A 225,937-nucleotide genomic window follows, 5' to 3' on the forward strand; every position below is an offset into this window, starting at 1 on the left:
AGTACCCGACCCGGTTTGCCAGACGACCAAGGGGAAGTTGTCATCAAACTTACCCTCGAATACTTCTCCTGCGGCCTGAATAATCGCGTCAGCGATCTTATCATCCAACTTGCCCGTTGCCTTGTTTTCCATTGCGCAGGCCTGCTTGATCACGCCCAGCGCCCGTACGATTGCGACGGGTTGCTTTTCCCAGCCAATTGGGAAGTTCATGATCGAGCGTTGTGTTTGTGCGCCCCAGTATTTGTCGGCGGGCACCTCAAGAGGGCCAAAGCTGTCGGATTCGGTACGGGTTTGAGACATCGGTCGCTCCGGTCTGGTATGCAGTCGTATGCCGTTTAACCGCAGCGGGGCTGAGGCGCAATCGGCCAGTTGAGCGCACCATAAACCTAGGCCAGACAAAGGTATAGACGAAGCGCCGCACCAATTAATTTCTGTTAGCGAAAACAGTGCCATTGTGCGCAGACGGACTAAAGTTAGAATGAAGTTTCATAGAGGACGGAGTCAGCCATGCGAGTATCACTTATGAACAGACCCCTGCATGCGGTTGCGTTGGCGTTTGCCGCATGTATCTGGCTGGCCGCATCTTTACAGCAAGCCAACGCGACCAACATTGAGCCTTTTGTCGGCGATTATACTGGATCCGCCGAAGTTGTTGACGCCGATGGTACTTCGACGCCTCGGGATATGAGTGTTTCAATCCATGAGATTAAAGGTGGTTTCAATGTAAGTTGGACCACCACGACCTACAAAGCAGATGGGCGCATCAAGGATGAGAAATATTCGGTTGATTTTCAAAGCTCGGATCGTGCGGATGTTTATTCTGCCGCGATGAAACGCAACGTTTTCGGGCACGAGGTGCCGCTTGACCCGATGAAAGGTGAGCCATTTGTCTGGGGTAGGATTGAAGGCGACACTCTGACCGTATTTTCGTTGTTCATCGCAGAAAATGGGGGCTACGAGTTGCAACAGTTTGACCGGACCTTGGCAGATGGCGGTCTGGATCTGTCATTTTCGAGGTTCCGGGACGGAGTCAAATCACGCTCGGTCGAGACATTTTTGAAAAAGAAGTAAGCCCCACATAAAGCGGGGTTTTATCTGATCACTTGCGGAAGCTATCCAGCGAAACAACATCCGCATCATGATGCTGTGGTTCCGGTTCTTCTGCTTCCAGTTCGATTGGGGCTTCATCCGCCACAAAGACTTCGTCGTCCTCATCCTCGGGGCTTTCAAAGCGCAAGCCAAACTCGACCGAAGGGTCAACGAAGGTTTTTATTGCCATATACGGTATGTACAGCGGCTCAGGCGCATCGCCGAAATTCAAGGTGATCGAAAATCCTTCATCGCCGACTTGGAGATTCTCGAACCAATGCTGCATGACGATCGTCATTTCACCGGGATACCGCTCTCGTAGCCAGTCAGCCAGTTCAACGCCTTCATATCGTGTATCAAAGGTGATGAAGAAATGATGTGCTCCGGGCAGGCCAGTCTTGGACACATCCGTCAGGACGGTCTTGATCAGGCCCCGCATGGCCGTGTGCATCAGATTCCCGTAGTCGATGTCTTGCGACATGTTTGATCCTCGAAAGTGGTTAATACCAGCATAGTTCATTCGGACGGAAACGAAAGGCCGTGCTGGGCTGTATTGGTCACAAAAACTGCAACCCGATTCCGGCCAGAACCATAATTCCTAATGTGGTCGCTAAACCGGATTTCATACGGAAAATCAACAGGCCAGCTAGCACCGTAAGAACAAGCGCCCAGATATCGAGCGTAGCAGGATCGGGCAGGGGGATTGACACAGGTCCGAATGACCAACCGGGGAGAGAGCCAAACAGAACGTTCAACCCAAACCACACGGAGAGGTTGAGAATCACTCCGACAACCGCAGCCGTGATGCCGTGCATAGCGGCCCCAAGCCGAGGGCGTGCTGCAATTCTGTCCAGTTGTGGCGCCGCGAGGAAGATCCAGAGGAAGCAAGGAACAAATGTCGCCCATAAAGCGACAACTCCGGCCGCTAGTGCAAGTGATGGCCCTCCGGCAACCTGTCCAGTCAGCATCGCCACAAATTGCGTCACAAGGATTAGAGGTCCCGGCGTGGTTTCGGCTAGGCCAAGCGCGTCGATCATCTGATCCGTACTGATCCATTGGTATGTGTCCACAACGGTCTGGGTCATATAGGCCAGCACCGCATAAGCTCCTCCAAAGGTGACGACGGCAAGACGGGCAAAAAACCAACCCAAGTCGCCGAGCAGTTCCTGCCCTGACAATTGCAGTAAAAACAAAGGTCCCAGCCACAATATGAGCCAGAATACTGCCGTTTGAACGGGTTTACCTAATGCCGGGCTTGCCTGGACGGCTGTAGGAGCTTGGCCTTTGGACGTGGCAAAGCCCCAAAGGGCCGCGCAGAAAATGATCAGAGGGAAGGGCAGGTTGAACAGAAATATTCCAAGAAACGCGAGCCCGGCGATCATCTGATGTTCGGTATCGGTCAACGCCTTTTTCGACAGATTACGCAAGGCTTGAAGAACGATGATAATGACGGTGGCCTTGATGCCCAAAAACCCCGCCTGAACCAGTGACAATGTACCATACGCTGCATACAGCGCTACAAGTATTGCAATGACCAGCGCCCCGGGCAGGACAAACAAGCCACCTGCAATCAAGCCCCCGGTCACACCACGCAATCGCCAACCCGAGTATGTTGCCAGCTGCATGGCCTCGGGCCCCGGCAATAACATGCACAACGAAAGCGCACGCAGATAGGTTTGCTCGTCCAGCCAGGGGCGTTTCTCGACGAGTTCCTGATGCATCAGTGAAATCTGCGCCGCTGGCCCACCAAAGGACAAAAGCCCGATACGCCCGAAAACGCTGAACAACTCACGGTACGATGGTGTCATTTCCCGTGACCTGCTGGCCAGTCATGTGTTTCACCAGATCCATCCCGCGCCCATCGATAAAGCGCATCGTAGATATGCAGACCAGCCTCCAGTTGTTGCTGATCGTCCCGATATTGGCGCGACAGTCCGACCGATATTGCCAATAATCCAGCAGCTTCTGGCGCTAAATTATGCCTGTTGGTGTCAGCCGCGCGTATTATGGTGGCCAATCGGTCCATTGGTTCGGAATGCAGGTTGAACACGTCCAGCATGGTATCGAAGGTGCATTTCTCACCGCGATGGCTCCAGTCGACACCTTCAACGTCAAAGGGAGTGGCGCCGAAATGCTCCGCCACTCCCTGTATTTCGCCGGGCGCCACAAAAAGGAAGCGCGCTTGAGCGTCGACAAACCTTCGGATTAACCAAGGGCACGCAATGCGATCAATCTTGGGGCGATGTCGTGTCACCCAAATCGTACCGCCCTGGGCAATCTCAGGCAGGGCAGAAACAGGCACGGAGGGTGCCCCTGGCAGATCGCGCCAGGCAAACATGCCTCCCTCAAGATATTCGGACATTACGCCTTCGGATTGCAACCAAGAGACGACACCCTGGCTTAGTTTCTTGCCTTTTTGGCAAATCACAACAGAAAAGCGATCTCCGATCCTTTCTCTGATTTTGTCAACATCTTTGAAGGAACGACGAATAGCGCTCGGAACAAGCACAGGGTCGTCCGCAAAATCCGCCTCGGTTCGCACGTCGATAAGGACAGGCGCCCTGGGCGTACCGATTAAGCGAAGCAGTTGTCGGGGTGTTATTGCATTGGGGGCAGCCATTGCATGTTTCCTTGTGGCTTTGGATACATGCGAACTTGGGCTGCCGCCTCACGGGGTGTTCGCAAGCTTACCCCTTGAACCTCTGCTATCGCGTGGATGCGGTAGGGGTCAAGCTTGCGGTTGTGGTTTAACCGACCCAGTCCAACCTTTGCCCAGTCATGCAAACCGGAAGCGTATCCTGCGGGAACTGCCCAAGCTGTTCGAAGAGTGAAATGAAATCGAACTGATTATACGCCTCGACCATTTTATCCCCTTTGAATCGGGCCATGACTTGCCCGGTAACCTCTAATGGTGCGCCGTTGTCAGCCCGAAATGTGCGGACGTGAAGAACTCCGGACACCCAATCACCGTTTTCAATGATTTTGGGGAGGTCGACCTTGATTTCGCCCAGCACATGTCGGAAGGCCATGACCAGATCGCGAAAATCATCGGCCCCAACTTGCATTTCGGGGATCAACCCCTCGGCCATCGTGTCTGGAGCAAAAAACTGATCGATTGCTTCGGTATTGCCCTGTTCCCAAACCTCAGAATACCAAGCCCTAAGCCTGTCAGAATTCGTCATCTTAACCCTCCTGTCGCCTGGACAGAAATGTGGGACAAACAAGTGAATAAATCCTGAATCTCTAATGAGCTATGAGCAATAAACAGACATAACAGGGAAAATGCAGGTTTCTGTTGCCAGGTACCTGCGAACCCCGCCTTACGCGGCTAGGCGCAAGGGCTTAAGTTTCGGTCTTGCTACTGCTTACGCAGCAACTGCAACCGGAGCACGATTGTCGTTTGCAATTGTACTATTTTCGCCGGTAACGGTGGCAGACAGCCGAGACAAAGCTAACCCCTTTAGACGTTCGTCGATCCTGTTTCGGCCCCAAAATCCCCAAACGAAGGATGGTTGGTGGAGCCGCCGGGTACCGCCCCCGGGTCCGATCCGCGTATTACGAGCGCGTTTATGTCCATAGTCCCGAGGGACCTCTCTTATATAGGTGAGGTGACGATGGGATGCAAACTCGGAATGTGGGCTATGGGGTGGTTTTGTTTCAATGGGTTACGATGCTCTGTTCATGTTTGCCAGAATAAGCCAGATGGCGAGAACAAGTTCGATTCCACCAAAAATCAATGCTTTCGCCAAAGGTGGATGATCGAGAGCAACAGAAACGAATCTGCCAAGTGCTGCTCCAGAATAGACTATCCCTAGCATCACATAAGCCATTGGATTGTTAAGCCACAGCACCGCAGCGCCGGTGACTACAAACAGCCCACCAACCGAGGCGCGCATTTCACTGAGACCCATGGTGCTTTTGGTCGGGACCAGATCCAATGCGTTAGCAGTATGCGCAGGTGCCAGGAAACCAAATAACCCGAAAGCAATTGTCAGCAAGGCGGCAACTACATTGAGGACAGTGATCATTTTCACCTCATGTTTCTATTTCAAACCTCTGATATAAAGCTATTTAGATCAGGCCGGTTTGCGTTTTTTCTCGGCGACATCTTGCGCCAGTTGCCGAGTATAGCTCTCAAGCTGAACCAGCACTGCATCAACCTTTTCAACGTCACGCGCCTCTAAGGCATTGGCGATTTTGGTGTGCAACGCGATGATTTCTTCCCGCGAACGAGCGGTGAAGGTGATCATGTTCATTAATGGCTGCATCGCCTCGACAGCGCCAGCCAGCTGGTAGGACAAGACCGGATTGCCAGCGCCATCGACCAGCGCTCGATGGAAGGCAACATCTGAGGCGCAGAATGCTTCGTCGGTCAGACCGGGCTGTGCCTGCCGAAAGATCTCGGCCCGCATTGTAGCAAGCTGATCCGCCGTCCGACGCTGCGCAGACAGGGACGCACAGGCTCGTTCCAACGCGTACCGTGCCTCGCACGCAGTGTCGAAACTGACCGCGTTCATCGACAGTAATAGCGTTGAGGTCGTAACCTGTTGAGAATAAGCGCCTTCAAAGCTTAGTCGATTTACAAACGCGCCCCCTGTGGCCCCACGTTGTGTACGGATCAGAGATTGTGCCGCCAAGCGTTTCAAAGCTTCGCGAACAGTCGGGCGCGAGACATTGAATTGCTCGGCAAGTTCAGATTCGGAGGGCAAGCGTTCATCGACGATGAGTTGCCCCGATATGATGGCATCCCGGATAGCTTGGGCAATTTGAGCCGATAGATCGGCAGAGCTTTGGGGGTCAATCTTCATCGTCGCTTGCTTCAAAAGTAAATTTTTATTTGTCTGACATTTAAAAGTCTGACATTTGAAAAGCAAGAGAGTTGAGTCGGGAGAGGCAAGTGAGTCGCTCAGTTTTCCGCAGCGCGCTTTGGTTGGGCTTCTACATCGCGATCATTTGGGCGTGGTGGATGATGGTCTCGATGAGCCGCGATATGGATTTGGACTGGATCGGGCGGCCCGGCCCGATGGGACAGGCCATGGCGGCGATGGACCCGCGCATGGATATGTATATGCCCATGGCCGAGTTTGGCCCGCTGTTCTGGATGTGGGCGATCATGATGGCGGCAATGATGCTGCCAACACTAGTCCCCACATTGCGCAGTTACGATGATCTGATCCGCAGCGCGAATGGCACGCGGGCAGGGTGGCTGGGCGTTCTATCCGGGTACTTCATAGTTTGGGTGGGTTTTGCTGCGTTGATCACCGGCCTGCAGCTGGCACTGCTGTTCGGAGGTGCGGTTGATATGTTGGGCATCGCCAAATCGCCCTACTTGGCTGCAGGCCTGCTTTTGGCAGTGGGCGCGTTCCAATTCACCCGTGCAAAAGAGGTCTGCCATGGCGTTTGTCATGCGCCCATGATGTACTTTCTGGGACATTGGAAAACGGGTTTCTCAGGCGGCCTGCGCATGGGCTTAGGGTTGGGTGCATTTTGCGTAGGCTGTTGCTGGGGCTTCATGGCTCTGGGCTTTGTGGGCGGCGTCATGAGCCTGCTGTGGATGGGGCTGGCGACGCTGTTCATGGTTTTGGAAAAACTACCCCAAATCGGACACGTAGTGACCCGGCCGATGGGGTTCATCTTAATAGCGGGCGGTCTGGCACTGCTCGTACATCACATTACTTACGGAGGATAGGTCTATGGCTAAGAACAGAAAACCGGATGCGGATAAGCTGCCGGTCAGTCAGAGAATTGACAGCCGAATGCCCAATCCCAAGCGCCGGGAGATGAGCCCGACCGACTGGGCAGTCAAGGGTGAACTGATCCTGAACTGCTCCTGCGATGTGTTTTGTCCTTGCGTCGTCTCGCTAGGCGCACACCCTCCGACCGAAGGACATTGCCATGCGTGGATGGGAATCGTGATCGACGAAGGGCACTATGAAGGCGAGGACCTGTCAGGCCTCAACGTCGGGCTGTTGGTTGATATCCCCGGGCGCATGGGCGAGGGCCAGTGGAAAGTCGCGGCTTATGTCGACGAACGCGCCAGTGGGAAGGCCTATAACGGATTGTTGCAAATCTTCAGCGGGCAGGCCGGCGGCACTACCGGTCTGTTCACCATGTTGGTTAGTGAAATCATCGGGGCAGAGCGTGCACCGGTTCAAATCGAGCGAGATGGGACAAAGCGCCGGATCATGATCGGGCGGAAAATTCAGGGCGAGATCGAGATGCTGGCTGGTAAAGACCCTGAGCATCCAGTGATGGTTTCAAACTCGAAATACTGGATGGGCCCGGACATCATCGTGGCCAGAGGAACGAAATCCAAGGTACGTGATTATGGTCGCGTCTGGGACTTTGGCGGGAAATCAGCCGAGATTTGCCCCATCGACTGGCACGGGCCAAAGTAATGATCACCGGTGCCTATGCCCGTGAGATGGCGCGTTATAGTCGATGGGAGAACAGTCAGTTAAAGGGTTTTCTTAAGGCTCTTTCCGACGAAGAACTGACGCGGAAACGGGGCGCCTTTTTCGGTTCAATCATGGGAACAGCCAATCACCTGCTTTGGGGGGACTGGATCTGGATCTCACGGTTCGACAAAGGCCCTGGACCAGGCGGTGGCATCCCAGAGAGCGTGTCAATCTGCGCTGGTTTGTCCGACTGGTTGCCGCTGCGGGATACCATTGACGATCGGATTACTAGGTGGAGCGAAACGTTGGGAGACGACGAACTTAAGGGCCCGTTCACATGGTATTCCGCTGCAAAAGAAGAAGATGTAACAAAGCCTTATGCGCAATGCATCATTCACATGTTCAATCACCAGACGCATCATCGCGGACAATTGCACCAAATGCTGACCGAGGCAGGCTCTGATGCGCCCGTCAGCGATCTTGTCTTTCTGCCAAAGGATTTCTGACATGGCAGTCATTACGCCGAACCGACGCGTGCGCAAAACCCCGTTTACTCCGGGTGTCGAAGCCGAAGGGGTTAAGGAATACACTGTCTATAATCACATGCTTCTGCCTACAGTCTTCGAAAGTGTCGAGGCTGATGCTGCGCATCTGAAAAAGCATGTGCAGGTGTGGGATGTCTCGTGCGAGAGACAGGTTCTGATCAAAGGCCCGGACGCGCTGCGACTGATGAAAATGCTCAGCCCGCGCGATATGGACAAGATGCAGACGGATCAGTGTTATTATGTGCCGATCGTTGACCAAAATGGAGGTATGCTGAATGACCCGGTGGCGATCAAACTGGCAGATGACCATTACTGGCTTTCCGTCGCTGATGGCGATCTTTGGCAATTTGCTCTGGGCATCGTGCTTGCCCTGGAGCTGGATGTCGAAGTTTCCGAACCAGACGTGTCTCCGCTAGCCGTTCAAGGCCCTAGGGCAGATGATCTGATGGCACGGGTATTTGGAGAAGATGTCAGGGACATAAAATTCTTCCGATACAATAGGTTGCCCTTCGAAGATACATCGTTTGTCATCGCCCGATCCGGCTGGTCGAAACAAGGTGGGTTCGAGATCTATGTCGAAGGGGCGGATTACGGAATGCCGCTTTGGGACACGTTGTTCTCAAATGGTCGCGACCTGAACGTACGTGCGGGTTGCCCCAACGGGATTGAACGGATCGAAAGCGGCCTATTGAGTTTTGGGTCGGATATGCGACGCGAGAACACTCCCTATGAATGCGGGCTTGAGCGCTTTTGCAATTCTCCGCTGGATTACATCGGTAAGGCCGCTTTGGCTGATCACGCGGAAAACGGGCCGCCCAGACAAATCCGTCCGCTGTCTATCGAGGGCGAGATCGGACCGTGCACCGAATCCTGGCCTTTGATGGCTGAGGGTCGTCAGGTGGGGCAAGTCGCCTCTGCTGCATATTCGCCCGAGTTCGAAGTGAACGTCGCCATAGGGATGGTGGACCGGTCGCATTGGGCACCCGGCACGCGGATCGAGTTGATGACTGAACACGGTATGCGATGGGCCGTCGTACAAGAGAAATTCTGGCGCTGAGCCCTGTATCTGAGGACATGCCCATACGGGCTACTAAAGGAGTAAGGTTATGTTTAATTCACTCGTCGTTGAAAAAGATGAAGAAAGTGGCCTCGCAAGCGCCTCGGTAAAACAGATATCTCTGGATGATTTGCCGGATGGAGAAGTGACTGTTGCTGTCGAATATTCAACGGTTAACTACAAAGACGGGCTGTGTATGTCGCCAAAGGGTGGCGGCTTGGTGCGGAGTTATCCGCATATCCCGGGTATCGATTATGCGGGCACGGTCGAGCAATCCTCTGATGATCGCTATAAACCCGGTGACAAAGTCGTTTTGACGGGCTGGCGCGTGGGTGAGGCGCATTGGGGCGGGTATTCTCAGAAAGCCAATGCCCGTGCAGATTGGCTGGTTCCTTTACCGCAGGGTTTGGATACGCGACAGGCTATGGCGGTTGGTACCGCAGGATTTACGGCCATGTTAGCCGTCATGGCGTTGGAAGATCATGGAATGCAGCCGGGCCATGGCCCGGTGCTAGTCACGGGTGCCGCAGGCGGCGTGGGTTCGGTCGCCACTGCCATTCTGGCTCATCTGGGATATGAGGTCGCAGCAGTAACCGGTCGCCCGGATACCGCTGACTACCTAAAGTCTTTGGGTGCAACCACAATTGTTCCGCGCGACGAGTTGAATGAAACCACCAAGCGTCCGCTGGAAAGTGAAACCTGGTCCGGGTGTGTTGACGCAGTGGGTGGCGCCATGCTCGCCCGCGTATTGGGTCAGATGAAATATGGGGCATCAGTTGCTGCCGTTGGACTTGCCGGAGGTGCGGGTTTGCCTGCGACTGTGATCCCATTCCTACTGCGTGGCGTGAATCTGTTGGGTATCGACAGCGTCATGCAGCCCTATGACAACCGTGTTCGCGCTTGGCAGCGTATCGCTACCGATCTGCCCATGGAAAAGCTTGAGGCCATGATTCACCCAGCAACACTGTCTGATCTGCCGCAATTGGGCGCGGATATTCTGCAGGGACAAGTCAAAGGTCGCGTCGTAGTCGATGTGAACACCTGATATTGATTGTACCAAGAAGAATCCGACCGAATTCAGTGTTCGGTCGGTCCCTTGGTCGCGATTGGGGCCGGAATGCCAGAAACAGTTCTGGTCATTGCCACAATTCATCCGCATGATTGCTATACATCCCAATTGTGATGGCTTAAGACCCATCCAAACATCACCTGAAGACGGGGAGTGAGCAGCATGTCTGATGATTTCATACTCGACACCGATGATCTGAAACGCCGTATGGACGGCGCAATGGCCAACCTCAGAACCGAATTCGCTTCATTGCGGACCGGGCGCGCTTCGGCCTCGATGCTTGAGCCCGTGATGGTTGACGCGTATGGCTCGATGACTCCGATCAATCAGGTCGGCACCGTAAACGTCCCCGAACCACGTATGGTTACCGTAAATGTCTGGGACAAAGGTCTTGTGGGCAAAGTTGAAAAAGCAATTCGTGAAAGCGGGCTTGGTATCAATCCACAGCTGAATGGCACGATCATCATGCTGCCGATTCCCGAGTTGAACGAGGAACGCCGACGTGAATTGGGCAAGGTTGCAGGCCAATACGCCGAAAGCGCGCGTGTTTCGATCCGGAACGTGCGCCGCGACGGTATGGACCAGATCAAGAAAGCCAAAGCCGATGGCATGTCCGAGGATGATCAGAAATTCTGGGAGGTAGAAGTGCAGGAGCTGACCGACACGATGATCAAATCCGTCGATGAGGCACTTGAGACCAAGCAAGCCGAGATTATGCAGGTCTGAGACTCGGTCATGCCAAAGGATCCCGATAACGCTTTGCAAGCCGGTCCGCGCCATGTGGCAATTATCATGGACGGTAATGGTCGATGGGCTCAGGCACGGGGACGGCCTCGGTTGTTTGGCCATCACGCAGGCGCGCGGCGTGTTCGTGAGGTGGTCGAGGCCTGCCCAGGGCTCGGGATCAAATATCTGACGATCTTTGCGTTTTCGACCGAAAACTGGAAGCGTACGCAGGTGGAGGTTGCAGGCCTCATGAGCCTGTTCCGACGCTATATTGTCAAAGAAACCAATACGCTAAAGAACAACGGTATCCGGGTGCGATTTATCGGTGACCGCGTACGTTTGGATGCCAAACTTACCGAGCTGATGGATACGCTTGAACGTGAAACGCAGGATAATGATCTGGTCCATCTGACAGTCGCCTTGAACTATGGCGGTCGAGATGAGGTTGCTCGCGCAACCAAACGTTTGGCACGTGACGTGGCCGAAGGTGTTTTGCGTCCCGAAGATGTGGACGAAGAAACTCTGCCCAAATATCTGGACACGCGGGTTCTGCCGGACCCTGATCTGGTAATCCGTACCAGTGGTGAAGCACGAATTTCGAATTTCTTGCTCTGGCAATCTGCCTACTCAGAGTATGAATTCATAGATACATTGTGGCCCGACTTTACTGCTGCCGAGTTGGAACGTTTATGCCTGAACTATGGATCGCGTGAACGGCGATTTGGGGCGGTTCCGGCATGAGTGATGGCCGATGGTCTGATCTGACCGCTCGGGTTTTGTCAGCGTCCGTGTTGGTCCTCATAGCGGCCATCATGGTGTGGCTGGGTGGACTTTGGTTCGAGGCATTTATTGCCACTGCGTGCGGGCTCATGACGTGGGAGCTGGTGCGGATTGTGGACCCTCAGCAACGAGGTGTCGCGATTCAGCTTGCGATATTGACCGGTGTCGCCGTTGTTCTGAGTTACCATTTGCCGCCGCTGTATAAAATTCCATTTTTGTTGGCACCTGCTTTGGTTGGCGCGGGTCAAATCAAGTGCGCGCGTGGTACCTACGCGCTTTTTGCGATCTGGATAGCAACTTCGGGGCTGGGGTTTATCTCGATACGCGAAAGCTTGGGGTTTGGATGGATGGTGTGGCTGATCCTTGTTGTCATAGCGACGGATGTTGCCGGGTATTTTGTGGGCAAAACGCTTGGTGGACCTAAGTTTTGGCCAAAGGTCAGCCCCAAGAAAACATGGTCCGGAACGATAGGGGGATGGGTCGCCGCAGGAATAGTTGGTACATTATTTGCGTTCTACGCGGGTTTTGGTTTGGCTTTCGTAGTTGTATCGGTTCTCGCCTCTATGGCGAGCCAGATCGGCGATATCGTCGAAAGCTCAACAAAACGCAGGTTTGGAGTTAAGGACAGTTCGAACTTGTTACCTGGTCATGGTGGCTTTCTGGACCGGTTCGACGGGATGATGGGGGCCTCGGTCTTTGTCCTGTTGGCAGGGTTGCTTTATGCACCCGGAGGCATGTGATGCGAAAGGTATCGATATTCGGCGCGACGGGATCGATCGGGCAGAACACGCTTGATCTGATTTCGAGGAATCCGAATGCCTATGATGTCGTCGCGCTGACCGGTGGCGGCAATATTTCGAAATTGGCGCAAGATGCGGTCCGTCTGGGCGCAGATGTTGCTGTCACCGCGTTTGATGACAGGTTGGATGACCTGCGTTCAGCCTTAGCCGGAAGCGGTGTTCAAGCGGCTGCGGGGCAGGCGGCTTTGATCGAGGCAGGTGCGCGCCCTGCAGATTGGGTTATGTCAGCGATTGTCGGCGCTGCGGGACTTGCTCCGGGGATCGAAGCCCTTAAGCAAGGCGCGACGCTTGCGCTGGCGAACAAGGAAACGCTGGTATGTGCAGGACCTTTGGTTCTGGAGACTGCGCAGAACTACGGCGCAAGGCTACTTCCTGTCGATAGTGAACATTCGGCAGTCTTTCAGGCCCTTGTTGGCGAAGACATGACAAGCGTCGAGCGGATTATTATCACGGCAAGCGGTGGCGCATTTCGGGATTGGCCGCTGAGTGATCTGGCGAACGCAACTGTCGAACAAGCGTCAAGCCATCCGAATTGGAACATGGGGCAGCGAATTACAATCGACAGTGCTTCTATGTTCAATAAAGCACTGGAAGTCATAGAAACAAAAGAATACTTCGGCATACAGCCCTCTGAAATCGAAGTTCTGGTGCACCCCGAATCTATTGTTCACGCGATGGTTGGGTATCGGGATGGTGCCGTGATGGCACACATGGGTGCGCCCGATATGCGCCATGCCATCGGATACGCATTGCACTGGCCCGAGCGGCTTGATCTACCTGTCGCAAGGCTTGATCTGGCTCAATTGGGGCAATTGAGCTTCAGCGCTCCAGATGAGGCCCGGTATCCTGCGTTGCGTCTCGCACGCGAAGTGATGCAACGCGGCGGATTGTCGGGTGCGATCTTCAATGCCGCAAAAGAGCGCGCGCTGGACCACTTTATCGCCCGTAGAATTCGGTTTCTGGATATGGCTGACGCAGTTTCGTCGGTGTTGGAGCGATTTGAGGCGACAGATGGCCTTATTGATGCTCAGTTGACTCTTGATAATGTACAGCAAACGGACCATCTCGCACGTCAGTGGGTCGATGAAACCGTATTGGAACGAGCAGGATAATACCTTTGGACATACTCTCTTTGATCCCGCAATTCGGCAATCTTCTCTATACGATAGTTGCCTTTGTTATTGCGCTTTCAGTGATTGTCGCTGTGCATGAATACGGTCATTACATTGTCGGGCGCTGGTCGGGCATTCATGCCGAAGTGTTTTCGATCGGCTTCGGTCCGGTTCTGTGGAGCCGGGTAGATAAGCGCGGCACACGATGGCAGGTCGCGTTGCTTCCATTTGGCGGATACGTCAAGTTTTTGGGGGATGCCAACGCTGCGTCTGGCAAAGATACGGATGCGATGAACGAAATAGTCGAGCAGAGCCCGGAAGAATTGCGTCGAACGATGCATGGGGCACCGCTGTGGGCACGTACCGCCACTGTGGCGGCTGGGCCTATATTCAACTTCGCGATGTCGATCCTGGTTTTTGGATTTGTGTACTGGTCGCAAGGCGTATCACGAGAACCTTTGACAGTCGGTTCCTTGCAGCCGCTCCCCGGAGTCGAGCAGGGGTTGCTTGAAGGGGACGAAATTGTTGCGATTGCAGGCGTGCCGACACCGGATTTTGATAATGCAGGCAGTTGGTCGGATTTCGTTGATGCTCTGCCCGTACAGCCTGAACTGGACTATACTGTAATCCGGGACGGTGAGACCATCGATGTTTCTGCCCCGTGGCTGTTTCCAGCGTTGATCCAGCAGGTTACACCACGCAGCGCTGCAATGGACATACAATTGCAGCAGGGCGACGTAATTACAGCGGTCGATGGCGACCCGATTTTCAATTTCGAACAATTGAAAGAACGTGTCGAAAGCTCGGACGGGCGCGTGTTGCTTCTGGACGTTTGGCGCAATGGAACCGAGCTTGAATTTGCGCTGGCCCCCAGACGTACTGACGAGCCGAAAGCAGATGGTGGTTTTGTGACCCATTGGCGGATCGGGATCGTTCGGGGAATGATGTTCGAACCTCAGACTGTTCCCGCCGGTATCTGGGATTCCGTAAAAACCGGTTTTGCTCAGACCGGACGCATTATCGAAGGGTCATTGTCAGGTATGTGGCACATGATCACGGGGGCGATCAGCACGTGCAATATTTCCGGCCCGATCGGGATTGCGGAAACCTCTGGCGCGATGGCCAGTCAAGGCGCACAGAATTTCATCTTCTTTATCGCGGTACTTTCTACGGCGGTTGGGCTGCTGAACTTGTTCCCGATCCCAGCGCTTGATGGCGGACACTTGTTGTTTTACGCCTACGAAGCCGTCTCGGGCAAACCACCCAGTGACAATGCCCTGCGGATTTTGATGGGAATTGGGATAACGCTGATCCTTTCGTTGATGATCTTCTCTGTCAGCAATGACCTGTTCTGCTGAATAAGGCGTGACAGGCACCGTTTGGACGCAATATTGCCGCAATTGAAGCTTATCTTCATTAGTGTAATTCGATGAGCGGGCTAGAGAGCGATGACCGAAGCGTTGCAGAGATCTTACAAAAGCGTCAGCGTCCTTTTTCAGTTGAACTGGGATGTATTACTTAGCTTTGGCGTAACCGCCCTGGCATTGGCTGTAGGTGGATATATCGTCGGTTTGTGATTCTTCAGACCAAGGCAATGAAAATGTAACGGCCCACCGGGCCGTTTTTTTGTGTTTGCTCTTTTGACATGGCTTCTCAATCCGGCTACTCAGCAACTACAGGCTGAGATTTCTGGGTAGTGATAAAAATGACTGATTGCAGGGGCACGAGCACATTCTGCGGCGCTCGAGGGCAGAAGACCAACATTTTGTGGCAGGCACTAACGCTCTTTTTTCTATTTGCTACACCGGGTTTGCTGGTATTGCCGGATCCTGCTCAGGCGCAATCTTACACGATTAACCGCTTCGAGGTTGAAGGCAATCGACGGATCGAAACCTCGACAATCATCGCACGAACGGGAATCGAGCCGGGGCAAACTGTCAGTGCCGGACAGATAAATGATGCTTTTCAGCGTTTGCTTGACAGTGGTGTTTTTGAAACAGTCGAACTGACTCCTCGCGGAAACACACTGGTTATCGCGGTTGAAGAGTACCCGACGATTAATCAAATCAGCATTGAGGGGAACCGTCGCGTTAAGGATGACGTACTGCTCGAGGCGATCTCGTCTCAGACCCGCCGAGTCTTTACCCCGCAATTGGCAGAAGCTGACGCAGATTTGATCGCCGAGATCTATTCTGCGCAGGGCCGGGTGTCAGCAACGGTGATTCCACGCATCATCCGCCGAAATGACAATCGTGTGGATTTGGTTTTTGAGGTGGCCGAAGGCACCACCATCGAAGTTGAGCGCGTTAGTTTTGTTGGCAACCGTGCTTACTCGGACCGCCGCCTGCGTCGTGTGCTCGAGACCAAACAGGCAAATATTCTGCGGACTTTCCTGCGGGGCGACACGTTTATTGCTGATCGTATCGAATTCGATAAGCAGGTCATCCGCGATTTCTACCTTTCGCGCGGTTATATCGATTTCCGAGTAAACAGTGCCAATGTGGAATTCACGCGTGAACGGGATGCGTTTTTCCTGGTTATGAATATCACCGAAGGTCAGAGATTCGCCTTTGGTCAGATTTCAACTGTAAGCGAAATTCCTGGCGTCGATCCGGCACCCTATCAGGCAGCACTAAAGGTCAAGCCTGGTGTTATCTACTCGCCGACTTTGATTGAAAACTCGATTGCTCGACTTGAACGTCTGGGCCTGAAACAGGGCGTCGATTTCTTGAGGGTTGAACCTCGGGTGACGCGCAACCCGCGTGATCTGACGCTGGATGTTCAGTTTGTCCTAACCCGCGGCCCGCGTATTTTTGTCGAACGCATCGACATCGAAGGCAATACCACAACTCTTGACCGGGTGATCCGGCGGCAATTCGATACCGTGGAAGGTGACCCCTTCAATCCCCGAGAAATCCGTCAGAGCGCCGAACGTATTCGTGCGCTGGGCTTCTTCTCAGCCGCTGATGTTGAAACCCGCGAAGGTACATCTCCAAGTCAGGTCATCGTTGATGTCGATGTTGAAGAACAACCAACCGGATCGCTTAGCCTGGGTGGTAGCTACTCGGTCTCGGACGGTTTCGGGATCGCCATTGGCCTGAACGAATCCAATTTCCTTGGCCGTGGCCAGAATCTTGGGATCACGCTATCGACGGCTCAAGATTCTGAGCAGTATACAATTAACTTTACCGAACCTTATCTGTTGGGGCGGAAATTACGCTTTGATCTTGGGGTGGGTCTCGCAAGCACCAACTCAAGCTTTGCGAGCTACGACACCAAAACCGTCTTCTTTAATCCTCAGGTCAGCTATGCCATCGGCGAACTTTCAGCGCTGCGCTTGCGTTACGGCTGGAACCAAAGCGAAATGACCCAGCAGAGCAATGAGACCAATGGGGCGGTCATCGCTTCTGAAATTGCTCAGGGCAAAAGAACCAGCAGTTCGATTGGTGTTTCTTATGTCTACGACAGTCGATTGGGTGGCTTGAATCCCAATGCAGGCGTCTTGTTTGAGCTTGGCGTAGATGCAGCTGGATTGGGCGGCGACAACGAGTATATCAAGACCACAGCCCGCGCGATCGCTCAGAAGCGCGTGCTCAACGAGGAGGTTGTGCTTAGGGCATCTCTGGAACTTGGCGCGCTCAACTGGACCGGGGATGATTTTAGCCGGACCATTGATCGATTTGTGCTTGGCCCGAACACGTTCCGTGGTTTCGAACCTGCCGGTCTTGGGCCGCGCGACCTTTCCAACGGTCAGGACGATGCCATCGGTGGTAACTATTATTGGGTTGCCCGGTTCGAGTCTGATTTCCCCTTGGGCTTGCCTGAAGAACTAGGATTGCGAGGTGGTCTGTTCTACGATGTAGGCAACCTGTACAACATCAACAACGTGGATACGTCGGGTGCCGATATCGTCGGAGCCAGCGGATCCATCCGCCATGTGGTAGGTGTCTCGGTTCTGTGGACAACGCCATTTGGTCCTCTGCGCTTCAACTTCTCACAAGCGCTGAAGAAAGAAGAGTTCGACAAGGAACAGAGCTTTGACCTGACCATTCAGGCACAGTTCTGAACCCAGATGTTGACCAAAGTCATGAACATTCTGCAGGGCCCGCTAAGGGCCCTGTGTGTTTGGGCGGCCCTGATGGCGCCAAGTCCATTGTTGGCGCAACAATTGGGCGTCCCGCAATCTGACGTACTTACCATTTCAAGTGAACGGCTGTTTGCTGATTCTCGTTTCGGTCAGCGCATATTTCGCGAGATAGAAGCTGAGAGCGCTCTGCTGTCGGATGAAAATGAGTTGATCGTGGCACAGCTCAGCAAAGAAGAGAAAGACCTGACGGACAAACGCTCTGAAATGTCCGCCAGTGAATTTCGACCTTTGGCCGAGGCGTTTGATGAGAAAGTCCAGTCGCATCGGGATGGCCAACGCGCCAAACTGGATGCTTTGGCACGGCACGGAGAAGAAGCACGCAATCAGTTCTTTGAGATGGCTCAACCTGTATTGATCGAACTTCTACGCGAATATGGGGCGTCGATTGTCATCGAGCGTTCAAATGTTGTTCTCAGCTCGGATGCGTCGGATATTACCGATACCGCAATTGCCCGGATTGACGCGGCAATTGGCGACGGGTCTGCACTTGAAGACGCTAATGACGAATAGGCTGGCTTGCCCTTAAGTACGCGTATTGCTAACCACGCTTGAAAGAGACATCCAAAACAGGACATCCGCACCATGACCACGGAAACCCAGAGCGCCGACATTCAGCTGATTCAGCGTATATTGCCGCATCGCTATCCGTTTTTGCTGGTCGACAAGGTCGTGGATATTGACGGCTATCAATCTGCAGTTGGCATCAAGAATGTCACTATGAACGAGCCGCATTTTCAGGGTCATTTTCCCGGCACGCCGATCATGCCCGGTGTGACCATTGTCGAAGCGATGGCGCAGACTGCAGGTGTCATGCTGGGTGTTGGCATGGACGTGATCGACAGTGAATTGCTGATCTATTTCATGAACATCGACAAATGCAAATTCCGCCGCAAAGTCGTGCCCGGTGACGTGCTTGAGATGCATGTTGAAACTGTGCGTGGCAAGAAAGGCGGCAAGATCTTCAAGTTCAGTGGTCGCGCGACTGTTGAAGGTGAGGTCGCCGCCGAAGCCGAATTTTCGGCCTATGTCGACTGGGACATGGAAAAGACAACATGAGCGGCATTCATCCCAGCGCCATTATCGAAGACGGTGCGCAGATCGGGCAGGGCTGTACGATTGGTCCGTTCTGCCATATCGGGCCGTCCGTCCGTCTAGGCGATCGGGTTGAGCTCAAGTCCCATGTGGTCGTCACCGGCGATACTTCAATTGGTGACGACACAGTGATCTTCAGCTTTGCCGTTGTCGGCGAAATCCCACAAGACAAAAAGTTTGGCGGCGAAAATACACGGCTTGAAATCGGTGAACGCAATCGGATTCGCGAGCACGTCACCATCAACACCGGCACGGATGGCGGCGGTGGCGTCACGCGGATTGGCGATGACTGCCTGCTGATGGCTGGCGTCCACGTTGCGCATGATGTGCAGATCGGTAACCGGGTCATTTTGGTGAACCACGCAGGCGCAGCAGGTCATTGTATAATCGAGGATGACGTCATCGTTGGCGGTATCTCGGGTCTGCATCAGTTCGTGCGCGTTGGTCGCGGGGCCATCATCGGTGCGCTGACTATGGTTCCGAACGATGTGATTCCATATGGTCTGGTTCAGGCACCACGCGGTGAGCTTGATGGATTGAATCTGGTTGGGTTGAAACGGCGCGGTGTCACGCGCGAGGATATATCGGCGCTGCGCGCGGCATTCAAAGAGTTGTCGGAAGGTGATGGTACGTTCATGGATCGCGCCAATCGCTTGGGCGAGGAAGCCGACAACGAATATGTGCGCCAGATTGTCGAGTTTGTGACGGGGCAAACGGACCGTTCCTTTCTGACGCCGAGGAAATAAGATATGTTGGCGCTGATCGCGGGAACTGGGGCATTACCGGACGAGGTGGTTGCATGTTTGCCGAACCGACCTTTGATTTGCGCGCTGGAAGGGTTTGAGCCTGAAAGGCTGAATGTTGACGTGGTCTTTCCGCTTGAGGAATTGGGCAGCTTTATCGCCGATCTGAAAGCGCGCGGCGTGACCGAGATTTGCATGGCCGGGGCTGTGCGCCGGCCCACCGTAAATCCTGCGCGCATTGATGCTGCGACGATGCCATTGGTTCCGATCTTACAAAAGGCCATTATGGCCGGTGATGACGGTGCCCTGCGCGCGGTTATCGGGATTTTTGAAGATTCTGATTTGACGGTCCGTGCCGCGCACGAGATCGCACCGGATTTGCTACCGCCGCTCGGCGCGCTGACTGAGGCACAACCCTCGGATACTGATCACGCAGATGCTGACCGTGCGGCAGGTATCCTGCGAAGCATGGGGACTGCAGATGTCGGTCAGGCATGTGTAGTGCTGAAAGGGCAAGCGCTAGCAATTGAGGGCATCTATGGTACTGCTTGGATGTTGCAGTCGCTGACCCAACGCCCTGACGCGGGTGGGGGTATTCTGTACAAAGGCCCCAAACCCGATCAGGACCGGCGCGCGGATATGCCTGCTATCGGACCCGGCACCGTATCGGGCGCGGTTGCGGCGGGCTTGTCAGGTATTGTCATCGAAAAGGGCGGTGTCATTGTCCTGCAACGGGACCGAGTGATTGAAGAGTGCAATCGCCTCGGTCTATTTCTCTACGTTCGCGAGCGCACCGTCTGATGCGCGTATTCTTGGTCGCCGGTGAACCGTCGGGCGACCGATTGGGCGCCGCTTTGATGGAGGGACTTAAAACCCTTTCGCCAGAGGTGCAGTTTGATGGGGTCGGCGGTCCACTGATGCAGGCGCAAGGACTGAGCAGCCGCTTTCCCATGTCCGAACTCAGCGTCATGGGATTGGTCGAGGTTCTGCCCAAGTTCTTTCACTTGAAGCGCCGGATCGCCGAGACCGCTCAGGCGGTTCTGGACACGCAGCCGGATGTGTTGATCACCATCGACAGTCCGGACTTCTCGCTGCGGGTCGCTAAACTGGTGAAGGCGTCCAGCAATATTCGAACCGTCCACTACGTTGCACCCAGCGTTTGGGCCTGGAGGCCCGGGCGCGCCGACAAAATGGCGAAGGTGATCGACCATGTTCTGGCGCTGCTGCCGTTTGAACCGCCCTATATGGAGCGGGTAGGGATGGAGTGTGATTTTGTCGGTCACCCCGTCGTCAACGAGCCGATTGCGTCTGAACCAGATATCAAGATATTCCGTGCGGATCATGACTTGGGCGACGCTCCAATTGTGCTCGCATTACCCGGCTCTCGGCGGGGAGAGGTCGAACGATTGGCCCCGATATTTGGCGCTGCTCTGCAAGAATTCCTGACAGATCGACCCGATACCCGTGTCGTTGTTCCAACCGTTGCGCATATGGTTGATGTGGTTGCCGAACAAGTTCGGGATTGGCCGGGCAATCCGATTGTTGTCGATCCGCGAAAGTTGCCATCGGACGAGGCACAGGCGCAGAAGAGGGCGGCCTTCGCGTCAGCCGATCTGGCATTGGCGGCATCGGGCACCGTGTCATTGGAACTGGCTGCACAGTCAACGCCGATGGTGATCGCTTATAATCTGAATTGGCTGACCACATTGATCGCGAAGCGCATGGTCAAGCTCGATACGGTGACGCTTGTCAATCTGGTCTCGGACACGCGTGCTGTACCTGAATGTCTGTTGGACGACTGCCAGCCGCTAAAGATCGCGGCAGCACTGGAAGAGGTTGCAGCTACGCCGGACGCCCAACATGAGGCTATGGCGATGACGATGGAGCGTCTTGGGCGGGATGGAGAGGCGCCGGGTCTGCGCGCGGCAAAAGCCGTTTTGGACAGAATGAACACGTGATGCTGGATCACGTGATCTTTGCCGCCTCTGCCTACATGGCACAGGTTCTGACTAACCTCGACAACCTCGCAGCGCTTGTTGCGCTGATGATGGTTTCCGGTCCGCGACGGACCGTTGCGGGGTTCCTGCTTGCGCAGATATTGATCATCGCCGCCGCCTTGTTGCTGGCTTTGGGTGTCGATGACGTGGTGCCACATTGGGCTGGCTATCTGGGTGTGATCCCGCTTGGCCTCGGCGTGATTGGGGTTATCCGGCAGTTTCGGGGATCAGAGACCGAGGAGGCTCCGCAAGTATCCTCAGGTGCCTCAACCGTTGTAACGATGTTGCTGTTCATAAGCCTGTCGATGGATACGTTCGCTGTGCTCGCACCGCTTTTGGCAGACTCGGCCCCAAGCTACCGTATTGCAGGCGTTACAGGTGCGGTTGCTGCGGCCCTGACGCTAACCATGCTTGGTCTGCTAGGCGCGCGATCTCCGATCATGACCGGCGGGTTTGCGCGGCGACTTGAGAAACTGGTTCCTTACGTAATGATCTGTGCCGGTATCTATATCCTCAGCAATTCCTGGACCGACGCGATTTAATAACCGCGCCAGATCCAGCCGCCGCCAAAGATGCGGCTTCCACCAGTTTCATAAAACACACAAGCCTGACCCGGAGAGATACCTTCTTCGGGCGTAAACAGCTCAACCTCGGCCGTCGTGTCGGACAGAGGCCGAATGATCGCCTCACGCGGCGGGCGGGTCGAGCGGACCTTGACCGACACATGCCATTCGTCTCGCGACGTAAAGGGTTCGTCTCCAAGCCAATTGATTTCACGCACCGGAACGGTTCGGGTGGCCAACATCTCTTTGGGGCCAACAACAACCTGTTTCTTGTCCACATCCAGCTTGACCACATACAACGGCTCACTCAGGCCACCGATACCAAGCCCCCGGCGCTGACCGATTGTATAGTGAATCACTCCATCATGCTGTGCCAGAGCACGGCCATCGGCATGTACGATTTCACCCGGCTCTGCAGCACCTGGGCGCAACTTTTCGATTACGCTGGCGTAGTTGCCGTTCGGTACAAAGCAGATGTCCTGGCTGTCAGGTTTGTCCGCAACCGCCAACCCGTATTGCGCCGCCATCTCGCGCGTGGCGTCCTTGGAGGGCAGGTGCCCCAAAGGAAAGCGCAGGAAATCCAACTGCTCGGGCGTTGTCGAGAAAAGGAAATAAGACTGGTCGCGGTTGGCATCCTCAGCACTATGCAACTCGGCCCCATTGGTTCCCATCTTGCGCTGGATATAATGACCGGTGGCCATACAGTCGGCCTCTAGGTCCTTGGCGGTTTCCAACAGGTCCTTGAACTTCACCCGCTCATTGCAGCGGATACAAGGCACCGGAGTCGCTCCTGCCAGATAGCTGTCAGCGAATTCGTCGATTACCGCGTCTTTAAAGATGTTCTCATAATCCAGAACATAATGAGGGAAGCCGCGCTCTTCGGCCACGCGGCGCGCGTCGTGGATATCGATCCCAGCACAACACGCGCCTTTCTTGGCAAGCGCCGCGCCGTGGTCGTAAAGCTGCAGCGTAACCCCTACAACGTCATAGCCCTGATCAGCCAGATAGGCCGCGACAACAGAGCTGTCCACGCCGCCAGACATAGCCACAACCACCCGCGTTTCCGAGGGCGGTTTGGCAAAGCCGAGCGAGTTTAGCGGGGTCTCGGTATCGAGGGCCATTGGCGGTTCCAGTCCGGGTTAAGAAAGACCGGCAGAATATAGGAAAATTCTATACACTCTCAAGGGGCGGTTTCACACCGTTTTAAGTAGATTGGATGCAGCTTTGTCGCAGCAGAAGAAGGTGGAACAGATGTATTTGCACAAAGTGGAAGGTCCAAGATCGGTCACCTTGCCGGATGGAAGCGTGCTAACACGCGCCGATCTACCCCCGGCAGACACGCGGCGATGGGTAGCTTCGCGCAAAGTAATTGTCGTGCGTGGAGTGCTTTACGGGCTGATTTCCCTGTCTGAAGCAAAGAAACGCTATGGCATTAGCGATGAGGAATTCAATTCCTGGGTGTCAGCCGTCGCAGAGCACGGAATCGATGCGCTGAAGGTGACTGCATTAAAAAAATATCGACAACCTAAAGGTGAAGATGAATAAATGATTCAACGGTAACGTCAGATTAACCATTTTTATTCAGGCTCAGATCAGTTGAAGAATTTGACCTAATTGGAGCAGTGAAAAATGCGCATACTTCTTGTCGAGGATGATCCAACCACGTCCAAGAGCATTGAATTGATGCTGACGCACGCAAATCTCAACGTATATGCGACGGACCTTGGCGAAGAAGGAATCGATCTGGCCAAGCTGTATGATTATGACCTCATTCTGCTTGACCTGAATTTGCCTGATATGAACGGCCACGAAGTGCTGCGCCAACTGCGGATCGCACGCGTGGAAACACCGATCCTGATCCTGTCGGGCGCGGACGACACCGAAAGCAAGATCAAAGGCTTCGGGTTTGGTGCAGACGATTACCTGACCAAACCCTTCCATCGCGAAGAGCTGGTGGCGCGTATTCATGCGATCATCCGGCGTTCCAAGGGGCATTCCCAGTCCGTGATCCACACAGGGCAGGTGGCCGTCAATCTGGATGCCAAGACCGTCGAGGTCGAAGGAAAGACCGTACACCTGACAGGCAAAGAATATCAGATGCTTGAGCTTCAAAGCCTGCGTAAAGGTACAACTCTGACCAAAGAGATGTTCCTGAATCATCTCTACGGTGGCATGGATGAGCCAGAATTGAAAATTATCGATGTGTTCATCTGCAAGTTACGTAAGAAGCTCAGCAATGCCACTGGTGGTGAGAATTATATCGAAACAGTCTGGGGTCGCGGTTATGTTCTGCGCGATCCACAATCCAGCAATATGGGTGAAGCCCGCCTTGCCGTTGGCGCCTGAATTGATCTGACTGCTACCGTCGATGGTCCAGGACGGTAATTTCACTCGCGTCTCAGCACAACACTGGACCTGATCATGGCCTCGTCCTATCACTGGATTCTAATATGACGTGACAGGGCGGGGCCATGAGCGATACCACTGCAATCGCAGAATTGACGGAAGACGAAGCACGTGCAGAACTGGCTCGGCTTGCCAAGGAGTTGCAGAGGGCCAACCAGCTTTATCACACTGAAGATGCGCCGGAAATATCAGACGCCGATTATGATGACCTCAAACGTCGCAACGCCGATATTGAGGCGCGCTTTCCGGAACTAAAACGTGCAGACAGCCCTTCGGATCAAGTAGGGGCACAAGTTTCAGACGGGTTTTCCAAAGTCACGCATGCGGTGCGGATGATGTCACTTGGCAATGCCTTTGACGATGAGGATGTTGCCGATTTTGACCGCTCAATCCGCAAGTATCTCGGGTTAGGGGAAGACGCACCGCTTGAATATACAGCCGAGCCAAAGATCGATGGCCTCTCGTTATCCTTGAGGTATGAACACGGCGAGCTGATTCAGGCGGCGACCCGAGGGGATGGTGAGACCGGGGAAAACGTGACCGCCAATGCGCGCACCGTGTCGGATATTCCGCCTCGAATTGAAGGTGCTCCAGATATATTCGAGGTTCGCGGCGAGGTTTACATGTCTCATCATGATTTCGAAGCGCTGAACGCACGGCAAACTGAAACAGGTGGAAAGACTTTCGCAAATCCGCGTAACGCAGCGGCTGGTTCGCTGCGTCAACTGGACTCGGAAATAACTCGATCACGTCCACTAAAGTTTTTTGCCTATGCCTGGGGCGAACTGTCGAAACCTCTGGCTGAAACGCAAATGGGGGCAATCGAACGACTCAAAGCATTGGGCTTCCAAGTCAACGCGCTTACGCGTCTCTGTTCCACGACAGGTCAGATGCTGGATCATTACCGCGCGATCGAAGAACAGCGCGCGATTTTGGGATATGACATCGACGGGGTGGTCTACAAAGTTGATGATCTGAGTCTGCAATCCCGGTTGGGATTCCGCTCGACAACGCCCCGCTGGGCGATCGCGCATAAATTTCCGGCCGAACTGGCCTGGACCCGGCTTGAAGCGATCGACATTCAGGTGGGTCGGACCGGAGCGCTTAGCCCGGTTGCACGTTTGCATCCTGTGACTGTCGGTGGGGTCGTTGTGTCGAACGCGACGCTGCACAATGAGGACTATATCGCGGGGCGGGACGCCAAAGGCGGGGTTATCCGCGATGGCAAAGACATACGCATCGGCGATTGGGTGCAGGTTTATCGGGCAGGGGATGTGATCCCAAAGATTTCGGATGTTGATCTGTCGAAACGACCGGATGATGCGAAACCTTATTCCTTTCCAACGACATGCCCGGAATGTGACAGTGAGGCAATCCGCGAAGAAGGTGATGCGGTACGCCGATGCACCGGGGGTTTAATTTGCCCTGCGCAGGCGGTGGAGAAACTTAAACATTTCGTGTCGCGCAAAGCCTTCGATATCGAAGGGCTCGGTGCCAAACAGATCGAGATGTTCCACAACGACCCCGTTCTGCCTATCAACACACCTGCCGATATCTTCACCTTGAAAGAACGGGACGCTGAAAATCTTGCCCGTTTGAAAAACCGTGACGGTTGGGGAGAGACCTCGGCCAGCAATCTGTTCGCCGCGATTGATGACAAACGAACCATTCCCTTCGCTCGATTGTTGTTTGCACTCGGAATTCGCCATGTGGGCGAAGTCGGCGCCCGTGATTTGGCCTTGTTCTATCGGGAGTGGGATCAAATGACCGCGTCGATCGATACGGTGCGACCCGCAGCACTTGCGCAGCGTGCCGCTGACGAAGCGGAAGATGCAGAGAGGATCACAGCTATAGAAGAAGGTCGGCGCGCCAGAGTCAAAGAGGCGCGGGATGCTACGGTTGCTAAGCTAAATGTACCAGCGGACGCTGCCAGCGCTTGGACGGATATGATTGGAATTGATGGCATTGGAACCACGCTGGGGCTGTCGCTGTCTGACGCCTTTGCCAACCCGGACGAACGCAAGGCGTTTGATGAACTACGCAGTCACTTAACCATTGTTCCGCCGGATGCGCCTGCATCGGATAGCCCGGTTGCAGGAAAAACGGTCGTCTTTACAGGAACGCTTGAGAAGATGACCCGCGCCGAGGCCAAGGCGCGTGCCGAGGCGTTGGGCGCCAAGGTGTCGGGTTCGGTCAGCCAAAAAACCGATTTGTTGGTGGCGGGTCCGGGTGCGGGTTCCAAGGCAAAGAAGGCGGCCGATCTGGGTATAGAAACCCTGGATGAAGACGGCTGGCTTCAACTGATCGGCGATCTATGAGCGGCAGGCCAGAGCAACTCTTTCCGCTGTTCGCGGGGCTTGAAACGCTGGATGGTGTGGGACCGAAAACAGCGCAACTTTTCGGCCAATTAGACATCGAGTCGCCGCGAGATGTCTTGTTTTCATTGCCATATGCGGTGATCGACCGACGCCGACGCGATAGCATACAAGGGGCCGATCTTCCGACCACCTTGACGGTAGAGGTCACAATCGGAACCCATCGGCCCCCGCGTAACAAAGGTGGTGCATACCGCGTTCATGTCGAGGACAGCCAAGCGGATTTTCAACTGGTGTTCTTTCACGCGCGCGGGGATTATCTGAAGAAACTGCTGCCGCAGGGTGCGCGCCGCGTGGTTTCGGGAAAGCTGGAACTGTTTGATGGAATGGCCCAGATGGTGCATCCCGATCACATGGTCGCGCCAGAAAACGCAGGTGAATTACCAGAGTTTGAACCAGTTTATCATCTGACCCAGGGCGTTACGCAGAAAACGGCGTACAAGGCGGCGCAAAGCGCACTCAAACGGGTGCCTGCTCTGGCTGAATGGGCAGACCCAGCTCAGGTGGCTCAGCAAAACTGGCCCGACTGGTCGGCTGCAATTCGTGCTGCTCATCATCCGCATGGGGCAGATGACGTAGCCCCTTTTGCACCTGCAAGGGAGCGTCTGGCATATGATGAATTGCTCGCCCATCAACTGACTTTGGCTCTGGCACGACAGCGTGAGCGGAAGGCGCGTGGCATCGTCAGTCTTGGAACAGGGGCGCTGCAATCTAAGTTGCTTGCAAGCTTGCCGTATCGACCAACCGATGCTCAATCCCGTGCAATCGAAGAAATTTCGGCGGATATGGCCTCTAGTTCCCGCATGAATCGATTGCTGCAAGGCGATGTCGGCGCGGGAAAGACGCTTGTGGCGTTTATAGCGCTTTTGATCGCGGTTGAAGCAGGCGGGCAGGGGGTGATGATGGCTCCCACCGAGATCCTTGCCCGACAACATCTTGAAGGATTGCGACCCTTAGCCGAAGAGGCCGGAGTTGTGCTGGAAATCCTGACCGGGCGCGACAAAGGGGCCGAACGTCGGGCGAAGTTGGCCGCACTGAAACAAGGTGACATTCAAATACTGGTCGGCACCCATGCGGTATTTCAGGACGATGTCGAGTTTAAGGCCTTAAGGCTGGCCATCGTTGATGAACAACATCGTTTTGGTGTCCGCCAGCGGATGGAATTGTCCGAAAAAGGTCAACGCGCGGATGTTCTGGTGATGACCGCAACGCCCATCCCGCGCAGTTTGGCGTTGGCGCAGTATGGTGACATGGATGTCTCGGTTCTTGATGAAAAGCCACCTGGCCGAAAGCCAATCAAGACCGCGATCGTCAGCACGCAGCGCATGGACGAGGTTGTGGCCCACCTGCGCGGCGCGATTGATGCGGGCAAACAATGCTATTGGGTATGTCCTCTGGTCGATGAATCCGAAGTCTCAGACCTGACCGCCGCCGAGGAGCGTTTCAAGCGGCTGCGCGCGCTTTTGGGGGATGATGTGGTGGGGCTGGTGCATGGCCAGATGCCACCCACCGAAAAAGATGCTGCAATGGCGGCGTTTCAGACCGGCCAAACCAAGGTTCTAGTCGCGACCACGGTGATTGAAGTTGGGGTCAATGTTCCCAATGCGACAATCATGGTGATTGAACGGGCAGAGATTTTCGGATTGGCGCAATTGCACCAGTTGCGGGGGCGGGTTGGACGCGGAGAGGATGCTTCGACCTGTTTGCTGATGTATCAACCGCCACTTAGCGAAGGTGGCCGCAAGCGTCTGGAAGTTCTGCGTGAAACCGAGGACGGGTTCCGCATTGCCGAGACAGATTTGCAGATGCGCGGCGCGGGTGACTTGATCGGTACAGCGCAATCTGGCCTGCCCAAGTTCCGGATTGCCGATCTCGAACGCCAGGCAGGATTGATGGCAGTGGCGCAATCAGATGCGCGTGCGTTGCTCTCCTCAGACCCCAAGTTGACATCAGACCGAGGCCAGGCGGCGCGTGTTCTTCTGTGGCTCATGAAACAGGACAAGGCGATCCGTTTGATATCAGTGGGTTAGACTGTAAATCCCATAAAGTTCACAAATGTTCTTAAAAAGTTCTTTACCGACTCGTCAAAATATGAGAACAAAAGGTCAACAAATGATTAAACCTGACCGGAGGTGAGACCATGCTGAGCCAGATCAAAACTGCCTTTACCCGTTCGCAATCCACGATCTTACAGGATGCGGCAGGCGCGGTTTCTCTGGTTGTGATGCTGGTGGTTGCCCTTCACCTGCCAAGCGGGTTCTAAGCCTTTCTGCCTGCGATCTCGTGCCGATCATACCGCGCTTGTTTCCCCGTCCTGATCAAGGGTGACCTGCCTGTCCCATTTCCCTTGTAGGGGCCAGCCTCGGCCCCGTGCGGTAATCCGGACCCTACATGAGAAACGCATGACTTGCCGCCGCCCTTTCCGCCCGGAAGGTGCGGCGGTTCTTTTTTCAAAGCTGACCAGTTTTGATAATCTCAATCGTCGCCGACAGGACAGAGTTGACCGCGACTGAGGCCAGGATCATTCCCATTACGCGGCTGATGATGGCTGCACCTGAATGACCGATTAACCGGATGATCGGTTCTGCCAATAGCATCAGCACAAATGCGATGGCGATCACAGCTAGCATAACCAATGCAGTGATACTTTGGTCAGCGACGCTGTATCGGTTGTTGTCGGTCAAAACAACGATAGCGAGCATCGCGCCAGGGGAGGCGAGGGATGGAACGGCGAGCGGGAAAATGGCCGGGTTGGTCTTGTGCATTTTATCGTCCAGGTCCTCTTCGGCCTGACGTTGTTCAATCTCTTGCTTGCTCTCGCCAAAGATCATGGTCAACGCGAAGAGGAACAGGATTATCCCGCCGGCTACTTGAAACGAGTTTAGGCCGATGTCCAATGCCTCGATTACAAGTTGTCCGAAGATGAGAAAGAACATTAGTATTCCCGCGCTCACCAATGCCGCCAATAGGGCGGTCTTGCGACGGGCCCCAGCGGCAATACCCGCAGTGACGGCGATAAAGACGGGGATCGTGCCGATAGGGTCGATCACAACCCAGAGCGTCACGAAATGTTCCAGCAAATTGTTCACGTTAACCCCCAAATCAATTGAGGGCACACTATACGTCTTTGTTTGGAAAGGCCACGATCAGGCGCAATTGGCTTGTTCTACCTGCTCCATCGCTTCCGCAGTTGCGTCCAGTGCCAACAAGATCGACGCATGCCGGTTCTTATAGTCCCGTGCGGGCATTAAAACCTCGAGCCCGTCAAATGGAGAGTCGGGGGCCGGGCCGTCTTTCTTCAGCATTGCCGAAAGCTGATCGCGCGCGGTTTCTACCTGAGCCCGTGTCGCACCGATCACCGCGCTGCCGACAACCGAAGCCGAAGCCTGACCCAAAGCACAAGCCTTAACATCCTGCCCGAAGTTTGTAATCCGCCCATCCTCTACTTTGACGTCAACAGTTACTGTCGAGCCGCATAAAGGTGCACGTTTTTTCACTGTTGCATCGGGATTTTCCAAGCGGTCCAGATGCGGAATATCCGCCGCCAGCGCCAGAATGCGTCCGGAATAGAGCTTGATTAGATCGGTTTCGCCGCTCATGGCTTTCCCTCGTTTTCTATTCCCCATACATAATGGCGAGATTCTGGGATGCAAAAGGTTTTTGCGATGGCTGACACAGTCTTGTTCGACCCGTCGACACTGAAATTCAACGAGGCTAGTTTGATCCCTGCGATTGCGCAGGATGAAGAAACCGGTGAGGTTCTTATGATGGCGTGGATGAACGTCCAGTCCATCGAGCGTACGCTGGTTACTGGGCGCGTCACCTATTGGTCGCGGTCGCGACAGGCGTTCTGGGTCAAAGGCGAAAGTTCGGGCCATGTGCAGGAGTTGGTTGATTTTCGCGTCGATTGTGACCGGGATTGCCTTCTGGTCGTAGTGAAACAAACCGGTCCGGCCTGTCACACAAATCGGCGGAGTTGTTTCTATACAGCGGTTCGCGATGGCACTGAAGTCGAGCTTATGTCACCGATGGAATGAAGCGTTAGGCGATCTGGTTGGTTCTCAGATCAAAGCCCGACAATCGCTCTGATTTCGGCCGGTGTAGCGCCTTGATCGCGATAGAGAGAAATCGCGCGCGCATCATCTCGTTTTGCAAGCCGTTTGCCAGCCTCGTCCCGGATTAGACGATGGTGGTGATATACCGGCGTTGGCAGCCCAAGCAAGCCCTGCAGCAAGACGTGTATCTGCGTAGCGTCGAACAGATCTTCACCTCGGACCACATGCGTTATGTCCTGATCTGCGTCGTCAACGACTACGGACAAATGATAAGAACTGCCCATATTGCGCCGAACGAGGATGATATCGCCGACTGCGTTGAGAAGCGTATCGGCACTAAGTGAGTGCGTTCCCGCATGTTTCGCTCCGGTTTCACGAAAAGGGCGAAGCTCTGACGCCTCTAGCGCTTTTTCCATATTGATGCGAAGAACATCCTCGGGGCCCGCATCGAGCAGGAGCCGCTGACGGCATGTACCCGGATAGATGCGCCCATCTGGTCCAAACTGGGGCGCTCCTTCCTGTGGGGCCCCAGCCGCGGCCTCGATATCGGCACGCTTACATTGGCAAGGGTAGACCAACTTCAGATCGATCAAGGTTTCGAGCGCGTGTCGATATTTTTGGATTCGATCTGATTGGCGCATCACCGGCAGAGGCCATGTCAGGCCAAGCCAGTGCAGATCGTCATAGATTTGGTTTTCCCAATGAAGGCGAGAACGCGACTGATCTATATCTTCGATCCGCAAGTGGAATTCTCCACCTGCAGCCTGCGCTTGATCATTGGCCAGAAGTGCAGAATATGCATGGCCCAGATGTAATGGACCTGTCGGAGAAGGCGCAAAGCGCGTTATGAATCTCACGCTTTTTCAACAACGTAGACGTTAGATTTCATGTCCATTCCGGGGAGGTGAGGGCCATATTCACGAAATAACAACCGTGCGCGCCCCATGTCCAGCCAATCGTTGAGACGCGCGGTATAGGCGTGATCGGCCAAGGTATGGTCATTGAAAGAAAAGGCCAGATACCCACCGCGTGGTAACGCATTCATAAGAAGATCAAATGTTTCAGGCGGAGCCGCGCCGGCTCCAATAACCCCTATAGATGTGATGGCAGAGTAAGCACCCGCCTCAATCGGTTCGGGGTTGGTGACGTCAAAGCCTATCAGATTGCGATAGACACCCTTGGCCGCTGCCCCTTTCAGCATATTCGGCGATGGGTCCATGCCGTCGATCACGCGGAAACCGGCCTTGCTCAGCGCAACACCCGAAAGCCCTGTGCCACAGCCATAGTCCAGAACCGGCACTTCGGCATCTGCGATAAATGACCACAATGCGGCGGCAACACGATCCGGGGTGACGTAGCCATGCTCATCGACTTCATCATCATACGAAGCCGCCCAATTCTGATAGTGTTCCTGCGTTTCCTGGGCAGAGTTCAGATTGTATGTGTTTTTCAGAAACTTGTCGCTCATACCTTACATGTTAGGCGCAGGGTAGGCGTGCCGTCCAGTCAACACTGGTTTAACCAGTCTCTCCAGACAGCTTTTGCCCGGTCTGTATACGCCTTGTAGCGATCTTTACGGCCCCGACGACCACCTTTCAGACCATCGACCGGGCGGAATAATCCGAAATTCACGTTCATGGGCTGGAACGTTTTGGCCTCAGCACCGCCGGTAATATGGTGGATCAACGCGCCCATCGCGCTGTCTTGAGGCACTTCGGGCAAGGTCTTGCCCAAAATCTCGGCGGCAGCAAGACGACCAGCCAGCAAGCCCATCGCGGCACTTTCAACATAGCCTTCAACCCCAGTGATCTGGCCCGCAAATCGAATATTGGGCCGGGATTTCAGCCGCATCTGCGCATCTAGCAATGTCGGGGAATTGATGAAGGTATTACGATGAATGCCACCCAACCGCGCAAAGCTGGCGTTTTCCAGCCCTGGGATTTTACGAAAAACATCCGTTTGTGCGCCGTATTTCATCTTGGTCTGAAAACCAACGACGTTGAATAAGGTGCCCAAGGCATTGTCACGCCGCAATTGAACAACAGCGTGTGGCTTTACATCCGGTTGGTGCGGATTGGTCAGACCAACGGGTTTCATCGGTCCGTGACGCAAGGTTTCACGGCCGCGCTCGGCCATTACTTCGATCGGCAGGCAGCCGTCGAAATAACCAGCGGTTTCGCCCTCGTGGAACTCGGTCTTGTCAGCCGCCAGCAGCGCATCAATGAAGGCTTCGTACTGTTCACGATCCATCGGACAATTGAGATAGGCCGTCCGTTCTTCTTCGGTCTCGCCCTTGTCATAGCGCGACTGCATCCATGCTTTGCTCATATCAATGCTGTCGGCGTAGACGATAGGCGCTATGGCGTCGAAAAAGGCTAGTGCTTCGGCACCTGTCTCTGACCGTATGGACTCACTCAAACCGGGTGACGTCAGCGGGCCTGTGGCGAATATCCAGTGGCCCTCACTGGGCAGGCTGATGACCTCCTCGTCAGTGACTGATACGTGTGAATGTGCCTTCAACTTGGCGGTCACAGATTCAGCAAAAGAATCACGGTCAACCGCCAGGGCACCACCTGCTGGTAGGCGGTGGCTATCAGCCGTGGTCATAATCAACCCGTTTGCTGCGCGCATTTCCCAATGCAGCAATCCGACAGCGTTCTGTTCATCATCATCCGAGCGGAAAGAGTTCGAACATACCATCTCGGCCAGATTGCCGGTCTGGTGCGCAAAGGTGCCTACATTAGGTCGCATTTCGTGGATCACAACATCCACGCCCATTTCCGCCGCCTGCCAGGCGGCCTCGGACCCGGCCATGCCGCCGCCCACGATGTGCAACTTATCTGTCATGCGCTGCCAAATAGGGTACTGCAACGTCATACGCAATGCACAGATATCAGCAACTTTAAACGGAGGAGTTTTTGGGGTCGCCGCTGCGGGAATGTCTGCGCCGGTGAGAGAAACCAGCTGGAGGGACCTTCCGCCCACGGCGACCCAAAAGCATATTCAGGCCTTGGCCTTGTCCCAGCATTGCCACAGTGTCGCCCTTTTGAAAAGTGAAAAAATGCGAACAGTGCTGAAAAATGTATGAAATAACAGCGTCACTGATGCCAATTGGGCGGACGTTTCTCTATAAATGCGCTTATGCCTTCCTCGGTATTCCGGTCCATCATATTCTGAGCCATTACTTCGGCAGTGTACGCGTAGGCCTGGTCAACGGGCATGTTAACTTGTTGATAAAAAGCTGTTTTACCGATTTTTACCGCACTGCTAAGCTTTGCCGCCAACTTCTCTGCAAGCGTATCAGTTTCTTCCGCCAGCAGGTTTTCAGGGACAACCCGATTGACCAGACCAAGCTCTGCTGCGCGCTCGGCTGAAATAAAATCACCGGTCGTCAGCATCTCAAACGCCTGTTTACGCGGAATATTCCGGCTGAGTGCCACCATCGGTGTCGAGCAAAACAGGCCGATATTAACGCCATTTACGCCAAACCGTGTACCCTCGGCCGCAATTGCCATGTCACAGGTTGCTACCAACTGACAGCCTGCCGCCGTAGCGATTCCGTGCGTCTGGGCAATAACAGGCTGGGGCAGGGACTGGATAGACAGCATCATCTTTGCGCAGCGGTCGAACAGATCCTGAAAGTAGGAAAGCCCTCGGTCGCTGGCCTGTCGTCCTTGCGTCATCTGTTTCAGATCGTGCCCGGCACAAAACGCTTTTCCTGCCCCTGAAAGAACAACGACACGAATCGAATTATCATCACGCAGTGCATCGAGCTCGGCCTGCAACGCGGCGAGCATTTCGTCACTCAGTGCATTCAAACGCTCAGGCGCATTCATCTTGAGCCGCGCAATAGCGCCTGTGTCGTTACGTTCCAGAATTGCCATCTTGCCCTCCCACTGGCGTTTGGGCCAACTCTAGGCGGGCAGAGCCATGAGGGGAAGCATGTCGTTAGCACTGAGCAAACAAGATTTGACAGAGTATCTGGAAGAAGTATTTCCACAGGTCCACAGCGATTTTGTTGTGGAAGAACTGACCGAGACGTCCATCACGATGCGACTAAGGGTCGAGGACCGACATCTGCGCCCTGGCGGCACCGTATCTGGGCCGTCCATGTTCGGGCTGGCAGATGTTAGCGTTTATGCGATGGTTTTGGCGCGAAAGGGTCGGCAATCGCTGGCGGTAACCACAAACAGTTCGCTGGATTTTCTTCGCAAGCCGGAAGGTGGTGCTGACTTAATTGCCGAATGCAAGTTGCTGAAATTAGGTCGAACATTGGCAGTAGGGGATGTGCTGATTTACTCGGAAGGCTCAGACAAACCGGTTGCACGGGCGAGTATGACGTATTCCATTCCTCCAGAAGGCTCAGCCGCCGCCGCGTTTGGATAAAAAAGGGCCGGGGACAAACCCCGGCCAGGAAGGGGTCCCTTAGATGGGACTGGGGATAATTATTTCATCCAGAAGTAGCGGCTTACTTCTTCATCGGCGCGATGGCGGGTCAGTCCTACATCGCGAAGCAGCCTGTCATCCAGCTTGCCTAAATTGACGCGGCTGCGGCGGCGTTGCTCCCACTGTGTGACAATCGCCGCAAACCGCACGGCCAGCGCGGCGATCAGCGGCAGCCGAGGGCTGTCGTTCAGCAGCAAGAGGGCGGGGTTGTGCATTGCGCGTGTCATCTTGGGTATCCTTTCAAATTGTATTGACACAAAGCTAAGATGTTCGGTACAGTGCGTTGATACATTCAACATTGTATCGAAATCAAAGGAAGAATTGTAATGGATACAATTTGGCCAGAGGCATTACCTAAATCCAAAGGTCCAAAGTACACTCTGGTCGCCGACACGATCCGAAAAGCAATAGATAACAAGACACTGGAGGTTGGAAAGAAACTGCCTCCGGTGCGGGAACTGGCGTATCGATTAAAGATCACACCAGGCACTGTCGCGCGTGCCTATACGATCCTGACCGATGAAGGCTTGCTACAAGCCGAGGTCGGGCGTGGTACATTTGTCGCCCCGCCGCGATCGCCCATTTTGGATGATGTCTGGTCGCGGCAGTTACACCTGAGGGACGATAAATATGAGTCCAACGTTAGCCTGTTCAGCCCACGCCTGCCAGATGTAGGGCAGGTGACCTTAATCCGCGAATGCCTTGAAAAGGTTGCGAAAGGCGATCCGCGGATGTTCATGAACTATCCGACCCGCGATGCTTATCTACCGGTGCGCCAAGTTGTGGCTGACTGGTTATCGGATCTTCCACTTGGTTCATTGAACGCAGATGACATTGTACTGACGCATGGCGGACAAAGTGGTATTTGTGTCGTTTTTCAAACCGTACTGAGGGATCCTAGACCCGTCGTGCTGGTCGAGGATCTGTCGTATGCCGGTTTCCGGCGGGCCGGCGAGTTGATGCGCGCCGAGATTGTTGGGGTAAAGATGGACAAATGGGGAATAAGCCCCGACGCGCTGGATCACATCCTCAGGCAAACCAAGGCGCAGGCGATCTGCGTCTCACCCGAGGTGCAGAACCCTACGGGCGGGCATTCTCCGCTGGAGAGACGCAAAGAGGTGGTCGAGATTGCGCGAAAGTATGAATTGCAGATCATCGAAGATGATTGCTATCGCATGGGTGAGGCACGCGCGCCCAGCTATCGTGCGTTGGCACCTGAGCGGGGCTGGCATGTCTCTTCAATTTCAAAAACGCTGACGCCAGCGCTACGTGTTGGATTCGCGATTGCCCCACGGGAGCGAAGTGTAGATTTGCGCCGATCTGCCGAGTACGGGTACTTTGGGTTGGCCCAACCCTTAGCCGAATTGACGCGGCTATTGTTGGGGCACCCAGAGGCGAGGCAACTGGCACGAGATGTTCGCTCCAAGATGGGAGAATATGTGCGGGTCGCAGTAAACGCCTTGGGCGGCTTTGACCTCAATTGGGATTCAGAGATTCCCTTTGTGTGGCTGCATCTGCCTTCGGGTTGGCGCTCTGCTGCCTTCAGTCGCGCAGCCGAACGTGAAGGTATTCAATTGCGATCTGCCGACGAATTCGCGCTTAGGGACGGCAGGGCACCAAATGCTGTCCGTATTGCAGTGAACGGGCATGTCTCGTTAGCTAAATTCGAAGATGCAATGCTGCGCCTGCGCGCGTTGTTGGATAACCCACCCGAACAAATAAGCGTCTAAGCCTTAATTCAACGGGGTGGGGTCCCCAAAAAAACCGGCCAAATGCCCGATCTTGCCGTCGGCATCGAGGCGGATGAAATCATGCCCCGCGACCATGATCGAACCATTGGGTGAAACCATATGCCAGGTGAAGTGGACGACGTCATGATGTGAGGTGGGGGCGCTTGTCAGTTCAACGCGGCCTTGCGTATCTTTCAAGACTTCTCCGATATGTTCGGATAGCTGATCTCTTCCAGTTACCGCAGCGGTAGGATCGACATAGCGGCCATTGCCAGCAAAACACTGATCAAGCAGTTCCAGTCGTCTATTCGGGTTCGTTTCCTGCCAGGCCGCACCATAAGCGGCAATTACATTGTTTAGTTCTTGCATTGTAGCCTCCGGGGACTGGTTGGTTCTAATAAGCGGGTTACCGTTGCGCATCTTATAGATTTAGATAGTTTGGCAGATGAATCATTGGGGGTAAAATAATACCTATTTTGTAAGTAGTTGTTATTGCTTAGTTTATTCTACCTTGCGTGTATTGACCTGCATCACGAGTAGGTCTAAACCCCATCCATCGAATTCGGGCCGCTCCGCTTGGGGCGGTCTTTCACATCAAACAGGACTATCCTGCCATGAAAACCTTTTCTGCAACACCTGCAGACATCGACAAGAAATGGATCCTGATCGACGCAGAAGGCGTTGTTCTGGGCCGTCTTGCCTCGATCGTCGCCATGCGCCTGCGTGGCAAGCACAAAGCGTCGTTCACACCCAACATGGACATGGGCGACAATGTCATCGTGATCAACGCTGACAAAATCCAGATGACCGGCAAGAAGCGCGAAGAGAACTTCTACTGGCACACTGGCCACCCGGGCGGCATCAAATCGCGCACCAAGCAGCAGATCCTAGAGGGTGCACACCCCGAGCGCGTCGTGACCCAGGCGGTCAAGCGCATGCTGCCGGGCAACCGCCTGGCTCGCCAGCAGATGACCAACCTGCGCGTTTACGCAGGCGCCGAGCATCCCCATGAGGCGCAAGCGCCCGAAGTTCTGGATGTTGCATCCATGAACAAGAAAAACACCCGGAGCTAATGACCGATGGCTGATCAGATCAATACTCTCGAAGAGCTGAGCGCCGTCGCAGGCGTTGAAACCGTGGCCGAAGAAGTCATCGTGCGTGAACCCGTACGTGACGAACTGGGCCGCTCCTATGCCACCGGCAAGCGTAAAGACGCCGTTGCCCGCGTTTGGATCAAGCCGGGTTCCGGCAAGGTCACCGTGAACGGCAAAGATCAGGACAAGTATTTTGCGCGTCCCGTTCTGCAGCTGATCCTGCGCCAACCGTTCCAGGTTGCCGGTGTTGAAGGTGAGTTCGACGTTGTTGCAACCGTCAAAGGCGGTGGCCTGACGGGGCAGGCCGGTGCGGTCAAGCACGGCATCTCGAAAGCGCTGCAACTGTACGATCCGAACCTGCGTGGCGCTCTGAAAGCTGCTGGCTTCCTGACCCGCGACAGCCGCGTTGTGGAACGTAAGAAATACGGTAAGCGCAAAGCGCGTCGTTCGTTCCAGTTCTCCAAGCGCTAACACAGAACGAGCTATAATCTCAATTAAATCAAACGCTCGCATTGATTTGCGGGCGTTTTTTTGTGTTAGCAGGTAGTTAGCATTGTACTGAAGTCATTGACGTTTAAAGTTAGCGAAATTAGCATATTTGCAGCGTATAAAGCATGTATGAAATGGAGTGATTTTGGCGTTTTACGAGAATAGGCAAGAGCATTACGGTGGTGCTTTAGTGCTGTTCCAACGCAATCTCGCTGTTGCCGTTCCCAATTCCAAATCCCATCGTCAACCAACCTGGTACATGCGTCTGAAAATTGCAGGGCGTAAAGGCTATGTGACACGCAGTACAAAATTGACAAAGTATGAAGATGCTTACGCGTTTGCGCACGACGAGTATTTGCGTTTGCAGCAGGCGGCACGATTGGGGCACAGCTTAGACGAATACACCTTTGAACAACACTGGAACGATTGGTACGAGCGGAACGTGCGCAATGGAACTTGGGCAAATGAGCGCGCGCGCTGGCACAAGATGTATTTCAATCGCTACTTCAAAGACTATTTTTCTAACGCAGACAAAAGCCCAAAGTTTCTTAACGAGATAACACCACAGTTTGCACACGGCTACTGGGACTGGCGGAAGGCTTACTGGCAAAGTGAGAAGGCTGAAAAGCTTCGTGACTACAATCCAAAGCGTCGCGGTAGCAAAACGCGAGGAACAGCGAACGCAAAGGCTTCGCCTGCACTAAAGACTTTGCAGATGGAGCAAAGTGCGCTGAATCAAATCTTCTACGACGCGTTTGAACGCGGGCGCATGCAGCAGGTGTTTAAGATGCGTGTTGCAGACAAGGGCAGGGCACCAAACAGAAGAGCGGGTTTTGATACAGGGCGAGAGCATTTGGTTTTGGTGCGCAACTTACGCAGTTACAGAGATTGTGTGGGTAGATTTGCAAGCGAAGGGCTGAATGCATGGCATAAACTGCACCGTTCTCAGCTGTCACACTTCATCATGTTTTTGCTGCACAGCGGATTGCGCGTTGGTGAAGCGCGAGAAATGAAGTGGAGCGATGTGAAGCTTGATGAAGTGGTAGAAGGCGATGAAGAACGCATTGCAGAAGTGCGGGTGAGCAAAGCGACGAAGAAGGGGCAAGCGCGCTTTGTGCAGACACAGCCAAGTGCAAACACAGCGCTTGTGGAGTGGAAAAAAATCTCACCGCATACAAACGCAAACGACTGGATTTGGTTTGGGCAGAAGCACGATGTAGACGGCAAGGTTACGCAAATTGGCGACCTTAACAAAAGCTTTCAGCAATACTTACGCGCAATTGACTTTGATGGCAGGCAAGATGGCTTGCTTTACGATAGGGACGGTGACAGGCGCAGCTTGTATAGCTTGAGACACACATACGCGACGCTGCGCTTGGAGAAGGGCGATGTGAACATATACGACTTGGCGCTGAACATGGGCTGCAAGGTGAAACAGATTGAAACACACTATAGCCATGTAGTTTCAAAGCAGCGCAGGCAGCAGATCACGCGCACTGTAAGAAAAAAGAAAAGCGGCGCTAAGGAAGGCGCTGCTATGCAAGATGATGCATTTTTTTCTGAGGCAATGCGTCGTTACAAAGCAGGTGAGCTGAGTGACGACGTTTTTTTGGCGATAGCGAAGGGAAAAGCTAGTTAGCTGTGCATTTCTTCCAGCAAGTCTTCCCAGTATTTTAGCACAGCGTTTGCTGTGTTCTCAAAATCTACCTTTGTCCCACCGTCATCAATCACTACCACCCCGCGTCCATACTTGCTTACGCCATACACACCTTCACCATACCTACTCTCAATCGCAGTGGTGTCCGTTATGTGTGTTGCTTGCGTTGACGGCGATGAGAGACACACATGCTTAGAAGCGTTTGCTAGGTCGCGCACGTGCTTGAATGCAGGGCACGCGCTTTGAACGTGGCTGTTGAAATCGCGTGCGTTGCTTAAGTCTGCACCCAGCGCGTTCCCATATGTGTGCCACATCCATTCGTGCATGCTAAAGAGTGAGCTAGCTAAGTTGAACGCTGCGGGCAAGCTGGTTGGCTGCGATTTGTACTGCTGCAAGTTGTAAGCAACGACTTGGTCAAAGAACTCTCTTGCTGTTGCTACAGTTGCCATTCTCGCTCCCTGCTTCAAACAAGCTCAATCGCGTTGCGCAGCTTGCTTTCGTTATAGTCAATGTAGCGCTGCGTGGTGCTAATGTCTTTGTGTCGCGCAAGTGCCTGTATCACCCGCACATTGACGCCCTTGTCTGCAAGCTCAGTTAAAAACTGTCTGCGTCCGCTGTGGGAGCTAGCACCTTTAATGCCAGCAAGCGCGTAAAAGCGCCCAAACAAGTTCACAATCGTCTGCGCACTGAATCCGCCACGCTTTGCGCTGAAGAACAATGCTGCGTCTGGTTCGCTGACATGACTAGGGTAGGTTGCTGCATATGAAGCAAGTGCCTTGTTCAACCGTTTGCTCACAAGCACAGTGCCAGCTTCATTGCCCTTTGTCTGCATCGCTGCCAAGTAAACCGTGTCGCGTACGTTACCGCTCTCGTCAAAAACGTCGCCAACTTTCAGTGCTGCAATCTCACATGCACGTAGCCCAGCAAAAAAACTGAATGCAAAAATTGTGCGGTTACGGGTTTTGTAGCGATGAGCGTCAATGACTGCGTAAACGCGCTTCTGTTCTGCAGTTGTCAGTAGTTTTGCTTGTTTCATGTCTCACCTAAATGTGTGCTTATGTCGTAAAACATTGTAATGTCGCACATTTTGCTAAGCGATGAAAAAAGGCAAAGAAGCTAAGTCTTTGTTGTCAAATGCACTTCAGTTAAAATGTTAAACTCTACACGAAAGCTAACATTTTGCTCAAAGCACAATTTCTGCAATCCTGTGTTTGTGCATCAAATAATCGCTCAGCAACCGCTCCACCTCTTCCAGCCCACGCTTGCCTTGCCTGTCGTTGCGCTCGCTTAACCTGGCCCGCGTGTGTGCAAGGCAGTTGATTGCAGCGTCTACACTAAAGTCCTGTCCTGCATGCTTCTGCCAAGCAAACCAGTTCCTGTTTTTCTTGCACCAAGTCTTGCTTAACTCCTCTGCCGTCTCAATCTCGTCAATCTCAACTAGCTTCATGTATGTGTAGTTCATCAATTTCATGTCTGTTTACCTTTGTTCGAAAACTTCGTTTGTTTGTTTATTCGTATTGGAATTTGGCAAAAGTTCAGGATTAGCTGCAAACAGCGTTTACAACTTCCAGCGTCTCCGCCAGCACACATCAGTCCGCATCGCAGTTTTTCAGTGTGGTGCAGTTTGTCCTGCTATTTTTGTTCTGCGCGTTGCAAGCGCGGCTCGCATCAACGCAGTTTCTTTTGTCAGCTCGTTTGTCGCTTGTCGTTTTATTAGACGACGGAATTTGTGCATGGGCTTTGGGTTTGGGGGGAGGAGAGAGAGGTGTGTAGCTGGTAGATACAAAGTATCAGCGCCTAGCTTTTTAAACTCGTGCAAGCCGTAACGTGCAGTGTGTTCTCCGTTCCTAGCTTCTTCAATTACCGTGTGCTCGTAGCCCATCGTAAAGCTGCTTGCTTCATCCCAAACACATCGCGCTGTCTCGCAAAATTGCCCAATATTTGCGCTTGGCTTGGCAACGAAATGATAATGTAAGTTACTACCACTAGTGCCTAGTTGCCTAAAAACAGCGCGCTCAATTCTGTGTCCGTCGTCCACCAAATTGCGCCCTAAGTACGCTCTGTCCAAGCTACTAAAAAACTTCCGCACAATAGCCTCTGCATTGTGCGCACTAATACTGTGCCCGTCCGTAAACTTCAGCGTACCAAAAACTGTAAATTGTTTTGTTGCCAGCCAGCTTGCCAAAGCTTGCTTCTGTTTTTCATTTTTTGCGTAGTTCATTTTTCTTTGTCGTTTGCACAGGTTTTATTGGTGTTTTGGGACTGGCTTCGTTTGATTTGCGCACAAGCCTGCCGCGCTCTTTTTCAGCGTTTGACTGTTTGCCGTTTCTTCTCGCTGTGCGTTTTGCGTCAGTTCCCAGCTCTGTCAGCTTCTGCCGCTTTCCGCTCTTGTCGCGTAGCATTTGACGCAACAGCAGCACCGTCATGTCCATCGCAGTGTCTTGCTCGTCGTCATCAAGCTCTAAGTAGCCAGCAAACAGCAGCTCCAGCTGCCTTCCTATGTTTTCAAGTTGTCCCATGTGTAAAGCCTTCAAGTTATTTATGCTTTGGGGGCAAAGGTTTGAGCGGTGTTGGGGCGCTTTGGAGAAAATTATGTTGAAGCAAGGTGATTTGCTTGCAGGGAAAGGAAGCGAAGGAGAAACAAAGCTGTGGCGCGATGCGTGCTTGAGGGATACTGTGATGAAAAACAGCAACTTAGTGGCGAGCAGCGAATTTTATGTCAGCTTTAGACCGTATCCTTCAATCTTATCGTAACGAAGCAGTAACAGAGCGTGAGAAAGGCACATATTTTGAACGCCTTGCGCTTGCTTACTTGCGCAATGACCCAGTGCAAACGCAGCAGTTTAGCGACGTTTGGACATACAGCGAATGGGCGAAGGAACACGGATGGAGTGGAAAAGACACTGGCATTGACTTGGTAGCAAAACTTGCTGACGAAGACGGTTATGCGGCTGTGCAGTGCAAGTTCTACTCACCCAAGCATCGCGTGCAAAAAGGTGACGTAGACAAGTTTTTAAGCGCTTCATCCAAGTCACCTTTCCTGCGCCGTGTGTTTATTGACACGACGGAAGTTGATTGGAGCGAAAACGCAGAAGACACAATACGCGGTCAAAGCATTCCAGTTGTGCGTATTGGCTTGGATGCGTTGCGTGACAGTGCGATTGACTGGAGTGTTTTTGAAGCAAGCGAAGACATCAAGCTACATGACAAAAAGCAGCTGAGATCACATCAGCAGCAGGCACTTGATGCGGTAAGAAGCGGTTTTGAAGAACACGACAGAGGCAAGCTGATTATGGCTTGCGGTACTGGCAAGACGTTTACGGCTTTGAAAATTGCGGAATCGTTGGCTGGCGAAGGCAAGCGTGTTCTGTTTCTCGTTCCATCACTTGCACTGATTGCGCAGACGGTGCGTGAGTGGACTTTTGACACTGAAACTGAGTTGCGATCGTTTGCCGTGTGTAGTGATGCGCAAGTTGGCAAGCGTAGAAAAGACAACAACGATATAGCTGAAATTGAAGTGCACGAGCTGGAATTTCCAGCCACAACGCAACCAGCGAAACTAGTTGAAAAAGCTGGCGCTGATGATGCTGAACGCATGACGGTTGTCTTTAGCACGTATCAAAGCATTCCCGTTCTCACCGCTGCACAAGAACAAGGTTTGCAGCCGTTTGACCTCATCATTTGCGATGAAGCCCACAGAACAACGGGCGCAACGATTGACGGTGAAGAAGCAAGCAACTTTGTCAAAATACATGACAACGCATACGTGAAAGGCGCCAAGCGCCTTTACATGACCGCAACGCCGCGCATTTTTGGTGAAAATGCACGAACAAAGGCGGCTGATGCTGCTGTTGAGCTTTGCGACATGGACGACGAAGCGCTTTACGGACCAACGTTTTTTACGCGCGGTTTCAGCTGGGCTGTAGAGAACGGGATGCTGACAGATTACAAAGTTATCGTGCTGGCAATGGACGAGACAGTTGTAAGCAGGTCAGTGCAAAGCAGGTTGGCTGAAGATAACGAGCTAAAGCTGGACGACGCGACTAAAATCATTGGTTGTTACAAGGCGCTGCAAAAGCACGGCGATAACCAGGAATTTGCTGTAGATGCTGACCCAATGCGGCGTGCTATCGCGTTTTGCAAAGACATTCGTTCCAGCAAGCTGATTTCACGCGAGTTTGCAGCCGTTGTGGACGAGTACAATGGTGAGAGTGTGCTGGAAGACACGGACAGTGACACACTGACCTGCGAAGTTGAGCATGTTGACGGCACATTTAATGCGAAAACACGTGGCGAGCTTTTGCACTGGCTTGGCGACGATGTTGAACAAAACAATTGCAAAATTCTTAGTAATGCACGCTGCTTGAGTGAGGGAGTTGACGTTCCGTCGCTAGACGCAATTCTATTCCTGCATCCACGCAAATCACAAATTGACGTTGTTCAAAGTGTTGGACGCGTGATGCGCAGGGCGGAAGGTAAAAGGCTAGGCTACGTAATCTTGCCAGTAGTCATTCCAGCTGGCGTAGCTCCAGAAGATGCACTGAATGACAACGAACGTTACAGGGTCGTTTGGCAGATTTTGAACGCGTTGCGTGCACACGACGACAGGTTTGATGCGACGATCAACAAACTTGAACTGAACAACGATACAGGTGGGCAGATAGAAGTGATCGCTGTTGCTGACCAGTTGCCTCAAAAGCAAACAAGCGACGAAGGTGCTGGCATAGGCGAAGGCGGTAGTGAAGACGATGGCGACACAAGTGGAACAACACGCACAGAAGAACAGCTGAACTTTATTTTTGATGAATTTCCAGCAGCTATACGTGCAAAAATCGTGCAGAAATGCGGGCGGCGCACATATTGGGAAAACTGGGCGAAGGACATTGGCAAGATTGCGCAACAGCACATTGAGCGCATCAAGGCAATACTTGAGACGGGCGAAGCAGAGCGCGAGATTTTTGACGAATTTCTTGCTGAGATACGCGATGACTTGAACAGCGCGGTCACAGATGAAGAAGCGATTGAGATGCTTGCGCAGCATCTTATCACCAAACCAGTGTTTGATGCTTTGTTTGAAGACTATGACTTTGCCAGCCTAAATCCTGTTTCCCAAGCCATGCAAAACGTCATTTCTGTGCTTGAGCCACAAAATTTGCAGAAGGAAGCGGAAGAACTTGAAGGCTTTTACGCAAGCGTGAAGCGGCGCGCGAGTGGCATTGATAATGCGGAAGGCAAGCAGAAGATTATTGTTGAGCTGTATGACAAGTTCTTCAAAACTGCATTCCCAAAACTCACAGAGAAACTGGGCATTGTGTACACGCCCGTTGAAGTCGTTGATTTTATCATCAACAGCGTCAATGACATTCTGAAACAAGAGTTTGGGCAAACGCTTGGTAGCAAAGGCGTACACATCATAGATCCGTTTACAGGCACAGGCACGTTTATCACGCGCTTGCTGCAAAGCGGGCTGATTGATGCGGATGAGCTAGAGCACAAGTTTAAGAACGAGATACACGCCAACGAAATTGTACTGCTTGCCTACTACATAGCCGCCGTAAACATTGAGGCCGCATATCACAGTTTGAGCGGCAACGACTACGCGCCGTTTGAGGGCATTTGTCTGACTGACACGTTTGAAATGTACGAAAGCGACGACATGGTTGCTGCGCTGATGGCGGACAATAGTGAGCGGCGTAACAGGCAAAAATCACTTGATATTAAAGTGATAATTGGAAATCCGCCGTACAGTGCGGGTCAAAAAAGCGAAGGCGACAACGCTAAGAACGTTTCGTACGAAGAGCTTGATGCAAGTATAAGAGACAGTTACGCAGCTAGGTCAAAGGCAAAGCTGCAACGCTTTCTGTATGACAGCTACATTAGGGCAATTCGATGGGCGAGTAACAGGCTTGGCGAAGATGGAGGTATTGTTGGATTTATTACGGGCAACGGGTGGTTGGATAAAGCATATGCTGACGGAATGCGTAAGTGCTTAGAGGAAGAATGTAGCAGCATTTATGTTGTTAATTTACGCGGCGACATACGCAAGAACATGTTGAGCAAGGGTGTGGCTAAGGAAGGCGAAAACATTTTTGCACAAGGTAGCATGACTGGCGCAGCAATAACTTTCTTAGTGAAAAATCCATCGCGTGTAACGCCTGCAAGTGTGCACTATTTTGATATTGGGGATGACTTAAAAAGGTCACAAAAGCTTTCGCTACTTAAGTCTTTTGGGAGTGCAAGAAGACTATCAGTTGATGGACACTTTGAGGAAACGCAAACGGATGATGATTTTGACTGGATTAACAAAAGGGACAAAAGTTTTGAAAACCACATAAAAATTGGAAGTAAGGAAAAGGGCGAAACGGAGAAGCTGTTTGAAAATTTTTCGCTAGGTGTTGTTACAAACAGGGATGCATGGTGTTTGAATTCAAGCAAAACAAAGCTTCAATATAACGTCAAAAATCTAATCAACACATACAACAATTGCCTTGTTGATGTTGAAGGTGGAAGCGATGCAGATAAGGAGCACGCAGTAGCATCAAGTGATCCCAGTGAGATTGCTTGGACGCACAATCTAAAAATGGAGCTTAGGAGGGGGCGCGAGCTAAACGAGAGCGATGGTCAATATATTACTTCTGCCTATCGTCCGTTCACAAAGCAATGGCTGTACTACAGCAGAAAGCTAAATGAACGTGTTTATCAAATGCCTCGCATCTTTCCTTCAAGCGATGTGTTGAATCGCACGATAGCAGTAAGCGGAGTAGGTGCGCGTAGCGGTGTGAGTGTTCTTATGTACGGCAGTTTGGCTGACTTGCAGGCAATGGACAATGGTCAAAATTTTCCGCTGCGGCTTTTTGAGGAAGTTGAAGTTGAGACTGATGACCTATTTGCACGTGGTGAAGACGAAACTGGGTACAGAGAAAAGGACGGCATAACTGACTATGGTTTGAAGCACTTTCAAACTGCTTACGGCAACAACACAATAACAAAAGAAGACTTGTTTTACTACGTCTACGGATTGCTTCACAGCGCGGACTACAGAGTGAGATTTGCTGACAACCTAAGCAAGCAGTTGCCGCGCATTCCACCAGTTAACAACGAGGAAGATTTTTGGACGTTTGCTCAGGCTGGGCGCAAGCTAGGCGACTTGCATGTGAGCTATGAGCAAGTTGAAGCATACCCTGTGACTATAGCGGAAGGTGATTTGAGGCTTGCGCAGTATGACGACGCAAAGGATTTTTACCGCGTTGAAAAAATGAAATTTTCAGGGAAGCGACCCAATTTGGACAAATCGAAAGTGCACTATAACGCCAACATCACAATGACAGATATTCCGCTTGAAGCTTACGACTACGTTGTAAACGGTAAGAGCGCACTTGAATGGGTGATGGAGCGGCAGTGCGTGAAGACTGACAAGAAGAGCGGCATTGTGAACGACGCGAACGACTACGCGAACGAAACAATGAACAATCCAGCTTATCCGCTTGAGCTTTTCCAGCGCGTTATCAATGTAAGCTTGGAAACGATGAAGATTGTGAACAGCTTGCCAAAGCTAGACATTGACTAGTTGCGGGTATGGCTGCTGGCGACAAGCGCGTAGCAAAGCTGAATGCTGTTTTGGAGCGGCTTAGAGGCGGCAAAAACGTACAAAATCGTCAGCTGCGTGCATTGCTTGGTGAGCAAGTATTTGCAGAGTTTGAAGACGGGTGGCGTATGGCACGTGAGAAGATAGGAATGAGGAACTAAAAAATGCTGGTTTTCATTGATACAAATATCTTCTTAGACCTCTACCGCATGGGTAGTGGGCAGGGAGCGTTGAGGCAGTTGGAGCTTCTCAAACAAGTTAAGGACCACGTCATCACAACCTATCAGGTTGAAATGGAATATAAGAAGCACCGTCAACAAATGGTTATTGATACGCATAATCAGCTGAGGGGAGTTTCCTCTGATCAAAAACAGTTCTCACCGCTTTTGTTGGAGTCGCAGCCAGTTAAAATGATCAAGAAGAACATCAAAGAGATTGAGACCCAGCAAAAGAAGATCAAAGACCGCATGGATAAGATACTTCTCAATCCCACCAACAACGACCCTATTTATCAGCACCTACAGAGAATGTTCAAAGCTAAGTCCAAGCTGAACCTCAACAGGGACAAAGATGTGCGATATACGGTCAGGCGACGAGCGCAAAAACGTTTTTTTCTTGGTTACCCACCACGTAAGCCAGGCGACAATTCAATTGGCGATGCTGTGAATTGGGAATGGATTGTTGAGTGCGCCATGAATGAAAAAACTGATGTGACCATTGTCAGTAGGGACAACGATTTTGGCGTTTCCCACAACAAGAAACGCTACATCAACGACTGGCTCAAACAAGAGTTTAAGGAACGAGTGGGGCGGAAGGATGTCATTCTCACAGATAGAATGATGGATGCACTTGCGCAGCTGAAGGTTAAGGTTTCAGCGAAAGATCGTGAGGACGAGGACGCTTTGGTAGAGTCAGTCAGCTAATGCATGCTAGGCTGGCTCAGTAAGGCTTATTGCCGTGTTCAGCGAAGCTCAATCAGCGCCCACGCACAATTTTCATGTAGTTCTGCTGCCTTTGCCCGCAAAGTTGCGCTGCCTGCTCCGCTGACGCGCTAGATTTCTTCCATCAGTTTTTTGTATGGCGCAAAACTACCGCCCATTCTGCACATCACGTCTAACTGATCTAGTTCGTCAACCAGCGTCTTAATTTGATCTGCAATGTTTTGCTGCACATGCAAATCTATTCTCCTTTTTGCAGTAATTACATCATTGAATGCGAGGCTCGCTCCAAACCAAAACTCTGTATGCTCATCATCACGTTCAACGGGCACTTGGAAAGTTGCAAATAGGTAGTGAGACTTGACTAAGAACTCCGCAAGTTTTGGACCGCTTTCAACGGTTGGCATCAAACACAAATGTATTTCCAGCAAGTCATCTTCTTCATTATGCAGTTGTGGATACGGGGAAAATTGAAATCCAAATAGCTTTTGAGTTAGCGGTTTGAGGTTGCGGTGCAGCGCTATGCTTGTCCAACTTGGCGAGCTTAAGTCGCCAATAAATTGAATGCTCTCTTCTTCAATTTGAATAATTTCATCGTTGCCATTTTCAACAAGCTGCTCATAGTCTTCCCAGCTCACAAAACGTTCTTGTTCATGCAGAGAGTCGAATAGTATAGCTGTGTGGATCAGCTGTTTTGCGACTTTGTTTATCGCTACGGTCGCATTTTCATAAGAACCCAATTTGCTACCCTTCCTGCTCTTCCAAAGTTCTGCCTCACTTACACACACTATCTCAATAAGACCGTAATGCTATGATTTTAGATCGTAAAACGAGATTGAAGGCTGCAGACTTGTGCTGACAACACAAGGAGCAAAACATGACCAATTTGTCCAAACTCACCGTCAAATCCGTTACCCGTGCTAGCAAGCAAGATCCTGTGCAACAACGCAGGCAAAAGCTTGTTGCGGGTATTGAGGAGCAGATGAAAGTTGCTGCGGCTGCGTTGAAGGGTGAAAGCTACGAAACGATGCGCAAGACTTGGGGGACGAACGAGCAGGGCGAAAAGGTGCTTGTAGAAAAACTGCGCAAGGTGCGGGCGTGGTTTTTTGAACAAGACGGTTGCTGGTATGTGCAGTGCAAGTATGGGAACAAAGTGCTGGCGCTGGGGAAGGGCAATGCGGTGTTTGTGAAGACGCTGAAAGATGTGGGCACTGTACTGGAAACTTTGAAGGCAGCTGTTGAGACTGGTGAGCTTGACGAAGCTATTGAAAACATGGTGAAAAACAGGGGTAAGAAGGCGGCGTAGGCGGAATGCTGTAGTTAGCAGTTTGTTAGCAGATTATTTTGGGTACTCGTAATGTATTGATATATAATGTATAAGTAGAACTTACGAATAGCGAAGCGTTAATCGCTACGGATACCGAATTGGAAAGGGCTCGCAACCGCGAGCCCTTTTTCTTTGGTGGGTTTATTCTTCGTAAACCAGTTTCCAAGCACCATTCTCAACGACGCTGACAAAGACAGTATCAGCACCCTGATGGTCATCCGGCCCATAGGTGATCTGGTTGCCGACCAGTTCATCCATGTAATCCAGCGATTCCATTGCGGCGATGAAACTTTCGTGGGTCAGATCAGGCCCTGCGGCCTCAAGCGCTTTGACCATCATTTCGGCGGCTGAATAGCCAAGCATTGAGAAACCGACAGGATCTTCACCTGTGGCCGCTTTGTATTCCGCGATAAACGCCGCCGGGGCAGGTTCTTCCGCGCGTGCCCAGAGGTCCAGCCAAGACGCCGCGGCATAAAATCCGTCCGTGACGCCACCGGGCACCTGTGCGACCACGGTCAAGAAGCTGGCCGAGGTTCCGAGGAATTTCATGTCGGTCAGGCCCATCTTTTTGGCCGTTCCAACAACGGTGATCGCCTGACGTACGCCGAGGGCCATCGTGACGATATCGCAACCCTCTTCCTTAAGCTTGCTTAGGGAACCGACGAAGTCCGTCTCGTCAGGCTTATGGGTGGTCTCTGCACCAAACGAAATACCAGCTTCTTCAGCTCCGGCTTTGCTGCCTTCCAGGATTTCCTCGCCGAAATCCGTGGGTAGATACATTGTGCAGACGGTTTGCGATCCGAATTCACCGTTTAGATATTTCACTCCAATCCGCGCCTGGTCGTAATAGGTCGAGAACGAGGTGAACTTGTTCTTCATTGGCTCTTGCAGCATCTGCCGCGCGGCGGTCAGAGGAGCGACGTTGGGAATACCTTTCGGGTCCAGCAGTTTGAACCCGGCAACATTCATCGGTGTGCCCAGCGACTGCAACATAGCAAACACCTTGTCGCGGTTCAGAAGCTTGTTATAGCCCTGCATCGCGCGTGGCATCTGATAGCCATTATCCTCGACCACAAAGCGAATCTTGCGCCCGTGAACGCCGCCCTCGGCGTTGACCCGATCAAAGACTACATTCGCGCCCTTGGTGGCCGGCACTCCCACGGCAGCGAAGATGCCACTGAGGTCGTTAACAGAGCCAATGACGATCTCATCATCGCTCACACCCTGGGTTTGCGCCCAGCCTATTGTGGCGGATGCAGTTAATGCCGTGGCTGCAGCAAACCCCTTAATCAGTTGTTTCATATTTCTCCTCCCTGTTGGGTCGTCCCTTAACTAATTGTACATATCTTCAATGAGATGTGCGTGTTTCTTTTCCACAAGACCACGCTTGAGTTTCATCGTCGCAGTCAGCTCTTCATCCTCTGCAGTCAGCAACACATCGATCAAACGAAAATCCTTGATCTGTTCGACCCTTGCAAACTCTTTGTTTACGGCTTTGATCTCTGCACCAATCAGTTCGGTGACTTCCGATGCCGCACAGAGGGATGCAAAATTCGAGAAGGGGATCTTACGCTCTTGCGCGAATTTCTCGACATTCTCCTGATCGATCATGATCAGCGCAGTTAAATACTTACGCCTGTCCCCGATGATTACCGCGTCCGAGATGTACTGACTGAACTTCAATCCACTCTCGATCTCGGCGGGCGTGATGTTCTTGCCGCCTGCAGTGATGATGATGTCCTTGAGGCGACCTGTGATGGTGACAAAGCCATCCTCGTCGATATGCCCCATATCCCCGGTGCGCAGCCAGCCGTCGCAGGTGAAGCTTTCAGCTGTCTTGGCATTATTGCGCCAGTAGCCCTGAAAAATGTTCAGACCTTTAACCTGAATTTCCCCATCATCCGAAATACGCATATCGTTGCCGGGCACTGGCATTCCAATGGTGCCGATCTTGTTGACCCCAAGCGTGTTCAACGCCGCTATGCCGGCAGTCTCGGTCATCCCGAACCCTTCGACAATTGGTACGCCGATGGCCCAATACCATTTAAGCAGATCGGGAGAGATCGGCGCTGCGCCGGAGCCACCCCGACGAAGCCGGTCTAGGCCCAGCATCCGTCGGAGGTTGCGCAATACCAGCCGATCCCAGAACCAGAACCGCATGGCGACCGGCGAGGGCACAGGCTTGCCCGTAAGGATGTAATCAGCCCGTGCCGTGCCCGCCTTGAGCGCCTGCACAAAGGCGAAACGCCCGGTCGGCGTGGCTTCTTTCGCCATGAACATGACCTGCGAGTAGATTTTCTCCCACACGCGTGGAACGGCGGTAAAGGTGGCGGGAGAGACTTCTTGCAGGTTGGCGAATACCGTTTCGGGGCTTTCGGCGAAATTCACGGTGCTTTTCATCGCCAGTGGGTAATAGATCGACACATCGCGCTCGAGGATATGACAGAGCGGTAGAAAACACAGCTGTTCGTCGGTCGACTGAGAAGGCAGGGAATGGGCGCCAGCTTCGATCGCCGCCATGATGTTTTCATGGCTTAGCATGGCGCCCTTAGGATTGCCGGTGGTGCCCGAAGTATAGATGAGCAAGGCAGTGTCTTGTGGCGTGGCCGCAGCGATCTCCGATTCGAATGCGCCAGGTTCTTCGGCCTCAGCCTGCCGCCCGAGAGCGTACAAGTCCCCAATCATCATACAACGCGGATGGTCGAGATCGTGCAGGCCTTCGTCTTCAAGGATAATGACCTTGAGCAAATCAGGAAGTTGCTCTTCTACCTCGAGGAACTTGTCCAACTGCTCTTCATCTTCAACGATCAGAAACCGGCTGCCACTGTCGTTGATCAGATATTTCAGCTGAGCAGCTGAATCCGTGGTGTAGACGCCAGAGGCGATCCCTCCGACGCATTGGATGCCCATATCGAACCATGCCCACTCCTTACGGTCTTCGGACAGGATTGACACAACTTCGCCACGTTGCAGGCCCAACTTGCGCAGGGCCAGCCCGATCCATCTGGCGTGCTGCCAGTAGTCGGCCCATGAATAGGATTTCCAGATGCCGAAATCCTTTTCACGATGCGCTGTGCGTGATCCCAACTCGGCACAACGTTTTTGGAACAGCTCGCAAATCGTCACGCAACCATCGACCCGCAGCGGGCGCTGCCCGGGCGTCGCGTTGAACTGCACGCCGTTGATCGTGATCTGAGGGGGCAGGGGGCTTGCGTCCATCCGGCTCACCTCCACGTCTTCTTGCGTTTCCAACGGCGGTTCTCCCGCGCGCCTTCTTCCTGAACGCCCAAATAGAAGTTCTGGATGTCTTCGGATTGCAGCAATACATCGGCGGCACCATCCATGACGATCCGCCCGATCTCCATAACATAGCCATGATGGGCAAGTTCCAAGGCGGCATTGGCGTTCTGTTCAACCAGCATCATCGTCATTTTCTGCTCGTCATTGAGGCGCTTGAGGATGCCAAAAATCTCTTGAACAAGCAGCGGCGAAAGGCCCAGCGAGGGCTCGTCCAGCAGCATGATACGGGGGTTGGCCATCAAACCGCGCCCGATTGCCAGCATCTGCTGTTGCCCGCCAGACAAGGTGCCGGCCTCTTGACCCCGGCGTTCTTTCAGAACGGGAAAGTAGGAAAAGACCAGATCGCGATCGTGATCGATCTGACCTTTGTCTGACAGGGTATACGCGCCAAGGCTCAGATTCTCATCGACGGTCAGTAGCGGAAAAACCTCACGTCCTTCAGGCACATGTACGATGCCTTTTTGAACAACCTTGTGAGGTTCGGAGCCTTGTATTTGCTGGCCGTCAAATGTGATCGTGCCTTTTTCGGGGTCCATCACGCCCGAGACGGTTTTCATTAGTGTCGTCTTGCCTGCACCATTCGCGCCAAGGATCGAGACGATCTGCCCTGCATGCACGTCGAGCGAAACGCCGCGAATGGCCATGATCGGGCCATAGAAGCTTTCGATATTGCGGATTCTGAGAATTGGCTCATTCATGAGGTTTTCCCCAGATAAGCCTCGACCACGGCTGGATGCGATTGAACCTCAGCAGGGGTCCCTAGCGCAAGTTTCGCTCCGTCCGCCATCGCCAGCACCCGGTCGGAAACGCCCGAGACCAGTCCCATGTCATGTTCCACCATCAGCACGGTGATCCCCATCTGCCGCCGGATATCATCGATCCACCAGCGCATATCGGTGGTCTCTTCAACCGACAGGCCCGAGGCGGGTTCGTCCAGTAGTAGGAGTTTTGGATCGGTGGCCAGCGCGCGCGCGACCTCTACCACCTTGCGTACACCGTAGGGCAGGCCCGAAATCATCTTGTCGCGGAATGCCTGAAGGTCGAGGAAGTCGATGATCTCTTCTACCTTTTCACGGTTTTCAATCTCTTGTTTGCGCGCAGCGGGCGTAAACAAAATTTCCGAAAACAGGTTGGTTTTGCGGTGCCGGTGGCGCCCGACCAGAAGGTTCTGTAGAACGGTCGCGTGTTCGAACAGTTCAATGTTCTGGAATGTACGTGCCACACCATAGGCCGCTACGGCCGAAGGTTTCACGCGCAGCAAGTCGTGCCCATCGAACCGGATCGCCCCCGCATAAGGATCGTAAAATCGTGAGATCAGATTGAAGACAGTAGATTTTCCAGCCCCGTTCGGACCAACGATTGCAAAAACCTCGCCCTCCTGAACATCAAATGACAAATTATCGACTGCAGTCAGACCGCCGAATTTCAGGGTGACGCTTTCAAACTCCAGCAAGCTCATCTCAGACGCTCCGTCTTGAGATACGATTTTTGCCGTTTGAACATGTCCTTGCGGTAGAAGGGGAACAGCTCGAACCAAGTGCGGATTTTCAGCCATCGGCCATAGAGGCCCATTGGTTCAAACAGGATGAAGGCGATCAAGATCATGCCGAATACGCCGAACTCCAAGCCCGGAATGGCAACGGTGTTGCCGCCAAATAAGGCTGCTACATATTCTTTCGAGATCGATAGGAACTGCGGCAGGAAACCGATCACGATTGCACCCAGAAACGCGCCATGGATAGAACCCAATCCGCCGATCACGATCATCATCAGCAATTGGATCGAAATGACGACACTGAAAGTCTCGTTATTGAACGCTCCCGCAAACATTCCCATCAGTGCGCCTGCCAGCCCGGTGACCGCACAGGAGAGGGCAAATGAGATCGATTTGGTGCGCGCGATATCCACGCCCATCGCCTGCGCTGAGACCTCCGAGTCTCGTACGGCGATGAAGCTGCGACCCAAGGGCGCGCGCAATAGGTTGATATAGCCCAGTGTCACGACAACCGCGACGGCCAGCACCAGCCAGAAGAACGGGGCCGGGGTGGCCCAACGATCAACCAGATGACCAAAGATTTCCACACCACCCAAATATTTGCCCGCGACACCTCCGGTGATGGGCTCGGCCAGAACGATGATATCGTCCATGAGGACGGACAAGGCTAGAGTGAAGATCGCGAGATAGATGCCGTGCAAGCGCAGGGCAGGGATGGCAACCGTTGCACCAACGATACCGGTCAACAAGCCCGCCACAGGGAAAGCCAGTAGAAAAGGTACGCCCGCTTCTATGAGCACAACATTTGCATAGCATCCGACGGCCAGAAAGGCGGCGTGGCCGAGGCTGGCTTGTCCAGTATGACCTGTCAGGATCATCAGGCCGAGCCCGGCTATTGCCCAGATCAGCACATTGGTCAGTTCACCCAGATAGAAATCATCCAGCCACCAGGGCGCAGCGGTAACGATCGCCAAAAGGATAAGATAGAGGCTAAGCTGATAGCCATCCTTCCAAGGGCGAATGTCCTGCATATAGCTTGTTTTGAAAACAACCCGCATAGCGCTCAGACCTTCTTGACCCGCACCTGGCTGAACAGCCCGTGCGGTCGAAAGATCAGCACCGCCAGCAAGAGCGCATATGGTGCGATCTGGCTGTATCCGGCGGCGACATAACGGCTGGCAAAAGGTTCGATCACTCCGACAATCAGCCCTCCGGCCAATGCACCCGGAAGGCTGCCGAACCCTCCGATCACTGCGGCCGCAAAGGCTTTGATTCCCAGCAATCCGGTCGTGGGATCAACCGAGCTTTTGGCGGCGAATAATATTCCGGCGATTCCGGCAACGACTCCTGCCAAGGCCCAGATAAACCCCTGAACGCGCTTGACCGGGATGCCCATGTAATAGGCCGCCAACTGGTTCTGAGACGCACCTTGCATGGCAAGCCCCAACTTGGTCTTGCTGAAAAACACATAAAGGCCCCAGGTGAGTAGGATAGTGACGACGATAACGGCCACATCTTCCATGCCTAGAACCAGTCCACCAAACCGGATTTCCTTCCCGGCCAGAGGATTCTGCAGCGTTTGTGGCTCGTGCCCCCAGATCAGACCGGCGGCAAACCGGATCACAAAGCCCAAAGCGATGGTCAGGATCACGACCGCGGTTTGGCTTTCGCCAAACAGGCGACGGATGATCAGCCGATCAATCAGATATCCCAACGCCCCCATAATCATCAGTGAGATTGGCAATGCCAGCCAGAAGGGCAGACCCATATATTCAGTATTCGTAAGGCCGATAGTGACAAACGCACCCAGCATCATGAAATCGCCCTGCGCGAAATTCACCGCCTCGGTCGCTTTGTAAATCAGAACAAAGCCCAGAGCGATCAGGCCGTAAACGCAGCCATTCGCCAGCCCGCTGATCAGCAGCTGTGCGTTATCCAATCTCACCCTCCCTCAGCCGGTTATGTCCGGCGCTTTGTTCTACTATGGCGTGATAATCACCTTGCCGTCACTCTTTTTTAGAGCGTCTGCCAGATTTGGCAGCACTTCTCGCAACGAAAGCCTTGCGGTAACATCTGTGTGCCAGCGTCCGTCCGCAAATCGTGCCTGTACTTCGCCGACAACGCGCATTTGATCAGCCGGGGGCGTGTCCATCATCCAGCGGGTCAACCAAAACCCTTCGATCCGTTTGCTCATAAAGATCAACTGTCCCATCTGGGTCAGCTTTGGCAATTCAGAGCTGAGCTTGCCGTAACACACCCAGCGTGCGCCATTGGGCATGGCACAAAACACTTGCTCGGACAGTTGGTCTGCAACGGCATCAAGGAACACACGAGGTTTTAGGTTTTTGCTGATAGTCGCGAACTGCGTGGCTGCATCAGCGCCACCAGTTACCACCACCTCTGCAGCGCCGAGGGCCTTTAGCGGGTCAACCGTCTCAGCTCGTCGCACCAATGCGATTGGTTTCAACCCAAGGTCCCGCCCAAGGCTGCACATCAATTTTCCGAGTTGGCTGGTCGCAGCGGATACCACAAAGGCCTCACCTGCATTCTTCGCGATATCCACCATCGCCATAGCTGTCAGAGGGTTAACAATCTGCGCAGCACCGTCTTCGTCTGAGATATCGGGCCGCAAAGGGATGCACATCTGAGATTGCGTGACGACATATTCGGCCCATGCACCTGAGCCTGCTGCAACAAACGCCACCCGCTGATCCTGCAGGGCTTCAGCGCCGGCTCCTGTGGCGACAACGTCCCCGCATCCTTCGAAACCTGCAGCAGCACCTTTGACCCGAGGCTGACCGTATTCGCCTTTGATAAAATGGATATCAGATGGGTTAACCGAGGCAGTTCGCAATCTGATCAACACCTGACCCGGCCCGGGAACGGGCAAGGGCAGATTAGCTTCGGCCAACCAATCCGATGCCTTTTCCAAAGTGGGTCCGGTGGCAGTACCGGAATAGCCGTCATGTGTTTGAACAATGGCAATCATGGAGTCGGGCAGAGCGGTCATTTTACAATCCTTTTGGAAAGGAAGTTCAACACAATGTGGAAACTACTTCAACGTAACACTCTGACAAACATCTAAAATTGTATTTCCCAGTGTTGCAGAACTAAGCGTTCTTGGGTTTGCTGCATTACTTTGCACGATCGCAACACTAAGGAATCAAAGTACCCAAGCTTAGCTGAACCAGCCCCAACCGGGCTGGTTCAAAGAGCCGTACTACTGCGTCAGCAAGTTGCGCAGGTCTTGTATTTTGGCGACGATCAGCTCGGGCGATGCTTTAATTTCGTCGAGAATCGTAAGAGCTTTGGATTTAACATCCTCAGTTAGAGTGCTGTCCTGGATCGATGTGACCATGGCGTCATAGTCAAAATTCTGTGCAGTCAGCATCCCCTGTTGAACCCAGGAATTAAACAGCTCTTGCCCCTGCGCCGTGAGCGCAGCAACTTGCTCTCCGGCGTCGGAAGCTGCATCGCTGGCTTGTTCTGCGACAGATGACGCCGCTTCACTTGCCTGATCTGCAACCGAAGACGCTTGCTCGGTCGCCGCTTCAACCGCATCGCTCGCAGCCTCTTGAATGGCTGTGGCTGCCTCGCCAACAGCGTCGGATGCGTCCTCGGCAGCCGATTGAAGCTGTTCGGCCGGTGTTGGTTCAGGTTTTGTGGCGAAATAGTATGCCCCTCCGCCAATGATGGCGATGGCAACAATTAACAATAGACGCGACATAGGGGGTCTCCTTCAAATAATGTGTCGCCGACATGGGTTGAATTTACCCTAGCGCCAAGGGGAAAACCCGTGAATCTGCAGCACATTCCGGGTTTGAGCTACACTGTGCTGATAGGCATGGTATCCGGTGGCAACATCATGCCGTATTCGGTCGATTGATCAGATAAAAACATGTTTCGGAAGTTTGTGGTGGAAACTCAAGCGTCCAACTAGGCTCAGGACTCATAGCCAATAAATAACGAGCGCGGCGAGCGCGATTGCGGACAGAAAGACCTTCGGGCATCTGTCGCATCTTGTTGCAACTCGCCGCCAGTCCTTCAGCCTGCCGAACATGATCTCGATCCGGTTACGTCGTTTGTATCGTCGCTTGTCGTATCGAACTGCCGTCTTGCGTGGCTTTCGACCGGGGATACAGCCGCGTATCCCTTTGTCTTTCAATGCTTCTTTGAACCAATCAGCGTCATAGCCTCGATCACCCAGCAGCCAATCGACCTTTGGTAGACTGGAAACGAGAGCTCAAGCGCCGATGTAATCAACTGACCTGACCGGCGGTTATGAAGAAGTTCAACGGTCATCCAGTGCTGTCACAGATCGCGTGAAGCTAGGTGTTCATCCCGCCCCTTGTCCGCCCGATCAGACGGCTACGTCCCCTTTTTTCACCGCAAGGCTCGACGCCGTGCGATGGGCTTTGAGATAGGTTGCGTCGATCATGACTGTATTCTTTTCACCTTGATCTGCGGCCAAACCAATCAACATCTCAGCAAAGATACCCTTATCGCTCCATCGCTTCCAACGATTGTACAATGTCTTGTGCGGCCCGTATTCTTTGGGTGCGTCGCGCCACCTTAACCCATTGCGATTGATGAAGATAATCCCGCTCAGCACACGCTTATCGTCAACACGGGGCTTGCCATGGGACTTCGGAAAGAAAGGTGCAAGCCGCGCCATCTGCGCGTCGCTCAACCAGAATAGACCACATATGTTCACCGCTCGTTTTTCGACCCGTGAATCACGCAACCAAACGGAATTCAATGGCTCCTGAGCCTAACAATTTCAGTTGGCGAAATAATCTGTCCAAGTAGGTTAATATACTGACATCGGGCTTGTCGTTCCTCTAACGACACATTCGAGTTCGCAACAGATTTTAAAAGGCTCTGGATGTTCTGAGGTAATGTAGTCGGTGAACCTCTCGCCAGCGAGTTTGCCGATGTTTTCTGCCGGGATGCGAATGGTTGTGAGGCCCGGCTCAACATCCGCTGATCCTTTGAAATCTCCGATGCCGATGATCGACAGGTCATCGGGGACCTTCAATCCAAGACTTTGGGCTGCAAACAATGCGCCTTGCGCAATGACGTCATTGCCGCAAAGCAGAGCCGTAGGACGAGAGTGCTTCGTCAAGAGGGTCAGGGCTGCTTGCTTAGCTTGCGACACACTATATGGGGCTTCAGACTCATGTTCACTCGGAACGGAAATACCCATTTCGTTAAGCGCTGTATGCACGGCAGATATCCGATGTTGGGCGCGGTCATTACCATTGGTTTGGGGAAATATCAGCCCAATGTCACGGTGCCCCAAGCCCAGTAGATGTTCCGTCGCAAGACGCCCGGCCAGCCGATTGTCGGCCCCCACACACGGAAGGATGGATTCTTCCGAAAAATTCCATAGAGCGAGCGCGGGTATTTTCTGCTGTTCGATCAGTCGGGCGGTGGCGTCAGAATGTTCCAATCCAACCAGCGCTACTCCGTCGACACGATGTTCAAGAAATTTTCGGACCATCGCGTATTCCCGATCGAGGTCATATCCATGCGACGCCAGCAACAGGCTGAATCCGGCATTGTCGATTGAGTCCGAGAAGGCCTGAATCACTTCGGCAAAAATGGCGTGGTTGATCGTGGGGACGACCAGGCCGATGGTGCCGGAACGTTTGCCATGCATCGTCTGCGCCGCACGGTTTCGGATATACCCCAACTTTTTCACCGCCCGATTGATCTTTTTCCGAGTCGCGGGGTTGACCAAATTCGGGTGATTGAACGTGCGCGACACTGTTGACGGTGACACTTTTGCGGCCTTTGCGACCGCTACAATATCCACCTTACCCTTTTGAAAGTTAGACATAATATTCTCTCACTTGATCGAATTTATGAAAACATTTGCAATACTATTTTCATCGCCTACCCTGATTTGTCAACAAAAGTAAAAGTGTGAACCGATGGGTTGGGAGGCCCTGAATGGACTTCATTTATTACTTCGGAGACGTATTCACGCCGCTGTCCTTTATGCTGCTGTTGGGCGGCACGATTGGGGGGCTTATCCTGGGCGCGACGCCGGGCTTGTCGCCAACAATGGCAGTCGCACTATTGATCCCTTTCACCTTTCAGCTGGAGGCTGCGCAGGGCCTGATCCTGCTGGGTGCCGCCTACACTTCAACAGTCGCAGGTGGTGCAGTCAGCGCCATCTTGCTCAAGATTCCCGGTGCGCCAGCAAATATCGCAACGACCTTGGACGGGCATACCATGGCCAAACAGGGTCAGGGTGCGCGGGCGCTGCAATTGTCGTTTCTAGCCTCGGCCGTGGGCGGTATTTTTGGCGTGCTTTTACTGATCTTTCTGACCCCGGTGTTGGCGAAGTGGGCTTTGGCTTTCGGGCCGTCACATCTGTTCTGGCTGGCTATTTTGGGCGTAACAGTAATCGGGACGCTGGATTCCGCCTCGGTGGTCAAAGGTCTGCTCTCAGGCTGTATCGGGTTGTGGCTGGCCACAATTGGCTTTGACGATATCATGGGTGCGCAGCGCTTCATCTTTCACCCTGCGTTGGGCGGCGGCATCAATATCATCGCTGCGCTGATTGGCCTGTTCGCGATACCGCAGGTGCTGACAATGTTCGCCAAGGGTCGCCACAACACCGGTGCTGAAGTCATCGAGGTGCAACGGCATTCTATCCTCGAAGCCTTCCGCGAACTCTTTAGCCGCACACGCGCGTTGAGCATCGGAACGATGACCGGCTCGATCATCGGCCTGATCCCCGGCGTCGGAGGGCAGATCGCCGGGCTCGTCGCTTATGACCAGACCAAAAAGTTCTCGTCTGAAAAAGACAAGTTCGGCACAGGACATTCCGAAGGCGTAATCGCCGCAGAGTCTGCCAATAACGCGATGGTGGGCCCGTCTCTGGTGCCGCTGCTGACCCTGTCGATCCCAGGTAGCCCAACGGCTGCTGTTTTGCTGGGCGGATTGCTGATCCATGGGATTTTCCCAGGTTCGGATCTGTTTGACAACCATCCCGACGTGGCTTGGACTTTCATTAACTCGATGCTGATCGGGCAGGTCTTGATGTGCATCTTTGGCCTCTATGTCGCCGGTCTCGCAGCGCGTGTAGCCCAAGTCCCGCAATCGGTTATGGCAGCCATCGTTCTGGCACTGTCTGTATTCGGGGCCTATTCGGTGCAGGGGTCGATGGGCGATGTTTATGTCATGGCCTGTCTTGGCATCGGCATGTTCTTTCTGGAACGTTTCGGATTCTCTGCCGCACCGCTGGTGCTGGGTCTGATCCTTGGCCCCATCGCCGAAGCCAACTTTATTCAAGGCGGGATGATCGCCGACGCGACCGTCGGCAAGGCTTCGTATTTCCTGACCGGTGGACTGAACCTGTTGCTGATTGCAGTGGTGCTGGCCTCAATCGCTTACTCAGTCTGGATGGAACTGCGCCACCGTCGCTACACCACGAAAGAGGAGGCGCAGGCATGAACCGCTCGCAACACGTATTCGGGTCGGGTCTGGTCTTTGCCGTGGGTCTATGGGTGACCTGGGTCAGCTATACCCAGCAACCGGCCGAGGCATTCCTATTCCCGCGTCTTATCGCATCAGTTTTCGTGGTTCTGGCCGGATGGACATTTGGCAAAGCGGTAATGGGCTTGTCCAAGGTCGGGAATGGCGTAACACGCACGATGTTCCTGAACATGTTGCCGGGTTTGATCATTACACTGATCTACGTGTTCTGGGCGGCCAAGTCGTTGGGCTTCTACACAGCGACGGCCATCGCATTTTTCGTTCTGCTGTCGATTTATGATCCAGCCCCACATTCCGAAACCAAAACCTGGGTTAAGCGCGGCGTCATCACGGCAGTCTTTTTGGCGGTGATGTACGGGCTCTTCGCCATGCTTCTGAACGTCTACACACCAAGAGAGATTCTGTTCTAACCGCGCAGGGCGCGGGGAACTAAATTAGGGAGGAAACGCAAATGAGACGAATGATTGCAGGGGCCGCATTGGCCTTCATGAGCCTGACAGGAGCCGCAGTGGCAGAGGAGTACCCCGAACGGCCGATCATGATGATGGTCAGTTACGGCGCGGGAGGCGCGACCGACTTTCAGGCGCGCATTGTCACCATGACATCCGGTAATGAAGACGCGCTTGGAATGCCCATTGCCATTATCAACAAACCCGGGGCAGGTGGCCGTGTGGGCTGGAACTGGTTTGCCACCCAGGCTGATCCGGATGGCTACACTCTGGCAGCCTACAACGTCCCCCATTTTATCGCTCAGTCGATCAAAGGCGGGGTGGAATATTCGACCGACAGCTTTGAACCCATCGCGAACTGGGGCGCTGATCCGGCTGTATTTGTCGTTGGCGCGGACAGTGAGTTTAACTCGATGGAGGATGTTGTCGCCTTTGCCAAGGAAAACCCAGGCAAGCTGACCGTTTCCGGCGCGGGTCTTTTTGTGGGTCACCACATTGCAGCCTTGCAGATCGACAAGGCAGCGGGAACCAAGATGGCCTACATCCCGACCAAAGGTGGCGGGGCCGCGGCCATGAAAGCCGTGATCGCCGGTGAAGTGTTGGGTGGTATCAACAACCTGTCGGATGCGTTCCGCGCGCAGGAAGCGGGCAACGTCAAAATTCTGGGTGTTGCTGACCTCGAGCGTAACGCATTCCTGCCCGACGTGCCGACGATGATGGAACAGGGATTGGACGTCGACAACTCGTCGGTCAATTTCCGAGGCGTGATGGTGCCCAAAGGCACTCCACCCGAGGTTATCGAGAAACTCTCGGCAACAGTGCCCGAGATGTTTGCCAATTCCCGCGTTGCCAAAAAGATGGAGGCCGGCGGTTCACCTATGCACATCATGACACGTGATGAAGTGATCGAGATGTGGGCTCAGCGTCAGCAGACACTGAACGAGTTGCTTGCCGGCCTCTAAGCCGGACGGACGCAGCGGGGCGGAGCTGGTCCGCCCCGAACAATATATCGAGGACCAAGATGAACGCTCAGGACGGGATTTCGCCGGAAATAGCCGAAGTAGATCGTATCGTAGCTCAAGCGCGCAAGGCGCAGAGGGATTTCGAAGCTGGTGGAAGTCAGTCGCTATACGACAAAGCGGCACTGGCAGCGGGATGGGCCATAATGGAACCAACGCGCAATCGGACGCTGGCGGAAACTGCGGTTGAAACCACCGGTCTGGGCAACGTGTCGGACAAGATCACCAAGAACCATCGGAAGACACTCGGCCTGCTGCGCGATATTGCCGACGTGAAAACCCACGGCGTCATCAGTGACGACCCGAAAACAGGTATTACCGAAATTGCGCGTCCAATCGGCGTGATCGGCGCGGTTGTACCCTCGACCAACCCTGCCGCAACGCCCGCGAACAACATCATCAATGCTCTCAAAGGCGGTAATTCTATCGTGGTGGCTCCGTCGCCAAAAGGCGTCGCGTCCTGCGAAATGTTGGTTGACTACATCCATTCCGAATTCCACAAGCTGGGGCTGGATCGCGATCTGGTTCAGATGATCCCCGCGCCCGGATCCAAGGCCAAGACACAACGGTTGATGGAAACTGTTGATCGCGTGATTTGCACTGGCAGCCAGAACAATGTCCACCGCGCGCAATCCTGTGGAACGCCAGCCGTGGCGGTTGGCGCCGGCAATGTGACCGTGATTGTGGACGAGACCGCTGATTTGCAGGCAGCGGCAGCTAAAATCACGGCTTCAAAATGTTTCGACAACGCGACGTCCTGCTCTTCTGAAAACGCACTGGTCGTGGTGGACGCAGTCTATGACGCGTTCGTGGCTGCAATGGCTGCCGAGGGCGGTGCCTTGGTGCCGTCCTCTAAGGCAAGTGACATCGTGGCGCGACTTTGGCCCGATGGCCATCTCAACCGATCGGCTATAGCGCAGGACGCCGACAAAATGCTCGAAGCCTTGGGGATGGCGGGCAAAGTACCTGAGGGGACTAGATATCTGGCGGTGGAGACTGATGGAATCGGCCCGGATCATCCTTTGTCAGGCGAAAAGCTCAGTCGGGTCCTAGCTCTCTATCATGCTGCAGATTTTGAGGCGGCCAAGGCCATAGCGTCGAGCATTTTGGTGCATCAGGGGGCCGGGCATTCGGTTGGCATACATACTGGCGACGACGAGCGTGCGATTGGATTGGGTAATGATTTGCCAACCTGTCGGGTCATCGTAAATCAGCCGCACACCTTTGCCACTGGCGGCAGTTTCACCAATGGAATGCCTTTTTCCCTTTCGATGGGCTGCGGTAGCTGGGGCGGCAATTCAATCGACACCAACCTGCATTGGCGGCATTTCGTGCAGACCACCAAGATCGTTCGAGAAACATCCCCGCGTGAACCCGAGCTGGAAGAGATCTTCGGTGACTACTGGTCGGAGGCCGGACAATGATGGAACCGCCCAAGGGAACTGTTCGCGAATGGTTAGACTACAGGGCAAGCCAGGGAGGAACCGGTTTTGTTTTCCCGGATGGGGCACCGGAGCTGAGTTGGAGTGAGTTGCGCGAAACGGCCCACCGCATCGCAGTTATGTTAACCGGCATGGGTGTGGAGAAAGGAGAAAGCGTGGCGATCCTGTACCCTAACTGCCGTGAAGCGCTAGAGATCCTTTTCGGCGTCCTGTATGGCGGGTTCCGGGCGACGATGATTAACCTTGTCGCTGGTGACAGCGCCGTGGCCTATGCGCTGGAACACAGCGGCGCGCGTTATGGCTTCGTCCATCCCGGACAGATGGATTTGTTCGCGCGCACGGCCAATCCTGATGAGGTCACCGCGATGCGGGTTGAAGATGCCCAGAGTTCCGATGGCAACTTGCATGACCTCTCATCCGGCGACCACGCGCTTTTGATGTACACATCCGGCACGACCGGGCGTCCAAAGGGCGTGGTCCACACGCATTCCAGCCTGCTCGCCGGAGGCTGGACAACCACCGTGGCGCATGATTTGACCGAAGCCGACCGTGGGTTCTGCGTTCTGCCGATCTATCACATCAACGGTCTTTGTGTGACGGTCATGGGAACACTGGTCTCGGGCGGATCGCTGGCCATGTGCGATCGGTTTTCGGCCAGTCGATTCTGGGGCAATGTTGGAAAGTCCCAAGCGACATGGTTCTCTGTGGTTCCAACCATCATTTCCCACCTGCTGCACTCGGATACCTGCCCGGACACCCAAACGCGCCAGAATGTGCGTTTCGGTCGTTCTGCGTCGTCAGCGTTGGCTCCGGATGTGCAGCGCGCCTTTGAGGACCGGTTCAAAATCCCCATCGTGGAAACTATGGGTCTCACGGAAACAGCAGCGCAAATTCTGTCCAACCCATTGCCTCCAGCCGTTCGCAAGATCGGCTCTCCCGGCATCCCATACGGGAACGAGGCGGCAATCGTTGATGCCGACCTGCGACCTGTTCCACACGGATCAGAGGGCGAACTGGTTATTCGCGGACCAAATGTAATGCTGGAGTACCTCAACGACCAAGACGCAACCAGGGGCACGTTTACGTCTGACGGATGGTTGCGAACCGGTGATCTCGCCCGCATGGATAAGGATGGTTACGTTTTTGTGACTGGCCGGCTTAAGGAGCTGATCATCAAGGGTGGCGAAAACATTGCACCGCGCGAGATTGACGAAGCACTTTATTCGCATCCCGATGTTGTTGAAGCCGCCGCATTTGCGCGTCCCTGCAAAAGCTATGGCGAAACCGTCGAGGCAGCGGTCAAAATTCGTGAAGGGTCCCAGGTGACGTCGCTGGGCCTTTCGAAACTTTGTGAAGCTCAATTGGGTCGTTTTAAGTCCCCCGACGAAGTTCATATCTTGCCGGAACTTCCAAAAGGGCCGTCGGGAAAGATTCAAAGAAACAGAATACTCGAGATCGTTGGCGAGAAGGCCAACGACTTGAAGAAATAAACATCTGTGATGCTGTGTGTTTGAAAATCCAATGTTCGCACTTCATATGCTGCGCAGCGGCACCGTCAGAGTCGCTTAGGGTCTTATTTGAGCTTGGCTACCGTCAATCGAGGTGCTGAAATGCTGCGCGCCACACCAAAGGCGGCTTTGGACGACTGCACCGCGGCATCATATTTGGAACGTTGAAGTCCACTTTGGGCCGCCAACAGTTTTTGCAGAAACCCGCAACGATCTCCTTATTCGTGCGTTCGTAGCTTCGTTGGATCGTAGATGGGGTAGTTTGCGATCTTTGCTTTTGTGTTTAGACCCTCGCCTGCGACGGAGAGCGTCGTTCCAACAGCCAGTTCTGGAACAACATGCGCAAGTGCAAGGGACTTTTCCATCCGGTGTGAGTAGCAGGGACTGTTGATCACGCCGACGGATTTGCCATCCAACAAAAGCGTTTCACCGCCAACAACCATGTTGGTGTGGTCAATTTCCAGGCAAACATTGCTTATTTTTTCGGCCCCCTTTGCTGCCGAGACGGCAGCTTTTCCGCGATAGTCGGCCTTGTTTGTGCTTACGGTAAAGCCTAAGCCAACCTCCCATGGGGTGTTTTCCTCGGTCATGTCATAGCCGTAAAACAGCAGCCCGGCTTCGATACGCACCTTGTCCAAAGCGGTAAAGGAACAGGGCATGACACCCTGTTGCGCGAGCTTGTCCCAGATATCCGTAATCACTGCCCCATCTGCAAAAATCTCGTAACCGCGTTCGCCGGAATAGCCTGTGCGTGAGATGCGGCACGGATAACCAAAAAGCGTCGCCAGTGCGTGTTCGAAATAGTCCAACTCTGCCAAGTCGATATCTGTGTGGGCGTTCAGGATCTCCAAGGAGGCAGGGCCCTGCACCGAAAGGTCATGCAGATCGTCAGTAAAGTCGATCTGAACGTCACGCCCTGCCGCCGACGCTTTCAGCAGCGCCATGGTGTCGCCGGAGCCGTGCACGATCATCCATTCATTGCCACCATTGTTCGACACGATCGCATCGTCAGCGATCCCGCCTCCATCGGTCAGAACACAGAGGTAGGCAGCCTTACCCGGTCCAACTTTGGTCAGATCGCGCGTGGTCAGATGGTCCAGTACCGCTTGGGCTTCGGGGCCGCGCACGAACACTTTCTTCAGGGGAGACATGTCGAACATACCAGCCCGTTCACGGACCGCATCGTGCTCATCATTGGGATCGGAGTTATAGGTCCAAGCCGTACCCATGCCGTTCCAGTCCTCCAACCCAGAGCCAAGCGCGGTATGGCGCGATGCAAGGGCGGATGTGCGGCTAAGCTCTTCGGTCATGGGGCTTCCTTTCTAGTACCATTCGTCCGGCATGCTTGCCTTGCGTTCAGACACGAAGTCATCAAGCGCGGCTTTTGTACCGGGGTTCATTTCGGGCTGTTGATAGTCGTCCAGCATTTGGCGCCACCGCGCCGTGGCGCGTTGGTCTGACGTGAGCGCGCCGTTCTCCGTCCAGGTCTCGAAAGGGCCGGCATCCGGGATTTGCGGTTCAAAATTCGCCGATTTGTAGTGACGCAGCGTGTGGCTGGTGGAGAGGAAATTCTCACCCGGTCCGGTTTCGAGATAGGCATCTCGACCGAAAGCCTCGTCGTCGACGTAAAAACCCTGCAAAAGTTTCAGCATCGCGCCGCAGTGATCTACGTCCATGATGAACTTCTCGTAGGACATGACCAACCCACCTTCGAGCCAGCCCGCCGCATGCCAGACCTGATGTGCGCCGGATAGAAGTGTGGACCACATGGCCCCCGTACTGTCCTGCATCGCTTGCCCGTCCGGGGCGCTGGACGCGGTGATTTGTCCGCCGCCCGAGCGCACCGGGACACCAAGTCTGCGCCCCAGTTGCGACAACGCCATGGTGACCATGTTCGCCTCTGCCGATCCGAAGGTCAGAGCGCCTGTGCGGAGATTCATGCTGGAGTGAAAGGACCCCATGACAACCGGGCAACCGGGCCGGACAAGCTGCGCCAAGGCGATGCCGACCATTGCTTCAGCCAGTGTCTGCGCGGCAACGGCTGCGGGCGAAAGTGGCCCCATGGCACCTGCAAAGATCGCCGGAGAGATACACACACATTGGTTTGCTTCAGCATAGATGCGCAGCGCGGACGACATGGTGTCATCGAAAACCAGTGGAGAGTTGACGTTGATATTGGCCTGCATCACGGCGTTGTATTCCATAACGTCGCCCCCAAAGACCAATCGCGCCATGTCGATGCTGTCCTGTGCGCGGTCTGGCGCGGTGACAGACCCCATGAAGGGTTTGGTGGACAGGGTGAGGTGCGCCAGCAACATGTCCAGATGCCGCTTGTTCACGGGTATGTCTGTCGGCTCAACTACGGTTCCACCGGAATGATGCAGGGCTGGGGAGCTGTATGCGAGTTTGATAAAGTTGCGGAAGTCTTCGAGCGTCGCGTACCGACGACCATTGGTCAGATCGCTGACAAAGGGTGACCCGTATCCCGGCATCAGAACAATATTGTCGCCGCCGAGGGTAACGGTTCTGGTCGGGTCCCGACCGTGCAGTTTGAACTCGGACGGTGCTGTAGCGCAAAGGTCGCGTGCATGCCCCGGGTCAAACCGAACGCGTTCACCTTCGACGTGGGCACCTGACGTGGCAAACATCTCTAACGCTGCTTGGTCGCCTCGAAAATCGATCCCGATCTTGCCCAGAATCCAGTCCGACTGTTCTTCGATCCGCGTCAAAGCCGCATCGCTCAGCAACGCGTATGCAGGTATCTTTCGCTTCGCAAACGGAGCGCTGGCCGCAAGTGTGCCTCGACACGACGACCGACTGCGACGGGATCGGCTGCGGCGCTCTGCTGGTTGCGGTGTATCCGTTGTTGCGTTCAAGGAACCCAAACGCGTTACTCCTGCTCTTCAGTATCGGATTTAGAATGGCCAATGGTGCGTGATTGGAAATCGAAATTTTCTGGTCTCAGCGTTCAAATTTCTTATACAACGAGGGTATGCCCCGTCACTTTCATCATCATGACCTTCTGCGGCTGTTTGCCGAGATTGCCCGCTATTCCAGTTTCTCGGATGCTGCCACGGCCCTGAACATGACCAAAGGCGCGATCAGCTATCAGATAAAGACGCTTGAGACTGACTTGGGAATGGCCTTGTTTCGGCGCACGACGCGCGGCGTCACGCTTACGAATGAAGGGCTAAAGCTGCTGGTGACTTGCCAATCCAGGTATGAAGAAATTGAATCCGGTATTTTGGCATTGAAGGGGAAAATCTCACGGTCTCTGACGGTTGGCGTGTCCACCTATTTCGCGGCGCGCTGGCTTTCTCCTCGCCTGATGACGTTCATGCAACGCCACCCGGATGTGCAGTTGCGCATTCAGCCGATGATCGAATTCTCTGATCACGAGATGCAGGATGTTGATCTGGCGATCAGATGGGGAAACGGTAAGTTCAGTCACGGCAATGTAACCCGCTTCATGCCGATGTCGCCCTATCCCGTTGGGAATGCCTCAGCGGCCCGAATGGTTGCAGAATCGGGAATAGATGCCTCCATATCACAACTCATCTTGCTCAGAGATCGTGATGACAGCAACGCTTGGTCCAATTGGCTGGCCGCGGCACATCTGCCCCAGCAATCGCGGCAGGATGTATTGATCGTTCCTGACCCCAATGTCCGGGTGCAAGCCGTCATCGACGGGCAGGGCATCGCCTTGATGGATGACCTCGTGTCGGCTGATTTGGAGGCGCAACGGCTGTTCCGGTTGTCCGATATTGAACTGCCCGACTACGGATACTTTCTTATTCAGCCACATAACACCGTTGCGACGGAGGCCGTGGCCGCCTTCTCGGAATGGGTGACCAACCAATCCTGACCACGTTTGGCTTGAACATCATCGGCTTGAAATTTATACGCCGTATAAATTAAGGCTTACGGAGGCACCGATATGACAACTGGGCACATCATGATGGCCATGAGCCTCGATGGTTTTGTTGCAAGACCCGACCACGCGCTTGACTGGCTGAACAAGCAAGCGACGCATAACGAAGATCACGGCTTTGCAAAGTTTCAGGGCCGGATGGATGTGATCGTCATGGGGTCGGGATCGTTTCGCACGGTTGTGGGATTCGGGGAGTGGCCATACTCCATCCCCTGCATCGTGATGAGCCGCACTATGACTGTCGAAGACGTTCCCATGGAGCTGCGCAGCAGGGTTGAGGTTTCAACGCTTGAGCCGAATGTCCTATTCGCCTCTTTGCAGAAGCGCGGATTGCAACGGGCCTATGTCGATGGTGGCGCGGTTATTCGATCGTTTATCGAGGCGGGTCTTATCGAAGACATGAAGATTACCATCGTCCCAATCCTTCTTGGTGATGGCATCCGGATTTTTGGTTCCAACGACAGGGACATTGATCTGGAACTGGTGTCCTCAACACCTTTCCCTTCGGGGCTGGTGGACCTTGAATACAAGGTGAAACGGTGACCAAGGTCGTTTCAGTCGGACGGCCGGTAAAGTCGTCGCAAAAGCTCTCAAAGCAACTGATCCTCAGAACGGCGCTGCCGATCGTTCAGAAAGGCGGCGTTGAAGGGCTGTCATTTCGTGTGTTGGCTGAACAACTGGGCGTCACCCCGATGGCAGTCACGTATCACGCAGGTAGCAAGAAGCAGCTTTTGAGCGATCTGGTTGAGCTTGCATTCGAGGGTGTCCTGGATGACATTGAAGGCGACCCTCCGATCAAACGGGCCCGCAGCATACTGGCGACCTACTACGGGTATGCGTTGAAGAACGCTAAACTTCTGCGCGCGATCCTCAACGACGTGACACTCATGAGCGAGGATCTTGTCCGTGTCGCGGTAGAATTGAAGACCAGCACGGACCAGCTGAAGAATAGCGATGGCGGAGATGTCCTTGTTCACCTTCTGATCGACTATGCGCATGGCTTTGTGCTCTCCGCATCCAGCGGAGAAAACAATCCGCTCACAATCGACGACTTTCTGCGCGGTGTTGACTGGATTCTGAATCAAGCAGCCGGAATGAACGAGGCGATCTAAGATGAAGAACATCTGTGCGGTGCGCCAGAACACCTTTGAAGACGTAGACATCAGTATCTACGCAATAAGATCTCGGTACTTGCGGGTGTTCCAGGTTCGGGAAATTATTCGCTGGTTGAATTCACTGTGGGGGATGTTCTGCACCGGAGGCGAATGTCTAGAAAGCAGAATACCACCACAGCATCTCAGCTTGCTGTTGGATGTCACCTTAGGACCGTTTTCGGTACTTGCGAGCGTGGGCATAGTGCGGAATTTGTCGCGTTTCCGCGAGGCACATTCCTGAACACAGATCAAACATTCGATAAAGTTAGGACATTGATTGATCTACAGTCAGAGCGTGAGAATTCGGCAAGAAACCAATTTTAGTTCCGATCAATCCTTGAATTTTGCATCCACAATCGCAGCGAGAACAAATCGCGTTGCTGGATCAATTTCGTCGCCTTGGAGAAGGCTTTCGAATTGATGGTTTAATGCCTTTGAATGCCAGTTTTGCATGGTCGTTGCGATGCGGGCAGCCAAAGACGCGTTATTAGTCATGGCCTCCGAATACAAACCAATGATGTATGGTCTATATTCCGGATGAACGGTGCCGCCATCAGCCAATGCCCGAACAAGTTCCTTGATGCTTGCATGTTGCACATGGAATTGCCCGAGTGCCTCTCCGATTGCGCGGATTGCTTTCATGCCATCGACTTCGATCCCGGCAAGTGCCCATTCATACACATTTGATCTTTTTGATCGTAAAACCTCCGCAAAGTTGGACCTAACAACCGCAGCGGCCTTTTCGTCAGTCTGCAGGCCCAGTAGCCGGATGGAAACCGGTATGTAACTGACGCGATCAATTCTGCCGAATTCTTCCAAAAGCTGGCTTGTCTGAACAGAGGTTTTTAGGGGGTGCACGAGTTGATACGGTGCCCGATGTATCTCGATCAATGCGACGTTACGCAAGACCGGGTCTGGGTGTGACAGGTAGTTGGCCAAAAAGGCTATTCGTTCCTGTTTAACGGATTTTGTGGAAGGCCAGAACGCTGCGGCCTCTCGCAAGCGATTCACAAATTCGGCTCTTTCAGGCGTCATCAGAAAAATTCGCGTCCAACGCCGGGAAATAGCGCGGCCAGCGCTATCCCGGTCAATAGAGCCGTAAGTGAATAGCACAGTCTTGTCGGGATCGGATTGCAGCGCGCGCCTTGTCACGCTGTCGATCAGGAACGGGATCTCAGGTAGTCTACCAATTTTCCGATCACTTTCTTTCCACACTTGAATTGGTGCGAACTTGAAAGGATTGTCTGGTTGAGGTCTCGCGAGGACGATGAAATCTGCCGAAAGAATATGGTCCGCAACAGAAGCTTCCGGTAGTTCGATGCAAACCGAACATGCGTGCAGCGACCGGGGCCAAGCCACGACACAGAAAATCAGATAGAGAATGGCCATCAACAGCGGAAGATGTGGCATCCAATTGATTTGCTTCTCCGCACTCGACATAAGAAACCGTTCTACCCCCAAAATCCCTCAACACGTTCAACCAGCCAAAACTGAGCCTATCAGATAAATGGTCGCCGTGTTTAGAAATTGCCGTTTCTCTGCTTTGATCCGTTCGAATGCCGGAGAAAGCTTCGTGATCAACTCGCCAGTGAAAGGATCCCGGCAACAGACATGATTTGACCGATTTCTACACCAAGGTTGAACCCCAAACGAGCAACAAATTTGTCTCCCTCTGGTAACCCGATTTCATTCAGAGCACTGGCAGAACCCAGGCCGTGTAGAAGGCCATAAGAAAATGAGACAATCCACGGCCATCTCTCTGACATACGCAAGTGCTCGCTATCGCATTTTTGCAATTTCAACTACAAGAATGACGATTGACAAAACGATGACAGCTTCCATCGGCGGGGAAGGGACATGGATCAAATTCAATTAAGCCAAGGCCAGCGTAATACTATTCGCGAAGGTAAAGGCGGTGATAGCACCAAGTATGGTCCGTTTCACCCCGCGCTCTGCTAGTTCGCGCAGCGCTACATTTTATACTTGTAGCGAATGGCGATAACGGGGGCTACCACAGCAGAATAAGAGCACCACACTGAATGCCTCTTATGGGCCGGGAATAGATCGTGGAATACGAGACAGGGTTCTATGCTTCAGGAGTTCCGAGGCTGCTACGAGCCCATCCCAGTCTTTGTATTTTTGTGCGGCGCGGACTTATGCAGACATGTTTGCTTAAACTCTAAAACTATTTTGAGATATCTGGTTACTGACCCAGTTGTTGTCTAACGGATAGTACACCAATAGCGAGTGACGCTTCGCGCCGCTGACAAAGGCATGTACTAGTCTTAGCAAAGTGGCGGAGAGACAGGGATTCGAACCCTGGGTGGGCTTGCACCCACAACGGTTTTCGAGACCGCCCCGTTCGACCACTCCGGCACCTCTCCGCGGGGGTCTGTGAAGGGGGGATTTAGTGGTGAACGGGCAGGGGCGCAAGTGGAAAATTCCGGAATTTAATGATCCTTGGATTTTCCATTGCCTGAGACAAGAAAACTCCTAGGCTGATGGGTATGACCTACCATCTACGCCAGTTTACCATCAGTGTTATAATTCTGCTTCTTTCGCTAGGTGCCATGACGGTGCAGTCCCTTGCCGCCAGCCGAGACCAGATTGAGGCATTTCTGACCACAACAGGGTTTGACGTTGCGTTGGAAAGTATCGCGCATGCGTCTGCCTCGGCCCCGCAAATGCTGGGAATTGACCCCGACGGTTTCGGTTCAGATTGGACGCGACTGACTGAAGAAGTATTCGATACAGAACTCATGTACGATACCGCTGTTTCAATCCTTGAGCAGACGCTCAGCGACGAGGCGTTGGACCATGCTGTGACATTTTATGCATCCGCGCTGGGGCAAAGACTTGTCGTTGCCGAAAACGCAGCTCATTCGGATGAAGATGACGATGCCAAGCAGCTTGCTGGGCAGGAAATTGTGTCCGAGCTCATCAAAAATGGATCTTCCCGCGTCGAAAGCCTGAAACGAATGAACCGAGCGGTAGATGCAAGCGGCACTTCCTTACGTGCACTGCAGGAGATTCAGGTTCGGTTTTTGATGGCGGCCAGTGCGTCTGGCATTATCGACTTGCAACTCAATGGGGATGAGCTGCGTGAAATGATGCGCCGCAACGAAGGCGATATGCGTCGATCGCTGCAACTGTCTGCATTGGCCGGTGCGGCTTACACCTACCAGGAATTCTCGGATGATGATGTCGACGCCTATGTCGAGGCTCTGGAACAGCCTTTGATGCAAGAGGTGTATGAGCTGTTGAACGCAATCCAATACGAGATCATGGCAATGCGATTCGAGGTCTTGGCGGCCCGCATGGCCGAGCTTCGTCCAGCGCAGGATATCTGATGCGCGTTCTCGCTGCCGCGATCTTGTTGGTCGTATGGGCAGTGCCCTTGGCAGCCAATCAGCAGGCTGAACGGTTGATGCGGGCCATGCATTTGTCGGATTTCCTGGAAATTCTAAGCGAAGAGGGCTTGGCCCAAGGGCTCTCGATTGACGAGTCGATGCTGGGCGGAGCGGGAGGGTCCTATTTTCAGGCTCAGGTTGCTGAATTGTATGATCCTTCATCCATGTACGAACGCCTTTCGCAATCGGTTGGGCGCATAATGACCAATGCACAATTGGAACAGTCTTCGATCTTTTTCGAAAGCGATCTTGGGCAGAGCATTGTTTCTCTTGAAAATTCAGCTCGGAAGGCTCTGGCGGATGATACGATCGATCAGATGGCGCGAACGGCCTATTTTGAGAGTGATCGTGAAGACATGTTTTTTCGTCTGGTGGACGAGTACGTGCAGGTTAACGACTTAATCGAACAGAATGTCCGGGGAACCATAAGTGCAGACTTCAGTTTCTTCCGTGGGCTCGCCTCGGAGCAGAACGGGTCATTGGATGAGGCATCCGTGTTGGATGAATTGCTGTCCCAACATGAGCAGACCAAGGCAGAAACGACGGAATGGATGTACTCATTTCTTCTTTTAGCCTATCGGCCTTTGAGTGAAACGCAATTGCGCGAGAACATTGCCTTTTCGCGCACGGATGCCGGACGCGCCCTAAACGCGGCTTTGTTCAAGAGTTTTGACGAGATGCTCAACAGCATCTCATACCAGCTTGGCCAGGCCGTTGCGCAGGCAATGAGCGCCTCAGATCTTTGATCCCGGTTTTGGGTTGACTTTAGCGGGCAATGCTTGGATAAGCGCGCATCCCGGCCGGTTTTCCGCGCCGGGTATCGTTATTCTTTGACCCGATAGCAACGCGCTAAGGGTCATCCACTCTGCCCGAAAAGGGCGCGCTGTTCGAGGTGGCGAAAGCCAGAAACACCCAACCGGGGACCACAGAACGCGGTTAGACAAAGGAAAGACGCATGTTTGCGGTCCTCAAGACTGGCGGCAAGCAGTACAAGGTTCAGGCGGGTGATATCCTCCGCGTTGAAAAGCTGGCTGCCGACGCAGGTGAAAAAGTTCAATTCAACGATGTTCTGATGCTGGGCGGTGACGCTCCGGTTGTTGGTGCACCTTTCGTTGAAGGCGCAGGCGTACAGGCCGAAGTGATCGAACAGATCAAAGGTGACAAGGTCATCAAGTTCGTCAAGCGCCGTCGTAAGCACAGCTCAAAGCGTACCGTTGGCCACCGTCAGAAGCTGACTCTGGTCAAGATCACCGACATCCTGTCGTCGGGCGCTGACAAGTCGGGCATCAAAGCTGCAACCGGATCTGCTCCGGATGGCGAAGCGGCACCTGCTGCAAAGCCTGCCAAGAAAGCAGAAGCCAAGGCAGAGGCACCCGCCGCTGCTGCTGCTGACGATCTGACCAAGCTGAACGGTGTCGGCCCTGCCGCTGCCAAAAAGCTGGTTGAGGCCGGTATCGAGAGCTTTGCCGCTCTGGCCGCCTTGTCGGATGAGCAGATTGCTGCTATCGACACCATCAAAGTGAAACCCGAATGGGTTGAGCAAGCCAAAGAGCTGGCTCAAGGCTAAGGAGAGAGAGAATGGCACATAAAAAAGCTGGCGGTTCCTCCCGTAACGGTCGCGACTCAGCAGGTCGCCGCCTTGGCGTGAAACTGTATGGTGGCCAGGCCGCCATCGCAGGCAACATCATCGTACGTCAGCGCGGCACCAAGTTCTGGCCGGGCGAAGGCGTAGGTATGGGCAAAGATCACACAATCTTTGCAACTGTCGATGGCGCCGTGAAGTTCCATAAGGGACTTAAAAACCGCACCTTTATTTCGGTCCTGCCAGTGGCGGAGGCCGCAGAGTAAGCCGAAACCCAGAAGGTTTAAGAAAAATTCATGGGGGACCGGCACAAAGTGCCGGTCCCTTTTTCGTTTTAACGCAGTCGTGATCACCAGAGCCGATGACAGTCGCAACCACCAGTTTCCTGATTTTTGCCGCCTCGCAGGTTGGCACACCGGGACCAGCCAACATGGTCCTGCTGGGAACAGGTGCGCGCTATGGGTTTCGGTCGGCGCTGCCGTTTGTAGGCGGGGTCATTCTGGGCAAGCAGTTGATCATCTGGCCGGTTGGTTTCGGACTGATGCAGGTGGCCGATCAGGCGCCGCTGGTGTTTGAGGCGCTCAAATATGCTTCGGCTGCCTATATTTGCTGGCTTGCGTGGAAAATCGCCAATCTGCGGCTTTCTCGCGGTCAAACGGATAAGCAAGTGCCCGGATTTCTGGCGGGGTTAATTGTACACCCGCTTAATCCTAAGGCCTGGGCGATGATTATTGCGGGCTTCACTGGATTTGTGGCCGCAGGGACACCGAGTTTTGAGGCGACCCTCACGATCGCTCTCTGTTTGTTGATCTGCCAGATCGTGTTGCACCCGATTTGGACATTTGCAGGAGATCGGATCGCCCATGCGGTTGAAGGTCGGCCTGCTGAAAAATATCTGATGTGGACGTTAGCCAGTTTGACAGTAGCGTCCGTACTTTTTGTGTTGTTCGGAGGAGGAACGCACTCATGAAACTTGAGGCAATAATAAATCAGCCGGTCATTGAAACCGAGCGGTTCGACCTGCGCCCCCTGCGCCGGTCGGATATGGGACTAATTGAGCACTACGCCGGCGATGAACGTGTCGCGCGCATGACCACGCGGATCGCCCATCCGCTGCCGCCCGGAGCTGTCGAGGCGTTCGTAACGCGCGCCATGTCGGACGAGCGGGACGAGGACGTTTGGGCGATGGATGCGACCAAAGATGGCGGGCCCGAGCTGATTGGCTTGATTTCGCTTGAAAAGCTGGATCGCAATCAATCCGAAATCGGCTATTGGGTCGCGCCGGTTTATTGGAACACAGGCATTGCATCTTTGGCTGTTGAAACGCTGGTCAAAGCCAATCCGCTGGAAAATGCAACAATGTTTGCCAGCGTGTTTCAGGACAATCCGGCCTCAGCGCGGGTGCTGACTCATTGCGGGTTCCAGTATCTTGGCGATGCGGAAACATATTCAGTGGCGCGCGATGCGAATGTGCCCACCTGGACGTATACAAAGAAACTCTGACTTGTGGCCGATGGGGCCTTTGCAGTAGGGGACAGCTATGAAATTTCTCGATCTTGCAAAGGTCTACATCCGGTCCGGGGCCGGAGGTGGCGGCTGCGTCAGCTTTCGACGCGAAAAGTACATCGAATACGGCGGACCCGATGGCGGGGACGGCGGTAAGGGCGGTTCGGTATGGGCCGAGGTCGTAGACGGACTAAACACCCTGATCGACTTCCGTTACCAGCAGCACTTCTTCGCCAAGAACGGTCAACCCGGGCGCGGTCAGCAGCGTACTGGCAAGGATGGTGATGACATCATCCTACGTGTGCCTGTCGGAACCGAGATTCTCGATGAAGACGAAGAGACCGTAATCTGCGACCTGACGGAAGTTGGTCAGCGGGTCCTGTTAGCCAAAGGTGGCAACGGCGGGTTCGGTAACCTGCATTTCAAATCAGCCACCAATCAGGCTCCACGCCGTGCCAATCCAGGGCAGGCGGGGATTGATCGCACGATTTGGTTACGGCTGAAGCTGATCGCGGATGTGGGTCTGCTTGGGATGCCCAATGCGGGCAAGTCAACCTTTCTGGCCGCAACATCAAACGCTCGGCCCAAAATCGCTGACTATCCCTTTACTACGCTGCACCCAAATCTGGGCGTTGTCGGCGTAGATAACGTGGAATTCGTCGTCGCAGACATCCCCGGCCTGATCGAAGGCGCGCACGAAGGGCGTGGGATTGGGGATCGCTTCCTCGGCCATGTCGAACGCTGCGCCGTTCTGCTGCATCTGGTCGATGGCACGTCCGAAACCGTCGCCGAAGATTACCGCACCATCATTCACGAACTTGAGGCCTATGGCGGCGAGCTTGCGAACAAGCCGCGTATCACCGTTCTGAACAAGGTTGACGCTCTGGATGAGGAAGAACTTGAGCTTACCAAGGAAGAGCTCGAGCAATCCGTGGGCGGCCCGGTTATGACGATGTCTGGTGTTGCACATCTGGGTGTAACAGAAGTGCTGCGCGCTTTGCGGACACAGATTGATAAAAACCGCCTGCGGCAAAAACCCACCGAGGAGGCAGAGCCTTGGCAACCCTGACCGCCGCAAACCGCATGGTGGTCAAGATTGGGTCCGCCTTGCTGGTGGATCGGAATACCGGCCAGTTGCGATTGGAGTGGTTGCAATCGCTCGCACAGGATGTGGCATGGCTAAAAGGGCAGGGGGCAGATGTCATCCTGGTATCTTCAGGCTCGATCGCGCTTGGGCGTGGAGTTCTTGGATTGCCAATGCAGACGCTGCCGTTAGAGCAATCTCAGGCCGCGGCTGCTGTCGGTCAAATCCGATTGGCGCGCGCGTATGAGGAAGTATTAACGCCACATGACATCAAGACCGCGCAGGTTTTGGTGACGCTAGAGGACAGTGCAGATCGGCGGCGATACCTGAACTCTCGTGCGACGCTTGAGACATTACTTGGGTTAGGTGTTGTGCCTATCGTTAACGAAAATGACACAGTGGCGACCGATGAAATTCGGTATGGCGACAATGACCGGTTGGCTGCACAGATCGCCGTGACGGTCGGCGCAGATCAATTGATTTTGTTGTCAGACGTTGACGGGTTCTATACTGGCAACCCGATCGAAGATACCACCGCAACTCGATACGATGTGATCGACCAGATCACGCCCGAGATCGAGGCCATGGCCGGTGATGCGGGATCGGGGCTGTCTAAAGGCGGAATGAAAACCAAGCTTCTCGCCGCCAAGATGGCAACGGCTGCCGGCTGCACCATGGCAATAACTGAAGGGTCAACATTGAACCCGCTGAAAGCGCTGGAAAACGGCGCGAATTGCACTTGGTTTACAGCAACACTTGATCCGCATGCTGCCCGGAAACGCTGGATATCGGCCATGAAACCGCGTGGTGAGATCATGATCGATGATGGTGCAGTTACAGCTCTGACAAACGGTAAAAGCCTTCTTCCTGTTGGAATTGTTGAAGTGACCGGCGAATTTGGACGCGGTGACCCAGTTACGATCCTAGACCCAGCAGCGCGACCACTGGCGCAAGGCCTCAGCCGCTATACCGCGCAAGAGGCCGACGCGATCAAAGGGCGCAAGTCCTCTGAAATCGAAACCACACTAGGCTATCCGGGCCGCGCAGTGTTAATCCATCGCGATGATCTGGCGCTTTGATAGAATAGAGAGAACCACCTGAAAGGCTTACGAGATGAAAGACTTCGACAGTATTCCCAGCCTGATGGAAGACCTCGGCAAACGCGCGAAATTGGCTTCGCGCGAACTGACATTTGCCAGCGCCGAACGAAAGCACGCGGCGTTGATCGCGGCTGCAGATGCCGTATGGAACAATCGCAATGATATCATTGAGGCCAACAAGAAAGATTTGGAGTTTGGTCGCGAGAAGGGCCTAAGCCCCGCGATGATGGACCGCCTGATGCTGGATGAGGCGCGCGTTCAAGGTATGGTTGACGGCTTGCGAACCGTGGCTGAACAGGCCGATCCGGTGGGTGAGGTTCTGGCCGAATGGGACATGGCCTCGGGTCTGAACATTCAGCGTGTACGCACGCCTTTGGGTGTGATCGGAGTGATCTATGAAAGCCGCCCCAATGTGACGGCGGATGCGGGTGCGCTATGCCTGAAGTCGGGCAATGCAGTAATCCTGCGCGGCGGGTCCGAGAGTTTTCATTCGTCAACCGCTATTCATGCCTGTTTGGTCGAAGGACTGAAGGCCGCCAACCTGCCCGAAGATGCAATCCAACTGATACCGACCCGTGATCGTTCCGCAGTGCAAGAGCTGCTAACGATGACAGATTACGTTGACGTCATTGTCCCGCGCGGCGGCAAAGGTTTGGTCGGTCTTGTGCAGCGCGAGGCGCGCGTGCCGGTCTTTGCCCATCTTGAAGGCATTGTTCATATCTATGTCGATAAGGCTGCAGACCCTCAGAAGACGCTGGATGTGGTATTGAATGCCAAGACGCGGCGCACTGGCATCTGTGGTGCTGCGGAGTGTTTGTTGGTGCATCAGGACGTGGCGGAAACGCTTGGGCGTGACGTCATTGCGGCGCTTCAAGCGGCGGGTGTCGAGGTTCATGCACAAGGCATCTTGGCCAATGATCGCACTATTGCCGCAACTGATGAGGATTGGGGCAAGGAGTTTTTGGATAGCATCATCGCAGCCAAGCCTGTTGCTGACATCAATGCTGCGATCGATCATATCAATACGTATGGTTCCAGCCATACAGATTGCATCATGACCGAGAACACTGCTGCTGCAGCGCATTTCTTTGAACGCCTCGATAGCGCTATTCTGATGCACAACGCCTCAACCCAGTTTGCCGACGGTGGCGAGTTCGGAATGGGCGCCGAGATCGGCATCGCCACGGGCAAGATGCATGCGCGCGGACCTGTCGGGGCAGCTCAGTTGACCAGCTTTAAATATCTTGTGCGTGGAAACGGAACGACGAGGGCTTAGAATCGCAGTTTCACCTGGGTTGTGGTCGTTTCTACCGCAACCCGACGCCCTATCGCAGCGGCGGTATCGGGCAACAGTGCAAATTGAACATGTGCCGGACTGACTTTGCTGGCAAAACAGCCGGTTGAAACCCCTTTCCACAAATCGGGGTCGAGGTTCAGTTTGTCGGCTGTTCCTGTCACAGTCCACGCATCACCCCGAGTTTCGATCTCCACCTCACCACCAAACGGCATCGCGCTTTCGCAGCACATCACGGCGAGGAAGGCGAGTTTAACCTGATTGCGCGGCGCGGGTTCGGTCAGGTTCCATGTGATCCGAACCCGGCTCGCCTTTTCCAGATCCTTCAGCAGTTCAATTACCTCAGTTCTTCCCAGCGGTTGATCACTGGCTGCCCCAAAGGCCACGCGAAAGAACCGGATGCGCGCGCCCGCACTTCCGACGCTGCCGGAAATCAGCTCCATCTCGGGACCCTGGACTGCGCCAACCATCTCCAACAGTTCAAGCCCGTTGGTGATTGCCCCAATTGGGCTGATCAGATCATGACAGATCCGAGAGCCGATCAATTCGGCCAGGTTGACGTCTAAACCGCGCATGCGTACCTCCTGCTGCATCTGCCTCAGGACCCGGAGCCCAATATGACAGATCTGAATGCCATTCTTGCACCGGGCATGTATGTCCGCCACCCCGATTTCCCCGATTGGGGCGTTGGACAGGTGCAGTCCAATATCGGGGGCAAGATCACCGTAAACTTTCGCGAGCAGGGGAAAGTGGTAATCGACGGGACACGCATAGCCCTGATGCCGGTCTTTGATCCGTGAAACTGGTTTAGGAAAGGTTAACAACTCAGGCGAAACGCGGGCTTGTTGCCTTTCGCAATGCAATCGCGCTATCAGCGCGCAATCACAAATAGCGGACCAATCATTGATGCCGGATAAAGGCCCCTCATTCACCGTAAAACTTGCTGAAACCGAGGCTGAACAACGCGCAGCCCAGCGTCTGCGTTACGACGTCTTTGTGCGTGAACTCGGCGGCGGTGGTGAGATGGTGGACCATGAGTCCAGGCTCGAGAAAGACCGGTTCGACCCGCATTTCGATCATATGCTGGCCATTGATGATTCAACGGGCGAGGTTATCGGCGTCTATCGATTGCTTCCCGGTGAGCGAGCGGCCGAATTGGGGCAGTTCTATTCCGAGGATGAATATGACCTCACCGTTTTAAAGCAAAGCGGTCGCAAATTGTTGGAACTTGGGCGCTCGTGCGTGCATCCGGATTACCGCGGTGGCACCGCGATGTATCACCTGTGGAATGGGCTGGCGGCCTACGTCACGGCGCGCAAAATCGAAGTTCTGTTCGGCGTCGCAAGCTTTCATGGCACCGATGTCCAGAAACTGTCACAGCCGCTATCGATGCTGCATCACAATCATCTAGCCCCACCGGATCTACGGGTCCGGGCACAGCCGGGCGTGTTTCAGCCCATGGACCTACTGCCGGCCGATGCCCTGGATCGTCGTGCTGCCATAGTTCAGGTACCATCCCTGATCAAGGCCTACCTCCGTCTGGGTGGTTTCGTCGGTGAGGGAGCTTTTATCGATCATGCCTTCAATACAACCGATGTGTGCTTGATACTCGACACCACCCGCATGAACGCGCGTCAGCGGCGCATTTACAGTGGAGCGTAACGAGGTGAGCGATCCCTCATGGCAGAGCGAAGACGAACCTGATCCGATCGAACTTGGTGTTCTTGGCTGGATATTGGTGTTCTTGCGCGGCGTCCCTCTGGCGGTGCTAGTTTTTGGGGGCCTGATCGTTCTGCTGTCGATACGCTTGATCGAACGTCCATTATGTGGCGTTCAGCGACCAGTTACACCTTTCATCAGTCAATTTGTCTGCCGCAACGCGTTCAGGATCCTCGGGATAGGATTTCATAGCTCTGGTGAGTTGATGCGGAAACGTGGCGCTGTGGTCGCAAATCACACGTCGTGGCTGGACATTTTTGCGCTGAATGCCCGCAAACGCGTGTACTTTGTCTCGAAAGCCGAGGTGGCGAAATGGCCGGGGATCGGATGGTTGGCACAAGCAACCGGTACGGTATTCATTGAGCGAAATCGCCAAAAAGCTCGCGAACAGACCCGCATATTCGAAGAGCGCCTTAAAGCCGGGCATAAGCTATTGTTCTTCCCAGAGGGCACTTCGACAGATGGTTTGCGAGTTTTGCCATTCAAAACAACGCTTTTCGCTGCGTTCTTTACGGATGAGCTGCGTGAATTCATGTATGTCCAACCCGTCTCGGCCATTTTTCATGCGCCCAAAGGGCAGCCTGCGCGTTTTTACGGTTGGTGGGGTGACATGGATTTCGGGCCGCATCTGCTCAAGACGTTGGGCGCGCGACGACAAGGTTGGGTGGAATTAATATATCATGAGCCCGCCAAGGTCAGCGATTTTGAAAACCGTAAAGCTCTGGCAGCACATTGCGAACAGGCCGTGCGGCACGCTCACAGCTTGGCGCGGCTTGAAAAATAAGGGCATTTGGCCCTTGCACTGTCTCAAATCCTGTCATATACGCGCGCCATTCAAACCCGCAGGCGGGGTTTGGGTCATTTGAGGGAGACATCCTTATCTGGCCCGCCGGTTGGAGCATCCGCTTCTTTCACCCCCGCCGAGGCGTAAACCGGAAAAGGAAAATAGCATGGCTCTTCCCGAGTTCTCCATGCGTCAGCTGTTGGAAGCTGGCGTTCACTTTGGTCACCAGACACAGCGTTGGAATCCCCGCATGGGCCCGTTCATCTACGGCTCGCGCAATGGTATCCACATCATGGACCTGACCCAGACTGTTCCGATGCTGGATCAGGCTCTGCAGGCAGTTCGTGACACCGTCGCAAAAGGTGGCCGCGTTCTGTTCGTAGGCACCAAGCGTCAGGCCGCTGGCCCGATCGCGGAAGCCGCTGAAAAGTCGGCTCAGTACTACATGAACCACCGCTGGCTGGGCGGCACACTGACCAACTGGAAAACTGTTTCCCAGTCGATCAACCGTCTGAACCAGATCGACGAAGCGATGGAAGCGGGTGCCGAAGGCCTGACCAAGAAAGAGCGTCTGGGCATGGAACGTGACCAGGGCAAACTGCAGGCATCGCTGGGCGGTATCCGCGAGATGGGCGGCGTTCCTGATCTGCTGTTCGTCATCGACGTCAAGAAAGAAGCGCTGGCAATCGCCGAAGCCAACAAACTGGGTATCCCGGTTGTGGCTGTTGTCGACACCAACTGCTCGCCCGACGGTGTTGACTACATCATCCCCGGCAACGACGACGCAGCGCGCGCAATTGCTCTGTACTGCGACCTGGCCGCACGCGCCGCTCTGGACGGCATGACCGCTCAGATGGGTGCTGCAGGTGTTGATCTGGGTGCATTCGAAGAAGCTCCGGTTGAAGAAGCCGTTGCCGAAGAAGCACCCGCAGAAGAAGCCGCGCCGGAAGCCAAAGCCGAAGCGTAAGCTGCCCGTCACGTAAATGACATATGGGGCAGGGTAGACCTGCCCCAATTCCGTTTGAATTGAGGAGAGCCAAAAGATGGCAATCACAGCAGCAATGGTAAAAGAACTGCGCGACTCGACCGGCGCAGGCATGATGGACGCAAAAAAAGCACTGACCGAAACCGGCGGCAACATGGACGAAGCCGTTGACTGGCTGCGCACCAAGGGCTTGGCCAAAGCAGCCAAAAAATCGGGCCGTACCGCCGCCGAAGGTCTGGTGGCCGTTCACGTCAACGGCGGCAACGGTGTTGCAGTCGAAGTGAACTCGGAAACCGACTTCGTTGCGAAAAATGGCGAGTTTCAGGAAATGGTCGGCAAGATCACCTATGCAGCCGAAGGCGTCGACGATGTCGAAGCTCTGCTGGCTGCCGATCTGGGCGGCAAATCTGTTGCAGACACTCTAACCGACAAGATCGCCACCATCGGTGAGAACATGTCGGTACGCCGCATGTCCAAGCTGAGCGGTGACACTGTCGTGTCCTATGTCCACAATGCTGCAACCAGCGGCATGGGCAAAATCGGCGTTCTTGTTGCTCTGTCTGGCGGCGATGAAGCCTTCGGCAAGCAGGTTGCAATGCACATTGCAGCAGTGAACCCGGCGGCCTTGTCTGAGGCGGACATGGACCCGGAAGTTGTCGAGAAAGAGAAGCAGGTCCAGATGGACATCGCCCGCGAATCCGGCAAGCCGGAGCAGGTGATCGAAAAGATGATCGTCGGTCGTATGAAAAAATTCGTTGCCGAGTCGACTCTGCTGAACCAGGACTTCGTTGTGAATCCTGACCTGACCGTCGAAGCTGCGGCTAAAGAAGCGGGTGCAACCATCACCGGATTTGTCCGCATGGAAGTAGGCGAAGGCATCGTTGTCGAAAAAGAAGACTTCGCAGCCGAAGTTGCGAAGGCAGCTCAAGGCTAAAGATAAAATGCAGCCTCACCGAGGGGCTGCAATCCATAAAAGACCCGGTTGCGATGCAGCCGGGTTTTTTTGTGCTAGGCAGCTTTTCAATGCGCAGTAAACAACATCAAGGAAAAGAGGAGATTGAGGGGCCCTGCATGATGGGGATGGAAGGGCCCCTCAAAAATTCCGACAAAGCGACGCGGACGAATAGACGCCTCTATGTCAGAGCGATCAGAGAGCTTTGGTATTACAAAGATCCAATCAAAACGTTCCCTGGCTAAAGCCACCACTCACGGAACAATACCAATTTGCAATTTATGGGGGAGATTCGGAAAGTCATGTATTCCTTACCCTAGGTCAATTTGACGCAATGTAGCGTCAAGTCAGGGTCAAGCTTCCATTACAAACATCTGGTTATGCAAAGTCGCCTTAAGCACTGCCTGCGCTGTGGTTTCAACCGAAAGCGCCTCGCGCGCCAGCCTTAGGTGCTTTTCCACCGTCGCGGCCGTCAAACCCATAAGCAACGCGATGTCCTGAGTGGTCTTTCCATCCCCCACCCATTGAAGCGCCTCTCGTTGACGCTTAGTCAGAGCGCGGTTCGGAGCGTTGTACGGTAAGGTCAGAATTTTGAGATGAGCTACATTGTTCATCAGCAAAATATCCTCGCCGTGTTCCTGCCAGATCTCGTCCACTTCATCCTGATCATGCATTCGGGCCGCAAGTGAGATCGCGCCTTTGGTTCGCATCGAAACCGAGTTGAAGCTAACCGTATAACCCGATGTAAGACCCAAAGATTTGTTAAACTCATAAACCCTAAGTTCTTCGGGCGTCATAACACCGCTGGACATCATGTCATTGATCATGCTCCAGCTTGCCGCGCCCTCATGATCCAACGCCCATTTCAACATCGGAGCGTGAAAATACAATCCCGAGCGGAGGAACCCATCAAGGTAGTCTTTGCAGTGGTTGGACAGGATGACGAAATCTTCGGGGTCCCCCAACGAGGTCGCCGTGCGATACTGGGTGTAACCATACAGCAACCGATCAAATCCGAACTTTGCCATCTGGCGGCAGTGGGCATCCCACAGCTCTTCCAATGTCTTGGTATAGCTCAGAAAGTTCAGATAATCGTTGAGGTTCATCCAGTGCCCCCCTCAGCCAAATGGGCAGCAAGTGCATTCAGCGCAAGCACATAGCTATGTGCGCCGAATCCGCAAATCTGACCAATGGCAACTGGGGCGACGTATGATTTGTGTCGAAACACTTCGCGTGCGTGAATATTCGACAGATGAACCTCTACAACCGGAACTTCGGCGGAAGAAATCGCATCCATCAGCGCGACCGACGTATGGGTGTATCCACCCGCGTTCAAGACGATTCCATCCTGTTCGCCGCGTGCTGCGTGAATCGCATCAATCAATGCGCCTTCGTGGTTGGTTTGAATATGCGTGATCGTCTGATTCAGTGCCTGACCATGAGCAACACACAGGTCCTCAATCATCTTCAAGGTCGTTGATCCATAAACCTCGGGCTGCCGGGTCCCCAGCAGATTCAGGTTCGGACCATTCAGAACCAATATTTTTTGCATATTCAAACTGTCCCCATCTTCTTCTTTTTCATAAACCCGAAAATTTGAGGCGTCCAGCGACCATCGCCCCTTTGGCGCGAGTGGTTGTGTCGCATATTGGTAAGAATCTAAAGTTCTGAATGAATATCAGCTCATTTAGTTCCCATTGTGACCACAACTTTACCGAGAGTTTTGCGTTGATCCATCTTGGCGATCGCTTCCGCCGCACTTTCAAGTGGAAAGCGGGCGCTGATACGAGGGCAGATGGCACCGCTTCGATACATTTTGAACAGTTCACCCACATTCTGAGAATGCCCTTTCGGATCCCGAAACACTGACGCGCCCCAAAACACGCCGACGATTTGACATCCTTTGAGTAGCGTCAGGTTCAACGGAATGCTGGGAATGCCTGCTGGAAAACCGACGACCAGATATCGGCCTCCCCACGCCAAGCTGCGCAAGGCAGGTTCGGCGTAGTCCCCGCCAACGGCGTCATAGACCAAATCCACACCTTCGCCACCGGCCAGCGATTTGATTTCAGCAGACAGCGCCTTCTGCGCCGCTCGGTCCAGATCACGTGGATAAATCAGTGTTTTATCTGCACCGACTTTTTTGCAAAACTGTGCTTTTTCTTCGGACGAAACTGCCGCGATCACATGCGCGCCCATGGCTTTGGCAAGCTCTATCGCGGCAGAGCCAACGCCACCCGATGCGCCCAGCACAAGTACGGTTTCCCCCGAGAGCAGCTGTGCTCGATCTTTGAGCGCATGGTAAGACGTACCGTACGTGAAAATGAAACACGCAGCGTCTTCATATGGCATATCATCCGGGATTTTGATCGCCGTCGCTGGTCTGAGCGTCAGGTGCGTGGCGAACCCTCCATGTCCTGTCAGCGCCAGAACACGATCTCCTGGCAAGAATTCAACGACATCTTTGCCGACGCTGGTGATCTCACCTGCAATCTCGCCACCTGGGGCAAATGGACGAGGAGGCTTCATCTGGTAAAGGTCCCGGATCATCAGTGTATCCGGAAAGTTCACTCCGGCCGCGTGAATTCGCACCAATATCTCACCAGCCTTTGGCACGGGATCGGGCAGGGTGGTCAACTCCAATGTTTCTGGTCCGCCCGGTTTGACGCTGAGTAATGTTTGCATATGCCCCACTTGCCCCTTGCTTCGTTTGAATTGAAATCGTTGGATTACACGAACGTATTGTCAAGATGACCGCCGCTCTGGTTCTCAAACGATAGGCGCAAAGAGCAGATCACCTGAAAGGAGATTTCATGACGCCCGAGACATTGTTTTCACTCAACGGAAAAACTGCGCTGGTGACAGGTGGGGCCACGGGTATTGGCCGGATGGCAGCCGAGGCGCTTGTTCGTGCCGGTGCTCATGTTCTGATTGCCTCGCGCAAGGGTGATGCATGTGAACAGGTTGCGGCAGAGTTGAACGCGTTAGGCACCGCCGGATCTGCAGAAGGTTTCGCAGGCGATATCGGCAGCGAAGTGGGTATTGATGCATTAGTTGGTGAGGTCAACAAACGAACGCAATCTCTTGAAATATTAATGAATAATGCTGGTGTTACCTGGGGCGCACCGATGGGTCAGTTTCCCCACTCGGCGTGGGACAAAGTGATGTCCGTCAATGTCGCAGGTATATTCGATCTGACCCAAAAGCTACTACCGCTTTTAATGAAATCAGCCAGCGACGATGATCCAGCACGGGTCGTAAATATTGGATCGGTTATGGGCGAGGTCCCGATGGGTGACGGGGCCTACAGCTATTCCGCGTCAAAAGCCGCGGTGATTCACCTGTCAAAAATCATGGCCAAGGAACTTGCGCCGTATCGTGTCACAGTAAATGCTCTGGCGCCTGGGCCGTTCGTATCGCGCATGACCGCGTTTGCAACCGAAGATGAAAGTAAGCGTGAGCGTGTCGGCAAGGCGGTACCGTTGGGTCGCGTGGGTCGTGACGAAGATATCGCGGGCTGTATGTTGTTCCTGTGTGGCCGTGGTGGCAGCTACATCACGGGTGCGGTGTTGCCGGTATCCGGCGGTATCAACGTCCAGACAGGCGGTAACATCTTTGCCGACGCTCTTTAGCCCCAGATCCACCGCAGGTTTGGTAGATGAAAGAAACCGATAGTACATTAGATATCAACGCAGTTGAGACCTATCTTAACTCACATCTTGATGGGTTTTACGGCCCATTGAAGGCGACAAAGTTCACCGTAGGCCAATCCAACCCGACATATTTGCTCAGCACACCGCGTGAGGCATATGTTTTAAGGCGCAAGCCGCCCGGGGTTTTGCTGAAATCAGCCCATGCAGTGGATCGCGAGTTTCGCGTCATGAGCGCGCTTGCTGGCAGCAATGTGCCCGTGCCGAAAGTTCACCTGCTATGCGAAGATGACCGGGTGATAGGGTCGGCTTTTTACGTAATGGAATATCTGCAAGGGCGTACGTTTGTAGATCCGGTCATGAAGGGTGAAGACAACGACACACGTACGGGCGTGATTGATGAAATGAACCGCGTTCTGGCTGAGTTACACATGGTCGATATCGATGCAGTTGGTCTTTCGGATTATGGGCCACCTGGCAACTATTTCGAACGGCAAATTGCCCGCTGGACCAAGCAATATCGTGCTTCTGAGACCGAAACTATCCCAGACATGAACCAGTTGATTGCCGCGCTCGAGCATCAAGTTCCAGAGGATGACAACCAAAGGACGTTGGTGCACGGGGATTATCGCATCGACAATCTGATGTTTGAAACGAATGGCACGGGCTGCATCGGGGTCCTGGATTGGGAATTGTCGACCATCGGCCACCCATATGCGGATCTCGCGGCAGTTATCATGCAATGGCAGTTGCCTCCGGGAAAAGAGGGGCGCGGATTGGCGGGCGTAGACCGAGAAAACCTTGGCTTACCAACAGATCGCGCCTTTGTCGCAAACTATTGCGCACGTCGCGGCATTCCAGCGATCGAGAACTTTGGGTTTTACCTTGCTTTCAATTTCTTTCGAATGGCTGGAATTCTGCAAGGTGTTTACAAGCGCGCACTTGATGGAAATGCATCTGATCCGAAGCGGGCACAGGCATTTGGTGCCTATGTCCCAATCTTTGCCCAACATGGCTTGTCTGCTTTACGCAGCGAGGCGTAAGCGGGTTGACCCAAACGGAGTTGCCTCATGGGATTTAATCCGACCTCATTGGCCAATATTCGCAAATGGATGAACAAGTATGTGGACCAGCGCAAATATGCGGGCTGCGCGCTTCTGATCCGCCAGCACGGGAAAGAGGCGTTCTTTCATACTTGCGGGCGGCGTTGCATAGAGAACGACCTTCCCTTCCAACGTGATAGTTTGGTTCGGATATATTCGATGACAAAACCGGTGACCTCGGTTGCCCTTATGACTCTGGTCGAACAGGGATTGTTTCATCTCGGCGCTCCAGTTTCCGAGTTTCTGCCTGAATTTTCGTCCATGAGGGCCCTTATTCCGGACGCAACTAGTCTTGATCAGACTGAGGATGCGCCGTCACCGAGCTTGCATCAACTTTTGACCCATACCAGCGGGATGAGTTACCCGTTCAATCCCGGCCTGCTGCCCAAGGCGATGGACGATCTTGATCTGATCTTTTCACCACAACAGGGCCCTCTGTCAGAAAGGGTTATGCTGTTGGCGCAACTCCCGCTGGCCTTTCAACCGGGTGCGCGATGGGAATACTCGGTCGGGATAGATGTAATTGGGCGCGTGATCGAAGTGGTATCAGGCAAATCGCTCGACGTATTTCTGACTGAACATATCTTCGAGCCTTTGGGTATGAATGAAACCGCGTTCTCAGTGCCTAATGGGGCAGGGGACAGGTTTGCCTCACTCTACACCCCATTGGAAGGTGACGCGATGGCGCTGAACGCCGCAAAATCAGGCGGCGAAACACTCCGATTGGTGGATAATTTCGGGCAATCTCCATTCGAGGCGGCGACTACATTTTCCGGAGGCGGCGGGCTGATCAGTACGATCGACGACTTCAGTAAATTCGCCGAAATGTTGCGGAGCAAAGGAACAGGAAATGGCGCCAGAATCCTGGGGCCAAAGACGATGGAGTTTATGTTTCGCAATCACTTACCGGGCGACATTGCATCAATGGGGCCGCAAAGTTTCGCGGAACAACCCATGGACGGGACAGGTTTCGGTATCGGAGGAGCGGTGGTTCTGAATCCGGCACTTGCCAAATGCCCTGGTTCGGTTGGTGACTTCGGCTGGGGTGGTATGGCATCGACGTATTTCTGGGCCGATCCAGTCAATGATCTGACGACCGTATTCTTCACTCAGCTTTCGCCGTCCAGCTCCTGTCCATCGCGCGCCGAATTGAAGGCGCTTGTGCATGCAACGCTCGTTGAATGATCGGTTGTCGAATGATACCGGAAAAGTCTGGATGCAGGAGACCCCAAGATGACCGAAGCCGAACGTGTACTGCTTGATCTGCTGAATATCGAGAGGCTCGAAGTCGATCTATTCCGCGGCACCGGATCAGGTGGTGAAACGCCAACGCGCATCTTTGGCGGTCAAGTGATTGCACAGGCGCTTGCGGCAGCCTACCGGACGGTCGAAGATCGCCTGTGTCATTCGCTACATGCTTATTTCATCCGCCCCGGCGATCCATCCATTCCCGTTATATATCAAGTGGATCGCGCACGAGATGGAGGTTCATTTACGACCCGTCGCGTGGTTGCGATCCAGCATGGCAAACAGATCCTGAACATGTCCGCCTCATTCCACAAACAGGATGATGGGTGGGATCATCAGCATCCGATTCCCAATGTTGATGGTCCAGAACACCATCCATCGCGTGACGATCTGCGGCAAAAGTATCTTGGCCGTGTGCCGGACAAGCTAAAGTCAGAGTTTCTGCGCGAACGTCCCATCGAAGTGCGCGAAGTTGATCCTCTGGACCTGTTCACGCCCTCAAAGGCAGATGATAAGAACTATCTCTGGTTTCGCATGGGTGCGGCGAATGATGCAGACACGATTACGCAACATCTTCTCTTGGCCTATGCCTCGGATATGGGGCTGCTCACTTCCGGGATGAGGCCCCATGGGCTGAGTTGGTTTACTGGCGAAATCGATGGTGCCAGTCTGGACCATGCCATTTGGTTTCATGCACCCGTTATGTTTCAGAACTGGCATCTTTATTCCATGGAATCACCATGGACGGGGCAGGGGCGTAGCTTCAATCGCGGATCAATCTTTTCTCAGGATGGAAAGCTGGTTGCGTCAGTCGCGCAGGAAGGCCTGCTCAGGCGGCGTCGGTTACGTTAGATATCACCGATAAAGCGTTGATTAATCTTATTCATATTACTTAACCAGCCATCATAGTCTTCGATCTTCATGCGCATGTAATCAAAGACTTGCGGATGCGGAAGAACCAGAAAACGCTCGTCGGAAATTGCCTCAATACAGGATTGTGCAACCTCAGCAGGCTCAATTATTCCGTCGAACGCGGCAACAGAATCTTCGTATCCACGCATCATCTCTGACCGCACAGCTTGCGGACACAAAACAGAAACTCGGATGCCACGGTCGCGATATGTCAGAGCAATCCACTCAGCAAATCCTACGGCCGCGTGCTTGGTAACTCCATACGGCGCAGCGCCGGGTATGTTGAGCAGTCCAGCGGCAGATGCAGTAAACATCATGTAACCGCCACCACGCGCGACCATCCTTGGGATCAGATGCCGCGCAGCCCAGACATGCGACATTACGTTGATTTGCCAAATACGCTCCCAATCCGTGTCAGGTACGTCAAGCCCACCAAACGTTAGAATGCCAGCGTTGGCACAGAACAAATCAATCGGAGCAATGGTATCCTCGACCACATCGATCAGCTCTCGAATGTCGCTTTCTTTGGAAACATCACATCTGATTGCATCGCCACCGATTTTCTTGGCCACAACCTGCGCGCCAGTAAGATCGATATCCGCACAGACCACATGTGCGCCTTCCTTTGAAAACCGTTCTGCAAGACCTTGGCCGATGCCACTTGCTGCACCGGTGATGACAACGGTTTTTCCATTCAGATCCATCACGATATCCGTGTTCTACATTTCAAACACAGCGTAACATCTTGGGAAACCACAGCCAATGCGGATTAGCCAGCTATGGTTTATCCATCTTATTATTTACATAATACCGATTATACGATTAATCGATAAAGCTTTAATAAAAAGCCTGCAGACCTGTTTGCGCCCGTCCCAGGATCAATGCATGGACGTCATGTGTCCCCTCATAGGTATTGACGGTCTCCAGATTGATCATGTGGCGCACGACTTGGAATTCGAGCGATATCCCATTGCCGCCGTGCATATCACGCGCCATTCGAGCGATGTCCAACGCCTTACCGCAATTGTTGCGTTTGATAATCGAGATCATTTCAGGTGCAGCCTCGGCCTGATCCATCAAACGTCCGACACGCAAGCTTGCCTGCAAGCCGAGTGAGATTTCGGTTTGCATCTCTGCTAGTTTGCGCTGAAACAGTTGGGTCTGTGCCAGAGGGCGATTGAACTGCTTGCGATCTAATCCGTATTGGCGAGCTCCGTGCCAACAACATTCCGCCGCACCCATCGCACCCCAACTGATACCAAAGCGTGCGCGGTTCAAGCAGCCGAACGGGCCCTTTAGGCCTTGAACATGAGGCAGCAAGGCACCCTCGTCCACTTCAACACCATCCATGACGATTTCACCGGTGATCGAGGTTCGCAGACTCAACTTGTTTTCGATCTTCGGAGCGCTCAATCCCTTGGCACCTTTGTCCAACACAAATCCGCGGATCTTACCGTCATGCGCATCGGATTTGGCCCAGACCACAAAAACGTCGGCAATCGGCGCATTTGAGATCCACATCTTACTGCCGGTCAAGCGATAGCCACCATCAATCTTCTCGGCGCGGGTTTTCATTGCCGCCGGATCAGAACCCGCATCCGGTTCCGTCAGGCCAAAGCAGCCGATCCATTCTCCGCTGGCCAGTTTCGGCAGGTATTTGCGCCGCTGTTCCTCGCTGCCATAGGCATAGATTGGATACATCACCAACGAGCTTTGCACCGACATCATCGAACGATAGCCAGAATCCACACGTTCGACTTCGCGCGCTACCAGGCCATAGGTGACATAACCGGCACCAATTCCACCGTATTCCTCAGGAATTGTCGTGCCGAGTAGACCCATTTCACCCATCTCACGAAAGATTTCGGGGTCCGTTTCTTCGTTTTGGAAAGCCTGAGTAACGCGCGGCTGTAGTTTTTCTTGAGCATAAGCACGCGCGCTGTCGGCGATCAGGCGTTCATCCTCTTCCAACTGGTCAGACAGGCGGAATGGATCATCCCAGTTGAAACTGCCAAGTTCGGGCGCATCCTTCGCGCGCAGGACCGGTTTTGTATCTGGAGCATTCATTTTGTTTCTCCGGCAGGAATTGGTTTGTACAATCATAACCTGAGCTATTGTCAAAAAACAGCGAGACATTTGCATGGTTTCATGATCAAAACGCATAGATGAGACCGAACCGCCCTACTCTACCGCCCATATCTGCACTGCGCGCGCTTGAAGCTTTGGATCGACTTGGGTCAGCATCGGCAGTCGCTGATGAAATGGCTCTGACGCAAAGCGCTGTCAGCCGACAACTTCAGACACTAGAGGCGCATTTGGGCGCCGAGTTGGTTAGTCGTGATCGAAAGCGGCTATCACTCACAAAGGCGGGGCAAGACTACGTCCGGGAAATTCGGCCAGCCTTGTCGCAGATCGCACAGGCTGCATTGAAATTGCATGTTGCTCCGGCCGGTGGAACACTAAACTTGGCGATCCTGCCAACGTTCGGAATGCGTTGGCTGGTGCCGCGTCTTCCCGACTTTGCGCGGCTCCACCCTGATATTACGATCAACATGACCACGCGACTGAGGCCATTCAGCTTTGCATCCGAACCCTTTGATGCGGCATTACATTTTGGGGAGCCGGATTGGCCTGGAACCGATCGCTTGTTGTTGAGTATGGAGCGTGTTCTACCTGTTTGCGCGCCCGGTCTCTTACCGCAAGGCGCGCCAACCTCACCTCGAGACTTACTCAAACTGCCTTTGTTGCACATCCAGACCCGACCCCGTGCATGGCAAGACTGGTTTCGCCAAATGGGAATCGAACATCAGCACCCTCTACCCGGCACGGTCCACGACCAGTTCAACACGATCAATCAAGCTGCGTTGCATGGATTGGGTGTGGCGCTACTGCCGAACTATCTGGTCGAACAGGACCTGGCGACCGGCAAACTGATTGCGGCTTTCCCAAACGCAATTGAGGCTATGGGTGCCTATTATCTGGTTTGGCCGCGCGAAAAGTCCGACGACGACGCCCTGCGGCAGTTCAGACATTGGTTGGCGTCTCAAGCACAAACCGAAGAAGCGCTACCGCGTTAGCCCAACGCGTACCCTGCCCCACGAACCGTACGCACCGGATCTTCACCGCCGTGCTGTGTCAATGCTTTGCGCAAGCGACCAATATGGACATCAACGGTGCGTGTATCGACATAGATATCGCGCCCCCAAACACGGTCAAGCAATTGCTCGCGGCTCCAGACGCGGCCGGGTTTTTCCATGAATGTGCTCAGCAGCCGGAATTCAGTTGGTCCCAATTTCAAAGGCTTATCGTCTCGGCTGACCTTGTGGGTCTCGGAATCCAGAATGATATCATCGAACTCCAGTCGGATACCTACTGTCGCTGGCCTCACTCGCCGCAGTTGCGTCCGGACACGCGCCATCAATTCCACGATCGAGTACGGTTTGACCACATAATCATCCGCGCCCGTCTCAAGGCCGCGCACCTTGTCGACCTCCTCGGACCGGGCTGACAGCATGATGATCGGTATCGAGCGCGTGTCAGACCGCGATTTCAATCGACGACAGACCTCGATACCACTGAGATTGGGCATCATCCAATCGAGAACGATTATGTCAGGGCGATCTTCTTCGACCAGCAGTAAAGCTTCTTCCCCATTGGCAGCGCGTGATACGCGAAACCCTTCGGCATCCAGATTATAGGCCAGCACCTCTCGCTGAGCCAGCTCATCCTCAACCACCAGTACCGTCGGTTGATCAGCGGACATGTCGAAAGTCTCCTAGATCGTTTGAGACGTGTTATCAGCTTTGGGCCGGGCTTCGCTGGGCCGCTCACCCGTAACGAGATAGACAACCTGCTCGGCGATCGCTGTCACGTGGTCGCCCATCCGTTCGATGTTCTTTGCGATGAAATGCAGGTGCATGCAGGATGATATGTTGCGCGGGTCCTCAGCCATGAAGGTCAGGAACTCGCGGAACAAGCCGTTATACATTTGGTCCACTTCCTGATCGCGTTCGATTACGTCGGTGGCCAATTCTGCGTCTCGCTGGATGTAAGCATCCAGCGCATCTCGCAACATCAGTTCAACTTCGCGCGCCATGCGACGCAGCGCGGCGGCGCTGCCATTGATCTCGCCCGCATTGACCAGAACGGTGGTTCGCTTAGCGATGTTCTTGGAGTAATCGCCGATCCGTTCGAGGTTGGCTGAAACCTTGAGTACCGACAGAACCAATCGAAGATCACCTGCCGTGGGGGCACGCAACGCAATCAGCCGTGCGGTTTCTTCGTTGATCAATTCTTCCAGCGCATCGATGGCCTTATCGCCCTGTCGCACTTCCTGCGCCAATTCCTCGTCGCGGGTTTCCAGCGAACGGGCGGCGCCCATGATGGCGGCTTCGACCAAGCCACCCATCTTCATAATATGGGCTTGAATGGCCTCGAGATCCCGGTCGAACGCGGATGCAATATGTTGTTCGGTCATGTCTGAATACCTGTTCTCAGCCGATCCGGCCAGTAATGTAGCTTTCGGTCCGGGGGTCTTCGGGATTTGTAAATATCTGGCCGGTCTCACCAAATTCGACCAGATTGCCCAGGTGGAAAAACGCGGTCTTTTGGCTGACACGCGCGGCCTGCTGCATTGAGTGGGTAACAATCACCACCGAATACCGCTTACGCAGATCATCTATCAGTTCTTCGACCTGTGCCGTCGCAATCGGGTCTAGCGCCGAGCATGGCTCGTCCATCAGCAAAACCTCTGGTTCGGTCGCGACGGCGCGGGCGATACATAGGCGCTGCTGCTGGCCACCGGACAGGCCTGTTCCGGGCGCGTCCAGACGATCCTTCACCTCGTCCCAGATAGCACCGCGGCGCAGGGATTTCTCAACGATCTCATCCAGTTCCGCTTTGTTTTTCGCAAGGCCGTGGATGCGAGGACCATAAGCGACGTTGTCATAGATCGACTTTGGAAACGGGTTGGGCTTCTGGAACACCATGCCCACTTTGGCGCGCAGCTGCACAGGGTCGACCCGTTTGTCATAGATATCTTCACCATCCAACAGAATATCCCCGGTGACGCGGCAGATATCGATGGTGTCATTCATCCGGTTCAGGCAGCGCAGGAACGTGGACTTGCCGCAGCCCGAGGGGCCGATGAAGGCGGTAACCGTCTTGTCTTCGATCTCGACATTCACGTCCTTGATGGCATGGGTATCGCCATAGTGGACCTGAACATTATTCGCGGCGATCTTGATTGCTTTGGAGTCCACGGTTCTCTCCACTCGAGTCATATCGTTCATCATAGCCCCCTCTTACCAGCGGCGTTCAAAGCGGCGGCGCAAGATGACCGCAATGGTGTTCATTGTCACGAGGAAGATCAACAGAATGATGATGCCCCCCCATGCGCGTTCGTAAAAGGCCGGGTCAGCGCGTTTGGACCATTCATAGATCTGCGCAGGCATGGCCGAGTTCGGAGACAGGAACCCCGCAACGATTCCGTCCGGCGGGTTTGAAGCGATAAAGCCTACCATCCCGATCAGCAGCAACGGAGCCGTTTCCCCCAGCGCTTGTGCCAGGCCGATGATAGTACCTGTCAGGATGCCCGGCGCTGCCAGTGGCAGGACATGGTGGAACACTGCCTGCATTTTCGAGGCCCCTACCCCAAGCGCCGCATCTCGGATCGAAGGCGGCACCGCCTTAAGTGAAGCGCGGGTTGAGATGATGATCGTGGGCAGCGTCATCAGCGTTAGCACCAATCCACCCACCAGCGGGGCTGAGGTCGGCAAGTGCATGTAGTTGATGAACACCGCCAGTCCGAGGATACCAAACACGATGGACGGTACGGCTGCGAGGTTCGAGATGTTCACCTCGATGATATCGGTCAGCCGGTTTTGCGGCGCAAATTCCTCAAGATAGATTGAAGCGGCCACACCAATGGGCAATGCCAGCGCCAGCACCACGAACATCATGAACAGTGAGCCGAGCATGGATACACCGATCCCGGCCGCTTCGGGCCGTTGGTCAGAGGCGTCCGAGCCAAAGATGAAATCCGGGTTGAAGGCTTTGTACAAGATGCCCGCATCTCTCAGCTGGTCAACAAAGTCCAACTGCGCGACCGAGATGCTCTTGTCATTGGCAATAGACTCGCGCGTCACGCGACCTTTCATGTAACCATCGACACGGCTGTTGACCAGAAAGCGGAAGCTTACGGTTTTTCCAATCTCATCCGGATTGGCGATAACATAGTTCCTCAGTTCTGCTTGTGCGGCCTTCGACAGAATCTTACCCATTTCTTTGGGCTTCAGATCTGTTTGAATGCCAAGCTTTTGTACTTCGGATTCCAACGCCGAAGCGATCAATGGGGCGTAACCAAAGGTTGAGACCTTTTTGATATCCTCGATATTTCGATTACCCTTTTTGTCCAGCTTGTCTTCCTTCAGCTCGACATTCAGCTCTAGAAAGCTTTGTTGGAAAGCGCCAGTACCGGCGGTCACGATATTGGTCACCAGAACGATCAACATCAGCAGACCGATACCAATGGCGGCGATGCCATACAGTTTGAACCGCCCCTCAGCGGCATTGCGACGTTTAGTGCGTGCATCCTTATCAAACAGCGAACCTTTGGGTTTCGCAGCAGAAGAAGCGCCAGGGGATTGGGAAATATCGGTCATTCGTACTGCTCCCGGTATTTGCGTACGATGTAGAGGGCGAAGATATTCAGCCCCAGCGTGATGACGAACAGCGTGAGACCCAGTGCGAAGGCCACCAGCGTTTCAGGGCTTGCAAAGTCGGTATCGCCGGTCAGTTGGCTGACGATCCGGGTGGTGATGGTCGTCATCGCCTCAAAGGGATTGCCCGAGAATTTCGCAATCGCACCGGCCGCCATCACCACGATCATGGTCTCGCCAATGGCCCGACTGGCAGCCAATAGGATCGCACCGACGATCCCCGGCAGCGCTGCCGGCAAGACCACCTGACGCACAGTCTCGGACTTGGTTGCCCCCAACCCAAGCGAGCCGTCGCGCATCGACTGAGGCACCGCGTTAATGATGTCATCCGACAACGACGAGACGAACGGGATCAGCATGATGCCCATAACCAGACCTGCAGTCAGAACGGCGTTGGAACTTGCCATCCAGCCAAGCCCCAGTGCCCCGCCGTCCCCGAACAGGGACACCAGCGCCGGACCAACGGTCAACAAAGCAAATAAGCCGTAAACGATGGTTGGGATACCGGCGAGAATTTCAAGCAGCGGCTTGGCAATCGAACGGGTCGCTCCGGTCGCGTATTCCGACAGATATATCGCCGCAAAAAGGCCAATCGGCACCGCCACCAGCAGCGCGATAACCGAAATGTATAGCGTGCCCCACAGCAACGGCAGGATCGACAGCTCACTACCTCCACGGAAGTTCGGGGCCCATGTGCTGCCAAAGAAAAAGTCTTTCCATGAATGCAGTTGGAAGAAATTCATCGTCTCGAAAAGCATTGAAAGAACGATGCCTACGGTTGTCAGAATGGCGATAGAAGCGGCCAGAAGAAGCAGCGCCAGAATACCTTGCTCGACAACATTGCGGGCGCGGAATTCCCTGTGCGTGCGGATATATGCAAAGGCGGCTCCCAAAAACGCAACGACCAGCACCATGATCTGCATTGCGGTTGAACCGGTTGACGTCATGCTACGGTATTTTTGAGCGGCCAAAAGAATGGGCTTTGAGATGTCTTGGGTTAACACCTGACCTGCATCTTTCAGCGATTGTGTCAGTGCTTCGATATCTGCATCGGCGTTGCGCGCCTGCACCTCGGACAGCAGTCCAGACGCAATCGCGCCGTCTAACCCATAGGCGACGCGGCGAACTTCGCTCATGACCAGACCACGATCAGAGCCTTCGGCGATCGCAGTGTCCGGGATCATACCTGACACCGTGTTGTTCACAATCAATGGCTGCACCAGAAGCCACAGGATCAGCAATCCCAGCGCGGGGACAAGCGCGGTCAGCGCGACATTGTACCCATAATAGGATGGCAGGGAATGCAATGCGCGCGCATCACCCTCGGCGCTTGCCAAGGCGCGGGACCGGCCCGCGAAGTACCCAAGCACCGCCAAAGCAAGCAGGGTGAGCAAAATCCAGGATAACGCCATGTGAACTCCGTGGGTATGGCAGAGTTGGAGTCAAAAAGAACCGGGGCGTGTTTGCATCGCCCCGGTTCATAAGTTCTATGGTTTAAGAACCGCCGCCCAGAACGGTTTCATTGGCAACAGCTTCCTGAACCTTGATCAGTTCCGGGTCCGATACCAGACCGTATTCTGCCAGCGGGCCATCAGGGCCAGCAATCTCGTCCGCGACGAAGAATTCAGCATATTCCTTCAGACCGGGGATCACACCGATATGCGCTTTCTTTACGTAAAAGAACAGCGGACGAGAGACCGGGTATTCGCCGGTTGCAATCGATTCGGTCGAAGGAACCACGTCGGACATGGTGGCAACCTGCAGCTTGTCTGTGTTGTTTTCGTAGAACGCCAGACCAAAGACGCCGATGCCGTCTTTGTTGCTGTCGATGCGGGCCAGAGTTTCAGTGTAGTCGCCGTCGATGTCTACTGAAACGCCATCAGTACGCAGCGCGATACAAGCTTTTTCAGCCGCTTTTTTCTTGGCTTTGTCGCTATCACCTTCGGCAGCAGCCAGATAGGCGTCAAAATCGCCGGTGTGCTCGCAACCTGCCAGGATCACTTTGTCTTCGAACACTTCACGGGTGCCGTGTTTGGTACCAGGAACGAAGGCAGCAATCGGCTGAGCAGGGAAGTTCGGGTTCACCTGATCCCAAGTTTTGTAGGGGTTGTCGACCAGCTGGCCGTCAACAACAACTTGAGCGGAAAGGGCTTTGTACCAGTCATCCGGTGTGAACGCGAACGAGTTGCCGTTAATGTCGGATGCAAACACGATGCCGTCATAGCCGATCTGAACTTCGATGATGTCGGTAACACCAGCGTCTGCGCAGGCTTTGATCTCTTTTTCGCGAATCTTGCGCGAGGCGTTGGCGACGTCGATGGTGTTTTCACCCACGCCTTCGCAGAAACGCTTGAGACCAGCAGAAGAGCCACCGGATTCAACAACAGGTGTCGGAAAATCAAAGTTCTCACCGAAGGCTTCAGCAACAATCGAAGCGTAAGGCAGAACGGTTGACGAGCCAGCAACCTGAACCTGATCACGAGCGGCCGCAGTGGTCGCCGATACGGCAGCGATGGCCAGAGCCGAAGCCGACAGTTTTACAAAGGACATCCCAGTCTCCTTGAGAAATATACGTTCTGATCACCCCTATGATGATCTGGGCGAAGCACTATGACGCTCGCGTAAGTCTTTTGTGACAGGCATGTAACAGTTTCATGACAACTCACGAATTTCTCAGAAATTCTTAACTTGACGAGGCGTCATGACTGGATGCCAACCGTCCGCGCAATTTCAACGCGGCAAGATCACCGTGAAAACGGCACCTTGTCCCAACTCGCTATCCACTTTCAGTCGTCCGCGATGGCGATTGACGATGTGTTTTACGATCGCCAAACCCAGCCCCGTTCCGCCCAATTCGCGTGAGCGGTGGCTGTCTGCCCGATAGAATCGCTCGGTCAGCCTGGGAAGATGCTTCGCATCGATGCCGGGACCCTGATCTATGATCTTGATCCGCACGGCTGGCCCGCGCATTGCGGTATCTCGCTCGGACAGATTCACGATCACATCGACTCGGCCACCACTCCCGCCGTATTTGATCGCGTTTTCAACAAGGTTAGTGAAAACCTGACGTAACTGATCGCTGTCCCCAACCATCGTGATTGGCTCGTTCGGGGCATCCAGTGATAGCTCGACACCTGCATCATCTGCCAATGGCCGAAGCGTGTTCAACGTCGACTGAATTAACCCGGTCAGCTCCAATGGTTCCTTGGGCCTGACCCGCTCTTCACTTTCGACCCGATTAAGCGAGAGCAGATCCCCCACCAGCCGGTTCATTCGATTGGCCTCATCCGCCATGATCTGCAGAAACCGATCACGTGCTGCTGTGTCATCGCGGGCTGGGCCTTGCAGGGTTTCGATAAACCCCATCAGCGCCGTTAGAGGTGTCCGCAGTTCATGACTGACATTGGCTACAAAATCGCGGCGCATCTGGCCTGCCTGTTCCAGATGCGTGACATCCTGAAACACGACCAGTACGGCATCGGTCCCATTGACGGGCCTGCACTGCACTTCAAAAGTGGTATCCTGCGCACCGTCATTTGACAGATGTCGCGCCCGACCCGGTTCTTTCGACCGGAGGCTCTGCTCAACCGCATCTATGATCTGCGGTTGCCGCAGGATCGTTGCAAAGTGCCGGCCTTCAATGGCTTGACCCAGCAGAGACAAGGCCTCAGTATTCGCAGCAACGATCCGCTCGGTTTGCCCGACCAGAAGCGCTGGTGCGGGAATGGCAGAGACAAGATCAGCGAGCAAAGTGTCAGTCATGCAAACTCAGACCGGTCGCAGAGAATCGCGAAAATTACGCATGTTTTCCTGATAATGCAGCGCACTCAAAGTCAGCTTTTGTGCAGTTGCATCATCAATCTGTCGCACGACCTTACCGGGTGATCCCATGACAAGTGAGTTATCGGGGATTTCCTTGCCTTCCGTAACAAGCGCCCCTGCCCCGATCAAACAGTTTTTGCCGATCTTTGCGCCGTTCAATATGATGGCGCCCATACCGATCAGAGAATTATCTCCGATTGTGCAGCCGTGCAGCATGACCTTGTGACCAATGGTGCAATTCTGACCAATCGTCAGCGGATATCCGGCATCGATATGCATCACGCAGTTTTCCTGCACGTTGCTGCCAGCCCCCACACGTATTTCCTCGTGATCCGCGCGGATGGTGCAACCGAACCAAACCGAAGACCCCTGTTCCAATACCACCTTGCCAATCAGGTTGGCATCAGGTGCAACCCAGGTGTCTTCGTGTATCTTTGGTGTGTGTTTGCCTAAGGCGTAAATCGTCATGATAGACCATCGAATTCGGTTTGCAGGGCGCGGATGTGGTTTTGCAGGCTGGGCTGCTGAATACGGCGCATCCGCTCGGCACTGACAATGGTTTTCAGTTTTTCCTCGGTTGCATCCAGATCATCGTTGATCAGGACGTAATCGTAATAACCCCAATGGCTGATCTCATCCCAACTTTTTAGCATCCGTTTGGCGATCACATCATCGCTGTCCTGACCGCGCCCTTCCAGTCTGCGCCGAAGCTCGCGGATCGAAGGAGGAAGGATGAAAATTGACAATGCGTGTTTGCCAAGATCAGAATTGCGGATCTGCACCTCACCTTGCCAATCAACATCAAATAGCACATCGCGCCCTTGCGTGATGGATTCACGCACCGGCCCCGCAGGTGAACCATAGAAGTTACCAAAAACATGAGCGTGTTCCAGCATCTGGCCATCCGCGACCTGCTGCTTGAACTCATCTTCCGAGAGGAAATAATACTCTCGCCCATGTTCCTCACCTGGGCGCGGCGCGCGGGTAGTGGCCGAGATTGAAAACTCAAGGCCGACATCCCACCGCATCAGGCGACGGGCCAGAGTAGATTTGCCTGCGCCCGACGGCGACGACAGAATGATTAGTAGACCGCGGCGATCCGCCATGTGATGTATCCGTCCTTATTCCACGTTCTGTACTTGCTCGCGCATCTGATCGATCACGGCCTTCAGCTCTAAACCGACTGCTGTCAGTTCGGCATTTTGCGATTTCGAGCAAAGCGTATTCGCTTCACGATTGAACTCCTGCATCAGGAAGTCCAGCTTGCGCCCGACCGGTCCGTCTTGCGACAACAGCGCGCGTGCCGCTGCAACATGCGCGATTAACCTGTCGATCTCTTCGGTAATGTCAGCCTTCACCGCAATAAGCGCAAGCTCCTGCGCAACTCGTTCAGGATCGGCACCTTGGGTGTTGTCGAGAACCCGCGCGAGATTGTCTCGCAATGCCTGTTCCATTTGCAACCGACGACCTTCGGCCAGTTTGACAGCCTGGTTTGTCAATTCAGCGATCTGGTCTAATTGCCCGCCAAGTATACCTGCGAGCGCTTTTCCTTCAGCACTTCGCATTTCAATAAATTCCAAAAGCAGCCCGCCAAACTCCGCTTTCAGCTTCTCAACAAGTGGCTCCGGATCATCACTATCACCGCCTACTTCCATCATCCACTTCAGGGAAAGCAGATCGCTGGCCTTCGACGGCGCCAATAGCACGCCGCGCGTGCCAGCCATGGCCTCAGTCTGAGCCAGCGCATCCAGTGCAGCCTCCATCGCAGAAGTGTTCAGTTGGATATCTGCGGCGGCTTCCTCACGACTCAGCCGCAGGGACAGCGTGACATTGCCACGATTGACTTGCTTTGACAGGTCGCTTCTCAGCGCGGCCTCAAGCCCTGTCAGCCAATCCGGCATTCGCAGACGCAGGTCCAACCCTTTGCCATTGACGCTGCGCAACTCCCAAGTCCAGCTATGGGGCCCGAACGCGCCCTTACCCGAGGCGAACCCGGTCATGGATTTGATCATGACTGCCCTTTCCGTCAAATTCACTGGTCGCACCTAATGCCATTGACCAGCAGGGGGCAAGTCCTTGCTCAAATCCGGATCAATTCCGAGAGGTTAACCATTCGTTAAAGAATTGCTCCAAAATTGTATTAACCCCTGTCAATCTTGCAGCGGAAAAGGCTGGTGGGTCGCAGCATTGCCCATTAGGTGGCATTTTAGAAAAATCGTGATCGATTGACGTTGGGGTGATGAAATGAAGAGGTTTTTCAGTACTAAATCCGGTTCTGAATTTGGAAAAATCATCGCGATGGACCGATTTGACATTGGACGCAGCCTGTCCCCTATTCGTCAGGCCGAAGCCTATTGGACAGCATTGCTGACAGCAGATGGCGTTCCAATGCGGTCACAAATCGATCCGCGCGGGCTTGAGAATATACTGGAATACACCTTCATTCTTGAACGCATCGCACCCGGTCTTGCCCGATTTCGTCTGGCCGGGAGTCATCTGAATAAACTGGCGGGAATGGAAGTTCGCGGGATGCCGCTCACTTCGTTCTTCGAGCCCGATGCCCGAGATGACACCAAGCAGCTTCTAGATCAGGTGTTCTCTGCACCTGCAGTTGCCGAACTTGGGCTCGTCTCAAAGGGGAAGTTTGGTCGGGTCAGCTTACAAGCGCGCATGATCTTGCTGCCACTCAAGAGCGATCTGGGAGATATCAGCAGAGTCCTGGGTGTCATGGTCAGTGATGGGATGATCGGTGTCACGCCGCGCCGGTTCACAATATCCGATCACCGGGTACATAAGGTTTCCGATCTACAGACCCCGCCAAAACACGCGCCGAACATGGCAGAAGGATTTGCCGAAAGTCCGAGCGGGTTCAAAGGCGCACCGCACCTAAAGCTGGTTTCGTCGCGGGATGAATAAAAAAACGGCGGGCAAGTTGCCCGCCGTTTTCGTCTTTGATCCATCGCTACTTTAGCTCGCGGCGCGCTTGCCCCGATCCCGGCGCAGATTGGTCAGTTCTTCCGCAACAAGGAAGGCCAGTTCTAGCGACTGCGACGCATTCAGGCGCGGGTCGCACGCTGTGTGATAGCGATCGGAAAGATCCTCTTCGGTCACCGCGCGGACACCGCCGGTGCATTCGGTGACGTCCAGACCGGTCATCTCGAAATGCACCCCACCCGGAACGGTGCCCTCGGCCTGATGCACTCCAAAGAAGTCGCGTACTTCACGCAGCACGGAATCGAACGGTCGTGTCTTGTACCCGGTCGCCGATTTGATCGTGTTGCCATGCATCGGGTCACAAACCCAAGTGACCTTGGCACCTTCTTCTTTCACAGCCTGGACCAGACGCGGCAGATGCTCACCCGCTTTGCCTGCGCCGAAACGCGCAATCAAAGTCAGACGACCCTCTTCGTTTTCCGGGTTCAGTTTCGACATCAGAACCTTGAGGTCTTCGGCGCTGGTTGTCGGACCGCATTTCAAACCGATCGGGTTCAGGACACCGCGGCAAAATTCGACATGCGCACCGTCGGGCTGGCGGGTACGGTCGCCGATCCAGATCATGTGGCCCGAGCCAGCCAACCAATTGCCCGAGGTCGAATCCAGACGGGTCAGCGCCTCTTCGTACTCAAGCAGCAGGCCTTCGTGACTGGTGTAGAACTCTACCGACGAAAACTCATGCGTCGTATCCGCAGTGATGCCCGCCGCCCCCATGAAATCAATCGAATCCTGAATGCGGTCGGCGATCTCAGAGTATTTCTGAACGTCTTGCCCATCGGCAAAGCCCAGTGTCCAGGAGTGGACATGGCTCATATCCGCGAAACCACCTGTCGAAAACGCGCGCAGCAGGTTTAGCGTGGCGGCAGCCTGAGTGTAGGCCTGCAGCATCTTGCTCGGATCAGGAATTCGGGCCTCGGGCGTGAAGTCCAGTTCGTTGATAATATCACCACGGTAGCTGGGCAGTTCTACACCATCCACAATTTCCGTTGGCGCGCTGCGTGGCTTGGCGAATTGACCCGCCATGCGGCCAACTTTCACCACAGGCACCTTGGCGCCATAGGTTAGCACCATCGCCATTTGCAGCATCACCTTGAACGTGTCACGGATAGCGTCCGCACTGAACTGTTCAAAGCTTTCAGCACAATCACCGCCTTGCAGCAGGAATGCCTCACCACGGCCTGCAGCACCCAAATGCTGCTTGAGCCGCCGCGCTTCGCCGGCAAAAACCAGCGGGGGATACTTTGAAAGCTGCGCCTCGACTTTTCCCAACGCAGCCGCGTCGGTATAGTCGGGCATCTGAACTCGGGGCTTGTTGCGCCAGTTCGTTTTTTGCCACTCGGTCATAGCTTGGATCTCCGCTGAGGTAATTCAGATCGTCTCTATACAAAAAGCATTGAAGAGAGGCCATATGCGATTTGCACCTCTTGACGGCGCAAACAAGCTTTGAGCATGTTGACGGGCATATCTGCCGTCTCCAAGAAGCTGACGTGTACCGAATCAAGGACAGTTCGCCATGCAAGAGCAACGCCAAGTTGTCACCGTGGAAAATGACGCGGGCAAACCGCTTAATTTTGTGTTTGTCCTTTTGGACAAGTTTTCACTGCTGTCCTTTGCATCGGCCCTCGACAGTCTGCGCATCGCCAATCGTATGGCAAATCGCGATTTGTATACTTGGACGCTGGCGGGTGAAGGCGGAGAGCTGGTGCATTGTTCAGCCGGAACCACCTTCAAATTGGATGCAGATCTCGAAGAATTGCAGCGCGATGAAGTGATCCTGATCTGCGGTGGGGTCGACGTTCAGGCGGCCACCACAAAACGGGTGTTGAACTGGCTGCGCCGCGAAGCCCGCAAGGGGCTGAAGATTGGTGGTCTCTGCACTGCTGCTTATACGCTTGCGAAAGCGGGATTGCTGGAAGGTAAACGCGCCACAATCCACTGGGAAAACTCTGATAGCTTTGCCGAGGAATTCGATACGGTCGAACTGACCAAATCCGTATTTCTGGTGGACGGAAATCGAATGACCACTGCAGGTGGAACATCGTCGATTGATCTGATGCTTAAACTGATTGCCGATGACTATGGTGAAGATCTGGCAAATGCAGTCGCGGATCAGATGATATATTCCTCAATCCGCACGGATCAGGACACTCAGCGTCTGTCGACACCGACGCGGATTGGCGTTCGCCATCCCAAGCTCAGCCAAGTCATCCTGATGATGGAAAAGAACATAGAAGAGCCGATCTCGCCTTCGATTCTGGCCAAGGACGTGGGCATGTCCACGCGTCAGCTTGAACGCCTGTTCCGCCGCTATCTTAGCCGTTCCCCCAAGCGCTACTACATGGAACTGCGCCTGCACAAAGCGCGCAACTTGCTGATGCAGACAGATATGAGTGTCATCAACGTGGCGCTGGCCTGTGGCTTTGCCAGCCCATCGCATTTCTCAAAATGCTACCGGGCACACTATAATACGACGCCTTATCGTGAACGTGGAGCGCAGAGCGGGCGATTGTCTGTTTGATCCAAGGACGCTGCCAGACCTACAGCTCTTTTTCGAAGTAATGCAGGTGCGGCCGAAGCATTGGTTGATCCAGATAGGTTGTGGTTTCGATCGGTTCTTCGAGCTCAACGAATCCGAGCTTGGGATACAAGCTTCGCATTTCGACATTTGGCGTCAGTGTGTCAGCGATCAGGCGCTTAAGACCCATATCGCGTGCAGCTTGTTCACGGGCCATGATCAGGGCACGCCCCGCGCCGGTTCCTCTTGCTCCCTCAATCACAAAGACACGCTTTAGCTCACCTGTACGGGAATCAAACCGTTTCAGCATTCCGCATCCAATGATGTCTCGGGTTTGATTTCTGGCCACGACCAAACATCCATTCGGAGGCAAATAGTCATCCGTATTTGCCCAGAACTCGGCCAGCGCGCTTTCAGGGGCAGCTGGATCTATCTCAAATCCCATTGCCTGCATTCTGACAACGATAAGCGCGTAATACTCTTTCAAGATCGAATTCAGTTCGCTCTTCGGCGGTATAGTGCTGCACAGTTCAATTACGAAGCCACTCATTTGGCACCTCAAAACAACTGGCCACCGGGTTACTCAAACGCTTCGATGACTTGGAAAATTCAATAACTTCGTTGCAGGTTATCAGAGGCGCGACATCCTATAAACCGCGCCCTGCCCGACCGAAATGAACCAGATCGACCCATCGGACGCCTCTACGATATCACGGACACGTTCTGTTTCAGGACCCTTGATCCGTTCCACCTCGCGCAGCGGATTGCCCGAAAGCCGTGCGATATAGTCGAATTTCAAAGAGCCTACGAACAGATCCCCCTTCCACTTTGGCCAGAGCTTACCTGAATACACAAGCAATCCCGAGGGTGCGATAGACGGGTCCCAATAGTGTTTAGGCTGCTCCATCCCCGGTTTCGACGTTCCTTCGCCAATCTTCTGACCCGAGTAATGCACCCCATAAGAGATCACGGGCCATCCATAGTTAGCTCCGGGCCGGATCAGATTGACCTCATCGCCCCCTTTGGCCCCGTGTTCAGATACCCAAAGCCGACCCTGCTGATCCAAGTTGGCTCCTTGAGGGTTCCTGTGACCGAACGACCAGATTTCGGGCCGGACATCGGGATTGTCCACAAACGGATTGCCACGAGGAACTGTTCCATCTCGATTTAATCGAATAACCGACCCCAAATGATTTGACCGGTCTTGAGCAGCCGGACGATCCCCACGATCTCCAATCGTGACAAACAACGAACCATCCTCGGCCTCGACGACACGCGAGCCAAAATGCCTACCCCCGGAACCGCCGGGCACGGCCTCAAAAATTATGCGCAGGTTGGTCAGGCGATCCCCGCTTTCGGAGAACCGCGCGACTGCAACTGCAGTACCCGCACCACCTCTTTGCGGCTTTGAAAACGTTAGAAAAAGCTCTCGGGTTTGACTGAAATTCCGAGCAATCGTGACATCAAGCAAACCACCCTGCCCGTTCGCGACCACTCTTGGCACCCCTTTGACGCGCTTTGCCTCGCCTTCAGCGACGTAAAGAAGCTCTCCGTCGCGTTCGGTTACGACGAAACTGTTGTCCGGAAGAATGCCAATGGCCCACGGCGTGTCCAGGCCTTTCACGACTTGGTTGAGTTGAATTCTCCCGACCGAAGTCTCGATAACATCGGACCAGCCGGACACCGACCAACAGGACAGAATCAGAATCGCTAAAAGTCTATGCATCTCTACCCTCTTCTCAACAATACTTCGGTATTAAGGCTCAATTCCCATCAAAGCAGATAGATTGTCTGCGGACAAAAGCACTTTTTTGTTAGGACTTTTCTTTTCCGAACAGCTTGCCTAGGGTCGTGCCCAGAACGACAACGTTCAAACAATAAATAGGGAGTAACCTAATGAAAAAGCTGCTTACCGCTACCGCAGCAACCGCCCTGCTGGCGGGAACCGCAATGGCCGACGACGTTAAGCTGGGCGTGCTGTTTGGCTTTACGGGTCCGATTGAATCGCTGGCACCTGCCATGGGTTCGGGCGCTGAACTGGCAATGGCCGAAGTTACCGAATCCGGGAAGCTGCTGGATGGCTCAACCGTTACCGGAACGCGTGCTGACACCGGCTGCATCGACAACGGCCTGGCGACATCGAACGGCGAACGCATGATCGCGGATGGCGTCGCTGGCATCATCGGCGGTGACTGCTCGGGCGTAACTGGCGCCATCCTGCAGAACGTTGCGATTCCGAACGGCATGGTCATGATCTCACCCTCGGCAACATCGCCTGGCCTGTCGACCATGGAGGATAACGGCCTGTTCTTCCGCACCGCCCCGTCGGATGCGCGTGAAGGTCAGGTGATGGCAGATATCCTGAACGATCGCGGCATCAGTTCGATCGCTCTGACATACACCAACAACGACTACGGCAAAGGTCTGGCAGACGCGATCCAGTCTTCATTCGAAGCTTCGGGTGGTGAAGTCACCATCGTCGCTGCACATGAAGACGGCAAGGCTGACTACTCGGCAGAAGTCGGCGCGCTGGCCTCCGCCGGTGGCGACATACTGGTGGTTGCGGGTTATCTGGACCAAGGCGGTCTGGGCATCATCCAGTCAGCACTGGACAGCGGCGCGTTTGACACGTTCGGTCTGCCTGGCGGCATGATCGGTGACTCGCTGCCCGCAAACGTCGGGCCCGATCTGAACGGCTCGTTCGGACAGATCGCCGGTTCGGGTGGAGAAGGTGCCGAGAAATACTTTGCCATGGCCGAAGCCGCTGGTTTTGACGGCTCGTCGCCCTATTCACCTGAAGCATACGACGCCGCCGCACTGTTCATGCTGGCCATGCAGGCCGCAGGCTCGACCGCTCCGGCAGAATACGGTGCAAAGATCATGGAGGTTGCCAACGCTCCGGGTGAGAAAATCTATCCCGGTGAACTGGCCAAAGGTCTGGAACTGTTGGCTGCTGGTCAAGACATCGACTATGTCGGCGCATCTGGTGTTGAACTGATCGGACCCGGTGAAAGCGCAGGTTCCTATCGCGAGATCGAAGTGACCGACGGCGAGAACAAGACCGTCAACTTCCGTTGATCCGAACTTCATAGTCATAAAATCAAGCAGCCCGGGCCTTGTGTCCGGGCTGTTTCAATGACAAAAGGCCGCACCTCCCTTAAGGGGATGTGACAACAAGAACGCCGAACAGGGCGGCAAGGGGAAAAGATGATCGTCGTCGAAGACGTGCACAAGCATTTCGGCGGGTTTCATGCGGTGGACGGGGCATCGCTGGAAATCCAAAAAGGGTCCATCACCGGCCTGATCGGTCCGAACGGGGCCGGAAAAACCACTCTGTTCAACGTGATCGCGGGTGTTCTTCCACCGACCAGCGGCAAGGTCCACATGGATGGTGAGGATATCACTGGCCTGCCTCCGCATGAGCTGTTTCACAAAGGCCTGCTGCGTACCTTCCAAATCGCGCATGAGTTTTCCTCGATGTCCTGCCGCGAGAACCTGATGATGGTACCCGGTGCGCAATCGGGTGAATCGCTGTGGAACACATGGTTCGGGCGTAAACGTATCGCCGATGAGGAACGCGCGCTGAAAGCCAAGGCCGATGAGGTACTGGAGTTCCTGACCATCGAGCATCTGGCAGATCACAAGGCAGGTCAGGTCTCTGGTGGTCAGAAAAAGCTGCTTGAGCTTGGCCGCACCATGATGGTCGATGCGAAGATCGTGTTTCTGGACGAGGTCGGCGCGGGCGTGAACCGCACCCTGCTGATGACCATTGCTGACACGATTCTGCGCCTGAACAAGGAACGCGGCTATACCTTCGTCGTCATCGAGCACGACATGGATTTCATCGGCAAGATCTGCGACCCGGTCATCTGTATGGCCGAGGGTAAGGTGCTGGCCGAGGGTACTCTGGACGAGATCAAAGCCAATGAACACGTGATCGAAGCTTACCTAGGCACCGGCCTGAAGAACAAAGACAAGCTGGAGGCGGGCGCATGAGCGACAACCCCTACCAGGACGATAAGGGCAACAAGGACGCCTCGATCACCAATACGCATGGTGTCGGCACAATGACCCCAGCGCATCGCAAAAGCGGTGAGACTCACCGAGTCGAGGGCGGCCCTTTCCTGATTGGTGACACCATGACCGGCGGCTATGGCAAAGGGCCGGACATCCTGCATGATTGCACCATTGCCGTTGACAAGGGTGAGATTGCGGTGATCGTGGGACCCAACGGTGCGGGTAAATCGACTGCAATGAAGGCCGTTTTTGGCATGCTAGACGTGCGCCAAGGGTCTGTGCGCCTGGATGGCGAAGACATCACCAATCTCAGCCCGCAGGATCGTGTGCAGCGTGGCATGGGCTTTGTGCCACAGACCTCGAATATTTTCACGTCGATGACGGTTGAAGAGAACCTTGAGATGGGCGCTTTCATCCGTCGTGACGATTTCTCGGATACGATGGAGCAGGTCTATGACCTCTTCCCCATTCTCCGCGACAAACGCAATCAGGCCGCCGGAGAGCTGTCAGGTGGTCAACGCCAACAGGTCGCTGTGGGCCGCGCGCTGATGACGCAGCCGAAGGTGCTGATGTTGGACGAACCCACCGCTGGTGTCTCGCCCATCGTGATGGATGAGCTGTTTGATCGGATCATCGAGGTCTCGCGCACCGGCCTGCCGATCCTGATGGTCGAACAGAATGCCCGCCAGGCGCTAGAGATTGCGGACAAGGGATATGTGCTGGTCCAGGGGCGCAATGCCTATACTGGCACGGGCAAGGAACTGCTGGCCGATCCCGAAGTTCGCAAGAGTTTCTTGGGGGGATGAGGCCAGTGACAGCTACTCTCGTGTTTGATCACTCTGAAATCAGGTCGAAAAGACGAACGAACTTGGAAAATGAGGTAACGAACTAATGGACTTCCTCAACGCCCTTGTGGCGCTCTCCAACTTCGTTCTTGTTCCAGCAATCGCTTATGGCAGCCAGTTGGCGCTGGGCGCGTTGGGGGTGACGCTGATCTACGGCATCCTGCGGTTTTCGAACTTTGCCCATGGCGACACCATGGCCTTTGGTGCGATGATTGCCGTGCTGGTCACGTGGGGCTTGCAGGCCGCCGGTGTCAGTTTTGGGCCGTTGCCGACCGCTCTGCTCGCCCTGCCCTTTGCCGTTCTGGGCTGTATTGTTCTGGTGCTGATCACCGACCGGCTGGTTTATCGGTTCTACCGGGAACAAAAGGCCAAACCGGTTATTCTGGTGATCGTATCCATGGGCGTGATGTTCATCATGAACGGGCTGGTACGGTTCATCATCGGGCCGGATGACCAGAGGTTCTCAGACGGTGCGCGGTTCCTGATCAAAGCGCGGGATTTCAAGGCTTGGACAGGGCTGAACGAGGGGCTTGCGATCAAGACCTCGCAAGCCATCACGGTTGTTGTCGCTGTGGTAGCCGTTGCCGCCTTGTTCTGGTTCCTCAACAAGACCCGCACCGGCAAATCGATGCGCGCCTACTCGGATAACGAGGATCTGGCGTTGCTGTCCGGTATCAACCCCGAACGCGTGGTGATGATCACTTGGATCATCGTCGCCGCCCTGGCGACCACAGCAGGTGTGCTTTACGGGCTCGACAAAAGCTTCAAGCCTTTCGTCTATTTCCAGCTTTTGCTGCCGATCTTCGCATCGGCCATTGTGGGCGGCCTCGGAAACCCTCTGGGCGCCATTGCTGGCGGGTTCATCATCGCGTTTTCCGAAGTAACTGTCACCTATGCGTGGAAGAAGGTGCTGACCTATCTGGCACCGGAAAGTCTGGAACCGTCAGGGTTGGTTCAGTTTCTTTCCACCGACTACAAATTCGCTGTCAGCTTCGCCATCTTGCTGATCGTGCTGCTGTTTAAGCCGACAGGCTTGTTCAAAGGAAAAGTAATATGAGCGAGCCCGTCAAAAACACGCTGCTATTTGTTGTCGTTGGCGGCCTGATCCTGTTGACCGGGTTTACGCAAAGCTGGAACGCGGCGATCCTGATCCTGAACATGGGCCTGATCTCAGCCATCATGTCGATCGGAGTGAACCTGCAATGGGGCTTTGCGGGCCTCTTCAACGTCGGTGTCATGGGCTTTGTCGCGCTGGGCGGGCTTGCGGTTGTTCTGGTCTCAACCCCACCGACGCCCGGCGCATGGTCAAGTGGAGGATACGGTGTCATCCTTTCGCTATTGCTGGGCGCGGCAACGGTGGTCGCGGCCGTTATGGTCGCGCAGAAGATGCCGAAAGGGCGCACACGGACGTTTGCGATCATCGGCATTCTGGTCGTTGGCTTTTTTGTTTACCGAGCAATCTTTGATCCCAATGTTGCTTCGATCGAAGCGATTGATCCTGCTGTAGCAGGCAATATCGGCGGGCTGAACCTGCCGGTCCTATTCGCTTGGCCGGCTGGAGGGCTGCTGGCCGCAGGCGCGGCCTGGCTGATCGGTAAAACCGCTCTGGGTTTGCGTTCGGACTATCTGGCGATTGCTACGCTTGGGATCGCCGAAATCATCATCGCGGTTATGAAAAACGAAGACTGGTTGGCCCGAGGGGTCAAGAATGTCTACGGCATACCACGCCCCGCACCAGTGGTGGGCTATGAGGTTGAGCTGCAGCAAGACCCCTCTTTCATCGCGCGGGCCGAATGGATCGGGCTGGACCCCGTCACCGCCTCGACCCTATCCGTGAAGCTTGGGTATTCGTTGCTGTTCCTCATCGTGTTGCTGATACTGCTCTGGATGGCTCAGATGGCATTAAAAAGTCCTTGGGGCCGCATGATGCGTGCCATTCGTGACAATGAAGTTGCAGCTGAGGCGATGGGCAAGGACGTCACCCGCCGGCACCTGCAGATCTTTGTTCTGGGTTCGGCCATCTGCGGCATTGCCGGTGCAATGATGACCACGCTCGACGGGCAGCTGACACCAGGTACCTACAACCCCTTGCGCTTTACCTTCCTTGTTTGGGTCATGGTCATCGTCGGTGGATCGGGCAACAACTTCGGAGCCGTACTGGGAGCGTTCCTAATCTGGTTCTTGTGGGTGCAGGTTGAACCCATTGGCCTGTGGCTGATGAACCTGATTACCGCGGGAATGCCCGATGGCAGCGCTTTGAAGTCGCATCTGATAGACAGCGCAGCACATATGCGGTTGTTTACGATGGGACTTATTCTGCTGATTGTTCTCAGATTCAGCCCAAGAGGGTTGATCCCCGAGAAATAAGCAAAATTTCGTGAGATTTTCCCCTAACGCGCCGTGAACCGGCGCGTTTTATTGTGCGGAAGATCAGAAAGGGCTAAACCTGCACACTGCGAACCACCACATCGCTGCTGTGCCGAGCTCTGTGCGAGATTGGCGCAGGGTTGTTAATGATCTGAAGTTTACCAGGATGAGAGCATCGACCTCGCTATGAACAAACCACTCAAAACATTCGCTATGGCCGTTCCGACAATGGCAGTGTTGTCGGCCTGCGTACCCACGCCAGAGGAATTGGAAACCACCCCGGTCAAGGTGCAGACACCCAAAGGGGTCGTGACCTGCCAGCTTTACCGGCATGACAGGGTCAGCTGGGATCGTGCGATCGATTTCCCCGCCACCAAGATGTCGGTGCCCGAGGCAGACAACTACTGCAAACAAGAAGGCCTGCGGCGATTGAAGCGCTGATCAGGCGGCGTGCGACCTGTTGATCGCGCGCCTGATCCTACGTTTCAGCGATTGCGAAACAATCCGCCCAGGATGCCGCGAACGATACGGCGACCTGTCGTTCCTTTCAGCTCTTTGATCACGGCCTCGCTCATGGCCGTGGCGAAAGTATCCTTCTTTCGCGAGACACGCGAAGAAGAGCGCCCGACACGACTGCCCGAATATCTGCGGGCCGAGGCATATTCCCGTTCCATCGGGCTCTGCTGCTCCAAAACTTCGTCAGATTCGGCCTGTTCAGCCGCGTTGGCCGCCGCATTGGCTCGGGCCTGCAGGATTTCAAAGGCAGATTTGCGATCGATCCGGGTGCCGTATTTGGCACCCATTGGAGACGCTTCGATGAACGATTGACGCTCAGCCTTGGTTATCGGACCAAGTTGAGAACCCGGCGGTCGGATCAGGGTGCGTTCGACGACACCCGGGACTCCTTTTTTTTGCAGCATCGAGGTTACCGCCTCACCCACGCCGACTTCGCGAATGGCGGCCTCGGTATCGAAGGCGGGATTCTCGCGATAGGTCTCTGCCGCCAGACGCAGGTTTTTTCGGTCTCGTGCGGTAAATGCCCGAAGCGCATGCTGAATCCGATTGCCCAACTGGCCGAGGATATCTTCGGGAATGTCGGCCGGGTTCTGCGAGATAAAGTATACACCCACACCTTTCGATCGGATAAGCCGTGCCACTTGTTCGACCTTATCCACCAGTACTTTTGGAGCGTCCTCGAATAGCAAATGCGCCTCGTCAAAGAAGAACACCAGCTTGGGTTTTTCCGGATCACCAACTTCGGGCAATTCCTCGAAGAGTTCACTGAGCAACCATAACAAGAAAGTCGCATATAGACGCGGAGAACCCATCAATTTGTCCGAGGCCAGGATGTTCACCATACCTTGCCCGCTTTCGTCAGTTTGCATCAGATCTGCAAGTTCCAGCGCAGGCTCACCGAACAGGTTCGTGCCGCCCTGATTTTCAAGCACCAGCAAACGCCGCTGAATGGCACCAATCGATGCCGTGGAAACGTTGCCATATCGTAGCGACAGCTGGGCTCGGTTTTCGCCAATCCAGACCAGCAATGCCTGCAGGTCTTTCAAGTCCAGCAGCGGCATGCCCTCTTCATCCGCGACCCTAAAGGCGATATTCAGAATACCTTCCTGCGCCTCGCTAAGCTCCATCAGTCTGGATAACAACAGCGGGCCCATCTCTGTCACGGTCGTTCGGACGGGATGGCCTTGTTCACCGAACAGGTCCCAAAAAGTAACCGGGCACGCGGTGTACGAGAATGTATCGAACCCGATCTTTGCAGCGCGGTCCTGAAAGGCTTGATGCAGCTTGTGACTTTCGCTTCCGGGCAGCGCCAATCCCGACAAGTCACCTTTGACATCGGACAGAAACACCGGAACACCGGCTTGCGAAAACCCTTCGGCCAGAATTTGCAGCGTTACCGTCTTACCTGTTCCGGTCGCGCCGGCGATAAGACCGTGTCGGTTCGCGTATTTCAATGACAACCCCTGTGCCACTGAGTATCCATCACCGCCGCCGCCTACGAATATTTTGTTGTCCATTAAGAAACTGCCCTGAATTCTACCGATCTGCTGCAAGCATACAAAGTTAACCTTTCGCTGCGAGAGTAAATGTTGCTCATCGTGGTCTGACTGCGGTGACAAACTTCCTCCCTGTCGACTGGCCGTGCCTTCGGGCACGGCTTTTTTATGAATTCTGACCAAATCCAACGATATCGGTTCTTTTTTTGGGGTTAGCAGTTGACCGATGGGTTTCGCTTTCGTAACGTCTGCGCATAACTAAGTCGGCCAGTCCGACGGGGAGAAAAATTCAAGAAGGGAGCCGCTCCACCGGCTCCCTTTTTCATTGCCTGTTCACTGCTTAATTTGCTGTGTTTGGCGCGTATCGGCAAAAAATTGAGTAATTTGCAGACCGTCGTTCGGATTGTTCCTGACACCGCCCTACAACAATGTTAGACGAGGCAAAAAGCTGGATCATCAAGATGAGGCATTTATGATCAGGAAATTGGCACCCCTTAGCATCGTGGCGGCAGGACTTTTCTGCACCACGGCCCTGGCGCAGGAAAGCACCGACGCTCCGGAAACCGGGGCCGAGGTCGGTTCTGATCTGGATTTGGGCCAGACCGGTCCCCGGATTGGCGAGCAATATGAGAAAGAGCAATCGGGCGATTGGAAAATTTCTTGCATCAAATCCGATGCTAGCCAGGATCCGTGCGCCATGGTTCAGATTCTGAACAATCAGCAAGGCGATCCAATCGCCGAGGTGTCGATCGGCAAGTTGCCGCAAGGAGGTGCCGCTGTCGCTTGGGCAAATGTCGTGGTTCCGCTTGAAACACTTCTGCAGGCTCAGTTGGCGGTTTCAATCGATGGTGCGCCGCGCAAGTTGTATAACTATCACCACTGTGTCCCGGTAGGATGTCTTGCGCAACTGGGACTGACACAGGGCGATATCGATGCCATGAGATCGGGATCCACTGCAGTGCTCTCGCTGGTCCCTGCCCGCCTGCCGGATCAGGTGCTGAACATGGAGATGTCGCTAAGCGGTTTCACCGCAGCATTTGATGGCCTGACTGAGTCAGCAAACTGATACCGAATTTAGCTAAAACCCCGGCCGTTGCTTAACAGCGACGGCTTTTTCATATCCGCTTTAGCGCGAGAACGGCATTCAATCCGCCAAAGGCAAACGCGTTGCTAAGTGCGACATCGACCTTCGCCTCACGCGCTTCGTTCGGCACCACATCGAGTGCACATTCGGGGTCAGGCTCTTCATAGCCGATAGTCGGGGCGACAATTCCGTCGCGTAAGGCCATGATACAGGCCAGCAACTCGACCGCGCCAGTTCCACCAATCAAATGACCATGCATTGATTTAGTAGATGAGATCATGAGGTCATCTGCATGAGGGCCAAATACATCAGCAACCGCAGCGCATTCGGTTTTGTCATTGGCAGCCGTGCCAGTGCCATGCGCGTTGATATACCCCACGTCACTGGCGTTTAATTTTGCATCAGCCAAGGCACCGGCCATCGCACGAGAAGCCCCTTGTTTGCTTGGCATAACGATGTCAGCCGCATCTGAAGACATGGCAAAGCCCACGACTTCGCACAAGATTTCAGCGCCACGCGCACGCGCATGTTCATATTCTTCGAAGACAAAGACACCCGCTCCTTCGCCTTGTACCATCCCGTTTCGGTTCGCACTGAATGGGCGGCAGGCATCTTTGGACATGACACGGAGCCCTTCCCACGCCTTAACACCGCCAAAGCACAGCATCGATTCCGACCCGCCAGTTACCATGGCTGGTGCAGCCCCACTGCGCACCATCTGAAATGCCTGTGCCATGGCATGATTCGATGATGCACAAGCGGTCGACACCGTGAAGCTGGGGCCTTTTAGGTTGTGTTCCATCGAAACGTGGCTGGCTGCTGCGTTGTTCATCAATTTGGGGACAACAAATGGATGCACCCTGTTTTTACCGTCCTCGTAGACCGAACGATAGTTGTCATCCCAGGTTGAAACACCGCCCCCGGCGGTTCCCAAAACAACGCCTGACCGTGCCGCAGTATCACCCGAGAACACAATACCTGACTGGTCAATCGCCTCTTTGGCAGCGGTCAGCGTGAACTGTGTGAACCGATCATACAGCGTCATCTGCTGACGATTGAACCGCCCCTCAGCCTCAAAACCGCGCACTTGACCGCCGATTTTGATCGACAACCGGTCTACATCACGGAACTCAAGATCTGAGATACCGCATCGGCCTTCACGCATGGCTTCCAGCGTATCGGGGACAGAATGACCCAGAGAATTGATGGTGCCCGCACCCGTAATGACGACGCGTTTCATACCGGAGGTCAGACCTTTTCCGATACAAGTTTTTCTATGCCCGCAATAATCGCGGCCACGTTTGAAATATCGAAATCACTTGCAGTGGGTTCGTTCGCGTTGAAGGGCACCGTGATATCAAACTCTTCTTCGATGGCAAAGATGCTCTCGACCAGACCCAGGCTATCGATGCCCAAATCCTCGAGCGTGCTGTCGGGCGTCACATCCGAAGGCTCAAGCACGGCCTGCTCGGCAATGATTGCAATGACGCGGTCGCTGATGCTCATCTCGATCCCCTGGTTATCGTGTTGGGGTTGATTTAATCGCTTGGAGCCTGTTTGGAAACAGCCTTTTTCAACGCCTCAACGTCACGGGCCAAACGGGGCAATCGGCGTTGGGCTTTGTAAATCTCTGTGTGGCTTTCCATTTTGATCCCTGGATAACCCATAATCACGCGGCCAGCAGGCACATTCGACAAGATCTTGGTGCCTCCACCGGATATTACCCCATCACCGATAAAGATGTTGTCGACAACGCCAGTCTGACCACCCAATACAACGTTATTTCCGATCTCAACCGAACCGGAAACTCCAGTCTGACCGCAGAGCAAGCAATCCTGCCCCACGCGCGTGTTGTGACCCACATGTACAAGGTTATCCAACTTGGACCCGCTTCCGATCACAGTGTTGCGGATAGTGCCGTTGTCGACGGTACAGTTCGACCCAACTTCAACATCGTCGCCAATCTCGACCGCCCCAAGTGAGTGAATGCGCAACCAGCTCTGCGCTTTTGCATCCCCTTGATCGCCAAGTGTTTTCCGCGCGTTTTCAGCGCCTGATACCTCAGGCGTGACGTAGCTGAACCCGTCACCTCCGATACGCGCGCCCGGCTGAGCAATAAAACGATCACCAATCTGCGCCCGCGCCCCAATGCTTACCATCTCGCGAAGCAGAGCGCCTTCACCCAGCGAAGCATCCATCCCAATCACGCAATGCGCGCCTATAACCGAACCCTTACCGATCTTTGCCCGCGCTCCGATCACGGCAAGCGGACCGACCGATACGTCCTCTCCAATCTCAGCAGTTTCATCGATAACAGCCGATGGGTGGATCCCCGGTGCAATGCCCTGCCCGCGATCCAGCATCGACGTTATTCCGGCCATCGCCATACGCGGGCGCTGAACAAAGATGGCGGCCTCAAGACCCAAAGCCTGCCAATCTGCCCCATCCCAAAGTACAGCGGCCCGCGCCGCGCCATTCGCCAAGGCTTCGGCGTATTTGGGCGACATTGCCATCGCCAGATCGGTCGGTCCCGCATCGCCTGGCTCGGCTGCGCGAAGGATCGTCAAACTCGTCTGACCCTCGGCCACAGCACCAAGAGCGTCGGCGATTTGCTGAACTGTGAATTGCATGCGGGCTTCCTCGTGGCGCGTAGTTGCCCCGTGATTACCCCTGAACGTCCGGCAGGGCTACCCCTGCCTTTTGCAATGCCTCCCAGATCTTGCGATCACGGTCATATACATCACGGCGATATTGAACCTCACCCTTCGGTCCGACATAGGCCGTTCTGTAGATCAGATGCACCGGCACCGGGTTTTCAAGGTTCACCTTCGTCTCTTTTCCAGTGTTCAACACACGATGGAAGAAAGATTTTGGATCCTCTTCCTGTTTGGCCAGCAATGCATATGCAAATTCAAATGGCTGCGCCAATCGAATACATCCGTGTGAGAAAGCCCGCACCTCGCGCGCGAACAAAGACTTCTGTGGCGTATCGTGGAGATAGATGTTGTGCTTGTTCGGGAACATGAACTTCACCAGACCCAGCGCGTTGCTTCTGCTTGGTGGTTGACGCATCGAGAACGGGAAGTTCCTTGCGGTGAACTGGGTGAAATCAACAGCGCCCCGGTTAACTTGCCGCCCCCCACGATCAGTAATCTGGATATGCCCCACTGCGTTCGGGTTAGCTTGTAATTTCGGCAGGTACTCTTTGGTGATGATCGAGCGCGGAACATACCAGCTGGGGTTGATCACCATATGCTCCATCTCGTCCGAAAATTCTGGACTACGGCGATCATGTGTATTTTTGCCAATGACTGCGCGTGTCTCGAACGTGACCTGACCGTCATCAACGATCTTTGCCGAAAAGTCTGCCTGATTCACCAGAATATGGCGCTCACCACGTTCTTCGGGCAGCCAACGCTCACGTTCCAAAGCAACGTAAACCGCTTTCAGACGGTCGGATACTGGCCGATTGATCTCGGTGATTGTTCCATTACCTGCAACGCCATCCGGTTCAAGCCCATGTGCGGTTTGAAACGCCTGAACGGCAGCAAGCAACACGTCATCATAGTTGGGGCTTGCAGTGGGCTTCAAATAACCCATAGCGACCAACCGATTGCGCAATTTGATGACATTCGCGCCTGTGTCTCCGCGCTCAAGCTTTGTGACAGGAACGGTCTCACCCCACCCGCCCTCTTCGATCAGCGTTTCGAGCGCAATTTTCTGCTTCATCAACGCTCGATACTGGCGTGATTGAGGCATAATCTCATTGAAGTACTCATCACCATCGCCGGCAACAAGACGCTTCAGGTGTTCTTGCGTGTTGCGCTGTTCAACATCCCGTACAAGGCCAGCATCAATTTGCGAAGGTGAAGTAACACCGGACTGTATATCATTGGCATATTTAGCAAAAACTTGACTTAGCTCAGCCTCGATCAAACCTAAATCACGGGTTGTTCTGGCGTCCTGCATCTTCGCAATCAATGCCGAGACATCATAGCGCGCGCGCGGAAGCCCATGCATGTCGATTGTTGACAAAGCCTTTATCAAGGCAGCGCGCCGCGCTTCATGTTCAGGAGTGCTGCCTACCCACACCGGATCAAACGCATTTTTCCGGTAGAACTCAGCGATCGCAGTGTTTGAAACCGTGCTTTCAGCCACCGCCATCTGGAAGGCGGTGTCAGACGTTCCCGCCAAGGCGACGGAAGCTGAAACTGCCACAAAGGTAGCTGCAAATACACTAGAACGAGCACGAGAAACAAACGACATCAGATAGCCTTGGTTATTCAATGATTTGCCGCAAAATTTCTACGGCGTTTAGAAATAATGTTTGGAGGTGCAGTTAATGTCTATTCACAAATATATCAATTAGCCTCTTCTTTTTACCGTGATGCGTGTTTGCATCGTCGGAACCTGGGATGCAGAATTATCATGCATGTTTGCATCAGTTGCGCAAAAAACTGCCGAAAATTCCCCCTTGATTAAAGCGCAAGCAAAGACTCCTTGGCGGATGATTCCGACTGTGCAATAAATCCCGCATCTGGGATGGGATAAAAATTAAGACAGCGCGCGTAACATCGTGTGCAGGCAGGAACAGTACGGGACGAAACTGAAATGACCGAGAGCAGTACATCGGGCTTGACCCGGCGTGCCCTATTGGGCGCATTCGCCGCAACGGCGGTTGTCGCGGCACCAACCTATTCCAAAGCAGCGGGTTTTCTTCGTGGCGGTGGCGACATTCGCCGCATTCGTATGTATTCGGGCCGCACCGGTGAGCGGATCGACATGGTATATTGGGTTGACGGAAAATATATCAAGGACGCGGTGAAAGAGGTTAATCACTTCATGCGTGATTGGCGCAGCGATCAGGTCAAGGACATGGACCTGCGCACGATCGACATCATGGCTGCGGCGCATAATATGCTGGATGTAAGCGAACCCTATATGCTGCTGTCTGGTTACCGCTCACCGCAAACCAATGCCATGCTGCGCCGTCGCTCTCGCGGTGTCGCCAAGAATTCCCTGCATATGAAAGGCCAGGCTGCCGACTTGCGTTTATCCTCGCGCTCGGTCTCGCAAATGGCAAAAGCTGCAATTTCCTGCCGCGCCGGAGGCGTTGGCCAGTACTATCGGTCGAATTTCGTGCATATGGATTGCGGTGTCATCCGTTCCTGGCGCGGCTGATTTAACTCATTATCCCGTACCATAATGTGAACCCCCTCAGTTATCTCTGATGGGGGTTTTGTTTTGTCGGCAGCTAGATTGCATACCAATCGCTACTGTGCAGAGCAAAAACAAACACAAGAGAAGTGGCGCACCTGAGAGGATTCGAACCTCTGGCCTCTGCCTTCGGAGGGCAGCGCTCTATCCAGCTGAGCTACAGGTGCCTTGGCCGTTAGCTACCCTCGTTCCAATCCGGGTGCAACTGCAAATGCGACCACATCAGGCAAACAGATCGTGGGCCAATTCCAAAGCATCGATCAGCGTGTCGACCTCTTCGGTCGTGTTGTAGAGGCCGAAGCTGGCGCGGCAGGTGGCGGTGACACCCAGATGGTCCATCAATGGCCCCGCGCAGTGATGGCCCGCACGCACTGCGACACCTTTTTTGTCAAGTATCGTCGAAACATCGTGGGCATGCCCTGCCCCGTCCAGCGTAAAGCTGAAGATTGCGGCCTTGTCAGGTGTGGTTCCCTGAACCTGCAGCCAGTTCAGCCCGTTCAGTCGTTGCATCGCATAGTCGCGCAGGCCCGCCTCATGTGATGCAATGTTCTCCATGCCCAAGTCCATCATGTAATCCAGCGCAACGCCCATACCGATGGTCTGCACGATGCCCGGCGTTCCGGCTTCGAACTTCATCGGTGGATCATTGTAGATCACCTGATCTTTTGACACCTCTTTGATCATGTCGCCGCCCCCGATAAAAGGGCGCATTTCGGCCATGCGTTCCGATTTAATGAATATCGCACCTGAACCGGACGGGCCGTACAACTTGTGGCCCGTTATCGCGTAAAAGTCGCAGCCGATATCCTCGACATTCACGGGCATATGGACAGCGCCTTGGCTACCGTCCACCAGTACCGGAACACCTTTGGCGTGGGCCGCTTGTGTGATCGATTTGACGTCGACCAGTGTGCCTAAAACGTTTGAACACTGTGTCACCGCCACCAGCTTTGTCTTCGGCCCGATTGCGTCGATGACGGCTTGTGGATCAAGATGACCGGTTGTGTCCACATCAACCCACTTCAGAACGACGCCCTGCCGTTCGCGCAAGAAGTGCCAGGGTACGATGTTTGCGTGATGTTCCATCACGCTGAGCACGATCTCGTCCCCCGCCTGCAGATGCGGCATCGCCCAACCGTAAGCGACGAGATTGATCCCCTCGGTCGTACCCGAGTTCAATACAATCTCTTCCTCGTTCGAAACGCCCAGAAAACGCGCGACAGTGCCCCGGACGGACTCGTACTTTTCGGTCGCAAGATTGGACAGGTAGTGAAGCCCGCGATGAACGTTCGAATACTCATGGGCATAGGCCTGCGTGACTGCGTCAATAACAGCCTGAGGCTTTTGCGCGGATGCGCCATTGTCGAGATAGGTCAGAGGCTTTCCGTTGACCTGCCGCGACAGGATCGGAAAGTCGGCGCGAATTTTCTGTACGTCATACATGGACAAAGGTTCCCTATACAGGCGACAGCCAGAGGACAAACGGGATAGCCACGAGGCCAGACAATAGGATCACCAGAAACGATTTACCCAGCGATTGAAATCGATGCGCTTCGTTGAGGAAATGTAAGGTGATGTAGAGGCTCAGCACCAACATCGCGAGGCTTGCCGGTAAGAACAAAAACGGCAGCACCGAGACCAATGTCAGTATGATCGCCTGCCCGATAATCTGCAGGATCTGCAGCCAGACGACCAGAGTCATGAGGTCGTTGAACGACCCCTCTCCGCCCAGTACCCGCCCTACCAAGAGGAAAGCAACGACGCTGATCAGAATCGCGGCAACTGATACAAACAAGGTCCGCGATAAAGGCTCGGCAAATTGTTGAACCTCTGGGTTAATAAAAGGCATCACAAAGCCGGACAAAGTTTGAACCAACGCATTCAGGATCACGGCAAGAAAGAATGCAATCCACAGCACGTCTGGACCAAAGCGCATCGCCAGCAATCGCTTGGCAGCCTCGGCCGGGTTTGTCAGGGTCAGGACGACCATATTCAGCAGCACGGCAGAGTTCATTTAATGGCCTTTTGCGATTGTCTGAGACCGGACAACCAGAACCAGGTAAAAATCGCAACCCATAACATTCCGGCTAGCGTTTGTTCCGGGCCCGGACCGATAAAGCCCGCGACCAACCCGTTCAACAACACCAATGGGGCCGATGCCAACAACGCCCAGAACAACGCCAGCCTTGCGCCATAGCCGTTTCCACGACCTCCAAAAACCCGTGCCACCAACTGTGAGAGCCACGCCAGAAGATAGAAGAACAGAGGAAGTATGAAGACCGAGCCCAACAAGGCGCCGCCCATGAGCATGTTCAGTTCCAGCCCCTCAATGTGGGCACGGCGTGCAAGGCTTGGCAATTGGGCGATGAAACCAACTACACAGAAGGCCATCACAAATGCCAGCGCACGATCTTCACGCGGGCCCATATCCAACAGGCGACGCACAACACGCCCCGGTCCGCGATACGTGGCAACGATATCTGTTGTGACGGACATCAGCGGCGGCGTGCCAGCCAATCTTGCAATCGTGTGACAATCACCTCGGCCAGAGCTTCATCTTCGATCTCCTGAACCGCTTCCGCGAGGAAAGCCAAAGTCAGCATATCCGTCGCCTCTTTGGTCGGGACACCACGCGATCGCAGGTAGAACAACGCCGTTTCGTCTATCGCACCAGAGGTCGAGCCGTGCGAACAGGCGACGTCATCCGCGTAGATTTCCAACTCGGGCTTGGCGAGAAACTGGCTGTCCTCATCCAGCAGCAACGATTGGCTGATTTGATATCCGTCGGTTTTCTGCGCCCCCGCTTTGACGAGGATCTTTCCCTGAAAGACGCCTGTCGCCCCATTGCGCAACACCTTTTTAAACACCTGACGGCTTTCGCAATTCACCGCATCGTGGGTCACAAATACCGTGTCGTCATGATGGAATTCACCATCTCCAACGCAAGCACCCGCAACATGGACCACGGCATCGTCGCCGGTAAGTTCAACCACCTGCTCGTTCCGCGTCAGAACACCGTTCACGGTAAGTGTGAAGGATTTGTACACAGACTCCGTTCCCATTCGAGTGAACATATGCGTCGCTGCTCGCCGCTGATGATCGCGACCCTGTGCGCGAACATGGTGCAGCGTACCGCCATCGGCGATATCGATCTCCATACATTTGTTGAAACGCGATGCGGCCGGGCCATTTTCAAGGATGGTCACCTCGGCGCCGCTTTCAACACGAACTACATGGTGCAGGATCGCATCCGAGGTTTCCGAAGCATGGCGATAGATCAGGCTGATCGGTTTGGCAGGTTTTCCGGTCACATGGATGGCAACACCATCTGACGCAAATGCAGTGTTCAATGCCGCCAGAGGGCGATGCACCGGGGTCTGACCATTTGCTTCAAGAACACCGTATAACTCTTTGGCCCAATGGATATCTTTGCAGCAAATATCTTCCAACCTGTCGATAGTGACACCTTCCATCGACAGTTGGTCTGACTCTTCAGGGCTAAATACACCATCGATGAAGACAATCTTCAGCCTGTCAAATTCGTTGAACATCGGCGCTTCGTCGTTCTGAAACAATGCCGCCGCGGGTGCTTGTGCCGAGATCAATGTATCGGGCTGGGTATACTTCCAGTATTCATCCCGACGTCCGGGCAGACCCATTTCGTGCACCCGCGCCAGAGCAGCCTCTCGCGCCTTACGCGTGCAACCCGCATCTGGCATGCTCAGAGCTGCAAGCCGCTCTTCCGTTGCCGTCTGTTTTGCTTGAGCGAGAGCCATCAGTTTACCTCGGCCAGAATGTCAGCATACCCATTGTGCTCAACTTCCAGAGCCAACTCGGGTCCGCCGGATTTGACGATACGGCCATCGGCCATAATGTGCACGACGTCTGGTTTAATGTGATCCAGCAAACGCTGATAATGCGTGATAACAAGGAAACCGCGCCCTTCGTCGCGCAACGCATTCACGCCTTCCGAAACCAGCTTCATCGCATCCACATCGAGCCCCGAGTCAGTCTCGTCAAGGATGCATAACTTGGGCTCAAGCATTGCCATCTGTAGGATTTCGTTGCGCTTTTTCTCACCACCCGAGAATCCAACATTAACTGGGCGTTTCAACATATCCGCGTCGATCTTCAGCGCCTTTGCCTTGGCGCGGATTTCTTTCAGGAAATCCGCCGCAGACAGTTCTTCCTGACCACGTGCCTTACGCTGAGCATTCACCGCTGTGCGTAAGAACGTCATGTTGCCGACACCGGGAATCTCAACCGGATATTGGAATGCGAGAAATACACCAGCAGCCGCGCGTTCTTCCGGCTCCATCTCAAGCAGATCTTCACCCTCAAGTGTGGCGGTACCATCTGTCACTTCATATCCGTCACGACCGGACAAGACATAGCTAAGCGTAGACTTGCCAGAGCCATTCGGCCCCATGATCGCATGCACCTTGCCGGCCTCAACAGTGAGATCGACACCTTTGAGGATTTGTTTGTCTTCTTCCTCAAGTTTTACGTGCAGGTTTTTGATTTCCAGCATTTTTTGTCCTTTTGCATCTCGCAAGGGGCGCAGATTGACCCCAGATAATTATCTATCCCAGCACCTTGCGGATCACACGAGCGATGATCCAACCCAGCAGCGCGCCTCCGCCCACTGCCCAGACCGGGTTGATGAAGTCCATGTATTTCGTGTTGACGTAAGCCACCCCCAACAAGCCGCCGATCACCGGCAGCGCGTAGCCAAGCGCTGTCAGCACATCATCCTTGCGGATACGTTGTTGTGGCTTTGGCGTCATCAGCCGACCGATCCCTCTAGGCTGATTGCAACCAATTGCTGAGCCTCCATCGCAAATTCCATCGGCAGTGCCTGCAGCACGTCCTTGCAGAACCCGTTGACAACAAGCGCCACGGCCTCTTCCTCGTCCATGCCGCGCTGACGGCAATAGAACAACTGATCCTCGTCGACCTTCGAAGTCGTCGCCTCATGCTCCACACGAGATGAGTTGTTCTTCACCTCGATATACGGAACCGTGTGCGCCCCACACTTGTCACCAATCAGCAAGCTGTCACACTGGGTGTAATTGCGACTATCCTTGGCCTTTGGATGCATCGAGACCAGTCCGCGATAGGTATTCTGCGCCTTACCCGCACTGATCCCTTTCGACACGATCCGCGACTTGGTGTTCTTGCCCAGATGAACCATCTTCGTGCCAGTATCGGCCTGCTGCATGTTGTTCGTGATCGCGATCGAGTAGAACTCACCCTGGCTGTCATCGCCTCGCAGGATGCAGGACGGATACTTCCAAGTCACAGCCGAGCCGGTTTCAACCTGCGTCCACATCACCTTGGAGCGATCCCCACGGCAATCGGCGCGCTTGGTCACGAAGTTGTAGATACCACCTTTGCCGTTCTCATCACCGGGGAACCAGTTCTGAACCGTCGAATACTTCACCTCAGCATCTTCTTCGATGATGATTTCCACCACGGCCGCGTGCAGCTGTGCAGTGTCGCGCTGTGGTGCAGTACAACCTTCCAAGTAACTGACATAACTGCCCTTGTCGGCAATGATCAGCGTCCGTTCGAACTGCCCCGTATTTTCCGCGTTGATGCGGAAATAGGTGCTCAATTCCATTGGACAGCGGACACCCGGTGGCACATAGACAAACGAACCATCCGAAAACACAGCGGAGTTCAGAGTGGCATAGAAATTGTCGGATACCGGAACCACGGTTCCGAGATATTTCTTCACCAGTTCCGGATGCTCTCGGATCGCCTCGGAAATCGAGCAGAAGATAACACCCGCTTTTTTCAGCTCTTCCTGGAAAGTCGTACCAACCGAAACCGAGTCAAACACCGCATCGACGGCGACCTTGCGCCCCTCGGCTGGCGCATCTTCGGCACCTTCAACTCCGGCAAGAATCATCTGTTCTTTCAGAGGGATACCCAGTTTCTCGTATGTCGCAAGCAGCTTGGGGTCGACCTCATCCAAGGATTTTGGCTTCTCTTCCATCGATTTCGGACGGGCATAATAATACTGGTCCTGAAAATCGATTTTAGGATAGCTGACCATGGCCCAGTTCGGTTCATCCATCTTGGTCCAGCGTTCGAACGCGGCGAGACGCCACTCGGTCATCCATTCGGGCTCATCATTCTTGCCTGAAATCAGCTTGACGATATCGGGGTTTACACCCTTCGGGGCGTACTCCATCTCGATTTCAGTTTCCCAGCCGTATTTGTAGGTTCCGACCTCGCGTACCGCATCCACGGTTTCCTGATCGACACCTTCTTTTACCTGGGTCTGGTCCAAAGCGGCCATAAGACACCCTCCGTCAGATCACGCGGCGCGCGCGCGATGCTTTTTCTCTTTCTCAAGCCACGTTTCCGCAAAACGCAGCACATTCTCTTCCGTCGTCTCGGGACCAAGCGATACGCGTATCGCACTGGCCGCCGCGTATTCATCAAATCCCATGGCCGTCAGCACAGCACTGGCGCGCACTTTGCCACTGGAGCAGGCTGAGCCTGCACTGATCGCAAATCCTGACAAATCCATCTGCATGACCTGGGTTTCTCCCTTCCAGCCCGGAGTGGCAAAGCACAACGTGTTGGGGAGTCGCTCCTGATCTTTCCCGACAAAAATAGTAGATTTCGATCCGGCCTCAAGAGCGTTTTCTAGAATATTTCTAAGTTCACGAACTTTTTCCCAGACACCATTTGCAAGATCGCAGGATGCAGCTTCAGCAGCCGCACCGAAGCCCGCGATTCCGATAACATTCTCAGTGCCCGAGCGACGACCCATCTCCTGCCCGCCACCTTTGATTTGCGCGGCCAAATCCGTGCCGCGTTTCATCACCAACGCACCGATCCCTTTGGGACCGCCCAGTTTATGTGCAGAAATCAAGGCCATTTCCGCGCCCAGCCAGTTGAACGCGACTGGCAGCTTTCCAAACGCCTGAGTGGCGTCAGTTACAGCCAGATCAGACGGGAGAGATTGAATGATGCCCGTCTCGGAGTTTGCAAGTTGCAATGCAGTTAAGGCGGGATCTGAAACCGTAACTTGCCCGTCATTCGACACTGGTAAAACTTCATTGGCCCAAGCACGTACCGCATCATGCTCGATCGCGGACCCCTGCAGACCACGTCCTGACATTGCCAACGCCGCCGCTTCGGTAGCGCCCGAGGTAAACACGATGTCAGCGCCATCCGCCCCAAATGCGGTGGCAATCTGTGCGCGTGCTCTCTCGACCACCGCCTTTGCGGCACGGCCCTCGGCGTGAACGGATGACGGATTGCCGGCCAGATCCATCGCCGCAATCATTGCAGCGCGGGCTTCGGGCCTTAATGGAGCCGTCGCATTATGATCGAGATAAACCCGTTTCATAGATACATCTTTTCCAACATGGATTCCTGTGGAACGAAAATCTGTTTCATCAGCTCAGTCGTCCACGACCGCAAACAAGTTTGGAACTGCCGGGCACGGTGCCAGATCATTTCGGATCACATCCGACAACCGCGTTTGATGCAGGAACACATATACATGTGCGCTCAGGCTTTCCCACAAGCGATTGGTCAGGGATTGCGCCCGACTGCCGGACGAAGCACCCGATGCCCCCGCCCCTTTGTGCATCGCATCGACGGTTTCATCGACCGCAGCCAAAATCTCAACCACTCGAATTTCGGATGCAGGGCGCGCAAGACGATAACCTCCACCCGGACCCCGAACCGAGCTGACCAACTCAGCACGACGCAGTTTTACAAAAAGCTGTTCCAGATAAGGAAGAGAAATATCCTGGCGCTCGGAAATCTCACCAAGTGTAACAAGCTTGTCAGAGGATTGCAGAGCAATATCCGCCAGAGCAACCATCGCATAGCGTCCTTTGGTCGACAGCTTCATTTGAATTCCTTAAGGCAAGAACCGCGAAAACATTGACGCCGCCGCAGCCAGTGCGTATCTCCCACTGACAGCGTTTTCACGCGACACAATGTAATTAGAACCGTTCTAAGGTGCCTGACGATTACCGTCAAGATAATCTCGGGGCCGAGGCGTCAAAAAACAGGACTAAAGCACACATGCCCGAGGTGATTTTTCCCGGACCCGAAGGCCGCCTGGAAGGCCGCTACCACCCGCAAAAGGAAAAAGACGCACCGATCGCAATCGTGCTGCATCCGCACCCTCAATTTGGCGGGACCATGAATAACAAGGTGGTCTACAACCTGCACTATGCCTTCTACAACATGGGCTTCACAGTTCTGCGCTTTAACTTCCGTGGCGTAGGCCGCAGCCAAGGCGAATATGATCAGGGTGTTGGCGAGCTTAGCGATGCCGCGTCGGCGCTGGATTATCTTCAGTCCATGAACAACAACTCCAAGCATTGCTGGGTTGCAGGATTCTCATTCGGCGCCTGGATCGGAATGCAACTGCTGATGCGTCGTCCCGAGATCACCGGCTTTATTAGCGTGTCACCCCCGGCGAACATGTATGATTTTTCTTTCCTAGCCCCCTGCCCGTCTTCCGGCCTGATCATCAACGGGTCGTCAGACCGCGTTGCACCCCCTGCGGATACCACTTCGCTGGTTAGCAAATTGCACGAGCAAAAAGGGATCACAATCACGCATCACGAGGTTGAAGGCGCGGATCACTTCTTCCAGGATCGCCACATGGACACGCTGATGACCGACGTGACGGATTATGTGAAGCGTCGCCTGACCGAGAATACGCGCTGATGTCTGATACCATCACCACCCTTGCCTCGAGATTGGCAGAGGATACGATGAAGGTCATGGACGAAACCGGTGAGGATCGGTTTTATGTGGAGGTCGGCGAGCTTTTGGGCGCGTCATCTCAGACGCTGGAAGAAGCGTTTTTGACCGAAGTTCGGGTACGGCTCGCAGAACGCAAGGCCCGTAAGTTTGTGGTCAAGAAATTGTCCGATCATCGCTCAAAACTCAAAGCGATCGAGAAGCAGTAAGAATTGAATCAATCTTGTTGCGAACAAAAGAAAAGGAGCCCGAAAGCTCCTTTTCGTCAGATCGTTCGGTGGTCGCCTAAACTGGAATACCCTTTAACCGCTCAACATTCTGGGCTGCATCAATGTCGACGGACCCCCCGTCTGCAAGCCACCCTAGCGCTACGATCAACACCGAAACGATAATGACTGATTTTGCAAATGTCGTCATTCAATCAAACTCGTTAAAAACTAACTAAAACACCCAACCCACTATCATGCCTCAGGAATATCGAATAGTCAGGTTTACCTGACCCTTGGTAAAGTCACTCTTTATTCTACGCCGTCAGAATCCTCTTGCCCGGCAATAGCCAACTATGGTCAACCTTCCGCGACACTTCGGAAAGGCATCAATCTTGCCCAAAACATATTTCATTCTGTTGCTGGCGGTCATTGCGGAAACCATCGGGACCACTGCACTGCAAGCCAGCCATCAGTTTACCCGCTTTTGGCCCTCTGCCCTGGTGGTCGTTGGCTATGGCAGCGCATTCTATCTTATGGCGCTCACTCTGAAAGTGATGCCTGTCGGGATTGTCTATGCAATCTGGTCGGGACTTGGGATTTTCCTAATAGCACTGATTGGTTTTCTGGTATTTGGTCAGAAACTCGACTGGCCGGCGATCCTGGGGCTTGTTCTGATACTGTCTGGAATTCTGATCATTCACCTGTTTTCTTCGACCGCGGGTCACTGAACGCCGGTTAGGGCTGGTATATTTTGTCGCGCCGCGTTATGCGCCGGGCCAACTTCCCGTTCAAAGGTTGACCTCTCATGGACCTGCGCAATATCGCAATCATCGCTCACGTGGACCACGGTAAAACGACCCTGGTGGATGAGCTTCTTAAACAATCCGGCGCTTTCCGCGAGAATCAGGCCGTTGCCGAGCGCGCAATGGACAGCAATGATCTGGAACGGGAACGTGGCATCACCATTCTGGCCAAGGCGACTTCGGTCGAATGGAAAGACACTCGTATCAACATCGTCGATACCCCCGGCCACGCCGATTTCGGAGGCGAGGTCGAACGCATCCTCAGCATGGTGGACGGAGTTGTTCTTCTGGTCGACGCCGCCGAAGGTCCCATGCCGCAAACCAAGTTCGTGACCTCCAAGGCGCTGGCATTGGGACTGCGTCCCATCGTTGTATTGAATAAGGTCGACAAACCGGATGCCGAACCAGATCGCGCGCTGGACGAATGTTTTGACCTGTTCGCCAACCTTGGTGCTGACGACGATCAGCTTGATTTTCCCGCCATGTATGCCTCGGGCCGTTCAGGTTGGGCAGATATGGAACTGGACGGACCGCGCAAGGATTTGACTGCCCTTTTCGATCTGATCGTCGATCACGTCCCCGCCCCCAAGCAAATTGAGAAAAAAGACGAGCCGTTCCGAATGCTTGCCACCACGCTTGGCAGCGATCCTTTCATCGGCCGCATCCTGACCGGTCGTGTCGAGAGCGGAACGTTGAAAGCGGGTGACAGCCTCAGGGCTCTCAGCCGTGACGGAACATTGATCGAGAATTTCCGTGCGACAAAGATTCTCGCGTTCCGTGGTCTCGCACAACAGCCTATCGATGTGGCCGAAGCCGGGGACATCGTCACTATTGCGGGAATGAGCAAAGCCACGGTTGCGGATTCTTTAGTTTCTCCGCAGGTAAATGAGGCTTTGCCCGCTCAGCCGATAGATCCACCAACGATCACCGTCACCTTCGGCATCAATGATTCTCCGCTTGCAGGCCGAGACGGTAAAAAGGTTCAGTCCCGCGTCATTCGTGATCGTCTAATGAAGGAGGCTGAATCAAATGTCGCGATCCGCATTAGCGATACACCCGGTGGTGAAGCCTTTGAGGTCGCTGGCCGTGGCGAACTCCAGATGGGCGTTCTGATCGAGAATATGCGCCGCGAAGGGTTCGAACTCAGCATCTCGCGCCCGCAGGTTTTGTTCCGCGACGAAGACGGTCAACGCCTTGAGCCCATCGAAGAAGTCACCATCGATGTCGATGACGAATTCTCGGGCTCGGTGATCGAGAAGATCACCGGAGCACGCAAAGGTGAACTGGTCGAGATGCGCCCCGCAGGAGTTGGCAAAACCCGCATCATTGCCCATGTCCCATCACGCGGCCTGATCGGATATCACGGCGAGTTTCTGACCGACACGCGCGGGACCGGTGTTCTGAACCGCGTTTTCCATGGATGGGCTGCCCACAAGGGATCGATCCCCGGTCGTCGTGCAGGCGTCTTGATCTCAATGGAAAAAGGCCAGGCCGTCGCCTACGCCTTGTGGAACCTGGAGGAACGTGGACGCATGTTCGTGGGGCCGCAAACCGATGTCTATCAAGGCATGGTGATCGGTGAACATTCTCGTGACAACGATCTGGAAGTGAACCCGCTTAAAGGCAAGAAGCTGACCAACGTACGCGCCAGCGGATCGGATGACGCGGTGCGCCTGACGCCTCACATAAAATTCTCTTTGGAAGAGGCGATCGCGTATATCGACGATGACGAACTGGTTGAGGTGACGCCAAATGCGATCCGGCTTCGTAAACGCTATCTGGATCCACATGAGCGGAAGAGAATGGCACGATCTGCGTAGGTCCTGCAGTAACTCAGTTCACACATACGCAACAATGGCCCATTCGTGGCAAATTTGCGTCAATATGGAAATAGTCCAGAAATCTAGAGCCCGCCAATTTGGCGGGCTTTCTATTTGTTTTTAAACGCCTTTCCCTGGCGTAAGCCAATATTGATCCTTGTGCACTCATCATTGGCCGCTTGAAAATAAGGCCTAAAAAGGAGATTTTGTGTTCAAAGTGTGGCGCCGCACGAGTATACGGCGAGTTAGTTAATGAGTATCTAAGGAGAAATGCTATGCGCATTAATTCCAAACTATTTTCGATAGTATTTGTTGCTTCTACATTCCCGTTTACATCTGCTGGTACTGCGCAGGCATCTGAGATGTGTACTGTAAAGACGGCAAAGCAATCCGTGTCCTCAAATACCCTTTGCGCCTGCGACGTCGTAAGTTCTCGGATGATAAAATACATCCAACGTCGGGCGGATTTTGAATCCGTTCTGGAGCAGACGCTGCTGGATTGCCCTGCATTTGCATCCCTGCTGACCGACCTTCCGACAGCATCGCTTGGCCTGGCGGATCGACGTTCCGGCGATGGTCCTGATGATGAAAACCCTCGCGGTGGCAACGAGCCAGACGGTGAGCGGACTTCTGACGACGACGATAGTCCCAAGGGCGGTGACAATCCCAGGGGCGACAATAATCCCAAAGGTGGCGACAATCCCAAAGGTGGCGACAATCCCAAAGGTGGCGACAATCCCAAAGGTGGCGAGCCCAAAGATTCGACTAACGATACCGATCCGCGCGATATACAAGACATCCTAAGAGAAAAGCGGCAAGCAGCCTCAGATTTGCACGCTCAGGCGGATTCGTACGAATCAAAAGCTCAGTGGCACGAGAACAAAGCTGAAATTCGTGACCAAGAACAAAACCCGGAAGGTGCTGCAGAGCAAAGAAGCGAGGCCGAGAAATATCGGCAGCTGGCTCTTGAATATCGGAACGCGGCCCGTGGAATGAGCGATGGTGCGCAGGAAATGGAGGAAGCACATCAGCGGGCAGAAGAGTTTACCCGTTAGACCCTGCGAGTACAGGCCACCAGTCTGAAGATTGGTGGCAAAGTCTAGTTAAGACGAAATAAACGGGCGCTGTGCAGATTCACGCGCCCGTATCTTTTGATCTCATTTCCACCATTTGGATTTCAAGGCCGATACTCCTAACTGCGCGTTAGCTCCGCCCATAAACCCCAACCCATTTGCGTGGCTGCTTCGGATCCTGCATGCGCAGGAACAGATAGCGCGTCTCTGACCAGGGCTTGATCCGGTTTGTGAGGTTATCCAGAACCAGATCACCCTGGCTCGAACGGTAGACCAGCACGGCATGAGAGTTTCTGCGGGTATCCAAAACAGTCGCGATCAATAGTTTGCGGGGATCGATTCCTGCATTGATCAAATCACGCTTTTTAAGCAGGGCAAAATCTTCACAATCCCCGCCAAGAGATGTCGGTAGGGCCCACATCTCGCGGGTCTTGTACTGACTTTGGTCGGTGACCTCTCGCGTCGACGCATTTACGCGACGGTTGATCTGCTTTACGAGCTTCAGTTCTTGTGCGCTGGAAAGCGAAGCGGCTCCCTTTTGAGCACAAGCCCATGTGTATTGACGACACAACTGCTGTGCCCCTGTCGGCGGAGGCGAGGCAACAACGCTTTGAATGAATGCGGCATCACGGGCCGAGGCTTCTGAGGCGATCATTGTCGAACTTGCGATCAACACGGCCAAACTGATGCGTCCACAGAACTTTGCTGTGTATTCGCAAAATGCATTCAGGGTAGTGCCTCTGGTCGTCATGTCTGTCCCTCAGATTAGATTTAATCCAGACGATTGGCGCTTCGTGAAGTTCATTGAGTTCGAACAGAAAATATCCGGCAAACTCGGCACTTACGCAATCTTTGAATAATTTGAGGGGGGAAAACGGCGGAAAATCGTCAATTTCCATGACCATTTTTGCACAAGATCATGGCAGTCGCCGCCACATTCGTATTCTCGCTGTGGAGGGATTGTTAGAATTCTCAGATTATAATATTGTTATTATTGTATTTTTGCAATTCGAAGGACGCGCGCCCCCGCATCCCGAGGCCACACGTAAAACTAAGCCGTCGGAACTTCCGTTCCGCTGGTCCAAAGAATCAGGGTGATTCTCACTCAGTGGTTTCGACTACAACCAGCTCACGTTCGCTGGCGCCTCGGGCATGATCCAGTGCTTGTTGGTAAGCGGGCGAATTATAGCACTCAACAGCAGCTTCAACCGAGGGGAAGCGGGCGACCACATTACGCGGACGTTCTTTGCCTTCCAACTGCACGTACCGCGCGGCACGGGCTATGAACTCACCGCCATGGGCGGCGATCGCGGGACCTGCCAGCTCGGCGTATTTTCCGTATGCATCGGCATCAGTCACAGTGACATGAGCAATCCAGAGTGCAGGCATCTTATCCTCCCAAAACCTGTTCTGCGGCTTTTATGGCTGCTTCAACGTTCGAGGCATCTTTGCCTCCGCCTTGTGCCATGTCAGCCCGACCACCACCACCCTTGCCGCCAAGTTCGGCAACGGCAGCGCGAACCAGATCAACGGCCGAAACTTTGTCAGTCAGATCCGGTGTAACACCGGCGGCAACGGCAGCTTTTCCACCTGTATCTGCGATTAACAACACAGCACCTGAACCCAACCGGTTCTTGTGCTCATCGATCAGCGTTGGCAGGTCCTTTCCGGACACGCCGGTCAGTGATTGGGCGAGGAAGGCCATACCATTGACCTCTTTTGCTTCAGAGCCACCCTGCCCTGCGCCACCAGCCATCGCCAGATCACGGCGCAGTTGAGCAACTTCGTTTTGAAGCGATTTACGCTCATCCATCAGCGATTTCACACGCGCAACAACGTCATCAGGCTGTGCTTTCAACTCCAAAGCAATAGCGCCGAGACGCTGATCCTGAGCCGACAGGTGATTGAAAGCTTCGTCCCCAGTAAGAGCCTCAATCCTGCGCACACCTGCGCTGCTGGCGCTGTCGCCGAGAAGGACAAACGTACCTATGTCCCCCGTCTGGCGCACATGGGTGCCGCCACACAATTCGATCGACCAGGTCTCACCATCCTGCCCTTTGCCGGTAGGTGCCTTACCCATCGACACGACACGGACCTCATCACCGTATTTCTCGCCAAACAGCGCCTGTGCACCCAGCGCACGGGCATCGTCTGGCGTCATGATACGCGTCTCGACAGCCGAGTTCTGGCGAATAAAGGCATTCACCTCACGCTCGACCTTTTGAATCTCTTCCCGCGACAAAGCCTTTGAGTGGCTGAAATCAAACCGCAAACGGTCGGATGCATTTAATGAGCCGCGCTGAGCCACATGATCACCCAGCGTTTCACGAAGGGCTTCGTGCAACAGGTGCGTCGCTGAATGGTTTGCGCGAATGGCCGTACGTCTTGCGTGATCGACTTCAAGCTCAACAGCGTCACCTGTCGAGATCGATCCATGATCAACTGTCACCTTGTGTGCATAGACCTTGCCGTCGGCAAATTTTCTGGTGTCTACAACACGGGAAATGTCATTTCGTTCATCGAGCCTGCGGATTTCACCTGTATCGCCAACCTGACCACCGGCTTCACCATAAAACGGCGTCTGGTTAACCACGACCCAGCCACTGCCGCCTTTCTCAATACTATCGACCAAGGCACCGTCGACTACCAGTGCAGCCACCTGACCTTCGGCTTTTTCCGTGTCGTAACCAAGGAAATCGGTAGCACCGGCGGAGTCTAACACATCGAACCATACGACCTGATCAGCTGCTTCGCCAGAACCAGCCCAGGCAGCGCGCGCCTTTGCTTTTTGTTCGGCCATAGCGGCATCAAACCCGTCAGTGTCTACTGTACGTCCTTTCTCGCGCAGCGCATCCTGGGTAAGATCCAGCGGGAAACCGTATGTGTCATAAAGCTTGAATGCCGCATCACCCGGCAGCGGATCACCTTCCGACAAACCAGAGACCTCGTCATCAAGCAATTTCAAGCCGCGATCCAATGTTTGTTTGAACCGCGTTTCCTCCAGCAACAATGTCTCTTCGATCAGAGGCTGCGCCTGACCAAGCTCGGTGTATTGCGCGCCCATCAGTTGAACCAGAGTTGGCACCAAACGGTGCATCACCGGATCTTTCGCGCCCAACAAATGTGCATGGCGCATCGCACGACGCATGATACGACGGAGAACATATCCACGCCCATCATTTGACGGCATCACCCCATCAGCGATCAGGAAAGATGTCGAACGCAGGTGATCCGCAATCACACGGTGATGCACATTCTGATCCCCATAAGGATCAACTCCGGTGGCCTCTGCGGAAGCCTCGATCAGTGTTTTGAACAGATCTGTGTCGTAGTTGTCATGACTGCCTTGCAGCAGTGCACCGATCCGCTCAAGCCCCATGCCAGTATCGATCGACTGCATATCGAGCTCGACCATCGAGCCGTCTTCGAGTTGCTCGTTTTGCATGAAAACGATGTTCCAGATTTCGATGAAACGGTCGCCATCTTCTTCGGCGGAACCCGGAGGGCCACCCCAGATGTGATCGCCGTGATCGTAGAATATCTCGGTACACGGGCCACATGGCCCGGTTGGACCCATCTGCCAGAAGTTGTCATTGGTGGCGATGCGAATGATCCGGTCTTCGGGAACTCCTACCTTCTTCCAAATTTCAAAGGCTTCGTCGTCGGTATGGTATACTGTCGCCAGCAGGCGGTTCTTGTCGATCCCAAATTCTTTGGTGATCAGCTCCCAGGCGAATGGGATTGCTTCCGGCTTGAAGTAATCTCCGAACGAGAAATTTCCCAACATTTCAAAGAACGTATGATGGCGCGCGGTATAGCCCACGTTATCCAGATCATTATGCTTGCCACCTGCGCGCACACATTTCTGTGCTGTAGTCGCGCGATGATAATCACGGGTTTCTACGCCGGTAAACAGGTTCTTGAATTGAACCATACCTGAGTTCACGAACATCAACGTCGGATCATTGCGCGGCACCAATGGGCTGGACGCAACCACTTCGTGGCCTTGCTTGGCAAAGTAGTTCAGAAAGGTCGAGCGGATATCATTCAGCGTGGGCATTTGGGCTCTCTCAACGCGCATTCATAATGGTCTGCGAAGGTTTAGCCCTCTGTCAGAGGAGTGTCCACAGCATTGGACGGCCCAAACGAAACAAGGCGGCCCCCTTGAGCCGCCCCGTTCCAGGTATTCTCAGCACGATCGGAGTGCCGGGGGATTTCTGCTGATGCCGTCAGAGTGCATTACGCTTCGAGGATATCATCCTCTTCCGCCTCCGGGGGCATTTCAAAATCCAGACCGTGGGCCGCGCGAATCTTGTCTTCGATCTCCAACGCGGCGCGGGAATTGTCACGCAGATATTGCTTGGCGTTTTCACGCCCCTGCCCGATCCGCTCGTCGCCATAGCTGAACCATGAACCTGACTTTTCAACCACTCCGGCTTTAACGCCCAGGTCTAGCAATTCGCCCATCTTGCTGATGCCTTCGCCATACATGATGTCAAATTCCACCTGCTTGAACGGCGGCGCCACCTTGTTCTTCACAACCTTGACGCGGGTCTGGTTGCCGACCACCTCGTCGCGATCCTTGATCGCGCCGATGCGGCGGATATCCAGACGAACCGAGCTGTAGAACTTCAGTGCGTTGCCACCGGTCGTGGTTTCGGGGCTACCGAACATCACGCCGATCTTCATCCTGATCTGGTTGATGAAGATCACCATGCAGTTCGAGCGATTGATCGAGCCGGTCAGTTTGCGCATTGCCTGGCTCATCAGCCGGGCCTGAACGCCCACGCTGCTATCGCCCATGTCGCCTTCCAACTCGGATTTCGGCGTCAGGGCCGCAACCGAGTCGACCACAACCATGTTCACCGCACCAGAGCGCACCAACGTATCAGTGATCTCAAGCGCCTGTTCACCGGTATCGGGCTGCGAAATCAGCAGTTCATCCAGATCAACACCCAACTTGCGGGCATATTGCGGGTCAAGTGCATGTTCTGCGTCTACAAAAGCGCAAACACCGCCACGTTTTTGCTGTTCAGCAATGCAATGCAATGTCAGCGTGGTTTTACCCGAACTTTCAGGCCCGTAGATTTCAACAATCCGCCCCATCGGTAGACCACCGATACCCAAAGCAATATCCAGGCCCAGTGAGCCGGTCGAGCTTGCCTCGATATCCTGCTTGGAATCCTCGCCCAACTTCATGATCGAGCCCTTGCCGAACTGCCGTTCGATCTGAGCCAATGCGCTGTCGAGCGCCTTTTGCTTGTCTGCGTTTTTCTTGTCGCTCATCGTCAGAAGATCCGCCATTGTCCTGTCACTATCCCTTTTGTCACACCCTTTGACGGGCGGCAATCGCTGCTTTGTTCGCCTCTTGTTCCTTATGGGACCAAAAAGAGAACATTTCAACTAAAACTTATGAAATTCAGTCTTAGGCAATTGTGTTAAAGAGTCGTTTACGACAATCTGCCAATCGAAAAGCGTTGTAGAGAAAAGATAAATGCTTGTTTTTTATGAAGAGCGTCTCGCGTTTTTGTCCGTCCCCAAAACCGGCAGCACAGCCTACCAATCTGCTCTGAAAGACCGTGCCGATATCGTTGTCTCAGGTCCAACTGAATTAAAACACGCAAACATGCGCCGCTTTGACCGGTTCTATCAAACCATGTTCAAGAAGCTGTTTGACACTGAAATGGAGGTTATGGCCGTCGTCCGAGAACCCATCGACTGGTTAGGGAGTTGGTATCGATATCGCACGCGGCAAGAATTGAGAAATCATCCACACTCTACCCTGGGCCTTGATTTTGAGGCATTTGTAGTTGCCCATATGCAGAAATCCCCTCCGGCCTGTGCGGATGTCGGACGCCAGAGCGAATTCCTAATGCCACGCAGCAATGGTGCCGGAGTGAGCCACGTGTTTAAGTACGAAAACCAAGGCACGATACTCGATTTCCTACGAAATCGCCTGAACTGCGACATACAGCTTCCGCAAGAGAATGTTTCGCCCAAGCTCAAGCTTGAACTCTCGAAAGACACAGACCAGCAATTTCGCAGCTTATTCGCAGCGGAATTTGCTCTGCATCAATCTGCTGAGTAACGGCGTCAGTTGAGTTGCTGAAACACCGCTTCGGTCAGCTGCGTCAATGAAAATGGTTTTGGCAGAAAGGTCGAGTTTTCAATCTCGGGACCGGATTCACCAAATGCGCCTTCCGTATAGCCGGACATAAAGACCACCCGGACCTCAGGGCGCGTTTTCATTGCCTCGCGCACCCAGGTCGGACCATCCATGCCAGGCATCACCACATCTGTGACAAAAACGTCGACCGTGAGATTTGGGTCCTCCAACATATGCAGCGCATCCTCGGCTGATTCCGCCTCAAGCACTGTGTACCCCTTCAGACGCAGCGCACGCGTGGCAAAAGCGCGGACGGGGGCTTCGTCCTCGACTAACAGAACAACACCTTCACCTTGCCGCGGCTTTTGCTCTTCGGGGGCCTCTGGTGTGATCGGTTCAGATGTCTGCGCCGCAGCACTGACAGGAAGAAGAACGGTAAATTCGGTACCCGTACCGGGTACGCTGTCCACGAAAATGAATCCTCCGGTCTGTTTTACAATGCCGTATACCGTCGAAAGACCCAGACCTGTCCCTTCTCCGGTGCGCTTGGTGGTGTAGAAAGGTTCGAATACCTTTTGCAGCTTGTCCGGAGGGATACCTATGCCGCTGTCTATGACCTTGACCATCACATACTCGCCCGGCAGCACTGTCGCCCTGTCGCGCGAATAGGCCCGCTCTAGATTCAGAACTTCGGTTTCGATCCGAATCTCACCGCCGTCGGGCATCGCATCGCGCGCGTTTACAACCAGATTCATCAACACCTGTTCAAGCTGTCGTTTGTCGGCACAAACCGGCTTGAGCACGGGATCATGGCTGAGCGTCAAGCGGACCTTCTCGCCCACAAGGCGATTCAAAAGGTGGATCAGATCGGAAATCGTGTCTCGCAAATCCAACACCTCGGGCCTGAGGGTTTGCTTTCGCGAAAATGCAAGCAACTGACTGACCAGAGCGGCAGCGCGGTTGGCATTCTGGTTGATCTGTACAAGGTCACCATAATTCGGATCATTTTGGTCGTGGCGCAGCAACAGAAGATCGCAATGCCCTGATATTGCAGTCAGAAGATTGTTAAAATCATGTGCAACCCCACCTGCCAACTGGCCCACGGCCTGCATTTTTTGCCCCTGAACGAACTGCGCCTCAAGCGTTTTTAACTCGGTTGCGTCATTCAGAACTGCGATCAGATTTACCTGACCGTCACTCACAATACGAGACAGCGTGACCTGAACGAACACTTCTTTGTCTTTACGGGTAAGGCGCAGAAACTCTGACTTTGGAGCAGAAGTCTGTTCAACCGTACGAGCGAGCCAATCACGAATGGAATAGCCAAGCCCGTGCATAACCTCGTCAATTCTGGAATTGCCCAGCCGAACCTCGCCCACCAGTTCGATTGCAAGGTGGTTGGCTTCGATGATCTCACCATCGGGCGCCAATCTCATGATCGGAACCGGCAAATCAGCGAACGAAGTTGCCTCGTGTTTTGCACCGCTACCAGTGATCGGGGTCAAAATCAGTTCGCGTGCAATTCCGCTTCGGCGTAACTGAGAAACCAGGACAGTTTTACACCCTCGGGCGTCACTACTCGAATTGCACTGCCAAGCCCGCCGGGATCGCCCAGCACAGCATTCTCTGGTGATAACTCTGCAAACGTGGCGGGCGTGCGGCCAAAAAATTTTGCAGCTGCATCATTGGTGTTTAGAATAACTTCATTCCGACCAATGGTGATGACCGGTAACCCGACATTTCGCCAGGCTTGCTCAGCCTCTAATGCGAAGCGCCAGCAATACCAATCTTGATCCAGTTTCGATACCGTCACCGGTATGGTTTGACCACGTGTAACTACATCCTCTTCAGCTTTCACCCGTGACCGGAGCTGAGTTTGAAGACGCAGCAGAATCGCCGCCGGATTGGCGAATACAGATCGCAAGGCGTCATCCAGTTGTTTCTCTGGTATGGCATCAAGGCCGAGGCTGGCCTGCGAATTGACCAGGACTATTCGGCCATTTTGATCCGTAACGATACAGGCTGCGGTATCTTGTTCCAAAAGCGCTGCAATCACGCCTTTTGTACGCTGCTCAATCTGCTTGGCGATCCAATTGCCTAAGATTGCAAACCCAACAACCGCAAGAAAAGACAGACCAACGGTTGCAACACCAGTGTTCCATTGTTTTGGAAGGACACCCGAGGCAGCAAGCAGGCAGAGAAGAAGGGCAATCAAACCCAAAGACACATGGCGCCCGCGATCAGATACGACCCGATCTGACAAACGGGGAAACGCTTGGGGAACACTGGGCATAAAGCAGCTCTTATTAAGACATATTTGACCAATATCGGCCCGCAATCGTTAATTGCCGCTTAATAAATCAGCGGTGAAAACTCCTTTAAGTTGTTTGATCGGATCTAGGTTCTAGTCAAGTGGGCCGAATAAAATCCATCCGCCCCGTGTGAAACCAGCCACGTACCCCGAAACCCAGACCGCCAATCCGAATGCTCTTGCAGAAAACTGTCCACTATCGCGTCGTTTTCGACAGACAGCATTGAACATGTGGCATAAGCAATCGTACCTGCGTCTGCGGTCAATGGAGCGACGCTCTTCAAAATCATTGCCTGAATGCGGGTAAGTTCAAGCAAGCGCTCAGGCGTCAGCGCCCATTTCCCCGCGGGCGAACGGCGCCATGATCCGCTTCCAGAACAGGGCGCATCCACCAGAACGATGTCAAAGGGTGCCTGTCCTGATACCTGATCCGACGTCAGCAATGAAATTTCTGCGCGCGCCCGCTTTGCACGTGCAGGCAAATCTGCCATGCGACCTGGATTGATATCGTGCGCAAATACCTGAACGCCTTCGGCCCTTGCCGCCAAGGCCAAGGCTTTGCCACCACCACCGGCGCAATAGTCCAGAACCCTCATTCCAGGTCGCAAATCCATCGCTGCGGTAACGGCCTGACTGGCGGCGTCCTGCAGCTCGACTAATCCCTCAATATATGGATTGCATTGTGAAATTTTTCGTGCACCAGCGGTGACTTCCAAAGCAGTGTCACACGCTGGATGAGGTTGCGCCACTATGCCTTCATCCGAGAGGCGTTGGATGATTTCAACCAGATCAGCCCGCGACCGGTTTACCCTCAAATGCACCGGGGCCCGCCCCTGCAATGCAGATGCGGCTGCGTTGGCCTCATCTTTCAACGACGCCTTGAATTCGGGCCACAACCATTCAGGGATGTCGAGGGCTTCGGCCTCGGTCTGGAAACCTCGGTCTTTCTCGGCATCTGTTACCGAAGTTGGCGCATATCGCGCGCCCGAGAAGTACTGAGCAAGATCCTGACCCGATGATCGCATCGCGCCGATCATCAAGCCCCGCCCTGTTTCAGCCCCACCACGCGCGGCAAAGGATCGTTTGCAGCGTAACGCATCAAATACGTGATCGCGGATTGCCGCACGATCTTTCGAGCCCGCAAACCGACTGCGCCGCGCCCAACCTGTCAACGCTTTCTCGACTGGCGCTCCGGCCAATATCTCATCGAGGATGTCGATCGAGGCCTGAACTCGGGCTGCGGGTGTCATAGCTGGGTCCGTTTGACTTTGTCATAAACTTCGATGCCCAGATACGAGCACCATAGCGATTACATGATCCGATAGTTCGGGCTTTCGCGCGTAATCTGCACGTCATGCACATGGCTTTCCTTCAGGCCTGCACCGGTGATTTTGACAAAGTTGCAGTTGCGACGCATTTCATCCACCGTTGCACATCCGGTATAGCCCATCGCTGCGCGCAAGCCGCCAACCAGTTGATGCACAACCGCACTGGCGGACCCTTTGTAGGGCACCTGACCCTCGATCCCCTCGGGTACCAACTTATCGTTGGCTGCATCCTTCTGAAAATACCGATCCGCCGAGCCGCGCGCCATCGCGCCCAAACTTCCCATGCCGCGATAGGATTTGAACGAACGGCCCTGATACAAGATGACCTCACCCGGACTTTCGTCTGTGCCAGCGATCATCGAACCAACCATGGCACAAGATGCCCCCGCCGCGATCGCCTTGGCGAAGTCACCCGAGAATTTGATGCCACCATCAGCAATGACTGGCACGTCACCCGCTGCTGCCGCACAATCCATGATCGCAGTTAGTTGGGGAACCCCAACACCAGCGACCATCCGCGTTGTACAGATCGAGCCGGGCCCGATGCCCACCTTGATTGCATCAGCGCCTGCATCAATCAGTGCTTTGGTGGCCTCGGCGGTGGCCACGTTGCCAGCGATGATCTGAACCTCGTTCGACAGCGTTTTGGCGCGTTTCACTGCGTCCAGAACCCCTTGCGAATGACCATGCGCGGTATCTACAACGATGATATCAACCCCGGAATCGACCAGCTGCTCGGACCGTTCAAAACCCGCGTCCCCGACAGAGGTCGCTGCAGCTACGCGCAGACGGCCCAACCGGTCCTTGCAAGCTGTAGGGTTTAGCACAGCCTGTTCTGTGTCTTTCAGCGTCAGTAAGCCGGTCAGCTTGCCCTCGCCATCGACGACCAGCAGCTTTTCGATCCGACGGGCACGCATCAGGCTTTTGGCTTCTTCCAGATCGGCGGGCTCTTGCAGCATCGCCAGGTTGTCCGAAGTCATCATCGCTTTGATTGGCGTATCGTCTGAGGTCGCAAAGCGCATGTCGCGGTTGGTCACGATCCCCACGACCCGGCCACTTTCATCAACTACAGGAAAGCCGGTGAAATTATAGCGTTCGACCAGCGCCTGTGCATCAGCCAGCGTCTGATCCGCGCGCAACGTCACAGGATTGTAGACGATCCCGGATTCGAACCGTTTCACGCGCCGCACCTCTCGGGCCTGCTCTTCGACCGACAGGTTCTTGTGCACAACGCCGATGCCCCCGGCCTGTGCCATGGCAATGGCCATACGCGCCTCGGTTACCGTGTCCATTGCCGAGCTAAGCAGCGGAATGTTCATAGTGATCTCGCGCGTTACACGCGTGGTTGTATCCGCCGTCGCCGGAAGCACAGAAGATGCGCCCGGAACAAGAAGTACGTCGTCAAAGGTGAGTGCCTCACGAATCTGCATCTGAAAACCCCATGCAAAAGCCCGTTTGACGGTGACCCTATTACATGGATTTCACCCGAGGGAAAGCCCCGAACCCAAGTTGTTTTCCCCTGCGGGCTTCTGCCACGCCCGAAAACGACGCAAGCAATGCAAAACGTGCCGCTGAATGCCCTTTCCCTTTGCGTTCAAACCCATATGTTCGCCGGCATACGCGCGAATACAAAGGCAGGCCATTCATGACCACCGATCCTCTTGTCGTTTTCACTCCGTCCGGCAAACGTGGGCACTTTCCCGTTGGCACGCCAATCCTGACTGCTGCGCGCCAATTGGGCGTCGATCTGGATTCGGTCTGCGGCGGGCGTGGCATCTGTTCGAAATGTCAGATCACCCCCAGCTATGGCGAGTTCCCCAAGCACGGTGTGACGGTTTCCGAGGATGCCCTGAGCGAATGGAACGCCGTCGAGCAGCGCTATGATGACAAGCGCGGCCTGAAACCGGGTCGGCGTCTGGGCTGTCAGGCATCAGTTCAGGGCGATGTAGTGATTGATGTTCCGCCCGAAAGCCAGGTGCACCGTCAAGTCGTCCGCAAGGCCGCAGCGGCCCGGGCGATTACAATGGACCCAGCCACGCGCCTCTATTTCGTAGTGGTGGAAGAGCCGGACATGCATTCGCCCACCGGAGATCTGGAACGGTTGGAGCGCGCTTTGCGCGAGCAATGGAAGATCGATGCGATCACCGCCGATCTGTCCCTTATGTCCAAGCTGCAGCCAGTTCTACGCAAAGGGAAATGGGAGGTCACGGTCGCCGTTCACAAGGGCCACAAGGATGAAGTGGCGCGCATCGTCGAAATCTGGCCCGGTCTGCACGAACACGGACTCTATGGTTTGGCCATTGACCTCGGCTCGACAACCATTGCGGCACATTTGACCGATCTGGAGACGGGTGAGGTCAAGGCCTCATCGGGTCTGATGAATCCACAAATCCGGTTCGGTGAAGACCTGATGAGTCGCGTCTCATACGCCATGATGAATCCCGGCGGCGACAAAGAAATGACCAAAGCCGTGCGCGAGGCGATTAATGATTTGACAAACTCAATCGCAGATGAGGCCGAGATTGACGCAGCGCTGATTGTTGAAACAGTATTTGTCTGCAACCCAGTGATGCACCACCTACTGCTCGGGCTTGATCCGGTTGAACTCGGCCAGGCCCCGTTTGCGTTGGCAACTTCGGAAAGCATGTCCCTGCCCGCGCGAGAAATGGACCTGACTAATATGAACCCGCGTGCGCAGGTCTATATCTTGCCGTGCATCGCAGGCCATGTGGGCGCAGACTGTGCCGCCGTTGCCCTTTCTGAAGAACCCGGCAAATCCGAAGACCTCGTGCTGATCGTGGATGTGGGCACCAATGCGGAAATCCTGTTGGGCAACACTCAGCGCGTTTTAGCCTGTTCCTCACCCACTGGCCCCGCCTTCGAAGGTGCGCAGATCAGCTCGGGCCAGCGCGCGGCCCCCGGCGCGATTGAACGCATAGAAATCGATCCCGTCACCAAAGAACCGCGTTTCCGCGTGATCGGGTCCGAGAATTGGTCGGATGAAGATGGCTTTGATCAGGACATCGCGACAACCGGTATCACAGGCATCTGCGGCTCGGGTATTATCGAGGCTGTCGCTGAGATGCGTATCGCTGGCCTGCTGGACGAAAGTGGCCTGATCGGCTCGGCTGAACAGACGGGTACTCCCCGTTGCGTTCCTGAAGGCCGCACCAACTCCTATCTGATCCACGATGCCAGCTCTGAAGGCGGCCCGCGTATCACGGTAACTCAGGGCGATATCCGTGCCATCCAACTGGCCAAATCCGCGCTTTATGCCGGTGCGCGATTGTTGATGGACGAGATGGAGGTCGACCACGTGGACCGCGTGGTACTGGCCGGGGCGTTCGGCGCGCATATCTCGACCAAACACGCGATGGTTCTAGGCATGATTCCCGACGCGCCTCTGGACAAGGTTTCCAGCGCGGGCAATGCCGCGGGTACGGGCGCGCGAATTGCATTGTGCAACATCGGATCGCGGGCCGAGATCGAGCGCGTCGTGCGCGAGATAACCAAGGTCGAAACCGCGATCGAACCCAAGTTCCAAGACCATTTCGTCGCCGCCAACGCGATCCCGCACAAAACCGATCCGTTCCCTGAATTGGCGCAAGTCGTCACCCTGCCCGCTCCGTCCTTCAACACCGGCGGCGGAGACGATGAAAAGTCTGGTCGTCGCCGCCGCAGGAGGTCATAGTCCCTTCAAAACCTGGAGGGCGCGATGCTGACAATCAACGGTGATCAGGAAGAATTCTGGGGCAAGTCCGAAATGGGCACGCGCTGGCTGACCTTCGAGGATCAGTTGGACCATCTGTTCGCGCCCGTACTGGATCTGGTCCTCGATCACGCCGCGCTGGTTGGTGGAATGCGCGTCATCGATATCGGCTGCGGTACCGGTGCAAGTGCACTTCGGGCGGCGCAGCAGGTTGGACCCAAGGGGCATGTTCTGGGCATCGATATTTCGGAACAATTTCTCGAACGAGCGCGGATGCGCGCAGACGAGGCCAAGCTCGACAATCTCGAGTTCACATATGCCGACGCTCAGATCGCTGAGCTTTCGTCAGGCGGTTTTGATGCAATGATCTCGCGGTTTGGAGTGATGTTCTTCACCGATCCCGTAGTAGCCTTCGCCAATATGGCTCGGGCCTTGAAATCAGGCGGTCAGATAACCTTTGCAGCCTGGGGTGGTCTGTCAGAGAACCCTTGGTTCAAGATCCCGCATGTCGCCGCCGTCAAACGGTTGGGCCAACCACCCAAGGTGGACCGGAATGCACCCGGCCCTTTAGCATTCCATGACCGCGACAGGGTTTCAAACCTGATGGCGCAGGCTGGTTTAAAAGATATCCATATTGAAGCGGTCCCCCTTGCGCTGACCGCCCCTGCATCCGTCGGAGATGCTGCGCTTTTGTGTACCCGGGTCGGCCCCGCCGCGCGGGTGATCGCCCATTTCGAAGGTACACAGGAGGATGTTGACGCCATCGTGCGTGGAGTCGCCGAAGAATTTCGCGCATTCCAAACACCAAAAGGCGTACAGGTTCCAGCGGTCATCAACCTGCTGCAGGCGCGTGTATCGAGTTGATCGATAGTATTGGAGCGGGTAGCGGGAATCGAACCCGCGCGTTCAGCTTGGGAAGCTGACAGGCTACCATTACATCATACCCGCCGCTAAGAATTGACTACCACTTGTCCTGACCGGGGTTCAAGCCAAACCAGTACCGACAAAAACGAAAGAGCCGGGTCAAAGACCCGGCTCAATCTGTTGTTTTCCATAGATTAAGCGCGACGACGACGTCCACCGCCCCGACGCCCACCAGCGCCACCGGCGGCACCGGCTTCCTCAGGCGCTTTGTTGGACCTGATCCATTCACCACCATGCGGGTCATTGTTTGTGAGCAGATTTGCGGCGCGGATGGCCTCCATCTCTTTACCAGCGCGCGGTTTGGTCGAACCCAGGCCGAACATCTGAACGAAGGTTTCGTCATCCATGCCTTCTGGCAGGATGATGCCAGCGGCGGCAACCTGTTCCTTCTTCTCGGCAATCTTCTTCTGGGTTACCGGGAGAGCAACCGGGTTCATGATCGCCGACGTCATGCCAGCGCCCATTGCCATCGGCAGGAAAGCGTTGTTGATACCGTGACGGTTGGGCAGACCAAACGAGATGTTGGACGCACCGCAGGTGGTGTTTACACCCAGCTCTTCACGCAAACGACGGACCAGAGCAAATACCTGCTGGCCTGCAGTTGCCATCGCACCGATGGGCATAACAAGCGGGTCCACAACGATGTCATGCGCCGGGATGCCGTGATCCGCTGCACGCTCAACGATGGTCTTGGCGACGGCAAATCGCACATCGGGGTCTTCCGAAATACCGGTGTCATCGTTCGAGATCGCCACAACCGGTACGTTGTATTTCTTTACCAGCGGCAGAACCAGTTCCAGACGCTCTTCTTCGCCCGTGACCGAGTTTAGCAGCGGACGGCCCTCTGCGGCTGCCAGACCGGCTTCTAGCGCACCCGGAACCGAGCTGTCGATGCACAGCGGTACGTCAACCAGACCCTGCACCAGTTCGACAATCTTGCGCATCAGCGGCGGCTCGGTCTCGTTTGGGTTGGGGTTCGAGTTGTAAACAACGCCCGCGTTGATATCCAAAACGGTCGCGCCCGCCATAACCTGCGCCAATGCGTCTTTCTCAACGGTTGAGAAATCGCCCGCTTCCAATTCGGCGGCCAGTTTCTTGCGGCCTGTCGGGTTGATCCGCTCTCCGATCACGCAGAACGGTTCATCAAAGCCCAGAACGGCTGTTTTTGTTTTTGATTCGACGACTGTACGGGTCATGTCCGTTCCTTAGGAGTTTGCTGGCTTTGCCGAAGCGCCGCCGTTGTTGATCGCCCAGTTGGCGTTGGTTTTGATGCCGCCAAGCGGGAAGAAGTGGACGTTGGTGATGTTGAAATCCGGGTTGGCCGCTTTGTGGTTGGCGAGTTCGGTGATCACGTCAGTCGGCTCGTAAGGCAGCAGCAGTTTGGACACATCCATTGCGCGCTTTTGCAGAACTTTCAGCGACGGGCCTACACCGCAGGCAATGGCGAATTTAATCAGAGTCTGCAGCTTGGCAGGGCCCGCGATACCGATATGGACTGGGATATCAATGCCGGCCTCTTTAAGGCTTTCCGCCCAGGCAATGATCGGCTTGGCATCAAACGCAAACTGAGTGGCCAGCGCCATTTCCGCATCTGTTGTTTCGCTGAATTTTTGCTTCCAACGCAGCGCATCATCGACATTCTTGGTCGAACCGTCTGGGTCGATGTCCTTGTTCCCCTCGGGGTGACCGGCAACGTGCAGACGCTTGAATCCAGCCTTGTCGAACAAGCCAGTTTCCAGCAATTGCATCGAGCTGTCGAAGTCGCCGTGAGGGGTCGCGACACCACCGGCGAGCAGCAGCGCTTGTTCAACGCCCGCCTCGCCCTGGTACATCGAAATCCAGTTTTCCAGAGTCGCCGCATCCTTGATGATCCGCGCAGGGAAGTGCGGCATGACAGGGTAACCTTCAGCCGCAATGCGCTTGGCCGTTTTGACCATGTCTTCGATTGGCGTGCCCTCGATATGGGCGATGTAAACGCGTGTGCCTTCGGGCAGCAGCGCGCGGAAGTCTTCGACTTTTTCGGCGGTGCGCGGCATTACCTCGATCGAATAGCCCTGCAGAAAGGCCTCGACGGTCGGGTTCACAGGGCCGTTTTCGACCGCATCACGTTTCTTGAAGTTCAGCAAAGCCATAGCGGCCTCCCATAAAGATCTGGGGCTCATGCCCAACCGTCATTGGCGATCAGGGACTTGATACGGTCCTGATCGTATTCCGTTTCCAGGCGCGTGGCCTCGGCCTCGGCAATCTCGGACGGGTCGCCCTCAACCGCGAAAGGTTCGGCTTTGCGCCACTCCGCCAGATAGGCATCACTATCCTTGGCGTTCACCTTCATTGCGGCCCGGTCGATGGCTTGTTCAAACCGCTCTTCCAATTGCCGCTTGGCGCCACGACGGCCTTTGCCGACGATGACCTGAGCGGGAATGTCGCGCCAGTATACGATGGTGACGTCAGGCATAACTGTGATTCCTCCTAACCCGATGGGCCGGTTCTAAACTTCAATATGGGCGCAGGTCGGTCGATTTTCGACACACGGCGTATTTGCAGCGACCTTTTTGCCCAGGATCGGATATCGCTGCTTTTAAAGACCCCTGCCTCGAAACCGAACATCAAAATCCTCATGACTTTAATGAGTGTCTTGCGTGATTGAAAAGCGCGACCTATGGTCGGGGTAACTCGAAAATCGGAGGGCGTTTCAGATGGCGCCCAAGCGTCCCAAAGGTGCGGGCGCGTTCCCGAAAGCGGTCGAAAGCCCCGCGCCGGCAAGACCCGATCCAGATGCGTTGTATGCGGCGCTGGATTTGGGGACAAATAGCTGCCGCATGTTGATCGCCCAGCCCAAGGGCAGTGGCTTCCATGTGGTAGACAGCTTCTCCAAATCAGTGCAACTCGGCGCTGGTCTGGAACGCACCGGACGATTGTCGCGGGCGTCTATGGCGCGCACGGTGCAAGCCCTTCGGATTTGTCAGCAAAAGCTGAAACGGAACAAGGTCAAGCGCATGCGCTTGATCGCGACCGAGGCCTGTCGTCGTGCCAAGAACTCACGCGACTTCATCCGTCAGGTCAAACGTGAAACTGGCCTGACGCTTGACATCATTCAGCCCGAGGAAGAAGCGCGCCTGGCCGTCATTTCCTGCGCGCCGCTGGTATCAACCAAAACCGAGCAATTGTTGGTCGTGGATATTGGCGGCGGCTCGACCGAGTTGGTCTGGATCGACATATCCTCGGTTCCGCGCCGCGACCGACCTGCCTCGATCATGCGGCTGCATAACGGATTTCATACCGCCGACAGCCCATTTCCTGCGGCTAAAGTCGTGGATTGGATCAGTGTACCGTTGGGAGTGGCCACTTTGCGGGACCAGTTCAACGACGTCGAAGACGATGCAGCGCGATTTGCGCTGATGAGCTGGTACTTTGAAGAAAACCTTGCTGATTTTGCACCTTACAAAGATGAACAGGCTCGCGAGGGGTTCCAGATCGTGGGCACAAGCGGAACCGTCACCACGGTGGCTGCTTCGCATCTGGGTCTAAAACGCTATGACCGAACCAAGGTGGACGGATTGCGAATGACCAGCGATCAGATTGACAAGGTCATACGAGGCTATCTAGAACTCGGCCCTCGTGGGCGCCGCCGTGATCCCCGGATCGGAGAAGATCGGCAGGCCCTGATCATGTCCGGCTCGGCCATTTTGCAGGCATTGTTGCGCTGCTGGCCCACTGATCGCCTTTCTGTGGCGGATCGGGGGCTACGCGAAGGTTTGCTCTATGCGCAGATGAGCGCGGACGGTGTATTGGAAGACGGACCGTTCTGATGGCGAAGACACCAACCGGCAAAGGCAACTCGGGTCGCGGGCAACGTGACCTGAAGGTTAAAGTTAAGACAGCGCGCGGGCGTAAGCTCAGCTCGACCCGCTGGCTTGAGCGGCAATTGAACGACCCTTATGTCAAGCGGGCGCAGGTCGAAGGGTATCGCGGACGCGCAGCGTTCAAGATACTGGAGCTAGACGATAAATTCCGGTTCCTTGTGCCCGGCGCGCGCGTGGTTGATCTGGGTTGTGCGCCCGGTGGTTGGCTGCAAGTTGCAGTGCAACGTGTTAACGCATTAGGCGAGAAGAGCGGTAAGCGTATTGGCACGGTTCTAGGTGTCGATTTGCAAGAGGTCGAACCCGTAGCGGGGGCTTCTGCGCATGTGCTTGATTTCATGGAAGATGATGCCGACCAGAAGGTCAAAGACTGGCTGGGCGGTAAAGCGGATGTGGTCATGTCCGACATGGCGGCTGCATCCTCAGGCCACAAGCAGACCGATCACCTTAGGATTATGGCCTTGTGCGAAACGGCAGCCTATTTTGCGTTTGATGTGCTGGAAGAGGGTGGCACCTTCGTCGCAAAGGTTCTTGCGGGCGGTGCCGAGGGAGACCTTCAGAAGCTGCTCAAGCAGAAATTCAACAAGGTGGCCAATGTAAAGCCACCCGCGTCACGCTCGGACAGCTCGGAAAAATTCGTTGTCGCCACCGGTTTCCGTGGCTAAGCGACTGTAAGGTTGAATCTTTTAACCAACTGTAATTCTCGGGTGGCGATTAAGTCCTCTTGCACGACACGTTGCGGTTTACCGTGATTGCCTGCATTTCGCGCTGCGCTACACGGTCATAGATTGGCCGCATTGTCGTTTTATCCGCCGATCACATGAGAAAAACTGTCCTAGCACTTATTGTTGCCCTGATTGCGTTGGCCGCCTGGCAGTACAAGCTGCAGAAAACTGCAAACCAACAACTACTGATAGCCGAGCAGCGGGTTAAAGATGTCGTTTCTGCGGGAACGAACGATCTTGATTTTAAAGATCTTACTGAACTTCGAAAGCTGCCGGCCAACATCCCGGATATTCCGAATCTCAAATCTCTGAATGCACGGGGAACCAATCTAAGTGATCTGACCGGGCTGGAACGGAACGCAACACTCGAGCGGCTTGACGTGAACATGACGCGGGTCTCCGATCTTAGCCCACTTAACGGTTTACCGAACCTAAAGCTGGTTTACCTCCATGATACCTGGGTTTCTGATGTTTCTCCTCTCGCGACACTGCCATCGCTTGAACGCCTTGATATTGGCAATACCCAAATTGAAACGCTGGTGCCTGTTTTACAAATCGAGAACCTGAATTGGCTGAATCTTCACGACAGTCATGCGCTTGACGGGTCTGGTGAACAATTTGCGATCTTGCAGGAACGTCCATTTCTTCAGTTGTCAGGCGGTTCTGGCTTCCGACAAAATTATCAACCGGGCTGGCAGTACAACATGATGCAGCACCTATCGCGTTTGCGAGAAAGGCTTGGGCTTTAGGGTTCGTACGGTCGCCGTCCTAGTCCAGATCGATCTTACCCTGAGCGATCCGCTGTTTCTTGAGTGACGCCGTAGCAATCCCCTGAAACAAGATTGCCTCTCCATGATTTATATCGACAGGCTCGCGCGCGCGAAGTTCTTCAATGCGCTGATCCAACGTTGTTTTCCGATCAGCAGAAATCGGCTTTATGATAGTAGCTGTTCGATCCGGCATACATCACCTGTTGACAGTCCAAGTGCTGACATCGGTGTCTAGCCAACAAATGGGCCCGTATCGTGGCGTAAATCTGCCGGATTGGTGCCTGCTACCGCCCCATATCGCGCGCCAACTGCATTAGGTTCGGATCATCTGGAAGGATGGATAAAGCCTCGTCCAATGTCGCAATCGCTGCCTGTGGACCACGATTTATGTGGGCCAGCTGAACCAGCATCGGCCAGGCCTCAGACCGCTGTGGATCTAGTGTAACAACCTCTCGGAATGCCTTTTCCGCGGCTTGGGCATTTCTCAGCGTCAGTGCCCAGCCTCCCAAAACTAAGTGGGTTTCAGGAAAATCCAGACGATGCGAGATACTGCGCTGCCAGTCGGCCATACCCTGCTGAGCGGCCGCCCGTTGATCCTGCGTCATGGCTTGTGCAGGGATGGCAAGAAACTCCTTGGCTGCCGAATTTCGGACATTGCGCAAGGGGTCGGACAATAGCGGCTCAAGCCGCGCAACACGTTCCGGCATCGGCGCTTGGCGTTGCAAAACCGGCCCGTTGGCGCGAACCAGCGGATCCGGATCGGATAAGAGCGGCGCTACCCGCTGCGCAAGTACAGACGTCGCAAAGGGTTGCAGCAGATAGAGTGCAGTCGCGCGGACAATTCCTGCCTGCTCTATGTCCAAAGCGATCGCGATTAACGCTTCGGGATCGTCCAATTGACCAATGCCCGCCGCAGCAAACGCTGTACCATAATGAACGGTTCGATGGGCAGAGTTTGGGAACCAGTCAGAAATCTGTTGCGCAGCCCAGGGCTGCCCCTCTTCCGCATGACAATCGGTGCAAGCGTCAACTCCAAGCCCCAAATCCGGTCGGGGGATTCGGAAACTGTGATCGTGCCTGCCGTCCACGCCCATATAGACTCGCTCGATCATGTGGCAGTTCTTGCATTGGGAGCCATCAGAGTTTTCTGCATGGTGATGGTGTTCGGGCGTGTCATAACTGGCCAATCGAAGGGTTGGGAATTCCGAGTTTCCAGCGGGCGAATGACACTGCGTGCACAAGCCATTCCCTTCGGCTTTTACCTCGGCCCGGTGAGGATCATGGCAATCCATGCACCCTACCCCCTCAGCATACATGCGCGATTGAAGGAACGAGCCATATACGTAGACCTCGTCCAAAATCTGCCCATCCGGGTGGTAAGCGCCCGGTCGCAGGACAGCCAAATTATATGCGTCATGAAAAGGCGTACCGGGGACCGGATTACCATCCTCCAGCGCCTCGCGCCGGGAATGGCACCCGGCGCATTGCTGGATGTCTGCCTCGGTCTGCCCCCTGCCCAAATTGATTGGAAACCCAAACGCGCCCAACCCGTCATCAAGCGCTTTCCCAGTCGTCCACTCAAGATGCGCTGATCCCGGCCCGTGACAAGCCTCACAACCGACGCCGATTTCAACTTGTGTCGACGCATAGCGCCTTGTCTCGGCATCGTAATTCTTCACGTAACCGGTCGCATGGCACTCGGCACAGCGCGCGTTCCAGTTCTTGTAGGGCCCTGTCCAATGCAGCCCGTCATTGGGTGGTAAATCCTGTTCTGGATAGAGGTGATACCAGCGGCTTTCTTCCGTGTCCCAGACGACATCGAAACTCTGCAATCTGCCTGGTTCAGTTTCAAAGAGGTATTGCTGCAACGGCGCAATGCCGACCACCGAATGCACCGGATAGTCGGTGATAACGCCATCTTTTTCGGTGACTTGCGCTGAAAGAACGCCGTTTTTATCCACGAAAGAAACGATCATCCCATCATGGGAAAAGCTGGTCCCATCGAAATCAGCCAGAACTCGGCCATCTTCTACCTCGGTCCAAGCGAGATCGTGATGTGACCCTTTCCAGGCTTCAGTTTCGTCTCGATGGCAATCTGCGCACAGCTCGGATCCGACATATTCCTGTGCCCAGCCGGGCGGCGTGGTTGCCCACAAGATCGCAATCAGAATGAGCTTGCGGAAGTACATCAAGTGGTTTCCGCATTTTTTAAGTCTATCAAGGCCCCGTTATACTCGGCACCCAGGATCAGCATGGCGGAACACAGGTACAGGAAAATCAGCGCTGCCATTGCCCCTGCGAGGCCCGCATAGGTCGCGCTATAGGTGGCAAACTGGGCGATATAGATCGAAAACCCCCATCCACCTGCAGCCCATAATGCCAAGGTCAGGATGACCCCCGGAAGTATTTGCGAAAGCCTATGCCGCCGTGTGGGTAAGATCAGATGAGCCAGAATAACTGTGCCTGCCGGTACTGCAACGGTGAACGTCCATCGCAGGCGGTCAACGGACAGCCAGTTATCAACATCAACAGCCGTCTTTTCCGAGACCAGACGCGTGTAGACAGGCAAAACCACCTCAACCGCTGCGATGGCCAAAATTGCGGCCCCACCGATAATAACAAGCGCAAAACACAACAGCCGGGTTTTCCAGAACGGCCAGATATCTTTGTCATGATAGGCTTGCGTCATGGCGCGACGTACGGCAGCAACACCATTGGATGCGAAGTAGATCGCTAACAAACCGCCCAATGTGATCACGCCCGACCCTGCCCCTGCCAGCACAGCCCGCAACTCAGAAACAATCGGATCGGCGACGTCTTTGGGCCAGGCACCAAAAATCAGCTCTATCAACTCGTCCGTCACATATCCCTGTGACAAAGCCCCCGCCAACGCCACTGTGAATAGCACAAACGGAAACAGCGCCATCATCAATGACATCGCCACATGGCTGCTCATGACAAAACCGTCTTTGTCGTTGAACCGACGAAAAGCAAGCCAGAGCGCGCGCAGAAACTGATTGGATGAGAGAATCGATACACGTGACATCGCAACAGCCTAACGCGCCTTTTGCGCTGGCAGAACCGCCAATTCGCCATTTGCAAGGAATTCCAGCGCTTAACCTTCTGTATGGATTGCATAAACTGGTAAGCCTGTGCAGGATCGTGCAAGATGTCCCAAATCACGCACCAGCGGCAAGCAGACCCAGGCCAACTCATGACCTCTGATCCCGAAAATAGCCCATCCAGAGCGCGCCTGCAGCTGGGCGTTTTGAGGGATGTTGTGATCGTGGCCACTCTTGTGGTGCTTGGCCTTTATGCAGGGGCGAATTTTCTGGTGCCGTTGACCATGGCACTGCTGATCAATGTACTGATCCTGGCCCTCAGTGACCGGGTCATCGCGGTGACACGTGTACCAATCTGGATCGCGAACTTAGCCGGAGTTACTGTCGTTTTGGCAGGCTTGTTCATGATCATGTATATTCTCGGCAGTCAGGCCACGCAATTTGCGCGTTCGATCAACACCTATGAAAGCCAGTTTGATGGTGCGGTGCACAGAATTACCGGATTGGTCGGAAATGACGTCACCAGTTTCATTCGGGACAATCTGGTCAGCATCGACATGTCCTATGTTGCACGGCTTTTGCTGGGCAGTGCCACATCACTACTGAACCAGTTTTTCCTGATCAGCCTGTATGTCGCATTTCTGATGGCCGAGCGCCTGGCATTTCGCAAGAAAATCCAACTTGCAGCAGGCAACCCGCAGCTTGGCGCTGATCTGGCTTCGGTTTTGGATGCTATCTCGTACAGTCTGCAGCGCTATGTCGGGGTGAAGACTTTGATCAGCCTGATCACGGCCCTCATAAGCTATTCCATATTCAAAGCACTGGGGCTGGAATATGCCGAGACATGGGCCGTTCTAACATTCGCGTTGAATTTCATCCCGTCTATCGGCTCGATCATTGCAGTGATCTTTCCGTCCATGATCGCATTGGTGCAATTTGAAACCATTGGACCATTCCTTATCATTGTCTTGGGCTGCGGCACGCTGCAATTTGTGATCGGCAATTTCCTGGACCCAGCCATGCTTGGCCGGTCTCTTAATATGTCGACCTTTCTTGTCATATTGGCACTAACATTCTGGACCACAGTCTGGGGTCTGATCGGAGCGTTTCTAAGCGTGCCCTTAACGGTGTGTATCCTGATTATTTTCAGTCATATTCCAGCACTCAGGCCTGTTGCCGTTCTGATGTCGCTGGATGGTCAATTGGACGATGACAGCCATGCGAGTGTTGAAGACAAACAATAAACCTCGACCCATCTTCATAGGCTCGGAAATCTATCGCACCTCGAGCTATGGCGCAAAACACCCACTTGCAATCCCGCGCGTTTCCACTGTGATTGACCTCTGCAGATCGATGGGTTGGCTGAACTCGCAGAACTATCGGACCAGCCCGTGTGCCAAACCTAAGGCACTGCAGCGATTTCATTCACCTGCTTACATTTCAGCATTGCTAAACGCCGAAAAAACACAGTCGGTCTCCGACGAGGTAAAACGCAGGTTTGGTCTGGGCACATTGTCCAATCCGGTATTTGGAGAAATGTATCGACGGCCAGCCACTGCCGCCGGAGGATCGATGCTGGGAGCCGAGTTAATTTGGAACGGTGGTATTGTGTTCAACCCAGCAGGAGGTACGCATCATGGATTGGAAAGTCGAGCCAACGGCTTCTGTTACCTAAACGATCCAGTTCTCGCGATCCTCAGACTGCTTGATCTTGGGCTTGAACGAATTGTCTACATAGACATCGACGCCCATCATTGCGATGGCGTCGAGGCTGCGTTTCACGGTTCGTCAATGGTGCGCATAATTTCGATTCATGAGGCGCGCAGATGGCCCTTTACCGGACTACTGGAAGATGACGCAGGTGGCGCCGCATGGAATTTACCTGTTGATCGAGGTCTAAATGACGATGAATTCCAAGCCATTCTGGAGGGGATGATTCTTCCTGTAACTAACGCTTTCCACCCACAAGCCATTATCCTGCAATGCGGTGCCGACGCCGTCACCGAAGACCCGCTATCGCGCCTCGCATTGTCAAACAATGCGCACTGGCGTGCCGTTTCCAGCCTCCAACACTTAACACCTCGGTTTTTGATCTTGGGTGGCGGGGGTTATAATCCTTGGTCTGTCGGCCGTCTGTGGAGCGGTGTTTGGGCAACCCTGAACGGATATGAAATCCCTTCTCATCTGACAGAAGAACAGCAATCTATCCTAAACGCGCTGAGTTGGAACCGAAAGACCGGTCGCGACCGACCAACCCACTGGACAACCACACTACGTGATCCCAGTAATCCCGGGCCCATCCGCGCGGAGTTAAAGAGTGATATTCAAAAACTCAGAACTCGGAATTCAATGTAGTCTGAGCAACTTCGCCCTGCTAACGTTCTATCATTACTTCAAGATCCCGACTCTCGGCCATCGCAGACGATAGAACGCGAGACCGGTATTTCGGGCTATTACGGGACAATTGTTATGAGCGCACTCAACCAGATTATGGATCTCAGATCCCGTATGGGCCAATCGATCATTGGCCAGATCGAGGTGATTGATCGCCTGCTGATCGGTCTCTTGGCCAATGGTAACCTTTTGATCGAGGGCCTGCCTGGTCTGGCCAAGACACGCGCGGTCAAGGCAATGGCGAAGAATATGGATGCAAGCTTTAGCCGCATTCAGTTTACGCCGGACCTACTGCCTTCGGATGTGACTGGGACCGAGATTTTCCAGCAGACCGATGCAGGGGGTAAGTTCAAGTTCGAACCGGGACCGATTTTTGCGAACATCGTACTAGCCGATGAAATCAACCGTGCGCCCGCCAAGGTGCAGGCGGCGTTGCTGGAAGCTATGGAAGAACGGCAGGTCACTGTTTCAGGAACCACGCATAAAATGGATTCTCTGTTTATCGTCATGGCCACCCAGAACCCCATCGAACAGGAAGGTACCTATCCACTGCCCGAAGCACAGATGGATCGATTTCTGATGCATGTTCAAATCACTTACCCCCCCGTCGAAGACGAGGTTGAAGTTATCCGCCTGGTCCGGGGCGAAGATATCGCAGCCAACAAAGGTGGGGCGCGTGAAACTCCAGCCGCGATACCACAGGAAGCCATCTTTGCGGCAAGGTCAGAGATCGGTCAAATCCATGTGTCTGACGCGATGGATCGTTATATGGCCGACCTCGTGCAGGCGACGCGTACGCCCGAAGCTTTGAGCCCCGAACTCGCGAGTTGGATTGAGATCGGCGCCAGTCCACGCGCGTCACTGGCGTTGGACAAATGCGGGCGCGCCCATGCCTGGATGAACGAACGCGATTATGTTGATCCTGCAGACATCCGCGCCATTGCGCATGACGTATTTCGTCATCGCGTTACACTCAGTTTCGAAGCGCAGGGATCAGGCAAATCCTCAGATGACGTGATCGCAGAACTCCTTCGCCTGGTGGCGCTTCCCTAATCGCTAAGGAAAACGGCTGCATGACCCTGACTGCGCCATATCCGAACGACCCACGCATCCGTGTCGACACGGACCATCTATTGCAATTGGGCCCCAGATCGCGGGCACTCAGCCTGTTACCGCGTCAACCCGCGCGCTCGATCCTGAATGGTCGTCACGCCTCGCGTCTGCGTGGTCGCGGCCTGAATTTTGAAGAATTGCGTGGCTATTTGCCGGGCGACGATATCCGAACCATCGACTGGAAGGTCACTGCACGCACCGGAAAGCCCCATGTTAGGGTCTACACCGAAGAACGTGATCGCCCTGCCCTGCTGTTGGTCGATCAGCGCATATCGATGTTCTTCGGAACAGAAGTCTACATGAAATCTGTAATCGCTGCCGAAGCCGCAGCAATTTCTGCGCATCGAATTCTTGGTCAAGGCGATCGTGTTGGAGGTCTCGTATTCAGCGACACAGACGTTGCCGAGCACAGACCACAGCGCCGCGTGGCAGCCCTTACGCGGTTCTTGTCCTCCATCGGAACAGCAAACTCCAGCTTGCATCCAGGCTTGACCCCACAGCCAACCGTGTTTCTGAATGACATGCTTTTCGAGGCTACCCGCATCACCCAAACCAGCGGACTAATATGTCTGTTCTCAGACTGCGACGGGCTCGATGAAAGATCGGAGAATTTGTTGCGTCAACTGGCGTTCTCAAACGATTTGATCGTTTTCAATGTCGCGGATCCAACTGCAACGGCCCTCGCGCCGAACCTGAAGATGACGGTCTCTGATGGTAGCAAGCAGATTGAAATCGACAGTTCCGACCCTGAGTTGTCAGACAAAATTCGAAAATCCATGGAGGATAGATTAGTACAACTGCACACTTGGTCCCGACGATATGGTTTTCCGGTAGTTCCTTTGACGACCTCGGAACCGGCTTTAGATCAGCTATTGCGCTTATTCGGGCACCGCGGGGGTCGGCGATGAGCATCGATACCACAGGAAAATCTCTGGTTGATCTGTTAGATATGCTCGAACCAGCGCCAGAACCTGAAGCTATTTCAATGATGCCCCAGACGTGGGGATGGATCGTGGTCGTGGTCATCCTGCTGGCATTTGTTTCGGTCGCTACAGTCCTGATACTGCGGCACAGGCGTGCGAACGCCTACAGACGGTACGCGCTGGCAGAGCTCGCAGCGCCTGGCATCTCTGTGGCCAAGGTTGCCGAGATCCTTCGGCGTACTGCATTGGCCGCATATCCTCGCGAACAGGTTGCAGGTATACATGGCGAAGATTGGCTGAGCTTTCTATCCCAAACCATTGATGGAAAATCATTAAATTCGGAAGTTTGCCGAGCGTTAGTTGAAGCGCCGTACAAAGACATACCGCCAAACCCCGCCGTCACGCAGCTTGCGCGGCATTGGGTTAAAGCCCACAAACCATATCGGAGAAAGTGATGTTTTCCTTCGCTGCTCCGTGGGTTTTTCTGCTACTTCCGCTTCCGGCGCTGGTCTATTTTTTTGCTCCACCCCATCGCGAAAAAAACACTTCAATTCGTATTCCCTTCTTTCGCCGCGTTGCGCAGGCCGCGGGCGTCGAGCCGAAATCCGGCTCAGTCATCCCAGTTCGATCCCGCCTTCAAACGGCAAGCGTCGTGTTAATCTGGATTTTGTTGGTTCTGTCGCTGGCTCGACCAGAACAGTTGGGTGATCCCATAGTGATTGAAAAATCTGCGAGGGACGTCGTCCTCGCGTTGGATATCTCGGGCTCGATGGATCAGCGCGATTTCAAATCCGAGACTGGCGGCCCGGTGCAGAGGTTGGAAGCAGTAAAAGATGTCCTAAAACAATTCATCGCCGAGCGCGATGGTGACAGGATGGCCCTCATCATATTTGGAACTCGCGCGTTCATACAAGCGCCGTTTACAGAAGATCTTAATAGTTTGAATGGCTTCCTGGATCAAACTCAAGTTGGCATGGCTGGTCCGAACACTGCCTTGGGTGACGCGATCGGGCTTGGGATCAGAACATTCGAGTCCAGCGAAGTGGAGCAACGCCTGATGATCGTCCTAAGCGATGGGGCCGATACATCCAGCCGTATGACGCCTGTAAACGCGTCGGCGATTGCCGCGGAAAAGAATGTGGTCATCTATACGATTGGTGTTGGAGACCCTAATGCTACGGGCGAAGATCGCGTGGACCTGCAAGCGTTAAAGGACATCGCGGATCGCACCGGTGGAGAATATTTCTTTGCAGATGATGCGTCGGCCCTCGCACAGACCTACGAGCGCATAGATCAGCTAAACCCCAGAATAGTAGAAACTCAAAGCTATCGCCCGACAAATAGCCTTGCCCATATTCCATTGGCGAGTGCGCTGATCGTTATTCTTATCAGCACAATCTCGTTCCATTTTGCCCAGCGGCGCAAGGAGGTTGCTCAATAATGGAACTTCCTGATTTCCATTTTATTCGAGATTATTACCTTCTGTTTTTAATCCCAATCGTGGCGCTATGGTGGTTGATCAGACCCAAGCCTGCGGCCGAAGCCAAGCTACCCTCAGGGATCGCTCCGCATCTGGCGACCGCATTGCAGCTTGGCAAGATTGAAACCCGTCGCATTCAACCAATTGATATTGCGATGGTCATCGCCACACTTGTTGCCCTCGCGGCCTCCGGTCCAACCTGGTCGCGTGCACCCAACCCGCTAATTGCGGATACCGCCCCGTTAGTGATCGCTCTAAAGGTCACCGACAGCATGGAGAACACGGATATTGCTCCTTCACGGTTGGACCGAGCACGGTTCAAGATCGCTGATCTGATCGATGAGCGCGCTGGAGCCCGCACTGCGCTGATCGCTTATTCCGGAACGCCGCACCGAGTTACTCCCCTAACCGAAGACGCCAACATTCTTCGCCCTCTGCTAGAAGGCTTAACGCCGGCTGTGATGCCAACCCCAGGCGACGCAGCGGCCGATGCTCTCGATTTAGCGCAATCCATACTGGATGAAAGTGAGAGCCCAGGGGCAGTGCTGTTTGTTTTGGATGACTTAGACCCGTCTCAGGTATCTAAGTTAAACACTTCGACTAACGACATTTTCTTTCTCACTATGCTGCCCAATGGTGAGCGAATTGTTCAGCTAGGCAACGTCCAAGGCGCATCCGTGATAGCGTTTTCGGATGACGATCGGGACATCAGTCGTCTGCAGCGTCAAATCCAAACTGCCTACACTGCAGCTCTGGATGATGATGAACGTCTTGATTGGCAGGACAATGGCTGGATCTTGGCATGGCCTGCTGCGTTACTATCACTTCTTTGGTTCAGAAGAGGCTGGGTGATCCGCTGGGCACTACTGGCTTTGATGATAATACCACCATCAGGAGTTCGAGCCGAAGGGTGGAAAGATTGGTTCCTTACGGCCGATCAGCAAGGTCAAATTGCAATGAATCAAAAGCGCTTTGCTGAAGCGGCGGAATTGTTTGAGGGCTCGTATCACAAGGGATATGCCTATCTCAGGGACGGTCAATATTCAGAGGCGTCCTCCATATTTGCCGGGCTGGACACACCGGAAGCCGCGTTTGCTGAAGGTATGGCGCGAATACGGAACCGTGAGTATCGCCCAGCCATATCCGCCTTCGAGACCGCCTTGGAACGGCGTCCTGAATGGCCCGAAGCGCAGCACAATCTCGAGGTGTCGAAAGCCATCCTTGATTACATTGAAACAACCCGCGAACAATCTGATACGGGCGAAGAGGCTGGCATCGGTGCGGACGACACGGTGTTCGACAATGATGCGGCCCGCGGTAACGAAACTACGGTTCAAGCTCCTAAAGAAGGGCCGCAAACCCTTTCGGCTGATCAATGGATCAGCTCGATAGATACCGACATGCAAGACTTTCTGCGCAACCGTTTTCTTCTTGAAAATCAGGAGCGAACGGAATGAGATACGTTACTTTCTTTATTCTTTTTCTTGCTCTTCCAGTATTTGCGCAGAATAACGATGCGACTGCCCCTCAGGTCTCGGTCGAAGCGCCTGATGAACCGGTCATTGTAGGGCAACCAGCGATCGTTCGAATCAAAGTTCTGGTGCCAACATTCATGCCACAACCTCCGGTGTTTCCCTCTTTAGAACAACAAAACCTCTTGGTTCGTCTTCCTGAACGCGCCTCGGGGCCAATCAGTGAGACGGTGAACGGAGCGACCTGGTCCGGTGTGCAGCGCAGCTATCGCCTATACCCTCTGGCAGCAGGTCCGGTTGCGTTTGACTCGCAAGAGGTAGTTGTAACTTATGCCGATCCTCAAACCAACGATCCAATTCAGGTTTCGTTGGCGCTTCCGTCTGTACAACTTAGCGCCGAGATTCCGGAAGGTGCTCGTGGTCTTGATCCGTTAATCATCGCAAACGGGTTTTTGCTCCAGCAGCAAATAGAAGGCACAACAGATATGCAGGCTGGTGACGCCATTACACGCGAATTGAGCGCGCGGATATCTGGCACGACGCCTCTTTTGATCCCAGTGCTCACACCTCACGAGCAAGACCCGTTGTTGCGCGCATATCCTAAGGAGCCGCGCATTACAGAAACCGAAGATCGAGGGGTGTTGTCCGGACAACGCATGGAGAAGACGGTTTATATTGCGCAAGAGGGTGGCCAGACAAGGTTGCCAGCTGTGTCAATCGATTGGTTTAACTTGCAAACCAAACAAATTGAAACGGCCTCGGTCCCAGCGACCGAGCTAACGCTGGCACCACCAAAATGGCAGCCGCCGGATATTGAAACCCTTGCAAAGGCTGCATTCTGGATCGCGATTGTTGTTTTGGCATTGTGGGCCGCAGTGCGATCTCTTCGCCCACGCTATCAGCGCTGGAAAGACAAGCGACACAGTAGATACCTTGCCTCCGAGGAATACGCCGCCGAAGCTTTGAGAGCAGCATTGCGAGCGCGGGATTTGTCTGCAGCTTATGAAGCTATAGAACTTTGGAAAGAGCGCAGCCTCCAACCAGAACGCGCCGCGCCCCTTGAGAGCAGCCTGTCCCAGATAGGTGCTGAGCGGTATTCAAAGAAGAGCCAAATCGGCTTTGAGGATTGGAGTGCCGTCATGCGGAAACTGAATGCCCTGAATCACTCTAGTCGTCCCAAACCGGGTGTGTTGCCACCACTTAATCCCTAGGCTTCAACTTTGGCAGCTTGCGATAAGTTTGCGCCTGTCGATCAGACGTAGTCGACCATATCCCAGCTCAACTAGGCCTAAACCTGAAAGTCGATGCAGGTTACGATGCAACGTTGGTTGAGACACTGCGACCATCGCAGCCAGCTCATCCTGCGATACAATAATCCAGCCGTCGGATTTCGAGGCACCCTCGTCCAAATGCAGCAGACGTAAGACAAGGCGCTTCTCCGACCCCGTAACTGCCAAGTTGGCCATGATCCGGAGGGCTGTTTTCATGTTTTCACGTGTTAACGCGTAGAAATCGCGGACATATTCCGGGTTCTCTTGCACCATTCTTTCCACCCGTGAACTGGGAAAAAACAATGTACGCGTCTGTTGGGCGCTCATCACGCTGACCAGTCTTTGCGCTTCGGCAAAAAGAGCAAGATCTCCAATCCAGAAACCTGCACCTTCCCGATGCACAACAAATTCTTGCCCGTCATCGGCGGGTGCCGTGATCTGAACAGACCCATCAAGCACAGCGTGAATACCATTTGCCGGGTCACCATGGTGATAGAGTGTTTCGCCTGGATCAAACGTTCGGACAACCGCACAAGTCATCAGATCATTCTGAAATTTCGGCCCGCGTGCCCCAAACCAGTCGGTTTGGGTCAGGATCTGCATATCATCATCATTATCAAACATTTGTATCTTTCAAAATGATCATATGATAGGTTTTAGACACGTTTCATCGCTTAAAGTAGTCCTGTTCGATTCCCGGTCCATTACATATTTTTTCTTCCGGTAATCAACAGTTTGCACGCGGCTATCGAGTTCAATTTAGCCGCTGCCTCTAAATCTAAATTTGCTGGGCCATTAAGGCTCGTTTAATCAGGAGCACCCTATGTCACCTCCACAATTGATTGCAGATAGCTGGCGCAAATCGATGCGCAAGTTCGCAGTGGCAACCGTTGCTGTTGCGCTTGCACTGCCCGCCTGGGCGCAGGATCAAAAACCTAATATTCTTGTGATTTGGGGCGATGACATTGGGCAATCGAATATCTCAGCCTACACCATGGGCCTCATGGGATATCAGACACCCAATATCGATCGCGTGGCCAATGAGGGCATGATCTTCACCGATTACTATGGTGAGCAATCCTGCACTGCTGGTCGCTCATCCTATATCATGGGACAGTCCGTGTTCCGGACAGGCCTGTCGAAGGTCGGTCTTCCGGGGGCTGATCTTGGCATGCAGGTCGAAGACCCAACCATACCTGGTTTGTTGAAAGACCACGGTTATGTCACTGGTCAGTTTGGCAAAAACCATCTTGGAGACAAGGATGAGCACCTGCCAACAAACCACGGTTTTGATGAGTTTTTTGGCAATCTCTATCACTTGAATGCTGAAGAAGAACCAGAAAACGAGGACTATCCGGGTGACCGGGTATTGGCTGATGGCCGCACCTTCCGCGAGGCGTATGGGCCGCGCGGCGTTATCAAATCAAAGTCAGATGGTACCATTGAAGATACGGGCCCCTTGACCCGCAAACGCATGGAAACTGTTGATGACGAAACCGTGGCGGCGGCGATTGATTTCATCAAGCGGGCACATGAGCAAGGGCAACCCTTCTATGTCTGGTGGAATGGTACCCGCATGCATTTCCGTACCCACGTCAAAGACGAGATGCGCGCAAAAGCCAATGAAATCTCAGGTCGCGTTGCGGATGAATACACCGCAGGCATGATCGAACATGATATGCATGTGGGTCAGCTGCTGGATCTGCTGGACGAGCTTGGCATCGCCGACAATACCATAGTTCACTATTCCACAGACAACGGTCCGCACATGAACACATGGCCCGATGCGGCCGCAACGCCGTTCTGGGGTGAAAAGAACACCAACTGGGAAGGCGGATGGCGCGTTCCCTCGATGGTCCGCTGGCCCGGTCAGATCGAAGCCGGATCTGTCACCAACGAGATCGTGCACCACATGGACTGGTTGCCAACATACCTCGCGGTCGCCGGTGATCCCGAAATTAAAGACAAGCTGAAGGCAGGTTATAGCTCGTCTGGTATGGGGCGCGAATACAAGGTACACTTGGATGGCTATAACATCCTGCCTCTTTTGACTGGTGAGACTGCCGAAAGTCCTCGCAAAGAGATTTTCTATTTCTCGGATGACGGAGACCTAACGGCGCTGCGCTTCGAAGACTGGAAGCTAATATTCCTGGAGCAGAAAGCCTGGGCAACTCTGCGGGCCTGGATCGAACCTTGGACCGAGCTGCGCATACCCTTGATCGTCAACCTGCGCCGTGATCCGTATGAGCGAGCCTACCGGACCTCTAACACCTATTACGATTGGCTGTTGGACCGAGCCTATTTCCTAGTTCCAGCGCAGCAGTATGTTGGTAGTTTCCTGAGCACATTCCAGGAATTCCCACCACGTCAGAAAGCGGCCAGCTTCAACTTGGATCAGGTTATGGAGAAGCTAACAACACCGACCAACAATTAGGCCTTGAATGTAACTCTTAGGGTCGCCCTCTACAGGGCGGCCTTTTCCTTTTTGAAAATGTCGAGAGTCATATGCGATACGCCGCTCTAGCTGCCGTGCTCAGCTGCACCCCCCTCACACTGTTCGCAGACCCACTTCCGAGTTGGAACGATTCTGATTCAAAAAATACGATTATTGAGTTCATAGGCAACGTCACAGATCCAGGAGGGCCGAACTATGTCACCCCCGCCGACCGGATCGCGGTGTTTGACAATGACGGCACGCTCTGGGCCGAACAACCGGTCTATTTTCAGTTCATTTTTGCCATGGACCAACTGGCAGAGCTTGCTGAACAAGACCCATCGATCTTATCGACCCCAGCCCTGAAAGCGGCCGCCGAGGGTGATCTGCAAACCATTCTTGAAGGCGGGCACGACGCTCTGATCGAAGTGGTTAACGCGTCGCATTCCGGCAGCAGCGTAGAAGTTTTCCAGGCGTCGGTCGCCGATTGGCTCGATACTGCACGACACCCGAAGACCGATCTGCCTTACGACCAGATGACCTATCAGCCGATGGTCGAGCTGTTGCGCTATCTGCGGGATGAAGATTTCAAAACATACATCGTCTCGGGCGGTGGGCTGCACTTCATGCGCGTCTTCGCGGAAGAGGCATATGGCATTCCCCCCGAACAAATTCTGGGCACCTACGGTGAGACCACCTATGACAGCGTTAACGGCACCCCAGTGATAAATAAGGCTCCTGGCATAGCCTTCATCGATGATAAAGAAGGCAAGCCGATCAATATCGAACGCACCATCGGAAAGCGCCCGATATTCGCTGCAGGAAACTCGGACGGCGATTTTGCTATGCTTGAGTGGACCACTTCAGGAGACGGGCCCCGGCTGGGTGTTTTGATCCATCATACGGATGCTGCCCGCGAGTGGGCCTATGACCGTGAAAGCCCGATCGGGCGTCTTGTCGACGGGTTGGATAAAGGCCCTGATATGGGGTGGGTCATCGTTGATATGGCCAATGACTGGCCGCGCATCTACACTGGGGCCAACTAAACAAACCGGATCATTGCGCGCCCATGTGGACATTGCTCGTTTCGTTTTTTCTGTTTGCTCTCTATTGCCTAGCGGTCGTCTTTGCCGTGCGCGCTGCGCAAACGGCGCGTACACCTCAGGGTGCAGTTGGGTGGGTGGTTTTCCTGCTGTCTGCGCCGGTGTTTGGCGTTCCGTTCTATCTGTTTCTGGGGCACCACCGCTTCAAAGGCTATCGCATCGCGCGACAGGAAAGCGAACGTGTGGTGGAAGGGATCAAAACCTTTGCCGACTACTCGAAACCTGATCCTAAGACGATGCGCATCAATCCGCGGCCATTCGAGGCTCTGGCCCACCTACCCGTCTCACGCGGCAACGGAGCCGAACTACTGATTGATGGTGATGCCACTTTTCAGTCAATACTGGACGCAATCGACGGGGCAGAGAATTATGTCCTGATCCAATTCTACATCGTGCGCGATGATGAGCTGGGGCGCAAAGTACAAGATCGGCTGATTGCAGCGGTCAAACGCGGCGTTCATGTTCGGTTTATGACTGATGCCGTAGGCAGCTATGGCCTGCCGTCGAGCTATCTGGAAACACTGCGCGGGTCGGGTGTGGATGTGGCTGATCCGCGCGAACAGCGCGGGCCGAACTTCCGCTTTCAACTCAATTATCGCAACCATCGAAAGACCGTGATCATTGACGGTGAGACAGGCTTCATCGGCGGCCACAACGTTGGTGTCGAGTATCTGGGGCAAAGCCCTCGGTTCGGGCGTTGGCGGGACACGCATATTAAGATGACCGGTCATGTTGTGCGGCAGTTGCAACTAATCTTTACCGAAGATTGGCACTGGGCACGCAACGAAGACCTGATCGATAAGCTCGATTGGGCAGGCAGCGAATCTGAACAGGATATGAACGCGTTGCTGGTCGCTACTGGTCCGGGCGATGATACCGAAACCGGCGCGATGATGTTCTTTTCTGCCATCACCGAGGCCAAGAAACGGCTTTGGATCGCCTCACCTTATTTTGTGCCCGACATCGACATCATGACCGCGTTGCAACACGCGGCGTTGCGTGGCGTAGATGTGCGGATTCTCGTGCCGGATGTCATCGACCATCGCCTGCCCTGGCTAGCGGCATTTGCCTATTTCGATGAAATTCGCGACTGCGGTGCACGTGTGTTTCGCTATACCGATGGATTTATGCATCAGAAAGTGTTTGTCGTTGACGATACACTGGCAGCTGTTGGTACCACCAATCTGGACAACCGGTCTTTCCGCCTGAACTTTGAGGCGATGGCGCTGTTTTTTGATCCCCGCGCGGCAGGCGCTGTATCTGACATGCTGGAAACCGATTTCCATTCTAGCTACGAGTTGACACGCGACCTGCCTCAGCAGCCGTTTCACATCCGGTTTTTCGCGCCAATCGCGCGATTGTTCGCGCCGATACTTTAGTTCAGGAACCGTTCTTCAAACACTCGCGTCATCATGGCGACGAGGAATGCCGTAGACAGCCCAAAGGCAAGAAGTCCAGTAACCGAGGCGAAAGCGCCGAAAATACGCAAGCCTTCGCCCAATACGATGTCTCCGTAACCCAGCGTCGTGAAGGTCACCAACGAGAAATAAAGGGCCGAATTCCAATCCGGCAGCACGTCGCCCCACACCCATACAATCGCCCAGATCCAAACTTGTACCGTATGGGTAAGCACAATGAACATAAGCGCTACGCTGATGGGGCCCGCAGTTGCCAGGATCGTGCTCCGGGTCTCCCATCTTTCGACGAGTTTGCGAATGACCAGAACGCACCATGTCAGCAGCATGATTTCGATCAGAAAACAAATACCTAAGTAAAAGCTGCCCCAAATAATCTGCTGCGACAATGTCATATAGATGGCCTTTGTTCCGATTGCAGCCAGCATGGAACTTTCGCGCGCGCTGGACAACCCCGCCCTCAATGTGCGGGCTGCGGCGAATAGAACCGATCTCTGCTCTGGACACTGTTTCGTTGCGCTGCACATTGTGACAGAACGAATGAGTGTTCAAATGTTGCTATCGATTGATCACGTCCAAAAATCCTATCCCGGCGGACGCCCGGTCCTGAATGATGTCTCGCTGACCTTGGAACAAGGCCAGACCCTGGCGCTGACCGGGGAAAGCGGCAGCGGCAAAAGCACTTTGCTGCACTTGGTTGCCGCTTTGGATGGGTTCGATGGCGGGGAAATCAACCTAGATGGAAGGCCCATGTCCTCTCTGAATGACATTGAGCGTGCTGCCTTGCGCCGAAATACGCTGTCATTGGTGTTCCAACAGTTTAATCTGATCCCGTCGCTGACCATCGCTCAAAACCTTTCAATCCACGCGCGACTTGCTGAACGTGAGGACCCAGAGTGGATCGAGCATCTGACCAAGCGTCTTGGACTGGTCGATCTGCGGAACCGCTACCCTGAACAGCTATCGGGTGGGCAGCAACAGCGCGTTGCCATCGGGCGGGCCATGGCGATCCGGCCGCGATTACTGCTGGCCGATGAACCGACGGGTAATCTGGATGAGACAGCAAGCGCGGTAGTGTTGGATCTGATGCTTTCATTGGTGGCCGATACAGGGGCCGGCCTCTTGCTGGTCACTCACTCGAACGAGATCGCCAGCAGACTGGACCGTCGTGCCCATCTGACGGGCGGACGGATCGAATGACACGCGCTGCAGTCCAGGCGTTGCTGTCCCATTGGCGCGCGCATCCGTTGCAGTTGCTGACCCTTCTGACCGGCATCGCGCTGGCGACCTGCCTCTGGTCGGCGGTACAAGCGATCAACGCCGAGGCGCGTGCCAGTTATGAGCGCGCCAGCGCACAGCTTGCCATTGGACAGTTTGACGAGCTGCGCGCGACCGGGTCCATGATCCCTCTGTCTCGATATACGGAACTCAGGCGCGCAGGCTGGCAGGTGGCCGCGGTGCTCGAGGGCACACTGCGCGTAAATGGCCGTTCAATACGCCTAATGGGCGTGGATATGGTCGCTTATCCTGCCCTGCCCGCCATTATGCAACTCGAGCAAAGCACCAATGCGCCAGATCCGGCTGATATGCTGACAGCTCCGGGACGGCTCCTGATGTCGCCTCAACTTTCGCAGGTATTTCAATCCGCTGACCGATTTCCACCAATTCTTACCAGCGGCGCGCTACAGCCTGATCTGGCCCTGACAGATATCGGAGTAGCCGAGCAACTGCTCAACCGCCCCAATCAAATATCCCGACTGATAATTTTGCCGGATCAGCCTCGCAAATTGCCACCTCTGTCGGAAATCGCACCTGAACTGCAGCGTATTGCACCATCTTCACAATTGGATACCGCCCAACTCACTGACAGTTTTCACCTGAACCTGACCGCTTTTGGTCTGCTGTCATTCGCAGTTGGTTTGTTCATCGTCCACGGTACCGTCGGTCTAGCTTTCGCGCAGAGGCGCGGCACAATCCGAACACTAAGGGCCTTGGGTCTTCCGATGCGGAACCTGATCGGGATTGTTCTGGGTGAACTTTTGTTGCTGGCTTTGATCGGAGGCCTATTCGGGCTTGTGCTGGGATATTTCCTGGCCGGCGCGCTTCTTCCAGACGTCGCTTCGACCTTGCGCGGCCTCTATGGAGCACCAATCGACGGGCAAATGTCACTGCGCCCTCAATGGGTCGCCGCAGGTCTTGCCATGGCAACAGGTGGCACTCTGGCTGCAAGCGGGCAAGCGCTCTGGCGGCTTTCCCGCATGCCCATACTCTCCGGACCCGGATTGCAGGCCTGGGGAGGCGGAAAGATATCTGCCTGGATTTCTGGCGGATTTGGATTCGCTTTGATTGCTTTGGGTATCATTGCCTACTTTACTTTCGGCGGACTTATTGCCGGATTTGCACTGCTCGCCGGGGTGCTGACTGGGGCTGCATTGGTACTGCCACTCTTCATTTCAGCTGTGTTGGGCCTGTTGATCCAAAAGGCAAAAAAGCCGGTCACACAATGGGTTCTTGCCGATATGCGCGCGCAACTGCCCGGGCTTTCCTTGGCGCTAATGGCCCTATTGCTGGCGCTGGCGGCAAATATCGGAGTTGGAACCATGGTTTCCAGTTTCCGCCTGACCTTCACCGGATGGCTGGATCAACGTCTAACTTCGGAGCTTTACGTGACCGCTGCGGATGAAACCCAAGCTGAGGCTATTACTGAATGGCTTGCACCAAGAACTTCAGCAATCCTTCCGATCCGCAGCACCGAGATACCGCACGAAACCGGACCGCTTTTCCTGTATGGGATCGTTGATCACCAAAGCTATCGCCAAAACTGGCCACTGATCGCCAAAGAACCTGATGTCTGGGACAGCGTCCTGAACCGGGGCGCAATCCTGATCAACGAACAACTTGCCCGCCGTGCGAATTTGTGGCCAGGAGATACGGTGGCGATCACGCCGGATCATATTCTGACCATAAGCGGGGTCTATTCCGACTACGGGAACCCAACCGGACAGGCGATCGTATCAATGCCAATGCTGGATCGGATAGCTCCGGATACGGAAACCCGGCGCTTTGGAATCCGCATTGCGCCAGAGCAAGCCACGGAGTTGGCGCAAGCGTTGCGTGCCCAGTTTGAACTGTCGCCCACGGCCGTAGTGCAACAAGCTGCCATGAAGGCCCGGTCGCTTGCTATCTTTGAGAAAACTTTTGTCATCACCTCAGCCCTGAACGTGCTGACCTTAGGCGTCGCAGGATTTGCGATCTTGACCAGTTTGCTGACGTTGTGGACCCAACGCTTGCCTCAGGTCGCGCCGGTTTGGGCGTTGGGCCTGACACGTTCGAAACTTGCCCAGCTGGAACTTTTGCGCAGCGCTCTGCTTGCTGCTTTAACTGCCTGTCTGGCTTTGCCGCTCGGGCTGATATTGGCCTGGGTATTGTTGGCCGTGATCAACGTACAGGCATTCGGTTGGCGTCTGCCTATGCATCTGTTTCCGAGTGATTGGCTGGTGCTGTTTCTGCTGACATTGATTGCTGCAACCCTTGCCGCAGCTTGGCCTGCCTGGCGATTGCTCCGCCTGCCACCTGCGGCTTTGCTACAGGTTTTTGCCAATGAACGTTAGAGCTTTCTTCCTATTCTTAATGTTCCCCATAGCTAGTTGGGCACAAGGCTATGCCGGACTGGGAGGTAATGCCGAAGGGTTTGCGCGGCCTGAAGCAGGTTACCAATTCCAGTTCCCGAAAGATCACGGCCCGCACCCTTCTTACCGGATTGAATGGTGGTATCTGACTGCAAATCTCAAAGACGCAGAAGGCAATGACTATGGTGTTCAATGGACTTTATTCCGGTCGGCCCTGAAACCAACTGAGTCAGAGGGCTGGCAAAGCCCTCAGATCTGGATGGGTCACGCAGCCGCAACAACATCAGACACGCACTATTTCGCGGAACGGCTATCCCGTGGAGGTATCGGACAGGCCGGTGTCACCGCCCAACCTTTCGAAGCCTGGATCGACGAGTGGCATATGCGTGGAGGTGATTTAACCCAATTGAGTCTAAGCGCGTCAGGATCAGACTTTGGTTACGACCTAAGCCTACAAGCGCAAGGCCCATTTGTGTTCCACGGGGACAGGGGATATTCCGTGAAATCTGCCGATGGGCAGGCCAGCTACTATTATTCACAGCCATTCTACACAGTAGAAGGTATCCTTCACCTGCCAAATCAAGACATCGAAGTGACTGGGCAGGGCTGGCTGGACCGCGAATGGTCCTCGCAACCTTTGGCCGAAGATCAAAGCGGTTGGGACTGGTTTTCGCTCAGCTTTGACAGCGGCGACAAATTGATGGCGTTTCGCCTGCGTGGGGAACGTGGGGATTTTACCGCTGCCACATGGATCGAGGCAGATGGACAAACAACATCTCTGCCGGACGGTTCGGTATTATTGACACCGCTGGCAACAAATCGCGTCGCTCAGCGCGATATACCTACCAGATGGCAAATATCACTACCTGAGAAAGGTATTGATGTAGTTGCATCGGCCCTGACGCCCAAAGCCTGGATGGGGACTCGGTTCGAGTATTGGGAAGGCCCTGTCACGATCTCTGGCAGCCATTTAGGACGGGGGTATCTGGAAATGACCGGGTATTGAATAAGAACCAACTACCTTTGAAGATCTGTCGAGATGCCCATGGAGAGCATTCGATACTCAAACCAATACGACGAATACCAAACAAAATAAGATATTTACCGAACACTCAAAAGATTCGATTTTCTGAACGTCTAACCGATCACCGAATAATGTATCTTGATATCGCCAATTTACCGACTAGCGCAGGATTGCGAGTTTTCTCTGTGACAAAACAAAATCGCCAAAAAGAAAAAACAGCAGGCCGGTTCCCCTAACCTACTGTTTTTACTTTGGTACCCAAGGCCGGACTCGAACCGGCACGGTATCACTACCGGGGGATTTTGAATCCCCTGCGTCTACCATTCCGCCACTTGGGCCACGAACAATGGATTAGCGCTCAAGCGCAGGAAGGTCCAGAGGCAAAAAACAACCAGAGCATCGATTGTTTCGGCGACGGAGGTTGACGGTCAGGCAGGTGCGTGGTTTGCCTTGCAACAACAGTTATCAGGACAACAGTTCTTTATGTTACGACCACTTTATGACTGGACCCTTCGTCTGGCCGAACATCCTCATGCGCTGTGGGCACTGGCCATTGTGGCCTTTGTTGAAAGCTCCTTCTTTCCGATTCCACCCGACGTCCTGATGATTCCGATGATCATCGCGAGACCATCGCGCGCCTGGCTGATCGCCACCGTTGCCTTGGTGGCATCTGTGCTGGGCGGAATGCTGGGTTATGCCATCGGAGCATTCTTCTACGAGAGCCTCGGGCAGCCAATTCTCGAAGCCATGGGCAAGGCCCACGCGATGGAAGAATTTAACACCCGCTTCAACGATTTCGGTTTCTGGGCCGTGCTCGCAGCCGGGGTAACTCCGTTCCCCTATAAGGTCATCACAATCATGTCCGGTTGGACCGGGATGCCGCTGGGGACTTTCATTGCCACTTCGATTCTGGCACGCGCATTGCGGTTCTTCCTTGTTGCCGGACTGCTGTGGAAATTTGGTGAGCCAATCCGCGATTTCATCGAAAAGCGGTTGGGTCTGATGTTCACCTTGTTCATCGTGCTGCTGTTTGGTGGCTTCCTTGTTGTGAAATACCTATGACCAAGAAAACGCTCATACTTATTGCAACCACAGGTTCGGCCGCCCTATTGCTAGGTGCTTGGGGATTTCAATACATCGGCGGGTTTGCGCCATGCAAAATGTGCATCTGGCAACGCTATCCACACGGCGCGGCGATCGTTCTGGGTGTGCTCGCATTCACATTTCCGGGCATTCGACCATTGCCCCTGTTGGGAGCCCTTGCGGCAGCCACAACCGCAGGGGTCGGATTCTATCATGCGGGTGTCGAACAAGGCTGGTGGGAAGGCCCATCAACATGCACTTCTGGTGATATTGGAGGTCTCAGCGCCGAAGAGCTGATGAACCAGATCATGTCCGCTCCATTAGCGCGCTGTGATGAAATTCCATGGGAAATGTTCGGGATATCAATGGCCGGTTGGAATGGATTGATCTCGGCGGGTCTGGTCCTGGTCTGGATCGCAGCTTGGCGCGTGCGTTAGGTGTTATTGCTGATCCAATTCGGCATCCCAGTATAGGAAATCAATCCAGCTATCATGCAGATGGTTAGGTGGAAACTTACGGCCAATATTTCTAAGGGCTTCAGCGTCCGGCTGACGCGGCGGTTTGCTCAGGGACATTCTGGCTTGTCGAAGTGACTTTGACCCCTTGCGCAGATTGCAGGGGCTGCAGGCTGCCACGACGTTCTGCCAACTGGTCACACCTCCGGCAGCGCGCGGGACGACGTGATCAAAGGTCAGTTCTCCGCGGCTTCCGCAGTACTGGCATTTGAATTCGTCCCTCAAAAATAAATTAAAGCGCGTGAAGGCCACGCGCTTTCTGGGTTTTACATAATCTTTCAGGACAACGACCGAAGGTATTCGAATTTCGGTGCTCGGGCTTCGGACGACCTCGTCGTACTCGGCCACAATATCCACCCTGTCCAACCAGGCCGCCTTGATCGCCTCTTGCCAGGGCCACAGGGATAACGGGTAATACGAAAGCGGGCGATAATCGGCGTTCAGAACCAATGCCGGATGATGCCTTAGCGCACCGGGTTCCCTGACAAATTCGGTCCTGAAGTCTCCGTCCATAACAGAATCGCTCCTCGCTCTGTACTGCCCGTTTGTGACATCAGAGCGGGGAACACCCGCCCCGGCCTTAACTTAACTATATATCGTGTTAAAACTCTGACAAGTCCCGATTTTACACAACATCTCGAGTAATGCTTGGGCCGATTCCGTAACAGATAAGTAACATTTATCCACAGGTTGCGCTGCCGTGGTCCGGGCGGTATGGCGGGGGCATGTCCTGGTTTATCCGCTTTAACAAACCTTATGATGTGTTGCCGCAGTTCACAGACCGCGCCAATGCGGATTCACCTCGCAGCACGCTGTCGGATTTCATCGATCTGCCCGGCGTCTATCCTGCCGGGCGTTTGGATCGGGACAGCGAAGGTTTGATGCTGCTGACCGACAATGGGAAGTTGCAGGCACAGATATCCGATCCCAAGCACAAGATGGCCAAGACCTACTGGGTTCAAGTCGAGGGTATCCCGGATGGGGCCGTGCTGAAGGCACTGCGCGATGGGATTGAGCTAAAGGACGGGCTGACACGCCCTGCCAAGGCGCGTCTGATTGACGAGCCCGAAGGCTTATGGCCGCGAAACCCGCCGATACGTGTCCGCCAGACCGTACCGGACAGTTGGGTCGAACTGACCATACGCGAGGGCCGCAATCGTCAGGTTCGCCGGATGACCGCAGCAGTCGGACATCCAACACTGCGCCTGATCCGTGCACGGATCGGCGACTGGTATTTGGACGGCCTCGACCCCGGTCAGTGGGACAGCCTGCCGATGCCTTCTATAAGTGCAGCGCCAGCGCGCAAACGCGACCGACGTCCGCGTCGATGACAAAAACTGCGTGATGTGATATACTTACGGCATGAAAGTTACACCAGACATTCCTGCCCCGTCGGCGATCCTTGAAGCCGCACTTTATGTCGACGATCTGGACGCGGCCGAGGATTTCTACGGTCAAATACTGGGCCTCGAAAAGATTCAGCGTGCAACCAACCGCCATGTCTTCTATCGGATCGGCGGGTCAGTCCTGTTGTTGTTCATTGCCGACGAGACCGAAAAACCGCCGAGCAACCCGGAACTTCCGGTCCCACCACATGGCGCTCGCGGCCCCGGTCACGTATGTCTTGTCCTCACCCGCGACGAGATCGCAGTGATGCGCAAGCACCTGTTGGACTGGAACATCCCTATCGACGCCGAATTTGACTGGCCCAATGGGGCCTTGTCGCTGTATGTGCGAGACCCGGCGGGCAATTCGGTCGAGTTCTCAGAAGGTTGGTTGTGGGACTGACCGGCTAGCGCAGCGGCTGCGTTTCGCCCCCGATCACGCGGTAGATCTCGCTTGAGGTCACGCCGACCTCACCCAATTCAGCCTGAAACGCGGCCATATGCGGGGTCGCAAAGTGGGCTTCCAGCGCAGTCTGATCCTGCCACTCTTCATAAACCCGAAACCGGGTCGCATGGCCCAGAACTTGGCTGAACTCATAGATCATGCATCCTGGCTCTTTCAGGGTTTCCGCGACCATTTTCTGCGCAGCAACCGAGGCTTTTTCGACGCCTTCTTCGGCAACTTCCACAATACCTGTCACGATCAGCATCAAATGCTCCTTTAGTAGACGCCCAGAGATCAGAGGCTGAGCTTATCCCGCATGAAGGCCAGTGCAACACTCAAGCCATCCGGAGCGATCCCGTGGCCGGTGCCTTTCATCACATGGGCGTAGACCTCTTTGAAACCAGCGGCCTGCAACGCCTCAGCCGCCTCAGGCAGCGATTGCGGCGGCACCACATCATCGGCATCGCCATGCACCAGCAGCACCGGCATCCGACTGACGGTTTCGTCCGGCAACAAGTCAGGTTCCAACAACCGACCCGAGAACGCGACAATTCCGGCCACAGGATCTTCACGGCGCGGGGCGACATACAGGCTCATCATCGTACCCTGGCTGAAACCGAATAGCACAACCTGTTCGGGCAGGACATCCTCGTCAACCATCAGCGCGTCGAGGAACGCGTTGAAATCCTCGACGGCCATTTCCATACCACGGCGGGCCTCTTCTTCGGACGAGCCATCAATCCACGGAATCGGAAACCATTGAAACCCATTGGGCATACCTGGGATCTGTTCCGGCGCGTCGGGTGACACGAAAAGCGTATCCGGCAGATGTTCCCCCAGCGGATCGGCCAGCCCCAAAAGGTCAGCCCCATTGGCGCCATAACCATGAACGAACACAACGACCGAGCGTGTATCCCCCGAAACCGGCTCTTTTCGGAGCGCATTCAAAACTCGTGTCATCTGATCCCTTCTCTGTCTTTTGCGACCCGGTAATAGGCCCACAGCACCCGGGCCGCAACCGATCGCCAGGGCGACCATGCTTCAGCCATCTGACGTAACTCTTTGTCTTTTGGTCGTTCTGGCAGGTCGTAAAGAATTCGAGCCGCTTCCTGCAACGCCAGATCACCTGGCGCAATCACGTCAGCGCGACCAAGCGAAAACATGGCATAAATCTCGGCGGTCCAGACACCGATTCCCGGTACCTCGGTCAGAATTGCGACCACCTCGTCATCCGGGGCATCACGAAGTGCTTTGTAGTCGATCCGCGCTTCGGCCAAGGCTCGGGCATAACGGATTTTCTGACGGCTGAGACCCACCGCCCGCAGATCATCATCCGTGGCCCAAATGATCTTACGCGGGCCGGTCAGTTTTGCGTCCTGCAACCGCTTCCAGATCGCGTTTGCCGAGGCCACGCTGACCTGTTGGCTGACAATGGCGCTGAGCAGTTGGGCAAACCCGTCAGGCTTGCGCCTGAGCGGCAGAGGGCCGGTTTGCTCCATCGCATAGGCCATACGGGGGCAGGCCCCTGCCAGCCATTCGGCCCCTTCACTCACGCAGTCCGGGGTTTCGATGATGCGTCCGACGGACATGCGCTCTCCGATAAGTGATCCTCGTCCGCACGTTAGGCGGATGTGCCGCATATGCAAGCCGCTTGTGCCTAGTCTCAATCGTAGATAACCATTCGCCCATGACAATGATCACTGCCACCCCCGACGACAGTCAGGCCAAACGAAACGTCGCCGTTCTGGTGGCGGCCCAGGCGATCTTGGGTGCGCAGATGCCGATCATGTTCATTGTCGGCGGATTGGCCGGGCAATCGCTGGCCAGCAACGCCTGCCTCGCGACGCTGCCGATTTCACTGATCGTTCTGGGTTCGATGCTGGCGGCCACGCCGATCTCGGCCATCATGCAACGCTGGGGACGCCGCGCAGGGTTCCTTGTAGGCTCCACAGCGGGTGCTACCGGTGGCATTATCGGGGCTTACGGCCTCTATCTCGGCTCATTCCCTGTGTTCCTTGTTGGCAGCTTCCTGACCGGCATCTATATGAGCGCACATGGCTTCTATCGCTTTGCGGCAGCCGACACCGCTTCTGATGCGTTCCGGCCCAAGGCAATTTCTTACGTCATGGCCGGGGGGCTCGCGGCGGCCATCATTGGCCCACAGATCGTAAAGCTGACCTCGCAAGCCTATGTGATCCCGTTTCTGGGCACCTATTTGGCTGTGATTGCAATCAACGTACTGGGTTCTGCCCTTTTCTTCTTTCTTGATATTCCCACTCCACCCAAGCCTACCGAGGATGAACCCAAGGGCCGCACGCGGCTGGAGCTGCTAAAAACCCCGCGTATCGCAGTGGCGATCATCTGTGCGATGGTTTCTTACGCGCTTATGAACCTTGTGATGACATCGACACCGTTGGCTGTTGTCGGATGCGGATATACCGAAGGTGATGCCGCGGATATCGTAACCAGCCACGTACTGGCGATGTATATTCCCAGCTTTTTCACCGGCCACCTAATTGCAAGATTTGGCGTTGAAAAGATCGTGGCCCTTGGTCTGGCCATCCTCGGCGGCGCGGGCCTTGTTGCCCTGCAGGGTGTAGATCTGGGTAACTTTTTTGTGGCCCTTATCCTGCTGGGAATCGGCTGGAACTTTGGATTCATCGGCGCCACCAGCATGCTCGCCGACTCGCACGAAGTGCACGAGCGCGGGCGGATGCAGGGCCTGAACGACCTTATGGTCTTTGGCGGCGTCACCTTTGCGTCGTTGGCGTCGGGTGGGCTGATGAATTGCTCGGGCGGCTCAGCGGTTGAGGGCTGGACAGCCGTAAACCTTGCCATGATCCCGCTGCTGACACTGGCAGGAGGCGCGCTGTTGTGGCTGGTGCTAAGGCCGTCAGACCCTCAAACTGCCTGACTTACCAGCGCCCTGTCGCGGCTGTCTTCATCAAAGAAAACCGACGGCGAATTTCGCCTTGCGCTAAGGCACCCGCAGCCACACGTTCTGGCCGTGCCAAGGCCGCCTGCAGCACCCATTCTGTCTGCCATCCTGCAAAGAGTGCTGGCCGTGCTGCCGCCGATATTTCGCCACGCGCAGATCGCGCACGCGCCAGCCGGTCCAACGCTTTCTGCGCTAAGGTCCGAACACCATCCCGTGTGCCATCTAACAATGGGATACGACCTCGCGACTCGAGCTCGGGAATAGCACGCATCCAATTCGCAATCCCGGCCGCATAACCAAAATTTCGAAGAACAGTCTCATCCGACGCACCCAAAGCCTGCGCCGACACCACCATCAACGATCCGGCGCTGTGGTCGATATAGGAGTCAAAATGCTCCTCATCCTCAAACGGATCGCGGTATATATCCCAACGCCTTACGGCGACATATTCATCCAATTGCGCCGCCAGATGCGGTGAGAGAATACGCGACAACGGCGTGACAACCTCGTGCCGGCGCACGGATGGACCTTCGGCAATTTCCTGCAAGGCATCGCGCCACCATTGCAGGCGCATTTCAGCGATCATGCTTTCCTGCGTCACCCACGGCGCGCGCGCCACTTCGACGTTCAGCGCATAGATCGGGAACAAGACAGCCCGTGCCTCGACCGGTGCGGCCATGGACGCCATAAAGCGATCGGGATCGGCCCGATGCACCAGTTCTGCACAAGCCTTGATGTCGTCGTCGAACTCCACCTTATTCGGCTGCCGCGGACTGCGGGGCGCAATCGTTCACCAGTTTCCACTGGATCGCGTCCAATAGCGCCTCGAACGAGGCATCGATTATGTTGGCACTCACCCCAACTGTAGACCAGCGCCGCCCCTGCCCGTCTTCGCTGTCGATGATCACGCGCGTTACCGCCTCGGTCCCGCCTTGAGTGATGCGCACCTTGAAGTCGACCAACCGCATATCCGACAGTATCTGCGAATATTGCCCCAAATCCTTGGCCAGAGCTTTGGCGAGTGCGTTCACCGGGCCGCGATCACTGCCGCTTTCATCCAGAGACTCACTGACCGATAGCTTCTTCTCGCCATCCACTTTCACAACAACAACCGCCTCTGACAGGCTGACCATCTTGTTGTATTTATTCTTGCGGCGCTCAACGGTCACCTTGTAGCGCTTGACCTCAAAGAACTCGGGCAACTGCCCCAGCTCATCCCGCGCCAACAGCTCGAAACTGGCCTGCGCGGTGTCATAGGAATAGCCCTCGGCCTCGCGCAGTTTGATTCGCTCAAGGATGCGTCCCAATGCCGGATCACCCGCTTCAACGGCCAATCCCGCATCGGTCAGACGTTTGCGCAGATTCGATTGCCCAGCCTGGTTCGACATCGGAATGATGCGCGCATTGCCGACGCTTGCAGGATCGATATGCTCATAGGTCGTCGGATCCTTGAGGATCGCGCTGGCATGCAGCCCGGCCTTATGTGCGAACGCCGACGCGCCGACATAGGCGCTCTGCTTGCTGGGCACGCGGTTCAGGATGTCATCCAACATCCGGCTGATTCGGGTCAGCCCAGCCAAAGCCTCGGGCTTCACGTTAACCTCATAGCGTGAAGCATAGGGTTCTTTCATCATCAGTGTTGGAATCAAAGCGGTCAGGTTGGCGTTACCGCAACGCTCTCCCAACCCGTTCAGAGTGCCCTGAATCTGCCGCGCACCCGCGTCGACGGCAGCCAGAGAACAGGCCACTGCGTTTTCGGTATCATTGTGGGTGTGAATGCCCAATCGGTCCCCCGGCAGACCGGCCGCAATCACCTCAGACACGATCCGCCCGACCTCGGCGGGCAACGCGCCGCCATTGGTATCGCACAAGACGACCCACCGTGCACCGGCGTCAAGCGCTGCACGACAGACCTCAACCGCATATTCCGGGTTGTCCTTATAGCCATCAAAGAAATGCTCAGCATCGAACAAGGCCTCACGCCCCTGCGCCACGATATGCGCGACCGAAGCCCTTACGTTCTCAGTGTTTTCCTCCAACGAGATGCCAAGCGCGTGAGTCACATGGTAATCATGTGACTTTCCCACCAGACAAACGGCTGGCGTTCCGGCATTCATGACGGCCGCCAAAACGTCATCATTCTCTGCCGACCGACCAGAGCGTTTGGTCATCCCAAACGCGGTCATACGGGCCGAGGTCTTGGGAGCGTTCTCAAAAAACGCACTGTCGGTCGGGTTCGCCCCGGGCCACCCCCCTTCGATATAGTCGAGACCAAGCCCATCCAATGCCTGCGCGATCTGAACCTTCTCGGCAGTCGAGAACTGTACGCCCTGCGTCTGCTGCCCGTCGCGCAAGGTGGTGTCGTAGAGATAAAGGCGTTCCTTGGTCATTCGACCCCCTCCAGCTTGGTGGCATCAAACCCGGCGCCGGGCACCAACTCCACACCATCCTTGCTCATCCGAACCTCAAGCCCTGCAGCGATATATGCTGCCTTCAGGCGATCAACCTCTGAGAAATCCTTGCTCTGCATAGCAAACGCCCTCGCATCGGCCAGTTTTTTTGCATGAGATGACAGATCAGCTGAAGCGGTCTCGGCCCAAGCGCCCATATCGTCCACCAACAGGCCGACCACCTGCGCACTCGCCAGCAAAGACGCAGCATCACCATCAGCAGCCAAACGGTGCAGTTCCGCAATGGCACCTGCCGTGTTCAAATCATCCGCAAGCGCATCGATGACCGCAGGTGCCGCGGTGGTTGCGGGCTCGATGCCCGCCGTCAGCGCCCGCCACTTGCGTAACGTCGCCTCGGCCTCACGCGCCTTCTTCTCGGTCCAGTCCATTGGCTTACGATAGTGTGTCTGAAGGAATACAAACCGGATCACTTCACCAGGCACACCTTGCTCCAACAGATCATGCACAGTGAAGAAATTGCCCAGCGACTTGGACATCTTCTTGCCCTCGACCTGCAGCATCTCATTGTGCATCCAGACGCGAGCGAATTCTCCATGCGGATGTGCGCATTTGCTCTGAGCAATCTCATTTTCATGATGCGGGAACATCAGATCGTTGCCGCCGCCATGAATATCAAAGCTCTCGCCCAACAGCTCATAGCTCATAGCCGAGCATTCAATATGCCAACCCGGACGCCCCCGACCCCACGGACTGTCCCAACCGGGCAACTCATCGGTCGACGGCTTCCACAGTACAAAATCCATCGGGTTTTTCTTGTAAGGCGCGACCTCAACCCGTGCACCGGCAATCATGTCATCGACCGAGCGGCCAGACAGCCTGCCATAGTCTTCTTTCCAACTGTCCACCGCAAACAGGACATGACCCTCGGCAGCATAGGCATGCCCTTTGGCAATCAGGTCCTCAATCATTGCGACCATCTGCGCGATATATTCCGTGGCGCGCGGCATTGCATTTGGCTCCATCGCCCCAAGCGCGCCCATATCATGCAAGTACCAGCCTATGGTCTCGTCCGAGCGCTCCTGAACCAACTGCTCCAGCGTACCTTCTGCTCCGGCCTGTTTGCGCGCCAAAGCAGTGGCGTTGATCTTGTCGTCCACATCGGTGAAATTGCGCACATAGGTCACGTGATCCGCACCATAAACGTGCCGCAGCAGACGATAGAGCACGTCGAACACCACCACGGGCCGCGCATTCCCAAGATGGGCGCGGTCATAAACCGTCGGACCACAGACATACATCCGCACTTTGCCTGGATCGATCGGCACGAAATCCTCTTTCGTCCGTGTCCTCGTGTTGTGCAGTTTGATCGTCGTCATCGGGTCGTGCTCCTGAAACAGCATGTTCGTCACGCGTTGGCGCGGGCTTAGCAACTTGTCTCAGGGATGAAAACGAAAGAAACCGGCCCGCTTGATAAATCAGCAGGTAATGCAGCAAATAATGATGCAGGTTTTCTGGTTCATGCGCCGTGGGTAGCACGAGTTCTACGCTGAGCCAAGTCTTGAGTTTTACCAGCCGTATCGGCACTCTGCCTCTCATGAGCCGTGAATACGTCAATTCCATTTGCGCTGAACTGCCCGGGGCCGAGCTTTCCGATCCTTGGGGCGGAGGTCACGACGCTTGGAAAGTGGGCGGCAAAATGTTCGCCTGCGTCGGCTCAGTCGGGGATGGGGTGTCAGTCAAGACACCTGACATTGAGACAGCCCAAATGCTGATCGATGCTGGAGTTGGGATCAAGGCACCATACTTCCATCGCAGTTGGGTTCGTCTGCCCTGGTCAACAGAATCTGAAGAAATGCGCCACCGCCTTGAATCATCCTACGATATCATACGCACGTCGCTCCCCAAGAAAGTTCAAGCAACCTTAACCAATCGTATCTGATTGGTGGTTTTGAAGAGCGCGAAGTGGTTTTTTCAACCTACCTAAAGCGTTTGTTAAAAGCGGAATGTAGTGCGCAGGTTGAAGACGTTTGCGTCAAGATTCCCACCTGACTGAGGAACATTCTCAAAATCCTGTCTTAACGCCTCGCCGCTGATCACGAAGCGATCACCCAGAGGATAAGCCACACCGATGCCGTATACCGCTGCCGTGTCGCTATCGCCCGATGTGCTAGCCCGCGCTGCGCCGACGACGACGTATCCCAGTGCAGAGCCGAAATCGTAGCCCCCACGTAATTTCAAACGCGACATGCTGTCTAAACTGCCTTCCGACTGGCCAAGATCAAGGTTGAGCCAGTTGTATTCGAGTTCACCACCCAACACGAAATTTCCAAAATCGTAGTCGTATCCGATCACAGGGCCAAAACCGACATCGCTTCCGCCAACATTGCCTGATCCGTCAACATCCGCATAGCCGAAACTGAAACCTGCATATGCTCCGGTCCAATCTTCCGACAATACCGGCCCGACACCTGCGAACAGCGCGATGACGAGTGCGGCAATCGTTGACTTCATCAAGCCCTCCAATAAACCAGAAGCGGTCCATAAAAGAATGCGGCGATATCCAACAGAAGGACAATCCGCACCGAACTTCTAATTCAAACCAACAGTTGTCTTAAAATTAACTAGGGATAGGTTAACAGATTTTTAGCGTAACGGAAAAAAAACATTTCTGTGTATCAATTTAACCTGCTCCCATCGCCGGTGAAATTTTTGCACGGAAATTCATTTGCAGGTCGCAAACAGAATAGATTGTGACGCTGAGCGTTGAAACTATGAGTTCAGTTAGATTGGAACACAATGCACAACGAAGTTTGGAAAATACGTCTGGTCAGCCGCACCATCGGAGCGGATCGTGGACGTGCGGCACGAGGGCGACCAGCGGCGGTCTGAGTTCACTCAACCCAATACGCATTTCTTCGACCGGATTCCAAAATGAACGAACAAACCCGAAACTCGTCCCGTAGCGGTGGCCGCGCTGCACGCCGTGCAGCCCGCGCCTCGGCACTGCCAGAGCATTTGCGCCCTATTCGACCCGGCATGGAGGGTGGAACGCTGAAGGTACTGACTCAGCACCAGATTGAGCGTATCCATGAGGCCGCATTGACCGCGCTGGAAACTATCGGACTTGCCGATGCGCCACAAAGCGGGATCGATTATCTGGTGGCCGCCGGTTGTTCCCTAGGCGACGATGGCCGCATCCGCTTCCCGCGTGCATTGGTCGAAGACACTATCGCCAAAGCAAATCGTTCGGTCACGCTGTACAGCCGGGATGGAAAGTCCGATCTGGAGTTGTCGGGAAACCGGGTTCACTATGGAACGGCCGGGGCGGCGGTCAGCATGGTCGATGTGCACGGGCAGGAATATCGTGATTCGACCCTTCAGGATCTCCACGATGCCTCCCGCATCTGTGAACAGCTTGAAAACATTCACTTTGTTCAACGTCCTATGGTGTGTCGCGATATTGCGGACAACCTCGAGATGGACCTGAACACGGTCTACGCCACCACTTCCGGTACGTTCAAACACATCGGCACGTCCTTTACTGAACCCAGCCATGTCGCACCCGCGATCGAAATGCTGCACATGATTGCAGGCGGAGAGGACAAGTGGCGCGAACGGCCTTTCATGTCCAACTCCAACTGTTTTGTTGTACCACCGATGAAATTCGCCACCGAAAGCTGCGAGGTGATGGAGGAATGCATCAAGGCCGGCATGCCGGTTCTGCTGCTGTCCGCCGGCATGGCCGGAGCCACAGCGCCCTCGACAGTTGCCGGGGCGATAACGCAAGCCACGGCTGAATGTCTGGCCGGTTTGGTTTATGTAAACGCCGTAAAGCCCGGTGCGCCTGCGATTTTTGGCACCTGGCCCTTTGGGTTGGATCTGCGCACCGGTGCAATGTCTATCGGCTCTGGGGAACAAGCCCTGCTAACCGCTGGTTGTGCCCAAATGCACCATCTCTATGACTTGCCTGGCGGAGCCGCCGCGGGTGCATCAGACGCGAAACTGCCTGATATGCAGGCCGGTTGGGAACAGATGTGCTCGAACGTCATGGCCGGACTTTCGGGCCTGAATATGGTTTATGAGGCCGCAGGCATGCACGCCTCACTGCTGGGTTTCTGCCATGAGAGCTTAATCCTAAGCGACGATCTGATCGGACAAGCGCAGCGCTGCGTACGTGGAATTGAAGTGTCGGATGAAACTCTGGCGCTGGATCAGATGGCCGAGGTCTGCATGGGCGGCCCGGGTCACTATCTAGGGACAGATGCGACCTTGGGCCGTATGCAGGCGGACTACGTCTATCCAACCCTTGGCGATCGTTCGTCTCCAAAAGAATGGGTTGAACTTGGAAAACCTGATCTGATCGAGAAAGCGGTGAAGCGGAAAGAAGAGATTCTGGCGGTGCCATCCCCGGCCAGATTTGATCCTCTGCTGGATGCCGAACTCCGCGACAGGTTTAACATTCACTTGCCTGCGTAACCCACTGAAATATAAGCGGCCCGAATAAATCGGGCCGCGATTTTTCCAAGTGGATCAACCGTTGGACGGCGGCAACAGACCAGCCTGTTGGGCGATTGTGATCTCATCCTGATCAAGCGCGCCGTCGCCGTTTGCGTCCATCTGCGCGAAACCCTCGGCGTCAACTTCTGGCACAACGGCCTGAACCTCGTCGATTGTCAGCACGCCATCGCCGTTGGTGTCAGCTGCGTTCTGGGCCAACACCAATGTCGGCAATCCAAGTGCCAGCGCCGATATTACGGCCAATTTCTGCGGTTTCATATTTGCCTCCTGAGTGTGTCTTCTTAAGTGTTTGTGTCCGGACAAGCGCCAAAAGAAAGCCACCCAAAGGACAAGTCACCCGCCCAGATTGATTTTGTTCCATTCGGGCCAATCTCTGCGTGTTTGCCCGAGTCGCATCTGCGGAGGTTTGCCGGGCAAAATGGCCCACACAGGTTTCGGCAACTCTTGCCCGACCCGGGCAAGATAATCTGGCAATCCCCTGCTCAAAAACCGACTCAGACTTGAAAAAAGAAAGGGGGCCGAAGCCCCCTGTCAGTTTCGCCTTCCAGGCTCATTTCGTTGACCGCCCGGTGTTTTTTTGCCTGCGGCCTGGACTGCGCATGGGACGAGCGCACCCGCCCCGTGAGAGAGTGGGAGGGAGCAAATATTCCGCCCCACCCTGTTCCCGGCCAACACGGGCATGTCGGCCGAGTGGACCAAGGCATCGATGGTAAGTCTCAGCGCCTTGCTCCGTATTCGTCGGGGTCGGTACCTGTGGCAGCTATCCGACCCCTGCACCCCGGGTTGCCGGGGTGCTAAACTCAGCTACACCCGCTTGTCGCGCCGCAAGTGTTGCACTTCATGCAGGTGCCGTTGCGCACCAGCGTGTAGTTTCCACATTCCCCGCAGGGATCACCCTCGTATCCTTGCATCTTTGCTTTGGTGCGGGCGTCCATTCCTGTCGCTACCGCCGTTTCAGCAGGAGCTTCGAATGTCGCTGCGGTCTCCGCCATACCGGTCACGTCGGCTTGACCACCGTTGAAGACCATCAGATCCTGTGGCAGACGCTTACGCAGATAGCCGGTCGAGCTGATTTGTTTCAACACTTCCAATGACTTGGTCGCCGCAGTTTCACTGATTTCTGAAACATTCGAAAGACCGTCTTCTTCGCCCCTACCCAAATCATCGAAGGTTGCGCCTTCTGGCTTCACATGGGCCAGATCGGTGCGGTCCAGATAGGACACGGCCAGTTCACGGAATATGTAATCCAGGATCGACGTTGCGTTCTTGATCGAGTCGTTGCCCTGAACCATTCCCGCAGGTTCGAACTTGGTGAAGGTGAAGGCGTCGACAAACTCCTCCAGCGGCACGCCGTATTGCAGACCGACTGACACGGCGATGGCAAAGTTGTTCATCATCGCTCGGAAGCCAGCACCTTCCTTGTGCATGTCGATGAAAATCTCACCCAGCTTGCCGTCTTCGAACTCACCGGTGCGCAGATAGACCTTGTGGCCGCCAACGATCGCCTTTTGGGTATAACCTTTGCGGCGATGCGGCAGTTTCTCGCGATGGCTGCGGATCATTTCCTTGACCACGACCTTCTCGATTACCTTCTCGGCCAGAACGACGGCTTTTTCCTGCGTCGAACCGCTTTCCAGCACTTCTGCTGCTTCGTCGTCGTCCTCAACCAGTGCCGCGGCCAGAGGCTGAGACAGTTTCGAGCCGTCACGATAGAGTGCGTTCGCCTTCACACCCAACGACCAGCTGAGTTCATAAGCCTTCTGGCAATCCTCGATGGTGGCGTCATTCGGCATGTTGATCGTCTTCGAGATCGCGCCCGAGATGAAGCTCTGCGCTGCAGCCATCATGGTGATGTGGCTATCAACCCCAAGGAAACGCTTACCTTTCTTGCCACACGGGTTGGCGCAGTCGAAGATCGAGTAGTGCTCTTCCTTCAGATGCGGCGCGCCTTCCAGTGTCATGGTTCCGCAGACATGGTCGTTCGCTGCGTCGATATCCGCCTTGGTAAAGCCCAGATGGCGCAGCAGATCGAAAGTTGGGTCATTCAGCTTGGTCGCCGGGATGCCCAGAACGCCGGTGCAGAAATCCTCGCCCAGCGTCCACTGGTTGAAGACAAACCGGATGTCGAACGCGCTTTCCAGCGCAGCATCGACTTTGGCCAGTTCATTGGGGCCAAAGCCGTGGCCAGTCAGAGAGGTGTGGTTGATCCCCGGCGCGTTGCCGATGGTGCCGTGACCAACCGCGTAGCCCACGATCTCTTCGATCTGAGCCGAGGAATAGCCCAGCTTCTCGAGCGCCGAAGGCACCGAACGGTTGATGATCTTGAAGTAGCCACCACCGGCCAGCTTTTTGAATTTAACCAGCGCAAAATCAGGCTCGATCCCGGTTGTGTCGCAGTCCATCACAAGACCAATAGTGCCGGTCGGTGCGATAACTGTGGCCTGCGCGTTGCGATAACCGTTCTTCTCGCCGAGGCTCAGAGCCTCATCCCAAGCGGACATGGCCAGATCGACCAGACGTTTATCCGGACAGTTGCCGTGGTCCAAAGGCACCGGCTTCACCGCCAGTTTCTCATAACCCTCGGTCACGCCCTGCGATGCGCGGCGGTGGTTACGGATGACGCGCAGCATTTGGTCGGCGTTCCGTTCGTACCCCTTGAACGGTCCCAGCTCACCGGCGATCTCAGCCGAGGTTGCATAGGCCACGCCGGTCATGATCGCGGTCAGCGCACCACAGATCGCCCGACCCTCGTCCGAGTCGTAGCTGTAGCCCATGTTCATCAGCAGGCCGCCGATATTGGCATAGCCCAGACCCAGCGTGCGGAAGTCATAGGACAGTTGCGCGATTTCCTTCGACGGGAACTGCGCCATCGTTACCGAGATTTCCAGCGTCAGGGTCCACAAACGCGAAGCGTGCATATAGTCGGCTGCCTGGAACTCACCGTGCTTGAGGAAGGTCAGCAGGTTCATCGACGCCAGGTTGCAAGCCGTGTCATCGAGGAACATGTATTCAGAGCACGGGTTCGAGCCGCGAATCTCGCCATCTTCGGGGCAAGTGTGCCATTCGTTGACGGTATCGTGGAACTGGATGCCCGGATCGGCGCAGGCCCAAGCGGCGTGGCCGACCTTCTCCCACAGATCGCGCGCTTTGACGGTGCGGGCAACCTTGCCGTCGGTACGGTTGATCAGTTCCCAATCGGCGTCTTTCTCAACGGCAGTCAGAAACGCGTTGGTCACGCGGATCGAGTTGTTCGAGTTCTGGCCAGAAACCGAGCTGTAGGCTTCCGAATCCCAGTCCGTGTCATAGGTCGGGAATTCGATGCTGTCGTGGCCCTGCTTGGCGTAATCCAGCACGCGCTTGATATAAGTCTCGGGGATCGCAACCTTTTTCGCCTCGCGAACCGCTTTCTTCAGGCTGTCATTCTTATTGGGATCATACGCATCATCCTGCGCGCCGTCCCAGCTGCGGATGGCCTCGAAAATGCCATTCAGCATCTTCTCGTGCATCTTTGATCCGGCAACGATCGAGGCCACCTTCTGCTCTTCGATCACCTTCCATTCGATGAATTGCTCGATGTCCGGGTGATCTGCATCGACGATCACCATCTTTGCTGCCCGACGGGTTGTTCCGCCTGATTTGATCGCGCCAGCGGCGCGGTCGCCGATCTTGAGAAAGCCCATCAGGCCCGAGGATTTACCGCCACCCGACAACGCCTCGCCTTCTGCGCGCAGATGGCTGAAGTTGGTCCCGGTACCAGAGCCGTATTTGAACAGGCGCGCCTCACGCACCCACAGATCCATAATGCCACCTTCGTTCACCAGATCATCGTCCACTGACTGGATAAAGCAGGCGTGTGGTTGCGGATGCTCATAGGCGGATTTCGATTTAGTCAGCTTGCCGGTTTTATAGTCGACATAATGGTGCCCCTGCGCCGGACCATCGATGCCATAGGCCCAGTGCAGACCTGTGTTGAACCATTGCGGCGAGTTCGGTGCAGCACGCTGGGTCGCCAGCATATAGCGCATCTCGTCGAAATAGGCGCGCGCGTCTTCCTCGGTCGAGAAATAACCGCCCTTCCAACCCCAATAGGCCCATGCGCCTGCGAGACGGTCGAACACCTGTTTCGAAGACGTCTCACCATCAAATTCAGCGCCATCAGCGGGGACCGAACGCCACAGGAATTCAGGAACGTCCTTTTCCTTAACCTTCTTCAGCTTGGATGGAACACCTGCCTTGCGGAAGTACTTTTGCGCGATGACGTCGCTGGCGACCTGGCTCCACTTTGCTGGCACTTCGATTTCGTCAAGACGGAATACGATTGTGCCGTCCGGATTGCGAATCTCGGATGTTGCGGACACAAAATCCAGATCGGCATACGCATCCTGTCCAGGTTTGGTGAATTTTCTTTCAATTTTCATGTCCGCTGCCCCAGCTACGATCTGTCCAAATTTTAGTACCCGGCACAAAATCTTGATGTCGCGGTGTGCCGCCCGCCCTGCCGGAATATTGAGACGCAAGGGACCAAGCGCTGCCGATAACAGCGCAGAACCGTAAATACGGTTTCACGTCATACTGGTTTGCATTCCGTCCCTCGTCCGATGCCTTTTCTGGTTATTGCTACCAGATTTAGTGGCTCGTCCTTCGGCCTATACAATCTGACGTATATTTCCATAGATGGTCAACGGGCTTTTTCAGTCATTTTTGGAATCTTTTAGCTTGACCTGATCTGACGAACCGGCGGTTTCTTGCCGGATCGCGATTCCTCCACAGGCCTATCCCCGGATACCAATCAATCTACGTTCGTTGCGTCAGAGTGATTTCTCTTTTTTTCCACCACAGTTAGAGGAAATTGATCAACCAGTCCGGCATTAAGGACATATTCAGAGAATCATCGTCACCGCAATGTGGCGCGTGCCATAGTTTGTAAATCACGACATTTCTGGATGGGAAATCTATTCAACATGCGTTTGATTTCGTTGTTAACTATTATGGGCTTAATAGTGTCCTGCACAGCACAGGACGTTCCGCCTGCGTCTCGTAGCGCTCAATTCGATGGGTACCCGCAGAACCTGTTCAATTCCTTCAAGACAGACTGCGCTGGCCCTGGCGACAAATTCGTCAAAACCGGGACAAGCAGTTTTGAATGCCGCGAAATACTTTCGCCCGAGGCGACAGCCTATCTGATTCTCAATTTTGATGGATATTCTCAAAATCTGCCGAAGATCGTGACGCGGCTAAGCTCAGCAAAGAATCAAGCAGGCTACCGTGTGGATGCCGAATTGTTTTTTATCGTTCCCCAAAAAAGCGGAAGCACACTTAAGATTCCAATCGAAAGCGATGAATTGGACAGGGATTTTTCCAGACTCTACACCGACTATGGCGGAACGCCGGTGTAAGAGTGGAAATGGTCGGGGCGGCAGGATTCGAACCTACGACCCCCTGTACCCAAAACAGGTGCGCTACCAGACTGCGCCACGCCCCGGACCGTGCGCCTTCCTAAACGTGCCGATCTGATTTGAAAAGCCCTAACAAGGCCAAATTGCAGGACCTTGCGAAAAAACTTGGTGACGCATCTGTGTTCCTGGTCGAATACCATAGCGCGCGGCAAGTCCCGCATTGATTTCAAGCACGGCATAAACCGAATCGCCGCCTTCGATCGGGGTCAGATCGCCGGGGATCGCACCCTCATGCACGCGGGTGACGGTTCCTGCTTTGTCGGTAAAGATCATGTCCAAAGGGATCAGCGTGTTCTTCATCCAAAACGCCACCCGCTGCGGTGGATCAAAGATGAACAGCATGCCAGAGCGGTTAGGCATATTCTCACGAAACATCAGCCCGCGTGATCGTTCCTGAGGGGTAACGGCTAACTCGATATCAAATCGAACCTGCGCAAGTTCATTTCGCAACTCGACACGGTCAGAACGGCATTCGGCTTGCGCGCCACCACTGATCAGAAATGTCAGGGCCGCTACGAGTAATGCTGTTCTCATACTTTAAGACCTAGGTGTTCAAAGCCGCTTCCCAGGCAAGAACCTGTGCCGCCATCCGTCCGCGTTTTCCGTCAATCACACGCATGGCCAAGGCTTCTCCCGGTTGCAGATCCGCAAGACCTGAACGGCGAAGAACCTCAATGTGCAAGAATACATCTTCGCTGCTTCCGAAGACATTGGCAAAGCCGAATCCCTTGCCTTTGTCGAACCATTTGACACGCGCTGCCTCTAATGGAGCATTGCCGATCACGGTCGGATCAAGCTCCGCAAAGTCGGCCAGCATCATTGTTTCTGCCCGTACGGGTGGATCGACGCTGATCACTTCGACCGCCTGAACACCGCGATCAGTTTTGTGCGTCATAATCTCGATACCAGCACCGTCGGCGACCGAGCTCTGACCAAAATTGCGCAACACATTGACATGCAACAGAATGTCCGGACCGCCATCGTCGGACACAACAAATCCGTATCCCTTTGCGGGATCGAACCATTTAACGTGTCCATGGACGCGATACATGCTGTTCAAATCTTCTGGCACTGTTTTCCCGTTACGATAATAGGCAAGCCGTTAAGGGTTTGTTGTTTATGATATTCACTCGCAAATTCAAGCTGAAAAAAACTATTAATAGCAATCAGTTGCATTTCACGGTACGCGAACATCACGGATTCAACCTCTGCACTTGCCAATCGGAATCGGCGTTACGCCTCTTCCATTGAAACCTGTCATGCAACCTGAAGGCTCCATCAGCCCAGAATTCCACTTCGACAGGTGAAACCCGATACCCTCCCCAGAATTCCGGGCGCGACGGATTGGGTCCCAACTTTGCCGTCACCTTTGCCACCTCGGCCATCAAAGATGCCCGGCTCTCCAGAGGTTGCGACTGGCGAGAGGCCCAGGCACCCAGACGGCTCTTAAGCGAGCGCGAGGCATAATACGCGTCTGCCCCAGGCCCGTCTTCTTTGCTGACTATACCACGAACTCGAATTTGACGCCGCAAAGATTTCCAGTGCATCACAAATGCCGCTTTATGGGCACTATCCAGTTCCTGTGCCTTGGCGCTGTTATAGTTCGTGTAGAAGACAAATGCGTCTTTTTCGATTTCTTTCAGCAGAACCATTCTTGCATTGGGCAAACCTTCCGAATCCACGGTTGCCAATGCAATCGCGTTCGGATCGTTTGGTTCGGTCTTTTCCGCCTCAGCCAGCCACCGACCCGCGATTTCAAACGGATCAGTCCCGGCAAAGATGCCATTATGCTCGTTCATTTCCATCCCCTGGAAATAATTAACCCGACCCTAAGGCGAGAACCCGCTGCGGGCAAGAGCGCATGGCCTTGCCGCAGGACAATCAATGGCATAAACCAACTCAACACAATGCGACGACAGGCGGAGAACCGAAGATGTCAAATCAGTTGATGGCCGGAAAACGCGGCCTCATCATGGGACTGGCCAATGACAAATCAATCGCATGGGGGATAGCCCGCGCCTTGTCCGACGCCGGGGCCGAATTGGCCTTTTCCTATCAGGGAGACGCGCTGAAAAAACGTGTCGACCCGCTGGCTGCGCAATTGGGCAGCGAAATCGTTCTGCCCTGCGATGTCAGCGACGAGGAATCGATTGATAACCTTTTCAACTCGCTTGAAGAGAAATGGGGAAGGCTTGACTTTGTTGTTCACGCCATTGGCTTTTCTGACAAGAACGAGCTTCGTGGGCGCTACGTCGACACATCGCGCGCTAACTTCAATCTGACGATGGACGTATCGGTCTACTCTTTTACAGCCGTTATGCAGCGCGCAGAGAAGATGATGGGCGAAGGCGGTAGCGCAGTAACCCTCACCTACTACGGCGCTGAACAGGTCATGCCCCATTATAATGTTATGGGTGTCGCCAAGGCTGCGCTTGAGGCATCGGTCAAATATCTGGCTGAGGATCTGGGAAAAGACGGTATTCGCGTCAACTCGATCTCGGCGGGTCCAATCAAGACACTCGCAGCCAGCGGCATCGGCGATTTCCGCTATATCATGAAGTGGAACGAGTATAATTCTCCGCTGCGTCGCAACGTGACCATCGATGATGTCGGCAAATCAGCGCTGTACCTGCTGTCAGACCTCAGCAGCGGTGTGACCGGAGAGAATCTGCACGTGGATTCGGGATATCACATCGTCGGAATGAAGGCCGTCGACGCGCCGGATGTTGAAAAAGGATAAAAGACCATGAGCGCCAAGGACCGCCTGCCCCACGAAAAAGGCTTCCACATCAGCTGGGATCAGATTCATCGCGACTCGCGCGCCCTGGCTTGGCGTCTGGATGGGCAAGGTCCAGATGATGGCGCTTGGCGTGCCGTCGTAGCGATCACTCGAGGCGGAATGGCTCCTGCGATGATCGTCAGCCGTGAACTGGATATCCGCACGGTCGATACCGTCAGCGTGCGGTCCTATCACCATCAGTCACAAGGAGAGGCTGAGATCCTAAAAGCCCCCAATGCTGATTTGATGGGCGATGGGACCGGTATCCTGATCATAGATGATCTGGTCGACAGTGGAAAAACGCTTGAACTCGTGCGCGAAATGTATCCCAAGGCGCATTTCGCGACTGTATATGCCAAACCCAAGGGCCGGCCGATGGTTGATACCTTTATTACCGAGGTCAGCCAAGACACCTGGATCTTCTTCCCATGGGATATGGCCTTGCAATATGTCGAACCCTACCGGGGTACCGATTGATCAAGCGTTTGCTTGAACACTAATAACACGGACTTTCCATGAATATGACCCGTACCGCCGCCACCTTTGCCCCTCCGGTGATGGAGGCGCGGCGTTGGTTGGAAGGGGTCGAGTTTCCTGAAGACCGTCCGCTCATAAATGTCAGCCAGGCGGCTCCGGTCGATCCGCCGCCACGGGCCTTGCGGCAAGCTATGGCCGAATTCGCAGTCGAACGGGACAGCGCACATCTTTATGGCCCAGTTCTGGGCAATGATGAATTACGGACCGAGCTGGCTGTACAGATCAGCCAACACTATGAAGCAAGAGTTAAGGCTAATCAGGTCGCGATTACTTCGGGCTGTAATCAGGCTTTCTCGGCCGTGATCTCGGCGATTACGGATCAGGGTGATGAGGTCATTCTGCCAACCCCGTGGTATTTCAATCACAAAATGTGGCTGGATATGGCCGGTGTCAAAGCCATCGACTTGCCCACCGGTAACGATCTGTTGCCCGACCCCGAGATGGCGCGCGCACTGATCACCGAGAAAACGCGGGCCATTGCATTGGTAACGCCGAACAACCCCGGTGGTGTCGAATACCCATCAGACCTGGTACGCCGCTTCTATGAACTCGCGCAGGAAACAGGGATTCGTCTGTTGGTTGATGAAACCTATCGCGATTTCGACAGCCGATCTGGTGCGCCACATGAATTGTTCCAGCAGCCTGATTGGTGCGAAACCTTTGTGCATCTCTACTCGTTCTCGAAAGCCTATCGCCTGACTGGGCACCGAGTCGGCGCAATTGCTGCCGGTTCGTCGCTTTTGTCGGAGATTGAGAAGTTTTTAGACACAGTTGCGATCTGCCCCGGCCAGATCGGTCAATTCGCTGCGCTTTGGGGAATGCAGAACCTGTCTCATTGGGTTGCCGGTGAGCGTAATGAGATTCTAGACCGAAGGGCTGCAATTGCCGAAGGAATGCCTCGGCTAGAGGCAAAAGGCTGGCGTCTTCTGGGGCTGGGTGCCTACTTCGCCTATCTCAAACACCCCTATCAAATCGCATCGGACGATATGGCGCGGCAGTTGGTGCCTGAGGCGGGCATTCTGCTGTTGCCCGGAACCATGTTCATGCCCGCGCATGACCCGGCAGGGAAACAACAGGTCCGCATCGCGTTTGCCAATCTCGACCGCGCCGGAATCGCGCAATTGTTCGACCGTTTGCAGGCCCTGTCCTTCTAAGCTTGCCCCTCGGCTGCACGCATCGTATTCAGGGCCGCAACTAGCAGGGCAGACACTTGCCGACCAAACCAAGAGGGCACCATGGCCGCAGGCATGAAAAACCTATCCAAAACCTTTGTCTGGATTCTCATGGGCCTTCTGATGCTGGGTCTAGCCGGATTTGGTGCGACCAGCCTGACCGGAACCGTGCGCACTGTGGCGCAGGTTGGCGATGAAAGCGTTTCGGTCGACGAATACTTCCGCGAACTTCAGCGCGAGATCAGGGCGGTCGAGGCGCAAACCGGACAGCCAATGCAGATTTCACAAGCGCATGATCTTGGATTGGACCAATTGGCCTTGTCGCGTCTGATTGCACTGGCCGCGCTGGACAATGAAGTCGGGCAGCTTGGCATTTCGATAGGCGACGAGAACCTGCAGAACGAGATCGTCCAGATACCCGCATTCCAGGGGGTGAACGGTACATTCGACCGCGAAGCCTATCGCTTTCAGCTTGAACAGGTCGGGATGAGCGATTCCGAGTTCGAATCGGATCTGCGCAAGGAATCGGCACGCACAATCGTGCAGGGTGCAGTCATGGGCGGGGTTGAGATGCCACGCACTATGACCGAAGCAATGGCGAACTATGTACTGGCCCGCCGCAGCTTTACCGTGGCTACGCTGTCCGCAGACGCGTTGGAGACGCCAGTGGCAGAACCGACAGAAGATCAGATTCAGACATTCTATGACGAGAACACTGATCTGTTTACCCTGCCCCGCACCAAGCAACTGACGTATGCCATTTTGTCACCAGAGATGCTGCTTGATACGATTGAGATCGAAGAAGACTCATTGCGCCGCCTCTACGACCAGCGCGCAGAACAGTATTTCCAGCCCGAGCGCCGTTTGGTCGAACGCCTGACCTATCCCAGCGAAGAGGCCGCAACCGAGGCCTTGGCTCAGCTGGAGGTTGGTGGAGCAGATTTTGAACAACTGGTCCGCGATCGGCAACTCGAGCTTGGCGATGTAGATCTGGGTGACGTCACCCGCGAGGACCTTGGCGATGCCGCTGATGCTGTATTCGCTGCCGAGATCGACGATGTCGTTGGCCCACTCCCATCTGTTTTTGGTCCAGCCTTGTTCCGGATCAACGGATCACTGGCAGAAAACAATGTAACCTTTGAAGATGCTGAGCCCGAGTTGCGTGATGAACTTGCCTCAGATCGCGCGCGCCGTCAGATCGAGGCGCAGGCCGAGGACATCAACGACTTGCTTGCTGGCGGCGCAACGCTGGAAGAATTGGTCGATGAGACTGAATTGGAACTTGGCCAGATCGACTGGACCCAGCAAAGCGATGATGGCGTTGCCGCCTATGACGGCTTCCGCGCCGCCGCCGAGGCCGTGCAAGAGGGTGATTTTCCCGAAGTCGCGTTCCTCGAAGACGGTTCAATCTTTGCTTTGCGCCTGAATGAAGTGCTTGAGCCCCGCCCCGAACCGCTTGAAAATGCCCGAGGGCGGGTTGCTGAGGCCTGGACACAAGCGGAGACCGCGAAGGCGCTACAAAATCAAGCAAACTCGGTGCTGACCCAATTGGCGACGGATGGAGATTTCACGGCGACTGGCCTGCCCTTCCGGGTCGAAAACGCCCTGACGCGTACCGCATTCCTTGAGGATACTCCGGTAGATTTCATGACACAGGTCTTCGAGCTCGAACCGGGTGAATTACGTGTCATTCCCGGAAACGGCACTGCCCTGATCGTGCGCTTGGATGAAGAGCTGCCACCCGCCGAGACCGACGAACAGCGTCAGATGCAGGATGCTCTTGCAGCGCAGTTTGACCAGGCACTGGCGCAGAACATCTTTGATATCTATGTGCGCAACGCCCAGACCCGCGCGCGCCCTGTACTGGATCAGCAAGCGCTGAACGCTGTACGGTCAAGCTATTAAAGAGACAGCACATGGCCCTGACCCCGGAATTCGAAACTTTCGCGCGCGCCTATGACGCGGGTGAAAATCAGGTTGTCTATACCCGACTTGCCGCCGATCTGGACACGCCCGTGTCCTTGATGCTCAAGCTGACGGGCGCACAAAAAGACGCCTTCATGCTCGAATCGGTGACAGGTGGCGAGGTGCGCGGTCGCTACTCGATCATTGGCATGAAACCCGATCTCGTCTGGAGGTGTCATGGCGAAACATCGGCCCTGAACCGGTCGGCCCGGTTTGATGCCGACGCGTTTCAGCCACAGGATGGCAACCCCATGGATAACCTGCGCGATTTGCTGGCCGAAAGCCGCATCGCGCTGCCGGATGACCTACCACAGGCGGCTGCCGGGCTGTTTGGCTATCTGGGCTATGACATGGTGCGGCTTGTAGAATACTTGCCGGATGTGAACCCCGACCCGCTGGGCCTGCCGGATGCGATCATGCTGCGACCTTCGGTGATCGCCGTATTGGACGGTGTTAAAGGTGAGGTCACTGTGGTGTCTCCGGCCTGGGTCAGCGACGGACAATCCGCTAAAGCCGCATATGCACAAGCTGCAGAGCGTGTCATGGACGCTGTGCGCGATCTGGAGCGCGCAATGCCCGCCGAGACACGCGATCTGGGCGACGCGATTGAAGTTGGCGCTCCAGTATCCAACTTCACCAAATCGGGTTACATGGAGGCCGTTGAAAAGGCCAAGGAATATATCCGCGCAGGCGATATCTTCCAGGTTGTCCCAGCCCAACGCTGGACGCAGGACTTTCCGCAACCTCCGTTTGCCCTCTACCGGTCTTTGCGGCGTACGAATCCGTCGCCCTTCATGTTCTATTTCAACTTCGGTGGCTTTCAGGTCGTAGGCGCGAGCCCTGAAATCCTGGTCCGCGTCTTTGGGGATGAAGTCACGATCCGCCCAATCGCTGGCACTCGACCGCGAGGCGCAACGCCCGAGGAAGACAAGGCCAACGAAATCGATCTGCTTGCCGACAAAAAGGAACTGGCCGAGCACCTCATGTTGCTGGACCTTGGACGCAACGATACGGGCCGTGTGTCCAAGATCGGGACCGTCCGCCCCACCGAAGAGTTCATTATCGAACGCTACAGCCACGTGATGCACATCGTCTCGAACGTGGTCGGAGAACTTGCCGAAGACAAAGACGCGCTGGATGCCTTCTTTGCCGGGATGCCTGCGGGTACAGTCTCGGGCGCGCCAAAAGTGCGCGCGATGGAGATTATCGACGAGTTGGAGCCCGAAAAACGCGGCATCTACGGCGGCGGTGTCGGATATTTCAGCGCTGGTGGCGACATGGACATGTGCATCGCATTGCGTACGGCCATCGTGAAAGACCACAAGCTTTATATTCAGGCTGGCGGTGGTGTTGTCTATGACAGCGACCCCGAGGCGGAATATATGGAGACCGTGCACAAATCGAACGCGATCCGACGCGCGGCGGCAGATGCGGCGCGTTTTACCGGCAGCGGAAACAGCTGAGAAAGCGGCAACAAGGTGCCGCTTTTACCCGTCCGTCAAGGCTTCGGAAGCACCTTTTTCGACCTCTTTCATCATCACGGCTGAGATCGGTGCCATCGCCACCCGGCTGCCGCGATCCTCAAGCCCCCACAGCAACAAGGCCGAGATCGTTTCGGGGCGCAATCGGCCAAGCATTACAACCGCACCCTCCTGCCCGGCGCGGAATGCGGCTTGATCTAGAAAGCGCCGCATTATCTTGGGATCCTGCTTGGCCCCATCGAAATCGCGGAATACGACGCTGGACGGAACGCCATTGCGGGCGGCGAGTTTCTGCGCAGTGTTCAGGCCGTTATCCTGTGTCACCAGACCACGGCCGGTGTCGCCAACAATGGCGGCGACCTGGTCTGCCAGTTTTCGGTTACCCTGAATACCGCTTTCAACGCCCTCCAGAATGCCTACCGTGTGGGGCAACTCATCCAACCACACCGACAAGGATACTTCTGCATCCTGAGCGCTGGCGGCTTCGTGCATGTCAATCATTGCCAGCACTTCAAAACCCGCTTCGCGATGGCGCGCCATCTTTTCGGCTGCATCCGGGTCTGACGGGCTAATGGCAAAGCTTAGCGGGTATGGAAAATCCTGAAGCGCCTCGGCTCCAAATGCTCCTTCATCGTCGATCAAAATGATAGACATCAATGGCTTGGCTTCGGGGTTCTCAAAGATCGCGGCATGCGCTTCGATTGGTTTTGCCGCTACCTCAGGCACTACCTCGGTTTGCTCAACGGGTGCGTCATCCCTTTCGGTCAGGGGTACGACACGTTTGCCGATCAGAGATTTAGAGCTCGCGGTCCCTTCCCCGCCAATTTGAGGCAGCGTTAGCACGCGCGGTTTGCTGACCGGGCGTGTATCTTCTTCGCCCTCAACGGCAATCGGGTTATCGTTCGGCACGCCCTCGGTTACCGGAACCTCAAAAGTTACGTCCGGCAATTCTTCGGTCTCGGGTTCCAATGCCGCCACTTGAGGTGCTTGTTCCTCAGGCGTTTCTTCCGCGATCCGGGGTTCAGGTACCGCTTCAGGCTCTGGTGCTGGAGGCGCGTCTGCAACCCTGGCCGGTTCAGCCTCTGGTCTGGGCGTTTCTGGTTCAGCAAGCGGCGGCGGCGGTGCTGTCGGCGCATCTGTCTGAACGGTCACCGCGGGTGTCGAAATTCCAGCAGGTGCTGCGGTGGCAACAGGCGAGTCACTTGACTGCGGAGGCGGCCCGGGCGCAAGCTCGACGTCTGCCAAACCATCCAGAGTATCTGACGATAGCTCCGGGCTTTCGGGACCCGATGGAGGCAACTCAACCAGATCTGCATCGACACCAGTGCTATCGACATTCGCTGTTTCAGGCGCATCAGGCGCATCAGCCACTTCGGGTGCTGTTGCCGCGACTTCTGGCTTGCGCGACAAGGGTGTGGACAGCGACAGGACCGCGCCCAATGCCAGGACAGAGACCGCACCAGCGATCAATCCACCATAAAATCCGCTCATCGAAATCTCGCCTCTCGCGTTGTTTCGTGCCTCAACCACCCATACGCCATCTTCTGCGGCGCTCACCTGCACTGCGCCAAGTTGGGTATGTCCTCTTGACGCTGCCGCACAAGCCTGAGCATGTATGTCCCGACATTATACCGCGCTCAAGGGCTGCATCGCCAGTCTGAAATGCCGATAGGAAGATAAGTGCCCAAATGCTGCTGCTGATCGACAACTATGACTCGTTTACCTACAACCTCGTTCATTATCTGGGCGAACTTGGGGCCGAGATGGTCGTGCGCCGGAATGATGCGCTGGACGTACAGGAAGCAATGGCGATGAACCCGGCTGGCATCCTGCTGAGCCCCGGCCCTTGTGATCCCGATCAGGCAGGTATCTGCCTTGCGCTGACCGAAGCGGCAGCCGAAACACAGACGCCGCTGATGGGCGTCTGCCTCGGCCATCAAACCATTGGTCAGGTCTTTGGCGGCAAGGTCGTGCGATGCCACGAGATCGTGCATGGCAAGATGGGCACGATGAATCACACTGGTAAAGGCGTATTCGCTGGTTTGCCGTCACCATTCGAGGCGACCCGCTACCACTCATTGGTCGTTGAACGCGAAAGCTTGCCCGAGTGCCTTGAGATCACCGCCGAACTTGAGGGTGGCACCATCATGGGCTTACAGCACAAAGAGCTTCCCATTCACGGCGTCCAGTTCCATCCGGAATCCATCGCATCTGAGCACGGTCATGCCCTGCTCAAGAATTTCCTGAATGAAATGAAAGTCCCCGCATGAGCGATGCTCTGAAACCGCTGATCGGTGCTGCGGCCGATCGACCTTTGACCCGTGCCGAGGCTGAACAGGCCTTTGGTATCCTGTTTGACGGTGCCGCGACTCCGAGCCAGATCGGCGGATTGCTGATGGCGATGCGCACACGCGGTGAAACGGTGGATGAATACGCCGCTGCCGCTGCTGTAATGCGCGCTAAATGCAACGCTGTGAAGGCCCCGGCGGGAGCAATGGATATCGTGGGCACCGGTGGTGACGGCAAGGGAACGCTCAACATCTCGACGGCAACGGCCTTTGTAACGGCGGGTGCCGGTGTCACCGTTGCAAAACATGGCAACCGGAACCTAAGTTCGAAATCCGGTGCGGCGGATGCACTTGGTCAGCTTGGAATTAATGTGATGGTCGGCCCAGAAGTGGTTGAAAAGGCGTTACAAGAGGTCGGTATCGGCTTCATGATGGCGCCGATGCATCACCCTGCGATTGCCCATGTCATGCCTTCAAGGCAAGAACTTGGTACGCGCACGATATTCAACATTCTGGGTCCTCTCACCAACCCGGCTGGTGTGAAACGCCAACTGACCGGAGCGTTTAGCCGTGATCTGATCCGCCCAATGGCCGAAACTCTGGGCCTGCTGGGCGCCGAGCATGCCTGGTTGGTGCATGGTTCGGACGGGACCGACGAGTTGACGATTACGGGCGTCAGCTGGATCGCCTCCGTTGAGGACGGCGTTGTCAAAGAGGTCGAGCTTCACCCTGAAGACGCAGGTCTGCCAGTCCACCCATTCGAGGATATTGTTGGCGGGACACCGGAAGAAAACGCCATCGCATTCCGTGCCTTGCTGGACGGCCAGCCATCGGCCTACCGTGACGCTGTACTGCTGAATTCTGCTGCTGCACTTGTTGTCGCAGATGCCACCAGTGATCTGCGTGAAGGGGTGGCTATGGCCGCTGAAAGCATCGACAGCGGCAAAGCCCGTGAAAAGATCAACGCTCTGGCACGCATTACACAGGAAGCCGCATGACCGAGACCGTTCTGGACAGGATCAAAGCCTACAAACTAGAAGAAGTTGCCTCAGACAAAGCAGCCAAATCGCTGGAAACATTAGAGTCAGAGGCGCGCAATGCACCAGAGGTTCGGGGGTTTGCCGAAGCTCTTCACAAAGCCACGCGATCCGGCTATGGGCTGATTGCCGAGGTAAAAAAAGCCAGCCCATCCAAGGGATTGATCCGCGAAGATTTTAACCCACCTGCTCTGGCCCAAGCTTATGAAGCGGGAGGAGCTGCGTGCTTGTCGGTGCTGACCGATACACCTAGCTTTCAAGGGGCAAAGGAATTCCTGACTGAAGCCCGTGCAGCATGTTCTCTGCCCGCTTTGCGTAAAGATTTCATGTATGACCCCTATCAGGTGGTCGAAGCCCGAGCTCTGGGTGCGGACTGCATTCTGATCATCATGGCCTCGGTTGAAGATGCGCAAGCTTCAGAGCTTGAGCAGACAGCGTTCGATTGGGGTATGGATGTTCTGATCGAAGTACACGACGCCGACGAGCTAGCGCGGGCAACGCAGCTAAAAAGCCCTCTAATCGGGATAAACAACCGCAATCTCAAAACCTTCGAAACCACACTTGATACGACACGCCACCTGTCGAAGTTGGTTCCAGCAGATCGCACGATCGTGTGCGAAAGCGGTCTGAGTACGCCTGCTGACCTTGCTGATATCGCCCGCTATGGCGCGCGCTGCTTCCTGATTGGCGAAAGCCTGATGCGACAAGACGATGTGGCCAGCGCCACCCGTTCGCTACTGGCCAATCCACTCATCCCCGGAGTGATGTGATGCCACTGACGCATTTCGATGCCAAGGGCGAGGCACACATGGTGGATGTGTCCGATAAGGCCGTCACCGACCGGGTCGCAATCGCCGCAGGTTACATCAGGATGGCCCAAGAAACCTATGATATTATTTCAGAAGGCCGCGCTAAGAAAGGTGACGTTCTTGGTATTGCGCGTCTCGCTGGCATCATGGGCGCAAAGAAAACACCGGACTTAATTCCGCTGTGCCACCCGCTGCCCGTTACTAAAGTTGCGGTTGAGCTGACCCTGGATCCGGATCTTCCCGGCGTGCAGATCGAAGCCACCGTCAAAACTGCGGGACAAACTGGTGTCGAGATGGAGGCGCTGACGGCGGTCTCAACCGCCGCCCTGACTGTCTATGACATGACTAAAGCCGTGGATAAGGCAATGGAGATTGGCGGCATCCGAGTTCTTTTGAAAGACGGCGGTAAATCAGGTCGTTACGAGGCGTCATGATCTCCGTCGAAGACGCCCGAGCCCTATTGTTCGATCTGGTCACGCCCCTGTCTGCGGAAACGGTTCATCTTGCAGAGGCAGGTGGTCGCATCTTGGCGCAGGACGTTGCTGCAACACGTGATCAACCCCCTTTTGCAGCGTCTTCGATGGACGGATATGCGGTGAAAGCGACCGAAGTTGAATTGCATGCGATGTTCAAAGTGATCGGCGAATCCGCAGCCGGAAAGCGCTTTGAAGGCACGGTCGGGCCCGGTCAAGCAGTGCGAATATTTACGGGTGCGCCGATGCCTGACGGCGCGGATTTTGTCGTTATTCAAGAAGATGTCGAGCGCCGAGACAGCCTGATCACCATCACTCACCCTCCCGGAGAAAAGACCAATGTCCGCCCTGCTGGCATAGATTTCGCCGTCGGCACCAAAATCATGGCCCCACGCCAGCTACGGCCCGAAGATATCGCGCTGTTGGCCGCGATGAATATCGCCTCCGTCCCTGTGACCCGAAAACCTGTGGTGGCATTGATATCGACGGGCAATGAACTGGTGATGCCCGGCGAGGTGCCTGGACCCGATCAAATCATCGCGTCAAACACGTTTGGCCTGAAAGCGCTCCTTGAAAACAACGGTGCGCATGTGCGCGTGCTACCGATCGCACAAGACACGGTTGGCTCTCTGGAAACGGCTTTTGGTCTGGCGCAAGGCGCAGACCTAGTTGTGACCATCGGCGGCGCGTCGGTCGGAGAATACGATCTGGTCGCAGATGTCTCGGAAGGCCTAGGGCTGGAGCAGTCGTTCTACAAAATCCGCATGCGCCCCGGTAAGCCACTAATGGCTGGACGCCTCGGCGACGCAGCAATGGTTGGCCTGCCCGGCAATCCGGTTAGCGCAATGGTCTGTGGGTATCTGTTTTTGGTTCCGATGGTGCGGCGCATGCTGGGAATAGAACATGTACTTCAACCTCTGCAGCAGGCCCAGCTGACGGCACCACTCACTGAAAACGGTGGGCGCGAACACTATATGCGCGCGATTGTGGACAAAGATGGCATTCGGGCTTGTGACGATCAGGACAGCTCACTCCTAAGTGTTTTGGCACATGCAAACGCATTGCTGGTAAGACAGCCCAATGATCCCGCGCGCCCTGTCGGTGATAAGGTCACCTACCTGCCCATCTAGCAAATCCGTTGACACAAAACGTGAACATGCGTAGAACAAAAGAAAACGCATGAGCGATGAGGTGCGAGCGATGCTGACCAAGAAGCAATTGGATTTGCTGGAATTCATCCACAAACGCGTGCAAGCGGACGGTGTTCCGCCCAGTTTTGATGAAATGAAGGCTGCGTTGGACCTGCGTTCCAAATCCGGGATCCATCGACTGATCACGGCGCTGGAAGAACGTGGCTTTATCCGCCGCCTTGCTCACCGGGCACGCGCCATTGAAATCGTCAAGCTTCCCGAAAGCCTTGGTGGTGAGCCGACGGCGGGCTTCAAACCCCGCGTGATTGAAGGTGACCGGCCCGATGGGGCCCGCCCAGCGAACTTCGAACCCGTCACCGTTGATGCGATGGAACTGCCTGTCATGGGGCGGATCGCGGCCGGTGTCCCAATCGAAGCGATAAGCCATGTTTCGCACCGCGTGGCGGTGCCGGGCTCGATGATTTCAGGCAGCGGTGAACATTACGCGCTTGAAGTGCGGGGCGACTCGATGATCGACGCCGGAATCAACGATGGCGATGTTGTCGTGATCCGTGAAACCACGGCGGCAGATAACGGGGATATCGTCGTGGCTCTGGTTGAAGATCAGGAAGCCACGTTAAAGCGCTTTTTCCGTCGCGGTCAGGCCATTGCACTTGAGGCTGCAAACCCGGCTTATGAGACGCGTGTGTTGCCCGAGGATAAGGTGAAAGTACAGGGTCGGCTGGTTGGTTTGATCCGTAGCTACTGACGGGGTTGAGGTGACCATAGGCGGCGTCCTGAAGCCTCTGAACTGGTGAGCAAACTCCCTTTGGAAATGGCAAGACTGCCTGTGCTTCGCAGTGCCTCCGGGTCATAGATTCGACACGCACCTGTCAGAGACAGCGAAACGGACGCGATAATAATTTGATCTGGCCGGCACTCTTCAAAGGCAAGCGCAGCGCGTTTGCCTGTTAGGTGCACTAGCTCTTTGTCACCCATCAGATAACGTTGGACACCGCCTGAGGACTCAGGCCAGCGCTTCGCCGCCTTTGGCTGATCCGCGTCGTCTCCGTCATTCTCCAACCAAACCGATGCGACAAAACCGCTGCCTTTTGGTTTACTCAGCGCACGGCCTTGATCGGTCATCACGCCGACGAGCCCTCCGGTATCTGCGATCAGAACATCAGGACGGCTCCCCTGCCCCCACATCGCAATAGCGACCACCGCCGGGGCCAATCCAATCCATCGCGTGCGCCCTTGCCACAGGATCAACCAGAGGAAAGACACTGCTGTAACGGGCAGTACAAATGCGCCTGGGCTAACAACAAATCCCTGCGCACCTTCAAGTCCCGAAACCCAGGACGCAACCGCAAGGATCCAATTCAGCCCCAAACCCATCACGTGCAGTGCGATCGCCTCAAGCCCGAATGGCGCAAGAAGTGCTGCGACAACGGCACTCGGGACGACCAGAGTGCCCATCACCGGGACCGAGACGAGGTTTGCGATTAATCCATAGTGGGACACGGTGTTGAAATGAGCCGCTCCGATGGGGGCAGTTGCGATCCCCGCGATGGCCGATGAAATCAACAGGGCCAACACCGGCCGCATCCAGAGTGGACCGGGCATTGGACCATAGTCTCTCAGGGCTCCGAATCCCGCGACCAGAGCGGACGTCGCAGCAAATGACATCTGGAACCCGGGGCTCAGCAGTGTTTCAGGGCGCAGTACCAATACGATCAATGCTGCAACGGCCACCGCCCGCAGCGAGATCGCACGACGGTCCAGCATCACGGCTCCTAGCATGACGCAAACCATGACAAATGCGCGCTCGGTCGCGACGTTTCCGCCAGAGAGAAATAAATAGATAGTGGCAGCGACTAAGGCGCAGATCGCTGCCATTTTTCGTACAGGCAAACGCAGGGCCAGCATAGGCACCATCGACAATCCGATGCGGCATGCCACGAATACAAAACCAGTCAGCAAGCCCATATGCAATCCAGAGATCGCCAGAAGATGCGCCAGATTTGAGGCACGCAAGGACTCAAGCGAGGCCTTGCTCATACCGCTGCGATCCCCTGTGGTGACGGCGGCAGCAAATCCGCCGATCTCGCCAGGTAAAATTGCACGAACTCTGTCCGAGATCGCCATACGCCACGCCGTAATACGAACGCCGCTTTGTCCATCGCGAGCCGGGGCCGAAGACAAAACTGGAACACGGGTATATCCAACTGCGCCAAGCCTTTGGAACCAAGCGTGGCGGCGAAAATCAAATCCACCCGGTTCGACCGGACCTTGCGGCGGAGAAAGGTGCGCGGTGGTCATGATCCGCTGACCCGGGGACAACGCAACAGTATCGCCATGTATCGAAAGTCGGATGCGCCCGGGCCTTTGATCAGCGGGAATATCGACAATCCGCACCTGATCCAGCATAACCCGCAGCGCATCCGACGCAGAGCGGTCCAGCGCTATGACCCTCCCCTCGACCGGGCCATAATAGCGCCATTGCAAGACTGGCTCTGCAACCATATGGGCCCGCGTTCCGGCCAGCAGGAAACCCAACGCAATCAGCGTCATCCCGATGGGCAACGGACGCCAGGCCTCTCTCAGCCAAAGACTAAAACCAATCGCCAACAACACAAACGCAACAACCACTGCGTACACGCCTGCGCCGGGTTCAAACCTCAGGCTAAAGTACCAGCCGATCCCGACCGCAAGACAGACCGGAGACCACGGGAACAGATATCCCCGCTGGATCAGCAATGCGGTCTCGACCCGTGTCAGAACACGCATGGTTGCCCCCGTCCTTCGGGCTGGGTAGATAGTCGCCAAACTATGCCCGCTAAGGTTACCAAAAGGTTAATCCACACAATGTCCGATCAGGTCGTCACTCGCTTTGCCCCTTCTCCCACCGGATTTCTGCATATCGGTGGCGCGCGCACCGCTCTGTTCAACTGGCTCTATGCGCGGGGCCGCGGGGGCAAGTTCCTGTTACGGATCGAAGATACAGATCGGGAACGTTCGACTCCGGAAGCCACGGCTGCGATCCTACAGGGTATGAAGTGGCTAGGGCTGGATCACGACGGGGACACTATCAGCCAATTCGAAGGTGCCGCCCGTCATGCCGAGGTAGCGCGTCAGTTGCTTGCCGAGGGCAAGGCCTACAAGTGCTATTCGACCCAAGAGGAAATCGCTGCGTTCCGCGAACAGGCGCGCGCCGAAGGTAAGTCGACGCTGTTTCGCAGCCCATGGAGGGATGCCGACCCAGCCACGCACCCAGATGCCCCCTATGCGATCCGCATCAAAGCGCCGCAGGAGGGTTCCACCGTGATCCGCGATCAGGTGCAGGGCGACGTGACCATTCGCAACGATCAGCTTGATGATATGATCCTGCTGCGCTCGGATGGTACGCCGGTCTACATGCTGGCGGTTGTGGTCGATGATCACGATATGGGCGTGACTCATGTGATCCGGGGAGACGACCACCTCAACAACGCTGCCCGTCAGATGATGATCTATGAGGCGATGGGGTGGGACATCCCGGTCTGGGCGCATATCCCACTAATACACGGCCCGGATGGAAAAAAACTTAGCAAACGCCACGGCGCATTGGGTGCGCAGGAATATCAAGCCATGGGCTATCCTGCCGCGGGGATGCGCAATTATTTGGCGCGCCTTGGTTGGAGCCATGGAGACGATGAATTCTTTACTGATGCTCAAGCCAAAGAGTGGTTTGATCTGGAAGGGATCGGCAAAAGTCCCGCACGGTTTGATTTGAAGAAACTGGAAAACCTATGCGGACAACATATTGCCATAGGAGAGGATGCTGCGTTGCAGCGGGAAATCCAGGATTATCTGTCTGCAGCGAACAAATCACAGCTGACCGAAACACAATCGAGTGATCTAGCGCGTGCGATGTATTGCCTCAAGGATCGAGCGCGCACTTTCCCGGAACTCCTTGATAAAGCCCATTTTGTTCTGACATCCAGACCTATCCAGCCGGACGAGAAGGCGGCTAAGGCCCTGACGTCAGTATCCGACGGTATACTGAATGAATTGACGCCGCAGCTGCAAAATGCTAGCTGGTCTCGGAACGAACTGGAGGAGACCCTGAATTCGTTCGCAGAGGCGAACGGGGTTAAGTTCGGCAAATTGGCCGGCCCGCTGCGGGCCGCGCTGGCAGGCCGGGCAGTTACACCTTCGGTATTTGACATGATGCTTGTGCTTGGGCGGAATGAAACCCTGGCGCGGCTTGATGATGCAGCGAACCCTGACTGATTTCACATTCGGGTAATGCTGCTCCACTAAGAACGAACTGCGCTACACCACGCAGTCGTTGCCTGCTTTGACGGACAGCGATCCGGCAACTGTACGAATGAGGAAGGGATAAACATGACCGAGAGCCAACAAACAGCCAAACTGACTGTCCACGGCGAAAGCTACGATCTGCCGGTATTTTCTCCGACTGCGGGGCCCGACGTGATCGACATTCGTAAGCTCTATGGTCAAGCTGGTGTATTCACTTATGATCCGGGTTTCACGTCGACGGCGAGCTGCGACAGCACCATCACTTTTATTGACGGCGACAAGGGCGAACTCCTGCACCGCGGTTATCCGATTGAGCAGATCGCATCGAAATCTCACTTCCTCGAACTCAGCTATCTGCTGCTTTATGGCGAACTGCCATCGGCAAAAGATCTGGAGAAATTCGAGACTACCATCACGCGCCACACGATGTTGCACGAGCAAATGCAGTATTTCTACCGCGGTTTCCGTCGCGATGCGCATCCGATGGCCATCATGGTCGGAGTGGTCGGCGCCATGTCTGCCTTCTATCACGATTCGACCGACATTTCGGATCCGCGTCAACGCGAGATCGCGTCTCATCGCCTGATTGCAAAGATGCCGACGATCGCGGCTTGGGCTTATAAGTACCATATTGGGCAGCCCTTCGTGTATCCGCGCAACGATCTGGACTATGCGTCGAACTTCCTGCAAATGTGTTTCGCGGTTCCTGCAGAAGATTATGAGGTGAACCCGATTCTGGCCCGCGCCATGGATCGTATCTTCATGCTGCAGGCGGACCACGAACAGAACGCGTCGACATCGACGGTACGTCTGGCGTCTTCGTCTGGTGCGAACCCGTTCGCCTGTATCGCGGCGGGCATCGCTTGCCTCTGGGGTCCGGCCCATGGCGGCGCAAACCAGGCCTGCCTTGAAATGCTGGAAGAGATCGGCAGCGTAGACCGCATCCCCGAGTTCATTGAACGCGCCAAGGACAAAGACGATCCGTTCCGCCTGATGGGCTTTGGCCACCGCGTTTACAAAAACTTCGATCCGCGCGCGACTGTGATGAAACAGTCTGCAGATGAGGTTCTTGATCTGTTGGGTATCGAAGATAACCCTAAACTTCAGGTCGCCAAGGCGCTTGAAAAGCAGGCCCTGGAAGATCCATATTTCATCGAAAAGAAACTGTTCCCAAATGTCGACTTCTATTCGGGCATTGTGATGGAAGCTATGGGTTTCCCAACCTCGATGTTTACTCCGATCTTTGCATTGTCGCGTACGGTTGGCTGGGTCAGCCAGTGGAAGGAAATGATTGCCGATCCACAAAACAAGATCGGTCGTCCGCGTCAGTTGTATCTGGGCGCGACAAGTCGCGACTACGTAGATATCGAAAACCGCTGATCGGTGACAGAAGTTGAAATGAAGGCCCCGGCTAGCCGGGGTCTTTTTTGTTCCTACCGTTACCCAAAAGAAACCGTTTTGAGACAATCTTGGACTAGCGCCTTGTTCGTTCTTTTCGCGGCACGCCACTCAACCTAGTGTTGCTGCGTCCAGCAATAAGATTCCGGTTATCATGCGTTCCGCCCTTGTGTTCCTTATGCTGCTGTTTGCACAGACCGCCGCCGCACAAAGCCTGCTTGAAAGAGCTTTTGAACAGCAGCAGCAGGAAAATGCTGCTGGCTCGCTTGCGATTTTGGGGCTGGCTGGCATCCCGGACGATTCTGCCAGTGCAATTTCGTTGCAATCGAACACGGATACTCGCGACTACGATTTCAAATCCGCACAGCTGGGTGGCGGATTTCGCCTTGCCGAAGGCGTACCGATCTATCTCGAGGGCTACATCGGATACGCGCGCTATGATCCCGTTCTGACCTTCAGCGGCACCGGAGAAACTAATCGTTTACCTCTTAAATGGACCAGCCTCGCCCTCACTGGTGGAGTCGGCTATCAGTTTGACATTGGGGAGTTTTGGAAACTGACTCCGATGGCCCATATTTCGGTCGGGCGCACGCAATCCGATGCATCGATAGGGGCGCAAGCCATCGCCAACCGCCTTGGCCTTGACCGGGATTACCTTGATAGCGGTGGTATCTGGGCTGGTGGCGCGGGTGGCTCGATGACAGTTGCGTACGAGAAATCGCTATCTAATGATCGCGAGTTCGAAGCAAGCCTGCGCTATACGCATATCGAATATTGGCCTATCGGCGACAACGAAGACCTTTTGGTTGAATCGACCGCCGCGAATGCCGTCCTTTGGTCACGATATCGATTTCCAACGGGTAAAAGTATGTTCGGGCGCCCAGTTCGATGGGTTGGTGATCTGTCGGTATCCTATCTGATCGGGGATCAGGCACTGGTGCTGGGCACGGATTGGCTGGCGCGCGTCGGTGGCGGGATTGAGGTTGATCTATCCGATACCTGGGTGCCCTGGGTATCAACGACACGTTTCATGGTCCGCTATTATGGAAGCGATACGGTAAACGGTTTCTCGGCCGGAATCGGTATCAGCTTCTGACTCATGAATTCAGAATAAACTTAACTGATCACCAGACTGGGGCGGTGGCGCGAAATCCGCACAATTCAGCGGCGGTAGGTCTACGGCGAGTCCCAGCCGTTTCACGGCGGCGCTGAACCGTTGCGCAATCATTTCGGCATAAGTCCCCTCGCCCCGCATTCGATGACCCCAACGCGGATCATACTCTTTTCCTCCATGCATCTCCCTTAGCCGCGCCATGACCTTCTCGGCCCTGCCTGGCTGATGCTCGGTCAGCCATTCCCGCCACAGCTCGGACACTTCGCGCGGCAGCCGCAACATGATCCAGCTTGCGGCATCCGCGCCCGCCTGCTTGCCGGCCTCCAACAGCTCCTCAAGTTCATGGTCGGTTAAGCCCGGTACGACAGGAGAGGTCATAACGCGCACCGGTATCCCTGCTTCGGTCAGGACGCGAATCGTGCGCAACCTGCGCAGTGGAGAAGGTGCACGTGGCTCCATCTGACGGGAAAGATTGGCGTCCAGAGTGGTCAGCGAAATCCCGACCCGCACAAGACCGTTGCGGGCCATGGGCGCCAGAATATCGAGATCACGTTCGATCAATGTGCCTTTTGTCACGATGCCGATTGGATGCTGAAAATCACTCAACACCTGAAGACAGCCTCTTGTTATCTCGCGGCTTTTCTCAATCGGTTGATATGGATCGGTGTTAGTGCCCAACGCAATCGTAGCCACCTTATAGCGTCGCGCAGAAAGCTCCCGTCGCAATATCTCTGCGGCATTGGGGCGTGCGATCAGACGTGTTTCAAAATCCAACCCTGGCGACAGGCCTAGATATGCATGGGTTGGCCGGGCAAAACAATAAACGCAACCATGCTCGCAACCCCGATATGGATTGATCGAACGATCAAAAGGTAAATCCGGTGATTTGTTGTAGGTGATCAGACTGCGGGCCACTTCGTCCTGAACCTCGGTCCGCAGCGGAGGTAGATCTTCGGACAAATCCCACCCATCCTCGGTCAGTTCGGTCAAATACTTCTCGAATCGACCTGCTGAATTTGATGCCGCTCCCCGGCCCGGATGGTTCATTCTTACGGCCATTTGTTCACCATATGTTCCGATTGTCAGTACTAATTTAAGCTGGGCCCAATGGCAAGGATTACACCTGCTTCATATCCGACCACCTTGAGGCGTTTTCGAAATCGGTCAGCGCGAAGGAAATCAGAACAAATGAAACAAATGCAGGATGATCTTGCAGAATTCGAGGTCGCCCGACGCCAAAATTCGGCCTATAGGTCGGTCTCGGAACGACCTAGGTCGCAATCGTCACAGTAGTCCTGCGACGAAATGGCCAAAACGGAAAAAATGCCACCACGGGCCGCGAGCCCGCACAGCTCAGGGAAATACCCATGTCTGATGAAGAAGACATCGTCCTGTCCGAACTGAATGACGACGAACTCGTCGAACAGATGTTCGATGACCTTTATGACGGCCTGAAGGAAGAAATCGAAGAAGGTGTGAACATCCTGCTCGAGCGCGGATGGCAACCCTACGACATCCTGACCAAAGCGCTGGTTGGTGGCATGACAATTGTCGGCCACGACTTCCGCGACGGCATCCTGTTCGTTCCCGAAGTTCTGTTGGCCGCCAACGCCATGAAAGGCGGCATGGCAATCCTGAAGCCATTGCTGGCTGAAACCGGTGCTCCGCGCGTTGGCAAGATGGTGATCGGAACCGTCAAGGGCGACATCCATGACATCGGCAAGAACCTTGTTGCGATGATGATGGAAGGCGCTGGATTCGAGGTGGTTGATATCGGCATCAACAACCCGGTCGAAAACTACCTGGAAGCGTTGGAGAACGAGCAGCCCGATATTCTGGGCATGTCCGCCCTACTGACCACGACTATGCCTTACATGAAGGTGGTAATCGACACGCTGGTAGAACAGGGCCTGCGTGATGAATACACTGTTCTGGTTGGCGGCGCACCACTGAACGAAGAGTTTGGCAAGGCGATTGGTGCCGACGGCTACTGCCGTGACGCAGCCGTGGCGGTGGAAATGGCCAAGGACTTCATGTCGCGCAAGCACAACCAACTGGCCGGCTAAGGCACGCGACCATACCGTGAGACAGGCCGCCCTTTCTGGGGCGGCCTTTTTTGTCCAAAGCCTGACATATATAGTTGCCAACCAGAGAGATCACATGACCGACGCGCCGATACCAGATGATGACAGCCTGACCCGTCAGGGTTACGCCACTCCGCGCGCAGCCGAGTCGATTCTGCTGATCGCATGTGGGGCGCTTGCCCGTGAAATTCTGGATCTCAAGGAACGGAATGGCTGGGATCATATGGCTCTGACCTGCCTACCCGCAATTCTGCATGTACACCCCGAGAAAATCACGCAAGCGGTCGAAGATGCGATCGCCAAACACCGAGATTCATACGACCGAATCTATGTTGTATATGCCGATTGCGGAACCGGAGGCCTGCTGCAGACTGCATGTGAACGTCTGGGCGTCGAGATGATTCAAGGGCCCCACTGCTATTCCTTTTTCGAAGGGAATCTGGCATTTGCCGCACATGGCGACGATGAAACCACTGCGTTTTACCTAACCGATTTCCTCGCCCGGCAGTTTGACGCATTTGTATGGAAACCTCTTGGACTGGACAGACACCCGGAACTGCGCGAGATGTATTTCGGAAATTACACCAAACTCGTTTATCAGGCACAGACCGACAACCCGGATCTCACACGTCGCGCACAAAAATGTGCCGAACGGATGGGACTGGAATTCGAGCGTCGGCAGACCGGATACGGTGACTTGGAAACAACGCTTTCGGATTGGGCAACACGCAACGCTACATAAAGATCAAGCGCTGGCCAACGCCACCTCGCGAATGCGTTCGATCATGGCACGTAGCCCGTTCGAACGTTGCGCAGACAAGTGCTCCTGCAGCCCCAGCCTGGCAAGTTCTCCTCCGGCGTCGACCTTTGGCACATCGGCTACCGGCAAGCCGTTGTAAAGCGTGCGTAATACCGCAATCAAGCCCCGCACGATCAGCGCATCGCTGTCCCCGTCAAATTTGAATTGTCCATTCTCGATGCTGGGATGCAGCCAGACTTGGCTGGCACAGCCATTCACTTTGGTCGCGGGAACCTTGAACGCATCATCCAGCGGTTCCATCGCCTTACCCTGCTCGATGACATGACGATAGCGGTCTTCCCAGTCTTCCAGAAACTCGAAATCTTCGACTATCTCTTCAAAGGCTGGCGTTGCCATGGCTGGTCTGTCCTTGCGTTACGCGATCACATTTGTGAACTAGGCTCAGCTTCCCCTTCTGTCCAGCCCCAGTGTGGCTTTTCAAGATGCTGAATTTGCGGTAACCCAGTGCGGGTAAAGTTGCGCAAAGTGTTGGGTCCATGCACAAATCTCTGACTGTTCTTCTGCTCTCCGCCACGGTTCTTTCCGCCTGTAACAGTTGGAGCAACTCTCGGGCGAACCCATCGAACTGGTTTGGCAGCAGCACACCTGCCCCATCAGAGGTTTCAGCCAGCGACGCAGATGCATTGGTTCCACGTCAAAACAACGGTAAAGGCCTGTTGGCGCGGCCTGAAATTGAAGACAATAGCGTTCCAATAGCGGTCATCAACGAATTGCGTGTCGACCCCACACCTTCTGGCGCTATCATATATGCAGCTGGCACCGCCATTCGGCAGGGCGCATATAATGCGCAGCTTGCCCGAGTAAGGTCCGAAGAACTTACCAAGAATGGCATTTTGGAATATACATTCCGCGTGGATTATCCCGACTATGCAACCGTTCAGGGAAACGAACGCTCTAGAATGGTTTCTGAAGCTGTCAATGTCAGCGCTCAAGAACTGGAAGGCATCCGCATGGTCCGTGTCAAAGGCCAGCAGAACGCGCTAGAATCACGTCGCCGTTAAAGCGCAACCACATCCACAGCTTGCCCCTTGGCTGCCAGCGCAATCTTGCCCTCGCAAAGCTTAAGTGCATCCTCGCCAAATACCTCGAAACGCCAGCCGGACATGGCTGGAACATCGCGCTCACCAGCGGCGATCTGGTCCAGATCAGCGCTGGACGCAATCAGTTTTGCGGCGACGCCTGCGCTTTCGGTCTTTGATTTCAGCAAAACGCGCAGAAGATCGGCGAGGGCCGGATTCACTTTCAGCTTGTCACGGCTATTGTCTACCTTTGGCAACTGATCTTGCGGGCAGTTCACACCTCTTTTTACTGCCGCCAGGATACCGTCAGCGATCGCCCCTTTGCGGGCCTCTCGCAACAGCAAACGTGATCCACCAAGATCAGAGGGCGTTTTAGGCTTAGTCGACGCCATTTCGATTAGTGCATCGTCCTTGAAAACACGGCTACGAGGCACATTGTTCTCTTGCGCATGGGCCTCGCGGAACTGAGCCAGCTCTTTCACTACAGCCAGAAATTTAGCGGAATTTGTGCGTGTTTTGACCCTGCGCCACGCTTCTTCAGGACGAATGTCATATGTCTCGGGCCGTGTTAGAATACGAAGCTCTTCAACGACCCAGTGATCCCGCTTGCTCTTTTTCAACTCAGTAGACAGATGTTCATAGATTTTCCGAAGATGGGTTACGTCTGCCAGCGCATAGTTTTTTTGCGCGTCCGTCAATGGACGCCGCGACCAGTCGGTGAAACGCGATGTCTTATCAACGCCTTCTCTACATATTTTCCGGACAAGTGTCTCATAACCGACTTGCTCACCAAAGCCACAAACCATCGCGGCAACCTGAGTGTCGAACAGCGGTGTCGGAAAGACGCCAGCGTCGACCCAGAAAATTTCCAGATCCTGCCGAGCCGCGTGGAATACTTTGACAACGCTTTCGTTCCGGAACAGGTCATACAAAGGCTCAAGCGACAAATCCTCAGCCAAGGGATCGACTAGAACAGCACTGCCCTCATCCTCGGACGGCACCGCGAGCTGAACCAGGCAGAGCTTTGAATAATAAGTCCGTTCGCGCAGAAATTCGGTATCAACAGTGACATAAGGATATTGTGCAGCAGCCGTGCAGAAGGCGGCCAGCTCTTGCGTCGTAGTCAGGGTTTTCATGCGCGGTGCTGTTCTTGCTTTTGTTTCTTGTGACTGCCCGTGTCGTGCTTGTCCCGAGCGATATGCGACCATAAGACGATTACCCTACGCGTGTAAATCGCCGCGCAGATTCAAGGCAACAGAACTGGGTCTTTGTTGCCCATACAATACCGGCGCAGGACCTCAGGATAGAGTTTGTGTTCCTGTACCAACACGCGAGTGGCAAGTTCCTCTGGCGTATCCTCTGCCCTTACCTCCACGCGCGCCTGTCCCAGAACCGGGCCGTCATCCAGCGTGGCTGTTACTTCGTGAACGGTGCAACCATGTTCGGAATCACCCGCCTCGATGGCGCGGGCATGCGTGTTCAGACCTTTGTACTTCGGCAACAGCGAAGGGTGGATGTTCAGCATTCGTCCTTGGAAGCGAGAAACAAAACCGCCGGTTAGAACGCGCATGAAACCGGCCAAACACACAATATCTGGCTGCGAAGCCAGCAGCGGCTTGAGCAATTCCGCTTCGAACGCGGCGCGATCTTTACCGAAAGGTCGGTGATCGACGGAGGCAGTCTTTATTCCACGCTCTGCGGCCTTTGTCAGCCCTCCGGCTTCAGGGTCGTTCGACAGCACCAAGCAAGGCCGGCCAGCATGGTCCCCGATCATGCTATCGACCAGCGACAGCATGTTTGATCCACCACCAGAAATCAGGATCGCGACGCGCTTGTGACTCACAGCAGCTTGCCTGAGTACGCGGCGCCGGGTGTTTCGGTGACAGATCCGATCCGGGCAACGGTTTCACCAGTTTCGGACAGCAGTGCTTCCAGTTTGTCTGCATCCTCAGCCGCGCAGACCACGATCATGCCGATACCGCAATTGAAGGTTTTCAACATCTCGGATTCGGCGATGCCGCCAGTTTCGGCCATCCATTTGAACACAGGCGGCAAGTCCCAAGCGCTCAGATCGATTTCGGCCCCCAGCCCGTCGGGCAATACGCGCGGCAGGTTTTCGGTGAGGCCGCCGCCAGTAATATGAGCAAGCGCATGGATGCCCCCTGCCCGGATCGCCTGCAGCGCCGGTTTCACATACAGCCGCGTGGGGGTCAGCAGAACCTCACCCAATGTTCCGCCACCGAAAGGCGACTCTGCATCCCAGCCCAGCCCCGACATCTCGACCAGTTTGCGCACCAGAGAATAGCCGTTGGAATGCACACCGTTCGAGGCCAGCCCAAGCAGCACATCCCCGTCTTGCACACCCTCGGGCAGGGTCGCGCCGCGCTCCATTGCACCGACCGAGAACCCGGCCAGATCGAAATCGCCATCGGGATACATACCCGGCATCTCGGCGGTTTCGCCTCCGATCAGGGCGCAGCCAGATTGGACACACCCCTCGGCGATGCCTTCGATAATCCGTGCTGCGGTATCGGTGTCCAGCTTACCGGTGGCAAAATAATCCAGGAAAAACAGCGGCTCAGCACCCTGGCAGATCAGATCATTGACGCACATCGCCACCAGATCAATGCCAACGCCATCAACAACGCCAGTATCAATCGCGATCCGCAGCTTGGTGCCCACACCGTCGGTTGCACCCACCAAAATCGGGTCTTCATACCCGGCAGACTTAAGATCGAACAGAGCGCCAAAGCCACCCAACCCACTCATCACGCCCGAGCGGTTGGTGCGCTTGGCCGCAGGCTTGATCCGATCGACTAGAGCATTGCCCGCATCGATATCCACACCTGCATCGGCGTAGGTGATTCCGTTCTTGCCCGCTGTCATGGCCAATCCCTCATGAGTGCTTTGCGCGCGGGTTATTCGATTGTGGGCGATGTTGCAACGGTCAGGCTTGACGCGGGCTGCCATCGTGATACGCAAGGCGCATCGGCGGGCCTGTAGCTCAATTGGTTAGAGCAGAGCGCTCATAACGCTTTGGTTGGGGGTTCGAGTCCCTCCGGGCCTACCACATCACCGCCCTATCACGATATCTGCGCATAAACCGCCCAATTTTTCGCTGCTGCCCAGCCGAAGGATGCCGCCGTGTACACGTGCGATGTCGGCGACGATGGCAAGGCCCAACCCAACACCGCTGCCCTGATTCTGGTTCCGAGCCGGGTCCAGGCGCGTGAAAGGTTTGACCGCCTCAGTACGCTGTTCAATTGGTATACCGGGGCCGTCATCCTCGACTCGGACACGGATCGATTTCGGTGTCATCGACAGACTAACCTCAGCCCTTGAACCATAGCGGATAGCGTTTCCAATCAAATTTTCCACCGCGCGGCGCATTGCCGACGGGCGCAACATAACAGTCCCCTGCCCCTCGACCGATACCAGTTCAACCTGCTGACCTGCGCGTTGCGCGTCATCGACAATCTGACTCAGCCAAATCTCGGGCTCGACCGCCTCAGGTGTGCTTTCTGCAGTCCCTCTTGAGAAGTCCAGAAATGCATCCAGAAGCGATTGCATTTCATCAACATCCTGCAACAGCGGGGCTGCCTCATCTTCGGGCAACAATGACAACCCCAGCTTCAGACGCGTAAGAGGCGTGCGCAGATCGTGGCTGACGCCAGACAACATCAAAGTGCGCTGCTCAATCTGCCTTTCGATTCGGGAGCGCATATCAACAAAAGCGTTGCCCGCCGCACGCACTTCGATTGCCCCGCCAGGAGAGTAAGGCACCACGCGACCCCGGCCGAACGCCTGCGCCGCATCTGCGAGCCGAGTAATCGGCCGCAGTTGGTTGCGCATGTATAAAAATGAGATCGTGGTGATCAACGCCGCAAAGAACACCATCGTTACGATAAGCTGGTGCGGTGCCGTGGGTGACAGGCGCCGTCGATCAAATTTCAATTCCAAAGTGCCAAGATGCGTGCTCAGATAAAGCCGCACCTCCTGTCCATTCGGCAGTGCGACGTCTTGCATTTGAGGCACCAACACCCGCATTTCAGCATCGACTTGTGGTGCGATGAAATCATACCAACGACGCTTTCCAACCACCGGTTCTTGGTACGGCGGCA

The 225,937-nt window shown here is 54.7% G+C and carries 224 protein-coding genes, 6 tRNA genes, 1 other RNA gene and 2 pseudogenes (2 of these 233 cut by a window edge); 121 read left to right on the plus strand and 112 right to left on the minus strand.

What is annotated here, in order from left to right; all coding sequences use genetic code 11:
- On the minus strand, positions 1–300 hold the 5' end (the start) of the coding sequence (fumC, locus tag ACRZ91_RS02790; protein WP_480902438.1) for a class II fumarate hydratase. 1,095 nt of this gene lie to the left of the window's left edge; 300 of the gene's 1,395 nt are visible here — the first part of the coding sequence; its start codon is at positions 298–300; its stop codon lies off the left edge, out of view.
- A 207-nt stretch (positions 301–507) separates the two neighbouring features.
- On the opposite strand from fumC, the gene ACRZ91_RS02795 reads away from it, so the two are divergent.
- Positions 508–1,071, plus strand: a complete 564-nt coding sequence (locus tag ACRZ91_RS02795; protein ID WP_480902441.1) for a hypothetical protein — start codon at positions 508–510, stop codon at positions 1,069–1,071.
- Between the two features lie 28 nt (positions 1,072–1,099).
- Here ACRZ91_RS02795 and ACRZ91_RS02800 read toward each other — a convergent pair whose 3' ends face one another.
- The 7 genes from ACRZ91_RS02800 to ACRZ91_RS02830 form a co-directional block, all read right to left on the minus strand.
- Complete coding sequence (locus ACRZ91_RS02800; RefSeq protein WP_480902444.1) at positions 1,100–1,570, minus strand: SspB family protein; 471 nt, start codon at positions 1,568–1,570, stop codon at positions 1,100–1,102.
- A gap of 76 nt (positions 1,571–1,646) precedes the next feature.
- On the minus strand, positions 1,647–2,897 hold the full coding sequence (gene chrA, locus ACRZ91_RS02805) for a chromate efflux transporter (protein ID WP_480902447.1): 1,251 nt from the start codon (positions 2,895–2,897) through the stop codon (positions 1,647–1,649).
- Positions 2,894–3,709: a chromate resistance protein ChrB domain-containing protein gene (locus ACRZ91_RS02810; RefSeq protein WP_480902449.1), complete on the minus strand. Its 816-nt coding sequence runs from the start codon at positions 3,707–3,709 to the stop codon at positions 2,894–2,896. The genes chrA and ACRZ91_RS02810 overlap by 4 nt, the downstream gene beginning before the upstream one ends.
- 127 nt (positions 3,710–3,836) lie before the next feature.
- Positions 3,837–4,271 carry an ester cyclase gene (locus ACRZ91_RS02815; protein WP_480902451.1) on the minus strand — a complete coding sequence of 145 codons (435 nt, stop codon included), beginning with the start codon at positions 4,269–4,271 and terminating at the stop codon, positions 3,837–3,839.
- A 99-nt stretch (positions 4,272–4,370) separates the two neighbouring features.
- Positions 4,371–4,718: a transfer-messenger RNA gene (ssrA, locus tag ACRZ91_RS02820) on the minus strand.
- A gap of 36 nt (positions 4,719–4,754) precedes the next feature.
- Complete coding sequence (locus ACRZ91_RS02825; protein WP_170539524.1) at positions 4,755–5,117, minus strand: DUF4345 family protein; 363 nt, start codon at positions 5,115–5,117, stop codon at positions 4,755–4,757.
- Between the two features lie 48 nt (positions 5,118–5,165).
- Positions 5,166–5,897: a FadR/GntR family transcriptional regulator gene (locus ACRZ91_RS02830; RefSeq protein WP_170770771.1), complete on the minus strand. Its 732-nt coding sequence runs from the start codon at positions 5,895–5,897 to the stop codon at positions 5,166–5,168.
- Between the two features lie 89 nt (positions 5,898–5,986).
- Here ACRZ91_RS02830 and ACRZ91_RS02835 point away from each other — a divergent pair, with 89 nt between their 5' ends.
- The 17 genes from ACRZ91_RS02835 (at position 5,987) to ACRZ91_RS02915 (ending at position 22,097) form a co-directional block, all read left to right on the plus strand.
- The gene (locus tag ACRZ91_RS02835; protein ID WP_480902454.1) at positions 5,987–6,778 is read left to right on the plus strand and encodes a DUF2182 domain-containing protein; all 792 of its coding nucleotides are present in this window, start codon (positions 5,987–5,989) and stop codon (positions 6,776–6,778) included.
- Positions 6,779–6,782: 4 nt separating this feature from the next.
- Positions 6,783–7,487: a DUF1326 domain-containing protein gene (locus ACRZ91_RS02840; protein WP_010439955.1), complete on the plus strand. Its 705-nt coding sequence runs from the start codon at positions 6,783–6,785 to the stop codon at positions 7,485–7,487.
- Positions 7,487–7,993 (plus strand): DinB family protein, encoded by a 507-nt coding sequence (locus tag ACRZ91_RS02845; protein WP_480902456.1) that lies wholly within the window; start codon positions 7,487–7,489, stop codon positions 7,991–7,993. Before ACRZ91_RS02840 ends, ACRZ91_RS02845 begins: the two co-directional genes overlap by 1 nt.
- Before the next feature lies 1 nt (position 7,994).
- A complete protein-coding gene (locus ACRZ91_RS02850) occupies positions 7,995–9,089 on the plus strand; it encodes a dimethylsulfoniopropionate demethylase (protein ID WP_480902459.1) in 1,095 nt (364 codons plus the stop codon).
- Between the two features lie 49 nt (positions 9,090–9,138).
- Complete coding sequence (gene acuI / locus ACRZ91_RS02855) at positions 9,139–10,134, plus strand: acryloyl-CoA reductase (protein WP_170470038.1); 996 nt, start codon at positions 9,139–9,141, stop codon at positions 10,132–10,134.
- A 186-nt stretch (positions 10,135–10,320) separates the two neighbouring features.
- A complete protein-coding gene (gene frr, locus ACRZ91_RS02860) occupies positions 10,321–10,884 on the plus strand; it encodes a ribosome recycling factor (RefSeq protein ID WP_480605544.1) in 564 nt (187 codons plus the stop codon).
- A 9-nt stretch (positions 10,885–10,893) separates the two neighbouring features.
- Positions 10,894–11,625, plus strand: coding sequence for an isoprenyl transferase (locus ACRZ91_RS02865; RefSeq protein WP_170470044.1), 732 nt, complete (start codon positions 10,894–10,896; stop codon positions 11,623–11,625).
- A complete protein-coding gene (locus ACRZ91_RS02870) occupies positions 11,622–12,404 on the plus strand; it encodes a phosphatidate cytidylyltransferase (protein ID WP_480454844.1) in 783 nt (260 codons plus the stop codon). Before ACRZ91_RS02865 ends, ACRZ91_RS02870 begins: the two co-directional genes overlap by 4 nt.
- Positions 12,404–13,576: a 1-deoxy-D-xylulose-5-phosphate reductoisomerase gene (dxr, locus tag ACRZ91_RS02875; RefSeq protein ID WP_480902462.1), complete on the plus strand. Its 1,173-nt coding sequence runs from the start codon at positions 12,404–12,406 to the stop codon at positions 13,574–13,576. The genes ACRZ91_RS02870 and dxr overlap by 1 nt, the downstream gene beginning before the upstream one ends.
- Before the next feature lie 5 nt (positions 13,577–13,581).
- Complete coding sequence (rseP, locus tag ACRZ91_RS02880; protein WP_480902465.1) at positions 13,582–14,934, plus strand: RIP metalloprotease RseP; 1,353 nt, start codon at positions 13,582–13,584, stop codon at positions 14,932–14,934.
- Positions 14,935–15,281: 347 nt separating this feature from the next.
- Complete coding sequence (gene bamA / locus ACRZ91_RS02885) at positions 15,282–17,642, plus strand: outer membrane protein assembly factor BamA (protein ID WP_260026011.1); 2,361 nt, start codon at positions 15,282–15,284, stop codon at positions 17,640–17,642.
- A gap of 72 nt (positions 17,643–17,714) precedes the next feature.
- Entirely contained in the window at positions 17,715–18,233 is a 519-nt protein-coding gene (locus ACRZ91_RS02890) for an OmpH/Skp family outer membrane protein (RefSeq protein WP_480714954.1), read from the plus strand.
- Positions 18,234–18,305: 72 nt separating this feature from the next.
- On the plus strand, positions 18,306–18,779 hold the full coding sequence (fabZ, locus tag ACRZ91_RS02895; RefSeq protein WP_010439978.1) for a 3-hydroxyacyl-ACP dehydratase FabZ: 474 nt from the start codon (positions 18,306–18,308) through the stop codon (positions 18,777–18,779).
- Positions 18,776–19,561 carry an acyl-ACP--UDP-N-acetylglucosamine O-acyltransferase gene (lpxA, locus tag ACRZ91_RS02900; protein ID WP_170470062.1) on the plus strand — a complete coding sequence of 262 codons (786 nt, stop codon included), beginning with the start codon at positions 18,776–18,778 and terminating at the stop codon, positions 19,559–19,561. Before fabZ ends, lpxA begins: the two co-directional genes overlap by 4 nt.
- A gap of 3 nt (positions 19,562–19,564) precedes the next feature.
- The gene (locus ACRZ91_RS02905; RefSeq protein WP_480872360.1) at positions 19,565–20,359 is read left to right on the plus strand and encodes an LpxI family protein; all 795 of its coding nucleotides are present in this window, start codon (positions 19,565–19,567) and stop codon (positions 20,357–20,359) included.
- Positions 20,359–21,516 (plus strand): lipid-A-disaccharide synthase, encoded by a 1,158-nt coding sequence (gene lpxB, locus ACRZ91_RS02910; RefSeq protein ID WP_170770792.1) that lies wholly within the window; start codon positions 20,359–20,361, stop codon positions 21,514–21,516. Before ACRZ91_RS02905 ends, lpxB begins: the two co-directional genes overlap by 1 nt.
- A complete protein-coding gene (locus tag ACRZ91_RS02915; protein WP_170470071.1) occupies positions 21,516–22,097 on the plus strand; it encodes a cadmium resistance transporter in 582 nt (193 codons plus the stop codon). Before lpxB ends, ACRZ91_RS02915 begins: the two co-directional genes overlap by 1 nt.
- Here the strand turns inward: ACRZ91_RS02915 and mnmA are convergent.
- Positions 22,094–23,239 carry a tRNA 2-thiouridine(34) synthase MnmA gene (mnmA, locus tag ACRZ91_RS02920; RefSeq protein WP_480902469.1) on the minus strand — a complete coding sequence of 382 codons (1,146 nt, stop codon included), beginning with the start codon at positions 23,237–23,239 and terminating at the stop codon, positions 22,094–22,096. The genes ACRZ91_RS02915 and mnmA overlap by 4 nt on opposite strands.
- Positions 23,240–23,369: 130 nt before the next feature.
- Between mnmA and sciP the strand changes: the two genes are divergently transcribed.
- From sciP to ACRZ91_RS02945, 5 genes are all read left to right on the plus strand, one after another.
- On the plus strand, positions 23,370–23,663 hold the full coding sequence (gene sciP, locus ACRZ91_RS02925; RefSeq protein ID WP_010439996.1) for a CtrA inhibitor SciP: 294 nt from the start codon (positions 23,370–23,372) through the stop codon (positions 23,661–23,663).
- An 84-nt stretch (positions 23,664–23,747) separates the two neighbouring features.
- Positions 23,748–24,464 (plus strand): response regulator transcription factor CtrA, encoded by a 717-nt coding sequence (gene ctrA / locus ACRZ91_RS02930; RefSeq protein WP_480902471.1) that lies wholly within the window; start codon positions 23,748–23,750, stop codon positions 24,462–24,464.
- A gap of 125 nt (positions 24,465–24,589) precedes the next feature.
- Positions 24,590–26,842, plus strand: coding sequence for an NAD-dependent DNA ligase LigA (ligA, locus tag ACRZ91_RS02935; protein ID WP_480902473.1), 2,253 nt, complete (start codon positions 24,590–24,592; stop codon positions 26,840–26,842).
- Positions 26,839–28,929 (plus strand): ATP-dependent DNA helicase RecG, encoded by a 2,091-nt coding sequence (gene recG, locus ACRZ91_RS02940; protein ID WP_480902476.1) that lies wholly within the window; start codon positions 26,839–26,841, stop codon positions 28,927–28,929. Before ligA ends, recG begins: the two co-directional genes overlap by 4 nt.
- Before the next feature lie 110 nt (positions 28,930–29,039).
- Positions 29,040–29,162: a hypothetical protein gene (locus ACRZ91_RS02945; RefSeq protein WP_010440002.1), complete on the plus strand. Its 123-nt coding sequence runs from the start codon at positions 29,040–29,042 to the stop codon at positions 29,160–29,162.
- 187 nt (positions 29,163–29,349) lie between these two features.
- On the opposite strand, the gene ACRZ91_RS02950 is transcribed toward ACRZ91_RS02945, so the two are convergent.
- A complete protein-coding gene (locus ACRZ91_RS02950; RefSeq protein ID WP_170470084.1) occupies positions 29,350–29,988 on the minus strand; it encodes a MarC family protein in 639 nt (212 codons plus the stop codon).
- 57 nt (positions 29,989–30,045) lie between these two features.
- Positions 30,046–30,498, minus strand: a complete 453-nt coding sequence (locus tag ACRZ91_RS02955; RefSeq protein WP_480902479.1) for an iron-sulfur cluster assembly scaffold protein — start codon at positions 30,496–30,498, stop codon at positions 30,046–30,048.
- A 48-nt stretch (positions 30,499–30,546) separates the two neighbouring features.
- On the opposite strand from ACRZ91_RS02955, the gene hisI reads away from it, so the two are divergent.
- Positions 30,547–30,936, plus strand: a complete 390-nt coding sequence (gene hisI, locus ACRZ91_RS02960) for a phosphoribosyl-AMP cyclohydrolase (RefSeq protein ID WP_480902481.1) — start codon at positions 30,547–30,549, stop codon at positions 30,934–30,936.
- Between the two features lie 29 nt (positions 30,937–30,965).
- Here hisI and gluQRS read toward each other — a convergent pair whose 3' ends face one another.
- The 4 genes from gluQRS to ACRZ91_RS02980 all read right to left on the minus strand — a co-directional run bounded on the left by gluQRS (position 30,966) and on the right by ACRZ91_RS02980 (position 34,838).
- Positions 30,966–31,811, minus strand: coding sequence for a tRNA glutamyl-Q(34) synthetase GluQRS (gluQRS, locus tag ACRZ91_RS02965; protein WP_480902484.1), 846 nt, complete (start codon positions 31,809–31,811; stop codon positions 30,966–30,968).
- A complete protein-coding gene (locus ACRZ91_RS02970) occupies positions 31,808–32,422 on the minus strand; it encodes a class I SAM-dependent DNA methyltransferase (RefSeq protein WP_480902486.1) in 615 nt (204 codons plus the stop codon). The genes gluQRS and ACRZ91_RS02970 overlap by 4 nt, the downstream gene beginning before the upstream one ends.
- Before the next feature lie 38 nt (positions 32,423–32,460).
- Positions 32,461–33,801 carry a methylenetetrahydrofolate--tRNA-(uracil(54)-C(5))-methyltransferase (FADH(2)-oxidizing) TrmFO gene (gene trmFO, locus ACRZ91_RS02975; RefSeq protein WP_480902488.1) on the minus strand — a complete coding sequence of 447 codons (1,341 nt, stop codon included), beginning with the start codon at positions 33,799–33,801 and terminating at the stop codon, positions 32,461–32,463.
- Between the two features lie 251 nt (positions 33,802–34,052).
- Complete coding sequence (locus tag ACRZ91_RS02980; RefSeq protein WP_170539586.1) at positions 34,053–34,838, minus strand: enoyl-CoA hydratase; 786 nt, start codon at positions 34,836–34,838, stop codon at positions 34,053–34,055.
- 58 nt (positions 34,839–34,896) lie between these two features.
- Here ACRZ91_RS02980 and ACRZ91_RS02985 point away from each other — a divergent pair, with 58 nt between their 5' ends.
- A complete protein-coding gene (locus tag ACRZ91_RS02985) occupies positions 34,897–35,340 on the plus strand; it encodes a PaaI family thioesterase (RefSeq protein ID WP_170470103.1) in 444 nt (147 codons plus the stop codon).
- A gap of 59 nt (positions 35,341–35,399) precedes the next feature.
- On the opposite strand, the gene ACRZ91_RS02990 is transcribed toward ACRZ91_RS02985, so the two are convergent.
- Positions 35,400–35,627 carry a DUF1127 domain-containing protein gene (locus tag ACRZ91_RS02990; RefSeq protein ID WP_010440019.1) on the minus strand — a complete coding sequence of 76 codons (228 nt, stop codon included), beginning with the start codon at positions 35,625–35,627 and terminating at the stop codon, positions 35,400–35,402.
- Positions 35,628–35,726: 99 nt separating this feature from the next.
- Here ACRZ91_RS02990 and ACRZ91_RS02995 point away from each other — a divergent pair, with 99 nt between their 5' ends.
- Positions 35,727–37,130: an aminotransferase-like domain-containing protein gene (locus tag ACRZ91_RS02995; RefSeq protein WP_480902492.1), complete on the plus strand. Its 1,404-nt coding sequence runs from the start codon at positions 35,727–35,729 to the stop codon at positions 37,128–37,130.
- Positions 37,131–37,133: 3 nt separating this feature from the next.
- Here the strand turns inward: ACRZ91_RS02995 and ACRZ91_RS03000 are convergent, their stop codons facing one another.
- A complete protein-coding gene (locus ACRZ91_RS03000) occupies positions 37,134–37,499 on the minus strand; it encodes a nuclear transport factor 2 family protein (RefSeq protein ID WP_170470109.1) in 366 nt (121 codons plus the stop codon).
- Between the two features lie 245 nt (positions 37,500–37,744).
- Between ACRZ91_RS03000 and rplM the strand changes: the two genes are divergently transcribed.
- The 3 genes from rplM to ACRZ91_RS03015 all read left to right on the plus strand — a co-directional run bounded on the left by rplM (position 37,745) and on the right by ACRZ91_RS03015 (position 40,352).
- Complete coding sequence (gene rplM / locus ACRZ91_RS03005) at positions 37,745–38,203, plus strand: 50S ribosomal protein L13 (protein WP_010440027.1); 459 nt, start codon at positions 37,745–37,747, stop codon at positions 38,201–38,203.
- Between the two features lie 6 nt (positions 38,204–38,209).
- Positions 38,210–38,695: a 30S ribosomal protein S9 gene (gene rpsI / locus ACRZ91_RS03010; RefSeq protein WP_010440030.1), complete on the plus strand. Its 486-nt coding sequence runs from the start codon at positions 38,210–38,212 to the stop codon at positions 38,693–38,695.
- A gap of 157 nt (positions 38,696–38,852) precedes the next feature.
- Positions 38,853–40,352, plus strand: a complete 1,500-nt coding sequence (locus ACRZ91_RS03015) for a tyrosine-type recombinase/integrase (RefSeq protein WP_480902495.1) — start codon at positions 38,853–38,855, stop codon at positions 40,350–40,352.
- On the opposite strand, the gene ACRZ91_RS03020 is transcribed toward ACRZ91_RS03015, so the two are convergent.
- From ACRZ91_RS03020 to ACRZ91_RS03040, 5 genes are all read right to left on the minus strand, one after another.
- A complete protein-coding gene (locus ACRZ91_RS03020) occupies positions 40,349–40,819 on the minus strand; it encodes a hypothetical protein (protein WP_480902498.1) in 471 nt (156 codons plus the stop codon). The genes ACRZ91_RS03015 and ACRZ91_RS03020 overlap by 4 nt on opposite strands.
- A gap of 14 nt (positions 40,820–40,833) precedes the next feature.
- On the minus strand, positions 40,834–41,406 hold the full coding sequence (locus ACRZ91_RS03025; protein WP_480902500.1) for a tyrosine-type recombinase/integrase: 573 nt from the start codon (positions 41,404–41,406) through the stop codon (positions 40,834–40,836).
- A 147-nt stretch (positions 41,407–41,553) separates the two neighbouring features.
- Positions 41,554–41,841: a hypothetical protein gene (locus ACRZ91_RS03030; protein WP_480902502.1), complete on the minus strand. Its 288-nt coding sequence runs from the start codon at positions 41,839–41,841 to the stop codon at positions 41,554–41,556.
- Positions 41,842–41,979: 138 nt separating this feature from the next.
- Positions 41,980–42,591 (minus strand): hypothetical protein, encoded by a 612-nt coding sequence (locus tag ACRZ91_RS03035; RefSeq protein ID WP_480902504.1) that lies wholly within the window; start codon positions 42,589–42,591, stop codon positions 41,980–41,982.
- Positions 42,572–42,889 (minus strand): hypothetical protein, encoded by a 318-nt coding sequence (locus ACRZ91_RS03040; RefSeq protein WP_480902506.1) that lies wholly within the window; start codon positions 42,887–42,889, stop codon positions 42,572–42,574. The genes ACRZ91_RS03035 and ACRZ91_RS03040 overlap by 20 nt, the downstream gene beginning before the upstream one ends.
- Positions 42,890–43,086: 197 nt before the next feature.
- On the opposite strand from ACRZ91_RS03040, the gene ACRZ91_RS03045 reads away from it, so the two are divergent.
- From ACRZ91_RS03045 to ACRZ91_RS03055, 3 genes are read left to right on the plus strand one after another with little or no spacing between them, the layout of a single operon-like run.
- Complete coding sequence (locus ACRZ91_RS03045; RefSeq protein WP_480902508.1) at positions 43,087–47,937, plus strand: DEAD/DEAH box helicase; 4,851 nt, start codon at positions 43,087–43,089, stop codon at positions 47,935–47,937.
- 8 nt (positions 47,938–47,945) lie between these two features.
- On the plus strand, positions 47,946–48,116 hold the full coding sequence (locus ACRZ91_RS03050) for a hypothetical protein (RefSeq protein ID WP_480902511.1): 171 nt from the start codon (positions 47,946–47,948) through the stop codon (positions 48,114–48,116).
- Positions 48,117–48,119: 3 nt separating this feature from the next.
- Positions 48,120–48,878: a PIN domain-containing protein gene (locus tag ACRZ91_RS03055; protein ID WP_480902513.1), complete on the plus strand. Its 759-nt coding sequence runs from the start codon at positions 48,120–48,122 to the stop codon at positions 48,876–48,878.
- Positions 48,879–49,006: 128 nt separating this feature from the next.
- On the opposite strand, the gene ACRZ91_RS03060 is transcribed toward ACRZ91_RS03055, so the two are convergent.
- On the minus strand, positions 49,007–49,633 hold the full coding sequence (locus ACRZ91_RS03060; protein ID WP_480902516.1) for a hypothetical protein: 627 nt from the start codon (positions 49,631–49,633) through the stop codon (positions 49,007–49,009).
- A gap of 137 nt (positions 49,634–49,770) precedes the next feature.
- On the opposite strand from ACRZ91_RS03060, the gene ACRZ91_RS03065 reads away from it, so the two are divergent.
- On the plus strand, positions 49,771–50,199 hold the full coding sequence (locus tag ACRZ91_RS03065; RefSeq protein WP_480902518.1) for a hypothetical protein: 429 nt from the start codon (positions 49,771–49,773) through the stop codon (positions 50,197–50,199).
- Between the two features lie 162 nt (positions 50,200–50,361).
- On the opposite strand, the gene ACRZ91_RS03070 is transcribed toward ACRZ91_RS03065, so the two are convergent.
- From ACRZ91_RS03070 to ACRZ91_RS03115, 10 genes and pseudogenes are all read right to left on the minus strand, one after another.
- Complete coding sequence (locus tag ACRZ91_RS03070) at positions 50,362–51,522, minus strand: ABC transporter substrate-binding protein (RefSeq protein ID WP_480902520.1); 1,161 nt, start codon at positions 51,520–51,522, stop codon at positions 50,362–50,364.
- A gap of 30 nt (positions 51,523–51,552) precedes the next feature.
- The gene (locus ACRZ91_RS03075) at positions 51,553–53,439 is read right to left on the minus strand and encodes an AMP-dependent synthetase/ligase (RefSeq protein ID WP_480902523.1); all 1,887 of its coding nucleotides are present in this window, start codon (positions 53,437–53,439) and stop codon (positions 51,553–51,555) included.
- A gap of 5 nt (positions 53,440–53,444) precedes the next feature.
- Positions 53,445–54,218 carry an ABC transporter ATP-binding protein gene (locus ACRZ91_RS03080; RefSeq protein WP_480902524.1) on the minus strand — a complete coding sequence of 258 codons (774 nt, stop codon included), beginning with the start codon at positions 54,216–54,218 and terminating at the stop codon, positions 53,445–53,447.
- Positions 54,215–54,979, minus strand: coding sequence for an ABC transporter ATP-binding protein (locus ACRZ91_RS03085; RefSeq protein WP_480902525.1), 765 nt, complete (start codon positions 54,977–54,979; stop codon positions 54,215–54,217). Before ACRZ91_RS03085 ends, ACRZ91_RS03080 begins: the two co-directional genes overlap by 4 nt.
- Positions 54,976–56,073, minus strand: a complete 1,098-nt coding sequence (locus ACRZ91_RS03090) for a branched-chain amino acid ABC transporter permease (RefSeq protein WP_480902527.1) — start codon at positions 56,071–56,073, stop codon at positions 54,976–54,978. The genes ACRZ91_RS03085 and ACRZ91_RS03090 overlap by 4 nt, the downstream gene beginning before the upstream one ends.
- Positions 56,074–56,078: 5 nt before the next feature.
- On the minus strand, positions 56,079–56,954 hold the full coding sequence (locus ACRZ91_RS03095) for a branched-chain amino acid ABC transporter permease (protein ID WP_480902528.1): 876 nt from the start codon (positions 56,952–56,954) through the stop codon (positions 56,079–56,081).
- A gap of 42 nt (positions 56,955–56,996) precedes the next feature.
- Positions 56,997–58,025 (minus strand): alcohol dehydrogenase catalytic domain-containing protein, encoded by a 1,029-nt coding sequence (locus ACRZ91_RS03100; protein ID WP_480902531.1) that lies wholly within the window; start codon positions 58,023–58,025, stop codon positions 56,997–56,999.
- 210 nt (positions 58,026–58,235) lie between these two features.
- On the minus strand, positions 58,236–58,742 hold the full coding sequence (locus ACRZ91_RS03105; RefSeq protein ID WP_480902533.1) for a hypothetical protein: 507 nt from the start codon (positions 58,740–58,742) through the stop codon (positions 58,236–58,238).
- Between the two features lie 222 nt (positions 58,743–58,964).
- Positions 58,965–59,723 (minus strand): annotated as a pseudogene (locus tag ACRZ91_RS03110) (IS5 family transposase).
- Between the two features lie 102 nt (positions 59,724–59,825).
- Complete coding sequence (locus ACRZ91_RS03115) at positions 59,826–60,857, minus strand: LacI family DNA-binding transcriptional regulator (protein WP_480902536.1); 1,032 nt, start codon at positions 60,855–60,857, stop codon at positions 59,826–59,828.
- A 113-nt stretch (positions 60,858–60,970) separates the two neighbouring features.
- On the opposite strand from ACRZ91_RS03115, the gene ACRZ91_RS03120 reads away from it, so the two are divergent.
- Genes ACRZ91_RS03120 through ACRZ91_RS03140 form a run of 5 tightly spaced genes read left to right on the plus strand, consistent with a single transcriptional unit; the run spans position 60,971 to position 66,924 of the window.
- Complete coding sequence (locus ACRZ91_RS03120; protein ID WP_480902538.1) at positions 60,971–62,482, plus strand: tripartite tricarboxylate transporter permease; 1,512 nt, start codon at positions 60,971–60,973, stop codon at positions 62,480–62,482.
- On the plus strand, positions 62,479–62,934 hold the full coding sequence (locus ACRZ91_RS03125; protein WP_170470138.1) for a tripartite tricarboxylate transporter TctB family protein: 456 nt from the start codon (positions 62,479–62,481) through the stop codon (positions 62,932–62,934). The genes ACRZ91_RS03120 and ACRZ91_RS03125 overlap by 4 nt, the downstream gene beginning before the upstream one ends.
- A gap of 41 nt (positions 62,935–62,975) precedes the next feature.
- Positions 62,976–63,935, plus strand: a complete 960-nt coding sequence (locus ACRZ91_RS03130; protein ID WP_170539621.1) for a Bug family tripartite tricarboxylate transporter substrate binding protein — start codon at positions 62,976–62,978, stop codon at positions 63,933–63,935.
- A 59-nt stretch (positions 63,936–63,994) separates the two neighbouring features.
- A complete protein-coding gene (gene sauS / locus ACRZ91_RS03135; RefSeq protein ID WP_480902542.1) occupies positions 63,995–65,416 on the plus strand; it encodes an acylating sulfoacetaldehyde dehydrogenase in 1,422 nt (473 codons plus the stop codon).
- Positions 65,413–66,924 (plus strand): class I adenylate-forming enzyme family protein, encoded by a 1,512-nt coding sequence (locus ACRZ91_RS03140; protein ID WP_480902544.1) that lies wholly within the window; start codon positions 65,413–65,415, stop codon positions 66,922–66,924. The genes sauS and ACRZ91_RS03140 overlap by 4 nt, the downstream gene beginning before the upstream one ends.
- Before the next feature lie 236 nt (positions 66,925–67,160).
- Here the strand turns inward: ACRZ91_RS03140 and ACRZ91_RS03145 are convergent, their stop codons facing one another.
- Positions 67,161–68,252, minus strand: a complete 1,092-nt coding sequence (locus ACRZ91_RS03145) for an aminomethyl transferase family protein (RefSeq protein ID WP_480902547.1) — start codon at positions 68,250–68,252, stop codon at positions 67,161–67,163.
- Between the two features lie 12 nt (positions 68,253–68,264).
- Entirely contained in the window at positions 68,265–69,827 is a 1,563-nt protein-coding gene (locus ACRZ91_RS03150; RefSeq protein WP_480902549.1) for a trimethylamine methyltransferase family protein, read from the minus strand.
- A gap of 107 nt (positions 69,828–69,934) precedes the next feature.
- On the opposite strand from ACRZ91_RS03150, the gene ACRZ91_RS03155 reads away from it, so the two are divergent.
- The 3 genes from ACRZ91_RS03155 (at position 69,935) to ACRZ91_RS03165 (ending at position 71,985) form a co-directional block, all read left to right on the plus strand.
- Positions 69,935–70,807, plus strand: coding sequence for a LysR substrate-binding domain-containing protein (locus ACRZ91_RS03155; protein WP_480902551.1), 873 nt, complete (start codon positions 69,935–69,937; stop codon positions 70,805–70,807).
- A gap of 72 nt (positions 70,808–70,879) precedes the next feature.
- Positions 70,880–71,416, plus strand: coding sequence for a dihydrofolate reductase family protein (locus tag ACRZ91_RS03160; protein ID WP_480902553.1), 537 nt, complete (start codon positions 70,880–70,882; stop codon positions 71,414–71,416).
- Positions 71,413–71,985, plus strand: a complete 573-nt coding sequence (locus ACRZ91_RS03165; protein ID WP_170539636.1) for a TetR/AcrR family transcriptional regulator — start codon at positions 71,413–71,415, stop codon at positions 71,983–71,985. Before ACRZ91_RS03160 ends, ACRZ91_RS03165 begins: the two co-directional genes overlap by 4 nt.
- A gap of 372 nt (positions 71,986–72,357) precedes the next feature.
- Here ACRZ91_RS03165 and ACRZ91_RS03170 read toward each other — a convergent pair whose 3' ends face one another.
- The 3 genes from ACRZ91_RS03170 to ACRZ91_RS03180 all read right to left on the minus strand — a co-directional run bounded on the left by ACRZ91_RS03170 (position 72,358) and on the right by ACRZ91_RS03180 (position 74,411).
- Positions 72,358–73,437: a hypothetical protein gene (locus ACRZ91_RS03170; protein WP_480902556.1), complete on the minus strand. Its 1,080-nt coding sequence runs from the start codon at positions 73,435–73,437 to the stop codon at positions 72,358–72,360.
- Between the two features lie 167 nt (positions 73,438–73,604).
- A complete protein-coding gene (locus tag ACRZ91_RS03175; RefSeq protein WP_480902558.1) occupies positions 73,605–73,793 on the minus strand; it encodes a HupE/UreJ family protein in 189 nt (62 codons plus the stop codon).
- A 528-nt stretch (positions 73,794–74,321) separates the two neighbouring features.
- Positions 74,322–74,411, minus strand: a tRNA-Ser gene (locus tag ACRZ91_RS03180).
- A 123-nt stretch (positions 74,412–74,534) separates the two neighbouring features.
- On the opposite strand from ACRZ91_RS03180, the gene ACRZ91_RS03185 reads away from it, so the two are divergent.
- The 9 genes from ACRZ91_RS03185 (at position 74,535) to ACRZ91_RS03225 (ending at position 81,985) form a co-directional block, all read left to right on the plus strand.
- Positions 74,535–75,377: a DUF2059 domain-containing protein gene (locus tag ACRZ91_RS03185; protein ID WP_480872414.1), complete on the plus strand. Its 843-nt coding sequence runs from the start codon at positions 74,535–74,537 to the stop codon at positions 75,375–75,377.
- Positions 75,377–76,183 (plus strand): DUF2059 domain-containing protein, encoded by an 807-nt coding sequence (locus ACRZ91_RS03190; RefSeq protein WP_480902560.1) that lies wholly within the window; start codon positions 75,377–75,379, stop codon positions 76,181–76,183. The genes ACRZ91_RS03185 and ACRZ91_RS03190 overlap by 1 nt, the downstream gene beginning before the upstream one ends.
- A gap of 209 nt (positions 76,184–76,392) precedes the next feature.
- Positions 76,393–77,004, plus strand: coding sequence for a 50S ribosomal protein L21 (locus ACRZ91_RS03195; protein WP_480902562.1), 612 nt, complete (start codon positions 76,393–76,395; stop codon positions 77,002–77,004).
- A gap of 11 nt (positions 77,005–77,015) precedes the next feature.
- Positions 77,016–77,285 carry a 50S ribosomal protein L27 gene (gene rpmA / locus ACRZ91_RS03200; protein WP_010440093.1) on the plus strand — a complete coding sequence of 90 codons (270 nt, stop codon included), beginning with the start codon at positions 77,016–77,018 and terminating at the stop codon, positions 77,283–77,285.
- A gap of 95 nt (positions 77,286–77,380) precedes the next feature.
- The gene (locus ACRZ91_RS03205; protein ID WP_010440095.1) at positions 77,381–77,989 is read left to right on the plus strand and encodes a LysE family translocator; all 609 of its coding nucleotides are present in this window, start codon (positions 77,381–77,383) and stop codon (positions 77,987–77,989) included.
- Positions 77,986–78,522 carry a GNAT family N-acetyltransferase gene (locus ACRZ91_RS03210; RefSeq protein WP_010440096.1) on the plus strand — a complete coding sequence of 179 codons (537 nt, stop codon included), beginning with the start codon at positions 77,986–77,988 and terminating at the stop codon, positions 78,520–78,522. Before ACRZ91_RS03205 ends, ACRZ91_RS03210 begins: the two co-directional genes overlap by 4 nt.
- A gap of 37 nt (positions 78,523–78,559) precedes the next feature.
- Entirely contained in the window at positions 78,560–79,594 is a 1,035-nt protein-coding gene (gene obgE / locus ACRZ91_RS03215; protein WP_480902565.1) for a GTPase ObgE, read from the plus strand.
- On the plus strand, positions 79,582–80,688 hold the full coding sequence (gene proB, locus ACRZ91_RS03220) for a glutamate 5-kinase (protein ID WP_480902568.1): 1,107 nt from the start codon (positions 79,582–79,584) through the stop codon (positions 80,686–80,688). Before obgE ends, proB begins: the two co-directional genes overlap by 13 nt.
- A gap of 34 nt (positions 80,689–80,722) precedes the next feature.
- A complete protein-coding gene (locus ACRZ91_RS03225; RefSeq protein ID WP_480902570.1) occupies positions 80,723–81,985 on the plus strand; it encodes a glutamate-5-semialdehyde dehydrogenase in 1,263 nt (420 codons plus the stop codon).
- Here the strand turns inward: ACRZ91_RS03225 and ACRZ91_RS03230 are convergent.
- Positions 81,982–82,578, minus strand: coding sequence for a histidine phosphotransferase family protein (locus ACRZ91_RS03230; protein WP_480902573.1), 597 nt, complete (start codon positions 82,576–82,578; stop codon positions 81,982–81,984). The two genes, ACRZ91_RS03225 and ACRZ91_RS03230, sit on opposite strands and share 4 nt — an antisense overlap.
- A gap of 42 nt (positions 82,579–82,620) precedes the next feature.
- Between ACRZ91_RS03230 and ACRZ91_RS03235 the strand changes: the two genes are divergently transcribed.
- The 5 genes from ACRZ91_RS03235 to tsf all read left to right on the plus strand — a co-directional run bounded on the left by ACRZ91_RS03235 (position 82,621) and on the right by tsf (position 86,425).
- The gene (locus ACRZ91_RS03235) at positions 82,621–82,803 is read left to right on the plus strand and encodes a DUF3553 domain-containing protein (protein WP_010440107.1); all 183 of its coding nucleotides are present in this window, start codon (positions 82,621–82,623) and stop codon (positions 82,801–82,803) included.
- A 106-nt stretch (positions 82,804–82,909) separates the two neighbouring features.
- Positions 82,910–83,665 carry an L-ornithine N(alpha)-acyltransferase gene (olsB, locus tag ACRZ91_RS03240; RefSeq protein WP_480902576.1) on the plus strand — a complete coding sequence of 252 codons (756 nt, stop codon included), beginning with the start codon at positions 82,910–82,912 and terminating at the stop codon, positions 83,663–83,665.
- A gap of 4 nt (positions 83,666–83,669) precedes the next feature.
- The gene (gene olsA, locus ACRZ91_RS03245) at positions 83,670–84,506 is read left to right on the plus strand and encodes a lyso-ornithine lipid O-acyltransferase (RefSeq protein WP_480902578.1); all 837 of its coding nucleotides are present in this window, start codon (positions 83,670–83,672) and stop codon (positions 84,504–84,506) included.
- Between the two features lie 166 nt (positions 84,507–84,672).
- Complete coding sequence (gene rpsB / locus ACRZ91_RS03250; protein ID WP_010440118.1) at positions 84,673–85,473, plus strand: 30S ribosomal protein S2; 801 nt, start codon at positions 84,673–84,675, stop codon at positions 85,471–85,473.
- 76 nt (positions 85,474–85,549) lie between these two features.
- Positions 85,550–86,425 (plus strand): translation elongation factor Ts, encoded by an 876-nt coding sequence (tsf, locus tag ACRZ91_RS03255; protein ID WP_170470213.1) that lies wholly within the window; start codon positions 85,550–85,552, stop codon positions 86,423–86,425.
- Between the two features lie 371 nt (positions 86,426–86,796).
- On the opposite strand, the gene ACRZ91_RS03260 is transcribed toward tsf, so the two are convergent.
- The 3 genes from ACRZ91_RS03260 to ACRZ91_RS03270 all read right to left on the minus strand — a co-directional run bounded on the left by ACRZ91_RS03260 (position 86,797) and on the right by ACRZ91_RS03270 (position 89,128).
- A complete protein-coding gene (locus ACRZ91_RS03260) occupies positions 86,797–87,549 on the minus strand; it encodes an autoinducer binding domain-containing protein (protein WP_010440127.1) in 753 nt (250 codons plus the stop codon).
- Positions 87,546–87,995, minus strand: coding sequence for a type II 3-dehydroquinate dehydratase (gene aroQ, locus ACRZ91_RS03265; RefSeq protein WP_010440129.1), 450 nt, complete (start codon positions 87,993–87,995; stop codon positions 87,546–87,548). The genes ACRZ91_RS03260 and aroQ overlap by 4 nt, the downstream gene beginning before the upstream one ends.
- Before the next feature lie 131 nt (positions 87,996–88,126).
- Positions 88,127–89,128 (minus strand): NADPH:quinone oxidoreductase family protein, encoded by a 1,002-nt coding sequence (locus ACRZ91_RS03270; RefSeq protein ID WP_480902582.1) that lies wholly within the window; start codon positions 89,126–89,128, stop codon positions 88,127–88,129.
- A gap of 128 nt (positions 89,129–89,256) precedes the next feature.
- Between ACRZ91_RS03270 and ACRZ91_RS03275 the strand changes: the two genes are divergently transcribed.
- From ACRZ91_RS03275 to ACRZ91_RS03290, 4 genes are read left to right on the plus strand one after another with little or no spacing between them, the layout of a single operon-like run.
- Complete coding sequence (locus tag ACRZ91_RS03275; RefSeq protein ID WP_170470222.1) at positions 89,257–90,075, plus strand: SDR family NAD(P)-dependent oxidoreductase; 819 nt, start codon at positions 89,257–89,259, stop codon at positions 90,073–90,075.
- 26 nt (positions 90,076–90,101) lie between these two features.
- Entirely contained in the window at positions 90,102–91,136 is a 1,035-nt protein-coding gene (locus ACRZ91_RS03280; RefSeq protein WP_480902584.1) for a phosphotransferase family protein, read from the plus strand.
- Between the two features lie 27 nt (positions 91,137–91,163).
- Entirely contained in the window at positions 91,164–92,381 is a 1,218-nt protein-coding gene (locus ACRZ91_RS03285; protein WP_480902586.1) for a serine hydrolase domain-containing protein, read from the plus strand.
- 48 nt (positions 92,382–92,429) lie between these two features.
- The gene (locus ACRZ91_RS03290) at positions 92,430–93,296 is read left to right on the plus strand and encodes an acyl-CoA thioesterase (protein WP_480902588.1); all 867 of its coding nucleotides are present in this window, start codon (positions 92,430–92,432) and stop codon (positions 93,294–93,296) included.
- Here the strand turns inward: ACRZ91_RS03290 and ACRZ91_RS03295 are convergent.
- Positions 93,293–94,060 (minus strand): SDR family oxidoreductase, encoded by a 768-nt coding sequence (locus tag ACRZ91_RS03295; RefSeq protein ID WP_480902590.1) that lies wholly within the window; start codon positions 94,058–94,060, stop codon positions 93,293–93,295. The genes ACRZ91_RS03290 and ACRZ91_RS03295 overlap by 4 nt on opposite strands.
- Before the next feature lie 133 nt (positions 94,061–94,193).
- The gene (locus tag ACRZ91_RS03300; protein WP_480902593.1) at positions 94,194–95,423 is read right to left on the minus strand and encodes an acyl-CoA dehydrogenase; all 1,230 of its coding nucleotides are present in this window, start codon (positions 95,421–95,423) and stop codon (positions 94,194–94,196) included.
- A gap of 98 nt (positions 95,424–95,521) precedes the next feature.
- Here ACRZ91_RS03300 and ACRZ91_RS03305 point away from each other — a divergent pair, with 98 nt between their 5' ends.
- A complete protein-coding gene (locus tag ACRZ91_RS03305) occupies positions 95,522–96,433 on the plus strand; it encodes a LysR substrate-binding domain-containing protein (protein ID WP_170778581.1) in 912 nt (303 codons plus the stop codon).
- On the opposite strand, the gene phoB is transcribed toward ACRZ91_RS03305, so the two are convergent.
- The 10 genes from phoB to ACRZ91_RS03355 form a co-directional block, all read right to left on the minus strand.
- Positions 96,430–97,119 carry a phosphate regulon transcriptional regulator PhoB gene (gene phoB, locus ACRZ91_RS03310; protein WP_010440149.1) on the minus strand — a complete coding sequence of 230 codons (690 nt, stop codon included), beginning with the start codon at positions 97,117–97,119 and terminating at the stop codon, positions 96,430–96,432. The genes ACRZ91_RS03305 and phoB overlap by 4 nt on opposite strands.
- Positions 97,120–97,131: 12 nt before the next feature.
- Positions 97,132–97,833, minus strand: coding sequence for a phosphate signaling complex protein PhoU (gene phoU, locus ACRZ91_RS03315; RefSeq protein ID WP_010440152.1), 702 nt, complete (start codon positions 97,831–97,833; stop codon positions 97,132–97,134).
- Between the two features lie 16 nt (positions 97,834–97,849).
- Positions 97,850–98,647, minus strand: a complete 798-nt coding sequence (gene pstB / locus ACRZ91_RS03320) for a phosphate ABC transporter ATP-binding protein PstB (RefSeq protein ID WP_010440155.1) — start codon at positions 98,645–98,647, stop codon at positions 97,850–97,852.
- Between the two features lie 12 nt (positions 98,648–98,659).
- A complete protein-coding gene (pstA, locus tag ACRZ91_RS03325) occupies positions 98,660–100,018 on the minus strand; it encodes a phosphate ABC transporter permease PstA (RefSeq protein WP_170470249.1) in 1,359 nt (452 codons plus the stop codon).
- Complete coding sequence (pstC, locus tag ACRZ91_RS03330) at positions 100,015–101,487, minus strand: phosphate ABC transporter permease subunit PstC (protein ID WP_480454898.1); 1,473 nt, start codon at positions 101,485–101,487, stop codon at positions 100,015–100,017. The genes pstA and pstC overlap by 4 nt, the downstream gene beginning before the upstream one ends.
- Before the next feature lie 82 nt (positions 101,488–101,569).
- Positions 101,570–102,625 carry a substrate-binding domain-containing protein gene (locus ACRZ91_RS03335; protein ID WP_170470255.1) on the minus strand — a complete coding sequence of 352 codons (1,056 nt, stop codon included), beginning with the start codon at positions 102,623–102,625 and terminating at the stop codon, positions 101,570–101,572.
- 180 nt (positions 102,626–102,805) lie between these two features.
- Complete coding sequence (locus tag ACRZ91_RS03340) at positions 102,806–103,837, minus strand: sensor histidine kinase (RefSeq protein ID WP_480902598.1); 1,032 nt, start codon at positions 103,835–103,837, stop codon at positions 102,806–102,808.
- A gap of 6 nt (positions 103,838–103,843) precedes the next feature.
- Positions 103,844–104,365: a gamma carbonic anhydrase family protein gene (locus ACRZ91_RS03345; protein WP_170470261.1), complete on the minus strand. Its 522-nt coding sequence runs from the start codon at positions 104,363–104,365 to the stop codon at positions 103,844–103,846.
- The gene (gene gmk / locus ACRZ91_RS03350; protein ID WP_480902600.1) at positions 104,362–105,003 is read right to left on the minus strand and encodes a guanylate kinase; all 642 of its coding nucleotides are present in this window, start codon (positions 105,001–105,003) and stop codon (positions 104,362–104,364) included. The genes ACRZ91_RS03345 and gmk overlap by 4 nt, the downstream gene beginning before the upstream one ends.
- A gap of 15 nt (positions 105,004–105,018) precedes the next feature.
- The gene (locus ACRZ91_RS03355; protein WP_480902603.1) at positions 105,019–105,909 is read right to left on the minus strand and encodes a YicC/YloC family endoribonuclease; all 891 of its coding nucleotides are present in this window, start codon (positions 105,907–105,909) and stop codon (positions 105,019–105,021) included.
- Between the two features lie 232 nt (positions 105,910–106,141).
- Here ACRZ91_RS03355 and ACRZ91_RS03360 point away from each other — a divergent pair, with 232 nt between their 5' ends.
- Positions 106,142–106,813: a PAS domain-containing protein gene (locus ACRZ91_RS03360; RefSeq protein WP_480902605.1), complete on the plus strand. Its 672-nt coding sequence runs from the start codon at positions 106,142–106,144 to the stop codon at positions 106,811–106,813.
- A 51-nt stretch (positions 106,814–106,864) separates the two neighbouring features.
- On the opposite strand, the gene ACRZ91_RS03365 is transcribed toward ACRZ91_RS03360, so the two are convergent.
- Positions 106,865–108,235: a class II 3-deoxy-7-phosphoheptulonate synthase gene (locus tag ACRZ91_RS03365; protein ID WP_010440176.1), complete on the minus strand. Its 1,371-nt coding sequence runs from the start codon at positions 108,233–108,235 to the stop codon at positions 106,865–106,867.
- Positions 108,236–108,404: 169 nt separating this feature from the next.
- Between ACRZ91_RS03365 and ACRZ91_RS03370 the strand changes: the two genes are divergently transcribed.
- Positions 108,405–109,409 carry a GlxA family transcriptional regulator gene (locus tag ACRZ91_RS03370; RefSeq protein WP_010440177.1) on the plus strand — a complete coding sequence of 335 codons (1,005 nt, stop codon included), beginning with the start codon at positions 108,405–108,407 and terminating at the stop codon, positions 109,407–109,409.
- A 19-nt stretch (positions 109,410–109,428) separates the two neighbouring features.
- Here ACRZ91_RS03370 and ACRZ91_RS03375 read toward each other — a convergent pair whose 3' ends face one another.
- Both ACRZ91_RS03375 and ACRZ91_RS03380 read right to left on the minus strand, forming a co-directional pair.
- Positions 109,429–109,956 carry a GNAT family N-acetyltransferase gene (locus tag ACRZ91_RS03375; protein ID WP_010440178.1) on the minus strand — a complete coding sequence of 176 codons (528 nt, stop codon included), beginning with the start codon at positions 109,954–109,956 and terminating at the stop codon, positions 109,429–109,431.
- An 81-nt stretch (positions 109,957–110,037) separates the two neighbouring features.
- Complete coding sequence (locus ACRZ91_RS03380) at positions 110,038–111,132, minus strand: PQQ-dependent sugar dehydrogenase (protein ID WP_480902609.1); 1,095 nt, start codon at positions 111,130–111,132, stop codon at positions 110,038–110,040.
- 170 nt (positions 111,133–111,302) lie between these two features.
- Between ACRZ91_RS03380 and ACRZ91_RS03385 the strand changes: the two genes are divergently transcribed.
- From ACRZ91_RS03385 to ACRZ91_RS03410, 6 genes are all read left to right on the plus strand, one after another.
- Entirely contained in the window at positions 111,303–112,484 is a 1,182-nt protein-coding gene (locus ACRZ91_RS03385; RefSeq protein WP_170778563.1) for an ABC transporter substrate-binding protein, read from the plus strand.
- Between the two features lie 129 nt (positions 112,485–112,613).
- Positions 112,614–113,402 (plus strand): ABC transporter ATP-binding protein, encoded by a 789-nt coding sequence (locus ACRZ91_RS03390; protein ID WP_170470288.1) that lies wholly within the window; start codon positions 112,614–112,616, stop codon positions 113,400–113,402.
- Positions 113,399–114,229 (plus strand): ABC transporter ATP-binding protein, encoded by an 831-nt coding sequence (locus ACRZ91_RS03395; RefSeq protein ID WP_170778559.1) that lies wholly within the window; start codon positions 113,399–113,401, stop codon positions 114,227–114,229. The genes ACRZ91_RS03390 and ACRZ91_RS03395 overlap by 4 nt, the downstream gene beginning before the upstream one ends.
- Before the next feature lie 85 nt (positions 114,230–114,314).
- Entirely contained in the window at positions 114,315–115,325 is a 1,011-nt protein-coding gene (locus ACRZ91_RS03400; protein WP_480902612.1) for a branched-chain amino acid ABC transporter permease, read from the plus strand.
- On the plus strand, positions 115,322–116,635 hold the full coding sequence (locus tag ACRZ91_RS03405) for a branched-chain amino acid ABC transporter permease (protein WP_480902616.1): 1,314 nt from the start codon (positions 115,322–115,324) through the stop codon (positions 116,633–116,635). The genes ACRZ91_RS03400 and ACRZ91_RS03405 overlap by 4 nt, the downstream gene beginning before the upstream one ends.
- 186 nt (positions 116,636–116,821) lie before the next feature.
- A complete protein-coding gene (locus tag ACRZ91_RS03410) occupies positions 116,822–117,076 on the plus strand; it encodes a hypothetical protein (RefSeq protein WP_170770911.1) in 255 nt (84 codons plus the stop codon).
- Between the two features lie 44 nt (positions 117,077–117,120).
- Here the strand turns inward: ACRZ91_RS03410 and ACRZ91_RS03415 are convergent, their stop codons facing one another.
- Positions 117,121–118,668, minus strand: coding sequence for a helicase HerA-like domain-containing protein (locus ACRZ91_RS03415; protein ID WP_480902619.1), 1,548 nt, complete (start codon positions 118,666–118,668; stop codon positions 117,121–117,123).
- A gap of 451 nt (positions 118,669–119,119) precedes the next feature.
- Between ACRZ91_RS03415 and ACRZ91_RS03420 the strand changes: the two genes are divergently transcribed.
- Entirely contained in the window at positions 119,120–119,713 is a 594-nt protein-coding gene (locus tag ACRZ91_RS03420; protein ID WP_170470310.1) for an invasion associated locus B family protein, read from the plus strand.
- Positions 119,714–119,762: 49 nt separating this feature from the next.
- Here the strand turns inward: ACRZ91_RS03420 and ACRZ91_RS03425 are convergent, their stop codons facing one another.
- From ACRZ91_RS03425 to ACRZ91_RS03440, 4 genes are read right to left on the minus strand one after another with little or no spacing between them, the layout of a single operon-like run.
- A complete protein-coding gene (locus tag ACRZ91_RS03425; protein WP_170470313.1) occupies positions 119,763–120,971 on the minus strand; it encodes a beta-ketoacyl-[acyl-carrier-protein] synthase family protein in 1,209 nt (402 codons plus the stop codon).
- Between the two features lie 8 nt (positions 120,972–120,979).
- Positions 120,980–121,237, minus strand: coding sequence for an acyl carrier protein (locus ACRZ91_RS03430; RefSeq protein WP_010440190.1), 258 nt, complete (start codon positions 121,235–121,237; stop codon positions 120,980–120,982).
- A 32-nt stretch (positions 121,238–121,269) separates the two neighbouring features.
- Positions 121,270–122,361, minus strand: coding sequence for a UDP-3-O-(3-hydroxymyristoyl)glucosamine N-acyltransferase (lpxD, locus tag ACRZ91_RS03435; protein WP_480902623.1), 1,092 nt, complete (start codon positions 122,359–122,361; stop codon positions 121,270–121,272).
- A 34-nt stretch (positions 122,362–122,395) separates the two neighbouring features.
- The gene (locus ACRZ91_RS03440; protein ID WP_480902625.1) at positions 122,396–123,997 is read right to left on the minus strand and encodes a L,D-transpeptidase family protein; all 1,602 of its coding nucleotides are present in this window, start codon (positions 123,995–123,997) and stop codon (positions 122,396–122,398) included.
- A 345-nt stretch (positions 123,998–124,342) separates the two neighbouring features.
- Between ACRZ91_RS03440 and mepK the strand changes: the two genes are divergently transcribed.
- Positions 124,343–124,912 (plus strand): peptidoglycan L,D-endopeptidase MepK, encoded by a 570-nt coding sequence (gene mepK / locus ACRZ91_RS03445; RefSeq protein ID WP_480651347.1) that lies wholly within the window; start codon positions 124,343–124,345, stop codon positions 124,910–124,912.
- Between the two features lie 126 nt (positions 124,913–125,038).
- Here mepK and ACRZ91_RS03450 read toward each other — a convergent pair.
- From ACRZ91_RS03450 to iscR, 10 genes are all read right to left on the minus strand, one after another.
- Positions 125,039–125,115: transfer RNA gene (locus ACRZ91_RS03450), tRNA-Arg, on the minus strand.
- Positions 125,116–125,170: 55 nt separating this feature from the next.
- A complete protein-coding gene (locus tag ACRZ91_RS03455; RefSeq protein ID WP_260026156.1) occupies positions 125,171–126,391 on the minus strand; it encodes a cysteine desulfurase in 1,221 nt (406 codons plus the stop codon).
- 13 nt (positions 126,392–126,404) lie between these two features.
- The gene (locus tag ACRZ91_RS03460) at positions 126,405–126,962 is read right to left on the minus strand and encodes a Yip1 family protein (RefSeq protein ID WP_260026158.1); all 558 of its coding nucleotides are present in this window, start codon (positions 126,960–126,962) and stop codon (positions 126,405–126,407) included.
- A complete protein-coding gene (locus ACRZ91_RS03465; RefSeq protein WP_010440201.1) occupies positions 126,959–127,444 on the minus strand; it encodes a YIP1 family protein in 486 nt (161 codons plus the stop codon). The genes ACRZ91_RS03460 and ACRZ91_RS03465 overlap by 4 nt, the downstream gene beginning before the upstream one ends.
- Positions 127,444–128,724 carry a Fe-S cluster assembly protein SufD gene (gene sufD, locus ACRZ91_RS03470; RefSeq protein WP_480902629.1) on the minus strand — a complete coding sequence of 427 codons (1,281 nt, stop codon included), beginning with the start codon at positions 128,722–128,724 and terminating at the stop codon, positions 127,444–127,446. The genes ACRZ91_RS03465 and sufD overlap by 1 nt, the downstream gene beginning before the upstream one ends.
- Complete coding sequence (gene sufC, locus ACRZ91_RS03475) at positions 128,724–129,479, minus strand: Fe-S cluster assembly ATPase SufC (RefSeq protein WP_010440203.1); 756 nt, start codon at positions 129,477–129,479, stop codon at positions 128,724–128,726. The genes sufD and sufC overlap by 1 nt, the downstream gene beginning before the upstream one ends.
- Positions 129,480–129,531: 52 nt before the next feature.
- Positions 129,532–129,735: a hypothetical protein gene (locus ACRZ91_RS03480; protein WP_010440204.1), complete on the minus strand. Its 204-nt coding sequence runs from the start codon at positions 129,733–129,735 to the stop codon at positions 129,532–129,534.
- Positions 129,735–131,255, minus strand: a complete 1,521-nt coding sequence (sufB, locus tag ACRZ91_RS03485) for a Fe-S cluster assembly protein SufB (protein WP_170539790.1) — start codon at positions 131,253–131,255, stop codon at positions 129,735–129,737. Before sufB ends, ACRZ91_RS03480 begins: the two co-directional genes overlap by 1 nt.
- A gap of 18 nt (positions 131,256–131,273) precedes the next feature.
- Complete coding sequence (locus ACRZ91_RS03490) at positions 131,274–132,317, minus strand: cysteine desulfurase family protein (RefSeq protein ID WP_480902633.1); 1,044 nt, start codon at positions 132,315–132,317, stop codon at positions 131,274–131,276.
- Positions 132,318–132,371: 54 nt separating this feature from the next.
- Positions 132,372–132,830 (minus strand): Fe-S cluster assembly transcriptional regulator IscR, encoded by a 459-nt coding sequence (iscR, locus tag ACRZ91_RS03495; protein ID WP_010440207.1) that lies wholly within the window; start codon positions 132,828–132,830, stop codon positions 132,372–132,374.
- Positions 132,831–133,006: 176 nt separating this feature from the next.
- Here iscR and ACRZ91_RS03500 point away from each other — a divergent pair, with 176 nt between their 5' ends.
- On the plus strand, positions 133,007–133,660 hold the full coding sequence (locus ACRZ91_RS03500) for an alpha/beta hydrolase (protein WP_010440208.1): 654 nt from the start codon (positions 133,007–133,009) through the stop codon (positions 133,658–133,660).
- The gene (locus tag ACRZ91_RS03505; protein ID WP_010440209.1) at positions 133,660–133,905 is read left to right on the plus strand and encodes a hypothetical protein; all 246 of its coding nucleotides are present in this window, start codon (positions 133,660–133,662) and stop codon (positions 133,903–133,905) included. Before ACRZ91_RS03500 ends, ACRZ91_RS03505 begins: the two co-directional genes overlap by 1 nt.
- Positions 133,906–133,981: 76 nt before the next feature.
- On the opposite strand, the gene ACRZ91_RS03510 is transcribed toward ACRZ91_RS03505, so the two are convergent.
- Positions 133,982–134,113: a hypothetical protein gene (locus ACRZ91_RS03510; RefSeq protein WP_260026172.1), complete on the minus strand. Its 132-nt coding sequence runs from the start codon at positions 134,111–134,113 to the stop codon at positions 133,982–133,984.
- 145 nt (positions 134,114–134,258) lie between these two features.
- On the opposite strand from ACRZ91_RS03510, the gene ACRZ91_RS03515 reads away from it, so the two are divergent.
- The 3 genes from ACRZ91_RS03515 (at position 134,259) to ACRZ91_RS03525 (ending at position 137,583) form a co-directional block, all read left to right on the plus strand.
- Positions 134,259–134,633 (plus strand): DMT family transporter, encoded by a 375-nt coding sequence (locus tag ACRZ91_RS03515; protein WP_010440210.1) that lies wholly within the window; start codon positions 134,259–134,261, stop codon positions 134,631–134,633.
- Between the two features lie 77 nt (positions 134,634–134,710).
- Positions 134,711–136,528, plus strand: a complete 1,818-nt coding sequence (gene typA / locus ACRZ91_RS03520; protein WP_480902638.1) for a translational GTPase TypA — start codon at positions 134,711–134,713, stop codon at positions 136,526–136,528.
- Positions 136,529–136,965: 437 nt separating this feature from the next.
- Positions 136,966–137,583, plus strand: a complete 618-nt coding sequence (locus ACRZ91_RS03525; protein ID WP_480902640.1) for a hypothetical protein — start codon at positions 136,966–136,968, stop codon at positions 137,581–137,583.
- A 148-nt stretch (positions 137,584–137,731) separates the two neighbouring features.
- On the opposite strand, the gene ACRZ91_RS03530 is transcribed toward ACRZ91_RS03525, so the two are convergent.
- The 4 genes from ACRZ91_RS03530 to recA all read right to left on the minus strand — a co-directional run bounded on the left by ACRZ91_RS03530 (position 137,732) and on the right by recA (position 142,905).
- Positions 137,732–138,352 (minus strand): transglutaminase-like cysteine peptidase, encoded by a 621-nt coding sequence (locus ACRZ91_RS03530; RefSeq protein ID WP_480902643.1) that lies wholly within the window; start codon positions 138,350–138,352, stop codon positions 137,732–137,734.
- Positions 138,353–138,702: 350 nt separating this feature from the next.
- Positions 138,703–138,990, minus strand: coding sequence for a DUF1330 domain-containing protein (locus ACRZ91_RS03535; protein WP_170539803.1), 288 nt, complete (start codon positions 138,988–138,990; stop codon positions 138,703–138,705).
- 1 nt (position 138,991) lies between these two features.
- A complete protein-coding gene (gene alaS / locus ACRZ91_RS03540) occupies positions 138,992–141,661 on the minus strand; it encodes an alanine--tRNA ligase (protein WP_480902646.1) in 2,670 nt (889 codons plus the stop codon).
- Positions 141,662–141,840: 179 nt separating this feature from the next.
- On the minus strand, positions 141,841–142,905 hold the full coding sequence (gene recA, locus ACRZ91_RS03545; protein WP_010440218.1) for a recombinase RecA: 1,065 nt from the start codon (positions 142,903–142,905) through the stop codon (positions 141,841–141,843).
- A gap of 190 nt (positions 142,906–143,095) precedes the next feature.
- On the opposite strand from recA, the gene ACRZ91_RS03550 reads away from it, so the two are divergent.
- A complete protein-coding gene (locus tag ACRZ91_RS03550; protein ID WP_480902648.1) occupies positions 143,096–143,689 on the plus strand; it encodes a gamma-glutamyl kinase in 594 nt (197 codons plus the stop codon).
- Between the two features lie 5 nt (positions 143,690–143,694).
- Here the strand turns inward: ACRZ91_RS03550 and ACRZ91_RS03555 are convergent.
- From ACRZ91_RS03555 to guaB, 3 genes and pseudogenes are all read right to left on the minus strand, one after another.
- Positions 143,695–146,000 (minus strand): annotated as a pseudogene (locus ACRZ91_RS03555) (ATP-binding response regulator).
- Positions 146,001–146,104: 104 nt separating this feature from the next.
- Entirely contained in the window at positions 146,105–147,268 is a 1,164-nt protein-coding gene (locus ACRZ91_RS03560; RefSeq protein WP_480902651.1) for an RsmB/NOP family class I SAM-dependent RNA methyltransferase, read from the minus strand.
- 59 nt (positions 147,269–147,327) lie between these two features.
- Positions 147,328–148,776, minus strand: a complete 1,449-nt coding sequence (guaB, locus tag ACRZ91_RS03565; RefSeq protein WP_170470449.1) for an IMP dehydrogenase — start codon at positions 148,774–148,776, stop codon at positions 147,328–147,330.
- Between the two features lie 215 nt (positions 148,777–148,991).
- Between guaB and ACRZ91_RS03570 the strand changes: the two genes are divergently transcribed.
- Together ACRZ91_RS03570 and ACRZ91_RS03575 are read left to right on the plus strand one after the other, a co-directional pair.
- Entirely contained in the window at positions 148,992–151,037 is a 2,046-nt protein-coding gene (locus ACRZ91_RS03570) for an ASKHA domain-containing protein (protein WP_480902655.1), read from the plus strand.
- A 24-nt stretch (positions 151,038–151,061) separates the two neighbouring features.
- Positions 151,062–151,919, plus strand: coding sequence for a class I SAM-dependent methyltransferase (locus ACRZ91_RS03575; RefSeq protein WP_480902657.1), 858 nt, complete (start codon positions 151,062–151,064; stop codon positions 151,917–151,919).
- Between the two features lie 10 nt (positions 151,920–151,929).
- On the opposite strand, the gene ACRZ91_RS03580 is transcribed toward ACRZ91_RS03575, so the two are convergent.
- The 4 genes from ACRZ91_RS03580 to ACRZ91_RS03595 all read right to left on the minus strand — a co-directional run bounded on the left by ACRZ91_RS03580 (position 151,930) and on the right by ACRZ91_RS03595 (position 154,434).
- A tRNA-Gly gene (locus ACRZ91_RS03580) sits at positions 151,930–152,003 on the minus strand.
- Between the two features lie 110 nt (positions 152,004–152,113).
- On the minus strand, positions 152,114–153,175 hold the full coding sequence (locus ACRZ91_RS03585; protein ID WP_170774150.1) for a methyltetrahydrofolate cobalamin methyltransferase: 1,062 nt from the start codon (positions 153,173–153,175) through the stop codon (positions 152,114–152,116).
- Positions 153,176–153,184: 9 nt separating this feature from the next.
- The gene (locus ACRZ91_RS03590) at positions 153,185–154,111 is read right to left on the minus strand and encodes a methylenetetrahydrofolate reductase (RefSeq protein WP_480902660.1); all 927 of its coding nucleotides are present in this window, start codon (positions 154,109–154,111) and stop codon (positions 153,185–153,187) included.
- A 26-nt stretch (positions 154,112–154,137) separates the two neighbouring features.
- Positions 154,138–154,434 (minus strand): virulence factor, encoded by a 297-nt coding sequence (locus ACRZ91_RS03595; protein WP_480902663.1) that lies wholly within the window; start codon positions 154,432–154,434, stop codon positions 154,138–154,140.
- A 241-nt stretch (positions 154,435–154,675) separates the two neighbouring features.
- Here ACRZ91_RS03595 and ACRZ91_RS03600 point away from each other — a divergent pair, with 241 nt between their 5' ends.
- From ACRZ91_RS03600 to ACRZ91_RS03610, 3 genes are all read left to right on the plus strand, one after another.
- Complete coding sequence (locus tag ACRZ91_RS03600; RefSeq protein ID WP_480902665.1) at positions 154,676–155,788, plus strand: Ppx/GppA phosphatase family protein; 1,113 nt, start codon at positions 154,676–154,678, stop codon at positions 155,786–155,788.
- Positions 155,788–156,504 carry an RlmE family RNA methyltransferase gene (locus tag ACRZ91_RS03605; protein WP_480651416.1) on the plus strand — a complete coding sequence of 239 codons (717 nt, stop codon included), beginning with the start codon at positions 155,788–155,790 and terminating at the stop codon, positions 156,502–156,504. The genes ACRZ91_RS03600 and ACRZ91_RS03605 overlap by 1 nt, the downstream gene beginning before the upstream one ends.
- 155 nt (positions 156,505–156,659) lie before the next feature.
- Complete coding sequence (locus ACRZ91_RS03610; RefSeq protein WP_480902667.1) at positions 156,660–157,313, plus strand: leucine-rich repeat domain-containing protein; 654 nt, start codon at positions 156,660–156,662, stop codon at positions 157,311–157,313.
- Positions 157,314–157,332: 19 nt separating this feature from the next.
- On the opposite strand, the gene ACRZ91_RS03615 is transcribed toward ACRZ91_RS03610, so the two are convergent.
- From ACRZ91_RS03615 to ACRZ91_RS03625, 3 genes are all read right to left on the minus strand, one after another.
- Complete coding sequence (locus ACRZ91_RS03615; protein WP_170470473.1) at positions 157,333–157,470, minus strand: hypothetical protein; 138 nt, start codon at positions 157,468–157,470, stop codon at positions 157,333–157,335.
- 148 nt (positions 157,471–157,618) lie between these two features.
- Positions 157,619–159,523 carry a cytochrome c3 family protein gene (locus ACRZ91_RS03620; protein WP_480902670.1) on the minus strand — a complete coding sequence of 635 codons (1,905 nt, stop codon included), beginning with the start codon at positions 159,521–159,523 and terminating at the stop codon, positions 157,619–157,621.
- A complete protein-coding gene (locus ACRZ91_RS03625; RefSeq protein WP_170539836.1) occupies positions 159,523–160,380 on the minus strand; it encodes a YihY/virulence factor BrkB family protein in 858 nt (285 codons plus the stop codon). Before ACRZ91_RS03625 ends, ACRZ91_RS03620 begins: the two co-directional genes overlap by 1 nt.
- A 123-nt stretch (positions 160,381–160,503) precedes the next feature.
- Here ACRZ91_RS03625 and ACRZ91_RS03630 point away from each other — a divergent pair, with 123 nt between their 5' ends.
- From ACRZ91_RS03630 to ACRZ91_RS03665, 8 genes are all read left to right on the plus strand, one after another.
- Positions 160,504–161,640: an AI-2E family transporter gene (locus ACRZ91_RS03630; protein WP_480422950.1), complete on the plus strand. Its 1,137-nt coding sequence runs from the start codon at positions 160,504–160,506 to the stop codon at positions 161,638–161,640.
- Complete coding sequence (locus tag ACRZ91_RS03635; protein WP_480902673.1) at positions 161,615–162,751, plus strand: acetoin utilization protein AcuC; 1,137 nt, start codon at positions 161,615–161,617, stop codon at positions 162,749–162,751. The genes ACRZ91_RS03630 and ACRZ91_RS03635 overlap by 26 nt, the downstream gene beginning before the upstream one ends.
- A gap of 114 nt (positions 162,752–162,865) precedes the next feature.
- The gene (locus ACRZ91_RS03640; RefSeq protein WP_480902675.1) at positions 162,866–163,843 is read left to right on the plus strand and encodes an AAA family ATPase; all 978 of its coding nucleotides are present in this window, start codon (positions 162,866–162,868) and stop codon (positions 163,841–163,843) included.
- 20 nt (positions 163,844–163,863) lie between these two features.
- Positions 163,864–164,811: a DUF58 domain-containing protein gene (locus tag ACRZ91_RS03645; RefSeq protein WP_480902677.1), complete on the plus strand. Its 948-nt coding sequence runs from the start codon at positions 163,864–163,866 to the stop codon at positions 164,809–164,811.
- Positions 164,808–165,281, plus strand: a complete 474-nt coding sequence (locus ACRZ91_RS03650; protein WP_480902679.1) for a DUF4381 domain-containing protein — start codon at positions 164,808–164,810, stop codon at positions 165,279–165,281. Before ACRZ91_RS03645 ends, ACRZ91_RS03650 begins: the two co-directional genes overlap by 4 nt.
- On the plus strand, positions 165,281–166,267 hold the full coding sequence (locus ACRZ91_RS03655; protein ID WP_480902681.1) for a vWA domain-containing protein: 987 nt from the start codon (positions 165,281–165,283) through the stop codon (positions 166,265–166,267). The genes ACRZ91_RS03650 and ACRZ91_RS03655 overlap by 1 nt, the downstream gene beginning before the upstream one ends.
- Positions 166,267–167,763 (plus strand): VWA domain-containing protein, encoded by a 1,497-nt coding sequence (locus ACRZ91_RS03660; RefSeq protein WP_480902682.1) that lies wholly within the window; start codon positions 166,267–166,269, stop codon positions 167,761–167,763. The genes ACRZ91_RS03655 and ACRZ91_RS03660 overlap by 1 nt, the downstream gene beginning before the upstream one ends.
- Positions 167,760–168,989, plus strand: coding sequence for a hypothetical protein (locus tag ACRZ91_RS03665; protein WP_480902684.1), 1,230 nt, complete (start codon positions 167,760–167,762; stop codon positions 168,987–168,989). The genes ACRZ91_RS03660 and ACRZ91_RS03665 overlap by 4 nt, the downstream gene beginning before the upstream one ends.
- A gap of 3 nt (positions 168,990–168,992) precedes the next feature.
- Here the strand turns inward: ACRZ91_RS03665 and ACRZ91_RS03670 are convergent, their stop codons facing one another.
- A complete protein-coding gene (locus tag ACRZ91_RS03670; RefSeq protein ID WP_480902687.1) occupies positions 168,993–169,673 on the minus strand; it encodes a Crp/Fnr family transcriptional regulator in 681 nt (226 codons plus the stop codon).
- A gap of 241 nt (positions 169,674–169,914) precedes the next feature.
- Here ACRZ91_RS03670 and ACRZ91_RS03675 point away from each other — a divergent pair, with 241 nt between their 5' ends.
- The 3 genes from ACRZ91_RS03675 to cls all read left to right on the plus strand — a co-directional run bounded on the left by ACRZ91_RS03675 (position 169,915) and on the right by cls (position 173,965).
- Positions 169,915–171,483: an arylsulfatase gene (locus tag ACRZ91_RS03675; protein ID WP_037321012.1), complete on the plus strand. Its 1,569-nt coding sequence runs from the start codon at positions 169,915–169,917 to the stop codon at positions 171,481–171,483.
- A gap of 71 nt (positions 171,484–171,554) precedes the next feature.
- Positions 171,555–172,529, plus strand: a complete 975-nt coding sequence (locus tag ACRZ91_RS03680) for an HAD family hydrolase (protein WP_480902689.1) — start codon at positions 171,555–171,557, stop codon at positions 172,527–172,529.
- Positions 172,530–172,552: 23 nt separating this feature from the next.
- A complete protein-coding gene (gene cls / locus ACRZ91_RS03685) occupies positions 172,553–173,965 on the plus strand; it encodes a cardiolipin synthase (RefSeq protein WP_480902692.1) in 1,413 nt (470 codons plus the stop codon).
- Here the strand turns inward: cls and ACRZ91_RS03690 are convergent.
- A complete protein-coding gene (locus ACRZ91_RS03690) occupies positions 173,962–174,396 on the minus strand; it encodes an ion channel (protein ID WP_480903375.1) in 435 nt (144 codons plus the stop codon). The genes cls and ACRZ91_RS03690 overlap by 4 nt on opposite strands.
- 157 nt (positions 174,397–174,553) lie before the next feature.
- Between ACRZ91_RS03690 and ACRZ91_RS03695 the strand changes: the two genes are divergently transcribed.
- From ACRZ91_RS03695 to ACRZ91_RS03705, 3 genes are read left to right on the plus strand one after another with little or no spacing between them, the layout of a single operon-like run.
- The gene (locus ACRZ91_RS03695) at positions 174,554–175,201 is read left to right on the plus strand and encodes an ABC transporter ATP-binding protein (RefSeq protein ID WP_480902695.1); all 648 of its coding nucleotides are present in this window, start codon (positions 174,554–174,556) and stop codon (positions 175,199–175,201) included.
- Positions 175,198–177,612: an FtsX-like permease family protein gene (locus tag ACRZ91_RS03700; RefSeq protein ID WP_480902697.1), complete on the plus strand. Its 2,415-nt coding sequence runs from the start codon at positions 175,198–175,200 to the stop codon at positions 177,610–177,612. Before ACRZ91_RS03695 ends, ACRZ91_RS03700 begins: the two co-directional genes overlap by 4 nt.
- Positions 177,602–178,636: a lipocalin-like domain-containing protein gene (locus ACRZ91_RS03705; RefSeq protein ID WP_480902699.1), complete on the plus strand. Its 1,035-nt coding sequence runs from the start codon at positions 177,602–177,604 to the stop codon at positions 178,634–178,636. The genes ACRZ91_RS03700 and ACRZ91_RS03705 overlap by 11 nt, the downstream gene beginning before the upstream one ends.
- A gap of 270 nt (positions 178,637–178,906) precedes the next feature.
- Here the strand turns inward: ACRZ91_RS03705 and ACRZ91_RS03710 are convergent.
- Positions 178,907–178,992: transfer RNA gene (locus ACRZ91_RS03710), tRNA-Leu, on the minus strand.
- Positions 178,993–179,137: 145 nt separating this feature from the next.
- Here ACRZ91_RS03710 and ACRZ91_RS03715 point away from each other — a divergent pair.
- The gene (locus ACRZ91_RS03715; protein ID WP_170470517.1) at positions 179,138–179,716 is read left to right on the plus strand and encodes a YqaA family protein; all 579 of its coding nucleotides are present in this window, start codon (positions 179,138–179,140) and stop codon (positions 179,714–179,716) included.
- Entirely contained in the window at positions 179,713–180,174 is a 462-nt protein-coding gene (locus tag ACRZ91_RS03720) for a disulfide bond formation protein B (protein ID WP_480651449.1), read from the plus strand. The genes ACRZ91_RS03715 and ACRZ91_RS03720 overlap by 4 nt, the downstream gene beginning before the upstream one ends.
- A 3-nt stretch (positions 180,175–180,177) precedes the next feature.
- Here ACRZ91_RS03720 and ACRZ91_RS03725 read toward each other — a convergent pair whose 3' ends face one another.
- Positions 180,178–180,765, minus strand: coding sequence for an HNH endonuclease (locus ACRZ91_RS03725; RefSeq protein ID WP_010440254.1), 588 nt, complete (start codon positions 180,763–180,765; stop codon positions 180,178–180,180).
- 212 nt (positions 180,766–180,977) lie between these two features.
- On the opposite strand from ACRZ91_RS03725, the gene ACRZ91_RS03730 reads away from it, so the two are divergent.
- Both ACRZ91_RS03730 and ACRZ91_RS03735 read left to right on the plus strand, forming a co-directional pair.
- Positions 180,978–181,583, plus strand: a complete 606-nt coding sequence (locus ACRZ91_RS03730; protein WP_480902702.1) for an rRNA large subunit pseudouridine synthase E — start codon at positions 180,978–180,980, stop codon at positions 181,581–181,583.
- Between the two features lie 31 nt (positions 181,584–181,614).
- Positions 181,615–182,040 (plus strand): VOC family protein, encoded by a 426-nt coding sequence (locus ACRZ91_RS03735; protein WP_170777137.1) that lies wholly within the window; start codon positions 181,615–181,617, stop codon positions 182,038–182,040.
- Between the two features lie 4 nt (positions 182,041–182,044).
- Here ACRZ91_RS03735 and ACRZ91_RS03740 read toward each other — a convergent pair whose 3' ends face one another.
- From ACRZ91_RS03740 to ACRZ91_RS03750, 3 genes are read right to left on the minus strand one after another with little or no spacing between them, the layout of a single operon-like run.
- On the minus strand, positions 182,045–182,347 hold the full coding sequence (locus ACRZ91_RS03740; RefSeq protein ID WP_480902704.1) for a putative quinol monooxygenase: 303 nt from the start codon (positions 182,345–182,347) through the stop codon (positions 182,045–182,047).
- Positions 182,348–182,376: 29 nt separating this feature from the next.
- Entirely contained in the window at positions 182,377–183,042 is a 666-nt protein-coding gene (locus tag ACRZ91_RS03745; protein WP_010440258.1) for an alpha/beta hydrolase, read from the minus strand.
- Complete coding sequence (locus ACRZ91_RS03750; protein WP_170539885.1) at positions 183,039–183,671, minus strand: DNA-3-methyladenine glycosylase family protein; 633 nt, start codon at positions 183,669–183,671, stop codon at positions 183,039–183,041. Before ACRZ91_RS03750 ends, ACRZ91_RS03745 begins: the two co-directional genes overlap by 4 nt.
- Positions 183,672–183,769: 98 nt before the next feature.
- On the opposite strand from ACRZ91_RS03750, the gene ACRZ91_RS03755 reads away from it, so the two are divergent.
- Entirely contained in the window at positions 183,770–184,996 is a 1,227-nt protein-coding gene (locus ACRZ91_RS03755; RefSeq protein ID WP_480902706.1) for an MFS transporter, read from the plus strand.
- Position 184,997: 1 nt separating this feature from the next.
- Here ACRZ91_RS03755 and ACRZ91_RS03760 read toward each other — a convergent pair whose 3' ends face one another.
- The 3 genes from ACRZ91_RS03760 to cysS are packed head-to-tail and all read right to left on the minus strand — an operon-like array spanning position 184,998 to position 188,807.
- Positions 184,998–185,774, minus strand: a complete 777-nt coding sequence (locus ACRZ91_RS03760; protein ID WP_480902708.1) for a squalene/phytoene synthase family protein — start codon at positions 185,772–185,774, stop codon at positions 184,998–185,000.
- Between the two features lies 1 nt (position 185,775).
- Positions 185,776–187,410 carry a citramalate synthase gene (cimA, locus tag ACRZ91_RS03765; RefSeq protein ID WP_480902710.1) on the minus strand — a complete coding sequence of 545 codons (1,635 nt, stop codon included), beginning with the start codon at positions 187,408–187,410 and terminating at the stop codon, positions 185,776–185,778.
- A complete protein-coding gene (gene cysS / locus ACRZ91_RS03770; RefSeq protein WP_480902713.1) occupies positions 187,407–188,807 on the minus strand; it encodes a cysteine--tRNA ligase in 1,401 nt (466 codons plus the stop codon). Before cysS ends, cimA begins: the two co-directional genes overlap by 4 nt.
- A 218-nt stretch (positions 188,808–189,025) precedes the next feature.
- On the opposite strand from cysS, the gene ACRZ91_RS03775 reads away from it, so the two are divergent.
- The gene (locus tag ACRZ91_RS03775) at positions 189,026–189,370 is read left to right on the plus strand and encodes an MmcQ/YjbR family DNA-binding protein (protein WP_170779289.1); all 345 of its coding nucleotides are present in this window, start codon (positions 189,026–189,028) and stop codon (positions 189,368–189,370) included.
- A gap of 53 nt (positions 189,371–189,423) precedes the next feature.
- On the opposite strand, the gene ACRZ91_RS03780 is transcribed toward ACRZ91_RS03775, so the two are convergent.
- Complete coding sequence (locus tag ACRZ91_RS03780; protein ID WP_480902715.1) at positions 189,424–189,942, minus strand: outer membrane protein; 519 nt, start codon at positions 189,940–189,942, stop codon at positions 189,424–189,426.
- A gap of 420 nt (positions 189,943–190,362) precedes the next feature.
- Between ACRZ91_RS03780 and ACRZ91_RS03785 the strand changes: the two genes are divergently transcribed.
- The gene (locus tag ACRZ91_RS03785) at positions 190,363–191,907 is read left to right on the plus strand and encodes a trimethylamine methyltransferase family protein (RefSeq protein WP_480902717.1); all 1,545 of its coding nucleotides are present in this window, start codon (positions 190,363–190,365) and stop codon (positions 191,905–191,907) included.
- Positions 191,908–191,961: 54 nt separating this feature from the next.
- Here ACRZ91_RS03785 and ACRZ91_RS03790 read toward each other — a convergent pair whose 3' ends face one another.
- Positions 191,962–192,207, minus strand: coding sequence for an EF-hand domain-containing protein (locus ACRZ91_RS03790; RefSeq protein ID WP_010440267.1), 246 nt, complete (start codon positions 192,205–192,207; stop codon positions 191,962–191,964).
- A gap of 542 nt (positions 192,208–192,749) precedes the next feature.
- Positions 192,750–196,367 carry a vitamin B12-dependent ribonucleotide reductase gene (locus ACRZ91_RS03795; protein ID WP_480902719.1) on the minus strand — a complete coding sequence of 1,206 codons (3,618 nt, stop codon included), beginning with the start codon at positions 196,365–196,367 and terminating at the stop codon, positions 192,750–192,752.
- 543 nt (positions 196,368–196,910) lie between these two features.
- Between ACRZ91_RS03795 and ACRZ91_RS03800 the strand changes: the two genes are divergently transcribed.
- Positions 196,911–197,345 carry a hypothetical protein gene (locus ACRZ91_RS03800; RefSeq protein ID WP_170539912.1) on the plus strand — a complete coding sequence of 145 codons (435 nt, stop codon included), beginning with the start codon at positions 196,911–196,913 and terminating at the stop codon, positions 197,343–197,345.
- Between the two features lie 9 nt (positions 197,346–197,354).
- On the opposite strand, the gene ACRZ91_RS03805 is transcribed toward ACRZ91_RS03800, so the two are convergent.
- The 4 genes from ACRZ91_RS03805 to pdxH all read right to left on the minus strand — a co-directional run bounded on the left by ACRZ91_RS03805 (position 197,355) and on the right by pdxH (position 199,204).
- Positions 197,355–197,431: transfer RNA gene (locus ACRZ91_RS03805), tRNA-Pro, on the minus strand.
- A gap of 43 nt (positions 197,432–197,474) precedes the next feature.
- Entirely contained in the window at positions 197,475–197,939 is a 465-nt protein-coding gene (locus tag ACRZ91_RS03810) for a DUF192 domain-containing protein (protein WP_480902721.1), read from the minus strand.
- A 10-nt stretch (positions 197,940–197,949) separates the two neighbouring features.
- Positions 197,950–198,477 carry a cold-shock protein gene (locus ACRZ91_RS03815; protein ID WP_260026218.1) on the minus strand — a complete coding sequence of 176 codons (528 nt, stop codon included), beginning with the start codon at positions 198,475–198,477 and terminating at the stop codon, positions 197,950–197,952.
- 121 nt (positions 198,478–198,598) lie between these two features.
- On the minus strand, positions 198,599–199,204 hold the full coding sequence (gene pdxH / locus ACRZ91_RS03820; protein WP_480902724.1) for a pyridoxamine 5'-phosphate oxidase: 606 nt from the start codon (positions 199,202–199,204) through the stop codon (positions 198,599–198,601).
- A gap of 134 nt (positions 199,205–199,338) precedes the next feature.
- On the opposite strand from pdxH, the gene fabI reads away from it, so the two are divergent.
- From fabI to trpE, 5 genes are all read left to right on the plus strand, one after another.
- The gene (gene fabI / locus ACRZ91_RS03825; protein ID WP_010440274.1) at positions 199,339–200,145 is read left to right on the plus strand and encodes an enoyl-ACP reductase FabI; all 807 of its coding nucleotides are present in this window, start codon (positions 199,339–199,341) and stop codon (positions 200,143–200,145) included.
- Between the two features lie 6 nt (positions 200,146–200,151).
- Positions 200,152–200,661, plus strand: coding sequence for a xanthine phosphoribosyltransferase (gpt, locus tag ACRZ91_RS03830; protein WP_010440275.1), 510 nt, complete (start codon positions 200,152–200,154; stop codon positions 200,659–200,661).
- 38 nt (positions 200,662–200,699) lie between these two features.
- A complete protein-coding gene (locus ACRZ91_RS03835; RefSeq protein WP_480902728.1) occupies positions 200,700–201,875 on the plus strand; it encodes an aminotransferase in 1,176 nt (391 codons plus the stop codon).
- A gap of 81 nt (positions 201,876–201,956) precedes the next feature.
- On the plus strand, positions 201,957–203,798 hold the full coding sequence (locus ACRZ91_RS03840; RefSeq protein ID WP_480902730.1) for a SurA N-terminal domain-containing protein: 1,842 nt from the start codon (positions 201,957–201,959) through the stop codon (positions 203,796–203,798).
- Between the two features lie 11 nt (positions 203,799–203,809).
- Positions 203,810–205,321, plus strand: a complete 1,512-nt coding sequence (trpE, locus tag ACRZ91_RS03845) for an anthranilate synthase component I (protein ID WP_170470570.1) — start codon at positions 203,810–203,812, stop codon at positions 205,319–205,321.
- 24 nt (positions 205,322–205,345) lie between these two features.
- Here trpE and ACRZ91_RS03850 read toward each other — a convergent pair whose 3' ends face one another.
- Positions 205,346–206,896: a divergent polysaccharide deacetylase family protein gene (locus ACRZ91_RS03850; RefSeq protein ID WP_480902732.1), complete on the minus strand. Its 1,551-nt coding sequence runs from the start codon at positions 206,894–206,896 to the stop codon at positions 205,346–205,348.
- A 131-nt stretch (positions 206,897–207,027) separates the two neighbouring features.
- Between ACRZ91_RS03850 and ACRZ91_RS03855 the strand changes: the two genes are divergently transcribed.
- The 6 genes from ACRZ91_RS03855 to lexA all read left to right on the plus strand — a co-directional run bounded on the left by ACRZ91_RS03855 (position 207,028) and on the right by lexA (position 211,845).
- Complete coding sequence (locus ACRZ91_RS03855; RefSeq protein ID WP_480902734.1) at positions 207,028–207,609, plus strand: anthranilate synthase component II; 582 nt, start codon at positions 207,028–207,030, stop codon at positions 207,607–207,609.
- Positions 207,606–208,625 (plus strand): anthranilate phosphoribosyltransferase, encoded by a 1,020-nt coding sequence (gene trpD / locus ACRZ91_RS03860; protein WP_260026231.1) that lies wholly within the window; start codon positions 207,606–207,608, stop codon positions 208,623–208,625. The genes ACRZ91_RS03855 and trpD overlap by 4 nt, the downstream gene beginning before the upstream one ends.
- Positions 208,622–209,434 carry an indole-3-glycerol phosphate synthase TrpC gene (trpC, locus tag ACRZ91_RS03865; RefSeq protein WP_480902736.1) on the plus strand — a complete coding sequence of 271 codons (813 nt, stop codon included), beginning with the start codon at positions 208,622–208,624 and terminating at the stop codon, positions 209,432–209,434. The genes trpD and trpC overlap by 4 nt, the downstream gene beginning before the upstream one ends.
- Positions 209,434–209,907 carry a cyclic pyranopterin monophosphate synthase MoaC gene (moaC, locus tag ACRZ91_RS03870; protein WP_480651479.1) on the plus strand — a complete coding sequence of 158 codons (474 nt, stop codon included), beginning with the start codon at positions 209,434–209,436 and terminating at the stop codon, positions 209,905–209,907. Before trpC ends, moaC begins: the two co-directional genes overlap by 1 nt.
- Positions 209,904–211,076 carry a molybdopterin molybdotransferase MoeA gene (locus ACRZ91_RS03875; RefSeq protein WP_480902739.1) on the plus strand — a complete coding sequence of 391 codons (1,173 nt, stop codon included), beginning with the start codon at positions 209,904–209,906 and terminating at the stop codon, positions 211,074–211,076. Before moaC ends, ACRZ91_RS03875 begins: the two co-directional genes overlap by 4 nt.
- Before the next feature lie 70 nt (positions 211,077–211,146).
- The gene (gene lexA, locus ACRZ91_RS03880) at positions 211,147–211,845 is read left to right on the plus strand and encodes a transcriptional repressor LexA (protein WP_170774205.1); all 699 of its coding nucleotides are present in this window, start codon (positions 211,147–211,149) and stop codon (positions 211,843–211,845) included.
- On the opposite strand, the gene ACRZ91_RS03885 is transcribed toward lexA, so the two are convergent.
- Positions 211,839–213,866, minus strand: a complete 2,028-nt coding sequence (locus tag ACRZ91_RS03885; protein ID WP_480902741.1) for a ComEC/Rec2 family competence protein — start codon at positions 213,864–213,866, stop codon at positions 211,839–211,841. The two genes, lexA and ACRZ91_RS03885, sit on opposite strands and share 7 nt — an antisense overlap.
- Before the next feature lie 78 nt (positions 213,867–213,944).
- On the opposite strand from ACRZ91_RS03885, the gene gltX reads away from it, so the two are divergent.
- The 3 genes from gltX to ACRZ91_RS03900 all read left to right on the plus strand — a co-directional run bounded on the left by gltX (position 213,945) and on the right by ACRZ91_RS03900 (position 217,875).
- Positions 213,945–215,351, plus strand: a complete 1,407-nt coding sequence (gene gltX, locus ACRZ91_RS03890; RefSeq protein WP_480902744.1) for a glutamate--tRNA ligase — start codon at positions 213,945–213,947, stop codon at positions 215,349–215,351.
- Positions 215,352–215,465: 114 nt separating this feature from the next.
- On the plus strand, positions 215,466–216,761 hold the full coding sequence (gltA, locus tag ACRZ91_RS03895; protein ID WP_010440288.1) for a citrate synthase: 1,296 nt from the start codon (positions 215,466–215,468) through the stop codon (positions 216,759–216,761).
- A gap of 172 nt (positions 216,762–216,933) precedes the next feature.
- Positions 216,934–217,875, plus strand: a complete 942-nt coding sequence (locus ACRZ91_RS03900; protein WP_480902747.1) for an autotransporter outer membrane beta-barrel domain-containing protein — start codon at positions 216,934–216,936, stop codon at positions 217,873–217,875.
- Between the two features lie 9 nt (positions 217,876–217,884).
- Here ACRZ91_RS03900 and ACRZ91_RS03905 read toward each other — a convergent pair whose 3' ends face one another.
- Positions 217,885–218,952, minus strand: a complete 1,068-nt coding sequence (locus ACRZ91_RS03905; RefSeq protein WP_480902749.1) for a PA0069 family radical SAM protein — start codon at positions 218,950–218,952, stop codon at positions 217,885–217,887.
- Between the two features lie 308 nt (positions 218,953–219,260).
- On the opposite strand from ACRZ91_RS03905, the gene ACRZ91_RS03910 reads away from it, so the two are divergent.
- Positions 219,261–219,959, plus strand: coding sequence for a corrinoid protein (locus tag ACRZ91_RS03910; protein ID WP_170392964.1), 699 nt, complete (start codon positions 219,261–219,263; stop codon positions 219,957–219,959).
- Between the two features lie 94 nt (positions 219,960–220,053).
- Positions 220,054–220,719, plus strand: coding sequence for a DUF1638 domain-containing protein (locus ACRZ91_RS03915; RefSeq protein ID WP_480902751.1), 666 nt, complete (start codon positions 220,054–220,056; stop codon positions 220,717–220,719).
- 3 nt (positions 220,720–220,722) lie between these two features.
- On the opposite strand, the gene ACRZ91_RS03920 is transcribed toward ACRZ91_RS03915, so the two are convergent.
- Positions 220,723–221,133, minus strand: coding sequence for a SufE family protein (locus ACRZ91_RS03920; RefSeq protein ID WP_010440293.1), 411 nt, complete (start codon positions 221,131–221,133; stop codon positions 220,723–220,725).
- A 140-nt stretch (positions 221,134–221,273) separates the two neighbouring features.
- Here ACRZ91_RS03920 and ACRZ91_RS03925 point away from each other — a divergent pair, with 140 nt between their 5' ends.
- Positions 221,274–221,798 (plus strand): hypothetical protein, encoded by a 525-nt coding sequence (locus tag ACRZ91_RS03925; protein WP_010440294.1) that lies wholly within the window; start codon positions 221,274–221,276, stop codon positions 221,796–221,798.
- Here the strand turns inward: ACRZ91_RS03925 and rnd are convergent.
- The 3 genes from rnd to purM form a co-directional block, all read right to left on the minus strand.
- Positions 221,795–222,952, minus strand: coding sequence for a ribonuclease D (rnd, locus tag ACRZ91_RS03930; protein WP_480714832.1), 1,158 nt, complete (start codon positions 222,950–222,952; stop codon positions 221,795–221,797). The two genes, ACRZ91_RS03925 and rnd, sit on opposite strands and share 4 nt — an antisense overlap.
- A 110-nt stretch (positions 222,953–223,062) precedes the next feature.
- Entirely contained in the window at positions 223,063–223,659 is a 597-nt protein-coding gene (gene purN / locus ACRZ91_RS03935) for a phosphoribosylglycinamide formyltransferase (protein ID WP_480902755.1), read from the minus strand.
- Entirely contained in the window at positions 223,656–224,702 is a 1,047-nt protein-coding gene (purM, locus tag ACRZ91_RS03940) for a phosphoribosylformylglycinamidine cyclo-ligase (RefSeq protein WP_480902757.1), read from the minus strand. The genes purN and purM overlap by 4 nt, the downstream gene beginning before the upstream one ends.
- A 107-nt stretch (positions 224,703–224,809) precedes the next feature.
- Here purM and ACRZ91_RS03945 point away from each other — a divergent pair.
- A tRNA-Ile gene (locus ACRZ91_RS03945) sits at positions 224,810–224,886 on the plus strand.
- A gap of 2 nt (positions 224,887–224,888) precedes the next feature.
- Here ACRZ91_RS03945 and ACRZ91_RS03950 read toward each other — a convergent pair.
- Positions 224,889–225,937: the 3' portion of an ATP-binding protein gene (locus ACRZ91_RS03950; protein ID WP_480902759.1), read on the minus strand. 271 nt of this gene lie beyond the right edge of the window; 1,049 of the gene's 1,320 nt are visible here — the last part of the coding sequence; its start codon lies off the right edge, out of view — the gene reads right to left on this strand; its stop codon occupies positions 224,889–224,891.

It is taken from the genome of Ruegeria sp. O11, assembly GCF_056535285.1.

Bases quoted from the DNA above. Each gene is read 5' to 3' on its own strand.
- ACRZ91_RS02795 (WP_480902441.1), top strand. From the start codon at position 508: ATGCGAGTATCACTTATGAACAGACCCCTGCATGCGGTTGCGTTGGCG.
- ACRZ91_RS02800 (WP_480902444.1), bottom strand. From the start codon at position 1,570: ATGTCGCAAGACATCGACTACGGGAATCTGATGCACACGGCCATGCGG.
- chrA (WP_480902447.1), bottom strand. From the start codon at position 2,897: ATGACACCATCGTACCGTGAGTTGTTCAGCGTTTTCGGGCGTATCGGG.
- ACRZ91_RS02810 (WP_480902449.1), bottom strand. From the start codon at position 3,709: ATGGCTGCCCCCAATGCAATAACACCCCGACAACTGCTTCGCTTAATC.
- ACRZ91_RS02815 (WP_480902451.1), bottom strand. From the start codon at position 4,271: ATGACGAATTCTGACAGGCTTAGGGCTTGGTATTCTGAGGTTTGGGAA.
- ACRZ91_RS02825 (WP_170539524.1), bottom strand. From the start codon at position 5,117: ATGATCACTGTCCTCAATGTAGTTGCCGCCTTGCTGACAATTGCTTTC.
- ACRZ91_RS02830 (WP_170770771.1), bottom strand. From the start codon at position 5,897: ATGAAGATTGACCCCCAAAGCTCTGCCGATCTATCGGCTCAAATTGCC.
- ACRZ91_RS02840 (WP_010439955.1), top strand. From the start codon at position 6,783: ATGGCTAAGAACAGAAAACCGGATGCGGATAAGCTGCCGGTCAGTCAG.
- ACRZ91_RS02845 (WP_480902456.1), top strand. From the start codon at position 7,487: ATGATCACCGGTGCCTATGCCCGTGAGATGGCGCGTTATAGTCGATGG.
- ACRZ91_RS02850 (WP_480902459.1), top strand. From the start codon at position 7,995: ATGGCAGTCATTACGCCGAACCGACGCGTGCGCAAAACCCCGTTTACT.
- acuI (WP_170470038.1), top strand. From the start codon at position 9,139: ATGTTTAATTCACTCGTCGTTGAAAAAGATGAAGAAAGTGGCCTCGCA.
- frr (WP_480605544.1), top strand. From the start codon at position 10,321: ATGTCTGATGATTTCATACTCGACACCGATGATCTGAAACGCCGTATG.
- ACRZ91_RS02865 (WP_170470044.1), top strand. From the start codon at position 10,894: ATGCCAAAGGATCCCGATAACGCTTTGCAAGCCGGTCCGCGCCATGTG.
- ACRZ91_RS02870 (WP_480454844.1), top strand. From the start codon at position 11,622: ATGAGTGATGGCCGATGGTCTGATCTGACCGCTCGGGTTTTGTCAGCG.
- dxr (WP_480902462.1), top strand. From the start codon at position 12,404: ATGCGAAAGGTATCGATATTCGGCGCGACGGGATCGATCGGGCAGAAC.
- bamA (WP_260026011.1), top strand. From the start codon at position 15,282: ATGACTGATTGCAGGGGCACGAGCACATTCTGCGGCGCTCGAGGGCAG.
- ACRZ91_RS02890 (WP_480714954.1), top strand. From the start codon at position 17,715: ATGGCGCCAAGTCCATTGTTGGCGCAACAATTGGGCGTCCCGCAATCT.
- fabZ (WP_010439978.1), top strand. From the start codon at position 18,306: ATGACCACGGAAACCCAGAGCGCCGACATTCAGCTGATTCAGCGTATA.
- lpxA (WP_170470062.1), top strand. From the start codon at position 18,776: ATGAGCGGCATTCATCCCAGCGCCATTATCGAAGACGGTGCGCAGATC.
- ACRZ91_RS02905 (WP_480872360.1), top strand. From the start codon at position 19,565: ATGTTGGCGCTGATCGCGGGAACTGGGGCATTACCGGACGAGGTGGTT.
- lpxB (WP_170770792.1), top strand. From the start codon at position 20,359: ATGCGCGTATTCTTGGTCGCCGGTGAACCGTCGGGCGACCGATTGGGC.
- ACRZ91_RS02915 (WP_170470071.1), top strand. From the start codon at position 21,516: ATGCTGGATCACGTGATCTTTGCCGCCTCTGCCTACATGGCACAGGTT.
- mnmA (WP_480902469.1), bottom strand. From the start codon at position 23,239: ATGGCCCTCGATACCGAGACCCCGCTAAACTCGCTCGGCTTTGCCAAA.
- sciP (WP_010439996.1), top strand. From the start codon at position 23,370: ATGTATTTGCACAAAGTGGAAGGTCCAAGATCGGTCACCTTGCCGGAT.
- ctrA (WP_480902471.1), top strand. From the start codon at position 23,748: ATGCGCATACTTCTTGTCGAGGATGATCCAACCACGTCCAAGAGCATT.
- ligA (WP_480902473.1), top strand. From the start codon at position 24,590: ATGAGCGATACCACTGCAATCGCAGAATTGACGGAAGACGAAGCACGT.
- recG (WP_480902476.1), top strand. From the start codon at position 26,839: ATGAGCGGCAGGCCAGAGCAACTCTTTCCGCTGTTCGCGGGGCTTGAA.
- ACRZ91_RS02945 (WP_010440002.1), top strand. From the start codon at position 29,040: ATGCTGAGCCAGATCAAAACTGCCTTTACCCGTTCGCAATCCACGATC.
- ACRZ91_RS02955 (WP_480902479.1), bottom strand. From the start codon at position 30,498: ATGAGCGGCGAAACCGATCTAATCAAGCTCTATTCCGGACGCATTCTG.
- hisI (WP_480902481.1), top strand. From the start codon at position 30,547: ATGCAAAAGGTTTTTGCGATGGCTGACACAGTCTTGTTCGACCCGTCG.
- ACRZ91_RS02970 (WP_480902486.1), bottom strand. From the start codon at position 32,422: ATGAGCGACAAGTTTCTGAAAAACACATACAATCTGAACTCTGCCCAG.
- trmFO (WP_480902488.1), bottom strand. From the start codon at position 33,801: ATGACAGATAAGTTGCACATCGTGGGCGGCGGCATGGCCGGGTCCGAG.
- ACRZ91_RS02980 (WP_170539586.1), bottom strand. From the start codon at position 34,838: ATGGCAATTCTGGAACGTAACGACACAGGCGCTATTGCGCGGCTCAAG.
- ACRZ91_RS02985 (WP_170470103.1), top strand. From the start codon at position 34,897: ATGTCGTTAGCACTGAGCAAACAAGATTTGACAGAGTATCTGGAAGAA.
- ACRZ91_RS02990 (WP_010440019.1), bottom strand. From the start codon at position 35,627: ATGACACGCGCAATGCACAACCCCGCCCTCTTGCTGCTGAACGACAGC.
- ACRZ91_RS02995 (WP_480902492.1), top strand. From the start codon at position 35,727: ATGGATACAATTTGGCCAGAGGCATTACCTAAATCCAAAGGTCCAAAG.
- ACRZ91_RS03000 (WP_170470109.1), bottom strand. From the start codon at position 37,499: ATGCAAGAACTAAACAATGTAATTGCCGCTTATGGTGCGGCCTGGCAG.
- rplM (WP_010440027.1), top strand. From the start codon at position 37,745: ATGAAAACCTTTTCTGCAACACCTGCAGACATCGACAAGAAATGGATC.
- rpsI (WP_010440030.1), top strand. From the start codon at position 38,210: ATGGCTGATCAGATCAATACTCTCGAAGAGCTGAGCGCCGTCGCAGGC.
- ACRZ91_RS03020 (WP_480902498.1), bottom strand. From the start codon at position 40,819: ATGGCAACTGTAGCAACAGCAAGAGAGTTCTTTGACCAAGTCGTTGCT.
- ACRZ91_RS03025 (WP_480902500.1), bottom strand. From the start codon at position 41,406: ATGAAACAAGCAAAACTACTGACAACTGCAGAACAGAAGCGCGTTTAC.
- ACRZ91_RS03030 (WP_480902502.1), bottom strand. From the start codon at position 41,841: ATGAAATTGATGAACTACACATACATGAAGCTAGTTGAGATTGACGAG.
- ACRZ91_RS03035 (WP_480902504.1), bottom strand. From the start codon at position 42,591: ATGAACTACGCAAAAAATGAAAAACAGAAGCAAGCTTTGGCAAGCTGG.
- ACRZ91_RS03040 (WP_480902506.1), bottom strand. From the start codon at position 42,889: ATGGGACAACTTGAAAACATAGGAAGGCAGCTGGAGCTGCTGTTTGCT.
- ACRZ91_RS03045 (WP_480902508.1), top strand. From the start codon at position 43,087: ATGTCAGCTTTAGACCGTATCCTTCAATCTTATCGTAACGAAGCAGTA.
- ACRZ91_RS03050 (WP_480902511.1), top strand. From the start codon at position 47,946: ATGGCTGCTGGCGACAAGCGCGTAGCAAAGCTGAATGCTGTTTTGGAG.
- ACRZ91_RS03055 (WP_480902513.1), top strand. From the start codon at position 48,120: ATGCTGGTTTTCATTGATACAAATATCTTCTTAGACCTCTACCGCATG.
- ACRZ91_RS03065 (WP_480902518.1), top strand. From the start codon at position 49,771: ATGACCAATTTGTCCAAACTCACCGTCAAATCCGTTACCCGTGCTAGC.
- ACRZ91_RS03070 (WP_480902520.1), bottom strand. From the start codon at position 51,522: ATGAAACAACTGATTAAGGGGTTTGCTGCAGCCACGGCATTAACTGCA.
- ACRZ91_RS03075 (WP_480902523.1), bottom strand. From the start codon at position 53,439: ATGGACGCAAGCCCCCTGCCCCCTCAGATCACGATCAACGGCGTGCAG.
- ACRZ91_RS03080 (WP_480902524.1), bottom strand. From the start codon at position 54,218: ATGAATGAGCCAATTCTCAGAATCCGCAATATCGAAAGCTTCTATGGC.
- ACRZ91_RS03085 (WP_480902525.1), bottom strand. From the start codon at position 54,979: ATGAGCTTGCTGGAGTTTGAAAGCGTCACCCTGAAATTCGGCGGTCTG.
- ACRZ91_RS03090 (WP_480902527.1), bottom strand. From the start codon at position 56,073: ATGCGGGTTGTTTTCAAAACAAGCTATATGCAGGACATTCGCCCTTGG.
- ACRZ91_RS03100 (WP_480902531.1), bottom strand. From the start codon at position 58,025: ATGACCGCTCTGCCCGACTCCATGATTGCCATTGTTCAAACACATGAC.
- ACRZ91_RS03105 (WP_480902533.1), bottom strand. From the start codon at position 58,742: ATGTCGCGTCTATTGTTAATTGTTGCCATCGCCATCATTGGCGGAGGG.
- ACRZ91_RS03115 (WP_480902536.1), bottom strand. From the start codon at position 60,857: ATGTCTAACTTTCAAAAGGGTAAGGTGGATATTGTAGCGGTCGCAAAG.
- ACRZ91_RS03120 (WP_480902538.1), top strand. From the start codon at position 60,971: ATGGACTTCATTTATTACTTCGGAGACGTATTCACGCCGCTGTCCTTT.
- ACRZ91_RS03125 (WP_170470138.1), top strand. From the start codon at position 62,479: ATGAACCGCTCGCAACACGTATTCGGGTCGGGTCTGGTCTTTGCCGTG.
- ACRZ91_RS03130 (WP_170539621.1), top strand. From the start codon at position 62,976: ATGAGACGAATGATTGCAGGGGCCGCATTGGCCTTCATGAGCCTGACA.
- sauS (WP_480902542.1), top strand. From the start codon at position 63,995: ATGAACGCTCAGGACGGGATTTCGCCGGAAATAGCCGAAGTAGATCGT.
- ACRZ91_RS03140 (WP_480902544.1), top strand. From the start codon at position 65,413: ATGATGGAACCGCCCAAGGGAACTGTTCGCGAATGGTTAGACTACAGG.
- ACRZ91_RS03145 (WP_480902547.1), bottom strand. From the start codon at position 68,252: ATGACCGAAGAGCTTAGCCGCACATCCGCCCTTGCATCGCGCCATACC.
- ACRZ91_RS03155 (WP_480902551.1), top strand. From the start codon at position 69,935: ATGCCCCGTCACTTTCATCATCATGACCTTCTGCGGCTGTTTGCCGAG.
- ACRZ91_RS03160 (WP_480902553.1), top strand. From the start codon at position 70,880: ATGACAACTGGGCACATCATGATGGCCATGAGCCTCGATGGTTTTGTT.
- ACRZ91_RS03170 (WP_480902556.1), bottom strand. From the start codon at position 73,437: ATGCCACATCTTCCGCTGTTGATGGCCATTCTCTATCTGATTTTCTGT.
- ACRZ91_RS03175 (WP_480902558.1), bottom strand. From the start codon at position 73,793: ATGTCAGAGAGATGGCCGTGGATTGTCTCATTTTCTTATGGCCTTCTA.
- ACRZ91_RS03185 (WP_480872414.1), top strand. From the start codon at position 74,535: ATGACCTACCATCTACGCCAGTTTACCATCAGTGTTATAATTCTGCTT.
- ACRZ91_RS03190 (WP_480902560.1), top strand. From the start codon at position 75,377: ATGCGCGTTCTCGCTGCCGCGATCTTGTTGGTCGTATGGGCAGTGCCC.
- ACRZ91_RS03195 (WP_480902562.1), top strand. From the start codon at position 76,393: ATGTTTGCGGTCCTCAAGACTGGCGGCAAGCAGTACAAGGTTCAGGCG.
- rpmA (WP_010440093.1), top strand. From the start codon at position 77,016: ATGGCACATAAAAAAGCTGGCGGTTCCTCCCGTAACGGTCGCGACTCA.
- ACRZ91_RS03205 (WP_010440095.1), top strand. From the start codon at position 77,381: ATGACAGTCGCAACCACCAGTTTCCTGATTTTTGCCGCCTCGCAGGTT.
- ACRZ91_RS03210 (WP_010440096.1), top strand. From the start codon at position 77,986: ATGAAACTTGAGGCAATAATAAATCAGCCGGTCATTGAAACCGAGCGG.
- obgE (WP_480902565.1), top strand. From the start codon at position 78,560: ATGAAATTTCTCGATCTTGCAAAGGTCTACATCCGGTCCGGGGCCGGA.
- ACRZ91_RS03225 (WP_480902570.1), top strand. From the start codon at position 80,723: ATGAAAGACTTCGACAGTATTCCCAGCCTGATGGAAGACCTCGGCAAA.
- ACRZ91_RS03230 (WP_480902573.1), bottom strand. From the start codon at position 82,578: ATGCGCGGTTTAGACGTCAACCTGGCCGAATTGATCGGCTCTCGGATC.
- ACRZ91_RS03235 (WP_010440107.1), top strand. From the start codon at position 82,621: ATGACAGATCTGAATGCCATTCTTGCACCGGGCATGTATGTCCGCCAC.
- olsB (WP_480902576.1), top strand. From the start codon at position 82,910: ATGCCGGATAAAGGCCCCTCATTCACCGTAAAACTTGCTGAAACCGAG.
- rpsB (WP_010440118.1), top strand. From the start codon at position 84,673: ATGGCTCTTCCCGAGTTCTCCATGCGTCAGCTGTTGGAAGCTGGCGTT.
- tsf (WP_170470213.1), top strand. From the start codon at position 85,550: ATGGCAATCACAGCAGCAATGGTAAAAGAACTGCGCGACTCGACCGGC.
- ACRZ91_RS03260 (WP_010440127.1), bottom strand. From the start codon at position 87,549: ATGAACCTCAACGATTATCTGAACTTTCTGAGCTATACCAAGACATTG.
- aroQ (WP_010440129.1), bottom strand. From the start codon at position 87,995: ATGCAAAAAATATTGGTTCTGAATGGTCCGAACCTGAATCTGCTGGGG.
- ACRZ91_RS03270 (WP_480902582.1), bottom strand. From the start codon at position 89,128: ATGCAAACATTACTCAGCGTCAAACCGGGCGGACCAGAAACATTGGAG.
- ACRZ91_RS03275 (WP_170470222.1), top strand. From the start codon at position 89,257: ATGACGCCCGAGACATTGTTTTCACTCAACGGAAAAACTGCGCTGGTG.
- ACRZ91_RS03280 (WP_480902584.1), top strand. From the start codon at position 90,102: ATGAAAGAAACCGATAGTACATTAGATATCAACGCAGTTGAGACCTAT.
- ACRZ91_RS03285 (WP_480902586.1), top strand. From the start codon at position 91,164: ATGGGATTTAATCCGACCTCATTGGCCAATATTCGCAAATGGATGAAC.
- ACRZ91_RS03290 (WP_480902588.1), top strand. From the start codon at position 92,430: ATGACCGAAGCCGAACGTGTACTGCTTGATCTGCTGAATATCGAGAGG.
- ACRZ91_RS03295 (WP_480902590.1), bottom strand. From the start codon at position 94,060: ATGGATCTGAATGGAAAAACCGTTGTCATCACCGGTGCAGCAAGTGGC.
- ACRZ91_RS03300 (WP_480902593.1), bottom strand. From the start codon at position 95,423: ATGAATGCTCCAGATACAAAACCGGTCCTGCGCGCGAAGGATGCGCCC.
- ACRZ91_RS03305 (WP_170778581.1), top strand. From the start codon at position 95,522: ATGAGACCGAACCGCCCTACTCTACCGCCCATATCTGCACTGCGCGCG.
- phoB (WP_010440149.1), bottom strand. From the start codon at position 97,119: ATGTCCGCTGATCAACCGACGGTACTGGTGGTTGAGGATGAGCTGGCT.
- phoU (WP_010440152.1), bottom strand. From the start codon at position 97,833: ATGACCGAACAACATATTGCATCCGCGTTCGACCGGGATCTCGAGGCC.
- pstB (WP_010440155.1), bottom strand. From the start codon at position 98,647: ATGAACGATATGACTCGAGTGGAGAGAACCGTGGACTCCAAAGCAATC.
- pstA (WP_170470249.1), bottom strand. From the start codon at position 100,018: ATGACCGATATTTCCCAATCCCCTGGCGCTTCTTCTGCTGCGAAACCC.
- pstC (WP_480454898.1), bottom strand. From the start codon at position 101,487: ATGGCGTTATCCTGGATTTTGCTCACCCTGCTTGCTTTGGCGGTGCTT.
- ACRZ91_RS03335 (WP_170470255.1), bottom strand. From the start codon at position 102,625: ATGTCCTTTGTAAAACTGTCGGCTTCGGCTCTGGCCATCGCTGCCGTA.
- ACRZ91_RS03340 (WP_480902598.1), bottom strand. From the start codon at position 103,837: ATGACTGACACTTTGCTCGCTGATCTTGTCTCTGCCATTCCCGCACCA.
- ACRZ91_RS03345 (WP_170470261.1), bottom strand. From the start codon at position 104,365: ATGACGATTTACGCCTTAGGCAAACACACACCAAAGATACACGAAGAC.
- gmk (WP_480902600.1), bottom strand. From the start codon at position 105,003: ATGGCGGATCGCCGCGGTCTACTAATCATTCTGTCGTCGCCGTCGGGC.
- ACRZ91_RS03355 (WP_480902603.1), bottom strand. From the start codon at position 105,909: ATGATCAAATCCATGACCGGGTTCGCCTCGGGTAAGGGCGCGTTCGGG.
- ACRZ91_RS03360 (WP_480902605.1), top strand. From the start codon at position 106,142: ATGAAGAGGTTTTTCAGTACTAAATCCGGTTCTGAATTTGGAAAAATC.
- ACRZ91_RS03365 (WP_010440176.1), bottom strand. From the start codon at position 108,235: ATGACCGAGTGGCAAAAAACGAACTGGCGCAACAAGCCCCGAGTTCAG.
- ACRZ91_RS03370 (WP_010440177.1), top strand. From the start codon at position 108,405: ATGCAAGAGCAACGCCAAGTTGTCACCGTGGAAAATGACGCGGGCAAA.
- ACRZ91_RS03375 (WP_010440178.1), bottom strand. From the start codon at position 109,956: ATGAGTGGCTTCGTAATTGAACTGTGCAGCACTATACCGCCGAAGAGC.
- ACRZ91_RS03380 (WP_480902609.1), bottom strand. From the start codon at position 111,132: ATGCATAGACTTTTAGCGATTCTGATTCTGTCCTGTTGGTCGGTGTCC.
- ACRZ91_RS03385 (WP_170778563.1), top strand. From the start codon at position 111,303: ATGAAAAAGCTGCTTACCGCTACCGCAGCAACCGCCCTGCTGGCGGGA.
- ACRZ91_RS03390 (WP_170470288.1), top strand. From the start codon at position 112,614: ATGATCGTCGTCGAAGACGTGCACAAGCATTTCGGCGGGTTTCATGCG.
- ACRZ91_RS03395 (WP_170778559.1), top strand. From the start codon at position 113,399: ATGAGCGACAACCCCTACCAGGACGATAAGGGCAACAAGGACGCCTCG.
- ACRZ91_RS03400 (WP_480902612.1), top strand. From the start codon at position 114,315: ATGGACTTCCTCAACGCCCTTGTGGCGCTCTCCAACTTCGTTCTTGTT.
- ACRZ91_RS03405 (WP_480902616.1), top strand. From the start codon at position 115,322: ATGAGCGAGCCCGTCAAAAACACGCTGCTATTTGTTGTCGTTGGCGGC.
- ACRZ91_RS03410 (WP_170770911.1), top strand. From the start codon at position 116,822: ATGAACAAACCACTCAAAACATTCGCTATGGCCGTTCCGACAATGGCA.
- ACRZ91_RS03415 (WP_480902619.1), bottom strand. From the start codon at position 118,668: ATGGACAACAAAATATTCGTAGGCGGCGGCGGTGATGGATACTCAGTG.
- ACRZ91_RS03420 (WP_170470310.1), top strand. From the start codon at position 119,120: ATGATCAGGAAATTGGCACCCCTTAGCATCGTGGCGGCAGGACTTTTC.
- ACRZ91_RS03425 (WP_170470313.1), bottom strand. From the start codon at position 120,971: ATGAAACGCGTCGTCATTACGGGTGCGGGCACCATCAATTCTCTGGGT.
- ACRZ91_RS03430 (WP_010440190.1), bottom strand. From the start codon at position 121,237: ATGAGCATCAGCGACCGCGTCATTGCAATCATTGCCGAGCAGGCCGTG.
- lpxD (WP_480902623.1), bottom strand. From the start codon at position 122,361: ATGCAATTCACAGTTCAGCAAATCGCCGACGCTCTTGGTGCTGTGGCC.
- ACRZ91_RS03440 (WP_480902625.1), bottom strand. From the start codon at position 123,997: ATGTCGTTTGTTTCTCGTGCTCGTTCTAGTGTATTTGCAGCTACCTTT.
- mepK (WP_480651347.1), top strand. From the start codon at position 124,343: ATGACCGAGAGCAGTACATCGGGCTTGACCCGGCGTGCCCTATTGGGC.
- ACRZ91_RS03455 (WP_260026156.1), bottom strand. From the start codon at position 126,391: ATGTATGACGTACAGAAAATTCGCGCCGACTTTCCGATCCTGTCGCGG.
- ACRZ91_RS03460 (WP_260026158.1), bottom strand. From the start codon at position 126,962: ATGAACTCTGCCGTGCTGCTGAATATGGTCGTCCTGACCCTGACAAAC.
- ACRZ91_RS03465 (WP_010440201.1), bottom strand. From the start codon at position 127,444: ATGTCCGTCACAACAGATATCGTTGCCACGTATCGCGGACCGGGGCGT.
- sufD (WP_480902629.1), bottom strand. From the start codon at position 128,724: ATGGCTCTCGCTCAAGCAAAACAGACGGCAACGGAAGAGCGGCTTGCA.
- sufC (WP_010440203.1), bottom strand. From the start codon at position 129,479: ATGCTGGAAATCAAAAACCTGCACGTAAAACTTGAGGAAGAAGACAAA.
- ACRZ91_RS03480 (WP_010440204.1), bottom strand. From the start codon at position 129,735: ATGACGCCAAAGCCACAACAACGTATCCGCAAGGATGATGTGCTGACA.
- sufB (WP_170539790.1), bottom strand. From the start codon at position 131,255: ATGGCCGCTTTGGACCAGACCCAGGTAAAAGAAGGTGTCGATCAGGAA.
- ACRZ91_RS03490 (WP_480902633.1), bottom strand. From the start codon at position 132,317: ATGAAACGGGTTTATCTCGATCATAATGCGACGGCTCCATTAAGGCCC.
- iscR (WP_010440207.1), bottom strand. From the start codon at position 132,830: ATGAAGCTGTCGACCAAAGGACGCTATGCGATGGTTGCTCTGGCGGAT.
- ACRZ91_RS03500 (WP_010440208.1), top strand. From the start codon at position 133,007: ATGCCCGAGGTGATTTTTCCCGGACCCGAAGGCCGCCTGGAAGGCCGC.
- ACRZ91_RS03505 (WP_010440209.1), top strand. From the start codon at position 133,660: ATGTCTGATACCATCACCACCCTTGCCTCGAGATTGGCAGAGGATACG.
- ACRZ91_RS03510 (WP_260026172.1), bottom strand. From the start codon at position 134,113: ATGACGACATTTGCAAAATCAGTCATTATCGTTTCGGTGTTGATCGTA.
- ACRZ91_RS03515 (WP_010440210.1), top strand. From the start codon at position 134,259: ATGGTCAACCTTCCGCGACACTTCGGAAAGGCATCAATCTTGCCCAAA.
- typA (WP_480902638.1), top strand. From the start codon at position 134,711: ATGGACCTGCGCAATATCGCAATCATCGCTCACGTGGACCACGGTAAA.
- ACRZ91_RS03525 (WP_480902640.1), top strand. From the start codon at position 136,966: ATGATAAAATACATCCAACGTCGGGCGGATTTTGAATCCGTTCTGGAG.
- ACRZ91_RS03530 (WP_480902643.1), bottom strand. From the start codon at position 138,352: ATGACGACCAGAGGCACTACCCTGAATGCATTTTGCGAATACACAGCA.
- ACRZ91_RS03535 (WP_170539803.1), bottom strand. From the start codon at position 138,990: ATGCCTGCACTCTGGATTGCTCATGTCACTGTGACTGATGCCGATGCA.
- alaS (WP_480902646.1), bottom strand. From the start codon at position 141,661: ATGCCCACGCTGAATGATATCCGCTCGACCTTTCTGAACTACTTTGCC.
- recA (WP_010440218.1), bottom strand. From the start codon at position 142,905: ATGGCGGATCTTCTGACGATGAGCGACAAGAAAAACGCAGACAAGCAA.
- ACRZ91_RS03550 (WP_480902648.1), top strand. From the start codon at position 143,096: ATGCTTGTTTTTTATGAAGAGCGTCTCGCGTTTTTGTCCGTCCCCAAA.
- ACRZ91_RS03560 (WP_480902651.1), bottom strand. From the start codon at position 147,268: ATGACACCCGCAGCCCGAGTTCAGGCCTCGATCGACATCCTCGATGAG.
- guaB (WP_170470449.1), bottom strand. From the start codon at position 148,776: ATGCAGATTCGTGAGGCACTCACCTTTGACGACGTACTTCTTGTTCCG.
- ACRZ91_RS03570 (WP_480902655.1), top strand. From the start codon at position 148,992: ATGACCACCGATCCTCTTGTCGTTTTCACTCCGTCCGGCAAACGTGGG.
- ACRZ91_RS03575 (WP_480902657.1), top strand. From the start codon at position 151,062: ATGCTGACAATCAACGGTGATCAGGAAGAATTCTGGGGCAAGTCCGAA.
- ACRZ91_RS03585 (WP_170774150.1), bottom strand. From the start codon at position 153,175: ATGACCCGTACAGTCGTCGAATCAAAAACAAAAACAGCCGTTCTGGGC.
- ACRZ91_RS03590 (WP_480902660.1), bottom strand. From the start codon at position 154,111: ATGGCTTTGCTGAACTTCAAGAAACGTGATGCGGTCGAAAACGGCCCT.
- ACRZ91_RS03595 (WP_480902663.1), bottom strand. From the start codon at position 154,434: ATGCCTGACGTCACCATCGTATACTGGCGCGACATTCCCGCTCAGGTC.
- ACRZ91_RS03600 (WP_480902665.1), top strand. From the start codon at position 154,676: ATGGCGCCCAAGCGTCCCAAAGGTGCGGGCGCGTTCCCGAAAGCGGTC.
- ACRZ91_RS03605 (WP_480651416.1), top strand. From the start codon at position 155,788: ATGGCGAAGACACCAACCGGCAAAGGCAACTCGGGTCGCGGGCAACGT.
- ACRZ91_RS03610 (WP_480902667.1), top strand. From the start codon at position 156,660: ATGAGAAAAACTGTCCTAGCACTTATTGTTGCCCTGATTGCGTTGGCC.
- ACRZ91_RS03620 (WP_480902670.1), bottom strand. From the start codon at position 159,523: ATGTACTTCCGCAAGCTCATTCTGATTGCGATCTTGTGGGCAACCACG.
- ACRZ91_RS03625 (WP_170539836.1), bottom strand. From the start codon at position 160,380: ATGTCACGTGTATCGATTCTCTCATCCAATCAGTTTCTGCGCGCGCTC.
- ACRZ91_RS03630 (WP_480422950.1), top strand. From the start codon at position 160,504: ATGTCCCAAATCACGCACCAGCGGCAAGCAGACCCAGGCCAACTCATG.
- ACRZ91_RS03635 (WP_480902673.1), top strand. From the start codon at position 161,615: ATGCGAGTGTTGAAGACAAACAATAAACCTCGACCCATCTTCATAGGC.
- ACRZ91_RS03640 (WP_480902675.1), top strand. From the start codon at position 162,866: ATGAGCGCACTCAACCAGATTATGGATCTCAGATCCCGTATGGGCCAA.
- ACRZ91_RS03645 (WP_480902677.1), top strand. From the start codon at position 163,864: ATGACCCTGACTGCGCCATATCCGAACGACCCACGCATCCGTGTCGAC.
- ACRZ91_RS03650 (WP_480902679.1), top strand. From the start codon at position 164,808: ATGAGCATCGATACCACAGGAAAATCTCTGGTTGATCTGTTAGATATG.
- ACRZ91_RS03655 (WP_480902681.1), top strand. From the start codon at position 165,281: ATGTTTTCCTTCGCTGCTCCGTGGGTTTTTCTGCTACTTCCGCTTCCG.
- ACRZ91_RS03660 (WP_480902682.1), top strand. From the start codon at position 166,267: ATGGAACTTCCTGATTTCCATTTTATTCGAGATTATTACCTTCTGTTT.
- ACRZ91_RS03665 (WP_480902684.1), top strand. From the start codon at position 167,760: ATGAGATACGTTACTTTCTTTATTCTTTTTCTTGCTCTTCCAGTATTT.
- ACRZ91_RS03670 (WP_480902687.1), bottom strand. From the start codon at position 169,673: ATGTTTGATAATGATGATGATATGCAGATCCTGACCCAAACCGACTGG.
- ACRZ91_RS03675 (WP_037321012.1), top strand. From the start codon at position 169,915: ATGCGCAAGTTCGCAGTGGCAACCGTTGCTGTTGCGCTTGCACTGCCC.
- ACRZ91_RS03680 (WP_480902689.1), top strand. From the start codon at position 171,555: ATGCGATACGCCGCTCTAGCTGCCGTGCTCAGCTGCACCCCCCTCACA.
- cls (WP_480902692.1), top strand. From the start codon at position 172,553: ATGTGGACATTGCTCGTTTCGTTTTTTCTGTTTGCTCTCTATTGCCTA.
- ACRZ91_RS03690 (WP_480903375.1), bottom strand. From the start codon at position 174,396: ATGACATTGTCGCAGCAGATTATTTGGGGCAGCTTTTACTTAGGTATT.
- ACRZ91_RS03695 (WP_480902695.1), top strand. From the start codon at position 174,554: ATGTTGCTATCGATTGATCACGTCCAAAAATCCTATCCCGGCGGACGC.
- ACRZ91_RS03700 (WP_480902697.1), top strand. From the start codon at position 175,198: ATGACACGCGCTGCAGTCCAGGCGTTGCTGTCCCATTGGCGCGCGCAT.
- ACRZ91_RS03705 (WP_480902699.1), top strand. From the start codon at position 177,602: ATGAACGTTAGAGCTTTCTTCCTATTCTTAATGTTCCCCATAGCTAGT.
- ACRZ91_RS03715 (WP_170470517.1), top strand. From the start codon at position 179,138: ATGTTACGACCACTTTATGACTGGACCCTTCGTCTGGCCGAACATCCT.
- ACRZ91_RS03720 (WP_480651449.1), top strand. From the start codon at position 179,713: ATGACCAAGAAAACGCTCATACTTATTGCAACCACAGGTTCGGCCGCC.
- ACRZ91_RS03725 (WP_010440254.1), bottom strand. From the start codon at position 180,765: ATGGACGGAGACTTCAGGACCGAATTTGTCAGGGAACCCGGTGCGCTA.
- ACRZ91_RS03730 (WP_480902702.1), top strand. From the start codon at position 180,978: ATGTCCTGGTTTATCCGCTTTAACAAACCTTATGATGTGTTGCCGCAG.
- ACRZ91_RS03735 (WP_170777137.1), top strand. From the start codon at position 181,615: ATGAAAGTTACACCAGACATTCCTGCCCCGTCGGCGATCCTTGAAGCC.
- ACRZ91_RS03740 (WP_480902704.1), bottom strand. From the start codon at position 182,347: ATGCTGATCGTGACAGGTATTGTGGAAGTTGCCGAAGAAGGCGTCGAA.
- ACRZ91_RS03745 (WP_010440258.1), bottom strand. From the start codon at position 183,042: ATGACACGAGTTTTGAATGCGCTCCGAAAAGAGCCGGTTTCGGGGGAT.
- ACRZ91_RS03750 (WP_170539885.1), bottom strand. From the start codon at position 183,671: ATGTCCGTCGGACGCATCATCGAAACCCCGGACTGCGTGAGTGAAGGG.
- ACRZ91_RS03755 (WP_480902706.1), top strand. From the start codon at position 183,770: ATGACAATGATCACTGCCACCCCCGACGACAGTCAGGCCAAACGAAAC.
- cimA (WP_480902710.1), bottom strand. From the start codon at position 187,410: ATGACCAAGGAACGCCTTTATCTCTACGACACCACCTTGCGCGACGGG.
- cysS (WP_480902713.1), bottom strand. From the start codon at position 188,807: ATGACGACGATCAAACTGCACAACACGAGGACACGGACGAAAGAGGAT.
- ACRZ91_RS03775 (WP_170779289.1), top strand. From the start codon at position 189,026: ATGAGCCGTGAATACGTCAATTCCATTTGCGCTGAACTGCCCGGGGCC.
- ACRZ91_RS03780 (WP_480902715.1), bottom strand. From the start codon at position 189,942: ATGAAGTCAACGATTGCCGCACTCGTCATCGCGCTGTTCGCAGGTGTC.
- ACRZ91_RS03785 (WP_480902717.1), top strand. From the start codon at position 190,363: ATGAACGAACAAACCCGAAACTCGTCCCGTAGCGGTGGCCGCGCTGCA.
- ACRZ91_RS03790 (WP_010440267.1), bottom strand. From the start codon at position 192,207: ATGAAACCGCAGAAATTGGCCGTAATATCGGCGCTGGCACTTGGATTG.
- ACRZ91_RS03795 (WP_480902719.1), bottom strand. From the start codon at position 196,367: ATGAAAATTGAAAGAAAATTCACCAAACCTGGACAGGATGCGTATGCC.
- ACRZ91_RS03800 (WP_170539912.1), top strand. From the start codon at position 196,911: ATGCGTTTGATTTCGTTGTTAACTATTATGGGCTTAATAGTGTCCTGC.
- ACRZ91_RS03810 (WP_480902721.1), bottom strand. From the start codon at position 197,939: ATGAGAACAGCATTACTCGTAGCGGCCCTGACATTTCTGATCAGTGGT.
- pdxH (WP_480902724.1), bottom strand. From the start codon at position 199,204: ATGAACGAGCATAATGGCATCTTTGCCGGGACTGATCCGTTTGAAATC.
- fabI (WP_010440274.1), top strand. From the start codon at position 199,339: ATGTCAAATCAGTTGATGGCCGGAAAACGCGGCCTCATCATGGGACTG.
- gpt (WP_010440275.1), top strand. From the start codon at position 200,152: ATGAGCGCCAAGGACCGCCTGCCCCACGAAAAAGGCTTCCACATCAGC.
- ACRZ91_RS03835 (WP_480902728.1), top strand. From the start codon at position 200,700: ATGAATATGACCCGTACCGCCGCCACCTTTGCCCCTCCGGTGATGGAG.
- ACRZ91_RS03840 (WP_480902730.1), top strand. From the start codon at position 201,957: ATGGCCGCAGGCATGAAAAACCTATCCAAAACCTTTGTCTGGATTCTC.
- trpE (WP_170470570.1), top strand. From the start codon at position 203,810: ATGGCCCTGACCCCGGAATTCGAAACTTTCGCGCGCGCCTATGACGCG.
- ACRZ91_RS03855 (WP_480902734.1), top strand. From the start codon at position 207,028: ATGCTGCTGCTGATCGACAACTATGACTCGTTTACCTACAACCTCGTT.
- trpD (WP_260026231.1), top strand. From the start codon at position 207,606: ATGAGCGATGCTCTGAAACCGCTGATCGGTGCTGCGGCCGATCGACCT.
- trpC (WP_480902736.1), top strand. From the start codon at position 208,622: ATGACCGAGACCGTTCTGGACAGGATCAAAGCCTACAAACTAGAAGAA.
- moaC (WP_480651479.1), top strand. From the start codon at position 209,434: ATGCCACTGACGCATTTCGATGCCAAGGGCGAGGCACACATGGTGGAT.
- ACRZ91_RS03875 (WP_480902739.1), top strand. From the start codon at position 209,904: ATGATCTCCGTCGAAGACGCCCGAGCCCTATTGTTCGATCTGGTCACG.
- lexA (WP_170774205.1), top strand. From the start codon at position 211,147: ATGCTGACCAAGAAGCAATTGGATTTGCTGGAATTCATCCACAAACGC.
- ACRZ91_RS03885 (WP_480902741.1), bottom strand. From the start codon at position 213,866: ATGCGTGTTCTGACACGGGTCGAGACCGCATTGCTGATCCAGCGGGGA.
- gltX (WP_480902744.1), top strand. From the start codon at position 213,945: ATGTCCGATCAGGTCGTCACTCGCTTTGCCCCTTCTCCCACCGGATTT.
- gltA (WP_010440288.1), top strand. From the start codon at position 215,466: ATGACCGAGAGCCAACAAACAGCCAAACTGACTGTCCACGGCGAAAGC.
- ACRZ91_RS03900 (WP_480902747.1), top strand. From the start codon at position 216,934: ATGCGTTCCGCCCTTGTGTTCCTTATGCTGCTGTTTGCACAGACCGCC.
- ACRZ91_RS03905 (WP_480902749.1), bottom strand. From the start codon at position 218,952: ATGGCCGTAAGAATGAACCATCCGGGCCGGGGAGCGGCATCAAATTCA.
- ACRZ91_RS03910 (WP_170392964.1), top strand. From the start codon at position 219,261: ATGTCTGATGAAGAAGACATCGTCCTGTCCGAACTGAATGACGACGAA.
- ACRZ91_RS03915 (WP_480902751.1), top strand. From the start codon at position 220,054: ATGACCGACGCGCCGATACCAGATGATGACAGCCTGACCCGTCAGGGT.
- ACRZ91_RS03920 (WP_010440293.1), bottom strand. From the start codon at position 221,133: ATGGCAACGCCAGCCTTTGAAGAGATAGTCGAAGATTTCGAGTTTCTG.
- ACRZ91_RS03925 (WP_010440294.1), top strand. From the start codon at position 221,274: ATGCACAAATCTCTGACTGTTCTTCTGCTCTCCGCCACGGTTCTTTCC.
- rnd (WP_480714832.1), bottom strand. From the start codon at position 222,952: ATGAAAACCCTGACTACGACGCAAGAGCTGGCCGCCTTCTGCACGGCT.
- purM (WP_480902757.1), bottom strand. From the start codon at position 224,702: ATGACAGCGGGCAAGAACGGAATCACCTACGCCGATGCAGGTGTGGAT.